147 protein-coding genes, 1 tRNA gene, 2 rRNA genes and 5 pseudogenes are annotated in these 177,500 nt (G+C 64.7%); 82 read left to right on the plus strand and 73 right to left on the minus strand.

The features are described from left to right. Positions 1-104 precede the first annotated feature (104 nt). The 4 genes and pseudogenes from GA0071312_RS05765 to GA0071312_RS05780 all read left to right on the plus strand — a co-directional run bounded on the left by GA0071312_RS05765 (position 105) and on the right by GA0071312_RS05780 (position 6,025). Positions 105-3,380: ribosomal RNA gene (locus GA0071312_RS05765) — 23S ribosomal RNA — on the plus strand. Positions 3,381-4,163: 783 nt separating this feature from the next. Then, positions 4,164-4,279: ribosomal RNA gene (gene rrf / locus GA0071312_RS05770) — 5S ribosomal RNA — on the plus strand. Positions 4,280-4,357: 78 nt separating this feature from the next. Further along, positions 4,358-4,434 (plus strand) — tRNA-Met (locus GA0071312_RS05775). 351 nt (positions 4,435-4,785) lie between these two features. Beyond that, a pseudogene (locus GA0071312_RS05780) lies at positions 4,786-6,025 on the plus strand (IS256 family transposase). A 190-nt stretch (positions 6,026-6,215) separates the two neighbouring features. On the opposite strand, the gene GA0071312_RS05785 reads toward GA0071312_RS05780, so the two are convergent. After that, a complete protein-coding gene (locus GA0071312_RS05785; protein ID WP_074443941.1) occupies positions 6,216-7,865 on the minus strand; it encodes an IS1634 family transposase in 1,650 nt (549 codons plus the stop codon). 107 nt (positions 7,866-7,972) lie between these two features. Then, positions 7,973-8,596, minus strand: coding sequence for a helicase-related protein (locus GA0071312_RS05790; protein ID WP_238947105.1), 624 nt, complete (start codon positions 8,594-8,596; stop codon positions 7,973-7,975). 3 nt (positions 8,597-8,599) lie between these two features. On the opposite strand from GA0071312_RS05790, the gene GA0071312_RS20265 reads away from it, so the two are divergent. After that, positions 8,600-8,737 carry a hypothetical protein gene (locus tag GA0071312_RS20265; protein WP_238947106.1) on the plus strand — a complete coding sequence of 46 codons (138 nt, stop codon included), beginning with the start codon at positions 8,600-8,602 and terminating at the stop codon, positions 8,735-8,737. A 50-nt stretch (positions 8,738-8,787) separates the two neighbouring features. Here GA0071312_RS20265 and GA0071312_RS05795 read toward each other — a convergent pair. The 6 genes and pseudogenes from GA0071312_RS05795 to GA0071312_RS05820 all read right to left on the minus strand — a co-directional run. Next, positions 8,788-9,234 (minus strand): annotated as a pseudogene (locus GA0071312_RS05795) (ATP-binding protein); the annotation flags it as partial. A gap of 28 nt (positions 9,235-9,262) precedes the next feature. Continuing rightward, positions 9,263-10,600 (minus strand): IS110 family RNA-guided transposase, encoded by a 1,338-nt coding sequence (locus tag GA0071312_RS05800; RefSeq protein WP_074443772.1) that lies wholly within the window; start codon positions 10,598-10,600, stop codon positions 9,263-9,265. A 305-nt stretch (positions 10,601-10,905) separates the two neighbouring features. Next, positions 10,906-11,268 (minus strand): annotated as a pseudogene (locus tag GA0071312_RS05805) (ATP-binding protein); the annotation flags it as partial. Beyond that, positions 11,258-12,746 (minus strand): annotated as a pseudogene (gene istA, locus GA0071312_RS05810) (IS21 family transposase). The pseudogenes istA and GA0071312_RS05805, both read right to left, overlap by 11 nt. 132 nt (positions 12,747-12,878) lie before the next feature. Next, positions 12,879-13,811: a carbohydrate kinase family protein gene (locus GA0071312_RS05815; RefSeq protein ID WP_074443942.1), complete on the minus strand. Its 933-nt coding sequence runs from the start codon at positions 13,809-13,811 to the stop codon at positions 12,879-12,881. Then, entirely contained in the window at positions 13,805-14,707 is a 903-nt protein-coding gene (locus tag GA0071312_RS05820; protein ID WP_074443943.1) for an ROK family protein, read from the minus strand. Before GA0071312_RS05820 ends, GA0071312_RS05815 begins: the two co-directional genes overlap by 7 nt. Positions 14,708-14,748: 41 nt before the next feature. Here GA0071312_RS05820 and GA0071312_RS05825 point away from each other — a divergent pair, with 41 nt between their 5' ends. Further along, a complete protein-coding gene (locus GA0071312_RS05825) occupies positions 14,749-15,651 on the plus strand; it encodes a LysR substrate-binding domain-containing protein (RefSeq protein ID WP_074443944.1) in 903 nt (300 codons plus the stop codon). Here GA0071312_RS05825 and GA0071312_RS05830 read toward each other — a convergent pair. Beyond that, positions 15,622-16,551: a DMT family transporter gene (locus tag GA0071312_RS05830; RefSeq protein WP_165603962.1), complete on the minus strand. Its 930-nt coding sequence runs from the start codon at positions 16,549-16,551 to the stop codon at positions 15,622-15,624. The genes GA0071312_RS05825 and GA0071312_RS05830 overlap by 30 nt on opposite strands. A 337-nt stretch (positions 16,552-16,888) precedes the next feature. On the opposite strand from GA0071312_RS05830, the gene dnaG reads away from it, so the two are divergent. From dnaG to GA0071312_RS05845, 3 genes are all read left to right on the plus strand, one after another. After that, positions 16,889-18,820, plus strand: a complete 1,932-nt coding sequence (dnaG, locus tag GA0071312_RS05835) for a DNA primase (RefSeq protein WP_074443946.1) — start codon at positions 16,889-16,891, stop codon at positions 18,818-18,820. Positions 18,821-19,161: 341 nt separating this feature from the next. After that, on the plus strand, positions 19,162-21,231 hold the full coding sequence (gene rpoD / locus GA0071312_RS05840; protein WP_074443947.1) for an RNA polymerase sigma factor RpoD: 2,070 nt from the start codon (positions 19,162-19,164) through the stop codon (positions 21,229-21,231). 19 nt (positions 21,232-21,250) lie between these two features. Then, positions 21,251-21,655, plus strand: a complete 405-nt coding sequence (locus tag GA0071312_RS05845; RefSeq protein WP_074443948.1) for an acyl-CoA thioesterase — start codon at positions 21,251-21,253, stop codon at positions 21,653-21,655. A gap of 9 nt (positions 21,656-21,664) precedes the next feature. On the opposite strand, the gene GA0071312_RS05850 is transcribed toward GA0071312_RS05845, so the two are convergent. Beyond that, entirely contained in the window at positions 21,665-22,312 is a 648-nt protein-coding gene (locus GA0071312_RS05850; protein ID WP_238947107.1) for a Crp/Fnr family transcriptional regulator, read from the minus strand. Positions 22,313-22,584: 272 nt separating this feature from the next. On the opposite strand from GA0071312_RS05850, the gene GA0071312_RS19890 reads away from it, so the two are divergent. Further along, positions 22,585-22,755 (plus strand): hypothetical protein, encoded by a 171-nt coding sequence (locus GA0071312_RS19890; protein ID WP_165603963.1) that lies wholly within the window; start codon positions 22,585-22,587, stop codon positions 22,753-22,755. A 189-nt stretch (positions 22,756-22,944) separates the two neighbouring features. On the opposite strand, the gene GA0071312_RS05855 is transcribed toward GA0071312_RS19890, so the two are convergent. From GA0071312_RS05855 to GA0071312_RS19590, 5 genes are all read right to left on the minus strand, one after another. Continuing rightward, positions 22,945-24,036 carry an ABC transporter ATP-binding protein gene (locus tag GA0071312_RS05855; RefSeq protein WP_074443949.1) on the minus strand — a complete coding sequence of 364 codons (1,092 nt, stop codon included), beginning with the start codon at positions 24,034-24,036 and terminating at the stop codon, positions 22,945-22,947. Positions 24,037-24,076: 40 nt separating this feature from the next. After that, on the minus strand, positions 24,077-25,231 hold the full coding sequence (locus GA0071312_RS05860; RefSeq protein ID WP_074443950.1) for a carbohydrate ABC transporter permease: 1,155 nt from the start codon (positions 25,229-25,231) through the stop codon (positions 24,077-24,079). 12 nt (positions 25,232-25,243) lie between these two features. Beyond that, positions 25,244-26,224 carry a carbohydrate ABC transporter permease gene (locus GA0071312_RS05865; protein ID WP_074443951.1) on the minus strand — a complete coding sequence of 327 codons (981 nt, stop codon included), beginning with the start codon at positions 26,222-26,224 and terminating at the stop codon, positions 25,244-25,246. 93 nt (positions 26,225-26,317) lie between these two features. Next, on the minus strand, positions 26,318-27,691 hold the full coding sequence (locus GA0071312_RS05870) for an ABC transporter substrate-binding protein (protein WP_074443952.1): 1,374 nt from the start codon (positions 27,689-27,691) through the stop codon (positions 26,318-26,320). A 64-nt stretch (positions 27,692-27,755) separates the two neighbouring features. Then, complete coding sequence (locus GA0071312_RS19590) at positions 27,756-28,124, minus strand: hypothetical protein (RefSeq protein WP_131817718.1); 369 nt, start codon at positions 28,122-28,124, stop codon at positions 27,756-27,758. Positions 28,125-28,229: 105 nt separating this feature from the next. Between GA0071312_RS19590 and GA0071312_RS05875 the strand changes: the two genes are divergently transcribed. From GA0071312_RS05875 to GA0071312_RS05925, 11 genes are all read left to right on the plus strand, one after another. Then, positions 28,230-29,198 carry a PfkB family carbohydrate kinase gene (locus GA0071312_RS05875; protein ID WP_074443953.1) on the plus strand — a complete coding sequence of 323 codons (969 nt, stop codon included), beginning with the start codon at positions 28,230-28,232 and terminating at the stop codon, positions 29,196-29,198. A gap of 29 nt (positions 29,199-29,227) precedes the next feature. Then, entirely contained in the window at positions 29,228-30,889 is a 1,662-nt protein-coding gene (locus tag GA0071312_RS05880; RefSeq protein WP_074443954.1) for an alpha-glucosidase family protein, read from the plus strand. A gap of 178 nt (positions 30,890-31,067) precedes the next feature. Further along, positions 31,068-31,598, plus strand: coding sequence for a single-stranded DNA-binding protein (locus GA0071312_RS05885; protein ID WP_074443955.1), 531 nt, complete (start codon positions 31,068-31,070; stop codon positions 31,596-31,598). Positions 31,599-31,629: 31 nt separating this feature from the next. Continuing rightward, positions 31,630-32,601, plus strand: a complete 972-nt coding sequence (locus GA0071312_RS05890; RefSeq protein WP_074443956.1) for a sugar kinase — start codon at positions 31,630-31,632, stop codon at positions 32,599-32,601. Positions 32,602-32,849: 248 nt separating this feature from the next. Then, entirely contained in the window at positions 32,850-35,735 is a 2,886-nt protein-coding gene (locus tag GA0071312_RS05895) for a cation-transporting P-type ATPase (protein WP_083204339.1), read from the plus strand. Beyond that, entirely contained in the window at positions 35,735-37,270 is a 1,536-nt protein-coding gene (otsB, locus tag GA0071312_RS05900; protein ID WP_074444272.1) for a trehalose-phosphatase, read from the plus strand. The genes GA0071312_RS05895 and otsB overlap by 1 nt, the downstream gene beginning before the upstream one ends. Positions 37,271-37,386: 116 nt before the next feature. Next, on the plus strand, positions 37,387-37,764 hold the full coding sequence (locus tag GA0071312_RS05905; RefSeq protein ID WP_131817719.1) for a hypothetical protein: 378 nt from the start codon (positions 37,387-37,389) through the stop codon (positions 37,762-37,764). Positions 37,765-37,804: 40 nt separating this feature from the next. Then, positions 37,805-38,659 carry an SDR family oxidoreductase gene (locus tag GA0071312_RS05910; RefSeq protein ID WP_074443958.1) on the plus strand — a complete coding sequence of 285 codons (855 nt, stop codon included), beginning with the start codon at positions 37,805-37,807 and terminating at the stop codon, positions 38,657-38,659. 141 nt (positions 38,660-38,800) lie between these two features. Next, the gene (locus GA0071312_RS05915; RefSeq protein WP_074443959.1) at positions 38,801-39,670 is read left to right on the plus strand and encodes a D-amino-acid transaminase; all 870 of its coding nucleotides are present in this window, start codon (positions 38,801-38,803) and stop codon (positions 39,668-39,670) included. Between the two features lie 4 nt (positions 39,671-39,674). Beyond that, positions 39,675-40,607 carry an N-carbamoyl-D-amino-acid hydrolase gene (locus GA0071312_RS05920; protein WP_074443960.1) on the plus strand — a complete coding sequence of 311 codons (933 nt, stop codon included), beginning with the start codon at positions 39,675-39,677 and terminating at the stop codon, positions 40,605-40,607. Between the two features lie 109 nt (positions 40,608-40,716). Then, the gene (locus GA0071312_RS05925; RefSeq protein ID WP_074443961.1) at positions 40,717-41,643 is read left to right on the plus strand and encodes a class I SAM-dependent DNA methyltransferase; all 927 of its coding nucleotides are present in this window, start codon (positions 40,717-40,719) and stop codon (positions 41,641-41,643) included. On the opposite strand, the gene GA0071312_RS05930 is transcribed toward GA0071312_RS05925, so the two are convergent. Then, a complete protein-coding gene (locus GA0071312_RS05930; RefSeq protein ID WP_074443962.1) occupies positions 41,564-42,535 on the minus strand; it encodes a PhzF family phenazine biosynthesis protein in 972 nt (323 codons plus the stop codon). The two genes, GA0071312_RS05925 and GA0071312_RS05930, sit on opposite strands and share 80 nt — an antisense overlap. 200 nt (positions 42,536-42,735) lie before the next feature. Here GA0071312_RS05930 and GA0071312_RS05935 point away from each other — a divergent pair, with 200 nt between their 5' ends. Continuing rightward, the gene (locus GA0071312_RS05935) at positions 42,736-43,497 is read left to right on the plus strand and encodes an SDR family oxidoreductase (protein ID WP_074443963.1); all 762 of its coding nucleotides are present in this window, start codon (positions 42,736-42,738) and stop codon (positions 43,495-43,497) included. A 140-nt stretch (positions 43,498-43,637) separates the two neighbouring features. On the opposite strand, the gene flgH is transcribed toward GA0071312_RS05935, so the two are convergent. From flgH to flgF, 4 genes are read right to left on the minus strand one after another with little or no spacing between them, the layout of a single operon-like run. After that, a complete protein-coding gene (gene flgH, locus GA0071312_RS05940) occupies positions 43,638-44,390 on the minus strand; it encodes a flagellar basal body L-ring protein FlgH (RefSeq protein ID WP_074443964.1) in 753 nt (250 codons plus the stop codon). A gap of 20 nt (positions 44,391-44,410) precedes the next feature. Next, positions 44,411-45,481 carry a flagellar basal body P-ring formation chaperone FlgA gene (gene flgA / locus GA0071312_RS05945; protein ID WP_074443965.1) on the minus strand — a complete coding sequence of 357 codons (1,071 nt, stop codon included), beginning with the start codon at positions 45,479-45,481 and terminating at the stop codon, positions 44,411-44,413. Between the two features lie 6 nt (positions 45,482-45,487). Further along, entirely contained in the window at positions 45,488-46,279 is a 792-nt protein-coding gene (flgG, locus tag GA0071312_RS05950; RefSeq protein ID WP_074443966.1) for a flagellar basal-body rod protein FlgG, read from the minus strand. Positions 46,280-46,296: 17 nt separating this feature from the next. Beyond that, positions 46,297-47,037 carry a flagellar basal-body rod protein FlgF gene (flgF, locus tag GA0071312_RS05955; protein WP_074443967.1) on the minus strand — a complete coding sequence of 247 codons (741 nt, stop codon included), beginning with the start codon at positions 47,035-47,037 and terminating at the stop codon, positions 46,297-46,299. A 305-nt stretch (positions 47,038-47,342) separates the two neighbouring features. Between flgF and GA0071312_RS05960 the strand changes: the two genes are divergently transcribed. From GA0071312_RS05960 to GA0071312_RS05975, 4 genes are read left to right on the plus strand one after another with little or no spacing between them, the layout of a single operon-like run. Continuing rightward, complete coding sequence (locus GA0071312_RS05960) at positions 47,343-47,834, plus strand: flagellar basal body-associated FliL family protein (RefSeq protein ID WP_074443968.1); 492 nt, start codon at positions 47,343-47,345, stop codon at positions 47,832-47,834. 12 nt (positions 47,835-47,846) lie between these two features. Then, positions 47,847-49,088: a flagellar motor switch protein FliM gene (gene fliM, locus GA0071312_RS05965; protein ID WP_074443969.1), complete on the plus strand. Its 1,242-nt coding sequence runs from the start codon at positions 47,847-47,849 to the stop codon at positions 49,086-49,088. Positions 49,089-49,093: 5 nt separating this feature from the next. Continuing rightward, positions 49,094-49,693, plus strand: coding sequence for a DUF6468 domain-containing protein (locus GA0071312_RS05970; RefSeq protein WP_074443970.1), 600 nt, complete (start codon positions 49,094-49,096; stop codon positions 49,691-49,693). Continuing rightward, complete coding sequence (locus GA0071312_RS05975; RefSeq protein WP_074443971.1) at positions 49,690-50,475, plus strand: MotE family protein; 786 nt, start codon at positions 49,690-49,692, stop codon at positions 50,473-50,475. Before GA0071312_RS05970 ends, GA0071312_RS05975 begins: the two co-directional genes overlap by 4 nt. A 13-nt stretch (positions 50,476-50,488) precedes the next feature. Here GA0071312_RS05975 and GA0071312_RS05980 read toward each other — a convergent pair whose 3' ends face one another. Then, the gene (locus GA0071312_RS05980) at positions 50,489-50,932 is read right to left on the minus strand and encodes an acyl-CoA thioesterase (protein ID WP_074443972.1); all 444 of its coding nucleotides are present in this window, start codon (positions 50,930-50,932) and stop codon (positions 50,489-50,491) included. A gap of 427 nt (positions 50,933-51,359) precedes the next feature. On the opposite strand from GA0071312_RS05980, the gene GA0071312_RS05985 reads away from it, so the two are divergent. The 3 genes from GA0071312_RS05985 to GA0071312_RS05995 all read left to right on the plus strand — a co-directional run bounded on the left by GA0071312_RS05985 (position 51,360) and on the right by GA0071312_RS05995 (position 53,768). Then, positions 51,360-51,773, plus strand: coding sequence for a hypothetical protein (locus GA0071312_RS05985; RefSeq protein WP_074443973.1), 414 nt, complete (start codon positions 51,360-51,362; stop codon positions 51,771-51,773). Positions 51,774-51,776: 3 nt separating this feature from the next. Then, positions 51,777-52,214 carry a MaoC family dehydratase gene (locus GA0071312_RS05990; RefSeq protein WP_108721804.1) on the plus strand — a complete coding sequence of 146 codons (438 nt, stop codon included), beginning with the start codon at positions 51,777-51,779 and terminating at the stop codon, positions 52,212-52,214. A gap of 99 nt (positions 52,215-52,313) precedes the next feature. Beyond that, positions 52,314-53,768 carry an amidase family protein gene (locus tag GA0071312_RS05995; RefSeq protein WP_074443974.1) on the plus strand — a complete coding sequence of 485 codons (1,455 nt, stop codon included), beginning with the start codon at positions 52,314-52,316 and terminating at the stop codon, positions 53,766-53,768. Between the two features lie 4 nt (positions 53,769-53,772). On the opposite strand, the gene GA0071312_RS06000 is transcribed toward GA0071312_RS05995, so the two are convergent. The 5 genes from GA0071312_RS06000 to GA0071312_RS06020 form a co-directional block, all read right to left on the minus strand. After that, the gene (locus tag GA0071312_RS06000) at positions 53,773-54,567 is read right to left on the minus strand and encodes a nitrilase-related carbon-nitrogen hydrolase (RefSeq protein ID WP_074443975.1); all 795 of its coding nucleotides are present in this window, start codon (positions 54,565-54,567) and stop codon (positions 53,773-53,775) included. A 2-nt stretch (positions 54,568-54,569) separates the two neighbouring features. Continuing rightward, positions 54,570-55,370, minus strand: a complete 801-nt coding sequence (locus tag GA0071312_RS06005; protein ID WP_074443976.1) for an ABC transporter permease — start codon at positions 55,368-55,370, stop codon at positions 54,570-54,572. Next, positions 55,367-56,251 carry an ABC transporter permease gene (locus tag GA0071312_RS06010; protein WP_074443977.1) on the minus strand — a complete coding sequence of 295 codons (885 nt, stop codon included), beginning with the start codon at positions 56,249-56,251 and terminating at the stop codon, positions 55,367-55,369. Before GA0071312_RS06010 ends, GA0071312_RS06005 begins: the two co-directional genes overlap by 4 nt. Beyond that, positions 56,248-57,306 carry an ABC transporter ATP-binding protein gene (locus tag GA0071312_RS06015; RefSeq protein ID WP_074443978.1) on the minus strand — a complete coding sequence of 353 codons (1,059 nt, stop codon included), beginning with the start codon at positions 57,304-57,306 and terminating at the stop codon, positions 56,248-56,250. The genes GA0071312_RS06010 and GA0071312_RS06015 overlap by 4 nt, the downstream gene beginning before the upstream one ends. A gap of 82 nt (positions 57,307-57,388) precedes the next feature. Further along, on the minus strand, positions 57,389-58,456 hold the full coding sequence (locus tag GA0071312_RS06020) for an ABC transporter substrate-binding protein (RefSeq protein ID WP_074443979.1): 1,068 nt from the start codon (positions 58,454-58,456) through the stop codon (positions 57,389-57,391). Between the two features lie 220 nt (positions 58,457-58,676). Between GA0071312_RS06020 and GA0071312_RS06025 the strand changes: the two genes are divergently transcribed. After that, positions 58,677-59,201: a CIA30 family protein gene (locus GA0071312_RS06025; RefSeq protein WP_074443980.1), complete on the plus strand. Its 525-nt coding sequence runs from the start codon at positions 58,677-58,679 to the stop codon at positions 59,199-59,201. Positions 59,202-59,348: 147 nt separating this feature from the next. Further along, positions 59,349-60,239 carry a LysR family transcriptional regulator gene (locus tag GA0071312_RS06030; protein WP_074443981.1) on the plus strand — a complete coding sequence of 297 codons (891 nt, stop codon included), beginning with the start codon at positions 59,349-59,351 and terminating at the stop codon, positions 60,237-60,239. Between the two features lie 426 nt (positions 60,240-60,665). On the opposite strand, the gene GA0071312_RS06035 is transcribed toward GA0071312_RS06030, so the two are convergent. From GA0071312_RS06035 to GA0071312_RS06050, 4 genes are all read right to left on the minus strand, one after another. Then, complete coding sequence (locus tag GA0071312_RS06035) at positions 60,666-61,457, minus strand: enoyl-CoA hydratase-related protein (RefSeq protein ID WP_074443982.1); 792 nt, start codon at positions 61,455-61,457, stop codon at positions 60,666-60,668. Continuing rightward, positions 61,454-62,122 carry a uracil-DNA glycosylase family protein gene (locus tag GA0071312_RS06040; protein ID WP_083204341.1) on the minus strand — a complete coding sequence of 223 codons (669 nt, stop codon included), beginning with the start codon at positions 62,120-62,122 and terminating at the stop codon, positions 61,454-61,456. The genes GA0071312_RS06035 and GA0071312_RS06040 overlap by 4 nt, the downstream gene beginning before the upstream one ends. Before the next feature lie 13 nt (positions 62,123-62,135). After that, positions 62,136-62,744 carry a glutathione S-transferase family protein gene (locus GA0071312_RS06045; RefSeq protein WP_074444275.1) on the minus strand — a complete coding sequence of 203 codons (609 nt, stop codon included), beginning with the start codon at positions 62,742-62,744 and terminating at the stop codon, positions 62,136-62,138. Between the two features lie 271 nt (positions 62,745-63,015). Beyond that, on the minus strand, positions 63,016-63,606 hold the full coding sequence (locus GA0071312_RS06050; protein ID WP_074443983.1) for a thermonuclease family protein: 591 nt from the start codon (positions 63,604-63,606) through the stop codon (positions 63,016-63,018). Between the two features lie 87 nt (positions 63,607-63,693). On the opposite strand from GA0071312_RS06050, the gene GA0071312_RS06055 reads away from it, so the two are divergent. Further along, positions 63,694-65,268, plus strand: a complete 1,575-nt coding sequence (locus GA0071312_RS06055; RefSeq protein WP_074443984.1) for a sensor histidine kinase — start codon at positions 63,694-63,696, stop codon at positions 65,266-65,268. 106 nt (positions 65,269-65,374) lie between these two features. On the opposite strand, the gene GA0071312_RS06060 is transcribed toward GA0071312_RS06055, so the two are convergent. Continuing rightward, positions 65,375-67,099 (minus strand): SulP family inorganic anion transporter, encoded by a 1,725-nt coding sequence (locus tag GA0071312_RS06060; protein WP_074444276.1) that lies wholly within the window; start codon positions 67,097-67,099, stop codon positions 65,375-65,377. Between the two features lie 68 nt (positions 67,100-67,167). Then, entirely contained in the window at positions 67,168-67,434 is a 267-nt protein-coding gene (locus tag GA0071312_RS06065) for a helix-turn-helix domain-containing protein (protein WP_074443985.1), read from the minus strand. 187 nt (positions 67,435-67,621) lie between these two features. Between GA0071312_RS06065 and GA0071312_RS06070 the strand changes: the two genes are divergently transcribed. From GA0071312_RS06070 to GA0071312_RS06100, 7 genes are all read left to right on the plus strand, one after another. After that, positions 67,622-69,304 carry a pilus assembly protein gene (locus tag GA0071312_RS06070; RefSeq protein ID WP_074443986.1) on the plus strand — a complete coding sequence of 561 codons (1,683 nt, stop codon included), beginning with the start codon at positions 67,622-67,624 and terminating at the stop codon, positions 69,302-69,304. A 286-nt stretch (positions 69,305-69,590) separates the two neighbouring features. Beyond that, a complete protein-coding gene (gene plsX / locus GA0071312_RS06075; protein ID WP_238947137.1) occupies positions 69,591-70,592 on the plus strand; it encodes a phosphate acyltransferase PlsX in 1,002 nt (333 codons plus the stop codon). 12 nt (positions 70,593-70,604) lie between these two features. Then, entirely contained in the window at positions 70,605-71,582 is a 978-nt protein-coding gene (locus tag GA0071312_RS06080; protein ID WP_074443987.1) for a beta-ketoacyl-ACP synthase III, read from the plus strand. A gap of 155 nt (positions 71,583-71,737) precedes the next feature. Then, a complete protein-coding gene (locus GA0071312_RS06085) occupies positions 71,738-72,916 on the plus strand; it encodes an acetyl-CoA C-acetyltransferase (protein WP_074444278.1) in 1,179 nt (392 codons plus the stop codon). Between the two features lie 124 nt (positions 72,917-73,040). Beyond that, positions 73,041-73,766 (plus strand): acetoacetyl-CoA reductase, encoded by a 726-nt coding sequence (phbB, locus tag GA0071312_RS06090; RefSeq protein ID WP_074444279.1) that lies wholly within the window; start codon positions 73,041-73,043, stop codon positions 73,764-73,766. A gap of 776 nt (positions 73,767-74,542) precedes the next feature. Further along, the gene (locus GA0071312_RS06095; protein ID WP_074443988.1) at positions 74,543-75,925 is read left to right on the plus strand and encodes a porin; all 1,383 of its coding nucleotides are present in this window, start codon (positions 74,543-74,545) and stop codon (positions 75,923-75,925) included. A gap of 271 nt (positions 75,926-76,196) precedes the next feature. After that, on the plus strand, positions 76,197-77,138 hold the full coding sequence (locus tag GA0071312_RS06100; RefSeq protein ID WP_074443674.1) for an IS110 family RNA-guided transposase: 942 nt from the start codon (positions 76,197-76,199) through the stop codon (positions 77,136-77,138). Positions 77,139-77,222: 84 nt separating this feature from the next. Here GA0071312_RS06100 and GA0071312_RS06105 read toward each other — a convergent pair whose 3' ends face one another. Both GA0071312_RS06105 and GA0071312_RS06110 read right to left on the minus strand, forming a co-directional pair. Next, entirely contained in the window at positions 77,223-77,678 is a 456-nt protein-coding gene (locus GA0071312_RS06105) for an endonuclease domain-containing protein (RefSeq protein ID WP_238947108.1), read from the minus strand. A 516-nt stretch (positions 77,679-78,194) separates the two neighbouring features. Beyond that, positions 78,195-81,269, minus strand: coding sequence for a type ISP restriction/modification enzyme (locus GA0071312_RS06110; RefSeq protein ID WP_074443989.1), 3,075 nt, complete (start codon positions 81,267-81,269; stop codon positions 78,195-78,197). 339 nt (positions 81,270-81,608) lie between these two features. Here GA0071312_RS06110 and moaA point away from each other — a divergent pair, with 339 nt between their 5' ends. Then, positions 81,609-82,667 carry a GTP 3',8-cyclase MoaA gene (gene moaA, locus GA0071312_RS06115; protein WP_074443990.1) on the plus strand — a complete coding sequence of 353 codons (1,059 nt, stop codon included), beginning with the start codon at positions 81,609-81,611 and terminating at the stop codon, positions 82,665-82,667. Positions 82,668-82,760: 93 nt separating this feature from the next. Next, positions 82,761-83,798 carry a cysteine synthase A gene (locus GA0071312_RS06120; protein WP_074443991.1) on the plus strand — a complete coding sequence of 346 codons (1,038 nt, stop codon included), beginning with the start codon at positions 82,761-82,763 and terminating at the stop codon, positions 83,796-83,798. A 115-nt stretch (positions 83,799-83,913) separates the two neighbouring features. Here GA0071312_RS06120 and GA0071312_RS06125 read toward each other — a convergent pair whose 3' ends face one another. Further along, on the minus strand, positions 83,914-84,705 hold the full coding sequence (locus tag GA0071312_RS06125) for an aldolase (protein WP_074443992.1): 792 nt from the start codon (positions 84,703-84,705) through the stop codon (positions 83,914-83,916). A gap of 427 nt (positions 84,706-85,132) precedes the next feature. On the opposite strand from GA0071312_RS06125, the gene proV reads away from it, so the two are divergent. The 3 genes from proV (at position 85,133) to proX (ending at position 88,599) form a co-directional block, all read left to right on the plus strand. After that, positions 85,133-86,407 (plus strand): glycine betaine/L-proline ABC transporter ATP-binding protein ProV, encoded by a 1,275-nt coding sequence (gene proV, locus GA0071312_RS06130; RefSeq protein ID WP_074443993.1) that lies wholly within the window; start codon positions 85,133-85,135, stop codon positions 86,405-86,407. A gap of 1 nt (position 86,408) precedes the next feature. Next, the gene (locus tag GA0071312_RS06135; RefSeq protein WP_074443994.1) at positions 86,409-87,437 is read left to right on the plus strand and encodes an ABC transporter permease; all 1,029 of its coding nucleotides are present in this window, start codon (positions 86,409-86,411) and stop codon (positions 87,435-87,437) included. A 148-nt stretch (positions 87,438-87,585) separates the two neighbouring features. Then, positions 87,586-88,599, plus strand: a complete 1,014-nt coding sequence (gene proX, locus GA0071312_RS06140) for a glycine betaine/L-proline ABC transporter substrate-binding protein ProX (RefSeq protein WP_074443995.1) — start codon at positions 87,586-87,588, stop codon at positions 88,597-88,599. Between the two features lie 72 nt (positions 88,600-88,671). Here proX and GA0071312_RS06145 read toward each other — a convergent pair whose 3' ends face one another. From GA0071312_RS06145 to GA0071312_RS06225, 17 genes are all read right to left on the minus strand, one after another. Continuing rightward, positions 88,672-88,920: a YrhK family protein gene (locus GA0071312_RS06145; protein ID WP_074443996.1), complete on the minus strand. Its 249-nt coding sequence runs from the start codon at positions 88,918-88,920 to the stop codon at positions 88,672-88,674. Between the two features lie 125 nt (positions 88,921-89,045). Then, positions 89,046-89,795, minus strand: a complete 750-nt coding sequence (locus GA0071312_RS06150; protein ID WP_074443997.1) for a DUF1028 domain-containing protein — start codon at positions 89,793-89,795, stop codon at positions 89,046-89,048. A gap of 133 nt (positions 89,796-89,928) precedes the next feature. Further along, a complete protein-coding gene (locus GA0071312_RS06155) occupies positions 89,929-91,737 on the minus strand; it encodes a gamma-glutamyltransferase family protein (protein WP_074443998.1) in 1,809 nt (602 codons plus the stop codon). 102 nt (positions 91,738-91,839) lie between these two features. Beyond that, a complete protein-coding gene (locus GA0071312_RS06160) occupies positions 91,840-92,721 on the minus strand; it encodes an ABC transporter permease (protein ID WP_074444281.1) in 882 nt (293 codons plus the stop codon). Between the two features lie 29 nt (positions 92,722-92,750). Further along, positions 92,751-93,698, minus strand: a complete 948-nt coding sequence (locus tag GA0071312_RS06165) for an ABC transporter permease (protein ID WP_074443999.1) — start codon at positions 93,696-93,698, stop codon at positions 92,751-92,753. A 96-nt stretch (positions 93,699-93,794) separates the two neighbouring features. Continuing rightward, positions 93,795-95,306 (minus strand): ABC transporter substrate-binding protein, encoded by a 1,512-nt coding sequence (locus tag GA0071312_RS06170; RefSeq protein WP_074444000.1) that lies wholly within the window; start codon positions 95,304-95,306, stop codon positions 93,795-93,797. 39 nt (positions 95,307-95,345) lie between these two features. Further along, the gene (locus tag GA0071312_RS06175; RefSeq protein WP_074444001.1) at positions 95,346-96,539 is read right to left on the minus strand and encodes an ABC transporter ATP-binding protein; all 1,194 of its coding nucleotides are present in this window, start codon (positions 96,537-96,539) and stop codon (positions 95,346-95,348) included. Next, on the minus strand, positions 96,536-97,495 hold the full coding sequence (locus tag GA0071312_RS06180) for an ABC transporter ATP-binding protein (RefSeq protein ID WP_108721831.1): 960 nt from the start codon (positions 97,493-97,495) through the stop codon (positions 96,536-96,538). Before GA0071312_RS06180 ends, GA0071312_RS06175 begins: the two co-directional genes overlap by 4 nt. A 34-nt stretch (positions 97,496-97,529) precedes the next feature. After that, positions 97,530-98,270, minus strand: coding sequence for a FadR/GntR family transcriptional regulator (locus GA0071312_RS06185; protein ID WP_074444003.1), 741 nt, complete (start codon positions 98,268-98,270; stop codon positions 97,530-97,532). A 263-nt stretch (positions 98,271-98,533) separates the two neighbouring features. Further along, positions 98,534-99,433 carry a 2-oxo acid dehydrogenase subunit E2 gene (locus GA0071312_RS06190; RefSeq protein ID WP_074444004.1) on the minus strand — a complete coding sequence of 300 codons (900 nt, stop codon included), beginning with the start codon at positions 99,431-99,433 and terminating at the stop codon, positions 98,534-98,536. Between the two features lie 10 nt (positions 99,434-99,443). Further along, entirely contained in the window at positions 99,444-100,868 is a 1,425-nt protein-coding gene (locus GA0071312_RS06195; RefSeq protein WP_074444282.1) for an NAD-dependent succinate-semialdehyde dehydrogenase, read from the minus strand. Between the two features lie 16 nt (positions 100,869-100,884). Further along, positions 100,885-102,240, minus strand: coding sequence for a biotin/lipoyl-containing protein (locus GA0071312_RS06200; RefSeq protein ID WP_074444005.1), 1,356 nt, complete (start codon positions 102,238-102,240; stop codon positions 100,885-100,887). Next, positions 102,230-103,252, minus strand: a complete 1,023-nt coding sequence (locus GA0071312_RS06205) for an alpha-ketoacid dehydrogenase subunit beta (RefSeq protein ID WP_275261922.1) — start codon at positions 103,250-103,252, stop codon at positions 102,230-102,232. Before GA0071312_RS06205 ends, GA0071312_RS06200 begins: the two co-directional genes overlap by 11 nt. Then, positions 103,236-104,219 (minus strand): thiamine pyrophosphate-dependent dehydrogenase E1 component subunit alpha, encoded by a 984-nt coding sequence (locus tag GA0071312_RS06210; protein ID WP_074444284.1) that lies wholly within the window; start codon positions 104,217-104,219, stop codon positions 103,236-103,238. Before GA0071312_RS06210 ends, GA0071312_RS06205 begins: the two co-directional genes overlap by 17 nt. Positions 104,220-104,244: 25 nt before the next feature. Continuing rightward, entirely contained in the window at positions 104,245-105,543 is a 1,299-nt protein-coding gene (locus tag GA0071312_RS06215; protein WP_074444006.1) for a M24 family metallopeptidase, read from the minus strand. Between the two features lie 95 nt (positions 105,544-105,638). After that, positions 105,639-106,448, minus strand: a complete 810-nt coding sequence (locus tag GA0071312_RS06220; protein ID WP_074444007.1) for an SDR family NAD(P)-dependent oxidoreductase — start codon at positions 106,446-106,448, stop codon at positions 105,639-105,641. Beyond that, entirely contained in the window at positions 106,430-108,142 is a 1,713-nt protein-coding gene (locus tag GA0071312_RS06225; RefSeq protein ID WP_238947109.1) for an extracellular solute-binding protein, read from the minus strand. The genes GA0071312_RS06220 and GA0071312_RS06225 overlap by 19 nt, the downstream gene beginning before the upstream one ends. 359 nt (positions 108,143-108,501) lie before the next feature. Here GA0071312_RS06225 and GA0071312_RS06230 point away from each other — a divergent pair, with 359 nt between their 5' ends. The 4 genes from GA0071312_RS06230 to GA0071312_RS06245 all read left to right on the plus strand — a co-directional run bounded on the left by GA0071312_RS06230 (position 108,502) and on the right by GA0071312_RS06245 (position 113,254). Beyond that, complete coding sequence (locus GA0071312_RS06230) at positions 108,502-109,443, plus strand: sugar ABC transporter substrate-binding protein (RefSeq protein WP_083204346.1); 942 nt, start codon at positions 108,502-108,504, stop codon at positions 109,441-109,443. Between the two features lie 146 nt (positions 109,444-109,589). After that, positions 109,590-110,564 carry an ABC transporter permease gene (locus tag GA0071312_RS06235; protein ID WP_074444008.1) on the plus strand — a complete coding sequence of 325 codons (975 nt, stop codon included), beginning with the start codon at positions 109,590-109,592 and terminating at the stop codon, positions 110,562-110,564. 60 nt (positions 110,565-110,624) lie between these two features. Next, entirely contained in the window at positions 110,625-111,728 is a 1,104-nt protein-coding gene (locus GA0071312_RS06240; protein ID WP_238947110.1) for an ABC transporter permease, read from the plus strand. Continuing rightward, positions 111,725-113,254 carry a sugar ABC transporter ATP-binding protein gene (locus GA0071312_RS06245; protein WP_074444009.1) on the plus strand — a complete coding sequence of 510 codons (1,530 nt, stop codon included), beginning with the start codon at positions 111,725-111,727 and terminating at the stop codon, positions 113,252-113,254. Before GA0071312_RS06240 ends, GA0071312_RS06245 begins: the two co-directional genes overlap by 4 nt. A 30-nt stretch (positions 113,255-113,284) precedes the next feature. On the opposite strand, the gene GA0071312_RS06250 is transcribed toward GA0071312_RS06245, so the two are convergent. Beyond that, positions 113,285-115,009 carry a Na/Pi cotransporter family protein gene (locus GA0071312_RS06250; protein ID WP_165603964.1) on the minus strand — a complete coding sequence of 575 codons (1,725 nt, stop codon included), beginning with the start codon at positions 115,007-115,009 and terminating at the stop codon, positions 113,285-113,287. A gap of 77 nt (positions 115,010-115,086) precedes the next feature. On the opposite strand from GA0071312_RS06250, the gene GA0071312_RS06255 reads away from it, so the two are divergent. Further along, complete coding sequence (locus GA0071312_RS06255; RefSeq protein ID WP_074444011.1) at positions 115,087-115,743, plus strand: DUF502 domain-containing protein; 657 nt, start codon at positions 115,087-115,089, stop codon at positions 115,741-115,743. A gap of 54 nt (positions 115,744-115,797) precedes the next feature. Here GA0071312_RS06255 and GA0071312_RS06260 read toward each other — a convergent pair whose 3' ends face one another. Continuing rightward, positions 115,798-117,036, minus strand: a complete 1,239-nt coding sequence (locus GA0071312_RS06260; RefSeq protein ID WP_074444012.1) for an APC family permease — start codon at positions 117,034-117,036, stop codon at positions 115,798-115,800. A gap of 131 nt (positions 117,037-117,167) precedes the next feature. On the opposite strand from GA0071312_RS06260, the gene GA0071312_RS06265 reads away from it, so the two are divergent. The 4 genes from GA0071312_RS06265 to GA0071312_RS19895 all read left to right on the plus strand — a co-directional run bounded on the left by GA0071312_RS06265 (position 117,168) and on the right by GA0071312_RS19895 (position 121,681). Beyond that, positions 117,168-117,629, plus strand: a complete 462-nt coding sequence (locus tag GA0071312_RS06265) for an Lrp/AsnC family transcriptional regulator (RefSeq protein WP_074444013.1) — start codon at positions 117,168-117,170, stop codon at positions 117,627-117,629. A gap of 106 nt (positions 117,630-117,735) precedes the next feature. Next, the gene (locus GA0071312_RS06270; RefSeq protein WP_074444014.1) at positions 117,736-119,289 is read left to right on the plus strand and encodes an L-lactate permease; all 1,554 of its coding nucleotides are present in this window, start codon (positions 117,736-117,738) and stop codon (positions 119,287-119,289) included. 635 nt (positions 119,290-119,924) lie between these two features. Then, entirely contained in the window at positions 119,925-120,491 is a 567-nt protein-coding gene (locus tag GA0071312_RS06275) for a hypothetical protein (RefSeq protein ID WP_131817720.1), read from the plus strand. Between the two features lie 263 nt (positions 120,492-120,754). Beyond that, on the plus strand, positions 120,755-121,681 hold the full coding sequence (locus tag GA0071312_RS19895) for a hypothetical protein (RefSeq protein ID WP_074444016.1): 927 nt from the start codon (positions 120,755-120,757) through the stop codon (positions 121,679-121,681). 272 nt (positions 121,682-121,953) lie between these two features. Here the strand turns inward: GA0071312_RS19895 and GA0071312_RS06285 are convergent, their stop codons facing one another. The 5 genes from GA0071312_RS06285 to GA0071312_RS06305 all read right to left on the minus strand — a co-directional run bounded on the left by GA0071312_RS06285 (position 121,954) and on the right by GA0071312_RS06305 (position 126,799). Then, the gene (locus GA0071312_RS06285; protein ID WP_074444017.1) at positions 121,954-122,601 is read right to left on the minus strand and encodes a DsbA family oxidoreductase; all 648 of its coding nucleotides are present in this window, start codon (positions 122,599-122,601) and stop codon (positions 121,954-121,956) included. Positions 122,602-122,640: 39 nt separating this feature from the next. Then, positions 122,641-124,404 (minus strand): L-arabinonate dehydratase, encoded by a 1,764-nt coding sequence (gene araD, locus GA0071312_RS06290; RefSeq protein WP_074444018.1) that lies wholly within the window; start codon positions 124,402-124,404, stop codon positions 122,641-122,643. A 136-nt stretch (positions 124,405-124,540) separates the two neighbouring features. Next, positions 124,541-124,759 carry a hypothetical protein gene (locus GA0071312_RS06295; protein WP_074444019.1) on the minus strand — a complete coding sequence of 73 codons (219 nt, stop codon included), beginning with the start codon at positions 124,757-124,759 and terminating at the stop codon, positions 124,541-124,543. A gap of 136 nt (positions 124,760-124,895) precedes the next feature. Continuing rightward, positions 124,896-125,891, minus strand: coding sequence for an LLM class flavin-dependent oxidoreductase (locus tag GA0071312_RS06300; protein WP_074444288.1), 996 nt, complete (start codon positions 125,889-125,891; stop codon positions 124,896-124,898). Between the two features lie 368 nt (positions 125,892-126,259). Next, entirely contained in the window at positions 126,260-126,799 is a 540-nt protein-coding gene (locus GA0071312_RS06305) for a DUF1499 domain-containing protein (RefSeq protein ID WP_074444020.1), read from the minus strand. Between the two features lie 181 nt (positions 126,800-126,980). Here GA0071312_RS06305 and gltX point away from each other — a divergent pair, with 181 nt between their 5' ends. Beyond that, positions 126,981-128,327, plus strand: coding sequence for a glutamate--tRNA ligase (gene gltX, locus GA0071312_RS06310; RefSeq protein WP_074444021.1), 1,347 nt, complete (start codon positions 126,981-126,983; stop codon positions 128,325-128,327). A 227-nt stretch (positions 128,328-128,554) separates the two neighbouring features. After that, the gene (locus GA0071312_RS06315) at positions 128,555-129,046 is read left to right on the plus strand and encodes a DUF6101 family protein (protein WP_074444022.1); all 492 of its coding nucleotides are present in this window, start codon (positions 128,555-128,557) and stop codon (positions 129,044-129,046) included. A gap of 52 nt (positions 129,047-129,098) precedes the next feature. Here the strand turns inward: GA0071312_RS06315 and hemB are convergent, their stop codons facing one another. Beyond that, entirely contained in the window at positions 129,099-130,196 is a 1,098-nt protein-coding gene (gene hemB, locus GA0071312_RS06320; RefSeq protein WP_083204349.1) for a porphobilinogen synthase, read from the minus strand. Between the two features lie 230 nt (positions 130,197-130,426). On the opposite strand from hemB, the gene GA0071312_RS06325 reads away from it, so the two are divergent. From GA0071312_RS06325 to GA0071312_RS06345, 5 genes are all read left to right on the plus strand, one after another. Continuing rightward, positions 130,427-131,503, plus strand: coding sequence for an enoyl-CoA hydratase/isomerase family protein (locus GA0071312_RS06325; RefSeq protein ID WP_074444023.1), 1,077 nt, complete (start codon positions 130,427-130,429; stop codon positions 131,501-131,503). Then, positions 131,500-131,973, plus strand: coding sequence for a DUF6163 family protein (locus GA0071312_RS06330; protein ID WP_074444024.1), 474 nt, complete (start codon positions 131,500-131,502; stop codon positions 131,971-131,973). Before GA0071312_RS06325 ends, GA0071312_RS06330 begins: the two co-directional genes overlap by 4 nt. Positions 131,974-132,089: 116 nt before the next feature. Beyond that, positions 132,090-133,514: a 3' terminal RNA ribose 2'-O-methyltransferase Hen1 gene (locus tag GA0071312_RS06335; RefSeq protein WP_074444025.1), complete on the plus strand. Its 1,425-nt coding sequence runs from the start codon at positions 132,090-132,092 to the stop codon at positions 133,512-133,514. Beyond that, a complete protein-coding gene (locus GA0071312_RS06340) occupies positions 133,511-136,123 on the plus strand; it encodes a polynucleotide kinase-phosphatase (protein ID WP_074444290.1) in 2,613 nt (870 codons plus the stop codon). Before GA0071312_RS06335 ends, GA0071312_RS06340 begins: the two co-directional genes overlap by 4 nt. 183 nt (positions 136,124-136,306) lie before the next feature. Further along, complete coding sequence (locus GA0071312_RS06345; protein ID WP_074444026.1) at positions 136,307-137,479, plus strand: zinc-binding dehydrogenase; 1,173 nt, start codon at positions 136,307-136,309, stop codon at positions 137,477-137,479. Between the two features lie 52 nt (positions 137,480-137,531). On the opposite strand, the gene GA0071312_RS19130 is transcribed toward GA0071312_RS06345, so the two are convergent. Next, complete coding sequence (locus GA0071312_RS19130; protein WP_238947111.1) at positions 137,532-139,499, minus strand: OmpA family protein; 1,968 nt, start codon at positions 139,497-139,499, stop codon at positions 137,532-137,534. A gap of 198 nt (positions 139,500-139,697) precedes the next feature. Between GA0071312_RS19130 and GA0071312_RS20575 the strand changes: the two are divergent. The 8 genes and pseudogenes from GA0071312_RS20575 to GA0071312_RS06390 form a co-directional block, all read left to right on the plus strand. Next, a pseudogene (locus GA0071312_RS20575) lies at positions 139,698-140,126 on the plus strand (VOC family protein); the annotation flags it as partial. Between the two features lie 20 nt (positions 140,127-140,146). Next, the gene (locus GA0071312_RS20270) at positions 140,147-140,611 is read left to right on the plus strand and encodes a hypothetical protein (RefSeq protein WP_238947112.1); all 465 of its coding nucleotides are present in this window, start codon (positions 140,147-140,149) and stop codon (positions 140,609-140,611) included. A 30-nt stretch (positions 140,612-140,641) separates the two neighbouring features. Continuing rightward, a complete protein-coding gene (locus GA0071312_RS06365) occupies positions 140,642-141,163 on the plus strand; it encodes a thiamine pyrophosphate-binding protein (RefSeq protein WP_074444029.1) in 522 nt (173 codons plus the stop codon). A gap of 35 nt (positions 141,164-141,198) precedes the next feature. Next, positions 141,199-141,795, plus strand: coding sequence for a thiamine pyrophosphate-dependent enzyme (locus GA0071312_RS06370; protein ID WP_074444030.1), 597 nt, complete (start codon positions 141,199-141,201; stop codon positions 141,793-141,795). Positions 141,796-141,992: 197 nt separating this feature from the next. Beyond that, on the plus strand, positions 141,993-142,667 hold the full coding sequence (locus tag GA0071312_RS06375) for an HAD-IA family hydrolase (protein WP_074444031.1): 675 nt from the start codon (positions 141,993-141,995) through the stop codon (positions 142,665-142,667). 257 nt (positions 142,668-142,924) lie between these two features. Continuing rightward, positions 142,925-144,859 carry a molecular chaperone DnaK gene (gene dnaK / locus GA0071312_RS06380; protein ID WP_074444032.1) on the plus strand — a complete coding sequence of 645 codons (1,935 nt, stop codon included), beginning with the start codon at positions 142,925-142,927 and terminating at the stop codon, positions 144,857-144,859. A 136-nt stretch (positions 144,860-144,995) separates the two neighbouring features. After that, positions 144,996-146,147 (plus strand): molecular chaperone DnaJ, encoded by a 1,152-nt coding sequence (gene dnaJ, locus GA0071312_RS06385; protein ID WP_074444033.1) that lies wholly within the window; start codon positions 144,996-144,998, stop codon positions 146,145-146,147. Between the two features lie 60 nt (positions 146,148-146,207). Next, positions 146,208-146,819 (plus strand): class I SAM-dependent methyltransferase, encoded by a 612-nt coding sequence (locus GA0071312_RS06390; RefSeq protein WP_074444292.1) that lies wholly within the window; start codon positions 146,208-146,210, stop codon positions 146,817-146,819. Positions 146,820-146,831: 12 nt separating this feature from the next. Here GA0071312_RS06390 and GA0071312_RS06395 read toward each other — a convergent pair whose 3' ends face one another. Continuing rightward, entirely contained in the window at positions 146,832-148,019 is a 1,188-nt protein-coding gene (locus GA0071312_RS06395; protein ID WP_074444034.1) for a pyridoxal phosphate-dependent aminotransferase, read from the minus strand. A 198-nt stretch (positions 148,020-148,217) separates the two neighbouring features. Between GA0071312_RS06395 and GA0071312_RS06400 the strand changes: the two genes are divergently transcribed. From GA0071312_RS06400 to GA0071312_RS06410, 4 genes are all read left to right on the plus strand, one after another. Further along, the gene (locus GA0071312_RS06400; protein ID WP_074444035.1) at positions 148,218-150,500 is read left to right on the plus strand and encodes a transglycosylase domain-containing protein; all 2,283 of its coding nucleotides are present in this window, start codon (positions 148,218-148,220) and stop codon (positions 150,498-150,500) included. Positions 150,501-150,569: 69 nt separating this feature from the next. Beyond that, complete coding sequence (locus GA0071312_RS19595; protein WP_131817721.1) at positions 150,570-151,067, plus strand: hypothetical protein; 498 nt, start codon at positions 150,570-150,572, stop codon at positions 151,065-151,067. Further along, positions 151,064-151,837 carry a DUF1828 domain-containing protein gene (locus GA0071312_RS06405; protein WP_074444036.1) on the plus strand — a complete coding sequence of 258 codons (774 nt, stop codon included), beginning with the start codon at positions 151,064-151,066 and terminating at the stop codon, positions 151,835-151,837. Before GA0071312_RS19595 ends, GA0071312_RS06405 begins: the two co-directional genes overlap by 4 nt. A gap of 199 nt (positions 151,838-152,036) precedes the next feature. Next, complete coding sequence (locus tag GA0071312_RS06410) at positions 152,037-152,783, plus strand: CHAP domain-containing protein (protein ID WP_074444037.1); 747 nt, start codon at positions 152,037-152,039, stop codon at positions 152,781-152,783. A 2-nt stretch (positions 152,784-152,785) separates the two neighbouring features. Here the strand turns inward: GA0071312_RS06410 and GA0071312_RS06415 are convergent, their stop codons facing one another. The 4 genes from GA0071312_RS06415 to purL are packed head-to-tail and all read right to left on the minus strand — an operon-like array spanning position 152,786 to position 156,290. Then, positions 152,786-153,397 (minus strand): nicotinate-nucleotide adenylyltransferase, encoded by a 612-nt coding sequence (locus tag GA0071312_RS06415; protein WP_238947113.1) that lies wholly within the window; start codon positions 153,395-153,397, stop codon positions 152,786-152,788. Between the two features lie 47 nt (positions 153,398-153,444). Then, positions 153,445-153,777, minus strand: coding sequence for a Grx4 family monothiol glutaredoxin (gene grxD / locus GA0071312_RS06420; RefSeq protein ID WP_074444038.1), 333 nt, complete (start codon positions 153,775-153,777; stop codon positions 153,445-153,447). Between the two features lie 54 nt (positions 153,778-153,831). Beyond that, the gene (locus GA0071312_RS06425) at positions 153,832-154,065 is read right to left on the minus strand and encodes a BolA/IbaG family iron-sulfur metabolism protein (RefSeq protein ID WP_074444039.1); all 234 of its coding nucleotides are present in this window, start codon (positions 154,063-154,065) and stop codon (positions 153,832-153,834) included. Positions 154,066-154,079: 14 nt separating this feature from the next. Then, positions 154,080-156,290 (minus strand): phosphoribosylformylglycinamidine synthase subunit PurL, encoded by a 2,211-nt coding sequence (purL, locus tag GA0071312_RS06430; protein ID WP_074444040.1) that lies wholly within the window; start codon positions 156,288-156,290, stop codon positions 154,080-154,082. A 267-nt stretch (positions 156,291-156,557) separates the two neighbouring features. Here purL and GA0071312_RS06435 point away from each other — a divergent pair, with 267 nt between their 5' ends. Next, the gene (locus GA0071312_RS06435; protein ID WP_074444041.1) at positions 156,558-157,589 is read left to right on the plus strand and encodes a Tad domain-containing protein; all 1,032 of its coding nucleotides are present in this window, start codon (positions 156,558-156,560) and stop codon (positions 157,587-157,589) included. A 24-nt stretch (positions 157,590-157,613) separates the two neighbouring features. Here GA0071312_RS06435 and purQ read toward each other — a convergent pair whose 3' ends face one another. Together purQ and purS are read right to left on the minus strand one after the other, a co-directional pair. Then, positions 157,614-158,312: a phosphoribosylformylglycinamidine synthase subunit PurQ gene (gene purQ / locus GA0071312_RS06440; RefSeq protein WP_074444042.1), complete on the minus strand. Its 699-nt coding sequence runs from the start codon at positions 158,310-158,312 to the stop codon at positions 157,614-157,616. A 29-nt stretch (positions 158,313-158,341) separates the two neighbouring features. Then, positions 158,342-158,581, minus strand: a complete 240-nt coding sequence (purS, locus tag GA0071312_RS06445) for a phosphoribosylformylglycinamidine synthase subunit PurS (protein WP_074444294.1) — start codon at positions 158,579-158,581, stop codon at positions 158,342-158,344. 664 nt (positions 158,582-159,245) lie between these two features. On the opposite strand from purS, the gene GA0071312_RS06450 reads away from it, so the two are divergent. Together GA0071312_RS06450 and GA0071312_RS06455 are read left to right on the plus strand one after the other, a co-directional pair. Continuing rightward, a complete protein-coding gene (locus tag GA0071312_RS06450; protein ID WP_074444043.1) occupies positions 159,246-160,463 on the plus strand; it encodes an acyl-CoA dehydrogenase in 1,218 nt (405 codons plus the stop codon). Positions 160,464-160,684: 221 nt separating this feature from the next. Continuing rightward, positions 160,685-162,229 carry an acetolactate synthase large subunit gene (locus GA0071312_RS06455; protein ID WP_074444295.1) on the plus strand — a complete coding sequence of 515 codons (1,545 nt, stop codon included), beginning with the start codon at positions 160,685-160,687 and terminating at the stop codon, positions 162,227-162,229. A gap of 25 nt (positions 162,230-162,254) precedes the next feature. Here GA0071312_RS06455 and GA0071312_RS06460 read toward each other — a convergent pair whose 3' ends face one another. Continuing rightward, complete coding sequence (locus tag GA0071312_RS06460) at positions 162,255-163,457, minus strand: lytic murein transglycosylase (protein WP_074444296.1); 1,203 nt, start codon at positions 163,455-163,457, stop codon at positions 162,255-162,257. Positions 163,458-163,606: 149 nt separating this feature from the next. Between GA0071312_RS06460 and GA0071312_RS06465 the strand changes: the two genes are divergently transcribed. Further along, positions 163,607-164,392 (plus strand): SDR family NAD(P)-dependent oxidoreductase, encoded by a 786-nt coding sequence (locus GA0071312_RS06465; protein ID WP_074444297.1) that lies wholly within the window; start codon positions 163,607-163,609, stop codon positions 164,390-164,392. Positions 164,393-164,453: 61 nt separating this feature from the next. On the opposite strand, the gene GA0071312_RS06470 is transcribed toward GA0071312_RS06465, so the two are convergent. Next, the gene (locus GA0071312_RS06470) at positions 164,454-165,290 is read right to left on the minus strand and encodes a universal stress protein (protein WP_074444044.1); all 837 of its coding nucleotides are present in this window, start codon (positions 165,288-165,290) and stop codon (positions 164,454-164,456) included. A gap of 108 nt (positions 165,291-165,398) precedes the next feature. After that, positions 165,399-166,913: an outer membrane beta-barrel protein gene (locus GA0071312_RS06475; RefSeq protein ID WP_165603967.1), complete on the minus strand. Its 1,515-nt coding sequence runs from the start codon at positions 166,911-166,913 to the stop codon at positions 165,399-165,401. A 283-nt stretch (positions 166,914-167,196) separates the two neighbouring features. On the opposite strand from GA0071312_RS06475, the gene GA0071312_RS06480 reads away from it, so the two are divergent. After that, a complete protein-coding gene (locus tag GA0071312_RS06480; protein ID WP_074444298.1) occupies positions 167,197-168,213 on the plus strand; it encodes a KpsF/GutQ family sugar-phosphate isomerase in 1,017 nt (338 codons plus the stop codon). Between the two features lie 7 nt (positions 168,214-168,220). On the opposite strand, the gene GA0071312_RS06485 is transcribed toward GA0071312_RS06480, so the two are convergent. Continuing rightward, positions 168,221-168,709 carry a hypothetical protein gene (locus tag GA0071312_RS06485; protein WP_074444046.1) on the minus strand — a complete coding sequence of 163 codons (489 nt, stop codon included), beginning with the start codon at positions 168,707-168,709 and terminating at the stop codon, positions 168,221-168,223. 120 nt (positions 168,710-168,829) lie between these two features. On the opposite strand from GA0071312_RS06485, the gene GA0071312_RS06490 reads away from it, so the two are divergent. Then, on the plus strand, positions 168,830-169,315 hold the full coding sequence (locus tag GA0071312_RS06490) for an MmcB family DNA repair protein (RefSeq protein ID WP_074444047.1): 486 nt from the start codon (positions 168,830-168,832) through the stop codon (positions 169,313-169,315). 59 nt (positions 169,316-169,374) lie between these two features. Here GA0071312_RS06490 and secA read toward each other — a convergent pair whose 3' ends face one another. Then, on the minus strand, positions 169,375-172,188 hold the full coding sequence (secA, locus tag GA0071312_RS06495; protein ID WP_074444048.1) for a preprotein translocase subunit SecA: 2,814 nt from the start codon (positions 172,186-172,188) through the stop codon (positions 169,375-169,377). A gap of 405 nt (positions 172,189-172,593) precedes the next feature. Here secA and GA0071312_RS06500 point away from each other — a divergent pair, with 405 nt between their 5' ends. From GA0071312_RS06500 to GA0071312_RS06515, 4 genes are all read left to right on the plus strand, one after another. Continuing rightward, positions 172,594-173,505: a peptidylprolyl isomerase gene (locus GA0071312_RS06500; RefSeq protein WP_238947114.1), complete on the plus strand. Its 912-nt coding sequence runs from the start codon at positions 172,594-172,596 to the stop codon at positions 173,503-173,505. Between the two features lie 392 nt (positions 173,506-173,897). Next, complete coding sequence (gene gatC / locus GA0071312_RS06505) at positions 173,898-174,185, plus strand: Asp-tRNA(Asn)/Glu-tRNA(Gln) amidotransferase subunit GatC (protein ID WP_074444049.1); 288 nt, start codon at positions 173,898-173,900, stop codon at positions 174,183-174,185. Between the two features lie 62 nt (positions 174,186-174,247). Further along, positions 174,248-175,729, plus strand: a complete 1,482-nt coding sequence (gatA, locus tag GA0071312_RS06510; RefSeq protein WP_074444050.1) for an Asp-tRNA(Asn)/Glu-tRNA(Gln) amidotransferase subunit GatA — start codon at positions 174,248-174,250, stop codon at positions 175,727-175,729. 455 nt (positions 175,730-176,184) lie between these two features. After that, a complete protein-coding gene (locus tag GA0071312_RS06515) occupies positions 176,185-177,468 on the plus strand; it encodes a TULIP family P47-like protein (RefSeq protein WP_074444051.1) in 1,284 nt (427 codons plus the stop codon). Positions 177,469-177,500: the final 32 nt, after the last annotated feature.

Here is a 177,500-nt window from a genome sequence, read left to right on the forward strand (position 1 = left end):
ACTGCCGAGTAGTCCGTATGGAGGGCTGCATGCGCCGGCTTGATGGCGTGTGTGGTTTGTTTTGATCTTGCAAGCTTGCAAAAGCGCGTATGGATCATGAGAGCAATCAAGTGTGATAAGGGCATCTGGTGGATGCCTTGGCGCTAAGAGGCGATGAAGGACGTGGTACGCTGCGATAAGCCCTGGGGAGCTGCGAACGAGCTTTGATCCGGGGATTTCCGAATGGGGCAACCCACCTTCAGTGACCAGTGAACAGTGGGCAGTTGCCGGAGCGATCTGGTGGCTGGTTACTGTTTACTGGTTGCTATGAGAAGGTATTTGATCCTGAATACATAGGGGTCAAAGGCGAACCCGGGGAACTGAAACATCTCAGTACCCGGAGGAAAGGACATCAACGAGACTCCGTCAGTAGCGGCGAGCGAACGCGGACCAGGCCAATGCTCACATTCTTCTCAACCGGAACCGTCTGGAAAGTCGGGCACTATGGGTGACAGCCCCGTACGGGTTCAGGGAGGTGTGGGATACGAGTAGGGCGGGACACGTGAAATCCTGTCTGAACATGGGGGGACCACCCTCCAAGCCTAAGTACTCCTTAGCGACCGATAGCGAACCAGTACCGTGAGGGAAAGGTGAAAAGCACCCCGACGAGGGGAGTGAAACAGTCCCTGAAACCGGATGCCTACAAACAGTGGGAGCCCAAGGTTTGTCCTGGGTGACCGCGTACCTTTTGTATAATGGGTCAGCGACTTGAAGTAGCGAGCAAGCTTAAGCCGTGAGGTGTAGGCGCAGCGAAAGCGAGTCTGAACAGGGCGTTCAGTTCGTTGCTTCAGACCCGAAACCGAGTGATCTAGCCATGAGCAGGTTGAAGGTGCGGTAACACGCACTGGAGGACCGAACCGGTGTCTGTTGAAAAAGCCTCGGATGACTTGTGGTTAGGGGTGAAAGGCCAATCAAACTCGGAGATAGCTGGTTCTCCGCGAAAGCTATTTAGGTAGCGCCTCGCGTTTATGCTCCAGGGGGTAGAGCACTGGATGGGCTAGGGCTGTCCACAACGGTACCAAACCTAACCAAACTCCGAATACCTGGAAGACTTGCGCGGGAGACACACGGCGGGTGCTAACGTCCGTCGTGGAGAGGGAAACAACCCTGACCTACAGCTAAGGCCCCCAATTCGTGGCTAAGTGGGAAAGGATGTGGGAACCCCAAAACAACCAGGAGGTTGGCTTAGAAGCAGCCATCCTTTAAAGAAAGCGTAACAGCTCACTGGTCTAAACAAGGGTTCCTGCGCCGACAATGTAACGGGGCTCAAGCCACGAGCCGAAGCTTAGGATCTGGTGACCAGTTATCAGTGAACAGTGAACAGAATGAACTTTGATGCGCGTAGCGGCAAGCGTTGGGACGCGGAAGATCTGGAGGTCTTTCGTCGTGCTTATGCATTGTCGCTGGAGCTTCATGGCGTGAGCCTGGAGTTTCCCAAGAGTGAGCAATATGGCGGTCTCGCCGATCAGCTCAGACGATCTTCGCGATCGGTCTGTGGATTGATTGTCGAGGGTGCCGGTCGACAGCAGGCCTCTCCCCGGGAGTTCGGGCGCTATCTCGTGATGGCGATCGGCTCTGCCGAGGAGACGCGTCTGTGGTGTCGGTATTGCGCGGATCTCGGGTTTGTTGCGCATGAACGTGCGGAAGACTGGCGCGACGAGTTGCGTCAGATCGTGCGGATGTTGCAAGGTTTGAAGAACAGTCTCGCCGACCGCTGACGGTCTCGAGGCATCTGGTCACTGATTACTGATAACTGGTCACCGGGTGGTAGCGGAGCGTTCCGTAGGCCTGTGAAGGGATACTCGTGAGGGGTCCTGGAGGTATCGGAAGTGAGAATGCTGACATGAGTAACGACAAACAGCGTGAGAGACGCTGTCGCCGAAAGTCCAAGGGTTCCTGTGTAAAGTTAATCTGCGCAGGGTTAGCCGGCTCCTAAGGCGAGGCCGAAAGGCGTAGTCGATGGGAATGCGGTGAATATTCCGCAGCCTGCGGGTGGTGACGGATCTGAAGTGTTGTGCATCCTTACTGGATTGGGTGTGCTTCTGGATGGTCCCTGGAAACAGCCCCCGTATTATAGACCGTACCCGAAACCGACACAGGTGGACTGGCAGAGTATGCCAAGGCGCTTGAGAGAACGATGCTGAAGGAACTCGGCAAATTACCTCCGTAACTTCGGGATAAGGAGGCCCTGTCATCGGGCAACCGGTGGCGGGGGGCACAGACCAGGGGGTGGCGACTGTTTAGCAAAAACACAGGGCTCTGCGAAATCGCAAGATGACGTATAGGGTCTGACGCCTGCCCGGTGCCGGAAGGTTAAGAGGAGAGGTGAGAGCTTTGAATCGAAGCCCCGGTAAACGGCGGCCGTAACTATAACGGTCCTAAGGTAGCGAAATTCCTTGTCGGGTAAGTTCCGACCTGCACGAATGGCGTAACGACTTCCCCGCTGTCTCCAGCATCGACTCAGTGAAATTGAATTCCCCGTGAAGATGCGGGGTTCCTGCGGTCAGACGGAAAGACCCCGTGCACCTTTACTGTAGCTTTGCGCTGGCATTCGTGTCGGCATGTGTAGGATAGGTGGAAGGCTTTGAAGCATGGGCGCCAGCCTGTGTGGAGCCGCCCTTGAAATACCACCCTTGGCGACATGGATGTCTAACCGCGATCCGTTATCCGGGTCCGGGACAGCGCATGGCAGGCAGTTTGACTGGGGCGGTCGCCTCCCAAAGAGTAACGGAGGCGCGCGACGGTGGGCTCAGACCGGTCGGAAATCGGTCGTTGCGTGCAATGGCATAAGCCTGCCTGACTGCGAGACGGACATGTCGAGCAGAGACGAAAGTCGGCCATAGTGATCCGGTGGTCCCGCGTGGGTGGGCCATCGCTCAACGGATAAAAGGTACGCCGGGGATAACAGGCTGATGATCTCCAAGAGTCCATATCGACGAGATCGTTTGGCACCTCGATGTCGACTCATCACATCCTGGGGCTGGAGCAGGTCCCAAGGGTTCGGCTGTTCGCCGATTAAAGTGGTACGTGAGTTGGGTTCAGAACGTCGTGAGACAGTTCGGTCCCTATCTGCCGTGGGTGTAGGAGATTTGAGAGGATCTGTCCCTAGTACGAGAGGACCGGGATGGACGTACCTCTGGTGGACCTGTTGTGGCGCCAGCCGCAGTGCAGGGTAGCTATGTACGGACGGGATAACCGCTGAAGGCATCTAAGCGGGAAACCCACCTCGAAACGAGATCTCCCTTGAGAGCCGTGGAAGACCACCACGTCGATAGGCCGGGTGTGCAAGCGCAGCAATGCGTTGAGCTTACCGGTACTAATCGCTCGATTGGCTTGATTGCCTCTCATGATCCATGCGCGCTTTTTGATGAGCCTCAAACGCCGGCGCGGACGTCCGTCCGCTTGGCTTTCCGCGCCACGCGGCGCGGCGGCCGTTCGGCCTTGCGGGCCTGACGGCCCGACGCTCATCACAAACGTTGCAGGATCACTCGTTTATTGTTGGCCTCAAACGCCGGCGCGGACCTCCGTCCGCTTGGCTTTCCGCGGAACGATCCGCGACGCGCGTTCGCGCTTGCGGCGCTGCGCGCCGGGGCTGATTAAAAAACGTCAGATCCAGAAAGACCGTCACCAACCTCATGCTTCACCTCAGACGGTTCAGCCCGACCCGGCGCAACGCGCCGGCAAGGCCGAACGGCCGCCCGCGCTCATGCGCGGAAAAGCCAAGTGGGCGGACGCCCACGCCGGCGCTTGAGGCCTGCGTAAAAACCAGGCCGAAGGCCCAAAGCGCGAACGCGCGTCGCGGACCATTCCGCGGAAAAGCCAAGTGGGCGGACGCCCACGCCGGCGCTTGAGGCCTGCGTAAAAACCAGGCCGAAGGCCCAAAGCGCGAACGCGCGTCGCGGACCATTCCGCGGAAAAGCCAAGTGGGCGCACGCCCACGCCGGCGCTTGAGGCCTGCGTAAAAACCAGGCCGAAGGCCCAAAGCGCGAACGCGCGTCGCGGACCATTCCGCGGAAAAGCCAAGTGGGCGCACGCCCACGCCGGCGCTTGAGGCCGACCAGAAAGTCGGCGTCTGAGGCTAAATCAATCAATCAAGTTTGCTGCGCAAACTTGTCTTTCGCCGGCCCGGTGGCTCGAGCGAGGCGCATAAAACCCGATCCCATCCCGAACTCGGCCGTTAAACGCCTCAGCGCCAATGGTACTGTGTCTCAAGACCCGGGAGAGTAGGTCGTCGCCGGGCCCGCAAAAGACAAGACAATCACGCAAAAAAGCAAAAAACCATCATCCTCTCACAAGCCCCCACAAACAACACACCTCACGCGGGGTGGAGCAGCCCGGTAGCTCGTCAGGCTCATAACCTGAAGGTCGTAGGTTCAAATCCTACCCCCGCAACCAAAATCTTCGGCGTTATCAAACGCTTATCCGCCGCCCTCAGGGGCGGCGTTTGCGTTTCCAACGCCCGTGGAAGCACTGTGGAAGCAAGAGGCGCCGAAGTCCTTCATATCGCTGCGTAATCTATGAATCCGACATAATAGCTGGTCTCGGCTCGAGGCGAATTTGCAGGTCGCCGAGCATCGAGCCATCCATACCAGCACCTACGATATGCTGCAGATACTCTAGAAGATCATCCTGACGGGGCTGGCCGAAGGGTCGTGTCGCGAAGGTGGTGGAAATTTGAAGGCGGCGTAATCTCCGGGTGATTCAACCCACCCAACCGGCGGCAGCAACCGCCAGGGAGATCACGCCATGGACCAGACTACAGACACGACCACGCCAGCGCTACTGTGCAGCGACGTCGGCTACGATCCCATCGAGGATCGGCTTCGGCAGAACATCCGCGCTACGATCGAGGCGCTGTTCGAGGAAGAGCTCGCGGCCGTCATCGGGCGCTGCCGCTATGACCGCGGCGGCGGCTTGAAGAAGGGCTATCGGCACGGCCATCGCGACCGCCAGCTCGTCGGCACCTTCGGAACCGAAACGGTCAGCGTGCCGCGCGCGCGGATCGAGAACGAAGAGGGCAAGATCACGGAATGGCGATCACGGGCGCTGCCGCGTTATCAGCGTCTGACGAAGAAGGCCGAGGCCCTGATCGCCTCGGTCTATCTGGCCGGCACGAACACGCGGCGGGTCAAGCGCGCGCTGTTCGGCCTGTTTCAGGGGGCGGTCGGCAAGGATGTCGTCAGCCGGGCCTGGCGCAAGGTGAAGGTCGACTGGGACGCGTGGTGCGCACGCAGCCTCGCCGATGAGGACATCGTCCGTCTGATCCTGGACGGCACCGTCATCAAGACCCGTCTGGACCGCAAGGCCACGAACATCTCGGTGCTGGCGGCAATCGGCGTGCGCCGCGACGGGCAGAAGGTGTTGCTCGCCATCAAGAACACGGGCGGCGAAAGCAAGGCGGCATAGGGCGGGTTCCTCGGGCGGGTTCCTCGCCGATCTCGATGCGCGTGGCCTGAAGCGACCGGACTTCGTCATTGTCGATGGCGCTCCCGGGCTGGAAGCCGCCCTCATTGCGCTCTGGGGCGAAGAGCTGCCGATCCAGCGGTGCACGGTGCACAAGCACCGCAACCTTCTCGGCCATGCCCCGAAGCGCATGCACGACGAGCTGACCGAGGACTACCGCGACATGATCTACGCCGACACCGCTGCCGAGATCGAAATCCGGCGCAAGGCGTTCCTGCGCAAATGGCGCCTGAAATGCCGTGCGATCACCGACAGCCTCGAGGAAGCCGGGGATCGGCTCTTCACCTTCACCCGCCTCGATCCGTCCCAGTGGAAGTCGGCACGAACGACAAACGCGATCGAGCGGCTCAACGAGGAATTCCGCCGCCGGATCAAGACGCAGACCGTGCTGCCCTGCGCCGAAACCGTGCCGATGCTGCTCTGGGCACTGCTCGCCTCCGGTCAGATCCAGATGCGCAAGGTCGATGGATGGGAGACGCTTTCTCAACCGATCGAACCGATCAAGCTTGCCCTCGCCGCCTGAGAAGCGGAACCTTCACATGCCCGGAACACATCGCCAGGGAATTTCCACCAGATATAAGACACGACCGGCCGAAGGCCAGGCGATACACTGTCAGGCCCAACTTAAACACCTGATTTCCGATAATTATGAATTTTCAATGGGATAGGGGGCGCCTTCGCGCTTTTAGCACCACGGTCGGAGGGTCGTGCGGTCAAGCAGCTTCGGTTTCGGCGATGTTCGGCGGCAGCGCCACGCCGACGGCGCGGAATACCGGCCCGACCTGACCGCTTACCGGGGTACGGATGGCAATGCTGCGTCCGTCCTTTTCGATTTTGCCGCTCTGCAGGCGGTCGAGATCACGCAGGAGCGGGCGCCACTCGGGTTTGATCCCGGCTTCGGTGCAGCGGTCGAACAGCTCCTTGTGCAGCATCAGGGCTAGGAAGGAGCAGAAGACGTGGCCGCGGATGGCGGCATCGGATGAATGGAAGATCGGACGTGTCGAGAGCGTCGCCTTGGCGACACGAAACAGCGTCTCGACGGTGAGCAGGTCCCGGTAGCGCAGCATCGCCTGAAGCGGAGAAATCCTCGCGTTGGTGCGCAGGACGAAGATCCCGTCATAGCGGGCTTCCTCGGCGATCTTGCCGGCATCGATCTCGAAGGCATCACGCGTCGTGGTGTTGAGATAACGCCTGTAGGCGGAGTTGCCGACGAGCGCCTTGTCGCCCTTCTTCAACTGCGTATCGAGGGCAGCGATGATGGCCTGGCGGTCCTTGCGGTCCTTCTCGGCCTGCGCCTCGTTGCGGCAGACGATGTAGCGGACCCCGTCGACGACGACCTCCTTGGCGAAGAGCTGCGTCTCGCCCTGGCTGCGCTCGACGAGGAGCGGCGTGAGGGGTTGCGGATCGTCGAGAACCCGGCGCATGCGTGCGTCGGTGCGCTCGCGCACACCCAACACATATTCCAGACCCTGTTCCTCTAGCGCCGTGATCGTGGCCTGCGAGATCATGCCCCGATCCGCCACGATGCAGGCTCGGGTGATACCGAAACGGCTGCGCAGCCGCTGCACGATCGGCAGCAGGATGGCGACATCGGCGGTGTTACCTGGCATCATCTCGGTGCAGACCGGGCGGCCATCGGCATCGACGATGACGGCGAGGATCATCTGGTTGAGATCAGGGCGATGGTCCTTGGAATAGCCCCGTGCCCCCAGCGTCTCGCCGCCTTCGCCGTGGAAGGACAGGGAGGTCGTGTCCATGAAGACGATGGAGAGATCGGTAAACAGGTCGCGCCGGCGCGCAAACAGCGCCTCCTCGATCACGTCCTTGACGGTACGCGGCGAAAAGGGCGTCGCATCCTTCTGCTCGTCCTTTGGCAGATCTTCTCCGAGCCAGGCCATGGCCCGATAGAAATGGTGCAGCGACAGATCGTCGGCACCGGGAATGTCGTAATCCTGCATCCAGGACGCGCAGTCGCGATCCGAGCCGGAGACGAACAGACGGTGCAGCGTCGCGGTGAACACGGCCCGCTCCACCGGGAATTCGAAGCCGCGTTCCCCAAGCTGATCAGCGATCACCTGATCGATGCCGAGTTGCTGCCACAGGCGCCCGAAGAGCAGCGGCCCGCCGATGCGACGAGCTTCGTATCGCGCCGCATCACCGTTGTTGATGGCATCCAGGACCATGGCCCGTTCCGTGAACCGTCCGACCGAGGCGGCCAGGCGATCGAGATCCTTGCTGGCGAGAACCGTTTCCTTGCGTCCGAGATTGCGGATGATGCGCTGCTTCGTGCGGCCACCCTCGCGGACATTCTCCACAAGGTAGATGTAGGTGTAGCCATTGATGGTCTTCTCGCGCACGAACATGCCGAATTAGCATCTCAGAAACCTCCATTCGTCAAGCAATGAAACGCCTATTCTTACATTATTTAGCACCACACAAACTGACGCCCACCGACCCCACCTCAATAACATCAATGGCTTACGGAAAAATGTTCCCGCTTCGTCCAATTCAACTGTTCAACTTGGGTCAGGCTGCGCTTGAGCCAAGCCAAGCGGGTTAACTCCCGGCTGAACGGCAACATCGGCACGCGCCGTTCGACCCTCACTGAGCCCTCATAGATCCAATAGGGGATGCGATCGGTGTCTACTGGCGCCTCGGATCGGGCGCGTTCGCACATCAGTCTCCACGGATCGTCAGGAGACCGCCCGCCGCCCCTGATGGCGTCGGCCTGCCGTTCGGCAAGATTGAGGCGCACTGCGTGGCTCTTGAATCGGTGAACGCGGCCTTCACGCTGTTCGAGGTCAACCGGGTTGCTCGGCAAGTTCCAATGGTAGACGCGATAGCAATAGGGATGAAAATCCGGCCCCTCCTGTCCGACCGAGGTCGTGGCGAGAACAAACGGCCGAAACGGTGAGTTAAACGCTTCGCGGACGCCTCCGAGCCGTGCAACGGCGCCATCCTCATCTTTGTAGTCGGCGAGCCGCATCGCAAAGCGTCCGCGCATCTGGAACTTGCTGATGGCGAGGGACTCGCCGTCGACATGCACATCATCGACGTCGATCTGCGAAGGGCGAATGGCGAGGGCATGGGCCATCGCATGAGCGACCCCGGTTGCTCGTTCTTTGGCTGGACGGGTCCCGAGGCCTTCTGCGTCGACGAGGTAGTGGGCGTATTCATCGAGGAAGGCCTGAAGATTGTGCTGGGCCCCAGAATGTTGATTTCCGTCGAGAAGTGAGCCGGTATTTCCATCGAGAATTGACCCGCTTGAAGGTTATGTTCTGAGGGTCAGACGGGCGTCAAGTTATGGTTCGGCTCCTTCCCGCTACGGGCTGCGGCTGCTGAGCTTGTTTTGAAGCGGAAGCTGTCGTTGCCGGTTTCGAGGATGTGGCAGCGGTGTGTCAGGCGATCGAGCAGGGCGGTCGTCATTTTGGCGTCGAGGAAGACCGTCGCCCATTCGCTGAAGCCGAGATTTGTCATGATCACGATGCTTGTGCGCTCATGGAGTTTGCTCAGGAGATGGAAGAGCATCGCGCCGCCGGAGGCGCTGAACGGCAGGTAGCCGAGTTCGTCGAGGATCACGAGATCAAGGCGGGTGAGGCTTTCGGCGATCTGACCGGCCTTGCCCTTTGCCTTTTCCTGTTCGAGGGCATTGACGAGCTCGATGGTCGAGAAGAAGCGGACCTTTCGCCGGTGATGCTCGATGGCCTGGATGCCAAGGGCCGTCGCGACATGATCTTGTACCGAGAGCCAAGCAGTTTTTTCACGCTCCGGCTCTCGGCGCCCGGCTGGCTCGCCGCGATGCGCGCAACCCGTTCGGAACGTGGTACCGCTCGGCGATGATGGCCTTTGCATCCGCCACGGATATCTCGAGGCCGTCGACGTCGCGCAGGACATAGGGGCGGCCATCGCGAAGCACGCTGTAGATCCTGTTCGCGAGGCGATTGGCAACGGCGCATAGAGCTTGTTTGTGATGATGCCCCTTGGTGGTCATCAGGCGCCAATATGTCTCGGCGAGCTTTGGGTCGATCTTTCGAGCCGTGTCGGCGGCGAGCATGAGCGCGCGCTTGATGCGATCGTTCCCACTCGCCGTGATCTTCTGCCCGGGACGCTCTGCACCGCCGCTGTCAGCTCGTCGGGGAAAGAGACCGCAGAAGCCCCGTAGGTGGCGCTCCGATCGGAACCTCCCGGCATCGTGGATGACGCCGGCGAGAACGGGCGCGAGGCGCTGGCCGACGCCGGGGATGGTGCGCAGGACATCGTCTGGCTGCAGCTCGGAATACAGCCTCTCGATGCGTCTCTCAAGAGTGCCGAGCAGCTCAATCTTGCGCAGCACCAACTCGATTTCCACAGCGACCTCCATCTGCAACTCGACGAAGTCGACGTGGTGGCGGTGCAGCTTGCGAGCCTGTCTGGCGGCGTCTCGGATTCCGTCGACGAGCGCATCGACGAAGGGGCCGGAGTGCGGTTGATTGCCACTCGCGTGCTCGGCGATGAAGCGAGCGAGGGTACTCTTACGGGCGCGGAGCACCCGATCCGGGTCGAGCCAGTGCTGGAGTACGGCCAGCGAAAGGCGGGTACGCAGGTCGGGGAGCACACGCTCGAGAACGGGAGAGGCCCACCGGACGAGATCCATGAGCCGGCGCTTGCTGGCGGCCACCTCATCCTGAAGCCGACCGCGCTGCTTTGTGAGCCGTTGCAGGGCATGGCTTTTCGGCGACGGCACATGAACAGGGTCGAGCCGAGGGCCGCCGAAGGAGGGGATGGCGGCGAGCACGTGTGCGTCGGCGAGATCAGTCTTGGCGTGCTCGGAAAGATACCGCCGCAGCGCCTTCACCCTCTTGCCCTTCACGCGGGCGACCTCGACGCCGGCGTCGCCCAGGCGGTGGGCGACGGGGAACCAGCTCATCCCTGTCGGCTCCATGATCGCCTGCACGGCGGTGCCGGTATGCACGTCCGCCGATACGGAGGCGACGAATGCATCAAGCGAGGGCGCGTCGTGGCGGAAGCGGATAGGCCGGCCGACGGGCTTTCCATTTTCGAAGATTTGGGCGACATGGTCGCCACGGATCGCAAGGTCTATTCCGACGGTTCTATGCATCTTGTTCAGGGCTCCCTAGTTTGGAACCGATCGCCGCCGGCACAGTCAGGTGGGTCATTCGTGGCAGCGCCCGCGAAGGCGCTCAACAATCGTGTTACACTTGCCCGTCGGCGCGGCTGGGTCGGGCTGACTGCGTCACGGTCACGAGACGATCGGAGGATCTCTCAGGGTCTTCGAGCCCGAACCGGCCTGGTTCGCGTCGACACCGTGCCCGGTTCCCGGCATGCCGGGAACCGGGCCTGATCCTCGATCACGTTGTCAGGGCACTTATCCCAATCGTTTTCCCCGTGGCATCAGACCCGGCTCGCTATGGATACCTGGGTTTTTCCTGTTCCTGGGCCTCCGATCAGAACGACGTTCTGGGCCCCATCGAGGAACTCACACCGGTGAAGCTGACGCACTGTTGCCTCGTTGATCTCGCTGGATGCGAAGTCGAAGCCGGAGAGGTCCTTGTAGGCAGGGAAGCGTGCGACCTTCAGATGATAGGCGATCGAGCGCACCTCACGCTCGGCCAGTTCGGCCTTGAGCAACTGGGACAGGATCGGCACGGCGGCGTCGAACGCCGGCGCGCCCTGTTCGATCAGATCGGTGACGGCCTGTGCCATGCCGTACATCTTGAGGCTGCGCAGCATGATGACGACGGCGCCGCTGGCAGGATCATGACGCATGGCGGCCTTCGTCATTTTGGAGGCGCAGGCCGTCATAGCGCTCGACATTGGCTGTCGGCTCACGGCTCAGGATCAGCGCCTGCGGCGTGTCGATATCCGGGGTGCCGCTTGTCTTGCCGTCGATGAGGCGATGCAGCAGGTTCAGGACATGGGTCTTGGTCGGCACGCCCTCGGCCAGGGCGCGTTCTCATGGCGGTCAACACGGCCTCCTCATCGTGCTGCAGGACGAGCGCGAGAATATCGACCATCTCACGGTCTCCACCAGGACGGCGCAGCATCTGATCCTGCAACTGTCTGAATGCCATGGGCAATTCTGCGAAGGGTGCCCCGTTCCGCAGCGCCCCGGGCTTTCGCTGGATGACCGCGAGATAGTGTCGCCAGTCATAGATCGTGCGGGGCAGTTGCTTGTGGGAGCGATCGATGACGCGCGGATGCTCGCAAAGGATCTGCCCTTCGGCGGCCACCACCAACCGGTCGGGATAGATCCGCAGGCTGACGGGGCGATTGGCGAATGACGCGGGAACGCTGTAGCGATTGTGCTCGAAGTTGATCAGACAGGTCGGCGAGACGCGCTTGCTCTGCTCGACGAAGCCGTCGAAGGCGGAGGGTAGCGGCATCAGCGCGGCCTGCTCCCCGGCCCAGACAGCAGCAATGGTGCCGGGCAGAGCCCCGTGCGGAATCTCGTGCCACAGCTCCATGCAACGCTGTTCCAGCCAGGCGTTCAGCGCAGCCAGATCGGAGAAGTTCGGCATCGGCTGCCACAGGCGTGGTCGTGCATCCTGGACATTCTTCTCGACCTGTCCCTTCTCCCAGCCCGAGGCGGGATTGCAGAATGCCGGTTCAAAGACCTAATGGCTCGTCATGGCCAGGAACCGGATGTTGACTTGGCGTTCCTTGCCGCGCCCCGGCACGCCGCCGAAAGCGCGGAAACCGTGCCAATGGGCATCGAACAGCATCTCGTGGGTCTGGAGCAGATAAGCCTGCAGCAGGAAGGCTCGGCTGTGCGACAGCTTGATATGGGCGACCTGCAGCTTGGTGCGCTCGCCGCCGAGCACGGCGTAATCCTCACTCCAGTCGAACTGGAACGCCTCGCCGGGGCGAAAGGCCAGAGGGACGAAGGTACCGCGCCCCGTCGTCTGCTGCTCCCGCTGGCGATCCATCCGCCAAGACCGGGCAAAGGCCGCAACCCGATTGTAGGAGCCCGTGAAGCCGAGAGCCTTCAGATCGGCATGGAGCTGCTTCAGCGTCCGGCGCTGCTTGCGCGATTTGCCGGCCTCCGTCTTCAGCCAGGCACCCAGCTTCTCAGCGAAAGGGTCAAGCTTGCTCGCCCTTTGGGGCGTCGCGAACTTCGGTTCGACGGTACCCGCGTTCAGATACTTCTTGATGGTGTTCCGCGACAAACCAGTGCGTCGCGAAATCTCGCGAAGCGGCAGCTTCTCCCGCAATGCCATCCGGCGAATGATGTTCAAAAATCCCATGTGGATCACTCCGTAGTCCCCCACCGCATGCCGCGTTGGGGAAAGGGTCACATGGGTCAAATCTCAGTGGAAATTCCGTGCCTGCCCGGGTCACTTCTCAACGGAACATACAATATATAGATGCAAGTTGCTCTAATTCAGGAATTCCTTGATCGACAAGGCACCCGAATTTGCATCCAACCGTGTAACCGTGGCAGCGGCATTGCGCGCAGCTAGCTGAAGCGCTTCTTCGGTGGTCTTCCCCAATGCCAGCATGTATGCCAGTGTTGCGCCGAAAGTATCTCCCGCGCCGAGTGTGCTGTGTTGATGGGGGAGCGCAGGCGATTCAAATACGGATTCGTGGAAGATTTCGGCGCCACCGGTCAGCCAGGCTCCATGCTCCCCATCAGTAATACAGACGAGACCTCCGTATCTCCGGTCGAGACTCCTGCAGATATCGACGACGGACAGACCGGCGCAAGGCAGATCCATCTGTTGCGCAAGCTGTCGTGCCTCGTTCTTGTTCACCACGAGAAGATCACATTCTGCGATGACGGGCTCACATTGTGCAAAGTCTGCGATGATCTGGCCCATGCCGGGGTTGAACGCCACGAATTCGAATGCGCGGGGCGCATCCGAAAGGCGCTGTGCGATTGCCCGGTAGGCGGCTTGCGGCGCTGCGGTCACATAAAGCAGATCGGCAGATTTGATCGAGATGGAATCGGCGCGCAGCCTCAGGTTTGCGCCGCGCGCAGCCATGACCGAAGCGTCGCCCGACCGAGGAATGGTGACGATGGCTTTGCCGGTTGGTGTATCATCGACTACTTCAACATTGGTTGTGGAGACATTGCTCTGCGTCAATGTCCGCAAGATGAACTCCCCGGCCTCATCCCGCCCGATCGCGCAGTGGATGCCGACCTGCGCGCCGAGTCTGTTGAAGACCGTTGCCGCATTCATCGCGCCCCCTCCGGCGGCCAGTTCGATATGGCTGGCTTCCTGTTTCTGCCCAGGCAGGGGCTGAACTTCAGCCTCGATCGCTACGAGGACGTCAAGCGTGACGCCACCCAGACAAAGCACTTTCAGCATGAGCGTCCGACCTCGTAGCCATGCAGCGCGGCGCCCAGAACGCCTGCTGAATCGCCTAATATGTTGCGGCTTACTTGGGTTTTGACATGATCTCCCATGATATTGTCCCGTACACGTCGCGTGCCTTCAGCGTAGATATCGTCCATATTTGAAAGCCCACCCCCGAGCACGATGATATCCGGGTCAAATATCGTGATCAGATTCGCTGTTGCGAGACCGAATGCCTCCATGAAGCCATCCAAAACCCGCGAGGCATGCGGATCACCGCACTTGCGCGCATTCAGGATTTCTGGAACGGTGATCTTTCTCCCGGAGATTGCATGATAGGACTGCTCGATGGCCGTACCGCTCAAATATCGCTCCACGCATCCATGGCGCCCGCAATAGCAGGCATGGCCTCCATGATAGAGCACAGAATGCCCCCATTCTCCGGCAATCCCGTTACACCCTTCCCAGATGTCTCCGCCCACGACGAAGCCTCCGCCGCAGCCGGTGCCGAGTACCATGCCGAATACGAAGTGCCCGGATCGACCTGCTCCCAGCCGCGCTTCGGCAAGCGCAAAACTGTTCGCGTCATTCGTCAGCGCCAGCGGCATACCGATTTCGTCTTGCAGATCGCGCAGAAGATTTTTCCCATTCATGCATTCGATATTGCAAAATCGCAGTCTTGCATTGTCGTGATCGATGGTGCCCGGCGTGCAGATGCCCAGAGAATAGGGGGTATCTCCAATATTAGCCGCGATAGACATATGAATGCCAGCAATTTGCTTGATTATATTTTCGTATCCCGAATCATGCATTGTTCTCCGCCGAATTCGAAAAATCTCACGCCCTTTGTTATCCAGGGCGACACCTTCGATCTTTGTGCCACCCACATCTATTCCGATCATGTGCATTGAGCTTCTCCAGAGTTGATCAATATTCGCCGGGAAATAAAATGAATTCGGAATTCTGCAGCATCCCTTCAACCCAAGCTCTGATAGCGTTTGACGCGGTCGCCCGGCATCGCAGTTTTCGACGCGCGGCTGAAGAACTCTGCATTACCGACAGTGCGATCAGTCATCGAATAAGGGAGCTGGAGCGAAATCTTGGAACATTGTTGTTCGAGCGTACGACGCGCAGTGCGCGTCTGACAATGGAAGGGGATGTGCTTCTCAAGAGCATCGTTCCGGCTCTGGTGGCGCTGCAGAGCGCCACCAGTAGCTTCAAGGATCGACATACGCATGTGCGCCTGTCGATCCTTCCTTCTTTTGCCCGTTTCTGGCTGCTCCCTCGGCTCGCCGACTTGCAGCGTACTCTGTCCGACATCACGCTGGACATCGATACGACCTTGCGGCAAGTGCAGCTCGACCAGAATGAAGCCGATCTCGCCATCCGGTTCTGCCGCGATCCGGGCAGTGAGGGGCTGGCCGTCACCAAGATCATGGATGATGCGTGGATTCCCGTGGCAACGCCGACATATGCGGCCTCCCTCGGGGAGGGCGGCCTGCAGCAACGTCTCCGGCGCGCGACGCTCGTCGAGCACCAGCGCCAACCCTGGGCGCCGTGGTTCGAGCTGGCGAAGCTTGAGCCGCCGGGGACCGGCAAGCTGCTTCTGCTCTCCGATACGGCGATGATGGTGGATGCTGCTCTGCAGGGTGTCGGCGTCGCTCTCGTGCGACGTTCGCTCGTCGATCGATTGATTCGCCGCGGCGAACTGGAAGTATTGTTCGACATTGGACTCGAATCCGATTCTTCTTATTTCCTCATCTGTAGAAAGAACTCGCTGAGTAGGAGGCCCATTGCGGATGTATACGGATGGCTTATTGATTCAATTCAGAATGACGAGGCAAATCCCTAGTAGAACGACACCGATTGCCATGGTCTTTTGAGGTATGTTATTTTCACGAAGCAGAATGGCACTGAGCCCGAATACCATGATGAGATTTGTTCGTCTCAGGATGGAGATGACGGATATAAGCGCTCCCTCTGAGTTGACGGACCAGAGATAAACGAATTCGGCTGTAACATAAGCAATTGCCAAGGCAGTGATTGACCAATTTTCGGACATCAGGCCCTTGAGTGTGATACGTTTTATTATAAAAGGCAGAATTATAGCTGCGAGCGCTGCACGTTGAAGTGCAGAATATGCCTGAACCGATGCAAGATCTAGATCGAGATTCACCAATATATGCTTATCATACAACGCATTTGCCGAGGACATGAGCGTTGCGGCGAGCATGCAGAATACCCAAAGATTGCTCTGGACATGAATACCCTCTTTTTTTCCGATGAGCGAAAAATAGTAATACGCCGCGACAGCCAGCAATATGCCGGTCCATTGCATCGGGGAGAGCAGTTCACCGAGGAAAACATAGGCGCCGATTGCTGTCCAAACCGGCCCCGATGCGCGGATTCCGGCTGAAATCGACAAGGGAAGAGCCTTGACGGAATAGTATGACAGCACCCAGGTGACGACCATCATCAGCGACTTCGGAAGAACGGCGAGATGCTCACTCAGGGACAAGCCCTCCGGCGCAAGGCCGACGGGGCGCAGGGCGTGAACGGCGTTGTCCGGGGCCAGTATGAAGGGAAGCCAGACAAGCGCACCGATCAGCGACGACAAGAAGACGACTTCCAGGACACCGTTCTTGCGAAGGGCGATCTTCGTCAGGAAATCGTAGATTCCGAGAATGATTCCGGCGCCGAGGCCGAGTATGATCCAGGTCATATCGTTGCTACACGGCCAGAAAGCCGCCATCCACATTCAGAATTGCAATATCAAAGTTTGCAGCTTTTAAAAACGTTTTTGATTTCAGATTCGATTCGTTTTTCGATATGATATTTACGGTTTTGCATTGTTTCTCCTTTTTGTATTTACTTCAATGTCAACGAAAATTGCCCGAAAAACCCGATCGCGGCAAACGAGAAATTTTTGATGATTGTGCAGTCTGATTCATCAATCGCGTCCCGCGACGCAGGAGGAGGCGGCAATTCCTCCACAGCGATCCACAGGCGCGCAGGCGCATTTCAAGGTGCGATCGCACGCCACGCGGACTAAACCCGCAGGCGCCCCCGATTTGATGTAAGATCGACCCATGCGCTATCCGCCCGCGATTCTCGACGAGATCCGTGCCCGGCTTCCCGTTTCGGAAGTCGTGCGCAAGCGCGTGCAGATGAAGAAGGCGGGGCGCGAATGGAAGGGGCTCTCGCCCTTCAACCAGGAGAAGTCGCCCTCGTTCTACGTCAACGACCAGAAGGGCTTCTATCACTGTTTCTCGTCTGGCAAGCACGGCGACATCTTCGATTTCCTGATGGAGACCGAGGGGCTGAGCTTCCCCGAGACGGTCGAGCGGCTCGCCGGTGAGGCGGGTGTGAGCCTGCCCAGGCCCACGATGGAGAATCTCGAGGCGGAAAAGCGCCGCGCGGGCCTGCACGAGGTGATGGAACTCGCCGCCGCCTTCTTCGAGAAGGAATATGCCGGGCGGCGCGGCACCAATGCGCGCGAATACGTCGCCCGGCGCGGCATGCCGCAGACGCTGCAGAAGCGCTTTCGCATCGGCTACGCCCCGGCAGAGCGCTATGCCTTGCGCGATCATCTCGCCGACAAGGGTGTGCCGGGCGAGACAATGATCGAGGCGGGTCTGCTGGTCTCCGGCGAGGATATCGCCGTGCCCTTCGACCGTTTTCGCGACCGGCTGATCTTCCCGATCTGCGATTCGCGCGGACGGGTCGTCGCCTTCGGCGGGCGCGCGCTCTCGGCGGATGTTCCGGCGAAATATCTCAATTCTCCCGATACCCCGCTCTTTCACAAGGGGACGATGCTCTACAACGCCCATCAGGCGCGCAAGGCGGCGCATGACAAGGGCGTCGTCGTCGCGGTCGAGGGTTACATGGACGTCATCGCCATGGCGGGGATGGGCTTCGACAACGCGGTCGCGCCACTCGGCACCGCGCTGACGGAAGAGCAACTCGCCGTCCTGTGGCGTATGGCGGATGAGCCGATTCTCTGTTTCGATGGCGACAAGGCCGGGCGCCGTGCGGCCTTCCGCGCGCTCGACGTGGCGCTCGCGCGTCTGCCGGTGGGCAAGTCGCTGCGTATGGCGATGCTGCCGGCGGGACAGGATCCCGATGATCTCGCCCGCGAGGGCGGCGCTGCTGCGATGGAGCGGGTGCTCGAAGCCGCGCTGCCCCTGATCGACGTGCTCTGGGCGCGCGAGACCGAGGCCGGGCCGCTGGAAACGCCGGAGCAGCGGGCCGCCTTCGAGCGGCGCCTGCATCAGGCTCTGCGGGTGATCAGCGACGAGACCCTGCAGAGGCATTACCGGGATGCGATCAACGAGCGTCTCGCGCAGCAGTTTCGCGGGGCGGGCCGGCGCAGTGGCGGTTACGAGCGCGGGGGCGGACGTCAGGGTGGCGGGGCCGGCGGTGGCTATGCACGCGGGCCGCGCGCCGGCTGGCAGCAGGAGGCACCGGGGATGCGCCTGCCGCAGGGCTACCGTCCGAGCCCGGCGCTGCTGCGTTCCGGACTGTTCGCCCGTCCCGATCCCGATATCCCGGCGGCGGCGGCTCCGCGTGAGGCGACCATCGTGGCTGCCTTCGTGGCGCATCCGCATCTTCTGGAAGAACACGCCGAGACGCTGGCGGCGCTCGAACTGGCCAGCCCCGAGGCGCGGCGGCTGCGCGGATTTCTGCTTGATTACATCGCCGAGGACAATACCGCCGAGGCGGAATACGTCGCGCTCTCGCTGCGGCGCGCCGGTCTCGCCGACACGTATCAAGCCCTGCATGCCCGGATGGTGCCCAGCCTGCGCTGGATTCTCGACCCGCATGCCGACGGATTGCGTGTCGAGGATGCATTGAGGCAGGCCATCATCTTGCATCGGCGCGCACACACGCTACATACGGAATTGAAGGCGGCTGCCCGCGCACTGGCCGAGGATGACAGTGAAGCCAATCTGGCCTGGATGCGTGACGTTCAGGTTCAGTTGTCGTCGCTCGAGGGCGCGGAAGCCGACCGGGAAGATTGAAACGCAACGGCTGTTGCGAGGTGGAGGCGATCGTCGACGCGAAACGGATTCCGAAAGGGGCGATAGAGGTCGGGACGGCGGCGGATAAAGGCATCCGGCGCCGGTTTTTCCGTTGGTCCGTCTTCCCGTCGTGGGATCGCTTCGCTAAGCGGGTGCGATGCTTAACGCTTCGACAAGCCGATTGGTGTTTCATGTTCGGTGATTCGCGGCGTGCCCGAGCGAGGGGCGTTCCGGGTTCGTTGAGCATCACCGCCGAAACGCCCGGCCCGGGGCACGGGGCTGGTGCGTGGGGGCGTGTTGCCGGAACGTCGATTCCGGCCGAGATCTGTGGGAATTCTTGAATGGCGACCAAGGCAACTGAGACCACCGAAGCGGCGCCCGAGCAACAATCGGATGGTCCGCTGCTCGATCTGACCGATGCCGCGGTCAAGAAGATGATCAAGACCGCGCGCAAACGCGGTTACGTCACCTATGACGAGCTCAATGACGTCCTGCCCTCGGAGGAGTTCTCGTCCGAGCAGATCGAGGATGTGCTCGGCCAACTCAGCGAGCTCGGCATCAATGTCGTCGAGGCAGAGGAAGTCGAGGAGGCGCAGGCGGAAGGCGAATCCGGCGAGGAGGAAGCCGAAGGCACCGATCTCGTCGCTGCATCGACCACCCGTGCCGTGGCGGCCAAGCCTGAAACCACGAAGGAGCCGACGGACCGGACCGACGATCCCGTGCGCATGTATCTGCGTGAGATGGGCTCGGTCGAACTGCTTTCGCGCGAGGGCGAAATCGCCATCGCCAAGCGCATCGAGGCCGGTCGCGAGGCGATGATCGCGGGGCTCTGCGAGAGCCCGCTGACCTTCCAGGCCATCATCATCTGGCGCGATGAACTGGTCGAAGGCCGCGTGCTTCTGCGCGACATCATCGATCTCGAAGCCACCTATGCCGATCCGGAGGGCAAGGGCGCCCCCGGCAAGGACGATGAGGATGCGGGCGCGGGCGCGGCGGTCAGTGGCGTCGTCAACGGTGCTGCCGGTGCCGCTGCCGGCGAGGAAGCGGCGGCAAAACCGGCGGGCGACCAGACTCAACCCGGCTCGACCCCGGAGGCCGAGACCGACGGCGATGCCGACACTGATGACGACGATATGGACAACAACGTCTCTCTCTCCGCCATGGAGTCGGAGCTGAAGCCGCGCGTGCTCGAAACCTTCGACCGGATCGCGGACAACTACAAGAAGCTCCGCCGCCTGCAGGTCGAGCATGTCGAGCAGCGCATGCAGAATTCGCAGCTCACGCCCTCCCAGGAGCGCAAGTATAAAAAGCTCAAGGAAGAGATCGTCACTGACGTGAAGTCGCTCTCGCTCAACCAGAATCGCATCGATGCGCTGGTCGAGCAGCTCTATGACATCAACAAGCGCCTGCTCTCGCATGAGGGCCGGCTGATGCGCTATGCCGAGAGCTTCGGTGTCGGGCGCGAGGATTTCCTGCGCAATTATCAGGGCTACGAGCTTGACCCGAAATGGCTGTTGCGAGTCTCCAAGCTGGGCGGCAAGGGCTGGAAGAACTTCGTCGCTGACGGCAAGGACCAGATCCACGATCTGCGCGACCAGATCCACACGCTCGCCTCCGAAACCGGGCTCGAGATCTCGGAATTCCGCAAGATCGTGCACATGGTGCAAAAGGGCGAGCGCGAAGCGCGCCAGGCCAAGAAGGAGATGATCGAGGCCAATCTGCGTCTCGTGATCTCGATCGCCAAGAAATATACGAATCGCGGCCTGCAATTCCTCGATCTGATTCAGGAAGGCAATATCGGCCTGATGAAGGCGGTCGACAAATTCGAGTATCGTCGCGGCTACAAGTTCTCGACCTACGCCACCTGGTGGATCCGGCAGGCGATCACCCGCTCCATCGCCGACCAGGCCCGCACCATCCGCATCCCGGTCCACATGATCGAGACGATCAACAAGATCGTGCGCACCTCGCGCCAGATGCTGCACGAGATCGGGCGCGAGCCGACGCCGGAGGAACTGGCCGAGAAGCTCGCCATGCCGCTGGAGAAAGTGCGCAAGGTACTCAAGATCGCCAAGGAGCCGATCTCTCTCGAGACGCCGATCGGCGACGAGGAAGATTCGCATCTGGGCGATTTCATCGAGGACAAGAACGCCGTCCTGCCGATCGATTCCGCCATCCAGTCGAATCTGCGCGAGACCACGACCCGGGTGCTCGCTTCGCTTACACCGCGCGAGGAGCGTGTGCTGCGCATGCGCTTCGGCATCGGCATGAACACCGACCACACGCTGGAGGAGGTCGGCCAGCAGTTTTCGGTGACCCGCGAGCGTATCCGCCAGATCGAGGCGAAGGCCCTGCGCAAGCTCAAGCATCCGTCGCGCTCGCGCAAGCTGCGCAGCTTCCTCGACAACTGATCCGGGGGAGGACGCGGCGATGGCGGCTGCATCCGGGGGCGAAGCGAATGAACCGCGCGGCGAACTCACGGTGCGCACCATCGCCATGCCGGCCGATACCAACGCCAATGGCGATATCTTCGGCGGCTGGGTGCTCTCGCAGATGGACCAGGCCGGTGGCATTGCCGGTGTCGAGCGCGCACGCGGGCGCGTCGTCACCATCGCCGTCGAGGCGATGACCTTCATCCGCCCGGTGCGGGTCGGGGATGTCTTGTGCGTCTATACCGAGATCGAATCGGTGGGTCGGACCTCGATGAAGATCCATATCGAGGCCTGGGCAAGGCGCTTCCAGAGCGATACCCGCGAGAAGGTGACGGATGCCAGCTTCACCTTCGTCGCCATTGATGATGCGGGGCGCCCGCGCCCGATCCCTGCGGCGGACTGAGGCGCCGCTTCAGCCACGATCGCCTGAAGGGTCTTCATATGTATATGGCAGAAGTCGCGCGAAGGTATCGCGCATGAGTGCGTAGCATTCGCATGAGGTCTGCTGCAAACCGTTCACATCGGTGCATTCGATCACGCCGCGGCGATATCGGATGAAGCCCCGCGCCTGCAGGCTGCGGGCTGCGGCCGTCACCGTGGTGCGCTGGACACCCAGCATTTCGGCCAACGCCTCCTGGGTCAGCGGGACGGTATTGCTGGCGGTTCGGTCGCGGCAGATCAGCAGCCAGCGGCAGAGGCGTTGCTCGACCGAATGCAGCGTGTTGCAGGCAAGCGTCTGCAAGACCTGTGAGATCAGGGCCTCACCATAACGCGTCTTGATGTCGTTGAGGCTGGGTGTCTTGGGCAGGATCTCGTTCAGGAGCGCTGCGCGCATGCGCAGCGCGCGCCCGGCGATCTGCACGACCACACGGCTGAGCGAGACGCCGGAGCCAAGCCCGGTGACGAGGCCGACGGCGCCTTCGCGCCCGATCGTGCAGGTCTCGACGAACTGATTCGGCTGGACCATCGTCAGTAGTGAAATGACGCCGCTTTGCGGGAAATACACGTAATCGATCGCCTGCCCGACATCGAGCAGAATCTCGCCGGGAAGCAAGGTCACGGGTTCGAGGAAGGGCTGTAATGTGGCGCGATCTTGCGGATCGGCTGCAATCAGTAATCTGTTCTGGTCGTTTCCAAGTTCGAATATACGCGTGCGTCCGGGACCGGACGTTTCGCTGGTTGCCGAGATGCTCCGAGATGCCTTTGTACTTTCCCGTCTGTTCGACATGCCACCCGCCCCTCCCGGGCACCCTTCACTTCATGAGATTGTATTTTGTGTCCGCTTACGCACAGACTTGTCCATACAATTCTCACTAGTGATTGAGAATGTCAATGATTGTTCAGACCAATGAACCAATTCTGCGCGGTAATTGGCTGACCATTTCGGATATTGGAACAATCTTCCGGATCACGCCGGAGATTGCATATTTGATATGCAATTTTTCGTCGATTTCGCTGAAAATCCCATTGAAGGCCGGGAACCGCTTTACAGAAGAGGCGTGATCAGGATCGGAAACAGACTTCTCGCGTCTGGACCAATCGCTATTTCAGGTAGATGCAGTGAATGTCGAAAAGGATTCTTAAGATTGCAAAATTCTTGAATAAAGTCATTATAAGTTGTATAATTACATCGGTGCTTTTCGTCGTCGTGCATAATCCCTAATGTTTGTTTCGCCTTTCCGCAAAGCCGGATCAGCTGCGATAGAGCAGCGAGCGACCCTGATGGAACAGGTGAAGCCGGTCCGGATCCGCCTTGAGGCTGACGGCCTTGCCGCGCATGTCTGAATGGATGCCCGGCAGTTTGGCCAGGACCTGCGCACCTGCGGCATCACGCGCGAAATAGAGCACGGTGAGTTCGCCGAGCGCTTCGGTAATCTCGACCTTGCCGCGATAGAGATAATCCGCGTCATCGCTCGCGACGAGATCCTCCGGGCGTACGCCGAGATTGACCGGAAGGCCCCCGTCCGCCTCCGTGGTGGGAATGGCCACGCGCGCCGTTCCACCGCCCTCCAGCGCGACGCGGGTCTGCGCGCCGGTTTCGGTGACGCGTCCCGGCAGCAGATTCATGGCGGGCGAGCCGATGAATTGCGCCACGAATTCGTTTTCCGGCTTCGTATACAGCTCCATGGGCGAGCCGACCTGGGCGATGCCGCCATTGGCCAGAACGACGATGCGGCTCGCGAGCGTCATCGCCTCGACCTGATCATGGGTGACGTAGATCATGGTGGAATCGGGCATCGATTCCTTCAGTTGCGCGATCTCGATCCGCGTCGCCACGCGCAGGGCCGCATCGAGATTGGAGAGCGGTTCGTCGAAGAGATAGACGCGCGGATCGCGCACGATGGCGCGCCCGATGGCGACGCGCTGGCGCTGCCCGCCGGAGAGCTCCTTCGGCAGCCGGTCGAGCAGGGGTTCGAGCTGCAGGATGCGGGCGGCACGGGCCACCGCCGCTTCGATCTCGGCGCCGGTCTTCTTCGCGATCCTGAGTGCGAAAGCCATGTTGTCGCGCACGGTCATGTGCGGATAGAGCGCATAGGACTGGAACACCATGGCGATGCCGCGCTGGGAGGGATGCACGTCGTTCATCACCATGCCGTCGATCTCGAGCGTGCCGCCGGTGATCTGTTCGAGCCCGGCGATCATGCGCAGGAGCGTGGACTTGCCGCAGCCCGAGGGCCCGACGAAGACGACGAGCTCGCCCGGGTGGATCCCGAGATTGATGTCGGCGAGAACCTTGACGTCGCCATAGGCTTTCTCGACCCCGGTCAGTTTCAGCTCGGCCATCGACCCACGCTCCCCGTTCCTGTTCCGGCACAAGCCGTTCCTATTTCACCGAACCCGCCAGCAGCCCTCGCACGAGGTATCGCTGCAGCGTGAAGAAGACGAGCAGCGGCACGCCGATGGAAACGAAGGCGGCCGTTGCCAGAATGCCCCAATCGCCGCCGCGCGAGCCGAGCAGATCATCGGCGATCTTCACGGTCATGACCTGGAAATCGGGTCCCGACGGCAGGAACACCTTGGCGACAAGCAGGTCGTTCCAGGTCCACAGGAACTGGAAGATCGCGAAGGAGGCGAGCGCCGGGAAGGATAGCGGCAGGACGATCCTGGTGAAGACCTGGAAATCCGTCGCGCCGTCGACCCGCGCGCTCTCGATAATGTCGCGCGGCAGGCCGGCCATGTAATTGCGCAGCAGATAGATCGCCAGCGGCATGCCGAATCCGGTATGCGCCAGCCATATCCCCATGAAACTCTGCCCGATCCCGATACTGGTATGGAGCCGCAACAGCGGCACGAGGGCGAGTTGCAGCGGCACCACCAGCAATCCGACGATCCCCGCGATCAGCAGCGCGCGGCCGGGAAACCGCATCCAGGCGAGCGCATAGGCGGCAAAGGCGGCGATCAGGATCGGGATGATCGTGGCGGGAATGGTGACGGTGAGCGTGTTGATGAAGGCCCGGTCCATCCCGCCGGCGGTCAGCACGGTCCAGTAATTCCGCAAGGTGAATTGCGGCGGTGTGCGCGCCTTGAAATAGATGGTCGGCCCGCGCCGCTCGAAGGCTTCCGGCGCATCCACGCGGAATCTGCCGTCGCGCGCCACGGTGAGCGTACCGCCTCGGCGCAACGCGGCTTCCGCACCCGCCGGAAATTCCGAAGGCGCGGCGCCGCGTATGCCGAAATTCACCACTTCGCCTGCCCCGTCAGGGAAGCGCGCGGCATTGGCGGGATCGTCGAAGAGGTTCCCCTCGATGATGAAGCGTCCGTCTTCTTCGCGCTGGTCCCGCGGATCGACCCTGCTGCGGAAGGTCAGCTCGACCGGCAGCGGCGCCACCCACCACCCCGATTGCGAAATCTGGTCGCGGTCACGGAAGGAGGAGATGAACAGCCCGATGGTGGGGATCAGCCACAGCATCACGAGCAGCATGACGGCGATGTTGACCGCCCAGGTCAGGCGCGATTTCTTGCCGGCAATCGAATCCATGTTCCCGCCTCCTCACCGCACTTCGCGCCGGGCCTGAACGATGTTCCAGATCATCACCGGCAGGACGAGGATCATGATCACGAAGGCCACCGCCGTGGCGCGCCCGTCATCGCGGAACATGTAGCTCATCATGTAGCTGGGCAGGATTTCCGTGCCGAAATTGCCGCCCGTCATGGTGTAGACGATGTCGAAGACCTTGAGCACGAGGATGGTGATCGTCGTCCAGACCACGACGATGGTGCCCATGATCTGCGGCACCTTGATCCTGAAGAAGACCTGCCACGGGCTTGCCCCGTCGATGATTGCAGCCTCGATCGTCTCCTCCGGAATGCCCCGCAAGGCGGCAGACAGGATCACCATGGCGAAACCCGTCTTGATCCAGATCAGGATCACCATCAGAAAGAAATTGTTCCAGAACGGTATCTGGATCACATCGACGCCGCGTTCGGCGCCGAAGGCGAAGCGGAACGCGTTGATCAGGCCGATATCAGGATTGACGGCATAGACGAATTTCCAGATCAGCGAGGCGCCGACGAATGAGATCGCCATCGGCATGAAGATCATCGATTTGGCGATGTTGCCCCAGGTCAGGCGATCGGTGAGCTGGGCCGCGATCAGGCCGATGAAGGTGGCCAGGGCCGGCACGACGATGATCCAGAGCAGGTTGTTGAACACGCTGACGCGGAAATCGGCGGCATTGAACAGGGCGACGTAATTGCCCAGGCCGATGAAGGTCTCGCCCGAGCGGTCGAACAGCGAGCGATGGAACGAGCCGATCACCGGATAGACGAGATAGAGCCCGAGCACGAACAGGGCCGGGAACAGGAAGATCCAGGGCCGGATCCGGTTCGCGCGGTTGATGTTGCGTCCGGCATGCGGCCCGCGCGCAGGCAGCAGAACCTTGTCGAGAAGCAGGTTCGCCGCGTAGAAATAGCCCACACAGGCACTGACGCCGATGACGATCGTCAACAGGCCCTGCAGCATCGGTGTCATGACGCTCCCCCCTGAAAGCGACCTGCTTCGTTTTTCTCATGCAGGCCGGATCGGCGGCGCGCGGTGAACGGTCCGCGCGCCGCAAGGTGCAGATCAGCGCATCGCGTCCCAGCGCTCCTCGATCGTGCTGGCCACGTCCCCGGCATCGTCGCCGGTGGTATAGTCGACCATGCCGGTCCAGAAGGCGCCGGCCCCGATCTCGCCGGGCATCAGGTCGGATGCGTCGAAGCGGAAGGTGGTCGCCTCGCGCAGGATCTCGCCCATCGCGCGCAGGGCATCGTCGCCGTAAGCCTCCGGATTGGCCTCGTGATAGGGGGTGAGGAAGCCCGATTGCGCCATCCAGATCTCATGCGCGATCGGCGTCTGCAGGAAGGCCATCAGCCCGCGCGCCGCTTCGGAATCGTCGGCGATCGCGAAGAGCGTGCCGGCGCCCAGGACGGGGTTGCCGGGATCGCGATCCTCGAAGGCGGGGAAGTAGAAGAAATCCACGTCGAAACCGTATTCCGTACCTTCGGGGAAGAAGGTCGGGATGAAGCTCGCCTGCTTGTGCATGTAGCATTCCGGCGGGAAGGTGAAGAGGCCGGCAGGGCTGTCACGGAAATCCGTCGTGGGTACGGCCTCGACACCGCCGGCGACGAAGGCGTCATTGCGGGCGAACCAGCCATATTCCTCAATCGCTTCAACGACGCGCGGATCGTCGAAGGGCACGGAATTGTCGACCCAGCCGTCATACACCTCCGGTGCATGCAGGCGCAGCATCAGATCCTCGACCCAGTCCGTCGCCGGCCAGCCCGTCGCGGCGCCGGCGCCGAGCCCGATGCACCAGGGCGTGCCGCCATCGGCGACAATCTGCTCGGTCAGGGCCTTGAGCTCCTCCATGGTCTCAGGAATGTCGTAGCCCGCCTCGAAGAACTGGTCCGGGCTGTACCAGACGAGAGACTTGACATCGACCTTGTAGAAGAAGCCGTAGAGCGCATCATCGCCGTCCGGACCGGTAAAGCTGCCCAGATCGACCCAGGATTCCCCGGCTGAATAATTCTCGCGCACCCAGTCTGCCGTGTCGTCACCCAGCGGCTCGAGAAAACCCTGCGCGGCCATGTCGGCGGCCAGCCCCGGTTGCGGGAAGACGGCTATGTTGGGCGCCGAACCGGCCTGGGTCGAGATCACGATATCCTGCTCGAAACTGTCGGAGCCCGAATAGACGACCTCCGCCCCCGTCGCCGCAGCGAAATAGGCCAGAACGCTCTCCACGAGGCGCGCATCGCGGCCCGTCCAGGGGCCGGCCACGGTCAGGCGTTCGCCGGAAAAATCATGTGCTTCGGCGAATGCGTCGAAGCTCGCCCAGTTCAGCCGTTCGTCCTCACCTGGCGCGAAGACCAGCTCCTGTGCAACGGTCGCGTCGGAGAAAGCAGAACCGCCGACGATGATTGCTGCGAGCGCCACGCCGGCGCAAAGCTTGCGTTTCATTCAAATGCCTCCCTGGTTCTGAGCCGGTTACTCAGGAATATCGGGCAATCCCCGCCACTCCCGATCAGGAAACGACTGCTTTTAGGTTGTTCTTACGCTCCCTCATCGCGATGCGCGTGTCAATGCGGCAATGCGTATTTACAGATATTCGCATATCATGGGTCCTGTATTGAAGCGGTCGGCATGCTTCGGTGATCGGACAGGTATGAGCGTTTTCAGCAAGACCCACGCATAGATCGTGTTTCTCCGAAAACATGCCGGTGAAACCGTCATGTGCGCTGCAAAATATTCTCGCATTCTTTGATTCATAAGCTTTACGGTGCGATTGGAATGTGTTTTTCCACCGGTTGGCAGGAGCGATTATTGTGCATTGCATGAAAATGAAAAACATCTTCTGATCGCCCCAAGGCGCTTGCGGCCGGGCGTCGGCCATGCACAATCTCATGGCGGCATGGCGTGATCATTACCGTGTCGCGCCCGCTTTCCGTGATCGCCTTTCCGGTCGGTCGCTTCCGCATCGCTCGCAATTCGGACAAGCATGATTCTGGTTTGTGGTGAAGCGCTCGTTGATCTTCTCGTCGATCCGCAGGGCGCGGATCTCGCGGCACGACCGGTGCCGGGCGGATCGGCCTTCAATTGCGCTGTCGGGCTCGCGCGGCTCGGCGCCGAGAACGGTTTCACGGTGGGCTATCTCGGCGGTCTCTCCGCAGACGTGTTCGGCCGGTGGCTGCGCGCGCGGCTGCACACGGAAGGCGCCGTGCCGGCATCGGCGACCGAGAGCGCCCATCCCACCCGCATCGTCGCCGTCTCCCGCGATGCGACCGGTGAGCCGGCTTACGGGTTCTACGGCGAGCGGGTCGCCGATCTCGATCTGCCCGCCGACGCGCTCATGCTCCGCGATGACTCGCCGGTGCGGGCGCTGGTCCTCGGCTCCTTCCCGATTGCGCTGGAGCCCTCCGGCGACGCCTTGCGCAGCCTCGTTGCGCGCGAAGCGGGCCGGCGGCTGATCAGCCTCGACCCCAATCTGCGCCCGGCGCTCACGCCCCCCGACGCGGTCTGGCGCGGTGCCTTCGAGGCCTGTCTGGCGAAGGCCGACATCGTCAAGGCGAGCGCGGCGGATCTCGCGACGGGTTACGGTGAGGCGCATGGCTTTACGGCGCGGGCGCTCGCCGATCACGCCGCCGGCCCCGCCCTCGTCATCGTCACGGATGGCGGCAACGGCGCGCGGCTGCATCATCGCGATTTCATGCTGACCGTGCGCCCGCCGCAGGTGAGGGTCGTCGATGCGGTGGGCGCAGGAGACAGTTTCCATGCCGCATTTCTGGCGGCTTTGGCCCGCTACGGTCCCTTCGATCGTGCGGGTCTTGGCGCCTGCGCCCCGGATGCGATGCGCTTCCCGCTCGCCTATGCTGCGAGCGCGGCGGCGCTGAACTGCACCCGTGCCGGCGCCGATCCGCCCGATCACGCATCGATCATGCAACACATCGGCGATGCGGTCGTTTCGTGAGAGCTTATGATTGCGCAAGAGGCAGCCTGATGGCGAAACAGCTGAGTCCGAGTGATCCGAACTGGTGGCGCCATGCCGTGGTCTACCATATCTATCCGCGCTCTTTCCTCGACAGCAACGGCGACGGGATCGGTGATCTCGCCGGCATTACCGCGCGGCTCGATTACGTGGCCGATCTGGGTGCGGATGCGATCTGGATCTCGCCGTTCTTCGTCTCGCCGATGGAGGATTTCGGCTATGATGTCGCTGATTATTGCGATGTCGATCCGATCTTCGGCACACGCGCCGATTGCGACGCGCTGATCGCTGCAGCGCATGAGCAGGGCCTGCGCGTGATCATCGATCTGGTGCTCTCGCACAGCTCCAATCGCCATCCCTGGTTTCGCGAAAGCCGCGCCAGCCGCGACAACCCGAAGGCGGACTGGTATGTCTGGGCCGATCCGAAGCCGGACGGAACCCCGCCCAACAACTGGCTGTCGATCTTCGGCGGTCCGGCCTGGGAATGGGATTCGCGGCGCCGGCAATATTATCTGCACAATTTCCTCGCCTCCCAGCCGGATCTGAACTTCCACAATCCGCAGGTTCGCGAGGCCGCGCTCGACGTGGCGCGGTTCTGGCTCGATCGCGGGGTCGACGGGTTCCGGCTCGATGTGGTGAATTTCTATTTTCACGACGCGGAACTGCGCGACAACCCGCCCCTGCCGCAGGAGCGCGCCGTGGCGGGGCTGGCGCGCACCAATCCGTACGCCTATCAGGATCACGTCTATTCCAAGACTCGCCCGGAGAATCTCGCCTTTCTGGAGGATCTGCGCCGCCTCACCGACCGCTATCCCGGTGCGGCGATGTTCGGCGAGATCGGGCCCGACCGCGACGTCATGGCGACCACGGCGGCCTATACCGAGGCGGGCCGGCGGCTGCATATGGCGTATTCCTTCGAATTGCTCTCCGCCCCCTTCACGGCGCGGGCGATCCGGCGGGTGGTGGAGGAGGTCCGCGGTGCCATCGGCACGGGCTGGCCCTGCTGGGCGCTGGCCAATCACGACGTCGTGCGCGCGGTCACGCGGCTGCAGCTCGAGGCCGATCCCGATGCCGGGGCGGCTCTCGTCGCGGCTCTCGTCACCAGCCTCGGCGGCGGCTCCTGCCTGTATCAGGGGGAGGAACTGGGGCTCACCGAGGCGGATATCCCACCGGAGGCGATGCAGGATCCCTACGGCATCCGCTTCTGGCCCGACCAGCCGGGGCGCGACGGCTGCCGCACGCCGATGCCCTGGCAGGCAGGCGCGCCGCAGGCCGGGTTCAGCGCCGGCACGCCCTGGCTGCCGATCCCGCACGCGCATCACTTGCGCGCGGTTGACCAGCAGGCAGACGACCCCGATTCCGGCCATGCGCGGGTGCGCCGTTTCCTGCACTGGCGGCGCAACGAGCCGGCCATGCGCGAGGGCGGGCTGCGCTTTCTCGATGCGCCCGAAGCCATTCTCGCATTCCGGCGCGAGAAGGACGGCGAAGGCATTCTCTGCCTGTTCAACCTGAGCGCACAGGCGCAGGCGCTGACGCGGGAGATTCTCGCCAATCTGGCGCCCGACGGATTGGGCGCCCCCGTCGCGCTGCGCGGTTTCGAGGCGACGGCCTCGCCGGATGGCGGCATCAGCCTGCCTCCGTTCGGTGTGGCGCTGTTGCGGGCGGCGGCGTAGCGCGGTGCGGGGTTGCGAAATGGGCGCGGGGGTTGCGTTGAGTCTAGAACATATATAGAACATGCGTATGAGGCGGGTTTGAAATTCCGATGGGGACAGGGCCCGGGACGTCTTGTCGTTTGGCGCGGCAGGCGTCAGAACCAAGGTAACAGGCGTCAACGGATCGAAGGAGGCTCGGATGGCGGGCAGCGTGAACAAGGTCATAATCGTCGGCAATCTGGGCCGCGATCCGGAGGTGCGGCGCACCGGCAATGGCGATCCGGTCGTCAATCTGCGCATCGCGACCTCCGAGACCTGGCGCGACAAGCAGAGCGGTGAGCGGCGCGAGCGCACGGAATGGCATTCCGTGGTGATCTTCAACGAGCCGCTCGGGCGCATTGCCGAGCAATATCTCAAGAAGGGCACGAAGGTATATATCGAGGGCCAGCTCCAGACCCGCAAATGGCAGGACCAGAGCGGCGCGGATCGTTATTCCACCGAGATCGTGCTGCAGCGCTATCGCGGCGAACTCACCATTCTCGATTCCCGCGGCGGCGGCGGCGGTGGTGGCGAGCGTGATGACGGCGGTTATGGCGGTGGCGGGGACGAGTTCGGCCGCTCCTCGCCAATGGAGAACCGTCCCGCCCGCGCCGGTTCCGGCGGCAGTGGCTCCGGTGGCGGTGGCGGCGGTTCGCGCTACGATGATCTCGACGATGACATCCCGTTCTGACATCCGGGCGGGTCAACCGTGAAGGTGAGCGATGGGGCCGGCGAGCGCTTGTGCTGATCACGACGCGCGTTTCGATCTGCTCGCGCTCGGCGAGCCGCTGATCGAGTTCAACGCGGATGCAAGCGATGATCGCTGCCTGCGCGGTTTCGGCGGCGACGTCTCCAATGTCGCCGTCGCGGCGGCGCGGCTCGGGGCCCGGACCGGCTTTCTGGGCGCGCTCGGCGCGGATGCTTTCGGCGACGACGTCATGGCGCTCTGGGCGCGCGAGGGTGTCGATACGGCCTGCGTGCGGCGCGACCCGCAGGCGCCGACGGGAGCCTATCTCGTCGAGCATGGCGGCGCACAGGGGCACCGCTTCGCCTATCTGCGCGCATCCTCCGCCGCGACGCGCTACGCGCTCGACGACGCGGCGCGCGCCGCGCTGGCATCGACGCGCATCCTGCATCTCTCGGCAATCAGCCAGGGCATTTCGCTCGCGGCCTGCGATACCGGTTTCGAAGCCATGGCACTGGCGCGCGAGGCCGGCGCACGCATCGCCTATGATACCAATCTGCGCCTTGCCCTGTGGCCGCTGCCGCGCGCCCGCGCGATCATCCGCGAGGCTTTGCGGCTGTGCGACATCGCATTGCCCGGTCACGAGGATGCGGCGAAGATTTTCGGCACGCGCGATCCCGAGGCTCTGCTCGATCATTGTCTGGAGGGTGGTTGCGCCATCGTCGCGATGACGCTGGGCGCGCAGGGCGCGATCATCGCCACGCCGCATGCGCGCCGCCGCATCCCGGCCTTTCCGGTCACGGCGCGCGATGCGACGGGGGCCGGCGATGCCTTCGATGCCGCCTTTCTGGTGCATCTTCAGGAAACCGGTGATCCTTTCGCCGCCGGGCAGTATGCCTGTATCGCCGCCGCGCTCTCGACCACCGGATACGGCGCGATCGCGCCCTTGCCCGATCGCGCGGCGGTCGAGGCCGCCGGCGCAAACTTATCTGCTGACGGGGGCGGCTGAGCCGCTGACGAACCGGTCGCGTTCCGGCAGAGCGCAGCCGATCCGCGATGACCGGGTTTGTGCCGACTTCCGATCCGGGTCGTAGCGTGGCATGTTGCAGTGCAATGCGGCGAGCGGGAGCACGCCTGCCGTGGTTTCGCTCACGCATCGCGGGATCCCGTTGCCGGATCGCACGATCATCGCGGAACTCTTTTACGCCCTGCCGCGTCTTCGCAGCAGGCGTGCTACAGATTGATGACGGAGAGCCAATGTCCGACAAGACCGCGCATGCCGATCGGGAATCTCCTGAGCAAGTCCATATCGCTGCGGAATCCAGCAGCGGGCAACCGCCACGAGCCACTGGTTCCGGTGCCGATGGCAATCCGCAGCGCGCGGATATAGACACGCGCAAATGGCATGCCGAGTCCATCGACGACACGCTGCGGGCGCTGGCCGTCGATGCGGATGAGGGGCTTTCGCCAGACGCGATCGAGAAGCGCCGCGAGAGCTTCGGTCGGAACCAGCTTTCCCAGGGCGCGCAGCGCACCATGCTGCAGCGCTTCATCAGCCAGTTCGACAATCTCTTCATCTATCTGCTGCTCGTGGCGGGTGTGGTCACGGCGCTGCTCGGCGAATGGCTCGACAGCGGCGTCATCTTTGCCGTCGTCCTGATCATCGCCATCATCGGCTTCATTCAGGAAGGCCGCGCCGAGCAGGCGCTGGAGAGCGTGCGCGACATCCTCTCCAGCGACGCCTTCGCCCGGCGCGGGGGCAGGAAACGCAAGATCGACGCGAAGGAGCTCGTCCCCGGCGATATCGTCCATCTCGAAGCAGGTGACCGGGTGCCTGCCGATCTGCGGCTGATCAGGATCAGGAACCTGCAGACGCAGGAAGCGGCGCTGACCGGCGAATCGACCGCCGTCGAGAAGAAGACCGATCCGGTCGAGGAGAATGCCGATCTCGGCGACCGCCTGTGCATGGCCTATTCCGGCACACTGGTCACGGCGGGGATCGCGACCGGCGTCGTCACGGCGATCGGTGACCGGACCGAGATCGGGCGTATCAGCGGGCTGCTGAAGGATGTCGAGACGCTCAGGACGCCGCTGATGCAGCGCCTCGATGCCTTCACCAAGGTGCTTTCCGTCGTCATTCTGGGCATCGCCGCGCTGACTTTCGCGGTCGGCGTGCTGATCTGGGGACGCGACTGGGCGGAGATGTTCTTCGCTGCCGTCTCCATCGCGGTCGCCGCCATTCCCGAAGGCCTGCCCGCCGTGATGACGGTGACGCTCGCCATCGGTGTCGAGCGCATGGCGCGGCGCAACGCCATCATCCGCCGCCTGCCCGCCGTCGAGACTTTGGGCTCGGTCACCACGATCTGCGCCGACAAGACCGGCACGCTCACGCGCAACGAGATGACGGTAAAGACCGTGCGCTCGGGCGTGCGCGACATCGCCGTCGAGGGCGTGGGCTATGAGCCCCGAGGCGGTTTCACCAGCGATGAGCGGGATCTGGAGATCGAGAAGGGCATGCTCGCCCATGAAATGATCCGCGCCGGACTCTTGTGCAACGATGCCGAACTCGTCCGGAAGGGCGAGAATTCCGACACATCCTTCTGGGAGCCGGAAGGCGATCCCACCGAGGCGGCGCTGATCGTGCTCGCCTGCAAGGCGGGGTTTTCTCCCGATCAGCAGCACAAGGATTACCCGCGCCTCGATTCCATCCCCTTCTCCTCCGAGCGCCGCTACATGGCGACCCTCAACCATGATCACGAGGGCAACCACGTCATCTATGTGAAGGGCGCGCCGGAGCGCATTCTGGAGATGTGCGCCAGCGAGCTGGGTGAGGACGGGCCCGGCGAGATCGACAAGGATGCCTGGATGGCGCGCGCCGATGCGATCGCCGGGCACGGCCAGCGTCTGCTCGCGGTGGCGAAGAAGGATGTGTCGGAGCAATTCGAGATTACCGAGGGCGAGGTCGAAAGGGGCGAGCTCGTCTTCCTCGGCCTGTTCGGCCTGATGGATCCTGCGCGCGAAGAGGCGATCGACTCGGTACGCGTCTGCCATGAAGCGGGCATCAAGGTGAAGATGATCACCGGCGACCATGCCGCCACGGCACGTGCGGTGGCGCAGGAGCTCGGCCTGAAGCATACCGACAAGGTGATCACCGGGCGCGAACTGGAGCAGATATCCGACCAGGATCTCCCGCAGATGGCGCAGGATGTGGATGTGTTTGCCCGCGCCAGCCCGGAGCACAAGTTGCGGCTCGTCCGGGCGCTGCAATCGAAGCGCGAGATCTGCGCCATGACCGGCGACGGCGTCAACGATGCCCCGGCGTTGAAGCGCGCCGATGTCGGGATCAGCATGGGGCAGAAGGGTACCGAAGCCGCCCGCGAGGCCTCCGCCATGGTGCTCGCCGACGACAATTTCGCCTCGATCCAGCGCGCCATCGAGGAGGGCCGGACGGTCTATGACAATCTGCGCAAGGCCATCCTCTTCATCCTGCCCACCAATGCCGCGCAGGCGCTGATCGTGGCCACGGCGATCATGGCGGGGCTGGTCCTGCCGGTGAGCCCGGTGCAGATCCTGTGGGTCAACATGATCACCGCCGTCACGCTCGGCATCGCCTTCGCCTGGGAGAAGGCCGAGGGCAACGTCATGAAACGCAGGCCCCAGCCCGTCGACGAGCCGCTGCTGACACCCTTCGTGATCTGGCGCACCCTGTTCGTCGGCGCCATTCTTTTGATCGGCGCCGGAACGCTCTTCCTCACCCACAACGATGCGGATGGCGGCACGCTCGACTATGCCCGCACCATGGCGGTGAACGGGCTGGTGATGGGACAGATCTTCTATCTGCTCAACACCCGTTATTTCAGCGCGCCGGCCTGGACGGCGGAAGGGATCACCGGCAATCGTGTGGTGCTCATCGCCATCGGCGTGTGCATTGCGCTGCAGCTGCTGTTCACCTATGCGCCCTTCATGAACCTCCTGTTCGAGACCGCGCCGCTCGATGCGCTGGCCTGGGCCAAATGCATCGCGGTGGGTATCGTCGTCTTCGTATTGGTGGAGGCGGAAAAGGCGCTGGCACGCGCGGGCAAACACCCCTTCGCCCGCGATTTCAGCCAGCCGGCGGAAAACAAGGCGAATCGGGAGGCATGATGAGCGGATTGAAAGCGGTTCTGTTCGATATGGACGGGGTCATCACCGATACGGCCCGCGCCCATGCGCAGGCCTGGAAGGCCCTGTTCGACGGCTATCTCGCCGAGCACCATCCGGACGAGCCGGAATTCGACATCGACGCGGATTACCGCGCCCATGTCGACGGCAAGCCGCGCTATGACGGCGTGCGCGATTTTCTCGCCTCGCGCGGCATCAGCCTGCCGCAGGGCAGCCCGGAGGATGAGCCGGGGACGCAGACGATCTGCGGGCTGGGCAATACGAAGAATGTCGAGTTCAACCGCTGGATTTCGGAGAATCCCGTCGAACCCTATCCCGGCACGCTGGCCCTGCTTGATGCGCTCGATGCGGCAGGGATTGCGAGCGCGCTGTTCACCTCCAGCCGCAACGCCGATGCCGTGCTCGCGGCTGCGGGGCTCTCGGAACGTTTCGATGTGCGTATCGACGGCGTGGTGATGGCAAAGCGCGGCCTGCCCGGCAAGCCCGACCCCGCCATCATGCACCAGGCCGCCGACGGGCTCGGCGTCGCGCCCGGTGATTGCGCCATCATCGAGGATGCTTTTTCGGGCGTCCAGGCCGGGGCGAAGGGCGGATTCGCGCAGGTGATCGGCGTGGCGCGCGAGGACAATGCCGAGGCGCTCGATGAGGGCGGCGCGGATATCGTGGTGCGCGATCTCGCGGAACTGCGCCTTGATGGCGGGCGGCTGGCCACGCGCACCCTGCACGGACTGCCGGATGCGCTGGCCGCGATGGACGCGATCGCCGCCCGGCTCGAAGGCAAACGCGCCGCCATCTTCCTCGATTACGACGGCACGCTCTCGCCCATCGTCGATAATCCCGATGATGCCGTCTTGAGCGGCGGCATGCGCGGCGCGATCGACCGGCTCTCGCAGGTCGCCGCCGTGGCGATCGTCTCGGGCCGCGATCTCGACGACGTGCGCCATTTCGTGCAGCTCGATCATCTCTATTACGCCGGCAGCCACGGTTTCGACATGGCCGGCCCCGGTGGCTGGCGCCATATCGTGGAGAAGGGCAAGGCCTTCCTGCCCGCCCTCGATGCGGCGACGAAAGCACTCGGGGAGGCGCTGTCGGGAATCGCGGGCGCGCGGGTCGAGCGCAAGAAATTCTCCCTCGCCGTGCATTACCGGCAGGTCGCGGCGGGCAACGAGGCGCAGGTTGCGCGGATCGTGCATCAGGTGGTGGAGCAAAACGGCAAGCTGCGGGCTTCCGGCGGCAAGAAGGTCTTCGACGTCAAGCCCCGCGCCGACTGGCACAAGGGCCGCGCCGTCCTCGCCCTGCTCGACACGCTCGATCTCGCCGGCGACGATGTGCTGGCTTTCTATTGCGGCGACGACACCACCGACGAGGATGCCTTCCGGGTGCTCGCCCGCGACGGCATCGGTGTGGTCGTGCGCGACAAGGCCGATCGGGCCAGCGCCGCGCGCTATGCCCTCGACGATGTGGAGGCGGTCGAGCGGTTTCTGGCAGAACTCGCGGCGCGGATCGGGCGCGGCTGAACCAATCGCGGCGGTTTCGCGTTGGATGAGCAGAGCCATGGCTTGCGCCGAATGATTCCCGCATGACGCGACGGCGTTGCGAGGCGGGGCGGCGCGCCAGCAAGAGGAGCCCGTCCATGACCTGCCAGCCATCATCCGATACGCATCACGCCTGCACCTTTCCCCGCCTGCGGGCCGGCTTCGCTGCCGCAACCTTCACCCTCGGCATGGGGGCGTTCGTGGCAGCGCTCGCACCGCAACAGGCTGCGGCGCAGGAGGCCTTCATGGTCTGTGATGAACAGCGTGCCCTCGAACAGGCCCTGGCAAGCGACGGCGATTTCATGCCCGATGGCTGCCGGGTCATGCGGCTTTCCACGCTCGATACCGATCAGGGGCGGTTCTGCGTCATGGAATTCGACGAATCCGATGATCCCGGCCTGATGGACCGGCTCACCGATGCAGCCCTGCCCGATACCTGGTGGATGCGCTGCGCGGATCTCGGCGAGGCCATGTGACGCAGTGGAGGCCATGTGACGCAGTGGACGAGGCACGCATATGAGCGAGGAACTCAGACCACGCCAGACACAGCCGCATCAGCCCGGGCGCGAGGATACGATGCGGCCCAGGCCCGATTCCGCGCCGCGCTTCACCGGCTCCGGTCGCCTCAAGGGCAAGGTGGCGCTGATCACCGGCGGTGACAGCGGCATCGGTCGCGCCGTCGCCCGGGCCATGGCCCGCGAGGGCGCCGAGATCGCCATCGCCTATCTGGACGAGCACGTGGATGCGCGCGAAACCTGCGGACTGGTTGCGGATGAAGGACGCGAGGCGCTCGCCGTGGCGGGTGATATCGGCGATCCGGCGCATGCCGGGGCGCTGGTCGCGCAGGTTGTCGCGCGGTTCGGGCGGCTCGACATCCTCGTCAACAATGCCGCCGAGCAGCATGAATGCGATGATCTGACCGATATCACGCCGGATCAGCTGGAGCGGACCTTCCGCAGCAATGTCTTCGGCTATTTCCACGTCACCCGGGCCGCCCTGCCGGCCCTGCGCGAGAGCCGTGGCACGATCATCAACACGACCTCCGTCACTGCTTATCGCGGCTCGCCAAAGCTGATCGACTATGCTGCGACGCGCGGGGCCATCGTGGCCTTCACCCGTTCGCTCTCCATCGCCCTGCAAAAGGACGGTATGCGGGTGAATGCGGTGGCGCCGGGGCCGATCTGGACGCCGCTGATCCCGGCCTCCTTCGACGAGGAGCGCACCGCCACGCATGGTTCCGGCGCCCCGATGCAGCGTGCCGGCCAGCCCTGCGAGATCGCCCCGAGCTACGTCTTCCTCGCCAGCGCCGATGCCAGCTACATGTCGGGCCAGGTTCTGCATCCCAATGGCGGCGAGATCATCGGGGGCTAGATGCCCACAGGCAGCGGCGCGCCAGTGGCATCTGCGCAGAATCGCAAGGCGCGGCCCCTTGCGGTCGTCGAGCCGCTCATGCACCTTGATCGGGCACAGTTCCCAAGCGCCAGCGCTTTTCCGACCGCATGAGAGGTATCCATGTCCCGCATCGTTTTCGTCAACGGTGAATTCGTCCCCTATGAAGAGGCGCGCATCTCCATCATGGATCGCGGCTTCCTCTTCGGCGACGGAATCTACGAGGTCGCGGCGGTTCTGGGCGGGCGGCTCGTGGATAACGATGCGCATCTGGCGCGGCTGGTGCGCTGCCTCGGCGAAATCGGGATCGAAAATCCCTATCCGGTCGCGGAATGGGCGCAGCTCGAGGAAGAGCTCGTCAAGCGCAACGGGCTCGTCGAGGGGCTCGTCTACATGGAGGTGACGCGCGGCGTCTGGGAGCGCGATTTTCCCTTCCCGCCGGCGGATGTCAAACCCACCGTGGTGATGTTCACCCAGGAGAAATCGATCACCGGCTCCAAACTGGCCGAGACCGGCGCGAAAGTGATCACCGTGCCGGATCTGCGCTGGAAGCGCCGCGATATCAAATCCGTCGCGCTGCTCGCCCAGGTCCTGGCCAAGCAGGAAGCGGCCAAGGCCGGCGTCTCCGAGGCCTGGATGGTGGAGGATGGCTATGTCACGGAAGGTGGCTCCTCGACGGCCTTCATCATCACGAAGGACGGGCGCATCGTCACCCGCCCGCTCTCCAACGCCATCCTGCCCGGCATCACCCGCCAGGCGGTGATGCATCTCGCCGAGGAGCAGGGGCTCACGCTGGAGGAGCGGCTGTTCACCGTGGAGGAGGCGCTCGATGCGGCGGAAGCCTTCTACACCTCCGCTTCCGCCTTCGTGATGCCGACGGTGGAGATGGACGGCAAACCGATCGCCGACGGCAAGCCCGGCCCGCTGACACGCCGGCTGCGTGCGCTCTATCTCGATATGGCGCAAGCCACGAATTCCGGAAAGATGGGCTGAAACCATGCGCAGGATTCGCGTTGCTGCGGCCCAGATGGGGCCGATCCAGAAGGCCGAGACCCGTGAGCAAGTTGTGGCGCGCATGATCGCGCTGATGGATGATGCAGCTGGCAAGGGTGCCGATTTCATCGTCTATCCCGAACTCGCGCTGACCACCTTCTTCCCGCGCTGGTATCACGCGGATCGCGCCGAGGCCGATCACTGGTTCGAGGCGCAGATGCCCGGGCCGCAGACGCAGCCCCTGTTCGACCGCGCCCGCGAACACGGCATGGCCATGTCCTTCGGCTATGCCGAGCTGACGCCGGACGGGCACCATTTCAACACATCGATCCTCGTCGACAAATCCGGCGCCATCATCGGCAAGTATCGCAAGATCCACCTGCCCGGCCATGACGAGTACGACGAGGAGCGCGCCTTCCAGCATCTGGAGAAGCGCTATTTCGAGCCCGGCGATCTCGGCTTCCCGGTCTGGCGCATGCTGGGCGGCATCTTCGGCATGTGCATCTGCAACGACCGGCGCTGGCCCGAGACCTATCGCGTCATGGGGCTGCAGGGGGTCGAGATGGTCGTGCTTGGTTTCAACACGCCATCCGTCAATTCGCAGAAGGGCGAGGAGGGGATCGAGCAGCGCATGTTCCATCATCGCCTCTCGCTCCAGGCCGGTGCCTATCAGAACGCGACCTGGGTCGTCGCCGTGGCGAAGGCGGGCAGCGAGGACGGGCACCATCTGATGGGCGGGACCATGATCGTCGATCCCGACGGCTTCATCGTCGCACAGCTCGGCCACGAGGATGACGGCGTGCTGGTGCATGATTGCGATCTCGACGCCACGCGTTTCGGCAAGGAGACGATCTTCGATTTCGCCAGGCATCGCCGCATCGCGCATTACGGGCTGATCACCGGGCGGGTGGGGGCCGAGCCTCCGCCGGAAGAGTGAGGCAAGCGAAAGCCTGAGGCGGCTTGCCGATTCTTCTTGCCAACGGGGAATTTCCGGCTAAAGCAAATCTGCTTTCCAGCACGGAAGAGCCCCCAGGAAGAATCCGCCCATGGCACGCCTCACCATGTCACGGTCGACCGGCGACCTGATCGCCGATCGGCGCTACGGCTATGCCCGATCCTGCTTCGATGCCGACGATCACACGGGCGCGGCGGATGTCGCGCGCGCAGTGCTGGAACGCGCTCCCGGTTTTGCGCCGGCCTGGTCGCTGCTCGGCGAGGCCGAGGCGGCCCTGGGCAATCGCGAGGCGGCGATCGATGCGTTGCTCAAGGCGCTCGAGATCGAGCCGGAAGATGTGCTCGGCGCCTCGATCACGCTGGCGCGTCTGGGCGCATTGCCGCAGGCCGCAGCGCTGACCAACGGCTATGTGCGCACCCTGTTCGACCGTTATGCCGGCGCTTTCGACGCGCATCTGACCGGTCAGCTGGAATACCGCGCGCCCGCACAGATCAGCGATGCGCTCGACCGGCTCGCGCCCGGGCGGCGCTTTGCGTCATGTCTCGATCTGGGATGCGGGACCGGGCTGATGGGTGCCGCGATTCGTGAGCGCGCCGCGTATCTCACCGGCCTCGACATCGCCCCCGCCATGGTCGCGAAAGCCGCCGAAAAGCGCATCTATGATGCGCTGGTCGTGGCCGAACTCACCGAATTTCTGGCCGGGCAGTCCGAAGACACGCATGATCTGATCCTGGCCGCCGATGTGATGGTCTATATCGGCGATCCGGCGCAGGTGCTGGCCGGTGCGGTGCGCGCATTGCGGCCTGGAGGATTGTTCGTGTTTTCGGTGCAATCCGCACGTGAAACGATGCCCGAGGGTTTTCGCATCGGCGCCGATTCGCGCTTTGCCCATGACGCGGCCTTCCTGCGACGCCGCGCCGCCGATGCGGGTTTCACGATCATGCTCTTCGAGCCGGCAACGACTCGTCGTGACGCGGGTGCGCCGGTTCCGGGCTATCTCGTCGCGTTGGAAGTGTGAGCCGATCGCGCGCGCCGGTTTCCCCGAGAAACCGGGCGCTGCCCGATATGCGCACATGCGGAAAGCGCCCTGCCAGCCCGAGCCGCCCGCCCGGCGCGGAGGCTTGCCATGCGCGCAGCCGCGCCCTTCCGAGTCGCGCGGCCCAATAGCCGTACAGCTTGCAATGTGCCGAGACGCAGACCGCATCCTCGTCGATGCCGATGCGCGGGGCGAAGAAGCGCGACACGATATCCACGGGCTCGCCGCCATCGGGCATGGCGATATCCGGATCGGCTGCGGCGGTGATGACCAGTCCCCGGCAGGGCAAACCCGCGATTGCCGCGATAGCGGGGCGATGCGCGATCACGGCATCGGCGCTCTCCAGTACGGCGACGATGTCGTCGCGCGCCTGCAGCACCGCTTGCGGACGCCGCCCGAGCGCGCCCGTCACCGCTTGCGCGATATCGGGCATGGCCCGGGTGAGTCCGAGAGCGGGCAGGTCGATGGCGATCCGTTCGCCTGCGCGGCGGGCGTGGAGGATGCCGCTGGCGGATTCGAGGCGCCAGGATGCTTCGCGATCGGGCGTGATGCGATAAAGCCAGGCTGCGGCGGCCAGGGTCCCGTGGCCGCACAGGTCGAGCTCCGCATTCGGGCTGAACCAGCGGATCCTGTAATCGGCCTCGCCCGCTCCCGGAACCAGCAGGGAGACGATCGGCAGGCAAAGCTGGCGCGCCAGCGCGCTCAGCGCCGCCGGGGAGGGCGCATCATCACGGATCAGTACGCCCGCCGGGTTGCCGGCGAAGTGATCATCGGCGAAGGCATGGACGATGGCGAGCCCCTGCGCATCGGCAGGGGCGCAGGCCTGCGCGGGATCACCGGCGGGCTGGCTGAGACTGAATCCGTTACGGGTCATGCCGGTCTCCGGGCTGCGTTGATGCGCGTCATGCGTGCGTCATTATCACAATATTCGTAAAGATTGTATCAGCTTCGGCTGCCTTGCCGTTATCGGTGTGCACAACGCCCCGAACCCGCTGCCCGCTTTGTGGCCTTGCCAGCCCGCCCGCACCGCCGCAGGCTGGGATGATCCAGGAACATGTGTGAGGGGAGGCCGGCATGGCGGAACGGGAGAAGACGGGTACGATGATCGTCACCGGGGGCAGCCGCGGTATCGGCGCGGCGGTGATCGCGGGCGCGGCGCGAGCCGGCTACCGGATTTGTTTCAGCTATGGCGCGGATGTGGCGGGCGCCGAACGCGTCGTCGCGGATGCGGAGGGGGCAGGGGCGGAGATCACGACCGTCAAGGCCGATATGGGCAGCGAGGACGGGGTCATGGCGCTGTTTGCCGCCTGTGACACGGCATATGGCGCGCCGGATGTGCTGATCAACAATGCCGGCATTACCGGCAAGTTGACCCGCGTGGCCGATATGGAGGCCGGCGAAATTACCCGGGTGATGAATATCAACGTGCTCGGCTATTTTCTGGCCGCGCGCGAGGCGATCCGCCGGATGTCGACGCAACGCGGCGGGCGCGGTGGCAGCATCGTCAATGTCTCCTCGCGTGCCGCCGTGCTCGGGGGGCCGGGCGAGTTCGTGCATTACGGCGCGAGCAAGGGCGCCACGGATACGATGACGCTCGGCATGTCGAAGGAAGTCGGTGCCGAGGGCATCCGCGTCAACGCGGTGCGCCCCGGTCTGATCGAGACGGATATCCATGCGCTGGCCGGCGCGCCGGACCGGGTCGATCGGCTGATGAGCGGTGTGCCGATGGGCCGCGCCGGCAGTGCGGAGGAAGTGGCGCGCACCATCCTGTGGCTGGCCGGGCCGGATTCGTCCTATGTCAGCGGCGCCCTGCTTGATGTGTCGGGCGGGCGTTGACGCATCAGTAGATACGGCAGGGCAGAGGCAGCAAAAAAGGGGAGGCGGCCCCGGAAGACCGGGGCCGCCAGGGATGCGAGACGGCGGGCAGGTGGGGAGCGCGCCCGGGCTCCGTCTCGCGGGACCGTGAAACCGGTTGCTCAGAAGGGCAGCAGGATATCCATCACCTGCTGGCCGTAGCGCGGCTGCTGCACATCGGTGAGATGGCCCCGTCCGCCATAGGCGATGCGCGCCTGCGCGATCTTGGTGGAATCGATGGTGTTGTCGGCATCAATGTCTTCCGGTCGTACCACGCCGGCGACGATGAGTTCGCGGACCTCGAAATTCACCCGGATCTCCTGCTTGCCCTCGATCACGAGATTGCCGTTGGGCAGAAGCTGCGTTACCACGGCGGCGACATTGGTGGTGAGCTGCTCCGAACGCCGGGTCGAACCCTCGCCGCGGCTGCTGGAATCGGAATCGACGCCGACCAGAGCATCGGCGCGGACATCGTCGGGAAGGACGCGATCGAGCCGGGTCTCGAATCCCATCAGGCTTTCTGCGCCCAGATTCTCGCCGTTCTGGCGTGAGCGCTCGGTCTGGTTCCTGAATTGCGCCTGATCGGTGACCCGCACCCGCACGGTGAGGATGTCGCCGACCCGGGCGGCGCGCTGGTCCTTGAAGAAGGCGCGCGAACCGTGGCGCCAGAGCGAGTTGGAGGCGAAAGCCGCCGGCTCGGCATCCGGCATGGGCATGCGCACCGGCTTGTAGCCGGCCTGGCTGGTCGGATCCTCGATCGCCGAGAGCGCAGGCGCGCGCCCGACATTGGCGAGGCGATCGGCGGCGCCGCAGGCGGCGAGGCCGAGCACCAGGGAGAGAACGCCGATGCGGCGCAGGAAGCGGGGGGTGAACATGGCTGAAATCCCTGCTCGCATTACTGGATGATGCGCTGCGTCGCGGCGACGGGCCCGAGCGAGGGCGCCTCCACCGTAACCCGTCCCTGACCGCTGACGGTCGCCTGCAGGACGCGTCTGGATTCGGGATTGGTCACTGCGATGACCTCGCCACGCGCGCCGGATTCCTTGGCCGCGCCGCGCATGGTCAGGGTGAGGTTGCGGCTGCGATAGATGATCATCACGTTCTGTCCGCGCTCGACCAGGACCTCACGCGCGAGGTCACCGCTGCGCAGGGCGCGCCCCGCAGCGAGGTTGCGCCGGGCCACGCGCTCTTCGAGATCGAGCTGCGCGTACCAGGCATCGCGCGGGATGTTGGCGGCAGGGCGGCGTTCGATGCGAAGATCGGCCGGGTTGATCCGTTCGCCACGCGATACCGGGCGTTCGAGCATGGCGATCTCGACGGTGGTGACGGCGCGCCCCGCCACCATTGCCTGGCCGAGCCGTCGCGAGGCGCTCTCGCCGACATAGACCAGCGCGGCGAGGCGCCCGCTGCCGTGATCGTAGCGCAGATCGGTCACCGCCACCGGGTCGGCGGCGTGAGGCGGAACGCGCATATGCGGTGCCCGGCCCTCGAAGCGGATCTCGATCGCCTCGGCCGGCTCACCCCGCTGTGCGGCGATGGCCTCGGCCAGAGCCGCAGCGATCTCGTTTTCGTCGATCTCGCGCGCAGCGCGGGTGACGTGGACCTCATTGCGACCGAAAGTCTGGGGCGGTCGCAAGCCGAGTTGCTCGGCAGCGGCAAGGATGCGCATCGTGGCGATGGTGCCGTTCTCGCCCAGATCCGGTGCGCGGAAAGCAGCGATTTCCGCGACGTCGTCGGGAATGCCGGCGAGGAGATCGCCGATCGTGACGACATCGGCATCGACCGTGACGTCGCCGCGCAGCCGCGGCGCGTCATCGGCATCATCGCCGGTCGCGAGGGCGGGCACCGTCAGGACAACGACGAGGGTGATCGCGAGAATGAAGCCGGCGACACGGGCGATCAGCCCGGGACCGAGACGCGCGCAGCGCTGTGCGCCGAGGGGATGGATGCGACGATCAAGGCTCATGACCTGTTACCCCCTGAACATCTGGTTGGCGGCGGTCAGCATCTGATCGGCGGCGCTGACCACCTTGGAATTCATCTCGTAGGCGCGCTGTGCCGCGATCAGCGCGGAGATCTCGGTCACCGCATTGACATTGGCTTCTTCGAGGAAGCCCTGTTGCAGATTGCCGAACCCTTCCTCTCCGGGCTGGCCCTCGATGGCCGGGCCGGATGCGGCGGTCTGCAGGAAGAGGTTGTCGCCGATCGCCTGCAGCCCCGCCTTGTTCACGAAACGCGACATGGCGATCTGACCGACGTCCTGTGGCTCGTTGGCGCCCCCGAGCAGCACCTGGACCTGGCCCTGCGCCGAGATCGAGACGCTGCGCGCATCCTGCGGCACCTGGATGCCCGGTGCGACGCGATAGCCGTCCTTCGTAACGAGTTCGCCTTCCGCATTCAGTTCGAAACCACCGTCTCGGGTATAGGCGGTGCGACCGTCGGGCATCTCGATCTGGAAGAAGCCCTCGCCGCGTATGGCGACATCGTAATCCTTCTCGGTGGGCGAGATGTTGCCCTGCGACATGGCGCGGGCGGTGGAAACCGACTTCACACCCGTGCCGATCTCGATTCCCGCCGGTACACGGGTATCCTGCTCGGAGGTCACGGTGCCGGATCGGCGCATGTCCTGATAGAGCAGATCCTGGAAATGCGCCTGCTGGCGTTTGTAGCCGGTCGTGCGCATGTTGGCGATGTTGTTGGAGATGACCTGAACGTTGAGTTCCTGGGCGGTCATCCCGGTCGCGGCTGTGTGCAGGGCACGCATGATGACTTACTCCTCGTTCAGGCGATTTCGCCAAGGCGCTGCACCGCAGTGCGCTGTGTCTCGGCCATGCGCTGGATCATGCCGGAAATGCTGGTATAGGCGCGGCTGACATCCATCATCCGGGTCATTTCCAGCACCGCATTGACGTTCGAGCGCTCGATCATGCCGCTGCGCAGGGCGGCGGTGTCCATGGCCGGCATCGGTTCCTCGTCGGTGACGAAGAGATTCGCGCCGGCATTGCTCAGGCCCTGCGGATTGTCGAAACGCACCAGGCGCAGCTGACCGAACTGGCCTGCATCCGATGCGACCACGCCATCGGGCGAGATCGTCAGATCGGTGGCCTGCGGATCGACCGCGATCGGTCCGCCATCGCCCAGAACCAGAAAGCCGTCGCTGTTGACGAGGCGGCCCTGCGCGTCGAGCTGCATGGCGCCGTTGCGCGTGAAGCGCTCGCCCTGCGGGGTATCGACCACCAGAAAACCATCGCCCTGGATGGCGACATCGAGCGGATTGCCCGTCTGCTCCGTCGCGCCCTGGCTGAGATCGAGCGGCGTATCCGCGTCGATCACATAGGCGAACTCCCGGTCTGCGCGCGGGAACTCCTCCGCGCGGGCATTGGGCATGAGATACTCTTCAAAGACCGACGAACGCGCCTTGAAGCCGTTCGTCGAGACATTGGCCACATTGTTGGCGATGACGTTGATTTCACGCGCCAGCGCCACCTGTCGAGACAGGCCGATGAGAAGCGAATTCTCCATGCGAGCCGCTCCCTTTCCCGTTTTTCCCCGCCGAATCCCCGGCGCTCCCCAGCGCGGTTTCGGCCCGCTTCCCGTCGCAGGGGGCGTGCCAGTTTCCGATTTTCAGAAAAAGCGTTTTATTCTAACGACTTGGTTAATTCACGATTCACCATCACAGCCGGAGGGTTTCGCCGGGGGGCAAAAACAGCCCGGCAGGATTTGCCGCCTTAACGACGCGTTAACCGTATCCGGCGATTGTCGGGATGCGGGTTTGTCCGTGCGCACGCACAGGCACGCCGCGCTGCCGGAGAGTATCGGGGATCACCATGGCCGAGGACACGGATAAGGAGGATGGCGCGGAAGGCGAAGGTGTCGAAAAGCCTTCCAGCCGCAAGCGTCTGATCATCTTCGCCGCTGCCGGCCTCATCGCCCTGGCGCTGGCGGGCGGTGGTGCCTTCTTCTTCCTGGGCGGTGGGGATTCCGCCGACGAGGCGGAAGTCGAACGCCCGGCCATCTTCGTTGACGTGCGCGAGATGACGGTCAATCTCGCCTCGGAGCCGAATCAGGAGCGGCCGCGCTTCCTGCGCTTCTCCGTGGCGCTGGAGGTGGATGATCCCGAACTGGCGAGCGCGCTCGAACCGTTGATGCCGCGCATCGAGGACACGTTCCAGGTCTTCGTCCGGGAACTGCGCCCCAGCGAGATCGAGGGTTCGGCGGGTATCTACCGCCTGCGCGAGGAATTGCTGCGGCGTGTGAACATCGCCGTGCATCCCGCGAAGGTGGACGGGGTGCTGTTCAAGGAAGTCGTCGTGCAATGAGGAGCAAGCGGCATGGCTGACGACGACGATCTCCCCGGCGGCGACGACGACGCGATGGATGACGACTGGGCCGCAGCCCTCGCCGAACAGGGCGCCGGCAGTGGCAGTGAGGATCCTGCGCTCGCCGATGAATGGGGTGCGGCGCTGGCCGAGCAGGGCTCTGCTGCGGCGGCGAGCGACATGGCGGCCGAATGGGCCACCATGATCGACGAGAGCACGGATGACGACAGCCCCGACATGGCTGGCGCCGACCGTATTCTCAACCAGGACGAGATCGACCAGCTGCTCGGCTTCTCGTTGCACGAACTCTCTGCATCAGGTGCCGGCGGCATCCGCGCCATCGTCGATTCGGGCGTCGTTTCCTACGAACGCCTGCCGATGCTGGAGATCATCTTCGACCGGATGGTGCGCCTCCTGTCGACCAGCCTGCGCAACTTCTTCCAGGACAATGTCGAGGTCACCCTCGACAACATCCGCTCCGTGCGCTTCGGCGATTATCTCAATTCGATCCCGCTGCCGGTGCAGCTCGCGGTGTTCCGCGCCGAGGCCTGGGAGAATTCCGGGCTCGTGACGATCGAATCGAACCTGGCCTATTCGACGCTGGACCTGCTGCTCGGCGGCAAGCGCGGCAGCCAGGATACCCGCCTCGACGGGCGCCCCTTCACGACCATCGAGATGCAGCTGGTCAAGCGCATGGTCGAGATCGTGCTGGGCGATCTGCAGGTCTCCTTCGCGCCGATCGCCAATGTCGAATTCGACGTCGACCGGATCGAGACCAATCCGCGCTTTGCCACCATCACCCGCCCGGCCAATGCCGCCATCCTGATCGATCTGAAGCTCGACATGGAAGGCCGTGGCGGGCTTTTGCAGATCCTTTTCCCCTACGCCACGATCGAGCCGATCCGCGATCTTCTGCTGCAGAGCTTCATGGGCGAAAAGCTCGGGCGCGACGCGGTCTGGGAGAGCCATCTTGCCACCGAGATCTGGCAATCGGATTTCGAGGTGAAGGCGGTTCTGCATGAAATGCGTCTTCCGCTCCGTCAGGTGATGAAGCTGGAGGTTGGTGACACGCTCATGTTCGATGCCAGGCCCTCTGATCTGGTCACCCTGCAATGCGGTGACTGGCGCCTCACCCAGGGCCGGGTGGGGCGTTACGAGGACAAGATCGCAGTCCAGATCGCAAGGCCGATGCGGCGTGCGCGAACCACGCTCGCCGCATTCGAGGCGAGTGCGAAGAATCAGAGTGAGGCGTGACGTCCATGGGCTCGATCCTGATGCTCTTTGCGGAAATTCTCGTCGCGGTGTTGCTGGTTGCCACGGTGGCGACCTCGGTGCGGCTGTCGAAGCGCATCGCGAAGCTGCAGGCGGATGAGCAATCGATGCGCAAGACCATCGTCGAGCTGATGAGTGCCACCGAGACCGCCGAGCGCGCCATTATCGGCCTGCGCAATACGCTCGGCGATTGCGAGAAGACTCTGGCCGATCGCCTGCGCACCGCCGAACGCTACGCCTCCGATCTCGCCGAGCAGGTCGAGGCGGGCGAGCAGGTGATGACCCGGATGATGACCATCGTCGATAACGGGCGCGGCCTGCGCGTCCCGCAGGGCGATGCGGTCGGCGAGGCGGCCCAAATCGCCCCGCTGCAGCGGCCGGCCCCGGTTCAGGTTTCCCGTCCGGAACCGCAGCCCGCCCCCTCTCCGATGCCGCCATATCATGCGCCGCCGGCAGCCGCCCCCGCCCCCGTCCCCGCGCCGCCGGTATCGCATCCGCGCCGGATTCCCGATCGGATCAGCGATGCGGCGGAACTCCTCGCCAGGCGCGCCATGGACCGGCTCGAGAATCGGGGTGATGCCGCATGATCAAGCGTCTGCGCCTGATCGATGCAGTTGCGATCGCCGCCGTGGCGCTGCTGGCGCTGAAGGGGCTTGATTACCTGCGTCGTGACGGTGCCGATGCGGGACTGCCGGCCTCCGCGCCGTCCCTGCAGGCGGCTGGCGAGACGGGTGGGATATCCGGTTTCGCGCGCGTGCTTGCCCACGCGCGCAGCGGCTATACGCCCGGGCGGGATACGACCCTGCCGGAAGTCACCGAGACGGGATCCACCGGGGAAGATGACGACGCCGCGCCCGTCGATGCGCTCGCATCACGCGAGCAATCATCCTCTCCCGCCGAGGCGGCAATCCGCGAGCGGCTGGAGCAGCGCCGGCAGAATCTCGAGCATCGCGATGCGGATATCGAATTGCGTGAGGAAATGATTCGCCAGGCCGAGGAACGCCTCGAGGAACGTCTGAGCAAGCTGCGCGAAGCCGAGGATGGCGGGCGCTCCGCCGAGGCCGATGAACGGCGCGAGCAGGAAATGGCCAATCTCGTCGCCATGTATCAGGCAATGCGCCCCAAGGAAGCTGCTCGCATCTTCGACAGGCTCGATCTCGATGTTCTGGTGCCGGTGGTGCTGGAGATGAATCCACGCACCATGGCCGAGATCATGGCCTCCATGTCGGCGGAATCGGCCGAGCGTCTGACCGTTGCGCTCGCCCGGCGCGCCCAGGGCGACGCGCTGCAGACACGCAATGCCGCGGCGCAATCCATGCCGGCGGGCGGGCGGGAATTGCCGGCACTGGACCTGCCGCAGCGCAACTGATCAGCCGCGCGGGTCAGGCATCGGCCTGGGCTTCCTCGTCGAACAGATAAGCCTCGAGCCGTGCGCGCACGTCGGCGGGCATCTGTGCCGATGCGCGGGTCTTCGGATCGAAGAAGACCTCGACGAGATCATAGGTGGCATGCACCGCATCCGTATCGGCATTGAGCATCCGCAAGTGGAAGCTGCAGCTCTTGCCGCCGATCCGGCTGACCACGCCGTCGACCACGATCAGATCACCCGCCGACAATTCCCGCTCGAAGCGCGTCGTCGCCTGCGCGGTGACAGTGTGCACGCCATGGCGCGGGATCATCGTGGCATAGGGCAGTCCGAGCCGTGTCCACATGTGATAGACGGCATCGTCGAAGAAGGGGGCGTAGTGGCGCACATTCATGTGGCCGAAATGGTCGTGATGCCAGGGATGCACCACACCGCGCAGCAATTCGAGGCGCGCGCTCATCGTCGATCTCCCGCTTTGTCGAATCTCTCGTGCGCCGCAACCTGCAGCACCGCTTTTGCAGAGCATCGCGTATCGGGGCATCACAGACAAGCATGATCGGAATGCGCGGCTGTCGCGCGTCATGGGTATCTGCGCGTTCCGGTCTGGGAAACCCTGCCCGTGCCCCGGGCGGGTTGTGGATAGCCGACCAATTGACGATTTTGCACAATAGGGCGACCCTCAAGGGTAATCTGATGAGTGATGACCCGGTGATGGAGCATATGACGACGTACCCGGCTGCAATCTGCAAGGGCCGACCCGTCGGGCAGGGGGAAGGGGGCACGCTCTTGTGCAGCCCGCGCCATTCTCATGCCCGCATGCGCGGTGCGTTTTCGGAGGGTGCAATGGTCAAAAGCCGTCCCGCCGGCCCGCAGCGCATGTGCGCCGCATGAGCGCGGGGAGGGCCGAGGGCGCGCCACTGCGCTTTGCCGATTTCACGCCCGGCGCGTATCTCGGTGAGGCACGTGTGGTGCTGGATCGGGAGCGATTCGCGCGCTGGCGCGCATTGTTTCCGACGGCGGCGCAGGTGCAGGAGGCCCCGCCGGGGCTTTTGGTGGCCCTGTTCATGAACGGCTTCGCGGAGGCCTTCGCGCCTCATCCCGACGGCAATATCCATGCGGGCCAGACACTCGCCTTCACCGGGCGCTCCCTGCGCGCAGGCGAGGGGGCGCGTGTCAGCGTGGTGTGCCGCGAAGCGGAGATAAAGCGCGGGCGCAACCGGGTGCGATTCGAAGCGCGGATGTGCGACGATGCGGGGGGCGAGATCATGTCCGGCGAGATGCTGGTGATCTGGGCTGTGTGAGCCATGTCGGACGATCCGGGGGAGGGCGCCATGCAATGGCCCGCGAATTTGATCGAAGCGCAGCTGCGGGCGAGCCCGGAGGCGATCCGGCTTTATGCGGAGATCACCCGCGATTTCAATCCGCTGCATCTCGATGCCGATTTCGCCGCGCAGACTCCGTTCGGGCGCCCCATCGCCCATGGCACGCTCTCCCTCGCCGTGCTCTGGGAAGCGATCGCGGCGACGTTCGGCCCCGATGCCCGCCCGGCCGCGGCGGAAATGCGCTTTCTGGCCCCCATCGCGGAAGGCGCGCTGATCAGCGCGACGGGCAGCCGCGCAGGCGCGGATGATCCGCTTGCCGCGACCATGCGCTATGATTTCACCGTGAGCGACGCAGCCGGGACGCAGGCGCTCGCGGGGTTTGTGGACATCGCGCGCCATGGCGCCGATGCCGCGTCCTGATACCCACGCAGCCTTGCCGAAAAAACAAGGGCGCGGGCCCTCCCGCGCGGGTTAGCATCATTATCAGATCATTCACGACGCGCGAACCGGGAGCCCTCCATGTCCGATCAAGCCCGACCTGACGCCACCCCGCTCTGGCAGGAAAGCGCCTCGGCGCTTGCACAGCGCATCCGTGCCGGCGAAATCTCCGCGCGCGAGGCGGTGCGTGCGGCGGTGGAGCGGATGCGGGCGGTCAATCCGCAGCTGAACGCGGTGGTCGAGGATCTCGGCGAAGTCGCGATCCAGCGCGCCGACGCGCTCGATTCCGCCCGGGCTGCCGGCGCCACGCCCGGTCCGCTGCACGGGGTGCCGGTCACCATCAAGATCAATGTCGACCAGCGCGGCCACGCCACCAGCAACGGGCTGCCTGTGCTCAAGGATGCGATCGCTGCGGATGACGCGCCGATCGTGCGCAATCTGCTCGATGCGGGCGCGGTGGTGATCGGACGCACCAACACGCCGGAATTCTCGTTTCGCGCCGAGACCGACAACCCGCTCTTCGGGCGCACGCGCAACCCCTGGGGCGATCACGTCTCCGCCGGCGGCTCCTCCGGCGGTGCCGGCTCCGCCGTGATGGCGGGGATCGGTGCGCTGGGCCATGGCAACGATATCGGCGGCAGCCTGCGCTTCCCCGCAGCCGCGAACGGCGCGGTCACGGTCAAGCCGGGAATGGGGCGCGTGCCGGCCTGGAATCCGAGCCAGAAGGCGGAGCGCGGCATGCTCGCCCAGGCGATGTCGGTCCAGGGCGTGGTCACGCGCAACGCCGCCGACCAGGCGCTGGCCCTGCCGGTTCTGTTTCGCGCCGATCCGCGCGACCCGTTCCACGTGCCGCTGCCCTATGCCGGCGAGACGCTCGATGGCCCGATTCGCGTGGCCCATGTCACCGAGACCTATGATTTTCCGATGCATCCCGATGTGGCGCGCGCGCTCGATGCGGCGCGCGCGGCCCTCACTGATGCAGGCTATATCGTCGAGGAGGCCGAGCCGCCGCTCCTGCGCGAGGCCGCCGTGACCGGTTATCGCGCCCTCATGGGCGAAGTCGCGGCGCTGATGGGGCCCGATATCGAAGCGCATGGCTCGCCGACCCTCAAGGCGATCTTCGCCGAGTATTTCGAGCAGTTCCCGCCCTTTGAGGGTGCCGAGCAACTCAAGGCCATGGCTGATCGCACCCGTTTCGCGCGGGCCTGGTCGGTCTTCCTGGAGCAGTATCCGCTGGTTCTGACGCCTTTCCTGCCGCATCCCTTCTTCCGCCCCAACCGCGATGCGGAAGGCCCCGAGGGTGTGCGCGAGGCGCTCGGTGCAGGTTATTACTCCTTCGCCATGAATTTCATGGGGCTGCCCGCCGGCAACATGCCCACGCGACTCGCGACGCTGCCGCAGGGCCCGCAGCCCATCGGCGTGCAGATCGTGGGGCGGCGCTGGCGCGAGGATCTCATCGTCGCGGCGATGCAGGCGATCGAGACGCGGATCGGCACGATGGACCGGCTGCTGTGGAAGCGCATGGCAGGCGTGTGACGTCTCAGCCGCTGTTCTCTCGCAAACGTCCGAGATCCTCCAGATACGAGGCCTCTTCCCGCGCGGTCCTGATCGCCCTGCGGTCGAGCTGCGCGACGAGCATTTCCGGCGCCTCCCCCGCCACGGCCAGCATGCCGCCATCCGGACCGCAGATGCAGGATTTGCCCACGAATGCGCGTTCGTGCTCGCGCCCGGTGCGGTTGGCATAGGCGACGAAGATCTGGTTTTCGAGGGCGCGCGCGGCGGGCAGCAACTCGGCAATGCGTCCATGTGGCGCCATCAGCGCGGTGGGCGTCACCACGAGATCAGTCCGTGCTTCGGCTTCCGCACGGATCAGTTCGGGAAATTCGAGATCATAGCAGATGGCGAGCCCGACGCGAAAGCCGCCGCAATCGAAGCGCAGAGGCAGCGTTCCGGGCTCGAAAGTCGCCCGCTCCCAGGCACCGAACAGGGCGCGCTTGTGATAGGCCCCGACCTGCCGCCCGCGCGTATCGAAGACGATGGCCGCATTGACCAGCGCCCGCTCCCACACGCGATGCGTCCCCATCACCACCATGATCCCGGCATCGGCGATGACGCGCCCCAGCCGATCGAGCGCCGCATCGACCCCGGCGAGATCGGCGGCGCGCAGGCCGGGGCGGTAATAGCCCGTGAGATAACCTTCTGGAAAGACGAGGAGATCCGCGCCCGCCTTGGCGGCATCAGCGATGATCACGGCGATATCGGAGAGTTCGTCGAGACCCGCATCGGCGTGGCGTGCGCCCTGCCAGAGCGCGAGGGTGAGCGTCTTGCGCAGCATTTCTAGCGTTCTCCCGAACGGTCGGAGCCCATCAGGCGCGGCAGGTCGCCATAGCGTCCGATCAGGCCGAAGACGATGATTGCGAGTGCCACGAACAGAACCGCGACCACCCCCATGATCGGCGTATAGCCGTAGCGCAGGCTGTTGAAGATCTTGATCGGCAGGGTCTCGACGGTGAAACCCGCCACCATGTAGGCGACGATATACTCGTTCAGCGAGAGCACGAAGGCGAAGGCGAAGCCGGAGATGATATAGGGTGTGATCAGCGGCAAAATGACGCCGCGCAGGATCTGTCCGCGCGTGGCCCCCATGGTGCGCGCGGCTTCCACCAGCGCCATGTCGATGCTGCGCAGCCCGAGCGATATCGTCACCACCGGCAGCGTGACCAGAAAGATCGCATGGGAGATGATCGTGGCGAGCATCTGCCCGTACATCCCCACCGACACCCAGAAGACGAGGAATCCCAGAGCCGTGATCACCGGCGGCAGCATGAAGGGGGCGACGCCCAATGTGTGCAGCGCTCGCCCGAGCCAGTTGCCGCGCGACCAGACGTACAGAGCCAGCGGCAGTGCGATCGCCACAGAGAGCGCGGCGGCGCAGGAGGCGATGATCAGCGAATGCCGCAGCGGCTCCAGCCAGTCACCCTCCCGGAACAGGGCCCCGTACCAGCGCAGCGAGAGCCCTTCGGGCGGAAAGCGCAGGCTGCGGCCCTCGTTCAGCGAGATCCCCGTCACCACGATGATCGGCAGGGCGAGCAGGAAGAGAATGAAGCAGACATAGAACAGCCTGAGTCCGTGCGTCATCGCCGCCCCCCGTTCTCACGCCCCAGAAGCAACGTCAGCCCCACAAGCAGAAGCGCGACCAGCAGGAGCACGATCGCCATTGCCGCCGCGAAGGGCAGGTTCGACTGGAAGATCGCCTGGTCGGTGATGTGGACCGACAAGGTCCAGTGGTTCGGACGTCCGAGCACCTGCGGCAGCAGATAGGCACCCAGGGTAAAGACGAAGACGAGGATCGCCGCGCCGAGCACGGGCGCGCGCATCAGCGGCACCGTCACCGTGAAGAAGATGCGCAAGGGGCCCGCCCCCATCATCCGCGCCGCATCGCGCAATTCAGGATCGAGCCGCGAAACCGGCGGGTAGAGCACCAGCACCGCATAGGGAAAGGCGAGGTAGCAAAGCCCCGTCATCAGCGCGAACAGCCCCGGCGTATAGGAGCGCGGCCCGTCGATCAGCCCGAGCGCGGCGAAGAGATTGCCGATCCCGGCCGTGCGCGACAGGAGCGTCGAGATCGAGAAGCCGATGATCACTTCCGAGAGCGACAGCACGGCGAGCAACGCCACCAGCACCAGCGTCTGCACCCGGTGGCGCATGCCCGCGAGAAAGACCGTGAAGGGAAAGGCGAGCACGATGCAGATGACGGCCGCGCCGGCGGAGAGCGCCACCGAGGTATAGAGGATGCGCCCGAAGAACGGGGAGAGCAGCCGCTCATAGCTCGTCCATTCGAATCCCGGCTCGAAGAACCCGCCCGGCACCCGGTGCGCCACGCTCACCGAAAGCATGATGGCGAAGGGAATGAGGAAGAGAACGCCGAGCGTGATCGCGGGAACAAGGCCGAACCAGCCCGGCACGGCCTTCTCGGAAACGCTGCTCGCGGGCACTTCATGAACCGCGTTCCCGCTCATGATGCCGGCGCCTCCGGCGGCGCAAGAACGACGATACCGCCCGGCGCCGGTGCGAGGCGCAGAGCATCGCCGATCGCGACGGCGGGACGTTCGCGGGGAGCGAAGACCGCCTGCAGCCGCGTCTCGCCGAAATCCAGCGCGATCTGCACGCTCTCGCCGAGATCGCGGATGAAGGCGACGCGTGCCGTGATCGGCCCCTGCGGATCAGGCCGCAGATCCTCCGGGCGGATCGAGAGCATGGCCGGGCCGGGTCTGGTCTTGACGCGGTCCTGCGGATCGAGCGCGAGCCGCGTGCCGCCGAGATCGACGCTGCCGTCCGATTCCAGCGTACAGGGCAGCAGGTTCGACTGGCCGATGAAGCCGGCGACGAAGGCGTTGGCCGGGTCGCGATAGATCTCCATCGGCGCGCCGGCCTGCTGCACCTTCCCCTCATTCATCACGATCACCAGATCCGCCATGGTCAGGGCTTCCTTCTGATCATGGGTGACGACGAGGGTGGTGACGCCGAGGCGCTGTTGCAGCTGGCGCAGTTCCACCTGCATGTGCTCGCGCAGATTGGCATCGAGGGCCGAGAGCGGCTCATCGAGCAGGAAGACCTTCGGATCGATGGCGAGGCCACGCGCGATGGCCACACGCTGGCGCTGTCCCCCGGACAATTGATGGATGCGCCGCGCACCGAGCCCCGGCAATTGCACGAGTTCGAGCAACGCCGCCACCCGGTCCATCCGCGCGCGCCGTCCATGCCCCCTGATCGCCAGCGGATAGGCGATGTTGTCGGCGACATCGAGATGCGGGAAGAGCGCGAGCGACTGGAAGACCATGCCGAAATCGCGGCGGTTCGAGGCCAGTGTCGTGATCTCGCGCCCGCCCGCATGCAGGCTCCCGCCGCTCGGCTCCTCGAGCCCGGCGATCAGCCGCAACAGGGTCGTCTTGCCGCAGCCGGACGGGCCGAGCAGGCAGACGAAACAGCCGGCGGGGATTTCGATTGAGACGTCGTCGACAGCGGCGAGGCTGCCGAAACGCTTGCTCATGCCCCGAAGTGACAAAGCCGTCATGCGCTTTTCCGGAAACGGGGCCGGCCCGGAAGCCGGCCCCCCTGACAGAGATCGGGCGGTCATGCGGATGCGATGACGCGGCTCAGCCCGTGATCATCTCCGACCATTGCTGATTCACCCAGTCCGCGCGCTCCACGTAGAGATCGTAATAGGGCAGGATCGGCGTGCGATCGGAGGCGACGGCGTTGAATTCCTCATCCGTCAGATCGGTCAGTTCCCGTGCCACGGTCGGCGCGGTGCCGACGAAGCGCGCGAGCTTGGCCTGGATCTCCGGTCGGGCCATGTAATCGATGAAGATCTGGGCGCGATCAATCGCGTCGGATGCGCTGGAAACCACCCAGGAGCCGGAATCGAGCACGGCACCTTCCTCCGGGAAGGTCGAACGCACGGGCTGGCCGTCGGCGGCGGCGAGGCCGGTCACGTCATGGTAGTACTGCCCCATGGGAATCTCGCCGGATTCCAGCGCCTGCTGGAACTGGCCTTCATCGCGATACCACAGGCGCACATTGTCGCGCACTTCCGAGAGCTTCTCGAGCACCTGCATGACGCCGTCCTCGTCGGCGAGGATCTCCGTGCCGCCGAAATGGGTCGTCGCGGTAATCTCCAGAAGGAAGGAGTTGGAGGCAAGCGCCAGCAGGCCGAGGCGGTCGCGATTGGCGGGATCCCACAGGGCCTGCCAGGAGGTCGGAGGCTCGGGATAGATATCGGTATTGGTCACCAGCGTGATGTACCAGCTCACCGCGCCGGTGCCGTAGAAGCGCCCGTCATCATAGGCATGGACAAAATGCTCGGGCAGGTTGGCGCGGTTGGGCACCGCATCCGGGTCGAGTTCGGCCCACAAACCGGCGCTCTGGCCGCGAATGCGCGCCACCTGCGCCATCATCGAGACATCCGCCGGCGCCTGGCCCGCGCGGGCGGCCTGTTGCAGCTGCACCAGCCAGGCCTCGCCCGTCGGCTGGCCGATCGATTCAACCTCGATCCCGGTCTCCGCCGTGAAATCGGGGAAGATATGGGCGTCGAAACTGTCCTGGAAGTAGCCGCCATAGGTGCCGATCTTGAGCGGTGCCGATTGCGCCCGCAGGATCGCCGGTGCGGCCATCAGGCTGATGCCGGTGGCCGCGCCGCCGATCAGAAAACTGCGTCTTCTCATGGTAATGCTCCCTGTCCGTGCACGGATTTCCCGACCTCGCCGGCTTTTTTTCTCCGCGCCGCCCCTCATGGATTGATACCGCCGCCGGATTGCCCCGCGGCACCTTGCGTGATTGAACACGCCGAGGGCAGGCTTAGCAAGATGCAGGCCGCTTCGCATGGGTGCGTCATCACGCAGGTGCGATATGCGGCTTCGCAATGCGGCGAGCGGGAGAGGGGCAATGCGCGAACTGATCATCGACGACGTCGACAGCGGGACCAGCCGCCTCGGCAGGGCCTGGCGGCTGGTCGGCGATACGGTCATGGGCGGTGTCTCGCGCGGCACGCTGACGCAGGAGACCGTGGCCGGGCGCGCAGCACGGCGCATGCGCGGCAGCGTGAGCCTCGAAAACAACGGCGGCTTCCTGCAGATGGCCCTCGATCTCGCACCCGATGGCGAGGTTTTCGACGCGTCCGGCATGGCGGGTCTTGGTCTGACGGTTTGCGGCAATGGCGAGGACTACAATGTCCACCTGCGCACCCGCGATCTCGACCGGCCATGGCAATCCTTCCGCGCGCGCTTTCATGCAGGCCCTGAATGGCGGCAGGTCACCTTGCCGTTTTCCGCTTTTACCGCCCATCGCACCGAGGCGCCGTTGCGGCTGGAGCGGCTGCACAGGATCGGACTCGTCGCCATCGGGCGCGCCTTCGAGGCTGATCTCGCCATCGCCCGGCTGGTCTTCTTCTGTGCTGATGATGCCGCATGAGGGTGCGATTGCGCGCCTTCCCCCTTGCCCTCGCGCGGCCGCCCGGCCAAGATCGGATGTCGAAGCTGTTGCGGCGTGCGGGTAAGACATGTCGATACTGCCGCAGCCGGAGGCGATGTCGACTGGGGCGAAGACGGGGGACGTATTTTGGATTGGGACAAGGTCCGCATCTTCTTCACGGTGGCGGAGGCCGGCTCGTTCACGCGCGCCGGTGAGGATCTCGGCCTGAGTCAATCCGCCGTGAGCCGCCAGATCAGCGCGCTGGAGCGGGAATTGCACGCGCCGCTGTTCCACCGGCATGCGCGCGGCCTGCTCCTGACAGAGCAGGGTGACCTTCTGTTTCGCGCTGCCCGTGACATGAAAATGCGGCTGGAGAGCACCCGGGCGCGGCTCTCCGAGACCAGCGAGCGCCCCTCCGGCACGCTGAAGGTGACCACGACGGTGGGGCTTGGCTCGCTCTGGCTGACCCAGCGCATCCCTGAATTCATGGATCTCTACCCGGATATCAGCGTCGAGATGCTGCTCTCCAACGAAGAGCTCGATCTCGCCATGCGCGAGGCGGATGTAGCGATCCGGCTGCGTCAGCCGACACAGCCGGACCTGATCCAGCGCCGGCTCTTCACGGTGCATTTCCACGTCTACGCCTCGCCCGACTATATCAAGCGCTTCGGTGAGCCAAAGGCGCTGGAGGAGCTCGACGATCACCGCCTGCTCGCCTTCGGCGGCGATCAGCCCTCCTATCTGCTGGGTGTGCACTGGCTCGCCACGGCAGGGCGCGATCTGCGCAATCCGCGTCCCTATCGCTGCGTGATCAACAATATCAGCGGCCTGAAGACGGCGGTGGAGAACGGGGCGGGAATCGCCGTCCTGCCCGATTACGTCACCGATCAGAACAACCAGCTGGTCCAGGTTCTGCGTGATATCGAGATGCCGGCATTGGAATCCTACCTCGTCTACGCCGAGGAGATGCGTTCCGTGGCCCGTGTTCAGGTTTTTCGCGACTTCCTCGTCTCGAAGGCGCAGCGCTGGACCTATTGAGCGGGGACGCTGCGACATCGGCCGGATTGTGTACGATTTTCCTGCAAAGCGCCGTTGCACGAACGCAAGAGCGCATCGGCAGCTTGCATGATCATTGCGTAGGATCCGAAAAAGTCGCAAGATCATTTCTTCGTCCCGCAATGCCGGCATGTCGCAGCAGCTCATGGCGTAAATGTGACCAAGACATGCGCAGCGTGCATATCTGTTGCGCGACCCGGTGCATTGCAAAAAGGCAGGCTGCGCGTCATATCACCCGTGGCTGAAGGCAACGGAGCCGCCATTCCTCCCGGCGGTTTTCCGTTTCGGCCGTTCCCCTCTGGAAGGTTTCCGACACTCCCAGTCGAAACCGGACCAACTTTTCAGGCCAGTTCCCCGCGTGGAACTGGCCTTTTTTCTTGAAGGGTCGTGATCGGTTCGCAGGCCGGCTCAGCGCCCCGTAAAGACCGGCTTGCGCTTTTCCCTGAAGGCGGTGACACCCTCCTCGAAATCGTCACTGCGGCCCAGTTTCGCCTGCAGCCGCGCTTCGAGATTGAGTTGGCTCGCCAGATCGTTGTCGAGGCTCTCGCGCACGGCCTGTTTCATCGCCTGCTGCGCAAGCGGCGCGCCGGCGGCGAGGCTCTGCGCGAAGGCGCGCGCATCGGCTGGAAAGCTCTCATCGGGAAAGACCTTGGCCACGAGCCCCATGCGCAGCGCCTCCCCGGCGGAAACCGGCTCGGCGGTGAGCATCAGGGCGAGCGCGCGTCTGGGCCCCACGAGCCGCGGCAGGATCCAGGTCCCGCCCGCATCGGGCAGGAGTGCGATCTTCGCGAAGGCCTGCTGCAAATTCGCCGACTGTGCCGCGATCGCGATGTCGCAGGCGAGCGCGATATTCGCCGCCGCCCCCGCCGCCGGGCCGTTCAGCGCGGCGATGGTGAGTTTGGGATAATCGGCGAGCGTCAGGACGAGGGGATTGTATTCGCGCAGGAGCGTCTCTTCCAGATCGGCGCGCCCGTCCGGGCCGAGCGGCAATTCGGCAGTGAGATCCTGGCCGGCGCAGAAGGCGCGGCCCGCGCCCGTGAGCATGACGACGCGCACCTGCTCGTCCGCAGCGTGTTCGGCAAGCGCTGCGCGCAGCTCTGCGTGCATCTGCGAGGTGAGGGCGTTGAGACGCGCCGGGCGGTTCAGGGTGATGATCGCGACGGCATCCTCGCGGGTGCTGGTGATCACGGGTTCGCTCATCGGTTTTCCTCCGCGCGCGCGGCGTCAGTCATCAGCGCCGCGACATCTTCACGCAGGATGGGCAAAAGTTCGGCTGCGAACCACGGGTTTTTGCGCAGCCAGGCATTGTTGCGCCAGGACGGATGCGGCAGCGGCAGGATACGCGGTTCGCGGGCGCCGGGATAGTAGTCGCGCCAGTTCCGCACGGTTTCGGTCAGGCTCGCGCCCATCGACTTGCCGAGATGGTAGCGCTGGGCATGGATGCCGATGGTCAGGACCAGGGCGATCCGGGGCAGCCGGCTCAGCACCGTCTCACGCCAGGCGGGCGCGCATTCGCGGCGCGGCGGCAGATCCCCGCCCTTGGCATCGTAGCCGGGAAAGCAATGGCCCATCGGCACGATGGCGATGCGGGCGGGATCGTAGAACTGCGCCTCGTCGAGGCCGAGCCAGTCACGCAGCCGCACGCCGGACGGGTCATGGAAGGGCAGGCCGCTGAGATGGGCGCGGTTGCCCGGCGCCTGGCTCGCGATCAGGATGCGTGCGCGCGCATCCGCCTGTATGATCGGGCGCGGATCATGCGGCAGGGGAGGGCCGAACCGGGGCGCATCCCGGCAGATGCGACAGGCGCGCAACTGCCCGATCACCATATCGAGATCGCCGGATTCCGGCATCGGCGCCTTCGCCATGGAGCGATCCCGTTCAGGCGGCGGCACTCGGGCGCGCCTTCAGGGCGCCGTGCCAGCGCCTGACATGGGTGAATTCCTCCGGAATGGTCAGCTTTGCCGGTTTCATGAAATCGAGCGCCACGAGGCCGGTAATGTCGGCGATGCTGAAATCGCCTGCGAGGAATTCGGTCCTGGCAAGCCGCTCATCCAGAAGGGCCAGGAATTTCTGCACTTTCAGCTTGTTGGCCTCCCCCCATTCCGGCACTTGCGGCACCTCCATCTCGGCCATGGCGGGATGCAGGTGGCGGAATACGGCCGCAACCGTGTCGAGCAGACCGAATTCCACCCGCCTTTGCCACATCTCCACCTGCGCGCGCTCAAGGGCGCCGGTGCCGAAGAGCGACGGCTTGGGGAAGAGTTCCTCGAAATAGCGGCAGATGGCGATCGATTCGGCGATCACGGCGCCATCGTCGAGGACGAGCACGGGCGTGCGCTGCATCGGATTGAGCGCCGTGAATTCCGGCGAGCGCTGCGCCAGCGCCCCGATATCGACGGGCTGCGTCGCCACCTCGATACACTTTTCCGCCAGATAGATGCGCACCCGTCTGGGATTGGGCGCACGACCGCCATCATAGAGCTTCATCATTGACCCCCGTTTGAAAGAAGGGGAGCACAGCGCCGGCATGGGGTCAATTGCGGGGCATGTCGGGACAAAAACCCGGTCATGCCCGACGTATAAAAAAAGGCCCGGACATGCCGGGCCTATAGTGGAAGAAGGGTCTCGGTACAACCCTCGAAGGGGTCCTCGGAACCGCCGTGAATTCCGGCACGCCGTGCCCGGCATCGTTGCGGTAACAAGCCTGTAACGCGGCTGCCGGCGTGTCAGTTCCGCTGCGGCAATAGGCAGGGCGGAGTCAATTCAGCCGGGCACGGATCATGCTCTCCTCGAATCGCCCCGACCACATGCCGCGCTTCTCGGCCCGGGCTTCCATCTCCTCGTTGCGATAGGTCTCCCCCGCCAGCGCATGGCCGGCGAGCACCATCGCGCCGGCCAGGTCGCGCCCGTCGACGAAACAGCGCGCCACGGTGATGCCGCTGCGCCGGGTATCGCCGGGCACGCAGCGCACCGGATCTTCGTCGATCAGGGCGGCGAGGGCATCGCGGGCCGCCGCGCCGCAACGGTAATCGAGATCGTCGCGGCGGCAGAACATTTCCGGTGGCGGCGCGGCGATTCCCGCCAGCCGGTAGCTGGTCCCCGCGACCGCGATGACATCGCCGCGCAGGGCGGTGGCATGGCCGAGCACGGCCTCGCTGCCACGATCGACGGCGAGCAGATAGATCACCATGGCGCCGATCACGAGCGCCATCAGCGCGAGCAGCCGCCGCGATCCCGGACGCCCGCGCGCCGAGAGATTGCGCATCATGCGCCGGCGCGCGCGCCGGCCGGCCCGCCGCCGCAGGGCATGGGCGCGTTCGGATTTTTTTTGCTGCGGGTCGATGATCATGAGGCCAACATTAACGAATTCTGCGCATTCTGGCGAATGTCATAACGCGAATCGCTGCGTAAACCGTTAACGGTACTGGTTTTTTGCATGAGCAGAGAGACGGTGACGGCAACACCGCCGGAAACCGCACCCTTTGATGGCGACGCACAGCGGCGTCGCAAGGCCGCGCACAACATGCGTGCGGCACGCGAGCGGCTGACCTCCGCCGTCGGTCTGGAACGCTCGTTCGAGCTCGAATTCCTGCGGCTTTTCGCACAATACCGCACCGGTGCGGCCATCCCGCTCTTCGTTCTCGCCGCAGCCGGCGGGGCCGTCGCTTCCTTCTGGCTGCCGCTCGAAACGGCGGGATTGCTCTTCGGCGTCATCGCCCTGACCATCGGGCTGATGGTGATGCTCTCGCGCCGGCTCCTGCGCCAGGGGGAGGACGATACCCGGCTGGGCTACTGGCATCGCGTCTTCGTCATCGGCGAAGCGTTGCAGGGCGCCTCCTGGGCACTGCTGGTTCAGGCGCTGGCGAATGCGCCGGCACCGGGCTCCGACAGTTTCGTCCTGTTCGTCACGCTGATGGCCTCTGCCGTGACGGCCATGCTCTCGGCGACGCTGCCGGCAGCGGTCTATGCCGGCCTGCTGCCGCTTTCCGTCGTGGTCCTCGCGCACGCCATGAGCGTGCGCAATGTCGATGCCGCGATGATGGCGGCCATGACGATCAGCGCGCAGATCTTCTTCGTCTTCCTCGCCCGTCGGCTCTATTCGAGCGCGCTCGCGACGCTGCGTTCGCGGGCGGAAAAGGACAAGCTGTTCTTCGAGCTGGAGGAGGCCAAGGCCAATTCCGACGAGGCGCGCCGGCGTGCGGAGGAGGCCAACCTGGCCAAATCCCGCTTCCTCGCCACGATGAGCCACGAATTGCGCACGCCCCTCAACGCCATTCTCGGCTTCTCGGAGGTGATGAAGGACGAGGTCTTCGGCGAGCACAGCAACAGGACCTACAAGGATTATTCCGCCGATATCCATTCCAGCGGGCAGCATCTGCTCAACCTGATCAACGAGATCCTCGACCTGTCGCGCATCGAGGCGGGGCGCTACGAACTCAACGAGGAAGCGCTGCTGCTGTCCTACATGATCGATGATTGCCGCCACATGATGAACCTGCGCTCCCGCGCCAAGGAGCAGACCATCAAGGCGATGATCGACCCGACGCTGCCACGCATCTGGGCGGATGAGCGCGCGATGCGCCAGATCATTCTCAACATTCTCTCCAATGCGGTGAAATTCACCCCGCCGGGCGGCGAGATCGTGATCAAGGCGGGCTGGACCTCCTCGGGCGGGCAATACGTCTCGATCCGCGACAACGGCCCCGGCATTCCGGCGGAAGAGATCCCGATCATCATGTCCTCCTTCGGGCGCGGCACCTGGGCGCTCAAGACCGCCGAGCAGGGCTCGGGACTCGGCCTGCCGATCGTGAAGGGCCTTGTGGAGATGCATGGCGGTCATTTCCAGCTGACCTCGGCGCCGCGCGAAGGCACCGAGGTGATCATGACGCTGCCGGCCTCGCGCGTCATGAACGCGCTGCCCGCGATGGACGTTGCGGAAAGCGAGGATGCAGACGGCGCGGCGCACAACAGCCGCACCCGGCGCTCCGGCGGCGCGCATGCCGCAGCCTGAATTGCCATGACGAAGCGTCCCGGCATCGGGTGTGCCCGGGCCGAGGTGCAAGCCGCGTCCGGTTCCGCATTCGTGGCGCATGACCGGCGGGTTGCGCCGATGGTGATCAGCCGCCAGCCGGGGGCGCAAGTGCTTGCCGGCGGTTCAGGCTGGCAAGCGCATGATCGACGCTCGCGGCGTGACGCACCAGCGGCTTTTTCAGGCCGTGCATCAGCAATTCCCGGCGCATGGGCCGGCTGGTGCCGGTGAGCCAGAGTTCGACCTTGCGGCTTCGCGCCTTGCGGGCGAGCCCTTCGATCATGTGCGCGCCGGTCGAATCGAGAAACGGGACGGCAGAAAAATCCACGATCAGTGCCTTGTGACGGTCCTCGATGCGGTCGAGCACCGAACCGATCGAGGCCGTGGCCCCGAAGAACAGCGCACCGGTAATGCGGTAGACGACGATATCGGGATCGGCCGTGACCGTCTCGTCATGGGCGTCCCGCGATCGCGCCGTATCCGCCTCGTCTCGCCCGACCAGCGGGATATCCCGGTAGATTGCCGTCGTGCGGCTCATTCTCTGGATGAACAGCACCGAGCCCAGCGCGACGCCGACGATGATCGCCTCGGTCAGATCCCGGAAGATCGTGAGGAAGAACGTCGCGGCCAGCACGAGCGCCTCGCCCCGGCCCGAGCGCAGCAGCACTGCAATGGCCGGTCGCTCGATCATGTTCCAGGCCACGATGACGAGCACCCCGGCCAGGGCCGCGAGCGGAATATAGGCCGCGACGGGGGCGGCAATCAGCATGAATGCCAGCAGAAAGAGCGCGTGCAGCATGCCGGCCACCGGCCCATGCGCGCCCGAGCGCACATTCGTGGCGGTTCTCGCGATCGTGCCGGTGACGCAGAACCCGCCGAACAGGGACGAGCCGAGATTCGCCACGCCCTGTGCCACCAATTCGCAATTCGATCTGTGGCGGCGCCCGGTCATGCCGTCCGCGACGACGGCGGAGAGCAGCGATTCGATCGCCCCGAGCAGGGTGAAGGCGATCGCCGCAGGCAGCACCGCCACGATCCGGGCGAGCGAGATCTCGGGCAGGGCGGGAAGCGGCAGGGACGAGGGAATACCGCCGAACCGGGTGCCGATGGTTTCGACCGGCAGGTCGATCAGGGTGCTCGCCACGGCCACGACGCCGATCGCGATCAGCATGCCTGGCCATTTCGGGCGCCACGTGCGGATGCCGAGGATGAGGGCGATGGTCACGAGCGACAAGCCGATGGCAGCCGGGGTGACGTCGGCGCGCGCATCCCACAGGGCGCCGAGCTTCGCCACCAGTTCGCCCGGTTCGTCATCCGGCGACAAGCCGAGGAGCGGGCTGATCTGGCTGGCGAGAATGATGACCGCGATCCCGGCGGTGAAACCGACCGTGACCGGAAACGGGATGAACTTGATGAAGGTCCCGAGCCGCAGCAAGCCCGTGCCGGCCAGCATCAGCCCGGACAGGAAGGTCGCCAGGATCAGCCCGTCCATGCCGTGTTCGGCGACGGTCCCCGCCACGAGAATGATGAAGGCGCCGGCCGGGCCCCCGATCTGGAACCGGGAGCCGCCGAGGAGCGACACCAGAAAGCCCCCGATGATGGCCGTATAGAGCCCCTGAGCCGGGCTCGCCCCGGACGCGATGGCGATGGCCATCGACAGCGGCAGCGCCACGATGGCGACGGTCAGGCCGGCAACGGCATCCGCGCGAAGATGCCGCGCGTCATAGCCTTCGCGCAGCACCGTCCAGAGCTTCGGGGTGAACATCTCGGCGAAGCTGGGCGCATCGCGCGTTGCCGTCGTCGTCCTGGTCATGATGGGCCGCACCTTGCAAGGGCATGCGGCGGGATCGTCGGCTGTCTGTCGGCGGTCGCCGTCGCGATTCATTCTCCGGGAGGATTGGAAGGGCGCCGCAGCCGCACGCCGCGCCCGCCCGCCGCACTGGTCGCGCCTTCTGCGATCAATTCGATCCCCGCATGTTCGAGGGCCCGCACGACCCTCGTCAGGCTGTCCACCACGCCCCGCACGTCACCGCCGCCCGATTCCATGCGCTGGATCGTCGGCACGGACAGCCCGGCCATTTCGGCCAGGGTCTTCTGGTCGATGCCGAGCAGCGCCCGGGCGGCACGCATTTGAGCCGAAGTGATCATTGTATCCTTCTCAATCGAGTGAATTGCATGTTAAGCCGGCAACTCTGATATTTCAACTATCAATCCAAATGTTCCGGATATCATCTCTGCGGGCTGTGACCAGCATGGCCCCGCTCTGGCGCAATGTGCAGTTTACGTAACGGCAATACGAATGTGTTTCAACAGATGCAGCGAAGGAGAGGATCCGATGGTGCGCTCGAAATTCTGCATGGCGACCGGCGGCAATGTCGGGATGTTGTTTGCCTTGTCCCTGCCGGTGGTCTTTGCCTTCGTCGGTGCTGCGGTGGACGGGGCCTATATGCTCAACGTCAAGACGCAGCTGCAGAAATCCGTCGATGTGGCCGCGCTGCTGGCCGCGCGCGACGTCGAGACGGACATGGAGCGCGAGGCGGTCTTCAGGCAATATCTGGAGAACAACCTTGCCGGCGGGAATTTCACGGTCACGGAAATCGATGTCGATGTCGAGAGCGGTCTGAATTTCGTTCGGATCGACGGTCGCGTCGAAGCGGATGTGCGGCTGTTCTTCATGCATCATCTGGGCATCGAGCAACTGAGCGCGTCATCTTCGGCCTTCAGGGCGAAGGAGGCTCTCGAAATCGCCGTCGTGCTCGACAATACCGGGTCGATGGGGTCGCGCGGCATCAATGCGCTCAAGCGCGCCTCGCATGCGCTCGTCGATGCCGTCGAAGGCGGGCGCGGTGAGGAACAGGATATCCGCATCAGCCTCGTGCCCTTTGTCACTGCGGTCAATATCAAGGGCGAAGGCTTCGATCCCGCCTGGATCGATATGGACGGGCAGGCGCTCTATAACGGCTGGAACTTCATCGACGATCCGCTGCGCGAGCGGCGGCGCAACGGCGAGCGGCCCGAAGAACTTCCCGAGGGTTTCGGCAGCAACGCCACCGGCAACGGCGCCGGCGGCGGGCAGGCCTGCAAGAATCAGGGCAAGGGCGCCCCGGCCATCGCCAAGCGCGAGCGCTGCCGCGCCGCCGACCGGTATCCGCATCACATGTATCTGTTCGAACAATCGGGGACCGAATGGAAGGGCTGCGTCGAAGCACGGCCCGCGCCTTACAATCTGACGCCGGTGCCGCCTGATCCGGCCAATCCCGATACGCTGTTCGTGCCCTATTTCGCCCCGGACGAGCCGGGTGACCGCATGAACCGGGGCGGCAACAGCCCCACGCGGTTCAACAATTCCTGGCTCGACGACGCGGTCACGGGAACCGACGAGGAGCGTCTGCGCGCGACCTTGAAATACATCGACCCCGCACAGATGAGCGTCGATGACGGCGGCCCGCTCACCATCGGCCCCAACCGTGCCTGTCCCACGCCCATCGTGCCGCTGAGCGCGGATTTTGCGACGGTGCGCACGGGCATCGATGCGATGAATTTCTGGAACGGCTCCGGGACCAATATCGCCGAGGGCCTCGCCTGGGGCTGGCGCGTGCTCTCGCCGGAAGCGCCCTACACGCAGGCCGCGCCTTTCGGGGAGCGCGGGCAGCAGAAATTCCTCGTCCTGATGACCGACGGCCGCAACGTCTCCTATGGTGCACGCAACGAATTCACGCGCTCGGATTACGGCTCCTACAACTTCCTCGCAAACGGGCGGATCGACGGGGCGACCAGCCAGGGGGCGGCGGAGCGCAGGCTCAACGACTGGACGGGACAAATGTGTACGCAGATGAAGCAACAGGGGATCGAGATCTTCACGGTCGTCTACAACGAGAGCAATGCCTCCGTCCTCGACATGTTCCGCCGCTGCGCCTCGAGCCCGTCGAATTTCTTCATGGCGCGCAACACCGCAGCCCTGGAAAACGCCTTCATGAATATCGGCCAGCAGGTCTCCCGGCTGCGCATCACGGAGTGATGGCGGGAGGGGTGAGGGGTTCCGTTTCGTCACCCAGCGGGCTCCCGGAGGAGCCCGCGCTTGCGCGATTGCACTCCCGCCCCACACCCGCAAATTCGAAATTCCGGTTGCGCCGGGGCGCCATGGCGCTATGGTCCCGCCCTTGCGGCAGGCATGTGCTGTCGCGCCGGCGAAACCGAGTTGCAGATCGTTCATGCAGGATTCCACCGCGACAAACGCCCGTGACGCGGGCAGGGCAGCGCAGCGCGCGGCCGAAGCCAGGCCCGTGCGAATCGCCATCGACGCGATGGGCGGCGATCACGGGCCCGAGGTCGTGATTCCCGGTGCCGCCATGGCGCTGCAGCGTCACCCGCAGATGCGTTTCGTCATCTATGGCGATGCGGCGCAGGTGGAACCCCTGCTCGATGGGCATCCCGCCCTGAAGGCGGCGAGTGCGTTCACGCATACCGACGTTTCCATCAAGATGGACGAGAAGCCGAGCCAGGCGCTGCGTCTGGGGCGTTACAAATCCTCGATGTGGCGGGCCATCCAGGCCGTGCGCGACGATGAGGCCGATGCCTGCCTCTCCGCCGGCAATACCGGCGCGCTGATGGCCATGTCGATGTTTTGCCTCAAGACCATGCCGCAGGTGGAGCGCCCCGCCATCGCGGCGATCTGGCCGACCGTGCGCGGCGAGAGCATCGTGCTCGATGTCGGTGCCAGCATCGGTGCGGATGCGAGCCATTACGTCAATCTCGCGGTGCTGGGCGCGGCCATGGCGCGCATCGTCTTCGACATGGAGCGCCCCGGCGTCGGCCTGCTCAATGTCGGGCGCGAGGAGATCAAGGGGATCGAGGCGGTCAAGGAAGCCGGGCGCACCCTGCGCGAGGCCAATCTGCCCAATCTCGATTACCGCGGCTTCGTCGAGGGCGACGATATCGGCAAGGGCACCGTCGACGTGGTGGTGACGGAAGGCTTCACCGGCAATATCGCGCTCAAGACCGCCGAGGGCACCGCCAAGCAGATCGGCGAATATCTGCGCTCGGCGATGGGCCGCACCTGGCGGGCCAAGCTGGGCTATCTCCTGGCCAGACCCGCCTTCGATGCTCTTCGGGCGAAGATGGATCCAAGCCGCGCGAATGGTGGTGTTTTCCTCGGGCTGGAGGGCGTCGTGATCAAGAGCCATGGCGGGGCCGATGTGAAGGGCGTCGCCGCCGCCATCGACATCGCCTATGACATGGCGCATTACCAATTGATGCGGACGATCCGGGACATGCTCGACGAGACCCCGATCGCCACCGCGTCCTGAGGATGTGAGACAGTGACATTCAAACGTTCCGTCGTCGTCGGCTGTGGTTCCGCGCTCCCGCGCAAGGCCGTGACCAATGCCGAGCTTGAAGCCGTCGTCGAGACCTCCGATGCCTGGATCGCCCAGCGCACCGGCATCCGCCAGCGCCATATCGCGGCGGAAGACGAGACCACCTCGGTGCTCGGCATCAAGGCTGCGCAGGCCGCCCTCGCCGATGCAGGGCTTGGTGTCGATGATATCGACCTGATCATCTGTGCCACATCGACACCGGACAACACCTTCCCCTCCACCGCGACGCAGATCCAGGCCGGGCTCGGCATGCATCATGGCGCCGCCTTCGATCTGCAGGCGGTCTGCACCGGTTTCGTCTATGCCATCGCCACGGCGGATAATTTCCTCAAGGCGGGTGCGCACAGGCGTGCGCTGGTGATCGGCGCGGAGACCTTCTCGCGCATCCTCGACTGGTCCGACCGCACCACCTGCGTGCTGTTCGGCGACGGGGCCGGGGCGGTGGTGCTGGAGGCGCAGGACGGCGCCGGCGCCAGCAGCGATCGCGGCGTTCTGACCACGCAATTGCGCTCCGACGGGCGCTATCGCGACAAGCTCTATGTCGATGGCGGGCCGGGCTCGACCAAGACCACGGGCTGCCTGCGCATGGAGGGACGCGAGGTCTTCCGCTTCGCCGTCGGCATGGTGACCGACGTGGTCGAGGCCGCCTTCGCGCTCACGGGGACCAGCGCCGAAGAGCTCAACTGGTTCGTGCCGCATCAGGCCAACAAGCGCATCATCGACGCCTCAGCCGACAAGCTCGGCATCGCCCGCGAGAAGGTGGTGATCACCGTCGATCGCCACGGCAACACCTCCGCCGCCTCGATCCCCCTGGCGCTCGACGTGGCGGTGAAGGACGGGCGCATCAAGCGCGGCGATCTCGTCATGCTGGAGGCGATCGGCGGCGGCTTCACCTGGGGCAGTGCGCTGATTCGCTGGTGAGGGCAGGGCGCCGGGAGCGTCGGCTGTGCATATTCGCATTCGCCCGCCCTTGACTTCATTGCCTCGCCTGCTTTGATCGCTCCAAGCAGATCTTGCGCGGATTGATCCGCGCCGGTCCCTATCGAGCAAACGACCAAAAGGGAATGGAAGGCATCATGGCAAGCCAGGATATCGTCATCGTCTCCGCCGCACGCACGGCGGTGGGCTCGTTCAACGGCGCATTCGCGAGCGTCCCGGCGCATGAGCTCGGTGCGGGCGCCATCAGCGCGGCGCTGGAGCGCGCGAAGGTCGAAGGTGCAGAGGTCAACGAGGTGATCCTCGGTCAGATCCTCGCCGCCGGCCAGGGCCAGAACCCGGCGCGCCAGGCCGCGATGAAGGCGGGCATCCCGCAGGAGGCGACATCCTGGGGGCTCAACCAGCTCTGCGGTTCGGGCCTGCGCGCCGTGGCGCTGGGCATGCAGCAGATCGCCAACGGCGATGCCGACATCATCGTCGCGGGCGGGCAGGAATCGATGTCCCAGGCCCCGCATGTCGCCTATCTGCGCTCCGGCCAGAAGATGGGCGATCTGAAGATGATGGATTCGATGCTCAAGGACGGTCTGATCGACGCCTTCCACGGCTATCACATGGGCAACACCGCCGAGAACGTCGCCGCGCGCTGGCAGTTGACCCGCGAGGAGCAGGACGCCTTCGCCGTCGCCTCGCAGAACAAGGCGGAGGCCGCGCAGAAGGCCGGCAGGTTCAGCGACGAGATCGCCCCCTTCACTGTCTCCACCCGCAAGGGGGACACCGTGGTCGATCAGGACGAATACATTCGCGCCGGCGCCACGCTCGAAGGCATGCAGAAGCTGCGTCCCGCCTTCTCGAAGGAGGGCAGCGTCACCGCCGGCAATGCGTCTGGCATCAATGACGGCGCTGCGGCCGTCGTGCTGATGACGGCGGCGGAAGCCGAAAAGCGTGGCCTGTCGCCGCTGGCGCGCATCGCCTCCTGGTCCACCTGCGGTGTCGATCCCGCGATCATGGGCACCGGCCCGATTCCGGCCTCGCGCAAGGCGCTCGAGAAAGCCGGCTGGAAGGTCGGCGATCTCGATCTCGTCGAGGCCAACGAGGCCTTCGCCGCCCAGGCGCTCGCCGTCAACAAGGATATGGGCTGGGATCCCGAGATCGTGAACGTCAATGGCGGTGCCATCGCCATCGGCCATCCGATCGGCGCCTCGGGCGCCCGCGTCCTCGTCACGCTCCTGCATGAAATGGGCAAGCGCGATGCGAAGAAGGGTCTCGCGACGCTCTGCATCGGCGGCGGCATGGGCGTCGCCATGTGCCTCGAGCGCTGACAAACAGCGCCGGCAAGCTGCTGGCCGGGGTCATGCCGCCCCGGCTTGACACGATGTTCCGGGCATGTTGGGAGCATGCCCGGGTTTCTCAATCTCGAGTTTCTGTTTCTGGGAGGAAATGATCATGGGGCGTGTTGCATTGGTGACGGGCGGGACCCGCGGTATCGGCGAGGCGATCTCGAAGGGTCTGAAGGAAGCGGGCTACAGCGTTGCGGCGAATTATGCCGGCAATGACGAAGCGGCCGCCAAGTTCAAGGAGGCGACCGGCATTCCGGTCTACAAGTTCGACGTCTCCGATGCGCAGGCCTGCGAGGATGCGATCAAGCAGATCGAAAGCGATCTCGGCCCGATCGACATCGTCGTCAACAATGCCGGCATCACGCGCGACAAGATGTTTCACCGCATGTCCTACGAGCAATGGACACAGGTGATGCGCACCAATCTCGATTCGATGTTCACGGTGACCCGCCCGGTGATCGAGGGCATGCAGTCGCGCGGCTTCGGCCGAATCATCGCGATTTCCTCGGTCAACGGCCAGAAGGGCCAGATGGGCCAGAGCAATTACTCTGCTGCGAAAGCCGGCGTGATCGGCTTCGCCAAGGCGCTTGCGCAGGAAAATGCCGCCAAGGGCATCACCGTCAACGTGATTGCGCCGGGCTATATCGGTACCGAGATGGTCAAGGCCGTGCCGGCGGATGTGCTCAATTCCAAGATCATCCCGCAGATCCCGGTCGGGCGTCTTGGTGAGGCGGAAGAAATTGCCCGCGGCGTCGTCTTCCTCGCCTCCGACGAGGCCGGCTTCATCACCGGCTCGACCCTGTCGATCAATGGCGGCCAGTACATGGCCTGAGGCCGGGGTGAGCGTGGGACCGGCCTCCTCGGGACAGGGGCGGCCATCGTGGCCTCTGCCGTGGGGCGAGACCGCCCGCCATGCAGGCCGGTCCCCTGCCTCTCCTCTGTGCACTGAAGGAGCGAAGCACGCCCCGCACCGATGCCGAGCGTCTCAACGTAACGCCTCGGCGCAACACGCGCTCGTTCTCAAAGCCGGACTCCCTCCATGGCGACGGAGGGGATTGCGTGAATGAAGGCAGCGATGGTTATCGTTACGCCGTGTGCCTCGACCAAACGCGCCCGGCACCAATGGCCCGCGCATCAAGGGCCGTCGACCGCGTCATCCCGCGATCACGGAAGACCGCGCCGCCTGATCGCCGCGAATCAGCCGACTCGACTGCCGAATCCGTTGTACCGCATGCGTTACACGGATCGATGAATCGCGCGGTCAATGCTTGCTGATTCTCGGATCAGGCCCCCGGCGCCGTGCAAAACCGCGCCATTCCTTACCCAGACCCTAATTTCACCCCCTCCGGAGTGGCGCTTATGCAACACCGGTTCCGGAAGGCACACAGGTGGCGGCATGGTGGCGGAAATGGGCTTGATCTGCGGGCCGCCGTCTCGCAATAGTCAAAACCGCGACGGGGGGTCCCCGGTCGTGACGCGCCATCGCCGTATCCGCGAGTTCGGAACCGGTGGCGGGTCAAGCGGGGAAAAGGGAAAGCTTTCGGGTCTCGACGAGGTTCAAGGCGCAATACCCGGCCCCCCAGGGTCTCGAAACTTTGGAGGTCAGATATGAAGCTCGTCAAGAGCCTTCTCCTCGGATCCGCCGCCGGCATTGTCGCGGTTGGTTCTGCAGTTGCCGCCGACTTGCCCGTGCGCAAGGCGGCTCCGGTCGATTACGTGCAGGTTTGCTCGGCATTCGGCACCGGTTACTTCTACATCCCCGGCACGGATACCTGCCTGCGCGTTGGCGGTTTCGTGCGTTACGAAAGCCGCTGGACTGATGCTGGCTGGAGCGTTGATGGGAACACCTACGACAACACTGTTCCCGCTGATGCTGACACATTGAGCACCCGCATCAACCGCGACGGCGGTCGTGATACGAGTCAGTTCAACCAGTTTGCTCGTGGTTCGATCCAGCTGGACGCGCGCACGGCGACTGAATTCGGCACGCTTCGTAGCTATGCCGAGATCTTCGTTGACACGGGCAGCACTTCGCTCGACTCGGGCTTCATCGAGTTTGCGGGCCTGACGCTCGGTAAGCGCGGCACGTACTTCCGCGGCTTCGGGTCTCCGATCATCGCCGGTGGTCAGTGGATGGCGATCAACAGTGGGCCGCTTGCCGCGTACACTGCGGATCTCGGTCCGGTGAGCCTGACAATCAGTGCCGAATCTGATCGGGACATTTTTGAGGATCATGACGGCGTCACCATCGACGGCGATGTTGTGGGTTATGGCTTCGACAACGCGTCCAGTGGCATGCCTGACTTCGTTGCAGCGATGCGTTACAGCGATGGTGGCTTCACGGCACACCTTGCCGGTGCTTTGACTGAAATCCGCAGTGGCTTCGCGCCGGCCGGTGCCGTTGCTGCCGGTGGCGGCTCGATCCCGGGCACCACCTATGGCTATGCGTTGACGGCTGGTGTGAGCTTTGAGGCTCTGCCGACGACGACCTTTACCCTTCAGGGCGCCTACTCGGTTGGTGCACACAGCTATCTCGGCCTCGGACAGGCGGATCGCCGCTTCGAACTGCCGGTCAGCGATGCCTATCTGACCGATACCGGTTCGGTCAAGAAGACTGAGGGCTGGGTGCTTAACGCCAGTGTTAACCACGCCTGGACTCCGCAGATTGCCCAGATCCTCTATGGGTCTTATGGTGAATACAAGGCTCCGGCTGCGCTGCGGAACGGTCTGATTGATCCTGCTGATATTGGTGGCGGGCTCAATGGAGCAGCTGCGCAGTATAACAACATGCCGAACAGCTTCTCGACCTGGTCGCTCGGTACGCGCGTGGACTGGACCCCTGTGGCCGGTCTCACCGTTTCTGGTGACGTCAACTACGTCGAAACGGCTGCGAAGAACCGCGTTTTCACTAACGTTGTTGGTGACACGGTTGCCTCGACGAAGAAGGACGACCGTTGGACCGCCACGCTCCGCGTGCAGCGCTCCTTCTGATCCTTTCCCAAGGATTGGTACCGGAAAGCCCCGCCTCGTGCGGGGCTTTCTTTTTTGGTCCGGTCAGACGCAGAGCACACGCCCTAGCCTCCCTTGTAACTTGAATCGCGCCGTTTCTGGTACAGTGCCGGAGGCGGTGGCGAGTGTGAGACCGATGCCCCTCAGGGATACCGAGCCCGTTGGAGAGCCTGGGTCCGCGCTCGCCGTTCCATTGAACCCGAACAGTCGCTTGGGCCGCCATATGAGCCCGTTTGTGCAAGGATGGGGAACAATGGAAGCCACTGCCCTCTTCGTCGGTATCGACGTCTCGAAAGATCGTCTCGATGTGCATGTGCATGGGCGTGACGAATGGTTCGACGTGCCGCGCGATACCGAAGGCATCGCCGCGCTGGTCGAACGGCTGCGTGCCCTGACGCCGCAGATCATCGGGATCGAAGCCACCGGTGGCTTCGAGAATGTCGTCGTGGCCAGCCTGGCCGTGGCCGGATTGCCCGTCGTCGTGGTCAATCCGGCGCAGGTGCGCGCCTTTGCCAATGCGCTCGGCAAACGCGCCAAGACCGATGCCATCGATGCCGCCGTGATCGCACGTTTCGTCGCGGCGACACAGCCGGAGATCCGGCCTGTCAAGGACGAAGAGACCCGCCTGCTGGCAGATCTCGTCGCCCGCAGGCGCCAGATCCTCGCCATGATCAAGGCAGAGAACCAGCGGCGCGCAAACGCGCCGCCACGCATGCAAAAGAGCATCGACCGCCTGCTGAAGGCGCTCGGCCGCGAGATCGACAGCGTCAATGGCGACATCGATACCGGCATACGCAACTCTGCGCTCTGGCGCGAGAAGGAGAACCTGCTGCGCTCCGTGCCCGGCGTCGGCCCCACCATCGCGCGGACCCTCATCGCCGAACTGCCCGAACTGGGAACCCTCGACCGCCGCGCCGTCGCCTCCCTGGTCGGCCTCGCCCCATGGACCCGGCAATCCGGACGCTGGCGCGGCAAGAGCTTCATCGGAGGCGGGCGCGCGAACGTGCGAAGCGCCCTGTTCATGGGAGCCCTCGTCGCCGCGCGCCACAACCCCGTGCTCCGGGAATTCCGAAACAGGCTCGTCGCACAAGGCAAACCAAAGATCGTCGCCATCGTCGCCACAGCCCGAAAGCTCCTCACAATGCTCAACGCCATCATCCGGGACAAAACGCCATGGCAAAAACAAAACGCTTGACCCGAAAGACAGTCGCTCTCCACGGGGGGAGAGGGAAGTTCTGGTGCGGCCTTCATGGAGGGTGCGCTTCGGCATGCGCACAGGTTAACGCGGCAGGTTTCGCGGGCATCCCGCGGCAAGATGCGCGTAAATCGTCTCGATGACGGTATCAATCTCTTGAAGTACTTGTGTATTGCTGAAGCGCAGCACGGTAAAGCCCTGCCCCTCCAGTTCATGCGTGCGCGCCGCATCGTAGCGCGCGATGGAATCCTGCGTATGCTGCCCGCCATCAACCTCGACCACGAGCCTTGCCTTGAGGCAGCAGAAATCCACGATATAGCGTCCCAGAGGTACCTGTCGGCGGAAATAGGTTCCATGAAGCACAATCCGCCGGCGCAAGTGCCACCAGAGCTTCCGTTCCGCTTCTGTTGGCTGCTTGCGCATGGCCCGTGCGCGATGCCGCAACTGTTGCGAGAAATCGGCTTTTGCTGCTTGCCGGCGCATGGCCTCCGATTTCCGCTCTGACATGCCGTCCCCGTCTCCCATTCCTTGCACCGCCATCAATGCCGGCGTTCCCCTCTCCCTTGCGGAGAGGGGACAGGGGTGAGGGGCGGCGGCGGGCCCTTGCCGGAGAGCACGCCACGCGTCATCAGCGCCCCTCACCCCCAACCCCTCTCCACGGGGGGAGAGGGGAGAGCGGCCTGCATCAGCCACGCGGCTGGTGATTTTCGCGCCGCGATCGCTGCCGGCGTTCCCCTCTCCCTTGCGGAGAGGGGACAGGGGTGAGGGTGGCGGCGGGCCCTTGCCGGATGGCGCACCACGCGTCATCAACGCCCCTCACCCCCAACCCCTCTCCACGGCGGGAGAGGGGAGCTGCGCCCTGTATCAGCAAAACGGCTGACGATTTTTGCGCCGCGATCGCTGCCGGCGTTCCCCTCTCCCTTGCGGAGAGGGGACAGGGGTGAGGGGCGGCGGCGGGCCCTTGCCGGAGAGCACGCCACGCGTCATCAGCGCCCCTCACCCCCAACCCCTCTCCACGGGGGGAGAGGGGAGCGCGGCCTGCATCAGCCACGCGGCTCATCCCTCCCGTTTTACCGAACTCGCGGCTTCCATTGCGCGCGTGATCGCCACCGTCTCCACCGAGACGCGGGTGACGCGGGTGATCAGGTCGATGACGTGTTCCTTGTAATCGGCGAAGCGGTAGGTGTTGAATTTCTCGCGGATGGTGGGGTCGCGCGGGGTCTTTTCCTTGTACTGGTCGAGGATCCAGGCGAGGCCCGAGCGGTTGCCGAGTTTGTAATCGAAGGCCTCGCGGGGGATATCGGAGAGCGTCGTCTCGGTATCGATCCGGATCACCCCATCCTCCGGCTCGGCCTTGAGAATGGGTTTGGGCGCGACGCCCGCCGCGCGGGCCCTCTCGTCCGGCACGTCGCTGCGCTTGACCAGCCACGGATCCTGCTCGGCGTACCCGATATGCAGATCAAGCAGCCGCCGCCCCCAATCCGCCCAGAGCCAGAAATCCTTCTGGAAGGGGATACGCGGAAAATCGCGCTTGAGGTTCTGCGCATAGGTCGCGCGATAGACCGGATCATGCAAAACGCCATAGACATAGGCAAAGATCGCATCCTTCGACAATTCTCGCCCGCCGGGCTTCTTGCCGTAATGCGCGATGAATTGAGCGAGACCCCAATCGGTGATGTTGTCGATCCGTGTGCCGTCGTGGGTGTAGCGGTAGCGGGGCACAGCCTGATACGCATCAACGGCTGCTCCAAAATGAAGATCAACGGTCGCATCGGAAGCAAGCACGCAATAATCTGATCGAAATCCCGTATCACTGAAAGCGATTAGCGTATTGGAAGCTTGCGGCGGGAAGATCGATGGGAACTGATACGTTCTGCCATTAAAATGTGAATCGAAGTAAAGATTTAAACGTATGAATGGGCGATACGAAGCATATCGTATTGCCTCGGGCGAGAATTTCTTCGGGATATTATTTTGTCGATACCGATCAAGTTCCGCATCCCACTTGATCGTATTACGCTGCGGAAAGTCTGGATCCTTCCGCGTGGCCTCATAGGTATCGATCAGATACCGCACTTTTTCTTTTAGCGTCTCCCGACTGAAATCGTAGACCCATTCGTCGCGATATGTTCCCAAACCGCGCGAAAACAAATGAAACAGCGTCTCCTCGCGCCCCGCCTTTGCCGCCTTGCCCTCCTTTGAGCAGAGCGGCAGCAGCGCATCCCAGTCATTGTTCGTCTGATTGAGCCAATTGCCGCGTTCATCCGGCTCGATCCGGCGATAGTTCACCGCGTGCGCGCGCGTCTCCTGTAGCCACGCCAGCTTGTCCTCCGCCGTGTCGTATTCCGGGCGGGCGGCGTAGTGGACGCGGCATTGCTGGCGGCGGGGGTGTTTGACGAGGAAGGCGATGGCGACGCCGGTCTGGATGCCGAAGACGTTGTGTTTCGTGCCCGAGAGCTTGGGATTTTCGCGCACATCGCCGCCGAGATCGACCACGTAGATCTCGGCGAATTCCTCCGCCACGCTCTTGCGGAACCCGTCGAAAGCGGCTTTCGCAATGAAATTGCGGTTGGTGACGAAGGCGACGATCCCGTCCTCGGCCAGCCGGTCGGAGGCCCAGCGGTAGAAGCGCACATACATGTCGTAGAGCGCGTTCTTGTTCTGCGCGCTGCCGCGCCGCACATAGGTCTCGCGCAACGATTCGTCGATGATGCGATAGGGCCGGTTCGGGTTGCGCAGGTTGAAGCTCTCCTGCCAGGCATTGTAAGGCGGATTGCCGATCACCACCGAGATCTTGCGTTCGTTCTGGCGTTTGATGCGCGCCACGTTTTCCTGCGACATGCCGCCGAAGAGATCGTGCTGCTGGCCCTTGCGGGCGGTGAGCGCGGCGGTGTTGTCGAGGGTGTCGACGAAGCAGAGATTGGGGAATTCCGCCCATTGCCCGGTAATGCCGTAGCAGGTCGCCTCGATATTCAGATTGGCCACGTAATAGGGCAGGATCGCCACCTCGTTGGCGTGGAGTTCCTGCTTGTATTTGCGGATCAGCTTTTCCGGTTGCCCGCGAAAATGCTCCAGCATCTCGCAGATGAAGGTGCCGGTTCCCGTCGCCGGATCGAGGATCTCGACGCCCTCGTCGATCAACGCGCGGCCGAAATGCTCGCGGCAGAGCCAGTCCGCCCCCTCGATCATGAAGCGCACGATCTCGTTGGGCGTATAGACCACGCCGAGCCTGTCGGCGGCCTTGGGATTGTAGACCTTGTAGAAATTCTCGTAGATCGCCTTGAGGAAGGATTGCTTCTCGTGGTGCCCGGTGATCTGCGCCGCATTGGCGCGGATGGCGGCGTAATAGGGCTCCAGCGCGCGCAGGGTGTCGCGCTTCACCGCACCGGTGAAGAACTTGCCCTCGAGATCGTAGAGCGCTTTCGCGATGTTGTTCTCGCGGTGGAAATCGCCCTCGTTGAAGACATGGCCGAAAATCTCTTCGGTGAGGATATGCTGGATCAGCATTTCCTTGATATCGGCCTCCGACACGCTGGGATTGATGGTCTCGCGCGCCTGCTGCAGGAACGCCGCCGCAGCCGTGGCAAAGGGCGCGTTGGCCGCATAGGCCGCGTTGATCTTCTCGCGCAAGGCGTCGAGCACGGCGGGGAGATCGCGCTTGAACTGCGCCACGGCAGCGCGGAACTCCGCGATCTCGGGCCGCTCCCAGGCGAAGAAGCGCTCCAGCAGGGTGGCCAGCGCATCGACATCGCGCATGGCGCAGCGCATTACCTCCTGCCGGTCCTGGATCAGCACCGCCGTCTCGGAATTCTCGAAGATGATGTTGGATTGCGGATAGCCGTTCCGGAACTTGCGTGCGATCTCGGTATCGAGATCGTCACCGGTATCCTTGGCCTCCCAGAACCCGTGCGCGACGCGCAATTCGTGCAGGATGCTGCCATCGGGATAGACCTTGCGCTTCATCCCGGTCTCGTATTCGAGCTCGGGAACGAAGATCAGGTGCTGCGCCCGGGCATAGCCCTTGAGCAGGTCCTTGAAAGCCTCGCGGATGATCTGCTCGGAATTCGCCCCGGAGAACCGCCGCAGCCGGTCGAGCTCGGCGAGATAGTTCTGGATCAGCATCTGGCTCATGGAGAACCCGTTTCTGGGGGCGCCGAATCATGCAATCATTTGGGCTCTTTTTATTATAAATACAATTTTTGGGAAACAAAATCGCAAGGCCCCCCCATGAGCAGAAGCCGCCGCCGGGTGCAGCGCCGCGCATCGGCGAATGTCCGGCTTGCCAGCCATGGCCCGAGCGGCCACATTGCCGGATGGCGCCAAAGGCAAGGTCAGGCGAACGGGCGGGTTGGCAGAGCGCGCCATCCGGCCTATCATCCGTTTAGTAGCGATACGCAACCATCATCAGGCGCGCGCAAGCGCTTGGACAAGACCGCGAAACGCGGCGAATTCTGGAGGGAGAGAGGGCGCATGGCCTCGTCGGAGATTGATTTCACCCGCACATTGCCCGCCGATGCGGGAGCCCCGCTGATCGATCCGTTCGGTCGCACCATCAGCTATCTGCGCGTCTCGGTGACGGATCGCTGCGATTTCCGCTGCGTCTATTGCATGTCAGAGGACATGACCTTCCTGCCCAAGCGCGACCTGTTGACGCTGGAAGAGCTCGACCGGCTCTGTTCCGTCTTCGTCGGTCAGGGCGTGAAGAAGCTGCGCATCACTGGCGGTGAGCCGCTCGTGCGGCGCAACATCATGCGCTTCTTCGAGGGCATGACGCGCCATCTCGAGAGCGGGGCGCTCGAAGAGCTGACGGTGACCACCAACGGCTCGCAGCTCGCCCGCCACGCGCAGCATCTCGCCGATTGCGGCGTCAAGCGCATCAACGTGTCGATGGACACGATGAACCCCGACAAGTTCCGTCACATCACCCGCTGGGGCGATCTCGGCAAGGTCATGCAGGGGATCGACGCCGCGCAGGCGGCGGGGCTCAAGGTCAAGATCAATGCGGTGGCGCTCAAGGATTTCAACGAGGACGAGATCGTCCCCATGATCGAATGGGCGCATGGGCGCGGCATGGATCTCACCCTGATCGAGGTGATGCCGCTGGGCGAGATCGACGAAGACCGCTCCGACCAGTTCCTCTCCCTCAGGCAGGTGCGCGCCTCGCTGCTCGACCGCTACACCCTCACCGATCTGCCCGACCGCACCGGCGGCCCGGCCCGCTATGTCCGGATCGAGGAGACGGGCGGGCGGCTCGGCTTCATCACGCCGCTGACGCATAATTTCTGCGAGAGCTGCAACCGCGTGCGCCTTACCTGCACCGGCACGCTCTATATGTGCCTCGGCCAGGAAGACGCCGCCGATCTGCGCGAGCCGCTGCGGGCATCAGAGAGCGACGAGCCCGTCGCGCGGGCGATCCAGAACGCCATCGCGCGCAAGCCCAAGGGCCATGATTTCGTCATCGAGCGAGCCAGGCACGGCGACAAGGGGAACCCGGCGGTCAGCCGTCACATGAGTGTGACCGGCGGCTGAGCCGGTCACAGATGAAAGTGCGCTGTTTCCTCTCGCAATTTTCGTGAATTGCGATAAAACACGTCCGGACACGTGTTTGCGAGAGGAAGCGCCATGGCCGCGCATATCAAGAACGGCATCATCGAAGCGATCGGCAACACGCCGCTGATCCGCCTGAAGAAAGCCTCGGAGCTCACCGGCTGCACCATTCTGGGCAAGGCCGAGTTCATGAATCCGGGGCAATCGGTCAAGGACCGCGCGGCGCTCGCCATCATCCGCGACGCGGAACGCCGCGGCGCGCTGCGCCCCGGCGGCGTCATCGTCGAGGGTACGGCGGGCAATACCGGGATCGGGCTCTCGCTCGTGGGCAATGCGCTGGGCTATCGCACCGTGATCGTGATCCCGGAAACGCAGAGCCAGGAAAAGAAGGACATGCTGCGCCTGGCCGGGGCCGAGCTCGTCGAGGTCCCCGCCGTCCCCTACGCCAATCCCAACAATTACGTGAAGGTCTCCGGGCGCCTCGCAGAGCGGCTGGCCGCGAGCGAGCCGAATGGTGCGATCTGGGCCAACCAGTTCGACAATACCGCCAACCGCCAGGGCCATTACGAGACCACCGGCCCGGAGGTCTTCGACCAGACCGAGGGCAAGGTCGACGGTTTCATCTGCGCCGTGGGCAGCGGCGGCACGCTGGCCGGCGTCGGCATGGCCCTGAAGGAGCGCGACGCGAATATCCGCATCGGGCTCGCCGATCCGATGGGCGCAGCGCTCTATTCATTCTATACGACCGGCGAGCTGAAATCCTCCGGCTCCTCGATCAGCGAGGGGATCGGCCAGGGCCGCATCACCGCCAATCTGGAGGGCGCGCCCGTCGATCACGCCTGGCAGATCGCCGACGAGGAAGCCCTGCCGATCGTGTTCGATCTGCTGCGCGAGGAGGGGCTGTGCATGGGCGGCTCGACCGGGGTCAACATCGCCGGCGCCATTCGCCTCGCCCGCGAACTCGGCCCGGGCAAGACCATCGTGACCATTCTCTGCGATTACGGCACGCGCTACCAGTCCAAGCTCTACAACCCCGCCTTCCTGCGCGAGAAGGGCCTGCCCGTGCCGGAATGGCTGGAGCGCGAGACGGCGATCGATCCGGGGCTCGTCTGATCAGACGACACGCCATGCGCGATCGCCGCCATCAAGGCCGCGCCGGATCACCCTCTGCACGGGCAGAGAGGTGATCCCCCTGCATGAAGCCCGCCTCCCGGCTTGCAGCCTGGGCTCAATCCGCGAATTCCGGTTCCTCGCGCATCAGATTGCGCTTGATGCTTTCCAGATGCAGGCGGGCGCTCCCGGAATCGCCCTCGCGCATCTGGTCGTAGGTCTTTTGCGCGATATCGGGTTCGACCGGGGTGAGCTTGCGGCCGGTGCTCATGGCGAGGACCTGGACCTCGCAGGCGCGCTCAAGATAATACAGATCGTCCCAGGCCTCGGCGATCGAGGGGCCGATGACCATGACGCCGTGGTTCTTCATGAAGACGATATCGGCATCTCCCATGGCGCCGGCGATGCGGTCGCCCTCGGCCTCGTCGAGGGCGAGCCCGTTATAGTCGCGGTCGATGGCGGTGCGGCCATAGAATTTCAAGGCCGTCTGGCCGGCCCAGACCAGCGGATCGCCCTCCACCATGGAAAGCGCCGTCGCATGGGGCATATGCGTGTGGAAGGCGACGCGCGCACGCGGCAGGCGCATGTGCAGGCGCCCATGGATGTAGAAGGCCGTCGCTTCCGGCTGGCCCTCGCCGGAAATGACATTGCCGTCATAATCGCAGACCAGCAGGCTCGACGCGGTGACCTCGGAGAAGGAGAGGCCATAAGGGTTAACGATGAAGAGATCGTCGCGCCCCGGCACGATGGCCGAGAAATGGTTGCAGATGCCCTCGCTCATGCCAAGCCGGGCGGCCATGCGAAAACAGGCGGCGAGATCGATCCGCGCTTCCTGGAGCGCCTCCTCGTCGATGGCGCTGTTGCGCAGGATGGCGGGGCTCGTGCCCTTCGCCCTGAATTCATGAGCCATGATCGTCCTCCGTCGGGATCGTGCCGGGCGCGCACCGGCCTGACCGGCGCGACGCTTGAACTTCGCGGATCATGATCGCGAGGCGCCCGCCCGGCGGCAAGCCGCTTTTGCACACACTCTCATGCGAAGGATCGGAAGGGCGGCACAAACCCGGTGGCGCGATCCGGGTAATGCCCGCAAGGCATGACAAGTATCCTGGGGTGCCTTCAACGTATCAAGCGCAATCATTTAATATAAACGCGAGCATTATGAAATATCATTCAAATTCTGGCACAATTCCGGCATTTTTCGGACAATTCTGGCCAGCGCCATTGCCATCGGCGATCAGCGCCTCTAGTATATGGTCACACCGAAGCCGTAACGCCCCGTCCGGTAATTATTATCCCGGAGCGGGATTTTTCTTTGTTATGGCATGTCAAGGGATACAATGACCGATACGCCAAAACGCGACAAGATCGCCGTGCGCAACCTCTACAAGGTTTTCGGCGACCATCCTCAGGAAGGGATGCGGCTGATCCGCGAAGGGCGCGACAAGGACGAGATCTTCGCCGAGACCGGGCAGACTGTGGGCGTCGTCGATGCAAACTTCACCATCCGCGAGGGCGAGATCTTCGTGATCATGGGTCTTTCGGGCTCCGGCAAATCGACCATGGTGCGCATGTTCAACCGTCTCTACGAGCCGACCTCCGGGTCGATCGAGATCGACGGCGAGGATATCGTCAAGCTGGACAACGAGGGCTTGCGCAAGCTGCGCCGCGACACCGTGAGCATGGTGTTCCAGTCCTTCGCGCTGATGCCCCACATGAAAGTGATCGACAACGTCGCCTTCGGGCTCGAACTCGGCGGGATCTCGCGGCACGAGCGCCACCGGCGCGCCATGATGGCGCTGGCGCAGGTGGGGCTCGCGGCCAATGCGGACAGTTACCCGGACGAGTTGTCCGGCGGCATGCAGCAGCGCGTCGGTCTCGCCCGCGCGCTGTGCGCCGATCCGCCGATCCTCCTGATGGATGAGGCCTTCTCCGCCCTCGACCCGCTGATCCGCTCCGAGATGCAGGACGAGTTGCTGATGCTCCAGGAGGAGAAGCAACGCACCATCATCTTCATCAGCCACGATCTCGACGAAGCCATGCGCATCGGCGACCGCATCGCCATCATGCAGGGCGGTGTCGTGGTGCAGGTGGGCACGCCGGAGGAAATCCTGAAGAATCCGGCCAATGACTATGTGCGCTCCTTCTTCCGCGGCGTCGATGTCTCGAAGGTGCTCACCGCCCGCGACATCGCGCGGCGCACCCAGGTCACGCTGATCGACAAGCCCGAGCAGGGCCCGCGCGCGGCCATTCGCACCCTGGAAACCCACGATCGCGAATATGGCTACGTGCTCGGGCGCAACCGCCGCTTCCTCGGCGTGGCCAGTCTCGCAACCCTCGACGAGGCGCGCAAGGCAGACCGCCCGCTGGAAAAGGCCTTGCTGCCCGATTGCCCGACGATCAGCCCCGAAACGCATCTGGGCGATCTGATGAATGTCGTGGCGACCACCCCCTATGCCGTGCCCGTCATCGACGAGAACGGGCGCTATGCCGGCGCCGTCTCGCGTTCGGCGCTGCTGCAGGCGCTCGACAGCGTGATCGGCGAGGACAAGCCGGCCATGGCGGCGGCTGCCGATACGGCCCCGCCACAAACCGAAGCCCGGGAGGGCGTGTGACATGAACGCCCAATTCAACCCGCTGCGCCCCTTCGATACCTGGCAGCTTCCCTTCACCGACTGGATCGACGTCTTCTTCGACTGGATTTCGGGCGCGCGCAATTTCTTCCGTGCCGTCCGCCAGCCGGTCGACTGGGTGCTCGAAACCGTCGAGGGAACGCTGCAATTCCTGCCGCCGACCCTGATGATCGGGCTGATCGCGCTGATCGCATGGCAATTGGTGGGACCGCGTCTGGCGATCGGCTCTTTCCTGAGCCTGTTCTTCCTCGGTCTGATCGGGGCCTACGAACAGGCCATGACGACACTCTCGCTGGTGCTCACTGCCGTGGCATTCTGCGCTGCGATCGGCATTCCGCTGGGCATCCTCACATCGCGCAGCGATCGCTTCGAACAGGGGCTGCGCCCCGTTCTCGACACGATGCAGACGACACCGGCCTTCGTCTATCTGGTGCCGATCGTGGTGCTGTTCGGTATCGGCAATGTGCCGGGCGTGATCGTGACGATCATCTTCGCCGTGGCGCCGCTGATCCGTCTCACGAATCTGGGCATTCGTCAGGTTCCCAAGGACGTGATCGAGGCAGCACTCGCCTTCGGTGCGTCGCGACGCCAGCTGCTCTGGCGTGTGCAATTGCCGCTGGCCACGAAAACCATCATGGCCGGGGTGAACCAATCGCTGATGCTCGCATTGTCGATGGTGGTCATCGCATCGATGATCTCCGTGGGCGGGCTGGGCCAGATGGTCCTGCGGGGCATCGGACGCCTTGATATGGGACTCGCCGTGATCGGCGGTATCGGGATCGTCGTACTCGCGATCATCCTCGACCGCATGACCCAGGCGCTGGCCCAAAGCGAGCGCGAACGTGGCGGGCAGCGCATGATTGACCGCGGCCCGATCGGCCTCGTGCGCCGGCTCACTGCCGGCAACGGGGGCGGCAAGCCGGAAGATGACGGCGCGCCCGAGGGCGACGGCAAGCCGGAAATGGCCTGCGCGCCGTCCATACAGCCTGCGAGCGGCAAGGCCGCCGCCTGATTCTTTTCGGCGCGCACCGTGCCCCGCATGGTGTGCGCCGCCGGATGCCGCTTCTGCTGCGCCGCGCGGTGCGGGCGGCATCCTTTTGCCGGGCTGCGAACCAGCCCCGCAAGGCAATACCAATCCGAATGGACACAAAGGAGTCATCATGACCAAGCATTTCCGCACTGTCAGCGCCATGGCGCTCGCCACCGCGATCGGCTTTTCCGCCAGCGTGGTCCAGGCTGACGAGCACATGCCCGGCGAGGGCGTCAGCGTCCAGCCGATCACCTCCGGCATCGCCGAGGAAATCTTCCAGCACGAGATCCTGTTCGAGGGCCTGCGCCGGCTCGGTTACGAAGTCGAGGATCCGCTCGAATCCGAATATGCCGTGATGCATGTCGCGCTCGGCCAGGGCGATGCCGACTTCACCGGCGTGCACTGGAACCTGCTGCATGAGGAATTCTACCAGAATTCCGGCGGCGAGGCGCAGCTGACGAAGATGGGCAACCTCATCGCCAACGTGCTGCAGGGCTACCTGATCGACAAGGCGACCGCCGACGAATACGGCATCACCAATCTCGAGCAGTTGCAGGATCCGGAAATCGCCGCGATCTTCGATGCCGATGGCGACGGCATGGCCGACCTCACCGGCTGTAATCCGGGCTGGGGCTGCGAGCTCGTGATCGAGCATCAGCTTCCGGAATACGGTCTCGGCGACACGGTGCGTCACAATCAGGGCAGCTACTTCGCGCTGATGGCCGACACCATCGCCCGCTTCGAGCAGGACGAGCCGATCCTCTACTATACCTGGACACCGCTCTGGGTTTCGGGCGTGCTGGTGCCGGGTGAAGACGTCGAGTGGCTGGAAGTGCCCTATACCTCGCTTCCCGACAACGATGATGCCACGGCCGAGGACACCTCTGCCAACGGTCTCAATCTGGGCTTTGCCGTGGACGATATCCGCGTGCTTGCCAACCGCGACTGGGCCGAGGCCAATCCGGCTGCCGCGCGCTTCCTCGAACTCGTCGAGATCGACATCAACGACGTCTCCGCCCAGAACCTGCTGATGCGTGAGGGCGAGGATTCGATGTCTGACATCGAGGCGCATGCGGATGCGTGGATCGAGGAAAACGCCGACACGTTCGAAGGTTGGGTCGAAGAGGCGCGCCAGGTCGAGTGATCGCCTGACACGTTGCGCAATGCGCCTTCAATATGATGCGGGCGGTGCCGTGATGGTACCGCCCGTTTTCGTTCAGGGGATCGCGCGCGGATCGCCGTAGCGACCGGTCCAGTATTTCTTCAAGCCGTCGCCGACAGCGCCGAACAGCATCAGCAGCGATCCCGTGATGAACAGCCAGACTCCGAAGGTCAGCCACCCGTCGAAGGCAGGAAGAAAGAAGATCGAACCGACGAAGAACGTCGCGTTACCCACCACCCCGATGCTGATATGGACCCACTCATATTCCACCAGAAACCGGTGCAGCGTCTGCCGTCTTTTCATATCGCCGAGCTCCCCTGCCACGTTCTCTCGCACCTCCCGTCTTGCCGCGGTAACCGGCTGAGCGCAAGCGCCGGATGTCGCAGGCGGCGCGCGGCCTGCTGCCGTCAAACGCGAAGGCTTCAGCGTCAGCCGCGCTCGCGCGCGAATGAGCGCGATGGTTCGCCCCGTGCAATCCGGGCGGCTTCAGCCTCGGCAATCGCCTTGTCCATCGGGGCGCGGTCGATGGCGCCGGAAAAATTGGCGCGGGTGCCCATGGATTCCGCAAAATGGATGAAACGCTCATGCGCCACCGCGTAGAGCCGGCGGATTTCGGCGAGTGGATCGGGGTGGTCGTCGGCGCGCAGATCGAACCAGGGATAATCCTCGCTGCGATGCAGGCGCAGCCCCGCCGATTGCGTCCCGCGCTTGTCGCCACCGGCCGCCTCGCCCGCCTCCATCGCCGTCATCATCCGCTCCGCGAGCGGGCCGGACGCGGCGAGAAACGCGTCGCGCACCGCCTCCACCACCTGCGGACCGGCGAGCATGTTGCCGGCGACGGAGACACCCGGCGCACTCACATGCCCGGCCCAGTCGACACAGGATGCACCGGTATGGGCGGCGATGGCGCCATCGGCGTCGATCAGATGGATCTGGCGGTGTTCGGACCCCGCGTCGCGGGCGACGAGATCGGCGATCACGGCCTCGCCCGGCTCCCCGGCAGCGCAAAGTTCCGCTGCCTCCATGCCCCAGAGCGGATTGATGAAGGCCTGGCTCGCCACCGCAGCACGCCCGCCCCGGATATAGGGCACGATCGCGCCGGCGGCGAAAAAGCGGCTCGCCACGGCGATGCCACGATGGCCGGTTTCAGGGCACAGGGCCACGATGGAATAGGTCATGCTGCGTTACTCCTTTTAGAGCCCGTTCCGACCTGACGGAGTCAGGCCGGGCGCTCCAGGTCATTATCTGGCGCATCATTTTCTCCGTCAGCCGGTACCCACCTGACGGCATGATGCTCTCGATGGCGGGCGCTCAGCGCCCCACCGCATAAGCCTGCATCAGACGCGGCGTCGCCGCCGACCGCAACCGCCCGTCCGGTTCGCGCCGTGCCGCCGTCAGTCGCCCGACGCTCCATGGGCCCGCAACCTCGATGCGATGCCCCCGCATGCGCAGATCGGCGATCGTCTGCGCCGCGAAGCGGTCCTCGATGACGAGATGGCCGGGGCGCGCATTGCGCGGATAGAACGATTCCTGAAAATGTCCGCTATGGAACAGCGGCGCGTCGATCGCCTGTTGCAGGCCTTCCCCATAGAGCACGTGGCGCAGGAAGAAGACCAGTTGCCACTGGTCCTGCTGGTCGCCGCCGGGCGTGCCGAAGGCGAGCCGCGTGCCGTCGTCGCGTATGGCGAGGCTCGGCGAGAGCGTGGTGCGCGGACGCCGCCCCGGCGCGAGGCTCGTGGGCAGGCCTTCCTCCAGCCAGAACATCTGCGCGCGGGTATTGAGCGCGAAGCCCAGCCCCGGTACGACCGGCGAGGATTGCAGCCAGCCGCCGGAGGGCGTCGCCGAGACCATGTTGCCATGGCGGTCGATGATGTCGAGATGCACGGTATCGCCGCGCTTTTCCGTGAGATGCGCCATGGTCGGCTCGCCCGCTCCCGCGCCTCCTGCAGAAGCGCGCGTCGCGCCCCTTTCGGCATTGGCGCGGGCCATCAGGGCCTGATGGTGAAAACCGGGGATCTCGCCGGGGCGCTGCTCGAGCGAGGCTTGCGGCTCGATCAGGGCGCGGCGGCGCGCGGCATAGGCGTCGCCGAGCAGCGTGTCGAGAGGCACGAGCGCATGGTCAGGATCGCCGTAATAGGCCTCGCGATCGGCGAAGGCGAGCTTGATCGCCTCGGTCACCGCATGCACGAATTCCGGCCCGCCCGGATCGGCCTCCTCGAGGCCGCAGCCCTCCAGCATGGCGAGCGCCTGCAACAGGGCCGGGCCCTGTCCCCAGGCGCCCGTCTTGAACACCTCCCAGCCCTTGAACCGCCGCGAGGCCGGCGCCTCGAAATGCGCCTGCCAGCCGGCCATGTCGGCGCCGGTCAGCACGCCCTTGTGGGCGCGTTCCGTCACATCCATCACCTCCGCCTCGCGCAGGAAGGCGTCGATGCGCTCCGCGATGAAGCCTTGCGACCAGACCCGCCGCGCCGCATCGATCCGCGCCTCGCGCGAGGGCGCGCTCCCGGCCTCATTGAGGAGACGCTCCCAGGTCTGCGCGAGAACCGGATTGGCGAAATCCGCGTGCGGCTGCGGGGCGTTGCCGCCCGGGAGCCAGGTCTGCGCCGAGCTCGGCCAGTGCGTGCGGAAATAATCGGCGAGCCCCGCGATGGTATGGGCGACGCGCGGCAGGACCGGGTGGCCGTGGCGGGCATAGTGGATTGCCGGTTCGAGCACGTCGCGCAATTCCAGCGTGCCGTGATCGCGCAGCAGCAGCATCCAGGCATCGAAGGCGCCGGGAATGACGGTGGCGAGGAGCCCGGAGCCCGGCACCATGTCGAGGCCGAGCCCGCGATAATGCGCGATCGTGGCGCCAGCCGGGGCGGGCCCCTGGCCGCACAGGACGCGCGTGCGCTCGGTCGCGGCATCGAAGATGATCGCCGGCATGTCGCCGCCCGGCCCGTTGAGATGCGGCTCCACCACCTGCAGCACGAAGCCTGTCGCCACCGCCGCGTCGAAGGCGTTGCCGCCGCGCTCCAGGATGGCCATGCCGACGCTCGACGCGATCCAGTGGGTGGAGGTCACCACACCGAAGCGCCCGCGTATCTCGGGGCGGGTGGTGAAGGGGTGATCGAAAGCCATGTTTCCTCCGGGAAAAGCGCGACGCCGCTTGCGGACGCCTTGTCGCGACCGGGTTTTTCGCCCCGGTTCGTCATTGGATCGCGGGCGCCGGCGCGCCCGGGATCAGCTCTCGCGCGGATCGAGCGCGTCGCGCAGGCCGTCGCCGAACAGGTTGAAGCCCAGCACCACGAGGAAGATCGCGGCCCCCGGCCACATCGCCATCCAGGGGGCCTGCTCCATGAAGTTCTTCGCCGTATTGAGCATCGCCCCCCATGACGGCGCCGGCGGCTGCTGACCGAGTCCCAGGAAGGACAGGCTCGCCTCGGCGATGATGGCGGTGGCGACGGTCAGCGTGGCCTGGACGATGATCGGCGGCGCGATATTTGGCAGGATGTAGCGCGCCAGGATCGACAATTGCCCGACCCCGGCAGCCCGCGCGCTCTCGACGTAATCCTCCGTCTTCACCGCCAGCGTCTGGCCGCGCGCCAGCCGGATGAAGATCGGTGTCGCGGAGAGGCCGATGGCGATCATCGCATTGGTCAGGGACGGCCCCAGGAAAGCGGCGAAGGCGATGGCCAGGATCAGGAAGGGCACGGCGAGCAGCGCCTCGGTCATGCGCGAGATGGTGGCGTCGGTCCAGCCGCCGCGCCAGCCGGCGATGACGCCGAGCGGCACACCGGCGAAGACGGCGATCATCACCGAGACGACGCCCGCGAGCAGCGAGGCCTGCGCACCCCAGATCATGCGCGAGAGCAGATCGCGCCCGTTCTGGTCCGTTCCCAACGGATGATCGAGGGAAGGCGGAAGCCGGATTGCACCCCAATCGCCCTGTGCCGGCGGCAGGATCGGCAGGATCGGCGCGGCGATGGCGAGGATCACGAAAGTGCCGACGAGCACCGCCCCGAACAGGGCGGAGGGGCGTCGCCTCAGCTTCTCCCAGACCCGGTTTCGACGTGGCGGCAGCGTCTCGATCTGCGGCTGGACATCCCCCGCCTGCGGCTGCATGCGCGGGGCCGGTGCGGCGACGACCGTGCTCATTTCTGGTCCCTCATGCGCGGATTGAGGATCATGTAGGCGGTGTCGGCGAGCAGATTCATCAGGATGAAGCCGACGGCGGTGACGAGGACGATGCCCTGCACCACGGCGTAATCGCGGTTGAACACGGCATCGACGACGAGCTTGCCGAAGCCCGGGATGGTGAAGATCTGCTCCGTCAGCACAGCGCCAGCGAGCAATTCGCCAAAGAGAAGCGCCGAGACCGTCACAACCGGCACCAGCGCGTTGCGCAGGGCGTGCTTCATGATGACGACGCGCTCGCGCAGGCCCTTGGCGCGGGCGGTGCGGACATAATCGGATTTCAGGACGGACAGCATGGCGCTGCGGGTATGGCGCATCAGCGTGGCCGCAAGCGCCGTGCCGAGCACGAAGGCGGGCATCAGCATGGTCTCGATCGAGCGCACCGGATCGACCGTGAAGGCCCGGTAGCCTGAGGCCGGCAACCAGCCGAGATTGACCGAGACCAGCAGGATCAGCAGGATGCCCAGCCAGAAATTCGGGATCGAGAGCCCCGACAGGGCCACGAAATTGGCGATATAGTCGAGCCAGCTGCCTTTATAGACCGCCGAGAGAATACCCATCGGCACGCCGATCCCGACGGCGAAGATCAGCGCCATCACCGCGAGCTGGAAGGTGACGGGGAGCTTTTCCGCGATCAGCGAGGTGACCGGCTGGTTGGTGCGCAGCGAGATGCCGAGATCACCCTGCACCACGCCGCTGATCCAGTAGAAATACTGCATCACCAATGGTTCGTTGAGATGGTACATCTCGCGCAGGGCTTCCAGCGTCGCCGGGTCGCGGTCCTCGCCGGCCAGCGCCAGCACCGGGTCCCCGGGCAGAAGCTTCTGCAGCAGGAAGACGAAGACGGAGATCATGAAGATCGTCGGTATGGCGATCAGCAATCTGCGGCCGATGAATGCGAGCATGACGGGCGCCTTCCGGTGAACAGGTTCGACCCGCCCCTGACGGGCGGGGGTGATCCCGGCGCGTCAGGCGCCGGGATCGTGTCGTCGCATCCGGCTTCAGTCGGTGAAGCGCACGCCCTCGAGGCGGATCATGCCGTCCGGATAGGCCTCGAAGCCTTCCACATCGGCGCTCATCGCCCAGATCCAGCTCGGGTGGTAGAGATAGATGATCGGCAGTTCCTCGTTGAGGATTTCGCGGGAAGCGTCATAGGCCTCCTTGCGCACCTGCGGATCGTTCGAGGTCCGGGCCTGATCGAGCAGCTCGTCCACGCGCGGATCACAGAAGCCGGAATCGTTGATGCCGCCCTCGCAGGTGACGAACTGGTGGATATTGCCATCGACGTCGGTGCGCCCCGACCAGCCGACCTGGCTGCCCTGATATTCACCCGCCGATTGCTGCTGCAGCAGCGTGGCGAATTCGGTGGCGCGGATGCTGATATCGATTCCCGCTTCTGCCGCCATGGCCTGCACCACTTCCATCACCTGGGTCTGGACCGGGTTGTTCGCCACCTGCACGGTCAGTTCCACGCCATCGCCGAATCCGGCTTCGGCGAGCAGCGCACGCGCGGCCTCGACATCCCGCTCGGGAACCGGGAAACGCGCATCATAGAAGGGCGATCCCGGAGGTACCGGCTGGTTGCCCGGCGTGAAGGCGCCTTCGAAGACCACCTGGTTGATCGCATTGCGGTCGATCGACAGGCTCAGCGCCTGACGCAGACGCGCATCCTGGCCGAAGGGCTCCTCGGAGCGCGAACCGTTGCCCACATTCATGGTGATGCCCTGATAGCCGAGCCCGGTCACATCGACGACGGAGAGCGCCTCGTCGTCGCGCGCGCTGGCGACATCGGTGGCTGCGAGGCGCTCGAGCATGTCGAGATCGCCGGCACGCAGGTTCGCGAGACGCACGGTGGTGTCGGGGATCGGCAGATAGGTCACGGCATCGATGTGAATTTCATCGGCGTTCCAGTAATCATCGAAGCGCTCCAGCGCGATGCGATCCTGCTGGACACGCTCGACGAAGCTGAAGGGGCCGGAGCAGACCGGAGCCGAACCGAAATCGACGCCCATTTCTTCCGCCGCCGTCGGCGAGATCATCATGCCGGCGCGATCGGCGAGCTGGGCGAGCAGCGTCGCGTCGGGCGCATCGAGCGTGATGCGCACGGTGTACTCGTCCACGGCCTCGACGCCGGTGATGGAGGCGACTTCCGACTTGCGACGGCTCTCGGGCAGATTCTGGCTGCGGTCGATATTGGCGATCATCGCCTCGGCATTGAAGGGCGTGCCGTCATGGAAGACGACGCCCTCACGCAGGCTCATGGTCAGTTCGGTCTCGTCATCCGACCAGCTCCAGTCGGTCGCGAGCTGGGGCACGATGTTGAGATCGGGATCGATATCGACGAGCTTGTCGCAAAGCGCGGTATAGACGATACGCCCCACGAAGGTGCGCGACTGATCGGGATCAAGCACGTCGGCATCGTCCTGCAGGCCGATGCGCAGTTCCTGCGCCTGCGCGCTCGCCGCCATCGCGGCGATCAGGGCGGCAGCCCCGACTGTTTGCATGAATTTCATGGTTTCTCTCCTCTGGTCCTCTTGGATCCGTTTTATTCGTCAGTTTTCCGGTCCGTGTTGCGAACCGGGCATCCCCGGGCCTGATTCCTCGGGTGTATCGCCCCTTGTCGGGGTCTGTCTGGCGCGCCGCGCCCGATACAGGGCAAAGCGCTGTTCCACGCGCGGGCTGCGCGCGGGCGGCGGGGGCAGGCCTTCGGCCGGCTCCAGCGTCTCGAAATGATGGCAGGCGACGGCGCGCCCTTCGCCCGCCGGGCGCAGCACCGGGCGTTCCGTGCGGCAGCGCGCATCGGCGAAGGGGCAGCGCGTATGGAAGCGGCATCCCGGCGGCGGTGCGACGGGGTTGGGGATATCCCCCGTCAGGGTCGGTCTGTCGCCATCGTGCCGGCGTGCGGGATCGGGGGCCGGAATCGCCGCGAGCAGGGCGCGCGAATACGGGTGCAGGGGTGCGGCGAAGAAATCCTCGGCCTCGCCGACTTCTACCAATTCGCCCAGATACATCACGCCGACCCGGTCGCTCATGTGGCGCACCACGGCGAGATCGTGGGCGATCACGATCAGGGTGAGGCCGAATTCCTGCTTGAGATCCTCCAGCAGGTTGATCACCTGCGCCTGGACCGAGACGTCGAGCGCCGAGACCGGCTCGTCTCCGATCAGCAGTTTCGGCCCCGTGGCGAGGGCGCGGGCGATGCCAATGCGCTGGCGCTGGCCGCCGGAGAATTCATGCGGATAACGATCGGCATATTCGGGCCGCAGCCCCACCCGTCTCAGGAGCTTCGCGACTTCCGCGCGGCGCTGCTTCGGATCATGGATACCGTGGGCGCGCATGGGTTCCTCGACCAGCCCGCCGATGGTCATGCGCGGATTGAGCGAGGAGAACGGATCCTGGAAGACGAATTGCAGGTCGCGGCGCAGGCGGCGCATCTCGGTCTCGGGCAAGGCGGCGATGTCTTTGCCCTCATAGATCACCGAGCCCGCGCTCGGATCGAGCAGGCGGATCAGCAGCCGCGCGAGGGTGGACTTGCCGCAGCCGGATTCGCCGACGATCGAGAAGGTCTCGCCCCGGCGCACGCTGAGATCGACGCCATCGACCGCGCGCACGATGGTCGGCTTGCCGAAGAGCGGGCGCTTCGTGACGAAATGCTTGCGCAGCCCGCGCGCCTCGATCAGTGGCGTATCCGGCGCCGCCTCCGGCTGCGTCGCAGTGTTTTCGCTGATGATCTCCGCTGCGCTCATGCCGCTTCCTCCGGTGCGCAATGCTCCTCGAGCGGAGCATAATGACAGGCGACTGCATGGCCGGGCGCGATCTCGCGCAAAGGCGGCGCTTCGGCGCAGGCCGCATCGGCGAAGGGGCAGCGATCGGCGAAGCGGCATCCCGCCGGCATGTTCTCCGGCGCCGGCACGAGCCCGGGAATGGTCGCGAGACGGGCGCCGCGCGCCCCGGCTTCGAGGCCGGGCAGCGAGCCGATCAGGCCGAGCGTGTAGGGGTGCTGGGGATCGTTGAACAGCGCCTCGACCGGAGCAGCCTCGACGATCCGCCCGGCATACATCACCGCGACCTTGTCGGCGACTTCCGCGACCACGCCGAGATCATGGGTGATCAGGATCAGGGCTGTGCCGCTCTCTTGCTGGAGATCGCGGATCAGCTGCAGCACCTGCGCCTGGATGGTGACGTCGAGCGCGGTGGTCGGCTCGTCGGCGATCAGCAGGCTTGGATCATTGGCGAGCGCCATGGCGATCATGGCGCGCTGGCGCATGCCGCCGGAAAGCTGATGCGGGTAGGCGTCAAGGCGGGTGCGGGCGGCGGGGATGCCGACCCGCTCCAGCATGTCGAGGGCACGCGCGCGCGCCGCATCGATGCCGATGTCGCGATGGCGCATCACCGATTCGATGATCTGGTTGCCGATGGTGAAGGCGGGGTTGAGCGCCGTCATCGGCTCCTGGAAGATCATGGCCATGCGGTCGCCGCGCAGCGCCGACCAGGCCTCGGCGGAGAGCCCGAGCAGGTCGCGCCCGTCAAAGCGCACCCGCCCGCCGGTGACGGAGACCGGCGGCGTCTGCAACAGACCCATCAGCGCCAGTGCCGTGACCGATTTGCCGCAACCGGATTCGCCGACGATGCAAAGCGTCTCGCCGGGCATCACCGAGAAGCTCACGCCGTCGACGAGGTTTTGAGCCTGTCGGCCGATCATGATCGAAAGATCCTCGACTGCGAGAAGGGGCGCGTTATCCGACAAGGCCGGCCTCCTGATCGTCCTGGGTGAGAATGCTGCGGCGGAGCGTGGCGATATGGCTGCGCATCGCCTGTTCGGCAGCGCCGGGATCGCGGCGGGCGATGGCATCGACAATGGCCGCATGCTGCTCGACATAGGTGGCCACCATCGCCCGGGAGCGCGCCCGTTCGCGCAGCCCGCGCCAGACCTCGTCGCGGCGTACTTCCTCGATGATCTCGTAGAGACCGAAGAGCAGCGCGTTGCCGGCGGCGCGCCCGATGGTGCGGTGCAGCGCCTCGTCCCATAACTCGCGGGCATCATCGTCGCGCGCACGGGCGATGCGTTCGCACAGATCACGCATGTTGCGCACGTCCTGCTGGACGGCGCGCATGGCAGCGAGACCGGCGAGGGCAGGTTCGAGCTGCATGCGCGCTTCGAGGACCTCTTGCGGATTGGTTCGATCGACGAGCGCGCTCACGGTCCCCGGATTCTCGCTCGGACGGGGACCGGTGAAGGTCCCCTTGCCCTGCTGGCGCCAGATCAGCCCTTCGGTTTCAAGCACTTCCAGCGCGCGGCGCACGGCCCGCCGCCCGATCCCGAGCTCCACCGCGAGGTCCCGCTCAGGCGGAAGCCGCAAGGCTTTTCCGCCATTCCGGTCGATACGCTGCAAACGCGCGCGCAGAGCCGCGAGCGCGCGGCTTGAATTGTCGCCGCCATTGGATGCGTGCGCCGTTTCGGCGTCGGCCTCGGCCATGGGCGATGATCCCCTCATCGGATTTGCGGCGCCACCGGTCTTGATGCCGGCGTGACCAATCGCATATTGGTTCGTGCGCGATGACGGGATCAAGCGCGGTGATCGCCGTATCCATATGGGCGATTCACCACGTTTCGGAGATTCGCTCCGGGCTCAACGGATTTATCCGGGAGCGTATGATAGCTTTCGGCTGCGGGGATTAGGGCGACGTTTCACGGCCCTCGCCGTCTGCCCATGCCGCTGACGGAATCGCGCATGCGCTGCTATATCAGCATCGCGCGCGGATCGCTCAGAAGTTCGATCAGATGCGCCGTGAAGCGCGCCGCGTCCGCACCGTTGATCACGCGGTGATCGTAGCTGAGATCGAGCGGCACCATGGGGACCGGGCGCGGCGTGTCGCCTTCCCAGACGGTGATCGTCTCGGTGCGGGTGATGCCGAGGATCGCGAGTTCCGGCGGGTTGACGATCGGTGTGAAGCCGATTCCGCCGATTCCGCCAAGCGAGGTGATGGTCATCGAGGCGCCGCCCATCGCATCGGGGCCGAGCTTGCGCGCCTTGGCCCGCGCCGCCAGATCGGCGATCTCTCCTGCGATCTGCCACAATCCCTTGCGATCCGCATCCCGGATCACCGGCACCATCAGCCCGTGCGGCGTATCGACCGCGATGCCGATATGGATGTAATCCTTGAGGATCAGCCGCTCGCCATCCGCGCTGAGCGAGGCGTTGAAGCGCGGAAAGGCGCGCAGGCAGCGCGCGAGCGCCGCGACATGGAAAGCCAGCGCCGTCAGCCGGATGCCGCGCGCCTGCGCCTCGTCCCTGAGGCTCGCGCGAAAGGCCTCGACGGCGCGCATATCGGCCCGGTCGTGATGCGTGACCTGCGGGATCTGCGCATTGGCGGCGCCGAGATTGGCGGCGGCGAGCCGGGCGAAGCGGCTCATCGGCTCTTGCGTGACAGGACCGTATGCCGCGTGATCGATGTCCCAGTGGGACGTCCCGGGTGCAAGAGCCGGCGCCCCGCCCGGCGTGCCGGCTCCCGCACCATCAACCTCGATATCCTCGCGCGCCATGGTGGTGCGGCCCAGCGCCCGGGCGCGCTCCTCGAGATCGACGCCGCGTTCGCGGGCAAGGCGCCGGACGGAGGGTGCGGCAATGATTTCAGACATCCCGATCTCCTCACCAACTGGCGGAAATGTATTGGGTTTCCATGAATTCGTGCATGCCCTCATGCCCGCCTTCACGGCCCAGCCCCGATTGCTTTACCCCGCCGAACGGCGCGGCGGGATCGCTGACGAGCCCGCGATTGAGCCCGACCATGCCGTATTCGAGCCGCTCGCAGACCTGCATGGCGCGTTTGAAATCCCCCGAGAAGACATAGGCGACGAGGCCGTATTCGGTCGCGTTGGCGCGGCGGATCACGTCGTCCTGGTCGCTGAAGCTCTGGATCGCGGCGACGGGGCCGAAGATCTCGTCATGCACGCAATCGGCCGTCTCCGGCACCTGCGAGAGCACCGTCGGCGGGTAATAGAAGCCCTTGCCCGCCGGGACCTCTCCGCCGCATTCCAGCCGCGCACCCTTGGCACGCGCATCGGCGACGAAGGCGGCGACCTTGTCGCGGGTATCGGCATTGACGAGCGGGCCGACATCGACCTCCGGATCGGTGCCGTCACCGACATTGAGGGCAGCCATGCGCGCGCTCAGCCGGCGGATGAATTCCGGCGCGACCGATTCATGCACATAGATGCGGTTGGCCGCCGTGCAGGCTTCGCCAAGATTGCGCATCTTGGCCAGCATGGTGCCCTCGACGGCCTGATCGAGATCGGCATCGTCGAAGACGATGCAGGGCGCGTTGCCGCCGAGCTCCATGGCGGGTTTGAGCACCTGACCGGCGGCGGATGTCAGCAGCTTTCGCCCGACCGCCGTCGAGCCGGTGAAGCTGACCACGCGCACGCGCGGATCGGCCAGCATGTGATCGACGAGCGCGCCGGTGCGCTTCGAGGGCAGCACGTTGACGAGCCCCCTCGGCACACCCGCCTCTTCCAGAAGCGGCATCAGCGCCAGCATGGTCAGCGGCGTTTCCGAGGCGGGCTTGACGATCATGCCGCAACCCGCCGCAAGCGCCGGGGCGATCTTGCGCGTGCCCATCGCTGCGGGATAGTTCCAGGGCGTGATCAGTACGGCGAGACCGGCGGGCTTGTGCTGCACGATGATGCGCGCGCCCGAGCTCGGCGCCCGGGTGATCAGCCCGTCGGCGCGCACCGCCTCCTCGGCGAACCAGCGAAAGAATTCGGCGGCATAGGCGGCCTCGCCCATGGCATCCGCGCGCGCCTTGCCGTTTTCCAGCGTGATCAGCCGGGCGAAATCCTCAAGCCGCGCGCTCATCAGCTCGAAAGCACGGCGCAGCACTTCCGAACGCGCCCGCGGCGTGCGCGCAGCCCATTCGGCCATGGCGGCCTCGGCTGCATCGAGAGCGGCATCGGCGTCGGCAATGTCGGCGGAGGCGACGGAGGCGAGCACGTCTTCGGTTGCTGGGTTGATGACGTCGAAGCGCTCTTTCGTCGCCCGCCAGCCGCCGTCGATATAGAGATCGGTGTAATCCATGATGGCCTCGAAAGGTTCAGAGCAGGTGACGCAGCGGTTCGCGCAGCCGTCCTGCGAAAGCATCGAGAAGGGCGATCGCGGCGGGGCCGTCCATCTGGCCGGGGCCGCATTCGAGCGTGATCGAAAGGCCCGCGCCCTGCCGGGTGATCGTGATGACGGGCAGCGCCTCGGCGCCGATCGCCACGGATTCCACTGCGCTCGTGCGCAGATCGCGCAGGATCAGCGTCGGTGCCGCGTCGCTTGGTGTGGCGGCGGAAAGGCGCCGATCCTGCGGAACAAGGAATGCCCGTCTCGCGCCGAAACGCTCCACCGCGACGATTCCGGGACCGCCTGGGAGGCTTGCCCCGGCGAGGCCGGCAAGCAGCGCATCGGCATCGGCGAGTCCATGCGTTTCGCCGGCCCAGCGGGCGAAGGCGGCGAAGCCGTCCTGCTCGGATTTCGCGGTAAGCCGCATCGCTGTGGCGGCTGCCGTGACATGCGGGGAGGTTTGTTGCACGCCAGACGGCTGTGTTTCGTCGGGCAGGCTGCGCAGGATCTCGAGATCGCGCATATGGAAGGGCTGGGGATGGCCCGCGCGCACCAGCCGGGAGAGATCGAGCCCTTCAACAAGGGCAATCCGCCGCAGCTTGGGTGAGGCGAGAATCCGACCTTCCGATCCCGGCACAGCCTGCGGCGTGGCAGCCGGCGGTGCCTCGTCGGCGACCGGTTCGACCCGGGCCGGCGCGGCTTTCGCGTCAGCCGGGGCCGGTTTCGCCGCCATCTGCGCCGCCATCTGCGCCGCCGATCGCGCGACCGGAGCGGATGGCGGGCCTGGTGACATGATGGCGAGCATACCGCCCACGGCGATGGCCTCGCCCGGTTCGGCCAGCGTCGCGGCGAGATAGCCGTCATGGCCGGCCGCGACTTCCATCGTGCTCTTGTCGGTTTCCACCTCGAACAGGATATCCTCGGCACCGACCGCATCGCCGGGCGCCTTCAGCCAGGTGACCAGAACCCCGCTATCCTGCGTCATGCCGAGCTGCGGCATGGTGATCGCGTGTCCCTCCGGCAGGGCAACATCGGTGCCGGGGGCGGATTCCGCCTCGGGCGTGGGCGCCGCCGCCGGTTCGTCGGGCGCATCCGCCGTCTCGGAAGCTGTGTCGGAGATCCTCGCGATCACCTTTCCGACGGGGATATCGGCCCCCTCATCGGCCTTGACATGCGTGAGGAAACCGTCGGCCTGGGCCTCGATCTCCATCGTCGCCTTGTCGGTCTCGACCTCGAACAGGAGATCGCCGCGCGCGACCTTGTCGCCGGGCTGCTTCAGCCATTGCGTCAGCCGCCCGGAATCCTGTGTCATGCCGAGTTGCGGCATCGTCACCTCATGCGGCATGGATCAGCTCCCCCGCGCAGAGTCTGCGCGCCTGCGCCACCACCCGCTCCGGGGTCGGTACGGTCAGATCCTCCAGGGCCGGGCTGAACGGGACGGGTACATCCATCGCGCCCATGCGCAGGACCGGCGCATCCAGATGATAGAACGCCTTTTCGTTCAGCCGCGCGGCAATCTCGGCGGTGACGCCGTAGCTCTGATGGCCCTCGTCGATCACGATGGCGCGGCTGGTCCTGCGCACGCTCGCGAGCAGGCTCGCCTCGTCCAGCGGCACGAGGGTGCGTGGATCGATGACTTCCGCCTCGATTCCCTCGCCAGCGAGCTGTTCGGCGGCTTTCTCCGCGACCTGCACCATCGAGGATGTGGCGATCAGGGTGATGTCGCGCCCCGCGCGCTTGATATGGGCCTCGCCGAAGGGGATCAGGTATTCCTCCTCCGGCACCGGCGCCTTGTCCTGGTACATCAGCTTGTCTTCGAAGATCACGACCGGGTTGTTGTCGCGGATCGCGGTCTTCATCAGGCCCTTGGCCTCATAGGCGGATGAGGGCATGGCGATCTTGAGGCCCGGAACATGGGCTACCAGCGCCTGGAGCGACTGGCTGTGCTGCGCCGCCGAGCGGCGGGTGGCGCCCAGATTGGTGCGCAGCACCATCGGCACGGTCAGCTTGCCGCCGGACATGTAATGCTGCTTGGCGGCCTGGTTGCACAGCTGATCCATGACCAGATAGAGGAAATCGCCGAACATCAGATCGACGATCGGCCGCGCACCGGTCATCGCCGCGCCGACGGCCATGCCGACGAAACCGGGCTCGGAAATCGGGGTGTCGATCACGCGCTGGGTGCCGAATTCCTCGACCAGGCCGGAAAGCACCTTGAAGGGCGTGCCCGCCTCGGCCACGTCCTCGCCCATCAGGAAGACGGTAGGATCGCGGCGCATTTCCTCGGCGATCGCCTCGTTGACGGCCTGGGACAGGGTAATCTCGCGCATCATTTCCTCCTCAATCCGCATAGACATGCATGTCGACTTCGGATGCATCCGGGTAGGGCGCGGCCTCGGCATAGGCCACGGCCTGCGCGGCATCCTCGGTGATCGCGGCATTCATCGCCTCGATCTCCGCCTCGCTGGCGATGCCCTCAGCGACGAGCCAGGCGCGGAAGCGGATGATGGGATCGCGGTTTTCCTTCCAGTCCTTCTCTTCCTCCTTCGAGCGGTAGTATTCACGGTTGATGTCGCCGACATGGTGGCCGTGATAGCGGTAGGTCATCAGCTCCATGAAGAACGGCCCCTCGCCCTTGCGGGCGCGCTCGACCAGGCGCCGGGTCAGGGCGTTGACGGCGAGCACGTCCTGGCCGTCGACCTGATGCGCCTCGATGCCGAAGGCCTCGGCGCGCGCGAGAATGGCGCCGGCGGCGATCTCTTCGGTGCGGGTATATTCGGAATAGCCGTTATTCTCGCAGGCATAGATCACCGGCAGCTTCCACAGGGCGGCCATGTTCATGACCTCGTACATCAACCCCTGGGCGGTCGCACCGTCGCCGAAGAAGCACACGGTCACGTCGTCGGAACCCTGCAGCTTCGCACGCAGCGCCGAGCCCGTGGCGATGCCCATCGAGCCGCCGACGATGGCATTGGCGCCGAGATTGCCGTGGCTCTGGTCGGCGATATGCATCGAGCCGCCCTTGCCCCGGCAATAGCCCTCTTCCTTGCCGAGAAGCTCGCAGAACATCTCCTTGAAGGCCGCGCCCTTGGCCACGCAATGGCCGTGCCCGCGATGGGTCGAGGTGATGCGGTCGTCGTCGGTGAGCGCCTCGCAGATACCGACGGCAACCGCTTCCTCGCCGGAATACATGTGGGTGAGGCCCGGCATCTTGGCCGAGAGATAGAGCTGGTTGGCATTGTCCTCGAAGGTGCGGATGCGCATCATCTGGCGATACATCCGCAGATAATCCTCGGTATTGGTTTTCGGTTCGGCTTCAGCCATGGCGATCATCCTGTGGGGCGTGGCTTCAGTAGCGATTGGCGATGGGCAGATCTTCAGCCGGGAACAGGCTGATCACCTCGCAGCCGGTATCCGTGACCACGACCTCTTCCTCGATCCGCGCGGCTGAATAACCGTCGGTGGCCGGGCAATAGGTCTCGAGCGCGAAGACCATGCCGGTCTGGATCTCCATCGGATGATCCATGCTGACCGCGCGGGAAATGATCGGGCGTTCGTGCAGGGCGAGGCCGAGCCCGTGGCCGAATTGCAGGCCGAAGGCGGCATCCTCGTTGGGGAAGCCGAAATCCTCTGCCTTCGGCCAGACGGCGGCGACCTTGTCGGTGCTGACGCCGGGCCTGATCATGGCGATCGAGGCATCGATCCATTCACGCGCCTTGACATAGGCGTCGTTCTGGGCCGGCGTTGCGCGCCCGATATTGAAGGTGCGGTAGTAGCAGGTGCGATAGCCCTGATAGCTCTGCAGGATATCGAAGAAGGCCTGGTCGCCGGGACGGAAATAGCGGTCAGTGAAATTGTGCGGATGCGGATTGCAGCGCTCGCCGGATATGGCGTTGATCGCCTCGACGTCGTCACTGCCCATCTCGTAGAGCATCTTGTTCGACAGGGCGACGATGTCGTTCTCGCGGATGCCCGGTTTCAGCTCCTCGTAGATCATGTGATAGACGCCGTCGACCATGCTGGCCGCCTGGGTCAGGAGCTGGATCTCGTCCCAGTTCTTGATCTCGCGGGCCGCGAGCATGACTTGCTGTCCGTCGACGACCTTGAGGCCTTCTTCCTGAAGGGCATGGAACATGGCGGTCTCGGCATAATCGACGCCCACCGGCATGTCGGCCATGCCGGCATCGCGGATCAGCCCGGCAATCTCGCGGGCATATTTGCGCATCAGGCCGAATTCCGGCGGGATCGTGCCGCGCATGCCGACCACGCCGGCGCGGCAATGCTCGGGCACCAGCCAGTCCGAATACTTCTTGTGATGCATGGCGGCAGAGCCGAAATCCCAGACATAGGGGGCGTCATCGCCGGTCAGCAGACAGAAACGGCACATCTTGTCGCGTTCCCATTCGCCGATCTTGGTGGCGCTGACATAGCGGATATTGTTGACGTCGAAGAGCAGGAGCGTTCCGGCCTGCGAGGCCTGCAGCGCCTGTCGGGTGCGTGCCAGCCGGTAGCGGCGCAGGCGGTCATGGTCGATGCGGCGTTCGAAATCGACCGAGGTATGCCCCCAGGCGGGAAGGCGTCCTTCCCATTTCCAGTGCGGTTCGAGATCCTGCGGGGTCAGGAGATTGGGCAGAAGAGCGCGTGACATGAGACAGATCCTCAGCGTCGGCGGTCGGGCGCCGGTATCGGGTGATCGGATTTTCAGAAAAAATGTGCGGCGCGGGCCGGTACGGGCCCGGCGGCCTACTGCATGATCATGCCGCCATCGATCATGATGAGCTGGCCGGTCATGTAGTCACTGTCGCTGGAACACAGGAAGGCGGCGGTGCCCTGCACGTCTTCCGGGTAGCTGTAGCGCTTCATGGTGATCATGGTGCTGGCCAGATGATCCATGGACTGGCCTTCCTTCTCGAACATGCCGATCTTGACCAGATCCTTGTCGAGCTGCTCCCACAATTCGGTGCGCACCACGCCCGGCCCGTAGCCGTTGACGGTGATCTTGTGCTCCCACAAGGCCTTGGCGCCGCCGATGATCATGGCGAGAACCGCGTATTTCGAGCAGGAATAGGGAATCACGTCGAGAAAGGCGGTGCGCGAGACGATCGAGCCCACGGGGATGATCTTGTAGGGCTGATCGGGCATCGGGCCCTGCGCGATCATCTGGCGCGCAGCTTCCTGCATGCCCAGAAGAACGCCCTTGGCGTTGATGTCCATGATCGTGTCCCAGTTGTCCTCGTCGATATCCATGAACATGCGCGGCTTGTTCACGCCGGCATTGAGCAGGGCCACGTTGATCGAGCCGAAAGCGTCGACGCAGGCTTTCACCGCCGCCGCGTTTTCGGCGCGGGAGGTGACGTCGAGCTTGACCGCGACCGCCTTGCCGTTACCGGACGCGTTGATCTCCTCGGCGACCGCCGCGACGCCCTCGGCATTGACGTCGCCGAGACAGAGATTGGCGCCCTGCGCAGCGAAATGACGCGCATTCTGTGCGCCCATACCCTGCGCGGCTCCGGTGATCAGGATGTTCTTGCCTTTCAGGCGGGCGGTATCCATGGCGTCCTCCTCAGCATTCTTGATTGTTTCAAGGCGTCTTCCGCCCGTGACTGGGCGCGTTGCAGGGCGATGCGCGGCGTGATGATGCCGCGCAGCATGTCGTGGATTTCCTGGCCGCAGATCTCGATGATCGCGGCGATTTCCGGAATCGGGGGGCGCGGCCAGTATTGCAGTTCGTCGCGCAGCGACATGGCATCGACCGCCTCGAAGATCGGCGACATGCCGCGCACTTCCGGATCGGCGCCCACCGAATAACGCGGCGCGGTGCGGCTGCCGTTGAGCACGTAGAGTTTCTGCGCCTCGGGGGAGGTGAAGGCGATCAGCGCTTCGACCGCAGCCGCGCGGCGCTCGGGGGCGATATTGGCGGGGATGCCCATCGCATAGCCGCCGACCGGCGCGACCGGGCGCCCTTTCGGCCCAGCGGGATGCGGCAGGTAGCCGGTCTTGCCGAAAGCCGGGGAGGCGGGGTCACGCTCGAAATAGGGGGCGAGCAGCGTATAGCCGTAGGCCATGGGAATCGTCCCGGCGGCATAGGGCCTGATGCGCTCGTACCAGGACATCGACAGGATGTCGGGCGGTGAATATTCGAGCAGGGCGCGCAGATATGCGCAGGCTTCGAGCCCGAGTGCCGTGTCGATCGTGGGGACGATATCGCTGCGCGCCGCGACATCGGCGGCAAAGCCGCCGGCGATCGGATCGAGATTGATCACGGGCTGGCCGAAATCGGCGCAGGTCATCAGGAACTGATGGCCGAGCGCCGTGCCGCGCGCCGCATTCCAGGCAATGCCGTAGCGCCCCAGATGCGGCGCGTGGAAGTGGCGCGCCGCCGCGATAACCGCATCCGTCGTATGCGGCGGGGGGAGCCCGGCTTCCGCGAACAGATCCGTGCGGTAAAACAGCAGTTCGGGCGTGGTCTGGCTCGGTACGCCGTAAGGCCTTCCGCCCCAATGCGCCGCCATCCAGCCCGCCGTGTGAAAATCCGGCGGGTCGAGCCGATCGGTTGCGAGGCAGGTATCGAGGGGGGCGAGCACGCCGGCTTCGGCGAATTCGCCGATCCAGGGCAGATCGACGGCGATGATGTCGTATTTGCTGGTGCGCCGTTCGGCATTGCGCAGCGCTTCGGCGCGCAGGCGATCGATCGAGAAGGCGCGCTGGCTGATATTGGTGCCGATGATCTGCTCGAACTGGCGCTTGAGATTGTCCATTACCATGAAGGTCGGATCACTGTGCACCAGAATGCGCAAGCCGCCGCCCAGCGTCAGCGGTTCGGGCAGAACCTGCGGCGGTGCGATGGTGTGGCTTGCCGGCACATAGGATGCGCCGAAATAATATTCCTCGCTCCCCGGCGCGGTGGCGCCCGGGATCTCGGCGCAGAGCCGCAGCAACCGGTCGCAGAACTGGCGCCAGTTCGTCATCAGGCGAAGGGTCGGATGCAGCGAGAAGGAGCGTCCGGATCGGGTGCGCGCACGCTGCTCGATCAGCCCGGCATCGAGCAGCTGGGCAAGCTTGCGTCGCGCCGTCGCATAGGGCACACCGGAAGCCGCGATCAGCGTGGTGGCGGTCACGGTCTTGCCGCTGAAATGCGCTTTGAGGAGCGCGGTGACCATGTTCAGATGCGGGTTGGGCTCGCCGATCTCCAGCGTGGTATCGATCTCCGCCGTCAGCGCTTCGACGAAGCCGAGAACATCCGGCAACGAAGCCTGCCCGGTGGCCGCGATTCCCTCGATGGGAGCGGGCGCCCTGACAAAACTTTCATTACGGATATTTTCCATCTTCACGTCTGTCGTCTTTCGGTGAAATGCGGTCGGCGTGGCATTGTCGCGGCGCGTCTGCATTGCTGTGCCTCTCAAATTGTCCAGAACGACCATCGGATAATAGGTCAAAAATGTTCAAAATGATCTGAAGAATATTCATTTTGAATAACTCCGCTATGTTGCTTCCTGGCGGAGCGCGACAGCATGGCGATGCTGCAAATCTGCCCCATTGATGCCAGAGTGCCGACCAACAAGGCGCTGAGCGAGGGGCGCCACAGAACCTTTTCGGGAGGAACACCATGACCAATACGATGCGCCTTTTGCTTGCCGGTTGCGGCACGCTCGCGCTTGCGACCGCTGCCTCTGCCGACACGGTGCGGATCGGTATCACCCAGAACAATGTCGGTATCGACAGCTATCAGACGACCTATGAGCAGGCCTTCATCGCTGCTGCGGACGCCAATCCCGATGTCGAGGTCATCGTTCTCGACGCCGGCGGCGACGTGGCGCGCCAGATCAGTCAGATGCAGGACCTGATCCAGCAGCAGGTCGATGCCATCATCGTCTGGCCGACGGACGGTCAGGCTCTGGTCCCGGCTGTGCGCAACGCCCATCGCGAGGGTATTCCGGTCGTCGTGACCAATTCGAACATCGCGGAGGCGGGCATGGAATTCATCGCCGCCTTTTCCGGCCCCAACAACATCCAGCAGGGCATCTACTCCGCCGAGATGATGTGTGATGCCCTGGATGGGGAGGGTGAGATCGTGCAGATCACCGGCATGCCCGGCTACACCACTGCGATCGAACGCCAGCAGGGATTTGATGACCGCCTCGCCGAGATGTGCCCCGATGTCGTCCAGCTCGACATCCAGCCCGGTGACTGGAACCGCGAACGCGCCCAGCGCACCATGGAAACCTTCCTGACCCGCTTCGACGATATCGACGGTGTCTATTCCGGCGACGACAACATGGGCGTGGGTGCGCTCAATGCCGCGCTCGCCGCAGACCGGGCCGAGGGCATGGTGTTCATCGGCGCCACCAATTTCGCAGTCGGTTACGATGCCATGGCGCAGGGCGAATACTGGGGCTCGGTCTATCAGTCCCCGGTCGATGACGCGGAAGCCGCCCTCCAGACGGCACTCGACGTGCTCGCCGGCGAGGATGTGCCCAAGCTCAACTATTTCGACACGCCCAAGATCACGCAGGAGAACATGGACGAGTTCGACCGTCCCGTCTTCTGACGCGGCGGTTCGGCGCGCGACATCTAAAAGCTGCAGGCTTCCGGTCTTCGCGATGCAGGAATGCAGGATTTCGCACCGGGGCGTGTTATCATCGCCCCGGTGCGTAACAAGGGTAAAAAACGCCCGAACATCCCGGGAGGGAACAGATGCTGCTGGACCGCCTCAAGGCGGGAGGGCCTGCCGTCGCGCGGCAGGGTATCCTCATTGCCTTCATCATATTCATGATCGCCTTCACCTTCATGTCGGACCGGTTCATGACCGCCGACAATCTCATGTCGGTCTTCCGGCAATCGGCCATTATCGGCGTGATGGCACTGGGCGTCACCATCGTGGTGATCGGCGGCAATCTTGATCTCTCCGTCGGCTCCATGCTCTCCTTCGCCACGGTGCTGGTCGTGGATCTGCACGACAAGATCGGGCCGGAACTGGCCATTCCCGCGATGCTGCTGGCCACCCTGTGCCTCGGCGCCGTCAACGGGTTCCTCGTGGGCATATTGCGGCTCAATTCCCTGATCGTCACGCTTGGCATGCTCTCGGTGATCCAGGGCCTCGTCCTGATCTATAGCGGCGGGCAGAATGTCGATATCGCCGATCAGCAGGGCACATGGTTTGCGGTGTTCGGACGCGGCGCGGTGTTCGGGATCGCCACGCCGATCGTGATATTCGGTGTGATGGCGCTGTTCTTCCACATGATCATGACGACGACGCCGTTCGGGCGGCGCGTCTATGCCGTGGGCGGCAATCCCACCGCCTCGACCTTTTCCGGCATTCCCCGTTCGCGCGTTGTCTTCGCCACCTATCTGATCTCGGCCCTGTGCGTGGGCGTCGCGGCGATCATGCTGGGCAGCCGGGTGATGGGCTCGCAGAACAATGTCGGCCAGGGCTATGAATTGCAGGTGCTTGCCGCCGTGATCCTCGGCGGAACCTCGCTTCTGGGTGGAGCCGGCAGCGTGCTGCGCACGGTGCTGGGCGTCCTGATGCTGGCCTTCATCCAGAACGGCCTGATCCTGATGGGGCAGCCCTATTACACGCAATGGCTCGTCACCTGGGCCGTGATCATCATCGCCGTCTGGCTCGATGTGGCGGCCAAGCGCGGTCGCCTGCTCTCACCGATCGCGTAGTGGTGGTCGATCTCGCAAATCCTTGCGCAAGAAAACCGAATTCGCCCGGGAGATCCGTCGATGACACCGCCAGACACAGTCAAGCAGAACCGACCGATGCAGGACGATGGCCCCGCCGCGCCACCGCTTCCGCAGGGATTGGCCGAGACGCTCCCCGTCGGCGTGTCCAAACGCGTCAGGCCGTTGCTTGACAACCCGGTCCTGCGCTGGTTTGTGCACAACCCGATCTGGGGTTTTGTGCTGATCGTGCTGGTCTTCTTCAGCCTCGCATCGGATCACTTCTTCGATTACCGCAACGTCCAGAACATCCTCGTCCAGACCTCGACCATCGGGCTGATCGCGCTGGGCATGACGCTGGTGATGATCAACGGCAATATCGATCTCTCCGTCGGCGCCACCCTCGCCCTCGCCGCCGCTTTCGCAGTGGATGTGCAGAGCTGGGCCGTCTTCGCGAGCTGGGGCAACTGGCAGATCCTGCCCGCCGTGTGCCTCGCCCTTCTGGCAGGCATCACATTGGGGGCACTCAACGGCTTCATCGTCTGGAAGACCGGTGTCGATGCCTTCATCGTGACGCTCGGCGCGATGCTGGGCATTCGCGGGCTGGTCTTCGTCTATACCGGTGAACAATCCTTCTATGCGATGAATTTCGCCTATTCGGATTTCTCCGCCCTGTCGATCGGACCGCTGCCGGTACTGGCCTTGATCTTCGTGCTCTGTACGCTGGCCGTGCATCTTCTGCTCGCGCGCACCGTCCATGGCCGCAACACCTATGCGGTGGGTGGCAATCGCGAGGCGGCGGTCAATGCCGGGATCCGGGTCGGCCCGCACATGATGCTCAATTTCATGATCATCGGCTTCTTCGCCGCCCTGTCGGGTGTGATGCTCTCGACGCAGATGGGCGCGGCGACGCCCAATCTGGGCCGTGATTACGAGCTCTGGGTGATCACCGCAGTCGTGCTCGGCGGCACCAAACTCACCGGCGGCAAGGGGGATATCATCGGGACGCTCGGCGGCGTGCTCGCCATCGGCATCCTGCGCAACGGCATGAACCTGATGCAGGTCCCGGCTTTCTATGTCTACGTCATCCTGGGCAGCATCCTGATCGCCGTCCTGTTCCTCGACAAACGCTTCAACCGCACCGCCGATGGAGGGCTGCGCCTATGACGGATGCGTTGCAACGTGAACCCGCCGTGCCCGCCCTGCGGCTCGCGGGAATCGTCAAGACCTTTCCGGGTGTGCGCGCCCTCGACGGGGTCGATTTCGAGGTCATGCCCGGCGAGGTCCACGCGCTGCTGGGCGAGAACGGAGCGGGCAAATCGACACTGATGAAGGTGCTCGCGGGCATGTACCAGCCCGATGAAGGCCGGATCGTCATCGGCGGACGAGAGGTGCGGATGACGACGCCGCTCGAGGCCAAGCAAGAGGGTGTGGTGCTGATCCACCAGGAACTCAGCCTCGTGCCGGAAATGTCGGCGGCGGAGAACATCTATCTCGGCGAATTGCCGCGCCAATCCTTCGGTCGGGTCGACTGGCGGAGGCTCTACGCGCGCTCCGACGCGATTCTGGAGCGGTTGCGCTGCAAGTTCCGCAGCGATGCGACCGTGGCGCAGCTCTCCATCGCCAACCAGCAGATGGTCGAGATTGCCCGCGCCCTCACCGTCGATGCGCGGGTCGTGGTCTTCGACGAGCCGACCGCCTCGCTCACCGATGCCGAGAAGGTGGTTCTGTTCGACATCATCCATGATCTCAAGGCGCAGGGCGTGGGGATCGTCTATATCTCGCACCGGATGGACGAGATCTTCACCCTGTCGGACCGCATCACCGTGCTGCGTGACGGCCAGTATCGCGGCACGCTCGAGACGGCGTTGACGAATGAGGATGAGGTCACGCGGCTGATGATCGGGCGCAGCCTCGATCTGTCTCGCGAATCGACGCCGGTGAAGGCGGGCGAGACGGTGCTCGCCGTGCGCAATCTGACCTGCGAACCGTATTTCGAGGACGTCTCGTTCTCGGTGCGTGCCGGGGAAGTCGTCGGCTTCTACGGGCTCGTCGGTGCCGGGCGCACGGCGATCGCCGAGGCCTTGTTCGGCCTGCGCAACTGCGCCTCGGGGGCGATTCTGATCGACGGCAAGGAGGTTGCCATCGGCTCGCCCGAGCAGGCCATTGCCCTCGGCATCTCGCTGGTTCCGGAAAACCGCAAGGAGCAGGGGCTCGTCCTGCAGATGAGCTGTCGCGACAACATGACCCTGCCGCAGGTGCAGGATCTCACGGCGGGCCCCTTCGTCTCCTCCGGCGCCGAGATCGCGATCTTCGACCAGTATCGCGACCGGCTCGCCATCAAGACACCGAGCTGGCGCCAGCCGGTGGGCGTTCTGTCGGGCGGCAACCAGCAGAAGATCGTCATCGGCAAATGGCTCTCGATGCAGCCCCGCGTGCTGATCGTGGACGAGCCGACGCGCGGCATCGATGTCGGGTCGAAATCCGAGATCCACACCCTGTTGCGCGAACTTGCCGCCCAGGGCTATGCGGTGATCGTGATCAGCTCGGAAATGCCTGAGATCCTGCGTGTCTCCGACCGGATCGTGGCGATGTATCACGGGCGCATCACCCGCGAATTCACCGCTGCGGAGGTCACCGAGGATTCCCTCGTCCAGGCCATATCCGGCATCGCCGCACCGGCCGAAGCGTAATGCGCATCAGACATTGCGCCGGTCCGTCGTCTATTCCGCCACCGCATCGCGGGTTGCCTGCGCGACAGGCGGCCTTCCTCCATCCGTGAGGTTCTTCTCGACCAGCGCGAGGCGGCGTCGGGCCTTGGCGGCGTGTTCACCGCAGCGGCGCAAGCGGTCGATGGCGGTGACGAGGCGGTCGAGGGTGATCGGGTCGATGGCGCCCTGCGCCGCCGAGACCAGAAGCGCGCTCTTCATCTGCTGATAGGCGCTCTCGACACGCTCCGCATCGGCCTGTGCCGAACCGGTGCCGCATTCCGGTTCGTCGGCGGCGGGGCCCGCGAGGGTCGCGACGAGATTGTCGCGATAGGCGGCCAGGGCTGCCCGGATCTCTGGCGGCAGGCCCGGGCGGGAAAGGTCCGTCGGGCGCGCCTGCGCAGCGAGATCGGCCAGAATCTGATAATGCTGCAGCGCGCGCAGCGCATGGCTCAACCCGTCCGCGAGATGTGGCGCCATGCCCGAGAGACGCAGCCGCGCGATGAAATCGCGGATCGCGCCGATCAGCCGGTCGGCGGCCTCGAAATGTCCTTGCGCGCGCGCCCGGTCTTGCAGATCACCCGCCTCGGCCAGCATCACGCGCGCGGCATCCGAGGTAATGGTTCCGAGCCGGCGGATTTCCAGCGCGATGCTGCCGAGGGCGAGATCGGGCACGGCGCGTGCGGTCGGATCGAGGTGGCGCGGGCGGGCGAGGTCTTCATCCGCAGAGCGATAGCGTGTTTCCAGCCAGCCGACGAGCGGCGTGGCGATCGGCCAGACCACGAGAACGCCGATCGCCTTCACCAGCGTATGGAAGATGGCGATGGCCGCCGCGACGTCGATGCCGCCGATGCGTGCGCCGTCGAGATCGGCGCCCGTCCAGTCGCTCAACGTGGTGGTCAAGGCGATGAGCAGGGGCAGGGCGATGATCGCGATTGTGGCAACGATCAGATTGAAGATCACATGCGCCAGCGCCACCCGCCGCGCCGGGGCCGTCGCGCCGATCGAGGCGATGAGCGCCGTCGAGGTGGTGCCGAGATTGGCGCCGATGACGAGGGCGGCTGCGGGCTTCAGGCCGAACAATCCCCCGCTTGCCGCCGTTATTGCAATGGCGATGGAGGCGCTCGAACTCTGGGTGAGCTGGGTGATGATGAAACCGATGCCGACGAAGATCAGCGTGCCGGCAAAGCCCGGAATGATGAATCGGGAGATATCGATGGTCTCGGCAATGGTGCCGAACGTATCCTTCAGGATGACGATGCCGAGAAAGAAGAGACCGAATCCGGCCAGGGCTTCGCCGAGCGACCCGGCCCGGCGCTCGCGGGCGACGAGGCGCAGCATCGCGCCGATGCCGATGGCGGGCAGGGCGAGGGCGTCGATGCGCAGGTTCACGCCCACCAGCGAGATCAGCCAGCTGGTCGAGGTGGTGCCGAGATTGGCGCCGAACACAACCCAGACCGCCTGTGGCAGGTTGAGGAGGCCCGCATTGACGAAGCCGATCGTGGCGATCGTGACGGCTGTGGAGGATTGCGCGATGGCGGTGATCGAGAAACCCGCTGCAAGCCCGCGCAGGCGTGTCGCCGTCGAGCGCGTGAGGATGCCGCGCAGCGATGATCCCGCGCCCTGGCGCAGCCCGTTCGTCATCGCGCTCATGCCGAGGAGGAAGAGCCCGATCCCGCCGAGCAGCCCCATCAATGCCGATACCGTCAACGCCACCTCGCCATGGTCTGCTTTCCCCAAAGTGATCATCGCCTTTACGGGCGATCCGCGTAAACTGCCACGAATTCCGAATCGCCTCAGGAGGGCATGACGCCATTATGCGCTTTCGCCGCAACATCGTCGCCGGGCTGCTCGCGATTATCCCGCTCTGGTTCACCTTCGTCGTGATGAGCTATCTCGTCGATCTCTTGATCGGAGCCGGCAAGCCGACGGTGAATACCTTCGCACGGCGCATCCGTACGGATAACGCGTTTCTCAGTGACCTTTTGATGGCCTGGTGGTTCCAGTCGACCATGGCGCTGATCCTCGTTCTGATCACCCTGTATCTGCTGGGCATCCTCGCCAATGCGGTGGTAGGGCGAAAGATGCTCTATTACGTCGACAAGATCATGGAATACGTCCCGCTGGCCAAGACCGTGTACAAGGCCACCCGCACCCTGATGAACTCGCTCCAGCACGATCCCAAGGTGCGCCAGCGGGTCGTATTGATCGAATTCCCCTCCCGCGACATGCGCGCCATCGGCTTCGTCACCGCGACCTTCACGGCGAGTGATACCGGCGAGGAAGTCGCCGCCGTCTATGTGCCGACCACCCCCAACCCCACCTCCGGCTATGTCGAGATCGTCCCCTTCCAGCGTCTCGTCTGGCTCGACTGGAGCGCCAATGACGCCATGGCCTTCATCGTCTCCGGCGGCGCGCTGACGCCGGGGCATATCCGGATGAATCCCGAGGCGAGGCCGGTGGATCGGGTGTGAGCGCGCGCGCGGCCCCGCATCTGCAGGGGCATTACCGCCTGCGGGGCGGCGCGGTCACGCGGGCGCGGGACGCGGGACGAGGGCGCCGAGGATGACGAGGGCGGCGGGATAGAGCATCGCGAGCGGATCGCGCAGCGCCATCACCGCGAGCACCGTGGTGATCGCCACGAGCGCCGCGCCGCGTATACGCCAATCCGTGACGGCGAAGAGCAGAACGAGGGCGGCGATCCCGTACAGGATCAGGAAATTCTGACCGGCATAGGCGAGCAGGTCACCGAGCGGCAGAAGATCGTATGCTGCGAGCGCGATGGCCGTGAGAAGCGTGATCACCACCACGAGGACGCTGCGCAGAGGCGTACCGTTCGTCGTCGCAGCGAGGCGCGCCGGCAACAGTCCGGAACGCGCAGTCGACAGCACCATGCGCGACACCGCCCACACTGCCGCGGAGAGATTGGCGAAGATCAGAAGGACCGCGACGGCGGCAACGAGCAGCCCGGCATATTCCCCGTAATGATCGGCGAAAAGCGCGGCGAACGGGGCTTCGAAGTGATCGGAGATGTCGCTTCCTGCGATGATGATCGCGAGTGCGAGATAGAATGCGATGGCGATCACGAAGGAAAAAGCCATGGCGAGCGGAAAATCGCGGGCCGGGCGCTTGAACTCCTCCGAGAGATGCGCGGCGACCTCCCAGCCCGTAAAGGCGAAGAACACCATCATGAAGACGGCTGCATAGGTCGTCATGTCGTGCTGCAATGCCGGCCCGGCGATCGCGCGGTCCTCGCTGCCGGTCCCGACGGCGACGAAGCCGAAAACGACGAGCGCGAAGAGGACCGCGATCAGCATCGAAGCGATGACCCCGCCGACGCGTCCGGCCAGTTCCGCCGAGAGCAGATTGACGAGCGCGGCGGCAACGAGAAGAAGGGCGGCCAGCAGGTAGGGGGAGAGGTCGATAAACGCGGATGCGTAATATCCGCCCGTTATCGCGATCGCCGGCAAGCCGAGGGCGACGGCCCCGAAGAAGAGGAAGGTGCTCATCACATAGGCGCGATGACCGAAGATGCGTCCTGCAAGGGCCGGAATTCCGCCTGCATCGGGATAGAGCCGGCCAATCATGGCAAAGACGACGAGAAGCGGAATCGCGGCACCCCCGCAAGCGAGCCAGATCCAGACCGCCTCTGCACCGAGTTCACGATAAGCCAGCCCCGGAAGCGTGAGCAAGCCGGCACCCAGCACGATGTTGAGCATCATGCCGGTGCCGCGAAAAATGCCGAGGGTCTGTTTCAGATCGGACATGGAGTTTCCGGGATGAGTCGGTCATCGGCGCGGCCAGTGCCGCGATCGGGAAAACGATGATTGCGGGTGCGTTTGATTACAATCTTGCGATTTGACCGGCTTTTGACAGATCGCTAAAGCGAGAGCTTCCGATGCAGGGGATGGTGATGGCGATCGACGAGGCATTAAGCGACACGGATCGGCGCTTGCTGGCCTTTCTCGCGCAGGATTCGCGCAGGCCTCTGTCGGAACTTGCGGCGCTTCTCGGTGTTTCGCGCCAGACCGTTCACAATCGGATAACGCGGCTTGTGGCGCGGGGCGTGATCAGCCGCTTCACCATCGAAACGCACGATGAAGCGCGGGCGAGCGCGGAGCCGCCGCAGGTGATGTTCACCCTCAACCTGCGGCAGAATACCTGCTCCCTGCTCTTTCAGGAGATCAAGGCATGGCCCGAACTGGTGCAATGCTGGTCGGTCACCGGTGATCGCGACATGGTCGTCATTGCGCAGGCCGTGAATGCCGAGGATGCGGAGCGGCTGCGGGCACGGCTTTCGCGCCATCCCGATGTTCTCGAAATCCGCACGGCGCATGTCCTGCGTTGGTGGAAGCGCTGACGCGGGGGCATATCCGGATGAATCCCGAGGCGACGCCGGTGGATCGGGTGTAAGGCTTTGTGCGTTGCACAGACCGGATGCCTGATCACCGGAGTCTCGCCCGTTCATGCCTGCCCTGCTCGCCGCCGCGCCGCTGGCGCTGATCATCGCCCTGATGCTCGGTCTGCGCTGGCCGGCGGCGCGGGCGGGCCTGGCCGGGCTCGCGGTGGCGCTCGGCGTCGCCTATCTCGGTTTCGGTTACGGCGATGCGGTGCTCGGCGAGATCGGCCCCGCGCGGGCGGGGGTCTTCGCCTTTGCCGAGGCGGGATTCACGGCGGCGACGATCCTGTGGATCATCTTTCCCGCCTTGTGCGTCTACGAGATCCAGAAGCGCTCCGGCGCCTTCGACGTGATCCGCGCCGGGCTGGCTTCCGTCTCGACGGATCGCCGGGTGCAGGTCCTGCTGATCGCCTGGTTCTTTGCTCTTTTCATGGAAGGCGCGGCGGGGTTCGGCACGCCGGTGGCGCTTGCGGCGCCCTTGCTGGTAAGCCTCGGATTCGCGCCGCTCAAGGCGGTGACGCTGGCGCTGATCGGCCATGCGGCGGGGGTGTCCTTCGGGGCGGTGGGGACGCCGATCGTCGCGCAGGCCGATCTCACCGGCATCTCCGCGCAGGCGATCGGGCAATGGACCGGGCTGATGCATCTGCTCGTCGGCGCCGTGCTCGTGGTGCTGCTGATGCGCGTCGCCGATGACGGGCGCTTCGTCATGCGCGACAGCGCGCTCGCGGCGCTGGCCGCGTTGTGCTTCCTCGCCCCCGCCGCGCTGATCGCCTTTGCCGTCGGGCCGGAATTGCCGACTTTCGCCGGCGCGGCGATCGGGGCCGTGATCTTCGTCTTCGCGCTCAAGCGCCTCGGGCTGGAGCGTGCTGACGAGGCGGCAGCGGATGATGGCGCAAAGAGGGCCGAAAGCGGGGGCGGAAATGCAAGCGAGCGGCCCGGCGCGAAGGCGCTGCTGCACGCGGCTGCGCCCTATCTCGTCATCGTCGGGCTGATCCTTGCAAGCCGCATGATCGTCCCCTTGACGGAGATGTTGCGGGCATTCAGCCTTGCCTGGAGCCTGCCTGGCGGGTTTTCCGGGCGGTTCGAATATCTCTACCACCCCGGCACCATGCTGATGACCGGCTTCATCCTCGGCGCATTGCTGCAAGGGCGCAGGCTCCACGACCTGCTCTCAGCCGCCGGTGCAGCCGCGCGGCGGCTCGCCCCCGTCGTCGTGGCGCTTTTGGCCATGCTCGCGATCTCGCGGCTGATGGTGCATGCGCAGATGATCGACACGCTGGCCGAGGCGGTTGCGCGCACCGGGCCGATCTGGCCGCTCTTCGCGGCGGGGGTGGGCGGACTGGGGACCTTCGTCACGGGTTCTGCCACGGCATCGAACATCCTGCTCAGCGAATTCCAGATGGCGAGCGCGCGCAGCCTCGATCTGCCGGCGGTGATCATGCTCGCGGCGCAATCCTTCGGCGCGGCTCTCGGCAACATGGCCTGCCCGCACAACATCATCGCCGGCGGCGCGACGGTGGGGCTGCGCGGACGGGAGGGCGATGTGTTGCGTGCCACGCTGATGCCGGCGGTGGTCTATGCCGCGCTCGGCGGCGTCGTCACGTTGATCCTCGTCGGCTGAGGCGCTTTTCAGGAAGAAACCCATGTCGGTTCGCCGACAAAGCAGTTTACAATTATTATTGTATCAGGTAACCATAGATAGTCATGTGGTGTTGATTCAAAAGGCGCTCTGAAATGTGAAATCGGCCCGGCTTGAGCGCGTGTTTCGATTTGCAACATTTTTCGCTCTCCTGCCGCGCCACTTCCTGAAACAGCCTGGTGGCGAGATGCAGCCGCAAGTCTTGGTGGCGCTTATCCTGCCTGTTTCAAGAAATCGTTTCAGAATGTATGCCTCCATGCCTGCAATTGCGGTTTCGAAAATTCGAAGGTAAACGGATTTTAACAAAATTCGACTATCGCTGTCTTTTGGAAGTTTTGGGTGTTCACATTTGATTAACTATCAGAGATAATAATCACCTTCGTTGCTCCCGCTATTGATTCGGGGGAAACGTGGATGGTGGCGTCCGCATCGGGGTGCCGTGGCGATGCCGCGTCGGCTTCAGGACGGGTGGCGATCATCTTGAAGGGCTGATACCGGGGCTGTTTTGCATATCAGGGCCGGATGGCATGCGGGGCGAATGTCTTGCCGGAGCGGGTGTTCCGGTTCGGGGCATCAAATGGCTTGCCGGACGGTCACATTTTCGTGAGGAATTCGTGATGCAACGTCGTTCTCTGTCGCCCGCCACGTCCGCCAAGCCGGTCAAGGAGCGGACATTGCCGATCGACAAGGATGTTTTCGCCGAGCGCCTCTGGAGCGCCATCAAGCGCAGTGGCCTTACCTACAAGGAAACCGCGCGGCGGGCACAGGAGCATCTGCCACCGGGGGCGCGTATCAGCGATGTCAGCGTCTGGTCCTATGCCAAGGGCCGCAGCCTGCCGCGCCGGATGACTCATGTCGAAGCGCTGAGCAAGGTGCTCGGCATCGATACGGATGAGCTCCTGACGACGCAGGCCCATTCCCATTCCCATTCCCATGTCCCGCGCGGCGCCGAGGCGGGCAACGACACGCAGGAGGTCCAGATCGAGGATCTCGGCGACGGGCGCGCCTTTCTGCGCATCGCCCAGCCGCTGCCCTGGCAGGTCGCCGTCGAGATCCTGCGGCTGGTGAAGGCGAGCCCGGATGATGCCGAGCCGCGCGCCGGCGCTCAGGACGGGCAGATTTCCGGAATCGATGGCGAGGCATTCCTCGACGACGCGCTGCCTGCCTCTCGCGAGGAAGAGTGAAGGCGCGGCCTGTGATTCCTGCCGGTCGGTAAGGCTTTTACGCGCCATCGCGCCCGGCGTTGCGGGCCCGGGGCATTGGATCGCCGCCTCCCGGTTTGAAACAATTGTCCACATTGTATTGCCGCGCGGCGGATTTGCAGGAATCCGGATCGAACCCTGCCGCTTTCTCGACATTGTCATGGCGAAGCTGCGCGCTTCTGCGGCGGCAGCGCGGCGATGATTCGGGTTCATCGCCGTGTCAGCTCTGACGAGTCGAGGTATTCATGACACTCACGAGACGTTTCCGTCTTGCCCCCGGTTTCGCCCGCCTGATCGGGCGGGAGCGGCCCGCCATGCCTGTTGTCGAAGGGCATTTTCCGGATCAGTCGGACAGGCGCTCCTTTCTGCGGCTCGAGGGGGAGGCCTGCACGCTGATATTGCAGGATCTGCTGCCCGATGGCGGGGTTTCCGAAGAGCGCACGGAGGTATCGCGGGCACAGGGCGAGGTGCTGATGGATGTCTGCGCCGGACGCGTCGTCTATGAGCGCATGCCCTTCGAGGGTGGCGGTGGCCTCGATATCGAGATCCTGCGCTTCGTCTCACCGCTTCCCTGCGCGTTCATCCTGTTGCACTTCGCCGATTCGATGCAGGCTGGCGGCTTTCGCCCCCCATTATGGTTCGGGAACGAACTGGGTGATGAGGAAACCTGCGAACCGCGCCAGGTGGCGCTCGGGCGCAAACCTGCGGCGCATGACGGCGCGATCCAGAATGCTGCGCTCGAATCGCTGCTCGATCATCTCGAGACCCGTTCCGGACGCCATGGATCCGGACATCAAGGCTCCGGACGCGGGATCAGTGATCTGACGAATCAGGTGCCGGCGCAGTTGCATGCGCAAGCGACGCACAAGCCAGCAGCACAAAGTGCATCCCTCCCGCAGAACGGATCGGCGGCGGGCAATCGGGCAGCGGCTGCGCCCGAAGCCGCTGCCCGACCGGCTCCGTCGGCGTCCAGGCAGAATCCCGCCGCGCAGGGCGCGTCCGCACCGCGTCAGAATCAGACCGTGCGTCCGCGCACCACGCCGGCAACGGCCGCGCCCGCGCCGAGCCGTCCGCAGCAGGGCGATCCCGGCGACGATCAGGACCAGATTTTCGATGATGGCGCCGGCAAACCGGCTGCGTCCGAACCACGCACTGCCGGGCGTTCAGGATAGAGCGCGTTGCGACCTGACGGAGTCGGGCCGGGTGACGGAACCCGTCGTGCCCGGCCATGCCCGCTGATCGGCCCGTATGCGCGGAATTTGGGCGCGATTGCCCATGAAATGCGCGCGACATCGCGCGCCGGGTCGCTAGGGTAGCAATGTGGTCCGCAGACGATATTTCGCTCGGGATGCGACCTGCCAGAGGGAAAGAGGCGCCGTCGGCGCGTATGGGAAATCAGCTTTCGCATACGCGCCGAGCGGCGCCCGCTGGCTTTGCCTGCGGATCAGCCGGCGGGGTCTTCTTCCGATTGCAGCTTCTCGAAGAATTCCAGCCAGGCTTCCTTGGGCTGGGCGCCGGAGACGGCGTATTTTTCGTTGATGATGAAGAACGGAACACCCGTCACGCCGACTTCCGCCGCGCGGCTCTCCATCGTCGCCACCGCATCCGAGATCGCCTCGCTGCGGATGACCTCGCCCGCGAGTTCGGGATCGAGGCCGATCTGTTCGCCGATATTGATCAGCACCTGCGGATCGCCCACATCGGCGCCTTCCTCGAAATAGGCGCGAAACAGTGCCTCGGTGAGATCGTCGCCGAGACCCGTATCGGAGGCCTGCGCCACCAGCATGTGGGCGCGGCGGGTATTGGGTGTGTGCACCAGCTTCTCGAAGGCGAAATGCACACCCTCCGCATCGCCGCGCTGTTTCATCTCGGCATCGAGCTCGGCGCCCTTCTCCTCACCGAATTTCTGAGCGCGGTAATCAGCGCGCGGCATGCCCTCCTCGGGCATGTCCGGGTTGAGCTCGAAGGGCAGCCAGGAGACGGTCGCTGCGACGCCGCTTTCCTCCAGAGCGCTCTCCAGACGTCGCTTGCCCAGATAGCACCAGGGGCAGATGACGTCTGAGATCACGGTGATGCGCAGGGGCTCGGACATGCTTTTCGCTCCTTCCTCCGCATCCGGCAGAGGTGTTCGTCAGTTGATTTCTGGCTCCGGTATGCCGCCACTTCCCTCCAGGAAGTCGAAGTCGCAACCGGTATCCGCCTGGGCGATGTGCTGCGTGTACATCTTGTAATAGCCGCGAGGATAATCCCGCGGCGGCGGCACGTAGCCTTTGAGACGATCCGCGATTTCGGCATCGCTCAAAGCCACATCGATTCGCCTATTGTGCACATCCACGGTGATCATGTCACCCGTGCGCAATGCAGCAAGCGGCCCGCCGATGGCGGCTTCCGGCGCGACATGCAGGATGCAGGCCCCGTAGCTGGTGCCGGACATGCGTGCATCGGAGATTCGCAGCATGTCGCGCACGCCCTGTTTGAGCAGTTTTTTGGGGATCGGCAGCATGCCCCATTCCGGCATGCCCGGCCCGCCGATCGGGCCGGCATGGCGCAGCACCATGATATGATCGGCGGTGACGTCGAGATCGGGATCGGCGACCGCCTTCTTCATCTGCGCGTAGTTGTCGAAGACAAGCGCCGGCCCGGTATGCTGGAGCAGGTGTGGCTCGGCTGCCGGGGGCTTCATCACGCAGCCCTTGGGGGCGAGATTGCCGTAGAGGATGGCCGTGCCGCCCGACGAGGAGATCGGGTTGTCGAGCGGGCGGATGACGTCGTCGTCATAGACGCGCGCATCGGCGATCGCCTCGCCCATGCTGATTCCGGCCACCGTCAGCGCATCGAGATGCAGCACGCCCTCGAGCCGCTTGAGCAGCGCGCGGATCCCGCCGGCAATGTGGAAATCCTCCATCAGCCAGGCGCCGGAGGGGCGCAGATTGGCGATCACGGGGACTTTCTGCGCGTAATCGTCGAAATCCTGCAGCGAGATCGGCACATCCGCCCGGCGCGCCATGGCCACGAGATGGATCATCGCATTGGTCGAACCGGCCAGCGCATTATGCACGTAGAGCGCGTTCTCGACGGATTTGCGGGTGAGGATGTCCGACGGCTTGAGATCATCCCAGACCATCTCGACGATCCGCCGTCCGCAGGAAGAGGCCATGCGCGGATGCGCAGCATCCGCAGCGGGGATCGAGCTCGCACCGGGCAGCGTCAGGCCGAGCGCCTCGGTGATCGAGGTCATGGTCGAGGCCGTGCCCATGGTCATGCAGGTGCCGTGGGAGCGCGCGATACCCGCCTCGATCTCTTTCCATTCCTGCGCATCGATGTTGCCCGCCTCGCGCTCGGCCCAGTATTTCCAGGTGTCGGAGCCGGAGCCGAGGATGGTGCCGGCATAATGGCCCCGCATCATCGGGCCCGCCGGCATGAAGACGAAGGGCAGGTTCATCGAGATCGCGCCCATCACGGTGGCCGGCGTGGTCTTGTCGCAGCCGCCCATCAGCACCGCGCCGTCGATCGGATAGGAGCGCAGGAGTTCTTCCGTCTCCATGGCGAGCAGATTGCGGTAGAGCATGGTGGAGGGTTTCTGGAAGGGCTCGGAGAGCGAGATCGCCGGCAGCTCGATGGGGAAACCCCCGGCCTGCCAGATGCCGCGCTTCACATCCTCGACGCGCACCCTGAAATGGGCGTGGCAGGGATTGATGTCGCTCCAGGTGTTGATGATGCCGATGATCGGCTTGCCCATGAAATCCTGGTGGTCATAGCCCATCTGCAGCGCGCGCGAGCGGTGCCCGAAGGCGCGCAGGTCATCGACGCCGTACCAGCGGTGGCTGCGCAGCTCTTCCGGGGATTTCTTCGCGGTTTTGCGGGGCGTGTCTTCGCGAGCCGTATCCTGCGCCATGATCGTCTTCCTCCGGGAAATGCGCGAGCAGGATGATGGCGGCTCACGCTGTTTTTCCGGAGGGTGCGCGGCGGCATCTGAACGCGCAAGGCGCAGGCACGCAAACCCGTCTTCCGGATTCACGCCGATGCCGGTGTCATCTTCCGAGGGTAAAGACCACGATGATCGCGAGGATGGTCGGCGTCAACAGCAATGCGGGGATGATGATCGCGGCATAGCCGAAGATCATCACTGCCAGCGCCCAGAGCACAAGCAGGTTCACCACGAAGAGAATGCGCGAAAGCGTATCGCCATGAACGGCATCGCGCAGGAGCCAGCCGAAGATCGGGATCCAGTAGAGGGCGCGCAGGACCATGGGGGATAACTCCGTTCGCAGGATGACGTTTGTCCATATCTGGCGCACACGCCTAGCGCGCGCCTGCCCGCGAAGCCGAGGTGACGAAAGGTCGCTGCGTAGTCGTCCTTAAGCGCTTCGAACGGCACCGGCGGCCTCACGCCGCCAGCGCGGCGTGTTCCTGCGCAGTGATCTCGAAGGAGCGTAGCCGCGCCGCCTGGTCGAAGATCTGCGCGGTCACCATGATCTCGTCGGCACCGGTGCGGGCGATGAAGGCGTCGATGCCCGCGCGGACGGTCTCCGGTCCGCCGCAGACGGTGCCGGGCGCGAGACCGTCGAGCAGGGCGCGCTCGGCGGGGCCGAGACCGGCTTCGTAATCGTCAACGGGCGGGGGAAGGGGCCCCGGGCGCCCGTAGCGCAGGGCCACGAAAGCCTGCTGGCGCGATGACATCAGATAACGCGCCGTCGCGTCATCGTCGGCGGCGAAGACGTTCAGTCCGAGCATCACATGGGGCTTCGCGAGATGGCGCGAGGGTTGGAAGCGGTCGCGATAGACCCTGATCGCGTCCATCATCTGGGCGGGCGCGAAATGCGATGCGAAGGCATAGGGCAGGCCGAGCATCGCCGCGAGCTGCGCGCCGAACAGGCTCGATCCGAGGATCCAGACAGGCACGTCGAGACCCGCACCGGGAATGGCCCGGACCTTCTGGCCGGGCTGCAGCGCGTCGAAATAATGCATCAGCTCGACGACATCGTCGGGGAATTGATACGCGTCCCCGCTGAGATGGCGGCGCAGCGCCTGTGCCGTCGCCTGATCGGTGCCCGGTGCGCGCCCGAGGCCCAGATCGATGCGACCGGGAAACAGGCTGGCCAGCGTGCCGAACTGCTCGGCCACCACGAGGGGCGCGTGGTTCGGCAGCATGATCCCGCCGGCGCCGACGCGTATGGTGCGCGTCGCACGGGCAATGTCGGCGATCACGATCGCCGTCGCGGCACTGGCGATGCCCGGCATGTTGTGGTGCTCGGCCAGCCAGTAACGCTGATAGCCGAGCGCCTCGGCATGGATGGCGAGCTCGCGGGTCCGCGCCAGCGCCGTGCCGGCATCCTCGCCTTGGCTGATCGGGGCGAGATCGAGAACCGACAGACGGGTCATGCGCGCATCTCCCTCTGGCTGACGCTTTTGCCGAGTGTGCATCTGCACGAGCGGGATGGCAAAGGGCATTGCCGCAATCGCCTTTTGGACGGGCCCAGCGCATGTGGCCCGATCACTCCCCGCCGGCAAGCTTAAGCCTTAACCTAAACAGACCGAAAATCCGCAGTTTTGGAGGAAAGCATTGCCTCTGCCCCAATTTAAGATATTTTTAATAAAACCATATGGATCACCCCGAGATTGTGGGTGCAGCCATGCCCTTGATGCTCAGGTCCGCCGCATCTCCTGGGTTTCTTGGGCCTGACCGGCGGGCGCGTGTGATTGGCCTCCTCAACGCCACGCCCCGCCGGTCAAACCTTTCCTGAGCAGGTTCAGTCAGCCGTTGGTTCCTCTGCGTCAACCCGGTCACTGATCGCGGCGAGCCAGCGCTCCAGGCGGGCGCGGTTCGCGCCGAGATCCGAATGGCCGATCTGGCTGCGCGAATACAGCCCCAGCATCGCTTGTCCCGGACCCGCCCCATAGACGCGCGCGACCACCGTATCGGGGTAGCGCATCAAGGCGGAGCGCACCACGAAACGTTCCTCCTCCTCCCAGCGGGCCGAATAGACCAGTTGCGTACGCGGCTGTTCCAGAGCGACCGCGCGCACGATCTCGCGCAGGCGCGCCCCCGGCACCGGATAGAGCGGTGTGACGAAATCGACTTGCGTGTCGCCGCAGATATCGGGATGGCAGGCGAGCGCGTCGTTGGGAGAACTGCGCCGGGTGAGATGCTCGAAATCGACGCTGCCGAGATCCGGCGGGCCAAAGATCCGGGCATAGGCATCGTCGATGCCGCCGGGCTCCGCGCCGCGCCAGAGCATGAAAGCAAATCCGCCCGCGAGCAGGGCGAGAATGATCGAAGCAATGAGCATGATACGCAGGGTCGCCTCCGGGGCCGTGAGTTGCCGTGACTTTCTACCAGAAAATCCGCGCTTCGGATTAGGGGCTGCCGCAAAAATCGCGTAAACGGCAAAAGTCGCGTAGAGAGAAGGCGCGCGCTGCTTCGGTGCGCGCCGGCATACACCCACAAGCGCAACCGCCAGGCCAGATCGCATGTCCGCAACTGCTCCCAAACTCCGCTTCGCCCCCTCGCCGACGGGGCTGATCCATATCGGCAATGCCCGCACCGCCCTGATGAACGCGCTGCATGCCCGCCGCCACGGCGGGAGCTTCATCCTGCGCTTCGACGATACCGATCGCGAGCGCTCGCGCGCGGAATACGCCCAGGCGATCAGCGCCGATCTCGCCTGGCTCGGCATCGTGCCGGATATCACCGTGCGGCAATCGGAGCGCTTTGCCCTGTATGACGCGGTCGCCGACAGGCTGCGCGCCATGGGCCGGCTCTATCCCTGCTACGAGACGCCCGACGAGCTCGAATTCAAGCGCAAGCGCCAGCTCGCGCGCGGGCTGCCGCCGGTCTATGACCGCGCCGCCCTCGATCTCGATGCTGCTGCGCGGGCCGCGCTTGAGGCGGAAGGCCGCAAGCCGCATTGGCGCTTCAAGCTTGATGCGCGCGTGGTCGTCTGGGACGATCTGGTGCGCGGCGAAAGCCGCATCGATTGCGCTTCCCTCTCTGACCCGGTGCTGATCCGGGCGGATGGCACCTATCTCTATACGCTGCCATCGGTGGCTGACGACGCGGATCTCGGCGTGACGCATATCATTCGCGGCGAGGATCATGTGACCAACACCGCCGTACAGATCCAGCTCTTCGAACTGCTCGGCGCAACAGTGCCGGCCTTCGGCCATCACAACCTGCTCACCACCGCCTCGGGGGAGGGACTCTCCAAGCGGCTCGGCCACCTCTCGCTCTCCGCCCTGCGCGAAGCCGGTTACGAGCCGATGGCGGTCGCGGCGCTCGCGGTGCTGGTCGGCACTTCCGAGGCGGTGCGCCCGGTGGCTGATCTCGATGCGCTGGCAGGGCTGCTCGATTATTCCGGCATCTCACGCGCCCCGGCGAAATTCGATGAGCACGAACTCGAAAGTCTGAATGCCCGTATCGTCCACGAAATGCCCTACGACACGGCGCGCCCGCGCCTCGAAGCGCTCGGCATCGGCGGCGGTGCGGCCTTCTGGGAGGCGGTTCGCAAGAACCTGACGCGTCTGCCCGAGGCGGCGGAGTGGTGGCCGGTCGTGGCCGGTCCGGTCACGCCGGTGATTGCGGATGCCGTCTTCTGTGAGACCGCCGCGCGGCTCCTGCCCGAGGGGGCACCCGATGGTGAGACCTGGTCGGCCTGGACGAAGGCGCTCAAGCAGGAGACCGGTGCCAGGGGCCGCGCCCTGTTCATGCCGCTGCGCCTCGCCCTGACCGGGCGCGATCACGGCCCCGAACTCGGCCCGCTCCTGCCCCTGATCGGTCGTGAAAAGATCGTGGCGCGTCTCGCCGGGCAATCCGCGTGACGATCCGCCGGATCATCTTCATCAGCTGTTAAAGATGATTCGGCGGGTTATCTGATCATCGCAAGAATTCGTTCAGCATGGCTGCGTTTATGCGCAATCAAACACAATTTTAACCGAAGCAATTAAGAGGATCGACTCTCCTCGCGCCTAGTTTCGCTCCTGACAGATAACGCACTGTACAAGCCGCAAGCATAGCGGCGGCGGCAGACAGTCAAGGGCGTCGACAGATGAATCGTTTAGAGCACAAGCACACGAACGATCAGGACGGAGCGGCCACGCCGGAAGCGCTGGAGCGGATCGCGGCGCATCTGGTCGCGGGTTCGACCTTCACGGGTGCCGCGCCGCTTCGCGGCCTGGCGCTGAGCCTCGCAACGGCGGAGGGAGCCGAGATCCCGCTCTTCGACATTCTCGCCATCGATGCGCGCGACGAGGTGGCCTGCAGCCTCGGCCAGTTCCATGAAGACGAAGTCGTTGCGATCTGGCGGCGCATGGGGGCCGATTCCGGCCTCGCGCTGATGCTCCACAACGAAGACGGCTCGCTGCTGGAGCCATATCCGCAGGTCGGCGCCGTGCAGCTCGGGCGCTCGCGCCAGCGCCGCCGCCACGGGCTCCTGCGCGAGCGCCGCCCCCGCTTCCTGACACGCCGCAAGACCGGCCGCAGCAATGATCGCCCGCTTGTCTATCGCGAGCGCGAGCTGTTTTCCGGCGCACGCGGCTGAGCGTCCCGGCGCGGTTTTTACCCATATCGGATTGACTTGTCGGGCGGTGCTCTCAGGCGCCGCCCGCCTTGCGTTCCGCGAGCAGCTTTTCGGCCACGCGCGGCGCGAAATAGCTGAGCACCCCGTCGGCCCCGGCGCGCTTGAAGGCCATCAGGCTCTCCATCATCGCCCGCTCGCCGTCGAGCCAGCCATTGGCGGCAGCGGCCTGTATCATGGCGTATTCGCCCGACACCTGATAGGCAAAGGTCGGAATCCCGAATTCACGCTTCACCGCATGGATGATGTCGAGATAGGGCATGCCGGGTTTGATCATGACCATGTCGGCGCCCTCGTCGAGATCGAGGGCGACCTCGCGCAGGGCCTCGCGGCTATTGGCCGGATCCATCTGATAGGTGCGCTTGTCGCCCACCAGCATCGTGCTGGTGCCGATGGCATCCCGGAACGGCCCATAGAAGGCGGAGGCGAATTTCGCGGCATAGGACATGATCTGCACATCCGCGTAACCCGCCGCATCGAGCGCCGCGCGGATGGCGGCGACGCGTCCGTCCATCATGTCGGAGGGTGCGATCACATCGGCGCCGCTCTGTGCCTGTACCACGGCCTGGCGGGCGAGTGCCGCCACGGTCTCGTCATTGATGATCCGCCCGTCTTCGAGCAGGCCGTCATGGCCGTGGCTGGTATAGGGATCGAGCGCGACATCCGTGACGATGCCGATCTCGGGCACCGCCGCGCTGATCGCCCGGCAGGCACGGCAGACCAGGTTCTCGCCGTTGAGCGCTTCGGATCCGGTTTCGTCGCGCAACGCGGCGGGCGTGTTGGGAAAGAGCGCGATTGCCGGGATTCCCAGCTGCGCCGCCCGCTCGGCCTCGCGCACGGCAATATCGATCGACAGCCGCTCGACGCCGGGCATCGAGGGGATCGCCATGCGCTCGCCGGAGCCCTCGGTGACGAAGAGCGGCCAGATCAGATCGGCGACGTCGAGATGATTCTCGCGCACCATGCGGCGCGTCCATTCGCTCTTGCGGTTGCGCCGTGGCCTGTGGCGCAGATCCAGCGGATTTGCGCGCGCTACCGGGGCGGACTCGCCGGGGCGATCGACTTCGCGCAGGTGGGCACTGCGGGGCTGGAACGGTGTGGGGGTGGAGGACATGGACTTCTCCGCGCCGCTGATGGTCCGGGGGATGCGGCTGTGATGCCAATCTATAGCATTTCGGAATCATTCCAAGAATGGGGACATCTTCGTATCGCTGCGGCCTTTTTGCCCATGGTTGACCGCGCCGTGATCAGGCGTCTAACTGTCGATCCATTCATGCCGGCAGGTGCAGTCGCCGCCGGCCCGGTCAGCGGGAACTTCCCGTGAGGAGCGAGCGGAGCCGTTTGATGGCACAGGCAAATTCCGAAACCGATTCGTCCCCGGCAAAGCCGCAGGCCGAGGTGGTCTGCGCGCGCGCGGGGCATGCCGGCCTGATCACCCTCGACCGTCCACAGGCCCTCAACGCCCTGACGCTGGCCATGGTGCGCGCCATGCGCGCGGCGCTCGACGCCTGGGCGGATGATCCGCAGATCGCCTGCGTGATCGTGCAGGGCGCCGGCGAGAAGGCATTTTGTGCCGGCGGCGACATCCGCCGTCTGGTCGAGGCCGGACGCGCGGGGCGCCCGGAAGAGGCACTCGCCTTCTGGCGCGAGGAATACGAGCTCAATGCGCTGATCGCCGATTATCCCAAACCCTATATCGCCCTGATCGACGGGATCTGCATGGGTGGCGGCGTCGGGATATCGCTGCATGGTTCGCACCGTGTGGCCGGCGAGCGCTACCTCTTCGCCATGCCCGAGGTCGGGATCGGCTTCTTCCCCGATGTCGGCGCGAGCTACGCGCTGCCGCGTCTGCCCGGGCGGACGGGGCTGTATCTCGCCCTGACCGGCGCGCGTCTGAAATGCGCGGATGCGCTGGCACTGGGCCTTGCTACCCATGCCGTCCCGTCGGAAGCTTTCGATGCGATTCGCGACAGGCTGCAGGCCGGCGAGGCGCCCGATGCCGTGCTCGCCGATCATGCCCGCGACCCGGGGCCGCCTCCGCTCGACGCCCAGCGCGCCATGATCGACCGGGTCTTCGATGAGGGTTCGGTGGCCGAGATCATCGCGGATCTCGAATTCGAGGGCAGCGAGGCCGCCCGCCAGATCGCGAAGACGATCAAGGCGAAATCGCCGACATCCCTGCGCATCGCCTTCGAGCAGATGCGCATCGGGGCGACGATCGATTTCCGTGAGGCGATGCGGATGGAGTTCCGGATCGTGTCGCGCATTCTCGACGGCACGGATTTCTACGAGGGCGTGCGCGCGGTGCTGGTCGACAAGGATCAGAAGCCGCAATGGGAGCCGGCGAAGCTGGGTGATGTCTCCGATGAAGCGGTAGCGGCCTATTTCGCGCCGCTGGTCACTGCGGAGCTCGGCGTGTGATCGGCTTCCTGCGCCGCCGCGCCGCCATCAGGCCGTCCCCTCATCCGCGTGATGAACGCAGCGATGCGGCCTTGCGCAGCCAGCCGCAATCGCGCCCAAGTCTGAGCTGGAGCCGGGTCTTGATCTGGTTCATGCGCATGATGGCGCTGCTCTGGATCGCGCGTGGTCTGAGCTACTGGGCGGTGATCCTCGGCGCCGGCGAAGCGGCCCCCGCCTTCGAGGATCGCCCGCCGGGAGTGCAGACCACGATCGTCTACTTCGCGGTCATCGATCTGATTGCTGCAATCGGTCTCTGGCTGACGACGAGCTGGGGCGGTGTGCTCTGGTTGCTGGCCGTTATGAGTCACCTCGTGCTCGCCGCTTTCGTGCCTGCGGCCGTCGCGATCAACCTGCTGATGGGGCTGATCTATTGCGCGGTGATGGTGATCTATCTCGGCCTGTCCTATCTCGCGGGTGGCGAAGAGCAGTGAAGCCGGCCGACGGCCAGACAAAATCATAACGTGTATTTTTTGAATTTTTGCAACCCGTATTGCCAGGGGGCTATTCGGCGTGTATCTATGTGGAGTGTGAACATTTCAGGAATATCATGCAGATCGAAGTCACATTGCGGGCGCCTCCGGGGAGCGATTACAGCGCGCGCGATCTCGGACATTTGCTGCACAAGCATCCCGATCGCGTGCATGTGCGTGATGTCGGCACGGGTGCGCTGACGGTCTTTTTCGCCAAGAGGAGCGACGAGGAAACGCGTGCCGTCATGCATCTCGCCGTTGATCCCGTGGCGCTGGTGCGCGGAAAGGCGGGGCAGGGTTCCGGGGCGCGGGGCGCCAGCGGCGAAGGGCTTCTGGCGCAATACGTCAACGACCGGCCCTATGCCGCGAATTCGCTGCTGAGCGTGGCGCTCGGGCGGGGCATCGGCCAGGCGCTTTCCGGGCGTTCGCGGGAGCGGCCCGAACTCGCCCAGCGTGCGCTGCCGTTCGAAATCCGGGTCGTGCCGCTTGCGCTGCACGGCGATGCCGATCTGATCACACGGGTCTTCGCACCGCTCGGTTATGCGGTGGAGGCGCTTGCGCTGATCGAGACCGGCGTGCGGGCGGTGTTCGATCTGCAGCTCGGCATCACGGCGCGGCTTTGCGATATTCTCGGGCAACTCGCCGTGCTTGTCCCGGTCCTTGATGACGCCAAGCATTACTGGGTGGACGATACCGAGATCGACAAGCTGATGGCGCGCGCCGGCCCCTGGCTGGCCGCGCATCCGGAGCGCGATCTGATCATGCGCCGCGCGCTCAAGCATCGCCGTGATCTGGTGGATACGGCACGGGCACGGCTCGATGCCGAGGCGGCTTTGCCGGCAAGGCCTGCGCCGGGTGAAACCGAGGCGGCAGGGCTGCGCCCGGAACGCCGGCGCCTTCATGATGCGCGGCTCGACATGGTTGCCGGCATCATCGCGCAGTCCGGGGCGATGAGCGTGCTCGATCTCGGCTGTGGCGAGGGGCGCCTGATCCGGCGCCTTCTGGCCGCGCCGGCAATCAAGCGGATTCTCGGGGTCGATCCCGCTCTGCGCCTGCTGGAGACCGCGCATGCGCGGCTCGATCTGGACCATGCGGGCGAGGCCTTGCGTCGGCGGGTGCAGTTGCAGCCGGGCAGCCTCACCTATGCTGACCGGCGCTGGCGCGGTTTCGATGCCGCCGCCCTGGTGGAGGTGATCGAGCATATCGAACCCGCGCGGCTGCCTGCGCTCGAAGCGGCCCTGTTCGGTGATGCGCGCCCCGGTATCGTCGTGGTGACGACGCCGAACCGCGCTCATAACGCGGCATTTGCCGGTCTCGGCCCCGGCGAACTGCGCCATCACGACCACCGCTTCGAATGGGACGCGGCGGAATTCGGCGCCTGGGCCAGTCGGGTCGCGGGTGCTCATGGTTACGGTTTCGAGATCCGGCCCATCGGAGAGGCCGATCCGGTTCATGGCGCACCCTCGCAATGCGCGCTCTTCACCCGGGAGGCGGGCGCATGAAGGTCACCATTCCCGATTTTGCCCTCGTCCTGCTGATCGGCCCGACGGGCGCGGGCAAGACGCAGTTCGCGCGCAGGCATTTTCGCGAGACGCAGGTGATCTCTTCCGACCGCTGCCGCGCCCTCGTGGCCGATGACGAGACGGATCAATCCGCCACGCAGGACGCCTTCGCCGTGCTCGAAGCGATCGCCGAGCGACGGCTCGCGCGCCGGCGTTTGACGGTGATCGACGCCACTTCCGTGCAGCGCGCCGACCGGGCGCGGCTCGTCGCGCTGGCGCGGCGCCATCATGCCCTGCCGGTGCCCTTCGTCTTCGATATCGATCCGCGCATCTGCGCGGCGCGCAACGAGGCGCGGGCGGGGCGCGATTTCGGCGCGCATGTGCCGCATAACCATGCCAAGGCGCTGCGGCGGGATCTGCGCCATCTCGGCAAGGAAGGGTTTCGCCATATCACCGTGATGCGCACGCCGGAGGAGGTGGATGCGGTCACGATCACGCGCGTGCCGCTCTGGACCGACCAGCGTCATGATCACGGCCCGTTCGACATTATCGGTGATGTGCATGGCTGCTACGACGAACTCACCGCCTTGCTCGATGCGCTCGGCTATGAGCGCGCGCCATACGCGTCCGGCGAGGGGCTCCTGCAGGCGCGCCATCCAAAGGGGCGCCGCGCATTCTTCGTCGGCGATCTCACCGATCGCGGCCCTGCCAATCGCGATTGCCTGCGGCTGGTGATGGGGATGTGCGCTGAGGGGCAGGCGCGCTGCGTCATCGGCAACCACGATTTCAAACTGTCGAAATGGCTGCGCGGACGCAAGGTCAGGCTCGATCACGGGCTCGATCGCACGGTGGCGGAGCTCGAATCCTGCTCCCCGGGATTTCGTTCGTGCGTGGCCGATTTCATCGAGGGGCTGCTGTCGCATGCCTGGCTCGCCGATGGCAGCCTGGTGGTCGCGCATGCGGGTTTGACGGAGGCGATGCATGGCCGCGGCTCGGCGGCGTTACGCAGCTTCGCCATGTTCGGCGAGACCACCGGCGCGCTGGACGAGGCCGGCCTGCCGGTGCGTCTCGACTGGGTGCGCGATTATCGCGGCGCGGCGACGGTCGTCTACGGCCATACGCCCGTCGCCGAGGCGCAATGGCGCAACAACACTTTGTGCATCGATACGGGCTGCGTTTTCGGCGGCGCCCTGACGGCGCTGCGCTGGCCCGAGCGCGAAATCCTGTCGGTCCCCGCCGCGCGTGAATATGCGCCGCCGTTGCGCCCGTTCCGCGAGGGCGCAGCGGGGGAGGGTGAGGCTGGTGACGGCGCAGCCGGCGAGGATGCCGCAGGTGAGGGCGCAGCAGCGGGACCAGCGCGGCCTGAGCGCGACGACATGCTTTACTTCGATGACTTCGCCTGCAAGCAGCGGATCGTCACGCGGACGGGCTCCAGCATCACCATCCCGCAGGAAAACGCCCTCGCGGCGCTGGAGATCATCAGCCGTTTCGGCATTGATCCGCGCTGGCTGATCCATCTTCCACCCACCATGGCCGCCCCGCCCGCCGCCTCTGACGGGCCGTATCTGGAGCATCCCGATCAGGCGCTCGCCTGGTATGCGCGCCATGGCGGCGGGCCGGTGATCGTCGAGGAAAAGCATATGGGTTCGCGCGCGCTGATCGTTGTGGCGCGCGATGCGGCCTGCGCAGCGAAGCGTTTCGGCGTGCGCGACGGCAAGGCGGGGACCATCTATACGCGGACCGGGCGCGCCTTCTTCGCCGATGCGGCGCTGGAGGCGCAGGTCGTCGGGCGGATCGGGGCGGCCGTCACCGGGGCGCGGTTGTGGGACGAAATCGCGACGGACTGGCTGCTCCTCGATGCCGAGATCATGCCCTGGTCGGGCAAGGCGCAGGATCTGCTGCGCCGGCAATACCGCCCCACCGCCATCGCCGCACAGGCCTCGGCACAGGCGCTGATCGCGGCGATCGCCGATGCTGGCGACCCGGAGGACCTGCGCGCATTGCGGGCGCGCGCCGGCATCCAGAGCGACAATGCACAGGCCATGGCGCGCACGCTGGAAGGATATTGCTGGCAGGCGGATGCGATCGATGCCTGGCAGATCGCTCCGTTCCATCTGCTCGCGACCGAGGGGCGCGTGCTCACCACGCAGCCGCATCACTGGCATATGGAGATGCTGGCACGGCTTTGCGGCGAAGATCCGATCCTGCGCGCGACCGGCTGGCAGGTGATCGATCCCGCCTCTGCCGCTGACCGGGAGGCCGTGACCGGCTGGTGGGAGCGGCATACGGCGGAGGGCGGCGAGGGTTTCGTGATCAAGCCCGATGCTTTCGTCGTGCATGACGGCAAGAGGCTCCTGCAGCCGGCGATGAAGGTGCGCGGACGCGATTACCTGCGCCTCGTCTACGGGCCCGATTACGACCTTCCGGATCATCTCGTGCGCCTGCGTGAGCGCGCGCTCGGGCGCAAGAGCGCCCTGGCGGAGCGCGAATTCCGGCTCGGGCTCGAGGGGCTTGCGCGTTTTGTGGCGCGCCGTCCCCTGCGGGAGGTCCATGCCTGCGCGCTCGGCGTGCTCGCGCTCGAGAGCGAGCCGGTGGATCCGCGGCTATGAAGGCGCGCATGGCCGAAAGCGTGGTCATCGGTGTGCGTGCCCCGATCCGACCGGGCGCGATGCTGCAGGTGTTGCGGGTCCGCGCAAATCCGGCATGGGTGCGTTACCTGATTGCCGTTGCGGCAAGTGCGGTTAGCCTGATCTCGCGGGCCGGTGTCCTGCCCGCGAGGGAGGAGCCTGACCATGGCGCAAGAACAATCGACAATCCGCGTTTCCACCTTCGATGGTCCCGGCGCGAAGGCGCAGATCCGGGAGGTGCCCTGGCCGAAGGTCGGCCGCAAGGGGGCGCTGATCAAGGTCGCCGCCTGCGGTGTCTGCGGCACGGACCTGCATATTCTCAAGGGCCATTGGCCCAAGCCCCTGCCATGGCCGTTCACGCTCGGGCACGAGATTTCCGGCGTTGTGGTCGAGATCGGGCCCGATCTGAAGACGGACTGGATGGGCCAGCCGATCGGCGAGGGTTCGAAGATCATGATCCCGCCCTTCATGCCGTGCGGGGACTGCTATTACTGCAAGCACTATCCCGAACATTCCAATCGCTGCCAGACGCCGGTCTATTACGGGCGCTATCTCGGATTCGACAAGGCGCCGCATCTGTGGGGCGGCTGGGCGGAATATGTCTATGTGGATCTCGAGATGCTGCCGGGCACCAAGATCTACAAGCTGCCCGACGCCATGTCGCTGCGGCTTGGAGCCCTGTCGGAGCCGATCACCTCGACCATACGCGGCTTCGCGCGGGCCCAGCGCATGGGCGGCTTCAAATGGGGCGATACGGTCGTGATCCAGGGCTCGGGGCCGATCGGAATTCTGGCCATTGCCGCAGCGCAGGAGATGGGGGCCGGCAAGGTGATCTGCGTCGGCGCGCCGGAACAGCCCCGTCTCGAACTCGCCCGCCGCTTCGGAGCGGTTGCCACGGTGGATATCACCCAGATGACCGACCAGCAGGAGCGCATCGCGCATGTGCGCGAACTTTGTGGCGGCTATGGCGCGGATCTGGTGATGGATTGCACGGGGCATCCAAGTGCGGGGCCGGAAGGCATCGAATTCCTGCGCGATTCCGGCTTCTTCATCGAGATGGGGCAGTTCACCGATGCCGGCTCGATCATGACGAACTGGCACCGCTTCGTGGCGAAGGATATCACCATCATGGGCTCATGGGCCTTTACCGAGAACGATCTCGCGCTCGGCGTGAAGATGCTCCACCACGCCGCCGACCGCTATCCCTGGCTCGACATGCAGACGCTCTATCCCTTCGACGATGCCGGGCTCGACCGGGCGGTGAGCGATGCGATGGCGATGCGCACCGTCAAGTCGACGATCATCCCGTTCCCGGAGATGGTGGAAAGCGAAGCGTAAATCCGGATGAAGGGACGGCGGGCGTGATGCGCCGCGCCGCCCCTGTCGATTGTCAGCCGCGCGGGCCCTGCGTGATCAGCGGGGTGATGCGGCGGATGGTGACGCGCCGGTTGCCGCGCTCGGCTGCCTGCGTGTCGATCTTCAGATATTCCTCGCCATAGCCCTGCGTGACCAGATTCTCCGGCGGCACATCGTAGAACTGGCTGAGCATGAAGGCGACGCTCTCCGCGCGACGATCCGAGAGCGACAGGTTGTCGATGGCCCGGCCGATGGCATCGGTATGGCCCTCGATCAGGAAGATCTCGTCGGGGTTGTGATCGATGACGCCGTTCATGGCATCCGCGACGCGTTCGAGCTGATCGATCTGTGCGCGGCTCAGCCGCCAGGAACCGGTATCGAAGGTCACCGTGTCGAGATCGACGCGGGCCATGTAGTCGCGCAGGTTCGGATTGTACCGCACCTCGTCCAGCGTATAGCGCTCCCGGATCTCCGAAACGGGGGGCGCGCTGAAGATCTCCGCGAGATCATCTTCGCGGAGATCGCCGTAATCGACGATATAGCGGTCGCGCGGGATATCCACGACGGGTGGAGCAATCTCGATTCGGAAGGAGAAGGCGCTGCCCTCATAGCCGAAGCGCGTGTCGTCCTGCCTGCCATCGCGGCGATCACCGCGACGGTCCCTCCAGCGATCACCGCCCCGCTCGCGATCCGCGCGGACCTCGCGGGTATTGTCGATCAGCACCGTTTCCGTGCCATCGGCCTCGCGCCGGATCCGGCGCAGAAGATTGCCGTCCGTGTCGAGAATGGTGATGATTTCGACATTGCCTTCGCGCGGGGCGATCAGAACGTCCTGCTCGCCCCTTCGTTCGCGGCGCACGTTGGAATAGGTACGGCGCACGCGCTCGTCCTCCGCCTGCCGCAGAATGATCTCGCTACCCTGCTGGATGATGGTACGCGCGCCTGCTTCCTCTGTAATGGTCACACCGTCTTCGGTCCGCTCGCGGCGTCCTTCGCGAACATCACCGAAATCCTGCGGTTCTTCTGTCCTCTCTTCGGAAGGGACGGGTTCGCGTGTCGTCTCTGCGGCATCGCTTTCGGGACGGGGTTCACTGCCTTCGTTTTCCGAGCCGGTCGCCGGTGCTGCCTCACCACGGATCTGACGCTCGGATTCAGCGTCCGCTTCGGTCACCGGCTCGGTTTCCTGTTGCGCTTCGGCTTCGCCGGCAAGCTCCGCTTCACTTTCGACCTCGACCTCTGCATCGACTTCCGCGTCGGCATCGGCTTCGGCTTCGGCTTCACGTTCTGACTGTACTTCGCGCTCAGCTTCCGCCTTGCGCCTCGCTTCGGCATCGGCCCCGGTCTCTGTTTCTGTCTTGGCCTCTGCCGCCGAATCAGCTTCCGCCTCGCGTTCCGCCGCAGCCTTGCGCTCAGCTTCCTCTGCGGTTTCCGCTTCACGCTCCGCTTCCGCCGCTGCTTCCGCTTCACGCTCTGCGGCCTCTGCAGCCGCGCGCTCGGCTTCGGCTTCGGCCTCCGCTTCCCGGTCACGGATCTCCTGGACCTCGCGCCGGGCCGTCTCGAGGCGTTCGCGGATCGCGCTGATTTCCGCTTCGGCTTCGGCGGCGGCTTCGCGGGCCTGTGAGGCGGATTGCGCGTCCTCAGCGGCCTGCGCTGCGGCATCCTCCGCATCGGCCCGTGCGGCTGCGATTGCGTCCGGATCGGCATCGGAATCGTCTGCGAGCGCTTCGAACGCGGCGCGCGCATCAGCGGCCTGCGCCGTGCTCGTCGCTGCGCGATCGGAAAGTTCATCGGCGCGTTCGCGCAAGGCGCGCGCCTCCTCCTGCGTTTCGGCGAGAGTACTTTCAAGGCGCTCAAGCGCCTGTGCGTCGAGGCCGGCCTCTTCGAGCATCATCTCGACTGATGGTGGCGGTGTCTGTGCGGCGGCGCGGCTGGTGAGATCCGGTGCGGCGAAGAGCGCGAGCGGCATGGCCGTGCCCGCGAGGAGAAGGGCGAGGCGTTTCATTCTGATTTGTCCCTGTCTGCTGCAATGAGCTGCATGCTGCATGCGCGCTACCGGATGAACGGGGGCTGAAGGGTTCGGTTCCCTGCGCTACCAAGCCAGGATTCGCTGTATCGCTGCGCGATCACGCAAATGCATTCGCGCGATTGTCCCCACAGACGCCGCTTGCCCGTGACGAGGAGCGCGACGTAGTTTGCGCGCATGGTGCCGTTTCGACAGATTCCCGGCGAGAGCGAGGTCTTCTTCGACCATCTCGCCCATTTCGTGCCGGATATGGATGCGGCGAGCGCAGCACTCGAGGCGCTCGGCTTCGTGCTGACCCCCTTCACCGAGCAGCGCAACCGCACCCCGCAGGGCTTCGTGCCGGCCGGGACCGGCAATCGCTGTGCCATGCTGGAAAGCGGCTATCTCGAATTTCTCACCCGCTGTGCCGACACCCCGCTCGCAAGCCGGCTCGAAGCCGCGATCGCGCGTTATACCGGGGTGCATCTGCTCGCGATGAGCGTCGCTGACGCGCGGGCGGCGCGCGCGCATCTCGAAGATGCGGGCTTTGTGCCTGACCAGGCCGTGCAGCTCACCCGCAGCATCGCGCTTCCCGATGGCGGCGAGGCCGAGGGGCGGTTTTCGGTGGTGCGGGTGCCCCCGATGCGATGCCCGAGGGGCGCATCCAGGTGCTTGCCCATCACACGCCCGATATCGTCTGGCAGGCGCGCTGGACAGCCCATCCCAACCGGATCGTCTCGCTGGAAGCCGTGCTCGTTCTGGTGGATGATCCGTCGGAGGCGGCCGCGCGCTTCGGGCGGTTTCTCGGGCGCGTTCCCCTCCGGCGGGATGATGCCCGGCTGGTTCTGCCGCTCGATCGTGGCATATTTGTCTTCACTGACGACGCGACGCGCTTCGGCATATCCGCCATGGCGCGTCCCTGCATCGCGGCCTATGCGCTCGGCAGTGCGGAGCCGGGCGTGAGTGTACAGCATTTCGAAGCCGGCGGTGCCGAGCGGGTTGTGTCCGGTCACGCTGCGACAGGGGAGGGCGCGCGCCTCGACCTGCCGCCGGCGCTCGGCGGTCATGTCGTGATCGATAGGCCCGGGCGCCTGCCGGATTGGGCGCGGTAACATGATTCTGATCAGGGAAACGAGGAGCCGATGAGCGAAAGCCTTGGGGAAGACTGGCGCGAAGCCATTTACGAAGAACTCGTCGCAGCGCGGGTCAGCCAGGTGGCGTATGTGCCCGATGCCGGCCACAGCCATGTGATCACACGCTGTCATGAGGATCCGGCGATCACGCCGATCGGGCTCACCACCGAGGAGGAGGGGATCGGCGTGATCGCCGGTGCCGATCTCGCCGGTGCGCGGGGTGTGCTCCTGATGCAGTCGAGCGGTGTCGGCAATTGCCTTAATACCTTCTCGCTGGTGCGCAATTGCGGCTTTCCCATCGTCACGATCGTGACCATGCGGGGCGAATGGGGCGAGTTCAATCCCTGGCAAGTGCCGATGGGTCAGGCGACGCCGGCCACGCTGGAAGCGGGCGGGCTGGTGGTGCAGCGGGTCGACGATCCGGCGGATGTGCGCGCGGTCGTCAGATACGCCCTGCACATGGCGTTCGAGGGCGGAACGGCGATGGCAGTGCTTTTGTCGCAGCGGCTCATCGGTGCAAAGATTTTCTGATTGTGCAGTGTTCGGGAAATGATGGGAGAGCCGCTATGTCGGTGTTGAATTCAGGGCAGGGTGCTTTCGAGAGGCGCGAACTGGTTGCGGAGCTGTTGCGCCATCGCAACGATGATCTTCTCGTCGTGACCGGGCTCGGCTCGCCGACCTATGATGTCGCGGCGGCGGGGGATGATCCGCGCAATTTCTATCTTTGGGGTGCGATGGGTTCGGCGGCGACCATCGGGCTCGGCCTCGCCCTGGCGCGTCCGCAGGCACGGGTGCTCGTGGTGACCGGTGACGGCGAAATGCTGATGGCGCTCGGCGCGCTCGCGACGATCGGCGTCGCCCGCCCCGACAATCTCGCCATTGCCGTCCTCGACAACCGTGCCTACGGCGAGACCGGCGGTCAGGCGAGCCATACGGCGCACGGCGTCGATCTCGTGGCCATGGCCCGCGCTGCCGGTTTCAATGAGGCCGCGCATTGCGATGCGGATGGCGGCTTCGACATGCCCCGCCGCCTGCTGCGCGACGCGCCCGGCCCGGTGCTCGCCGTCTGCGCGATCCGTTCGGGCGAGACCCCCCGTGTGATGCCGTCGCGTGACGGGCACCACCTGCGCGCGCGCTTTCGCGAGGCGATCGGGCTGGCATAGAGGCAACACGGATCGGCCTGAAGCACAAGGATGATGCCGGAGCGATCCTTGTGGTGGATGGATTCTTCGATGGTTTCCGGGGGCGCGCGCAGGTCGTCCTATGCGACCGTCTCAAATCCGCTGGCCCGTTTTCGGGCCTCGCTTCAGCGTGGTGATGCAGAGGGCCGGATGGCGCAGAAGACTATGGACAAGGTGTGATGCGGCGGCTCGTCGTCTTCGATGTCGACGGCACACTCGTCGACAGCCAGAACATGATCGTCGAGGCGCAAAGACGCACCTTCGTGGCGCACGACCTGCCCGTGCCTGATCGCGCGCGAGCCCTGTCGATCGTGGGCCTGTCGCTTCCGGAGGCCTTCACGGCCCTTGTCGGGCAGGGTCCCGTGGTGGCGGAACTGGTCGGGACCTACAAGCGGGTATTCCGGGATTTGCGGCATGATCCGGCTTTCGCCGAGCCGCTCTATCCCGGAGTCGGCGCGGTGCTCGACGCGCTCGCGGCGGAGCCGGGCATCATCCTCGCGATCGCCACGGGCAAGAGCCGGCGCGGGGTGGATCACATGCTCGAACGCCATGGCTTCGTCGGGCGCTTCGCCTGCGTTCAGACTGCCGATGATGCCCCCTCGAAGCCGCATCCGGCCATGCTCCTGCAGGCGATGAGCGCCACAGGCACAACGGCGGATGCCGCAGTGATGGTGGGGGATTCGACCTTCGACATGCAGATGAGCCGCGCCGCCGGCGTCACCGCGCTGGGGGTCGCCTGGGGCTATCATGCGCCGGCAGCCCTGCGTGAAGCGGGGGCCGTCGCAATCCTGTCGCAGATGGCGGCCCTGCCTGATTTCCTCGCGGGTCGCAAGGATGCCGCCGGCGCCGGGTAGGCGCCCGGCGGGCCGGTGAGGCCGGCTTGCGGGCACTCAATCAGGCGCGGCGGACATCCTTGTCCGCCGCGTTTTTCCGGGGTCTTGCACGCGGTGACGGCCCCGCCTATATCCCGCGCAGCCGGGGAGGTGGTCGGCGCTTCTTGCGAAGTGGGTCGCGCCTTCCCATGTGAGCATCAGTCAACGTGTCAAAAAGCCAGCCATGGGCCGGATCGCTTCGGGATCCGGCGGTCTGCTTGAAAGTGAGGGATCCCGCCATGGGTAAAGTTATCGGTATCGACCTTGGTACGACCAATTCCTGCGTCGCCGTGATGGACGGCTCCGCCGGCAAGGTCATCGAAAATGCGGAAGGCGCGCGTACCACGCCCTCCATCGTCGCATTCACGGATGAAGGCGAGCGCCTTGTCGGCCAGCCGGCCAAGCGGCAGGCGGTCACGAATCCCGAGCGCACCTTCTTCGCCATCAAGCGCCTGATCGGGCGCACTTTCGCCGATCCCATGACCAAGAAGGACATGGATCTGGTCCCGTACAAGATCGTCAAGGCCGACAATGGCGATGCCTGGGTCGAGGCTGACGGCAAGTCTTACTCGCCATCCCAGATCTCCGCCTTCACCCTGCAGAAGATGAAGGAGACGGCGGAAGCGCATCTCGGCGCCGAGGTCACCCAGGCGGTGATCACCGTCCCGGCCTATTTCAACGACGCCCAGCGCCAGGCCACCAAGGATGCGGGCAAGATCGCCGGCCTCGAGGTCCTGCGCATCATCAACGAGCCGACGGCGGCCGCGCTCGCCTACGGGCTCGACAAGAAGGGCTCGGGCACCATCGCCGTCTACGATCTCGGCGGCGGCACCTTCGACGTCTCGATCCTCGAGATCGGCGACGGCGTGTTCGAGGTGAAGTCGACCAACGGTGATACCTTCCTCGGCGGTGAGGATTTCGACATGCGCCTCGTCGAATATCTCGCCGACGAGTTCAAGAAGGAGCAGGGTATCGACCTGCGCAACGACAAGCTTGCCCTGCAGCGCCTCAAGGAAGCGGCGGAAAAGGCCAAGATCGAGCTCTCCTCGACCAGCCAGACCGAGGTGAACCTGCCCTATATCACGGCGGATGCCTCGGGCCCCAAGCACATGACCATGAAGCTTTCGCGCGCCAAGTTCGAGAGCCTCGTGGAAGATCTGGTCAAGCGCACCATCGATCCCTGCCAGAAGGCGCTCAAGGATGCCGGGATTTCGGCAGCCGAGATCGACGAGGTGGTGCTGGTCGGCGGCATGACGCGCATGCCCAAGATCCAGGAAGTGGTGAAGTCCTTCTTCGGCAAGGAGCCGCACAAGGGCGTGAATCCGGACGAGGTCGTGGCTATCGGCGCGGCGGTGCAGGCCGGCGTGCTGCAGGGTGATGTCAAGGACGTGCTGCTGCTCGACGTGACCCCGCTCTCGCTGGGCATCGAGACGCTGGGCGGCGTCTTTACCCGCCTGATCGATCGCAACACCACCATCCCGACGAAGAAGAGCCAGACCTTCTCGACGGCGGAGGACAACCAGAACGCGGTGACCATCCGGGTCTTCCAGGGTGAACGCGAGATGGCGGCCGACAACAAGCTGCTCGGCCAGTTCGATCTCGTCGGCATCCCGCCCGCACCGCGCGGCGTGCCGCAGATCGAGGTCACCTTCGACATCGACGCCAACGGCATCGTCAACGTCCAGGCCAAGGACAAGGCGACCGGCAAGGAGCACGCGATCCGCATCCAGGCCTCGGGCGGTCTCACCGACGACGAGATCGAGAAAATGGTCAAGGATGCCGAATCGCATGCCGAGGATGATAAAAAGCGTCGCGAACTGGTCGAGGCCCGCAACAATGGCGAGGCCCTGATCCACTCGACCGAGAAGTCGCTCTCGGAATATGGCGAAAAGATCGGCGAGGGCGAGCGCGAGGGTATCACCACCGCGATCGACGCCCTCAGGGAAGCGCTGGCCGGCGAGGATATCGAGGTCATCAAGAGCCGTACCAATGATCTGATGCAGGCCTCGATGAAGCTCGGGGAAGCCATGTACCAGGCCTCGCAGGAAGGCGAGGGCGCTGATGCCGGCGAGACCGGCGAGGGCGAGGCGAAGGACAAGGCGGACGAAGACGTCATCGATGCCGATTTCCAGGAAGTCGATGACGAAGACGACGACAAGAAGAAGAGCGCCTGACCCGCGCTTTGACGCAACAGGGCGCGGATCGCGGGATCCGCGCCTTTTTTACGATTGAAGACCCTCGTTCTTTCTCCGTTGCGATGGCGCCATTCGGCGCGATCGGCCCGGGAGGGGGCGCAACGCCCGGGAACTCATGTCGAAACGTGATTACTACGAAATCCTCGGTGTCGAACGGGACGCTGACGAGAAGGTGCTGAAGAGCGCCTTTCGCAAGCTGGCGATGCAATATCATCCCGATCGCAATCCCGGCGATGCGGAAGCCGAACTGCGCTTCAAGGAACTCAACGAGGCCTACCAGGCCCTGTCGGATCCCCAGAGCCGCGCGGCCTATGACCGCTTCGGCCACGAGGCTTTCGCGCAGGGCGGGCCCGGCGGTCCGGGAGGTCCCGGTTTCGGCAATGATTTCTCCGACTTCATGTCGGATATCTTCGAGAATTTCTTTGGCGAGGCGCGCGGTCGGCGCGGTGGCGGACGCGGCGGGCGCGAACGCGGCGCGGATCTGCGCTACAATCTCGAAATTTCGCTTGAAGACGCCTTCACCGGCAAGACCGAGAGCATCACCATTCCCACCTCGGTCGCCTGTGAGGCCTGCAGCGGTACCGGCGCCAAGCCGGGTTCGAAGCCGCGCGGCTGCCCGACCTGCGGCGGTATCGGGCGCGTCCGGGCCCAGCAGGGCTTCTTCACCATCGAGCGCACCTGCCCCAATTGCCACGGGCGCGGCGAGGTGATCGATGATCCCTGCGATTCCTGCGGCGGGTCCGGGCGTGTCACCCGCGAGCGCACGCTCACGGTGAACATACCCGCCGGCGTCGAGGACGGCACCCGTATCCGGCTGGCCGGCGAAGGCGAGGCCGGCCTGCGCGGCGGCCCGGCGGGCGATCTCTACATCTTCCTCTCGATCAAGCCGCACGCCTTCTTCCAGCGTGACGGGGCGGATCTGTTCTCGCGCGTGCCGATCTCGATGGTGACGGCGGCTCTGGGCGGTGAATTCACCACGCCGACCATCGACGGTTCGGATGCGAAGGTGAAGATTCCCGCCGGCACCCAGACCGGCAAGCAATTCCGTCTGCGCGGCAAGGGCATGCCGATCCTGCGTTCACGCGATACGGGCGATCTCTACATCCAGGTTGTCATCGAAACGCCGCAGAACCTGACTAAAAGACAAAGGGAACTGCTCGAGGAGTTCGAGGCGGAATGCTCGAAGGACACGCATCCGGAAAGCAGCGGCTTTCTCTCGCGTGTCCGGGAATTCTTCGATGGCATCAGCGGGTCGGCGCGGACTTGACCAGCGCCGCGCGTGTTGGTCTATGGTGAGCGGATACTTTCGACGAAGAGGCGGCGCGTGCTGAATTCCTTGCAGAAGAAGTCGCGTCAGGCGGCGCGCGCAGACGGCTCGAAATTCGATGACGAAGCGCGCTTCCTGCGGTCCTGGCTCGAGAAGCCGCTGATGACCGGTGCCGTGGCGCCGTCGGGCAAGGCGCTGGCGCGCACCATGGCCTCCTATGTCGATCCCATGGCGAAGGGCCCGGTGATCGAGCTTGGCCCCGGCACCGGGCCGGTGACGGATGCGCTGGTCAATCGCGGGATCGAGCAGGAACGGCTGGTTCTGATCGAATTCAATCCGGATTTCTGCAGGTTGCTGACCCGGCGGTTCCCCCGTGCGACCATCGTTCAGGGGGATGCCTACGGCATCGAGAAGACCCTCGCGGGGGCTCTCGATATTCCGGCCTGCGGCGTCGTCTCCAGCCTTCCGCTGTTCACGCGTCCGGTCGCGGAGCGCATCGCCCTCCTGCAGCAGGCACAGGCGCTGATGCAGCCACGGGCGCCATTCATCCAGTTCACCTATGCGGTCATCCCGCCCATCCCCAAACGCCCCGGCGCCTTCACCATGGCCGGCTCCTCCCGCGTCTGGCGCAACATTCCGCCGGCACGGGTCTGGGTTTATCGCGGGGTGTGAGCCAGCGCCCCGTCACCCCTGCAGCGGCGTCTCGCTTTCCAGGAAATCTCCCATCCTTCGCAGCGCGGTGCTGATCGCGTCCTGTGAGGCGGCGTAGGAGAGGCGCAGATAGCCTTCGCCGTGGATGCCGAAATCCGGGCCGCCGATCACCGCGACACCGGCTTTCTCCAGAAGCGCGGAAGCCAAAGGCTTCGCCTTCCAGCCGGTCGCGCGGATATTGGGAAAGGCATAGAACGCGCCCTTGGGCATCCGGCAGCGGATGCCGGGCAGGGCGTTGAGGCCCTCGACCACGAGCTTGCGGCGGGCATCGAATGCCGTCATCATCGTCGCGACGCAATCCTGCGGCCCGTCCAGAGCGGCGATGCCGGCACGTTGGGTGGCGGCGTTGACGCAGGAGAATGAATTCACCGCGAGCTTGCGCGCGGCCTCGTAGAATGCCGGCGGCCAGACCGACCAGCCCAGTCGCCAGCCGGTCATGGCATAGGTTTTCGAGGCGCCGTCGAGCCAGATCAGCCGGTCGCGGATCTCCGGATAGGACAGCAGAGAGACATGCGGCTCGCCATCATAGGTCATGCTGCCATAGATCTCGTCGGAGAGGATGGCGACATCCGGATGCGCGGCGAGGCCGGCCACGAGCGCGTCGATCTCCGCTTTCGGCGTGACACCGCCGGTCGGATTGGCCGGCGAATTGAGGATGACGAGGCGGGTGCGTTCATTGATCAGAGAAAGCGTCTCCTGCGCCGAGAAGGCGAAGCCGTTTTCCTCGCGGATCGGCACCGGGACCGGTTTCGCCCCGGTGAATTCGATCATCGAGCGGTAAATCGGAAAGCCGGGATCGGGATAGAGGATCTCGGCGCCGGGCTCGCCGAACATCAGGATGGCGGCAAACATCGTGACCTTGCCGCCTGGCATGACCATCACCGCATCGGGCGAGACCTCGACGTTGAGCCGGCGGGCGACATCACGGCATATCGCCTCGCGTAGCGGCAGGATGCCGGTGGCGGGGGTATAGCCGTGATGGCCATCGCGCAGGGCCTTGATGGCGGCCTCGACAATATGCTCGGGCGTGGCGAAGTCGGGCTGGCCGATGCCGAGATTGATCACGTCGCGCCCCTGCGCCTGCAATTGCGTGGCGCGCGCGAGCACGGCGAAGGCGTTTTCTTCACCGATACGCGAAAAGGCTTCGACGATTTTCGGCATGCTCTTGACCCTCCCGCAGACCTCTTTCCCGCCATCAAGACCGGGCTCCAGCGGAAGTCAATGCGCGATACCGCAGCCCCGTCATTCACAATCGCAAACGCCGCCGCAACGTCGTTCATCGCTCCTTAAACCGCCACATTTAGATTGCCATAGGCGATTAACACGGCCTTAAGCACGAAACTTCGCGGGACGGCGGATATGGGCATGTTCACGGGCAGGAAGGACAAGCGGGAGCGGCGCGAGCCGGTGCTCGACTTTCCCGCGCCCGCATCCGGCATACCCGATCTGCGGCTCGGCCCGCAGGATCGTGCCGGCGGCCCGGTTCACGAGGATGCGATGGCCAGACGGGCGGAGAAGCGGAGCGGTACGCGCGGGAAGACCCGCAAGGCTGCTCCGGGCAAGGCTGCTCCGGGCAAGGTGGCATCCGGAAAGTCTCGCAAGGCGACCGGACGGGGCAGCCGCGACGCGCGCGGTGGCCGCCGGCGCAGCAGTCGCCGGCGGCGCTCGTTCCTCGGCCGGATCGTCTATGGCAGCATCGTGCTCGCGTTGTGGGGGGCGATCGCGCTGACCGGTCTCGTTGCGTATCACGCGACGCAATTGCCCCCGATCGACCGGCTGGCGGTGCCCAAGCGCCCGCCCAATATCGAGATTCTGGCCAATGACGGCACATTGATCGCCAATCGCGGGGAGACCGGTGGGCGCAATGTCGCGATCCATGACCTGCCGGCCCATGTCCCGCAGGCCTTCATCGCGATCGAAGACCGTCGTTTCTACAGCCATTTCGGCATTGATCCCGTCGGGATCGGGCGCGCGCTCATCACCAATATCACGGCGGGCACCACGGTGCAGGGCGGCTCGACCATCACGCAGCAGCTCGCCAAGAATCTCTTCCTGACGCATGAGCGCACCGCCTCGCGCAAGATCCAGGAGGCGATCCTCGCGCTCTGGCTGGAGCAGCGTCACGGCAAGGACGGACTGCTCGAACTCTACATGAACCGCGTCTATTTCGGCGCCGGCGCCTATGGCGTCGAGGCGGCGGCGCGGCGCTATTTCGACAAGCCGGCGCGGGATCTGACGCTGGCCGAATCAGCGATGCTCGCCGGCCTCGTCCAGGCGCCGTCGCGGCTTGCGCCCACGCGCAACCCGCAGGCCGCGCGCGACCGCGCCGCGCTCGTGCTCAACGCCATGGCGAGCCAGGGTTTCATCGACGAGAACCGGATGACGAATGCCATGGCGCGCCCGGCCGCGCTCAACCGCCCGCTCGGTCCGGGCACGGCGGATTACGCCGCCGATTACGTCATGGACGTGCTCGACGATTTCATCGGCGCCGTCCAGGACGACGTGGTCGTCCACACCACCATCGATCTCGGCCTGCAGGAGGCGGCGGAGGCTTCGCTGATCGGTGAGTTGCGCGAACAGGGCGAAGGCTTCGGCGTGGAGCAGGGCGCCATCGTGGCGCTGCGGCCCGATGGCGCCATCAAGGCGCTGGTCGGCGGCAAGGATTACGCGCAAAGCCAGTTCAACCGGGCCGTGGCCGCGCAGCGCCAGCCGGGCTCGGCCTTCAAACCCTTCGTCTATCTCGCGGCCATGGAAAACGGGCTCACACCGGACACGGTGCGCGAGGACCGCCCGATCCGTCTCGGTGACTGGAGCCCGGAGAACTTTTCGCGCGATTACCGCGGATCCGTCACCCTGCGCGAGGCGCTGTCGCTCTCGCTCAACACGGTTGCGGTGAGTCTGGGCATGGAAGTGGGCGTGCGCGCGGTGATCAGCGCGGCACAAAGGCTCGGCATCCGTTCCGCGCTCCAGCCCAATGCCTCGATCGCGCTCGGGACCTCGGAGGTCACGCCACTCGAACTCACCGGCGCCTATGCGGCCTTCGCCAATGGCGGCACGGGGGTAATGCCGCACGTCATCACGCGGGTCGAAGCGGCGTCCGGCGAAATCCTCTACCAGCGGGTCCACGCCGGGCTCGGGCGGGTGATGGATGACGAGACGGTGGGGAAGATGAACGCCATGCTGCACGATACCATGGTCGCGGGAACCGCGCGCCGCGCCGCTCTGTCCGATTGGCAGGCCGGCGGCAAGACGGGCACCAGCCAGGGTTTCCGCGATGCCTGGTTCGTCGGCTATACCTCGGCTCTGGTGACGGGCGTGTGGATCGGCAATGACGATAACAGCCCCACCAAACGCGCCTCCGGCGGCAATCTGCCCCTGGATATCTGGGCGCGCTTCATGGAGCGCGCGCTCGCCGCCGAATACCCGATGCCGCTGCCCGGCGCGGATCGCTGGCTTGCTCCACGTGATCCGGGTGGCTTTCCGCCTCCGATGGTCGAACACGGCCCGGTCCCGCCCGGCACGACCGGCGGCATCGCGGCCCATGAAGGCGGCTTCGACGGCCTCCCGCCTGCCTCCGTCGGCATCCCGCCGCAGCAGCAGGCGGAGCCGGGATTTCTGGGGCGGTTGTTCGGGGTGTATTGAGTGAAGTATGCTTCTTGCGCATCTGATAAGGAAAGCGATTCTTCATACGCATTTGTTCAAGAGGCATTCATGGACACTAAGACTCTTATCGTTGCACCAAAGTTGCAATTGAGAACCGGTGAATGGAAACGTGGCCCAATTCAACGATCTCAATGGCCCTCTCGTCGTGCGAAAAGCAAAGCTTATAAATTCGGGCCACGATATCAATGGCGGATTATCACATTTATTGCTTGTGGCTATGATTGCCGTGTTCGTATACTTTTAAATGTAGAGGCTCAGATTTTTCGCGCGACGTTTGGTGTGACTGAGGATGGTGAAACCAAGGTGATTTGCGATTATGAGTGGCATGCTTCAGAGCCCGGATGGCATTGCCACGCGCGGTGCGGACGTGTTGCGGAAATTGACGCGGCGAAAAATCGTTTTGGCTCGATCAGGTTGCCATCAGCGCGAAACTTTCACCGGCGGCAGGATTTCAAGTTCGGTAACACTGAGATAAACGAAGTGACGGCATTCAATTGCGCGGTTACCGTATTCCGCATTCGACAGGGTGGGGATCTATTCCCATGAAAGACGATCTTTGCCGAGCATTTTGCGATGATGTTTGTGTCACTGCGACGCCGCTCGGGCTGGCAGTCAGCACGGCGTTTCGCCGTGATGACGGGGATCGCGTAGCTTTCTATGTCGTCGAAGACGGGCACGACATGGTCCACTTGGAGGATGACGGAACAACGATACCGGATCTCGAGGAGGCCGGTGTCGATTTTGAAACACAAACGAGAAGGCGCGCGTTAGATGTCCTTCTGGAGGGAATCGACGGATATTTCGACGCTGAGGCCGTAACGATCCGAACGCGAAGCTTCGTTCGTGATGAGCTGGCTTCGCGCGCACTCGCATTCGTCGGCGTATTGCTCAGAATGAATGACTTCCTCCTTTTGACCGGTGAGAGCGTGAGAAGCACATTCAGAGAGGATGCGGCTAGGAAGATCAAACTCGCGATCGGAGACAAAGCACAAATCAGAGAAGGAGAACCGGTAAACGAAAAGCTGAGTGAGGCGAATGCGGATATGGTCATCGAAGTTTGTCAGAGGGCGCCGGTTGCAGTTTTCTTCGGCAATAGCCCCCAGCGAGTCCAAGATGCGATTTTCCTTCAGATGTCCGCACTTTACGAGGCAAAGGTTGACTTGTCCGTTATTGCTCTCCTGGAGACTGAAACCTCAATCCCGCCCTCGCTCCGCCGCCGCGCGAGTAACAGACTGGCGACAGTGACAGAATTTCGGGAAGACGAGGATGCTGCGGTTTCCCGTATTGTTCGAGAAGCGATCGGTCATGCTGCGTAACCGGCGGCATCGCGGGCCATGAAGGCGGCTTCGACGGCCTCCCGCCTGCCTCCGTCGGCGTCCCGCCGCAGCAGCAGGCGGAGCCGGGATTTCTGGGGCGGTTGTTCGGGGTGTATTGAGAAAATCGTTTTCTCTGGTTGCATTATAAGATATTATTCCTAGATCTTTCTCTCCAACCGGATGGAGAGGAGAGAAGGTCATGCTGTTGCGACGTGGGGCGAAGGGCGAGGCGGTGCGGCGCCTCAGTGAGGATCTGATGGCGCTGGAATATCTGCGCTGTCCGCAGAGCGAATTCGACAATGTGATGGATCGGGCGGTGCGGGCGTTTCAGGCGCAGGCACTCGATCCGCGCGGGGAGCCGCTGGCGGTGGACGGGATCGTCGGGCCGCTGACGCAGTTCGCGCTCGATCTGGCCCTGGGGCGGCGCGATGGCGCGCCCCGCGAGGAGGCGGGGCCGGGCAGCCGTTTCGGACTCGCGGCGCTCGACGTCGCACGGGCGGAAATGGCGCGCAGCGCTGGCGAGATCGGGGGCAACAATCGCGGGCCGGATGTGCGGCTCTATCTCGACGGGCGCGTCGGCGAGGGGGCAAGCTGGTGCGCGGGCTTCGTCAGCTGGTGCTATCGCGAGGGCGCAGCGCGGATCGGGCAGGAGATGCCGTTCGGATATTCGCTGGGTGCACGCGACATCCGCAACCAGTTCCGGCGCAAGGGCTGGGACTTCGATGTCGGGCCGGGCGATCCGCCGCGCCCGGGTGACATCATCGTCTGGTGGCGTGGGGCGATCAACGGCTGGCAGGGCCATATCGGGCTGGTCGAGCGCCATGCGGACGGGATCGTGACCACGATCGAGGGCAATCGCGGGCCTTATCCCTCGCAGGTGCAGCGCTACAGCTATGTGCTGGGGCGGATCCAGCGGCTGCTCGGCTTCGGGCGGGTATTGGCCTGAAATCAGCCGTCGGCATCCCGCGCACGAATCTGCGTCGAGGAGATCGGCAGGCGCGGGCCGTGCAGGAAAACCCAGGCGGGGGGCAGTGTCGCGGGCAAACGCGGCGCTGCCTCTTCGCGCAGGCGGTAGCGGGCGAGCGCCTGTCCGGCAATGGAGGCGGTGGCGGCGCGGGAATGGTCGGGGCGATCGACCACGCAGATCGGCATGACGCGCGCGATGTCGCGCCAGTTGCGCCAGCGGTGGAAATGGGTCAGCCCGTCCGCGCCCATGATCCAGACGAAGGCGAGATCGGGCCGGCGTTTTTTGAGATAATGCAGGATGTCGATGGTATAGCGTAGCCCGGCCTGCGCCTCGACATCGCTCACGGCGATGCGCGGATGGGCGGCGCAGGCGCGCGCGGCTTGCATGCGCTGGGAAAGCGGTTCGATTTCGTGCCCGGCCTTCAGCGGATTGCCGGGCGTGACCAGCCACCAGACCGCGTCGAGCTGAAGGCGCGCGAGCGCCAGCAGCGTCACATGGCGATGGCCTTCATGCGGCGGGTTGAAGCTGCCGCCGAACAGGCCGATACGCTGACCATCGCCGGCGGGCGGCAGAAGCGGAGGCAGCATGCGCATGCGCGATACCGGCATTGCTCAACCCCGCCGCAACTGCAAGAGGCGGATCACGCGCCCTGCTTCACCGCGATGCCCTTGTCGGTGAAGAATTGCTGCAATTCACCGGCCTGGAACATTTCGCGGGCGATATCGCACCCCCCGACGAACTCGCCCTTGACGTAGAGCTGCGGAATCGTTGGCCAGCTGGAATATTCCTTGATGCCGCTGCGAATCCCCTCATCGTCGAGGACGTTGATGCCCTTATAGTCGACGCCGAGATAGTTCAGGATCTGGACGACCTGGCCGGAGAAGCCGCACATCGGGAAATCCGGCGTGCCCTTCATGAACAGAACCACGTCGTTGGTCTTGACTTCGCTGTCGATCGTCTCGTGCGCGCTCATGGGAAACTCCTGTGCTCCGGCGCTCAAGACGCCGGACCCGGGTTGGATGGATGTTCAATCTGCGGGGATGGTGGTCAGCGCCAGGGCATGCAGGACACCGCCCATGCGCCCCTGCAGGGCCTGATAGACCATCTGGTGCTGCTGCACCCGGCTCTTGCCCTTGAATGCGGCCGAGGTCACCGTTGCGGCGTAGTGATCGCCGTCCCCGGCCAGATCACGGATCTCGACCTTGGCATCCGGTATGGCTTCCTTGATCATCGTCTCGATGTCGCGGGCTTCCATGGGCATGGGCGATACTCTCCTCAGGCCGGTTCGGCTGCCATGTAATCCGGCAGCCAGCTTTCATGCGCCTGTTTCAGCGCTGTCACAGATATGGCCTGACCTTCGGGCAGAATCAACGCATCACCGCCGGATCGGCCCAGTTTCATGACGAAAATTCCTGCGCTCTGCGCATCCGCCAGCAGCCGCTCCGCTGCCTCTTCGGGCAGCGCAAGCAGGTAGCGGCCCTGATCCTCGCCGAACAGCACGGCATGGGAGGGCCCGTCGGGCAGGGTGTCGATACTCGCCCCCATATTGCCGGCCATGGCCATTTCGGCGAGCGCCACGGCGAGCCCGCCATCGGAGATGTCGTGCACCGTATCGAGCCGTCCCGCAGCAATGGCGGCGCGCACGAAGCCGCCATGGGCGCGCTCGCGCTCGAGATCGACCGGGGGCGGTGCGCCCTCTTCGCGTCCGCAGATCTCCGCGAGATAGGTCGAGGCGCCGAGCCAGCCGGCGGTCTCGCCGATCAGGAGGATGACGTCGTCATCGCGGCGAAAGCCGATCGTGGCGTGGCGGGTGCAATCATCGAGAAGGCCGACCCCGCCGATGGTGGGCGTGGGCAGGATGCCGATCTCGTTCGTTTCATTATAGAGTGAGACATTGCCCGAGACGACGGGGAAATCGAGCGCGGCGCAGGCCTCGCCGATACCCTGGATGCAGCCGACGAGCTGCCCCATGAAATGCGGGCGCTCCGGATTGCCGAAATTGAGATTGTCGGTGATGGCCAGCGGGGTGCCGCCCACGGCGCAGATGTTGCGATAGGCTTCCGCCACCGCCTGCTTGCCACCCGCGACCGGATCCGCCTCGCAATAGCGGGGCGTGACATCGGTGGTGAGCGCGAGCCCCTTCGGCCCGTCCTCGACGCGCACGATCGCCGCGTCGCCGCCCGGCATCTGCACGGTATTGCCGAGGATGAGGTGGTCGTATTGTTCGAAGACCCAGCGCTTCGAACACAGATCCGGCGTGTTCAGCAGCGCGAGCAGCGCCTCCAGATCACGCAGGGGCGGCTTGACCGCGCAGGCCGTGATCACCGGGCGCTGCGGCGACGGCGTGTGGGGGCGGTCATAGACCGGCGCCTCGTCGCCGAGCTCCTTGATCGGCAGATCCGCCTCGACCCGGCCCTGGTGCTTCACGACGAAACGCAGGGTGTCGGTGGTCTTGCCGATGATGGCGAAATCGAGCTCCCATTTGCGGAAAATCGCCTGCGCCTCCTCCTCCATGCCGGGCTCGAGCACCATCAGCATGCGCTCCTGGCTCTCGGAGAGCATCATCTCATAGGCGCTCATGCCCTCCTCGCGGCAGGGCACCGCGTCGAGATCGAGCTCGATGCCGAGATTGCCCTTGGCGCCCATCTCCACCGAAGAGGAGGTCAGGCCGGCCGCGCCCATGTCCTGGATGGCGATGACGGCGCCGGACGCCATCAGTTCGAGACAGGCTTCGAGCAGCAGCTTTTCGGCGAAGGGGTCGCCGACCTGCACGGTCGGGCGCTTCTCCTCGGCTGATTCGTCGAAACTGGCCGAGGCCATGGTGGCGCCGTGGATGCCGTCGCGCCCGGTCCTGGAGCCGAGATAGACGATCGGATTCCCCACCCCCGTGGCCTTGGCGTAGAAGATCTCGTCGGTCCGTGCGAGGCCTACCGCCATGGCATTGACGAGGATATTGCCGTCATAGCGCGAATGGAAGCCCACCGAGCCGCCAACGGTGGGGACACCGAAGGAATTGCCGTAACCGCCGATCCCGTGCACCACGCCGGAGACGAGATGGCGGGTCTTCGGGTGATCGGGGGAGCCGAAACGCAGGGCGTTGAGCGCGGCGATCGGGCGCGCACCCATGGTGAAGACGTCGCGCAGGATGCCGCCGACACCGGTCGCCGCACCCTGATAGGGCTCGATGAAGCTCGGGTGGTTGTGGCTCTCCATCTTGAAGATGCAGGCCAGCCCGTCGCCGATATCGATCACGCCGGCATTCTCGCCCGGCCCCTGGATCACCCACGGCGCGCTGGTGGGCAGGCCGCGCAGATGCTTGCGCGAGGATTTGTAGGAGCAATGCTCGTTCCACATGGCCGAGACGATGCCGAGCTCGGTCAGGGTCGGCTCGCGCCCGATCAGGGCAATGAAGCGCGCATATTCATCGGGCTTGAGCCCGTGCTCCTGCACCAGTTCCGGAGTGATCGTGAAGGTGTCGCCGGTCATGCTCGTCTCGCCTGCTCGCTGATGCGACAAGGCCATAGCCCGTCACATGGCCAAGCGCAACGCCGCAGGCGGGAAAGGGGGAATAAGCGGCCCAGGCCACAATCAAGACGTGCCTGCGTCATGCTGGTGCAGGTTGTTAAAATGAAACACCCCTGGATTGCCAACCCTCGGTAGAACGCCCGAATCCGTGCCGCATCGAAACAAAGTAAATGGCACGTAAATCGCTCACATTTTCCACAAAACTGAAACATTGTGTGGAGAATGCCGATGTCCCTGATCACACGCGCAGCGCGAGACGAAAATGGCGGAGTTGCTCTGATTTTCGGTCTTGCCGTGATCCCCATCTTCGCCTTTGCCGGTTTCGCGATGGATTTCAGCCGCGCCACGGATGTGCGTGCCGCGATGCAGAATGCAGCGGATTCGACAGCTCTGCAGGCGGTGATGGCGCGTCAGGAAGGGCGGCAGCTCGATATCGAGCAGACCTTCATGGGGAATTTCCACCATCGCGCCGAGCTGGAGGGCATCAGCGTCTCCGCCGAATGGATCGGTCTCAACCGCGTGCGCGTGACCTCGGATGCGGTGCTCCCGATGACGATCGGTGCGGTGCTGCGCCCTGATCTCGATGTGGGCGTGACGGCAATCGCCGAGGGGCGGGTCGAAACCCGTGCTACGGAGAATATCTTCGAGGTGCTGCGCTCCGACGCCGCCGATTTCAACGAGCTTTTTGCCTATTGTTACGACACCGTAAATGATGAACGCCTCGGGCCGATCGATCCGGATCCCTATGCGCGCGAGGAGCGGATGGACTTCGTCAAGGTGGCCGACAATGATCGATTCGGCGAATTCGAGCCGGCAGAAGCGATTGATATCGATTGTGCGCCGGATGAGGAAGTCAGCTACATGATGCGCAATACACGCGGTGCCAATCACAATCCGGGCCTGCGTGGCTCGTCGCGCGCGCGCATCTACGAGTTCTACAGCGATACGACCCGTGACGAGGACAACCCCGAAGCCTTCAGCTTCAATTTCGAGGTGGATATTCTCGAAACGATTCTCTGCCGTACGCGCGAGGAATGCCGTATCGAGAGCGAGGGTGGCATCATTCCCGATATTCGCGGGCGCAACCGTAACCCCGCGCGTGAGGAGCAGGGTTGCCGTGAAGGCCATTACCTCTTCATCGGTCTCGAGGATCGTCCTCCGGAATGGGGCAGCTCGGATCGCGACTATGACGATCTGCGCTTCCTGATCAGTTGCCCTTCACGCGAAGAGCGCCGTGATACGGTGCGCCTTGTCGGCTGATGCGAGCCGAGACCGGCGTCGCCTTCAGGCGGCGTCGGCCTTCACGCGACACAGGCTTTCGAAAAGGCCCGCCCCGTCGGTTCCGCCGACGAGCGGGTCGATCAGGTTCTCGGGATGCGGCATCATGCCGAGCACGTTGAAGCCCGGCGACCAGATCCCGGCGATCGCGTTGAGCGAGCCGTTGCAATTGGCGTCGTCGGTGAGCGCGCCCGTGGCATCGCAATAACGGAAGGCGACGCGCCCCTCGCCCTCCAGCCTGGCGAGTGTCTCGGGGTCGGCGACATAATTGCCCTCGCCATGGGCGACGCAGACATCGATCACCGCGCCTTGCGCGTAGGCCGAGGTGAAAGCCGTGTCGTTGCGCTCGACCCGCAGATGCTGGCGGCGGCAGATGAAGCGAAGCTGCGCATTGCGCATCAGCACACCCGGCAGCAGGCCCGATTCGCACAACATCTGGAATCCGTTGCAGATGCCGAGCACCAGCCCGCCGCGTGCAGCATGGGCGCGCACTGCATCCATGGCTGGAGAACGCGCCGCAATGGCGCCACAGCGCAGGTAATCGCCATAGGAGAAGCCGCCCGGCAGGACGGCAAGATCGGTGCCCGGTGGCAGTGCATCCTCGCCATGCCAGACGGCAATCGTCTCGGCCCCTGCATGACGCAGGGCGCGGGCGACATCGCCGTCGCGATTGGAACCGGGGAAGGTGATGATGGCGGCGCGCATGGGCCTCGCTCCTCGCAGCGATCGCCGGCTCAGACGAGCTCGACGCGGTAATTCTCGATCACGGTATTGGCGAGCAGTCGCTCGCAGGCCTGCTCCAGCGTGGCGCGGGCCGCATCGGCATCTGCCGCGTCGATCTCGATATCGAAGACCTTGCCCTGGCGCACCGAATTCACCCCGGCGATATCGAGAGATTTCAAGGCCCCTTCGATCGCCTTGCCCTGTGGATCGAGAACACCGTTCTTCAAGGTCACCGTGACGCGCGCTTTCATGATTTTCATTCCCCGGCTGGGTCTCATTCCCCGGCTGACGGCGCCTCGCGCCGTCCATCGCTTGCGTGTAACGCCATAGCCCCCGGGCGCGCGGGTGACAACAGCACAGACGGCGTTTCCTGCCGAAATCGCCCGACGGGGGCCTCCTGCTTTCTTTCCGCATGACGCCGCGCGCATGTTTCGCAGGGCGTATTGTGAAGAATTGTATTGCGCATGATATGCAAAACGCGGATTTTGACGCCAGCTTCGCCAAACCAGAAAAGCGATCGAGGAACCATGAAGACCCGCTCAGTGCGTGTTGAGGCGCGCGACGCTCTCGACCGCATCGACCTTGCCGCCAAAACCATCCGAGGCGACCGGCAAGCGGGTGCGCCATCCGCGGCTCCAATACCTGTCGGCGCAGGGCCGTGGGGCTCGTCCCGGAAAATGGTGGTGGTCGCGAGGCTGGTTTCCAGGCCTGGAGAGCTTATATCCGCAGATCAATGAAACCGATCTGTAACGGCACCGCCCTGCCGCTGGCGCAGGGCGTGACCTTCGAGATTTCGGAGCAGTGCCCTCATGAAGGCCTCGCCCGGCTCCCCCCCCCTCAGGGGAGGGATCAAGGGTGGGGTGAAACCGCGCCGGAGAGCGCGACGACGAGGATCAAGAAGAAGGAAACCGGACCATGGCTCTACCGCAAACCACCCCCAAGGACGCGCCGGCCCAGGCGAGCTTCAAGTGGGACGATGCATTCCTGCTCGAAGATCAGCTCACCGATGACGAGCGCATGATCCGCGACACGGCGCATGCCTATTGTCAGGAAAAGCTGCTGCCGCGCGTGCTCGAAGCCTATGCCCAGGAGAAGACCGATCGCGCAATCTTCAACGAGATGGGCGAGCTCGGCCTGCTCGGTGTGACCATCCCCGAGGAATATGGCGGCGTCGGCGCCGGCTATGTCGCCTACGGGCTCGTCGCGCGCGAGGTCGAGCGTATCGATTCGGGCTACCGCTCGATGATGAGCGTGCAATCCTCGCTGGTGATGTATCCGATCTACGCCTATGGCGACGAGAACCAGCGCAAGAAATACCTGCCCAGGCTCGCCACCGGCGAATATGTCGGCTGCTTCGGCCTGACCGAACCCGATGCCGGCTCCGATCCCGGCGGCATGAAGACGGTCGCGAAGAAGATCGATGGCGGTTACGTCATTTCCGGTTCGAAGATGTGGATCTCGAACTCGCCCATCGCCGATGTCTTCGTGGTCTGGGCGAAGTCGGAAGCGCATGACGGCGCGATTCGCGGCTTCGTGCTGGAGAAGGGCATGAAGGGCCTCTCGGCGCCCAAGATCGGCGGCAAGCTCAGCCTGCGCGCCTCGATCACCGGCGAGATCGTGATGGATGGTGTGGAAGTCGGCGAAGACGCGCTCCTGCCCAACGTCTCGGGCCTGAAAGGGCCGTTCGGCTGCCTCAACCGCGCCCGTTACGGCATATCCTGGGGCGTGATGGGAGCGGCGGAGGATTGCTGGTTCCGCGGGCGTCAATACACCCTCGACCGCAAGCAGTTCGGGCGTCCGCTGGCGCAGACGCAGCTGGTTCAGAAGAAGCTCGCTGACATGCAGACCGAGATCACGCTGGGCCTGCAGGGCTCGCTGCGCGTCGGTCGGCTGATGGATGAGGGTCGCGCGGCACCGGAGATGATCTCGCTGGTCAAGCGCAACAATTGCGGCAAGGCGCTCGACATTGCCCGCATGGCCCGCGACATGCACGGCGGTAACGGCATCTCGGAGGAATATATGGTCATGCGCCATGCCCAGAACCTGGAAACGGTGAATACCTACGAGGGCACGCACGACGTCCATGCGCTGATCCTCGGGCGCGCCCAGACGGGCCTGCAGGCCTTCTTCTGAGCGATATCGCCGCGACCATCTGACCAGATACGATGCCGGCCTCGTGCCGGCATCGTCGTTTCCGGATCAACCGCAACCTCTCCCGCGCAAAAGGCCAAAACAGGCTTGTCGCTTCGCGAAGGCCCGATCCGATTGTGCCGGTGGCCGCGCTCGTGGCAGACTCGTTCCGCATCGCCTGACCTAACGGAATGATGCGCTTGGTCTTTGAGGGGAAGTCATCCATGAACGGCGCCGAAAGCCTGGTCCGCACCCTGGTCGCGGGCGATGTGGAAGTCTGTTTCGCCAATCCCGGCACGTCCGAGATGCATTTCGTCGCGGCGCTCGACCGGGTCGACGGCATACGCTGCGTGCTCTGCCTGTTCGAGGGCGTGGTGACCGGCGCAGCCGACGGCTATGCCCGCATGGCGGAAAAGCCCGCCGCGACGCTTTTGCATCTCGGCCCCGGCCTCGCCAATGGACTGGCCAATATCCACAACGCCTCGCGGGCGCGCTCGCCCATGATCAACGTGGTCGGGGAGCACGCCACCTATCACCTCGAGCACGACGCGCCGCTCACCGCCGATATCGAGATGCTGGCGCGGCAATATTCGCCCTGGATGAAGACCTCGCGCTCCGCTGGGGAAGTCGCCGCCGACGGTGCCGAAGCAATCGCCGCCGCGCGGACTGCGCCGGGCCAGATCGCCACGCTCATCCTGCCCGCCGATACCGCCTGGAGCGAGGGCGGGCCGGTCGCCGCCGTGCCGGCGATCCCGGAACGCGAGGCGGTCGACGAGGCGGTGATCGACGCCATCGCCGCGATCCTCACCTCCGGCGAGAAGACGCTGTTGCTGCTCGGTGACAAGGCGGTGCGGGCGAGGCCGCTCGAAGACGCCTCGCGGATCGCGCGCGGCACCGGCCAGCATGTGATGGCGCAGACCTCGAATGCGCGCATGGAGCGCGGGGCCGGGCGTGTCGCGGTGGACCGCATTCCCTATCCGGTCGATCAGGCCGTGGAGAAGCTCGAGGGTTTCAAGCATATCGTGCTGGTGGGCGCGAAGGACCCGGTCGGCTTCTTCGGTTATCCCGGCAAGCCCTCACGGCTCGCACCGGAGGATTGCCGGATCCATCTTCTGGCCGATATCGCCCAGGATCAGGCGGATGCGCTGGCGCGGCTGGCGGACAGGGTCGCAGGCGATGCCACCCCCGATCTCACCCCGGCGCATCGCCCGGGGCTTCCAGCAGACGGCCCGCTCGATCCGGATTCGATCGCGCTGGTGCTCGGCGCGCTGATCCCGGAAAATGCCATCATCACCGACGAATCGGTGACGACGGGCCGCAACTTCTTCCCCGCCACTGCCGGCGCGCCGCCGCATGACTGGCTGCAGCTCACCGGCGGCGCCATCGGCGTGGGCATTCCGCTCGCCACCGGCGCGGCCATTGCCTGCCCGGACCGGCAGGTGATCGCGCTCGAGGCGGATGGCTCGGGCATGTATACCTTGCAGGGGCTGTGGACGCAGGCGCGCGAAAAGCTCAACATCCTCAACTGCATCTGGTCGAACCGCTCGTATGCCATCCTTAACGGCGAGCTCGCCAATGTCGGCGCGGAGAATCCCGGCCCCAAGGCGCGCGACATGCTCTCCCTCGACCATCCCGCCATCGACTGGGTGAGCGTCGCGGAAGGCATGGGCGTCACCGCCCGGCGCGTCGAAACCGTTCCCGAATTCGCCGCCGCCTTCCGCGAGGGACTGGCGCATGAGGGGCCGTTCCTGATCGAAGTGGTGATGTGAGGGGCGAGAGACCGCTGGGGGCGGCTCACCGCTCCCGCATTGCCTGCAACAGTTTCCCGCCGGCGCGGCCCGTGGCTTCCATGCCCAGTCGGCTCTGCATGTCGCGCACGGCCTCGCGGGTCTTGGAGCCGATGATGCCGTCGACATCGCCGATATCGTAGCCGGCGCGGATCAGCCGCTCCTGCACCTCTCGGCGCTCGGCGCGCGACAGCGGCGGGTCATCCGTTGGCCAGGGGGTCTGGATCCCGGGCAGGCCGGCGATGCGATCGGCCAGCAGCGCGATGGCGAGCGCGTAGGATTCGGCCTGGTTATAGGAATAGATCGCATCGAAATTGCGCGAGACGAGGAAGGCCGGGCCCTCGATCCCGGCGGGCAGCAGCACGGCGCGCACGCCGGAGCCGGGCAGAGTCGCGCCGTCCATCATGCGCACGCCGCGCTGGCGCCAGAAATCGATGTCGCGTTTCTTGTCGCGGCCTGCGAGGGAAGCATCAAAACCGCCGGGCAGTTGCACCTCGTAGCCCCAGCGCAGCCCCGATTGCCAGCGTGAGCGCGAGAGATAGGCCGCCGTCGAGCCCAGCGCATCAGCCACCGAATTGACGATGTCGCGGCGCCCGTCGCCGGTCATGTCGACGGCGACGCGCAGGAAGGTCGAGGGGATGAACTGGGTCTGGCCGAACGCGCCGGCCCAGGAGCCGCGCAGGTCGGAAGCGGGTACATCGCCGTTCTGGATGATGCGCAAAGTCGAGACGAGTTCGCTGCGAAAGAAGCTCTGCCTGCGGCCTTCGCAGGCAAGTGCGGAAAGTGATTCGAGCAGCGGGCGCTTGCCCATGTTTTGCCCGTAATTCGATTCGACCCCCCAGATCGCCGCGACGACGGTTGCCGGGACGTCGAAACGCTCTTCCGCGGCGGCGAGTTCGCGCTGATGACGCTGCATCATCCGCCGGCCGTCCTCGACACGCTCCTCATCGACGAGCCCGGCAATATAGTCCCAGATCGGGGTCCTGAATTCCGGCTGGCGATCGAGAAATTCCAGCACCTCGCGATCGGGCGTGACGGATTCCATCACCCGGTCGAAGGTCGCCGCATTGACCCCGGCCTGTTGGGCCTGGCCGCGAATCTGGCCGAAACAGGCGCGATAATCCGGCTGCGCCACGGCGGTCACGGCTGCGGGAATCGCGAGGATGGCGGAAAGCGCGAGAGCGCCGAGGGCGGTGCGGATGATGCTCATGCGGGCAGAATCCCCAAACCTGGTAAACAGATCGTTGACGCCGCCGCCGAAACCGCGCGCCCGCACCACCTTATCCGCATCTCACCGACTGGACAAAACCGTCGCACACGTCGATAGCGAAGGCATAACGATATGTTCGGAGGATGATCATGAAACTCGACAACACCATGGCGGCGATCGTGACCGGCGGCGCATCCGGCCTCGGCGAAGGCACGGCCCGCATGCTTGCTGCTCAGGGCGTCAAAGTGACGCTGTTTGATCTCAATGAAGAGCGCGGCGAAGCCATCGCCAGGGATATCGGCGGGCTGTTTGTCAAGGTGGATGTGACCGACGACGCCTCCCTCGAAGCCGGCTTCGCCCGTGCCCGCGAGGCGCACGGCATCGAGCGCGTGCTGGTCAATTGCGCCGGCGTGGCGCCGGGCAAGCGCACCGTCTCGAAGAAGCGCGAGACCGGCGAACTCGTGCCGCACGACATGGCGAGTTTCGCAAAGACCGTGCAGATCAATCTCGTCGGCACCTTCGCCGCGAGCGCGCGCGCCGCAGCCGGCATGGCCGGGCTCGATCCGGTCACCGAGGATGGCGGGCGCGGCGTGATCGTGATGACCGCCTCCGTCGCCGCCCAGGACGGCCAGATCGGCCAGGCCGCCTATGCCGCCTCCAAGGCCGGCGTGGTCGGCCTTACCCTGCCCATGGCGCGCGATCTCTCCACCTCCGGCATCCGCGTGATGACGATCCTGCCCGGCCTGTTCCACACGCCGATGTTCGAGAGCATCACCGAGGAATACCGCAAGGCGCTGGAAGCCAACGTGCCCTTCCCCTCGCGGCTCGGCAAGCCGGAGGAATACGCCAAACTCGTCGGCGCGTTCATCGATAACGACATGCTCAACGGCGAAATCGTGCGCCTCGACGGCGCCCTGCGCATGCAGCCGAAGTAATCGTGGCACGAACGAGCGGAACGGCCTGGACCGATCGCGGTTCGGGCCGTTTACCCGCGTCTCAATGCGCCATGAAGACAGGGATGCGGGCATTGGCGAGGATATGGCTGGTGGCGCCGCCGAAGATCATCTGGCGGATGCGGCTCTGGGTGTAGGCGCCCTTGATCAGGAGGTCGCAGCCGATCTTCTCGGCATGGTCGAGAATGACTTGCCCCGGATGCCCCTTGCCCGATTGCAGCGCGACCGCCTCCACATCCAGCCCGTGGCGGCGCAGAGCCTTGGCGAGCTGGTCGCCGGAAGGACCGGGCACCACGGCCCCCTCGGCGGTGAGCACCACGATGCGCTTCGCGGCATGGAGCAGCGGCATCGCCATGGCGACGACATGGGCGGTCTCCGTCGAGCCGTTCCAGGCGATCAGGATGGTCTCGCCGATCGTCTCCGGCGGCTTTTCCGGCGCGATCAGCACGGGGCGACCGCCCTCGAAGAGCACGGCCTCCAGCGTCGCCATGCGCGGACCCGCCGCGCGCTGGCCGGGCTTGCCGAGGACCGTGACGTCGTAAATGCGCGAATGGCTGCCGACGAACTCGTCGCCCGCCGGCGCATCGGCGTTCCAGCGCCAGCACAGCTTGCCCATGGCGCCGGCATCGCGCGGCACGTCGTGGGCCTTCATGAAATCCTCGAAGATCTGGCGGGCCTGCGCCTCGCCCTCGGCATCGCCGCGCTCGTCTGCGGCCCAGGTCAAACCCATCACCATGTCGACAGAGACGATCTCCGCCAGCGGCGGGCGCAGGGCGAAGCCCTCGATATAGGCTTCGCATTGGCGCGCGAACCGCAACGCCGTCTCCAGGGTCGCCGGCATCAGATCGTGCGGCGCGGTGGGAAGCAGGATGGTTTTCATCGGCCTTGACCCTCACTCGGCGATTCGGACGCGTCGCCTTCACCCGACAGCATCGCCCTGATCGGGGAGCGGCGCAACAGCGATGCGTTGACCGCACCATCGGGCACGTCAATAGCGCAGACGCATGCCCAGAAGGTAGAGGCTGGCATCATGGCCGTTTGCCGGGTCCGTGCTGCGCTGCCCCTCCCAGCGATAGTCGAGGGAAATGACACCATGGCGGTTCAACGTATAGTCGAGGCCGAATCCGGCGCGGTTCGTGCGCTCGATCGGCCCGTCGCCACCGAAGCGCGCGATCTCATGAGCATAGGAGGCGCGGGCAAGGAGGCGATGGCGCAGGGCATGCTCGAGATCGAATCCGATCCCCAGGGTCCGCGTCGCCCGCGCACCGGCGCGCGTCGTCTCGTCGAGGCGGCTGAAGCCGTTCACCCGCACGCGAGTAATTGGCGTGATCTCCCATTCGAGCGCCGCATCGGCGACGAAACCGGTCAGTTCGCGCCGCCCCGGAGCATCATAGCGGCGTTGCTGATAACCGCCGGATATCTCGCCGGTGAGGAGGCGGGTCAGTTCGAGCCGCGCCCCGGCAAGCCCGGTCAGCCCGGTCGAGGAGCGCCGGGTCCCGTCAGAACCGGCGCGGTCATAGCGGCGGCGATCGAGGGCGATCTCGGCGAAGGGGATGAAGCCGGGTGCGATCTCGTAACCGGCGCGCGCGGCGATCTCGTAGCGGGTGAGATCGCGTTCGCGCTGGCTGATCTGCCGGCCATCCGCGCCGCGCCCGGATGCGTGTTCGGTGCGCCCCACCGTGCCGCGCAGGCCGAGCCGGACCCGGCCCGGTTCATGATCGAGGGCGATGCTGCCATCATAGTCGATGATCGCGGTGCGATTGGTGATCGTATCAGCGATATCCCGCCCGCCGGGGCGCTCGCTGTCGAGCTCACCCCGCGCACCGATTGTGATCCGCGTGTCGGTGGTCGCGTCGAGGCGCAAGGCCGCATTCGCATCGCCGGAGGGACGGTCATTGGCGGAATCGCGGCGAAAGGCATCGAACCCGCCGCGCAGATCGAGGGAGAATTCATGGCGCGACCAGTCGCTTTCGAGACGGACCGTGCCTTGCGTGCGCGAGAATGCATCGCCGGTTCCGGCGATGCGGTCGCGTCCGGGATTGCTGTCGTAGCCGACAAGCTGGGTGATATCGGTAAACAGTCGCAGCGCGCCCAGGCGAATCCCCTGCGGTGTGAAGGGATCATCTTCCGAGACATCCGCCGCCGGTGGCTGGTTTGCCATCTCGGCGGGATCAGGCGGGAGATCGGGCAGGATCGAGACGGGTTCGCGCACAGGGGCGCGCGTTCGCGTATTCGTGTCGGCGCGCGTCGATGCCTGCGTGCGTGCGCGTGTCGGCGAGGGGGTAGCAGGCTCGGCCTCCTCCTCCTGCGCCGCGATCGCGCCGCGCAGCCGCAACTCTGCTGGTTCCGCTGCAGGGGGGGCGGCACTTTCCTGCTGCGCGAAGGCCGTGCCGGTCGCACCGATCGGAATCGCGAGGGCGATGAGGGCCGCGCCGGCGAGCAGGGCACGGATGCGGGTTCGGGCGCGTGATGCGACAGGGCCCGGCGCCGATGCGCCCGGCATCGCCGTCACCGTCTTCGCTCTGCACGCGTGGCCGGGCATGGCGGGCGTGATCCCCCGATTGCGGTCGCGCCTCGCGGCGCGGGCCGGTTTGCTTCATGGTTGGCAAGCGGTAAACGAAAAGGGTTAACAGCTGGTCAATCACTGCAATGGCGCGATCGCGGGTTGTGTCCGGATGCAAGGATGATTCCGGGATTTCCTCTTGCATCGCCGCTTGCTACAAGCGCGGGCAACGGGCCGGCCTGCGGCGCATGACAGCGCAGGCCTGCGATGCGAGAGGATGACGATGCAGCCGGGAACTTCGATAGCGGATCCGAAGGGCGAGGATACAGCCAGGGACAGGCCGGCAATCGCCTCGGCACGGCGCACGCTGCTGGCGGAACGGGAAGGGCTCGACGCCATGCTCGCGGCTCTGGAGAACGGTCTCGGTGCGCCTTTCACCGCCGCCATCGACGCCATCGCCGCCATGACCGGGCGGGTGATCGTCACGGGAATGGGCAAATCCGGCCATGTCGGGCGCAAGCTCGCCGCGACGCTGGCCTCCACCGGTACGGCGGCTTACTACGTGCATCCGGGTGAGGCGAGCCACGGCGATCTGGGCATGATTCGCAGCGAAGATGTGATCATCGCCCTGTCATGGTCGGGCGAGACCAGCGAATTGTCCGATCTCATCGCCTATTCGAAACGCCACAGCGTCACCCTGATCGCGGTCACCGCCCGCGCCGATTCGACCCTCGGGCGCGCGGCCGATATCGCACTCGCCCTGCCTCGTGCGCCGGAAGCCTGTCCGAACGGGCTCGCGCCGACGACGTCGACGACGATGCAACTCGCGCTCGGGGATGCGCTCGCCGTGGCGCTGCTGGAGCGGCGGGGCTTCACCGCCCACGATTTCCGCAGCTTCCATCCCGGGGGCAAGCTCGGCGCCATGCTCAAGACCGCCCGCGACATCATGCATTCCGGCGAGCGGCTGCCGCTGATCGTCGCCGACGAGACCATGGACCGGGCGCTGGCCCTCCAGAGTGAAAAGAGTCTCGGCTGCGTCGTCGTCACGGACGGGGCGGGATTGCTCGCGGGAATCGTGACTGATGGCGATATCCGCCGACACATGGCCAATGATCTTCTCAGGCAGCGCGTTGCGCAGGTGATGACACGCAATCCGATGACGATCTCTCCGGACATGCTGCTCGGCGAGGCACTGGAGATCATGCAGAACCGCAAGATATCGGCGCTGATCGTGGCCGAGGACGGGCGCCCCGTCGGGCTCGTGCATGTGCTCGACCTGCTGCGCGCCGGGATCGCCTAAGGCGTGTTCAGGCGGTCGTGCGCGGCAGGCAGGCGAGATCCGCACGCATGGCCTCCTGCGCCAGCGGCGTGTGCGCCAGCAGATGCAGATGCCATTCGCAGGCGCCGCGTGCGCGCATGACGTCGCCCCAGATATCAAGCGCATCTGTGGGGAGGCTTCCGGATACGGCCCTTTGGACCCGTGCAGGCGACGGCGCGCATGCGCCATCATCCGGCATCCGTGCGGCGAGGCCGATACTGCCGAGCAGGGCGGCGCCGTCTTGGCCGTTGCGCCCGACTGCGAGAATCACGCCGCCGCCATCGACCGGCAGCGGCTCACAAGCATCGAAGATGCTGACCACGTAACGCCGCCCCGAGCGTCCGCGCCATGCGGTGAGGGGCAGCGCTTCGCCAAGATCCGCCAGCGCCCGCAGAGCCTCCTCGCGCACCGCCGCGACGATTCCGGTCGCCGGTTGCGGATTGCGCATGAAGGAGAGTGCGGGCGCATGCATGTTCATAGTGTGTTCTGTTTACCGTCTCTGTTCTTGTTCTGTCAAGCGTGAAGATTCCCGTTTCGCCGGTCTTGTGGAATCCGATCCCGCTTTGTACGCTCTTCGTATTCATTTGCCGAGGTGCCCATGCTCCAGCCGGATCCCCCCGACACTCTCCTCGATGATGGCCGGCAATCGCCGGCGGCTCTGGCCGTGCAACGCGGCGTGCGGCGGCTTTTCGCGCGCATGCAGGCGGCGAGCGTCACCGAACTCGTGCTCGCGAGCGGGCGCCGGGCCGATGTCGTGGTGCTGGGGCGCGGTGGTGAGATCGCGATTGTCGAGATCAAGTCGAGCGTTGCAGATTTCCGGGCCGACCGGAAATGGCAGAGCTACCGGGCCTTTTGTGACCGGTTCTATTTCGCCGTGCCGGAAGCGTTTCCTGCCGCGCTGATCCCTGAGGATGCCGGGCTGATCCTCGCCGATGGGTTTGACGCGGCGATCCTGCGCGAGCCGCCCGCGCATCCGCTCGCCGGCGCGCGCCGCAAGGCGGTGACCCTGCGTTTCGCCCATGCGGCAGCAGGCGCCCTGCTCGCCATCAGCGATCCGGCGGCGCGCCTGCCGGATGCTTTCTGACGCGCGCTACCCGGAAGATGCCAGGTTGCGCCGCGCGCTGATGGCCGGTTCCTGCCCGATCAGGCCAGCACGCCGTGGCAATGCTTGAATTTCTTGCCCGAACCGCAGGGACAGGCTTCGTTGCGGCCGACCTTGCCCCAGGTGGCGGGATCATTCGGATCGCGCTTCTCCGGTTGCACGAAACCCGTGGCAGCTGCCGCGCCGCCACCGGCAGCGCCGAGGCGCGAAGCCGGGCCCGGGGGCGCATCGAATTCATTCTCGCCGGTATTGGGATTGCGATGCTCGGCATGCATTTCCGGCAGTTGCGGCTCCGGCGGCTTCTCGAAGACCACCTCGACACGCATCATCTGGGCGGTGACCTGCTCGCGCAGGCGCGTGATCAGCCCCTCGAAGAGCTGGAAGGCTTCGGATTTGTACTCGTTCAGCGGGTCGCGCTGGGCCATGCCGCGCCAGCCCACGACCTGTCTCAAATGTTCGAGCGTGACGATGTGCTCGCGCCAGAGCTGGTCGAGGCTTTGCAGCAGAACCTGCTTTTCGACATAGGTCATCACGCGCGGCGTGTTCTTCTCGACGCGCCCGGCATAATGGGCATCCGCCGCCTCGCGCAGCCGGTCGCGCATCTCCTCATCGGCGATGCCCTCCTCGCGCGCCCAGTCATCGACGGGGGAATCGAGATTGAGCAGCTTCTGCACATCCTCCTTCAGGCCCACGACATCCCATTGCTCCGGATAGGCATCGGCGGGGATATGCCGGGTGACGATATCCTCGACGAGGTTCTGACGCATGTCGTCGATGGTCTCGCGCACGCTCTCCTCGGCCATGAATTCACGACGCTGTTCGAAGATGACCTTGCGCTGGTCGTTCATGACGTTGTCGTATTTGAGGATGTTCTTGCGAATGTCGAAATTGCGCATTTCGACCTTCGATTGCGCTTTCTCGATCGCCTTGTTGATCCAGGGATGGGTGATCGACTCGCCTTCCTCAAGGCCGAGCTTGGTCAGCATGTTCTCCATCCGGTCGGATCCGAAGATCCGCATCAGATCGTCCTGCAGCGACAGATAGAACTTGGAGCGGCCCGGATCGCCCTGACGACCGGATCGCCCGCGCAGCTGGTTGTCGATGCGCCGTGATTCGTGGCGCTCGGTGCCCATCACGTAGAGGCCGCCCGCCTCCTTGGCGCGCTCCTTGAACGCTTCCGTCTCGCGGCGGATCTCCTCCTCGCGCCTGGCGCGCTCGGCCTCGTCGGTGACGCCATCCAGCTCGCGCGAGATCCGCATCTCGGCATTGCCGCCGAGCTGGATGTCGGTCCCGCGACCGGCCATGTTGGTGGCGATGGTGATGGCGCCGGGTACGCCGGCCTGGGCGACGATGAAGGCTTCCTGCTCGTGGAAACGGGCATTGAGCACCGCGAAGGTCCCGGCTGCACGCCCGCCGCGCGCCGCCTCGTAGAGCGGCTCCAGCGCCGTCGGTTTCTCGAAATCGATCAGCTTGAAGCCGCGCTTGACGAGCAGTTCGGCCAGAATCTCGGATTTCTCGATCGAGGTGGTGCCAACCAGCGTCGGCTGGCCCTTCTCGGAAGCCTCGGCGATCTCCCGGATGATCGCCTCGTATTTCTCCTCGACCGTGCGATAGACCTCGTCATTCTCGTCGAGGCGCGCGATCGGACGGTTGGTGGGGATTTCGGCGACGTCGAGCTTGTAGATATCGGCGAATTCCTCGGCCTCGGTCGAGGCCGTGCCGGTCATGCCGGCGAGCTTCTCGTAGAGGCGGAAATAGTTCTGGAAGGTGATTGAGGCCAGGGTCTGGTTCTCGGGCTGGATCTTGACCTTTTCCTTGGCTTCGAGCGCCTGGTGCAACCCTTCCGAAAAACGTCGTCCGGGCATCATGCGCCCGGTGAACTCGTCGATGATGACGACTTCGTCATTGCGCACGATATAGTCCTTGTCGCGCGTGAACAGCACGTGCGCGCGCAGGGCCTGGTTGATATGGTGCACGATGGTGGCATTGGCCGCATCGTAGAGGTCACCATCCTTCAGGAGCCCGACTTCGCGCAGGAGCTCTTCCATGCGCTCGTTGCCGTCATCATTGAGCGAGACGGCGCGCTGCTTTTCGTCGAGATCATAGTGCTCGGGCGTGAGCTGCGGAACGAGGGCATCGATCTGGGTGTAGAGTTCCGACCGGTCGTCGAGCGGGCCTGAAATGATCAGAGGCGTGCGTGCCTCGTCGACCAGAATCGAATCGACCTCGTCGACGATGGCGAAATGGTGCCCGCGCTGGGTCATCTGCGCGAGATCGTATTTCATGTTGTCGCGCAGATAATCAAAGCCGAATTCGTTGTTGGTGCCGTAGGTGATGTCGCAGGCATAGGCATCCTTGCGCTGGACATCATCGAGCCCGTGCACGATCACGCCGACGGGCATGCCGAGGAATCGATAGACCTGCCCCATCCACTCGCTGTCGCGGCGTGCGAGATAGTCGTTCACGGTGACGACATGCACGCCGCGCCCGGTCAGCGCGTTGAGGTAGACGGGCAGGGTAGCGACGAGCGTCTTTCCCTCACCGGTCTTCATCTCGGCGATGTCGCCCTCGTGAAGCACCATGCCGCCGACCAGCTGGACGTCGAAATGCCGCTGGCCGAGCACGCGCCGCGCGCCTTCGCGCACGGTAGCGAAGGCCGGAACGAGCAGGTCGTCGAGCTTTGCGCCTTTGGCGAGCTGTTCGCGGAACATGGTGGTACGGGCACGCAGATCGTCGTCCGACAGGGCCTCCAGTTCCGGTTCGAGCGCATTGATCGCCTCCACACGCGGGCGGTAGGCCTTGATGCGGCGATCATTCGCCGAGCCGAAGATTTTCTTCGCGAGAGTGCCGAACATGGATGTTTTTCGTCCAGTGCCGTTCCTGATTGCCGAAATCGTCCGCAAACCGTCGCGGCGCGCCGTAAGGCCGCCTGCGCGCGGCCCGCGCATGCGTCATACACTTAATCATCGCCACACGCATCCGAAAGGCCACGGCTGCGACAATCGAGAGGCAGAAGAGGCGAATGCCCGATTCGGTGCGCGTGCAGGGTCTTGCACATCGCGCCCGGATGGGCCACCAATCCCTCATGCGCCGTTGCTTTAGCAGAAGGTGCGCGCGATTTCCAACCGGTTGATACGGTCGGCATGGCGTGTTGCTGACGCGAGGCATGGTGAAAATCGAAAAAAAGCGGGCCGGCCCGATCGGTCCGGTCGGAAACGTGTCGATTCCGCAGCCCCCGCTGCAATGCTCAAGGACAGCTGATGATCGTGCAAAACATGCAAAACCCGATTGCCCCCTCATTGATCCGGCGGGTTGCCGGGCAGCTCCGTCGCCGTGTGGCGCCGCTCGCGCTGGCTGTGCCGCTCGCACTCGGTCTCGCCCTGACGCCGCCGGCCGCAGCGCAGGACGATCCCGATCGCGTCGTCGCGCGCGCCGGTGACATCGAGATCACGGCGGCCGATGTCGCCATCGCCATGGCCGATCCGGCGCTGCAGCTGCGCGATGCCGATCCGGACGAGCGCCTCGAGATCGTGATCACCTATCTGGTGGATCTGCGGCTCGGCGCGCAGGCTGCGATGGAAGCCGGCATCGGTGAGGGCGAGGAATTCGCCCGCCGGGTGGCTTATCTCCGCGAGAAGATGCTGCTCGAAGACTACATGCAGGGCGAAGTCGATGATGCCGTAACCGAGGAGGCCGCGCGCGATCTCTTCGAGACCACGACGGCAGGCGTCGAGCCCGAGGACGAGGTGCGTGCGCGCCATATCCTCGTCGAGGAGGAGGCGGAAGCCATCGCCGTGCGCGAGCGCCTCGAAGCCGGCGAGGAATTCGCCGAAATCGCCCGCGAAGTCTCGCAGGATCCCGGTTCGGCCCGCAATGGCGGCGATCTCGGCTTCTTCACGGCGGGCCGCATGGTTGCGCCGTTCTCGGAAGCCGCTTTCGCTCTCGAGCCTGGCGAGGTTTCCGAACCGGTCGAGACGCAGTTCGGCTGGCACGTGATCAAGGTCGAGGAACGTCGCGAAACGCCGATGCCGGAATTCGAGGAGATGCGCGAGCAGATCGACAATTTCCTCACACGTCAGGCCCAGCAGGCCGTCATTCTGGGCCTGCGCGAGGGGGTCGAGATCGAACGTCTCGATACCGACGAGGACGAGGCGGAAGAAGGCGACGACTGACGCCCGCACGCCATGCCCGGATGCTGCGTTATGGCAGGAGGGCTCGCGCTACATGCGGGCCATGCCATAACGTCCCTATCCCTCGTGGAGAAGGTTGGGGGGACGGAGTATCAGAACAGAGCGCGCCGCGGATGAAGCTGGTGATCGTCAACGAGGGCGGAGAATGATCGTCACCGCCCTCACGCCCGCCCCGTTTTATCGGGGAGGGGGAGATTGCGCTGAATCGAACTTTCAGCCTGCCTGTGCGGGATCTCCGAAGATGGAGCGGGGAGAGGGGTGGCGGCTCCATGCGGGATGAAGATGCTCCACGGCCACGTTGCCCCGCGCCCTTGCGGCCTGCACCTGCGCGGTGATATAGCCGCAGCACCTTATGACGCATTGCAGGAACGCCCATGTCGGTCGATCAAGACACTGTCCGCCGCATTGCCCGGCTCGCGCGTATCGCCGTGAGCGATGACGACGTGCCGCATCTCCAGAATGAGCTGAACGCGATCCTCGCATTCGTCGAGCAACTCGGCGAGGTCGATGTGACCGATGTGGAGCCGATGACCTCGGTGACGCCGATGGCGATGAAGATGCGCGAGGACGGGGTGACCGATGGCGGCAAGGCTGTCGATGTCACTGCCAACGCGCCGGCTACGGAAGACGGGTTCTTCCTCGTGCCGAAAGTCGTCGAGTAAGCCGCATTCCGCCGCATCGCCTGCACCATTCCCGCGCCACTTCTCGCAGAAAGTGCCCGCCCGTGACGAATCTGACCGATCTCACCCTCGCCGAAGCCCGCGACGGCCTTGCCGCCGGGCGTTTTTCCGCCGTCGAACTCGCAAAGGCCCACCAGCAGGCCATGGGCGCTGCGAAGAGTCTCAACGCCTATGTCCGCGAGACGCCCGACCAGGCGCTCGCCATGGCGGTGGCGGCGGATGAGCGTATCGCACGCGGCGAGGCGCGTCCGCTCGAGGGGCTGCCGATCGGGGTGAAGGACCTGTTCTGCACCGAGGGTGTCGAATCGACGGCCTGCTCCAACATTCTGAAGGGCTTCACGCCACGTTACGAATCGACCGTGAGCGCCAATCTCTGGCATGCCGGCGCCGTCATGCTCGGCAAGCTCAATTGCGATGAATTCGCCATGGGCTCGTCCAACGAGACCAGCGCCTTCGGACCCGCAGTGTCGCCCTGGCGGCGGGCGGGGGATGAGACCCCGCTCGTACCCGGCGGCTCCTCCGGCGGTTCTGCGGCGGCGGTTTCCGCACGTCTGTGCCTGGCCGCGACCGCGACGGATACCGGCGGCTCCATCCGCCAGCCGGCGGCGTTCACCGGGACCGTGGGCATCAAGCCGACCTATGGCCGCTGCTCGCGCTGGGGCATCGTCGCCTTTGCCTCCTCGCTCGACCAGGCCGGCCCGATCACCAGGACCGTGCGCGATTCGGCCATGATGCTCCAGGCCATGGCCGGGCCGGATGCGCGGGACACGACCTGCGCCGATCTCCCTGTGCCCGATTTCGAGGCCGCCGTGGGACGTGGCGTGAAGGGGTTGAAGATCGGCATTCCCAAGGAGTACCGCGTGCCCGGCATGCCAGCGGAGATCGAGCGACTCTGGGAAGCCGGCCAGGCCTGGCTGCGCGAGGCGGGCGCCGAGATTGTCGAGGTCTCGCTGCCGCATACGCAATATGCCCTGCCGGCCTATTACATCGTGGCCCCGGCGGAGGCCTCGTCCAACCTCGCCCGCTATGACGGCGTGCGCTACGGCCTGCGCGTCGAGGGCAAGGACATCCTCGACATGTACGAGCGCACCCGCGCCGCCGGTTTCGGTCGCGAGGTCAAGCGCCGGGTGATGATCGGCACCTATGTGCTCTCGGCGGGCTATTACGACGCCTATTACCTGCGCGCGCAGAAAATCCGCACCCTGATCAAGCGCGATTTCGAAAACGTCTATGCCGATGGCGTCGATGCCATCCTGACGCCGACGACGCCGTCCGCCGCTTTCGGCATCGGCGAGAAGGGTTCGGGCGACCCCGTGGAGATGTATCTCAACGACATCTTTACCGTGACCGTGAACATGGCCGGCCTGCCCGGCATTTCCGTGCCTGGCGGCTTCGATGCCAAGGGCCTGCCGCTCGGCCTGCAACTGATCGGGCGGCCCTTCGACGAGGAGACGCTCTTTGCCGCCGGCCAGATCATCGAGGATGCAGCCGGGCGTGTGGCCTTGCCGGAGCCGTGGTGGGGGTGAGGCTTGGGGTCGGTGCGCAGACCGTATCTCCGCCCGGAGTCAAAAATCACCCCGTGCAGTTCCCCTCCGTGTCAGACGGGATTCGCGCGCGACCGGGTATAACGCCGCGCGGGATCATCATACCGTTCGCGCGCGTTCCGACCTGACCGAGTCAGGCCGGGAACCCCGAGGCATTGTTTGGCGCATCAGATTTTCCTTCAGCCGGTATCCACCCGACGACACGATGCTCTGTATCCTGGGTTAAAATACTAGCTACGATTACAAGACGCCTGATTCATGTCGATCAAAATACGAACTCATTCTCGTTATCGGCAACGCAAGTATCTAGAATAAATCAGTAAAATCATATCCATACAAATTGAACGAGATTTGCGCCAGTTCTTAGTATCAAGCTTAAGCCTCCTCTAGAAAAGAAACTATAGATTGCTCTTCGAAGATCGAAACAAGGAGCAATCATGCAAAATTACCGATGGGACGCGGTTTTCGCCTGTAGCGGAACCTGGATCAATGCCCGCCTCAAGGAATCAGAAAAGAAGTTTCCGGCAAGCTTCGCCTATGAAGACGATGCCGTGAAGGTCTCCGGCGATTTCGGAAGCTGGACGATGGTGCCGGGTGGCACCGGACGCTTCATTCATTTCGACACGCCGGTCACCAAGGGGACCCTGCTCGACAAGGCGTCGGGCAAGAGCTATTCCCTCGACGGGGCGATCCCGATCGTGCAGTTCCAGCTGGATTTCGTCACGCCGGCGGGAAAATCGGACCAGAAACACCTGAAATTCGATTGCAGGGTCGTGGGCAAGAACCCGGGCGACAAGACCCCCGGCGCGGTCACCGTGCTCAATCCGGACAGCCGCAAGGATTCCCCGATTCCGGGCCTCGTCAGCGATGTCCTCGGCGTCGCTCTGGCGCACGCCTTCATCGCGAGCCGGCAGGAGCTCTCCTTCGTCTTCGCCGAACTCAGCCTCGCGCCGCCCGCCGGCGCCTCATGGCTGACCCTCAAGCAGCTGACCTATGCCTATCAGCAGAATGACGACAACGAGCTGGGCAATCTGGCGGTGCTCGGCATGCTCAGCGACGTTTCGATCAAGAATATCGAACCGGTCTTCGATACGCAGCTGATGCAGGGTGGCCATGATTTCGGCTTCGTCCTGGCCGCGAGCCGCTTCTTCGAGCATGTGTTGCTGCCGGCGATGCCGCAGGCCTACAGGGGGTCGAACGCGTCGCAGTTCTCATGGGACGGCGCGACGAAGATCTCCAATCACGGCAATGTCACGCTCGACAAGGTAAAGGTGGGGCTGATCTGGTATCCGCCCGTCATCCAGAATCTCGACATCCACCTCGAGGGCAACCTGATCCGCACCACGGCTGCCGGTCGTTGTGACATTACCGGCCTGGATGACGCCTATATCAGCTTCAGCATCGCCAGCAAGAATCCCGGCCAGTATCTCCCCGCTTCGCGCTCCATCGCCTTCGCGAAGGATCCCCACAAGAGCATCACGCATTCCTCGCACATTCCCTGGTGGGAGAAGCTCCTCGGCGGGCTCACTGCCGGCATCATGAATGTGGTGATCGATGCGGTCAGCCTCGCGATCGAGGATGCCGTGACCGGCGCCATCGGGAATACCGGCATTTCCAGCCATGGCATGGGCGCCCAGCTCGTGACCTGGCCGGGCCAGAACGCGATTACGCCGACAGGCGGTGGCCTTGCGGACAATTTCTATTTCCAGGGCACGCTCTAGAGCGCGTTTCGACCTGACGGAGTCAGGCCGGG

This window comes from Saliniramus fredricksonii, from assembly GCF_900094735.1.
GTDB classification, from domain to species: domain Bacteria; phylum Pseudomonadota; class Alphaproteobacteria; order Rhizobiales; family Beijerinckiaceae; genus Saliniramus; species Saliniramus fredricksonii.

Excerpts from the sequence above, each read along its gene's own strand:
- GA0071312_RS05785 (WP_074443941.1), bottom strand. The coding sequence starts at position 7,865 with ATGTTCGTGCGCGAGAAGACCATCAATGGCTACACCTACATCTACCTT.
- GA0071312_RS05790 (WP_238947105.1), bottom strand. The coding sequence starts at position 8,596 with ATGGCCCATGCCCTCGCCATTCGCCCTTCGCAGATCGACGTCGATGAT.
- GA0071312_RS20265 (WP_238947106.1), top strand. The coding sequence starts at position 8,600 with ATGAGCGACCCCGGTTGCTCGTTCTTTGGCTGGACGGGTCCCGAGGCC.
- GA0071312_RS05800 (WP_074443772.1), bottom strand. The coding sequence starts at position 10,600 with ATGCATAGAACCGTCGGAATAGACCTTGCGATCCGTGGCGACCATGTC.
- GA0071312_RS05815 (WP_074443942.1), bottom strand. The coding sequence starts at position 13,811 with ATGCTGAAAGTGCTTTGTCTGGGTGGCGTCACGCTTGACGTCCTCGTA.
- GA0071312_RS05820 (WP_074443943.1), bottom strand. The coding sequence starts at position 14,707 with ATGCACATGATCGGAATAGATGTGGGTGGCACAAAGATCGAAGGTGTC.
- GA0071312_RS05825 (WP_074443944.1), top strand. The coding sequence starts at position 14,749 with ATGAATTCGGAATTCTGCAGCATCCCTTCAACCCAAGCTCTGATAGCG.
- GA0071312_RS05830 (WP_165603962.1), bottom strand. The coding sequence starts at position 16,551 with ATGGCGGCTTTCTGGCCGTGTAGCAACGATATGACCTGGATCATACTC.
- dnaG (WP_074443946.1), top strand. The coding sequence starts at position 16,889 with ATGCGCTATCCGCCCGCGATTCTCGACGAGATCCGTGCCCGGCTTCCC.
- rpoD (WP_074443947.1), top strand. The coding sequence starts at position 19,162 with ATGGCGACCAAGGCAACTGAGACCACCGAAGCGGCGCCCGAGCAACAA.
- GA0071312_RS05845 (WP_074443948.1), top strand. The coding sequence starts at position 21,251 with ATGGCGGCTGCATCCGGGGGCGAAGCGAATGAACCGCGCGGCGAACTC.
- GA0071312_RS19890 (WP_165603963.1), top strand. The coding sequence starts at position 22,585 with ATGATTGTTCAGACCAATGAACCAATTCTGCGCGGTAATTGGCTGACC.
- GA0071312_RS05855 (WP_074443949.1), bottom strand. The coding sequence starts at position 24,036 with ATGGCCGAGCTGAAACTGACCGGGGTCGAGAAAGCCTATGGCGACGTC.
- GA0071312_RS05860 (WP_074443950.1), bottom strand. The coding sequence starts at position 25,231 with ATGGATTCGATTGCCGGCAAGAAATCGCGCCTGACCTGGGCGGTCAAC.
- GA0071312_RS05865 (WP_074443951.1), bottom strand. The coding sequence starts at position 26,224 with ATGACACCGATGCTGCAGGGCCTGTTGACGATCGTCATCGGCGTCAGT.
- GA0071312_RS05870 (WP_074443952.1), bottom strand. The coding sequence starts at position 27,691 with ATGAAACGCAAGCTTTGCGCCGGCGTGGCGCTCGCAGCAATCATCGTC.
- GA0071312_RS19590 (WP_131817718.1), bottom strand. The coding sequence starts at position 28,124 with ATGGCCGACGCCCGGCCGCAAGCGCCTTGGGGCGATCAGAAGATGTTT.
- GA0071312_RS05875 (WP_074443953.1), top strand. The coding sequence starts at position 28,230 with ATGATTCTGGTTTGTGGTGAAGCGCTCGTTGATCTTCTCGTCGATCCG.
- GA0071312_RS05880 (WP_074443954.1), top strand. The coding sequence starts at position 29,228 with ATGGCGAAACAGCTGAGTCCGAGTGATCCGAACTGGTGGCGCCATGCC.
- GA0071312_RS05885 (WP_074443955.1), top strand. The coding sequence starts at position 31,068 with ATGGCGGGCAGCGTGAACAAGGTCATAATCGTCGGCAATCTGGGCCGC.
- GA0071312_RS05890 (WP_074443956.1), top strand. The coding sequence starts at position 31,630 with ATGGGGCCGGCGAGCGCTTGTGCTGATCACGACGCGCGTTTCGATCTG.
- GA0071312_RS05895 (WP_083204339.1), top strand. The coding sequence starts at position 32,850 with ATGTCCGACAAGACCGCGCATGCCGATCGGGAATCTCCTGAGCAAGTC.
- otsB (WP_074444272.1), top strand. The coding sequence starts at position 35,735 with ATGAGCGGATTGAAAGCGGTTCTGTTCGATATGGACGGGGTCATCACC.
- GA0071312_RS05905 (WP_131817719.1), top strand. The coding sequence starts at position 37,387 with ATGACCTGCCAGCCATCATCCGATACGCATCACGCCTGCACCTTTCCC.
- GA0071312_RS05910 (WP_074443958.1), top strand. The coding sequence starts at position 37,805 with ATGAGCGAGGAACTCAGACCACGCCAGACACAGCCGCATCAGCCCGGG.
- GA0071312_RS05915 (WP_074443959.1), top strand. The coding sequence starts at position 38,801 with ATGTCCCGCATCGTTTTCGTCAACGGTGAATTCGTCCCCTATGAAGAG.
- GA0071312_RS05920 (WP_074443960.1), top strand. The coding sequence starts at position 39,675 with ATGCGCAGGATTCGCGTTGCTGCGGCCCAGATGGGGCCGATCCAGAAG.
- GA0071312_RS05925 (WP_074443961.1), top strand. The coding sequence starts at position 40,717 with ATGGCACGCCTCACCATGTCACGGTCGACCGGCGACCTGATCGCCGAT.
- GA0071312_RS05930 (WP_074443962.1), bottom strand. The coding sequence starts at position 42,535 with ATGACCCGTAACGGATTCAGTCTCAGCCAGCCCGCCGGTGATCCCGCG.
- GA0071312_RS05935 (WP_074443963.1), top strand. The coding sequence starts at position 42,736 with ATGGCGGAACGGGAGAAGACGGGTACGATGATCGTCACCGGGGGCAGC.
- flgH (WP_074443964.1), bottom strand. The coding sequence starts at position 44,390 with ATGTTCACCCCCCGCTTCCTGCGCCGCATCGGCGTTCTCTCCCTGGTG.
- flgA (WP_074443965.1), bottom strand. The coding sequence starts at position 45,481 with ATGAGCCTTGATCGTCGCATCCATCCCCTCGGCGCACAGCGCTGCGCG.
- flgG (WP_074443966.1), bottom strand. The coding sequence starts at position 46,279 with ATGCGTGCCCTGCACACAGCCGCGACCGGGATGACCGCCCAGGAACTC.
- flgF (WP_074443967.1), bottom strand. The coding sequence starts at position 47,037 with ATGGAGAATTCGCTTCTCATCGGCCTGTCTCGACAGGTGGCGCTGGCG.
- GA0071312_RS05960 (WP_074443968.1), top strand. The coding sequence starts at position 47,343 with ATGGCCGAGGACACGGATAAGGAGGATGGCGCGGAAGGCGAAGGTGTC.
- fliM (WP_074443969.1), top strand. The coding sequence starts at position 47,847 with ATGGCTGACGACGACGATCTCCCCGGCGGCGACGACGACGCGATGGAT.
- GA0071312_RS05970 (WP_074443970.1), top strand. The coding sequence starts at position 49,094 with ATGGGCTCGATCCTGATGCTCTTTGCGGAAATTCTCGTCGCGGTGTTG.
- GA0071312_RS05975 (WP_074443971.1), top strand. The coding sequence starts at position 49,690 with ATGATCAAGCGTCTGCGCCTGATCGATGCAGTTGCGATCGCCGCCGTG.
- GA0071312_RS05980 (WP_074443972.1), bottom strand. The coding sequence starts at position 50,932 with ATGAGCGCGCGCCTCGAATTGCTGCGCGGTGTGGTGCATCCCTGGCAT.
- GA0071312_RS05985 (WP_074443973.1), top strand. The coding sequence starts at position 51,360 with ATGAGCGCGGGGAGGGCCGAGGGCGCGCCACTGCGCTTTGCCGATTTC.
- GA0071312_RS05990 (WP_108721804.1), top strand. The coding sequence starts at position 51,777 with ATGTCGGACGATCCGGGGGAGGGCGCCATGCAATGGCCCGCGAATTTG.
- GA0071312_RS05995 (WP_074443974.1), top strand. The coding sequence starts at position 52,314 with ATGTCCGATCAAGCCCGACCTGACGCCACCCCGCTCTGGCAGGAAAGC.
- GA0071312_RS06000 (WP_074443975.1), bottom strand. The coding sequence starts at position 54,567 with ATGCTGCGCAAGACGCTCACCCTCGCGCTCTGGCAGGGCGCACGCCAC.
- GA0071312_RS06005 (WP_074443976.1), bottom strand. The coding sequence starts at position 55,370 with ATGACGCACGGACTCAGGCTGTTCTATGTCTGCTTCATTCTCTTCCTG.
- GA0071312_RS06010 (WP_074443977.1), bottom strand. The coding sequence starts at position 56,251 with ATGAGCGGGAACGCGGTTCATGAAGTGCCCGCGAGCAGCGTTTCCGAG.
- GA0071312_RS06015 (WP_074443978.1), bottom strand. The coding sequence starts at position 57,306 with ATGACGGCTTTGTCACTTCGGGGCATGAGCAAGCGTTTCGGCAGCCTC.
- GA0071312_RS06020 (WP_074443979.1), bottom strand. The coding sequence starts at position 58,456 with ATGAGAAGACGCAGTTTTCTGATCGGCGGCGCGGCCACCGGCATCAGC.
- GA0071312_RS06025 (WP_074443980.1), top strand. The coding sequence starts at position 58,677 with ATGCGCGAACTGATCATCGACGACGTCGACAGCGGGACCAGCCGCCTC.
- GA0071312_RS06035 (WP_074443982.1), bottom strand. The coding sequence starts at position 61,457 with ATGAGCGAACCCGTGATCACCAGCACCCGCGAGGATGCCGTCGCGATC.
- GA0071312_RS06040 (WP_083204341.1), bottom strand. The coding sequence starts at position 62,122 with ATGGCGAAGGCGCCGATGCCGGAATCCGGCGATCTCGATATGGTGATC.
- GA0071312_RS06045 (WP_074444275.1), bottom strand. The coding sequence starts at position 62,744 with ATGAAGCTCTATGATGGCGGTCGTGCGCCCAATCCCAGACGGGTGCGC.
- GA0071312_RS06050 (WP_074443983.1), bottom strand. The coding sequence starts at position 63,606 with ATGATCATCGACCCGCAGCAAAAAAAATCCGAACGCGCCCATGCCCTG.
- GA0071312_RS06055 (WP_074443984.1), top strand. The coding sequence starts at position 63,694 with ATGAGCAGAGAGACGGTGACGGCAACACCGCCGGAAACCGCACCCTTT.
- GA0071312_RS06060 (WP_074444276.1), bottom strand. The coding sequence starts at position 67,099 with ATGACCAGGACGACGACGGCAACGCGCGATGCGCCCAGCTTCGCCGAG.
- GA0071312_RS06065 (WP_074443985.1), bottom strand. The coding sequence starts at position 67,434 with ATGATCACTTCGGCTCAAATGCGTGCCGCCCGGGCGCTGCTCGGCATC.
- GA0071312_RS06070 (WP_074443986.1), top strand. The coding sequence starts at position 67,622 with ATGGTGCGCTCGAAATTCTGCATGGCGACCGGCGGCAATGTCGGGATG.
- plsX (WP_238947137.1), top strand. The coding sequence starts at position 69,591 with ATGGGCGGCGATCACGGGCCCGAGGTCGTGATTCCCGGTGCCGCCATG.
- GA0071312_RS06085 (WP_074444278.1), top strand. The coding sequence starts at position 71,738 with ATGGCAAGCCAGGATATCGTCATCGTCTCCGCCGCACGCACGGCGGTG.
- phbB (WP_074444279.1), top strand. The coding sequence starts at position 73,041 with ATGGGGCGTGTTGCATTGGTGACGGGCGGGACCCGCGGTATCGGCGAG.
- GA0071312_RS06095 (WP_074443988.1), top strand. The coding sequence starts at position 74,543 with ATGAAGCTCGTCAAGAGCCTTCTCCTCGGATCCGCCGCCGGCATTGTC.
- GA0071312_RS06100 (WP_074443674.1), top strand. The coding sequence starts at position 76,197 with ATGGAAGCCACTGCCCTCTTCGTCGGTATCGACGTCTCGAAAGATCGT.
- GA0071312_RS06105 (WP_238947108.1), bottom strand. The coding sequence starts at position 77,678 with ATGGCGGTGCAAGGAATGGGAGACGGGGACGGCATGTCAGAGCGGAAA.
- GA0071312_RS06110 (WP_074443989.1), bottom strand. The coding sequence starts at position 81,269 with ATGAGCCAGATGCTGATCCAGAACTATCTCGCCGAGCTCGACCGGCTG.
- moaA (WP_074443990.1), top strand. The coding sequence starts at position 81,609 with ATGGCCTCGTCGGAGATTGATTTCACCCGCACATTGCCCGCCGATGCG.
- GA0071312_RS06120 (WP_074443991.1), top strand. The coding sequence starts at position 82,761 with ATGGCCGCGCATATCAAGAACGGCATCATCGAAGCGATCGGCAACACG.
- GA0071312_RS06125 (WP_074443992.1), bottom strand. The coding sequence starts at position 84,705 with ATGGCTCATGAATTCAGGGCGAAGGGCACGAGCCCCGCCATCCTGCGC.
- proV (WP_074443993.1), top strand. The coding sequence starts at position 85,133 with ATGACCGATACGCCAAAACGCGACAAGATCGCCGTGCGCAACCTCTAC.
- GA0071312_RS06135 (WP_074443994.1), top strand. The coding sequence starts at position 86,409 with ATGAACGCCCAATTCAACCCGCTGCGCCCCTTCGATACCTGGCAGCTT.
- proX (WP_074443995.1), top strand. The coding sequence starts at position 87,586 with ATGACCAAGCATTTCCGCACTGTCAGCGCCATGGCGCTCGCCACCGCG.
- GA0071312_RS06145 (WP_074443996.1), bottom strand. The coding sequence starts at position 88,920 with ATGAAAAGACGGCAGACGCTGCACCGGTTTCTGGTGGAATATGAGTGG.
- GA0071312_RS06150 (WP_074443997.1), bottom strand. The coding sequence starts at position 89,795 with ATGACCTATTCCATCGTGGCCCTGTGCCCTGAAACCGGCCATCGTGGC.
- GA0071312_RS06155 (WP_074443998.1), bottom strand. The coding sequence starts at position 91,737 with ATGGCTTTCGATCACCCCTTCACCACCCGCCCCGAGATACGCGGGCGC.
- GA0071312_RS06160 (WP_074444281.1), bottom strand. The coding sequence starts at position 92,721 with ATGCAGCCGCAGGCGGGGGATGTCCAGCCGCAGATCGAGACGCTGCCG.
- GA0071312_RS06165 (WP_074443999.1), bottom strand. The coding sequence starts at position 93,698 with ATGCTCGCATTCATCGGCCGCAGATTGCTGATCGCCATACCGACGATC.
- GA0071312_RS06170 (WP_074444000.1), bottom strand. The coding sequence starts at position 95,306 with ATGAAATTCATGCAAACAGTCGGGGCTGCCGCCCTGATCGCCGCGATG.
- GA0071312_RS06175 (WP_074444001.1), bottom strand. The coding sequence starts at position 96,539 with ATGAGCGCAGCGGAGATCATCAGCGAAAACACTGCGACGCAGCCGGAG.
- GA0071312_RS06180 (WP_108721831.1), bottom strand. The coding sequence starts at position 97,495 with ATGATCGGCCGACAGGCTCAAAACCTCGTCGACGGCGTGAGCTTCTCG.
- GA0071312_RS06185 (WP_074444003.1), bottom strand. The coding sequence starts at position 98,270 with ATGGCCGAGGCCGACGCCGAAACGGCGCACGCATCCAATGGCGGCGAC.
- GA0071312_RS06190 (WP_074444004.1), bottom strand. The coding sequence starts at position 99,433 with ATGTCTGAAATCATTGCCGCACCCTCCGTCCGGCGCCTTGCCCGCGAA.
- GA0071312_RS06195 (WP_074444282.1), bottom strand. The coding sequence starts at position 100,868 with ATGGATTACACCGATCTCTATATCGACGGCGGCTGGCGGGCGACGAAA.
- GA0071312_RS06200 (WP_074444005.1), bottom strand. The coding sequence starts at position 102,240 with ATGCCGCATGAGGTGACGATGCCGCAACTCGGCATGACACAGGATTCC.
- GA0071312_RS06205 (WP_275261922.1), bottom strand. The coding sequence starts at position 103,252 with ATGTCTATGCGGATTGAGGAGGAAATGATGCGCGAGATTACCCTGTCC.
- GA0071312_RS06210 (WP_074444284.1), bottom strand. The coding sequence starts at position 104,219 with ATGGCTGAAGCCGAACCGAAAACCAATACCGAGGATTATCTGCGGATG.
- GA0071312_RS06215 (WP_074444006.1), bottom strand. The coding sequence starts at position 105,543 with ATGTCACGCGCTCTTCTGCCCAATCTCCTGACCCCGCAGGATCTCGAA.
- GA0071312_RS06220 (WP_074444007.1), bottom strand. The coding sequence starts at position 106,448 with ATGGATACCGCCCGCCTGAAAGGCAAGAACATCCTGATCACCGGAGCC.
- GA0071312_RS06230 (WP_083204346.1), top strand. The coding sequence starts at position 108,502 with ATGACCAATACGATGCGCCTTTTGCTTGCCGGTTGCGGCACGCTCGCG.
- GA0071312_RS06235 (WP_074444008.1), top strand. The coding sequence starts at position 109,590 with ATGCTGCTGGACCGCCTCAAGGCGGGAGGGCCTGCCGTCGCGCGGCAG.
- GA0071312_RS06240 (WP_238947110.1), top strand. The coding sequence starts at position 110,625 with ATGACACCGCCAGACACAGTCAAGCAGAACCGACCGATGCAGGACGAT.
- GA0071312_RS06245 (WP_074444009.1), top strand. The coding sequence starts at position 111,725 with ATGACGGATGCGTTGCAACGTGAACCCGCCGTGCCCGCCCTGCGGCTC.
- GA0071312_RS06255 (WP_074444011.1), top strand. The coding sequence starts at position 115,087 with ATGCGCTTTCGCCGCAACATCGTCGCCGGGCTGCTCGCGATTATCCCG.
- GA0071312_RS06260 (WP_074444012.1), bottom strand. The coding sequence starts at position 117,036 with ATGTCCGATCTGAAACAGACCCTCGGCATTTTTCGCGGCACCGGCATG.
- GA0071312_RS06265 (WP_074444013.1), top strand. The coding sequence starts at position 117,168 with ATGCAGGGGATGGTGATGGCGATCGACGAGGCATTAAGCGACACGGAT.
- GA0071312_RS06270 (WP_074444014.1), top strand. The coding sequence starts at position 117,736 with ATGCCTGCCCTGCTCGCCGCCGCGCCGCTGGCGCTGATCATCGCCCTG.
- GA0071312_RS06275 (WP_131817720.1), top strand. The coding sequence starts at position 119,925 with ATGCAACGTCGTTCTCTGTCGCCCGCCACGTCCGCCAAGCCGGTCAAG.
- GA0071312_RS19895 (WP_074444016.1), top strand. The coding sequence starts at position 120,755 with ATGACACTCACGAGACGTTTCCGTCTTGCCCCCGGTTTCGCCCGCCTG.
- GA0071312_RS06285 (WP_074444017.1), bottom strand. The coding sequence starts at position 122,601 with ATGTCCGAGCCCCTGCGCATCACCGTGATCTCAGACGTCATCTGCCCC.
- araD (WP_074444018.1), bottom strand. The coding sequence starts at position 124,404 with ATGGCGCAGGATACGGCTCGCGAAGACACGCCCCGCAAAACCGCGAAG.
- GA0071312_RS06295 (WP_074444019.1), bottom strand. The coding sequence starts at position 124,759 with ATGGTCCTGCGCGCCCTCTACTGGATCCCGATCTTCGGCTGGCTCCTG.
- GA0071312_RS06300 (WP_074444288.1), bottom strand. The coding sequence starts at position 125,891 with ATGACCCGTCTGTCGGTTCTCGATCTCGCCCCGATCAGCCAAGGCGAG.
- GA0071312_RS06305 (WP_074444020.1), bottom strand. The coding sequence starts at position 126,799 with ATGCTCATTGCTTCGATCATTCTCGCCCTGCTCGCGGGCGGATTTGCT.
- gltX (WP_074444021.1), top strand. The coding sequence starts at position 126,981 with ATGTCCGCAACTGCTCCCAAACTCCGCTTCGCCCCCTCGCCGACGGGG.
- GA0071312_RS06315 (WP_074444022.1), top strand. The coding sequence starts at position 128,555 with ATGAATCGTTTAGAGCACAAGCACACGAACGATCAGGACGGAGCGGCC.
- hemB (WP_083204349.1), bottom strand. The coding sequence starts at position 130,196 with ATGTCCTCCACCCCCACACCGTTCCAGCCCCGCAGTGCCCACCTGCGC.
- GA0071312_RS06325 (WP_074444023.1), top strand. The coding sequence starts at position 130,427 with ATGGCACAGGCAAATTCCGAAACCGATTCGTCCCCGGCAAAGCCGCAG.
- GA0071312_RS06335 (WP_074444025.1), top strand. The coding sequence starts at position 132,090 with ATGCAGATCGAAGTCACATTGCGGGCGCCTCCGGGGAGCGATTACAGC.
- GA0071312_RS06340 (WP_074444290.1), top strand. The coding sequence starts at position 133,511 with ATGAAGGTCACCATTCCCGATTTTGCCCTCGTCCTGCTGATCGGCCCG.
- GA0071312_RS06345 (WP_074444026.1), top strand. The coding sequence starts at position 136,307 with ATGGCGCAAGAACAATCGACAATCCGCGTTTCCACCTTCGATGGTCCC.
- GA0071312_RS19130 (WP_238947111.1), bottom strand. The coding sequence starts at position 139,499 with ATGAAACGCCTCGCCCTTCTCCTCGCGGGCACGGCCATGCCGCTCGCG.
- GA0071312_RS20270 (WP_238947112.1), top strand. The coding sequence starts at position 140,147 with ATGCCCGAGGGGCGCATCCAGGTGCTTGCCCATCACACGCCCGATATC.
- GA0071312_RS06365 (WP_074444029.1), top strand. The coding sequence starts at position 140,642 with ATGAGCGAAAGCCTTGGGGAAGACTGGCGCGAAGCCATTTACGAAGAA.
- GA0071312_RS06370 (WP_074444030.1), top strand. The coding sequence starts at position 141,199 with ATGTCGGTGTTGAATTCAGGGCAGGGTGCTTTCGAGAGGCGCGAACTG.
- GA0071312_RS06375 (WP_074444031.1), top strand. The coding sequence starts at position 141,993 with ATGCGGCGGCTCGTCGTCTTCGATGTCGACGGCACACTCGTCGACAGC.
- dnaK (WP_074444032.1), top strand. The coding sequence starts at position 142,925 with ATGGGTAAAGTTATCGGTATCGACCTTGGTACGACCAATTCCTGCGTC.
- dnaJ (WP_074444033.1), top strand. The coding sequence starts at position 144,996 with ATGTCGAAACGTGATTACTACGAAATCCTCGGTGTCGAACGGGACGCT.
- GA0071312_RS06395 (WP_074444034.1), bottom strand. The coding sequence starts at position 148,019 with ATGCCGAAAATCGTCGAAGCCTTTTCGCGTATCGGTGAAGAAAACGCC.
- GA0071312_RS06400 (WP_074444035.1), top strand. The coding sequence starts at position 148,218 with ATGGGCATGTTCACGGGCAGGAAGGACAAGCGGGAGCGGCGCGAGCCG.
- GA0071312_RS19595 (WP_131817721.1), top strand. The coding sequence starts at position 150,570 with ATGGACACTAAGACTCTTATCGTTGCACCAAAGTTGCAATTGAGAACC.
- GA0071312_RS06405 (WP_074444036.1), top strand. The coding sequence starts at position 151,064 with ATGAAAGACGATCTTTGCCGAGCATTTTGCGATGATGTTTGTGTCACT.
- GA0071312_RS06410 (WP_074444037.1), top strand. The coding sequence starts at position 152,037 with ATGCTGTTGCGACGTGGGGCGAAGGGCGAGGCGGTGCGGCGCCTCAGT.
- GA0071312_RS06415 (WP_238947113.1), bottom strand. The coding sequence starts at position 153,397 with ATGCGCATGCTGCCTCCGCTTCTGCCGCCCGCCGGCGATGGTCAGCGT.
- grxD (WP_074444038.1), bottom strand. The coding sequence starts at position 153,777 with ATGAGCGCGCACGAGACGATCGACAGCGAAGTCAAGACCAACGACGTG.
- GA0071312_RS06425 (WP_074444039.1), bottom strand. The coding sequence starts at position 154,065 with ATGCCCATGGAAGCCCGCGACATCGAGACGATGATCAAGGAAGCCATA.
- purL (WP_074444040.1), bottom strand. The coding sequence starts at position 156,290 with ATGACCGGCGACACCTTCACGATCACTCCGGAACTGGTGCAGGAGCAC.
- GA0071312_RS06435 (WP_074444041.1), top strand. The coding sequence starts at position 156,558 with ATGTCCCTGATCACACGCGCAGCGCGAGACGAAAATGGCGGAGTTGCT.
- purQ (WP_074444042.1), bottom strand. The coding sequence starts at position 158,312 with ATGCGCGCCGCCATCATCACCTTCCCCGGTTCCAATCGCGACGGCGAT.
- purS (WP_074444294.1), bottom strand. The coding sequence starts at position 158,581 with ATGAAAGCGCGCGTCACGGTGACCTTGAAGAACGGTGTTCTCGATCCA.
- GA0071312_RS06450 (WP_074444043.1), top strand. The coding sequence starts at position 159,246 with ATGGCTCTACCGCAAACCACCCCCAAGGACGCGCCGGCCCAGGCGAGC.
- GA0071312_RS06455 (WP_074444295.1), top strand. The coding sequence starts at position 160,685 with ATGAACGGCGCCGAAAGCCTGGTCCGCACCCTGGTCGCGGGCGATGTG.
- GA0071312_RS06460 (WP_074444296.1), bottom strand. The coding sequence starts at position 163,457 with ATGAGCATCATCCGCACCGCCCTCGGCGCTCTCGCGCTTTCCGCCATC.
- GA0071312_RS06465 (WP_074444297.1), top strand. The coding sequence starts at position 163,607 with ATGAAACTCGACAACACCATGGCGGCGATCGTGACCGGCGGCGCATCC.
- GA0071312_RS06470 (WP_074444044.1), bottom strand. The coding sequence starts at position 165,290 with ATGAAAACCATCCTGCTTCCCACCGCGCCGCACGATCTGATGCCGGCG.
- GA0071312_RS06475 (WP_165603967.1), bottom strand. The coding sequence starts at position 166,913 with ATGCCGGGCGCATCGGCGCCGGGCCCTGTCGCATCACGCGCCCGAACC.
- GA0071312_RS06480 (WP_074444298.1), top strand. The coding sequence starts at position 167,197 with ATGCAGCCGGGAACTTCGATAGCGGATCCGAAGGGCGAGGATACAGCC.
- GA0071312_RS06485 (WP_074444046.1), bottom strand. The coding sequence starts at position 168,709 with ATGAACATGCATGCGCCCGCACTCTCCTTCATGCGCAATCCGCAACCG.
- GA0071312_RS06490 (WP_074444047.1), top strand. The coding sequence starts at position 168,830 with ATGCTCCAGCCGGATCCCCCCGACACTCTCCTCGATGATGGCCGGCAA.
- secA (WP_074444048.1), bottom strand. The coding sequence starts at position 172,188 with ATGTTCGGCACTCTCGCGAAGAAAATCTTCGGCTCGGCGAATGATCGC.
- GA0071312_RS06500 (WP_238947114.1), top strand. The coding sequence starts at position 172,594 with ATGATCGTGCAAAACATGCAAAACCCGATTGCCCCCTCATTGATCCGG.
- gatC (WP_074444049.1), top strand. The coding sequence starts at position 173,898 with ATGTCGGTCGATCAAGACACTGTCCGCCGCATTGCCCGGCTCGCGCGT.
- GA0071312_RS06515 (WP_074444051.1), top strand. The coding sequence starts at position 176,185 with ATGCAAAATTACCGATGGGACGCGGTTTTCGCCTGTAGCGGAACCTGG.